The 230,686-nt window shown below is 31.7% G+C and carries 199 protein-coding genes, 3 tRNA genes and 1 riboswitch (1 of these 203 running past the window's edge); of the genes, 120 read left to right on the forward strand and 82 right to left on the reverse strand.

Features of this window, described 5'->3' with window-relative positions; genetic code table 11:
• Positions 1-73 precede the first annotated feature (73 nt).
• Genes WA340_RS13740 through WA340_RS13755 form a run of 4 tightly spaced genes read right to left on the reverse strand, consistent with a single transcriptional unit; the run spans position 74 to position 8,637 of the window.
• Positions 74-2,977: an alpha-amylase family glycosyl hydrolase gene (locus WA340_RS13740; protein WP_336129495.1), complete on the reverse strand. Its 2,904-nt coding sequence runs from the start codon at positions 2,975-2,977 to the stop codon at positions 74-76.
• A 58-nt stretch (positions 2,978-3,035) separates the two neighbouring features.
• Positions 3,036-3,857, reverse strand: a complete 822-nt coding sequence (locus tag WA340_RS13745) for a SusE domain-containing protein (RefSeq protein ID WP_336129496.1) — start codon at positions 3,855-3,857, stop codon at positions 3,036-3,038.
• A gap of 15 nt (positions 3,858-3,872) precedes the next feature.
• On the reverse strand, positions 3,873-5,417 hold the full coding sequence (locus tag WA340_RS13750) for a RagB/SusD family nutrient uptake outer membrane protein (protein WP_336129497.1): 1,545 nt from the start codon (positions 5,415-5,417) through the stop codon (positions 3,873-3,875).
• A gap of 10 nt (positions 5,418-5,427) precedes the next feature.
• Entirely contained in the window at positions 5,428-8,637 is a 3,210-nt protein-coding gene (locus WA340_RS13755; RefSeq protein ID WP_336129498.1) for a SusC/RagA family TonB-linked outer membrane protein, read from the reverse strand.
• A 286-nt stretch (positions 8,638-8,923) separates the two neighbouring features.
• On the opposite strand from WA340_RS13755, the gene WA340_RS13760 reads away from it, so the two are divergent.
• From WA340_RS13760 to WA340_RS13790, 7 genes are all read left to right on the forward strand, one after another.
• The gene (locus tag WA340_RS13760; protein ID WP_336129499.1) at positions 8,924-9,964 is read left to right on the forward strand and encodes a LacI family DNA-binding transcriptional regulator; all 1,041 of its coding nucleotides are present in this window, start codon (positions 8,924-8,926) and stop codon (positions 9,962-9,964) included.
• 131 nt (positions 9,965-10,095) lie between these two features.
• Complete coding sequence (locus tag WA340_RS13765; protein ID WP_336129500.1) at positions 10,096-11,469, forward strand: MFS transporter; 1,374 nt, start codon at positions 10,096-10,098, stop codon at positions 11,467-11,469.
• 1 nt (position 11,470) lies between these two features.
• On the forward strand, positions 11,471-12,127 hold the full coding sequence (gene pgmB, locus WA340_RS13770; RefSeq protein WP_336129501.1) for a beta-phosphoglucomutase: 657 nt from the start codon (positions 11,471-11,473) through the stop codon (positions 12,125-12,127).
• Between the two features lie 14 nt (positions 12,128-12,141).
• Positions 12,142-14,427, forward strand: coding sequence for a glycoside hydrolase family 65 protein (locus WA340_RS13775; RefSeq protein WP_336129502.1), 2,286 nt, complete (start codon positions 12,142-12,144; stop codon positions 14,425-14,427).
• Between the two features lie 26 nt (positions 14,428-14,453).
• Positions 14,454-16,568, forward strand: coding sequence for a glycoside hydrolase family 97 protein (locus WA340_RS13780; RefSeq protein ID WP_336129503.1), 2,115 nt, complete (start codon positions 14,454-14,456; stop codon positions 16,566-16,568).
• Between the two features lies 1 nt (position 16,569).
• Positions 16,570-18,504, forward strand: a complete 1,935-nt coding sequence (locus WA340_RS13785) for a glycoside hydrolase family 13 protein (protein WP_336129504.1) — start codon at positions 16,570-16,572, stop codon at positions 18,502-18,504.
• 13 nt (positions 18,505-18,517) lie between these two features.
• Positions 18,518-19,942: an alpha-amylase family glycosyl hydrolase gene (locus WA340_RS13790; protein ID WP_336129505.1), complete on the forward strand. Its 1,425-nt coding sequence runs from the start codon at positions 18,518-18,520 to the stop codon at positions 19,940-19,942.
• Between the two features lie 50 nt (positions 19,943-19,992).
• On the opposite strand, the gene WA340_RS13795 is transcribed toward WA340_RS13790, so the two are convergent.
• From WA340_RS13795 to WA340_RS13820, 6 genes are all read right to left on the reverse strand, one after another.
• Positions 19,993-20,253: a heavy-metal-associated domain-containing protein gene (locus WA340_RS13795; protein ID WP_027880963.1), complete on the reverse strand. Its 261-nt coding sequence runs from the start codon at positions 20,251-20,253 to the stop codon at positions 19,993-19,995.
• A 111-nt stretch (positions 20,254-20,364) separates the two neighbouring features.
• A complete protein-coding gene (locus tag WA340_RS13800; RefSeq protein WP_336129506.1) occupies positions 20,365-21,726 on the reverse strand; it encodes a glycosyltransferase family 87 protein in 1,362 nt (453 codons plus the stop codon).
• Positions 21,727-22,077: 351 nt separating this feature from the next.
• Positions 22,078-23,511, reverse strand: a complete 1,434-nt coding sequence (locus WA340_RS13805) for a cellulose synthase family protein (protein ID WP_221184965.1) — start codon at positions 23,509-23,511, stop codon at positions 22,078-22,080.
• A gap of 56 nt (positions 23,512-23,567) precedes the next feature.
• Positions 23,568-24,257, reverse strand: coding sequence for a glycosyltransferase family 2 protein (locus WA340_RS13810; protein ID WP_336129507.1), 690 nt, complete (start codon positions 24,255-24,257; stop codon positions 23,568-23,570).
• Positions 24,258-24,299: 42 nt separating this feature from the next.
• The gene (locus WA340_RS13815; protein ID WP_336129508.1) at positions 24,300-25,883 is read right to left on the reverse strand and encodes a 4Fe-4S binding protein; all 1,584 of its coding nucleotides are present in this window, start codon (positions 25,881-25,883) and stop codon (positions 24,300-24,302) included.
• 1 nt (position 25,884) lies between these two features.
• On the reverse strand, positions 25,885-27,189 hold the full coding sequence (locus WA340_RS13820; RefSeq protein WP_336129509.1) for an NAD(P)/FAD-dependent oxidoreductase: 1,305 nt from the start codon (positions 27,187-27,189) through the stop codon (positions 25,885-25,887).
• 94 nt (positions 27,190-27,283) lie between these two features.
• Here WA340_RS13820 and WA340_RS13825 point away from each other — a divergent pair, with 94 nt between their 5' ends.
• Together WA340_RS13825 and WA340_RS13830 are read left to right on the forward strand one after the other, a co-directional pair.
• A complete protein-coding gene (locus WA340_RS13825) occupies positions 27,284-28,288 on the forward strand; it encodes a glycoside hydrolase family 113 (RefSeq protein WP_336129510.1) in 1,005 nt (334 codons plus the stop codon).
• A 3-nt stretch (positions 28,289-28,291) separates the two neighbouring features.
• The gene (locus tag WA340_RS13830) at positions 28,292-29,050 is read left to right on the forward strand and encodes a metallophosphoesterase family protein (protein WP_336129511.1); all 759 of its coding nucleotides are present in this window, start codon (positions 28,292-28,294) and stop codon (positions 29,048-29,050) included.
• Here WA340_RS13830 and WA340_RS13835 read toward each other — a convergent pair whose 3' ends face one another.
• From WA340_RS13835 to WA340_RS13875, 9 genes are all read right to left on the reverse strand, one after another.
• Positions 29,051-29,749 carry a TIGR04283 family arsenosugar biosynthesis glycosyltransferase gene (locus tag WA340_RS13835; protein WP_336129512.1) on the reverse strand — a complete coding sequence of 233 codons (699 nt, stop codon included), beginning with the start codon at positions 29,747-29,749 and terminating at the stop codon, positions 29,051-29,053.
• Complete coding sequence (locus WA340_RS13840; protein WP_336129513.1) at positions 29,742-30,440, reverse strand: DUF547 domain-containing protein; 699 nt, start codon at positions 30,438-30,440, stop codon at positions 29,742-29,744. Before WA340_RS13840 ends, WA340_RS13835 begins: the two co-directional genes overlap by 8 nt.
• A 61-nt stretch (positions 30,441-30,501) precedes the next feature.
• Complete coding sequence (gene arsM / locus WA340_RS13845; protein ID WP_336129514.1) at positions 30,502-31,470, reverse strand: arsenosugar biosynthesis arsenite methyltransferase ArsM; 969 nt, start codon at positions 31,468-31,470, stop codon at positions 30,502-30,504.
• Positions 31,471-31,819: 349 nt separating this feature from the next.
• Positions 31,820-32,632 (reverse strand): purine-nucleoside phosphorylase, encoded by an 813-nt coding sequence (locus WA340_RS13850; RefSeq protein WP_336129515.1) that lies wholly within the window; start codon positions 32,630-32,632, stop codon positions 31,820-31,822.
• Complete coding sequence (locus WA340_RS13855; RefSeq protein ID WP_336129516.1) at positions 32,629-33,237, reverse strand: TIGR04282 family arsenosugar biosynthesis glycosyltransferase; 609 nt, start codon at positions 33,235-33,237, stop codon at positions 32,629-32,631. The genes WA340_RS13850 and WA340_RS13855 overlap by 4 nt, the downstream gene beginning before the upstream one ends.
• The gene (locus tag WA340_RS13860; protein WP_336129517.1) at positions 33,238-33,729 is read right to left on the reverse strand and encodes a rhodanese-like domain-containing protein; all 492 of its coding nucleotides are present in this window, start codon (positions 33,727-33,729) and stop codon (positions 33,238-33,240) included.
• Position 33,730: 1 nt separating this feature from the next.
• Positions 33,731-34,795 carry an arsenosugar biosynthesis radical SAM (seleno)protein ArsS gene (arsS, locus tag WA340_RS13865; protein WP_336129518.1) on the reverse strand — a complete coding sequence of 355 codons (1,065 nt, stop codon included), beginning with the start codon at positions 34,793-34,795 and terminating at the stop codon, positions 33,731-33,733.
• Between the two features lie 3 nt (positions 34,796-34,798).
• Positions 34,799-35,134: an arsenosugar biosynthesis-associated peroxidase-like protein gene (locus WA340_RS13870; protein WP_106679939.1), complete on the reverse strand. Its 336-nt coding sequence runs from the start codon at positions 35,132-35,134 to the stop codon at positions 34,799-34,801.
• A gap of 135 nt (positions 35,135-35,269) precedes the next feature.
• Positions 35,270-35,345: transfer RNA gene (locus WA340_RS13875), tRNA-Phe, on the reverse strand.
• Positions 35,346-35,530: 185 nt separating this feature from the next.
• Here WA340_RS13875 and WA340_RS13880 point away from each other — a divergent pair.
• From WA340_RS13880 to WA340_RS13910, 7 genes are all read left to right on the forward strand, one after another.
• A complete protein-coding gene (locus WA340_RS13880; protein WP_336129519.1) occupies positions 35,531-36,262 on the forward strand; it encodes a type III pantothenate kinase in 732 nt (243 codons plus the stop codon).
• Positions 36,259-37,575: a hypothetical protein gene (locus WA340_RS13885; RefSeq protein WP_336129520.1), complete on the forward strand. Its 1,317-nt coding sequence runs from the start codon at positions 36,259-36,261 to the stop codon at positions 37,573-37,575. The genes WA340_RS13880 and WA340_RS13885 overlap by 4 nt, the downstream gene beginning before the upstream one ends.
• 22 nt (positions 37,576-37,597) lie before the next feature.
• The gene (locus WA340_RS13890) at positions 37,598-38,923 is read left to right on the forward strand and encodes a hypothetical protein (RefSeq protein WP_336129521.1); all 1,326 of its coding nucleotides are present in this window, start codon (positions 37,598-37,600) and stop codon (positions 38,921-38,923) included.
• Positions 38,923-39,477 carry an LPS export ABC transporter periplasmic protein LptC gene (gene lptC, locus WA340_RS13895; RefSeq protein WP_336129522.1) on the forward strand — a complete coding sequence of 185 codons (555 nt, stop codon included), beginning with the start codon at positions 38,923-38,925 and terminating at the stop codon, positions 39,475-39,477. The genes WA340_RS13890 and lptC overlap by 1 nt, the downstream gene beginning before the upstream one ends.
• A gap of 55 nt (positions 39,478-39,532) precedes the next feature.
• Positions 39,533-39,718 carry a hypothetical protein gene (locus tag WA340_RS13900; protein WP_027880983.1) on the forward strand — a complete coding sequence of 62 codons (186 nt, stop codon included), beginning with the start codon at positions 39,533-39,535 and terminating at the stop codon, positions 39,716-39,718.
• Positions 39,718-41,007, forward strand: a complete 1,290-nt coding sequence (locus WA340_RS13905; protein WP_336129523.1) for a hemolysin family protein — start codon at positions 39,718-39,720, stop codon at positions 41,005-41,007. The genes WA340_RS13900 and WA340_RS13905 overlap by 1 nt, the downstream gene beginning before the upstream one ends.
• A gap of 132 nt (positions 41,008-41,139) precedes the next feature.
• Entirely contained in the window at positions 41,140-43,266 is a 2,127-nt protein-coding gene (locus tag WA340_RS13910; protein ID WP_106679951.1) for a peptidylprolyl isomerase, read from the forward strand.
• 82 nt (positions 43,267-43,348) lie between these two features.
• On the opposite strand, the gene WA340_RS13915 is transcribed toward WA340_RS13910, so the two are convergent.
• Both WA340_RS13915 and WA340_RS13920 read right to left on the reverse strand, forming a co-directional pair.
• Entirely contained in the window at positions 43,349-44,617 is a 1,269-nt protein-coding gene (locus tag WA340_RS13915; RefSeq protein ID WP_336129524.1) for a GYDIA family GHMP kinase, read from the reverse strand.
• Positions 44,618-44,655: 38 nt separating this feature from the next.
• Entirely contained in the window at positions 44,656-45,954 is a 1,299-nt protein-coding gene (locus WA340_RS13920; protein ID WP_336067359.1) for a hydroxymethylglutaryl-CoA reductase, degradative, read from the reverse strand.
• A 179-nt stretch (positions 45,955-46,133) separates the two neighbouring features.
• On the opposite strand from WA340_RS13920, the gene WA340_RS13925 reads away from it, so the two are divergent.
• From WA340_RS13925 to WA340_RS13935, 3 genes are all read left to right on the forward strand, one after another.
• Positions 46,134-48,320, forward strand: a complete 2,187-nt coding sequence (locus WA340_RS13925) for a S9 family peptidase (RefSeq protein ID WP_336129525.1) — start codon at positions 46,134-46,136, stop codon at positions 48,318-48,320.
• 25 nt (positions 48,321-48,345) lie between these two features.
• Complete coding sequence (locus tag WA340_RS13930; protein ID WP_336129526.1) at positions 48,346-49,941, forward strand: peptide MFS transporter; 1,596 nt, start codon at positions 48,346-48,348, stop codon at positions 49,939-49,941.
• A gap of 100 nt (positions 49,942-50,041) precedes the next feature.
• Complete coding sequence (locus tag WA340_RS13935; RefSeq protein ID WP_336129527.1) at positions 50,042-50,584, forward strand: thioredoxin family protein; 543 nt, start codon at positions 50,042-50,044, stop codon at positions 50,582-50,584.
• Positions 50,585-50,590: 6 nt separating this feature from the next.
• Here WA340_RS13935 and WA340_RS13940 read toward each other — a convergent pair whose 3' ends face one another.
• The 4 genes from WA340_RS13940 to surE all read right to left on the reverse strand — a co-directional run bounded on the left by WA340_RS13940 (position 50,591) and on the right by surE (position 55,186).
• Complete coding sequence (locus tag WA340_RS13940) at positions 50,591-52,618, reverse strand: ComEC/Rec2 family competence protein (protein ID WP_336129528.1); 2,028 nt, start codon at positions 52,616-52,618, stop codon at positions 50,591-50,593.
• Between the two features lie 70 nt (positions 52,619-52,688).
• Entirely contained in the window at positions 52,689-53,267 is a 579-nt protein-coding gene (locus tag WA340_RS13945) for a C40 family peptidase (protein WP_336129529.1), read from the reverse strand.
• A gap of 7 nt (positions 53,268-53,274) precedes the next feature.
• Positions 53,275-54,390 (reverse strand): lipid-A-disaccharide synthase, encoded by a 1,116-nt coding sequence (gene lpxB, locus WA340_RS13950; RefSeq protein WP_336129530.1) that lies wholly within the window; start codon positions 54,388-54,390, stop codon positions 53,275-53,277.
• Positions 54,391-54,409: 19 nt separating this feature from the next.
• Positions 54,410-55,186: a 5'/3'-nucleotidase SurE gene (gene surE / locus WA340_RS13955; protein ID WP_336129531.1), complete on the reverse strand. Its 777-nt coding sequence runs from the start codon at positions 55,184-55,186 to the stop codon at positions 54,410-54,412.
• Between the two features lie 150 nt (positions 55,187-55,336).
• Between surE and WA340_RS13960 the strand changes: the two genes are divergently transcribed.
• The 3 genes from WA340_RS13960 to WA340_RS13970 all read left to right on the forward strand — a co-directional run bounded on the left by WA340_RS13960 (position 55,337) and on the right by WA340_RS13970 (position 61,272).
• Positions 55,337-57,472 carry a carboxy terminal-processing peptidase gene (locus tag WA340_RS13960; protein WP_336129532.1) on the forward strand — a complete coding sequence of 712 codons (2,136 nt, stop codon included), beginning with the start codon at positions 55,337-55,339 and terminating at the stop codon, positions 57,470-57,472.
• A 6-nt stretch (positions 57,473-57,478) separates the two neighbouring features.
• Positions 57,479-58,573, forward strand: coding sequence for an ABC transporter permease (locus WA340_RS13965; protein WP_336129533.1), 1,095 nt, complete (start codon positions 57,479-57,481; stop codon positions 58,571-58,573).
• 320 nt (positions 58,574-58,893) lie between these two features.
• Positions 58,894-61,272: a GAF domain-containing protein gene (locus WA340_RS13970; protein ID WP_336129534.1), complete on the forward strand. Its 2,379-nt coding sequence runs from the start codon at positions 58,894-58,896 to the stop codon at positions 61,270-61,272.
• Here WA340_RS13970 and WA340_RS13975 read toward each other — a convergent pair.
• Entirely contained in the window at positions 61,256-62,521 is a 1,266-nt protein-coding gene (locus WA340_RS13975; RefSeq protein WP_223077482.1) for a Pycsar system effector family protein, read from the reverse strand. The two genes, WA340_RS13970 and WA340_RS13975, sit on opposite strands and share 17 nt — an antisense overlap.
• A 56-nt stretch (positions 62,522-62,577) precedes the next feature.
• On the opposite strand from WA340_RS13975, the gene WA340_RS13980 reads away from it, so the two are divergent.
• Both WA340_RS13980 and WA340_RS13985 read left to right on the forward strand, forming a co-directional pair.
• Positions 62,578-66,288 (forward strand): metallophosphoesterase, encoded by a 3,711-nt coding sequence (locus WA340_RS13980; protein ID WP_336129535.1) that lies wholly within the window; start codon positions 62,578-62,580, stop codon positions 66,286-66,288.
• 9 nt (positions 66,289-66,297) lie between these two features.
• The gene (locus WA340_RS13985; protein ID WP_336129536.1) at positions 66,298-67,572 is read left to right on the forward strand and encodes a DUF2254 domain-containing protein; all 1,275 of its coding nucleotides are present in this window, start codon (positions 66,298-66,300) and stop codon (positions 67,570-67,572) included.
• Here the strand turns inward: WA340_RS13985 and WA340_RS13990 are convergent.
• Positions 67,561-68,367: a hypothetical protein gene (locus WA340_RS13990; RefSeq protein WP_304145155.1), complete on the reverse strand. Its 807-nt coding sequence runs from the start codon at positions 68,365-68,367 to the stop codon at positions 67,561-67,563. The genes WA340_RS13985 and WA340_RS13990 overlap by 12 nt on opposite strands.
• A gap of 85 nt (positions 68,368-68,452) precedes the next feature.
• Between WA340_RS13990 and WA340_RS13995 the strand changes: the two genes are divergently transcribed.
• Genes WA340_RS13995 through WA340_RS14005 form a run of 3 tightly spaced genes read left to right on the forward strand, consistent with a single transcriptional unit; the run spans position 68,453 to position 70,882 of the window.
• Complete coding sequence (locus tag WA340_RS13995; protein ID WP_336129537.1) at positions 68,453-69,139, forward strand: glycerophosphodiester phosphodiesterase; 687 nt, start codon at positions 68,453-68,455, stop codon at positions 69,137-69,139.
• A complete protein-coding gene (locus WA340_RS14000) occupies positions 69,136-70,344 on the forward strand; it encodes an NAD(P)/FAD-dependent oxidoreductase (protein WP_336129538.1) in 1,209 nt (402 codons plus the stop codon). Before WA340_RS13995 ends, WA340_RS14000 begins: the two co-directional genes overlap by 4 nt.
• Before the next feature lies 1 nt (position 70,345).
• Positions 70,346-70,882, forward strand: coding sequence for a DUF1697 domain-containing protein (locus WA340_RS14005; protein ID WP_336129539.1), 537 nt, complete (start codon positions 70,346-70,348; stop codon positions 70,880-70,882).
• On the opposite strand, the gene WA340_RS14010 is transcribed toward WA340_RS14005, so the two are convergent.
• Positions 70,879-71,439, reverse strand: a complete 561-nt coding sequence (locus WA340_RS14010) for a TetR/AcrR family transcriptional regulator (RefSeq protein WP_336129540.1) — start codon at positions 71,437-71,439, stop codon at positions 70,879-70,881. The two genes, WA340_RS14005 and WA340_RS14010, sit on opposite strands and share 4 nt — an antisense overlap.
• Before the next feature lie 197 nt (positions 71,440-71,636).
• Between WA340_RS14010 and WA340_RS14015 the strand changes: the two genes are divergently transcribed.
• Genes WA340_RS14015 through WA340_RS14030 form a run of 4 tightly spaced genes read left to right on the forward strand, consistent with a single transcriptional unit; the run spans position 71,637 to position 75,493 of the window.
• Positions 71,637-72,716, forward strand: a complete 1,080-nt coding sequence (locus WA340_RS14015) for a diphosphomevalonate/mevalonate 3,5-bisphosphate decarboxylase family protein (RefSeq protein ID WP_336129541.1) — start codon at positions 71,637-71,639, stop codon at positions 72,714-72,716.
• Between the two features lie 28 nt (positions 72,717-72,744).
• Positions 72,745-73,674: a mevalonate kinase family protein gene (locus WA340_RS14020; protein ID WP_336129542.1), complete on the forward strand. Its 930-nt coding sequence runs from the start codon at positions 72,745-72,747 to the stop codon at positions 73,672-73,674.
• Positions 73,675-73,710: 36 nt separating this feature from the next.
• A complete protein-coding gene (locus WA340_RS14025; RefSeq protein ID WP_304145136.1) occupies positions 73,711-74,616 on the forward strand; it encodes a geranylgeranylglycerol-phosphate geranylgeranyltransferase in 906 nt (301 codons plus the stop codon).
• Positions 74,617-74,650: 34 nt separating this feature from the next.
• Positions 74,651-75,493: a pseudouridine synthase gene (locus WA340_RS14030; protein WP_304145133.1), complete on the forward strand. Its 843-nt coding sequence runs from the start codon at positions 74,651-74,653 to the stop codon at positions 75,491-75,493.
• A 31-nt stretch (positions 75,494-75,524) separates the two neighbouring features.
• Here WA340_RS14030 and WA340_RS14035 read toward each other — a convergent pair whose 3' ends face one another.
• On the reverse strand, positions 75,525-76,397 hold the full coding sequence (locus tag WA340_RS14035; protein ID WP_304145130.1) for a sterol desaturase family protein: 873 nt from the start codon (positions 76,395-76,397) through the stop codon (positions 75,525-75,527).
• A gap of 396 nt (positions 76,398-76,793) precedes the next feature.
• Between WA340_RS14035 and WA340_RS14040 the strand changes: the two genes are divergently transcribed.
• The 6 genes from WA340_RS14040 (at position 76,794) to WA340_RS14065 (ending at position 81,718) form a co-directional block, all read left to right on the forward strand.
• The gene (locus tag WA340_RS14040; protein ID WP_304145127.1) at positions 76,794-78,191 is read left to right on the forward strand and encodes an arginine decarboxylase; all 1,398 of its coding nucleotides are present in this window, start codon (positions 76,794-76,796) and stop codon (positions 78,189-78,191) included.
• Positions 78,181-79,116 (forward strand): agmatinase, encoded by a 936-nt coding sequence (gene speB, locus WA340_RS14045; RefSeq protein WP_336129543.1) that lies wholly within the window; start codon positions 78,181-78,183, stop codon positions 79,114-79,116. The genes WA340_RS14040 and speB overlap by 11 nt, the downstream gene beginning before the upstream one ends.
• The gene (locus WA340_RS14050; protein WP_304145122.1) at positions 79,106-80,080 is read left to right on the forward strand and encodes a deoxyhypusine synthase family protein; all 975 of its coding nucleotides are present in this window, start codon (positions 79,106-79,108) and stop codon (positions 80,078-80,080) included. Before speB ends, WA340_RS14050 begins: the two co-directional genes overlap by 11 nt.
• Before the next feature lie 57 nt (positions 80,081-80,137).
• Positions 80,138-80,461 carry a hypothetical protein gene (locus WA340_RS14055; RefSeq protein ID WP_027881013.1) on the forward strand — a complete coding sequence of 108 codons (324 nt, stop codon included), beginning with the start codon at positions 80,138-80,140 and terminating at the stop codon, positions 80,459-80,461.
• 2 nt (positions 80,462-80,463) lie between these two features.
• Positions 80,464-81,240: an RMD1 family protein gene (locus WA340_RS14060; protein ID WP_304145120.1), complete on the forward strand. Its 777-nt coding sequence runs from the start codon at positions 80,464-80,466 to the stop codon at positions 81,238-81,240.
• Positions 81,241-81,379: 139 nt separating this feature from the next.
• A complete protein-coding gene (locus WA340_RS14065) occupies positions 81,380-81,718 on the forward strand; it encodes a hypothetical protein (RefSeq protein WP_304145118.1) in 339 nt (112 codons plus the stop codon).
• A 53-nt stretch (positions 81,719-81,771) separates the two neighbouring features.
• Here WA340_RS14065 and yihA read toward each other — a convergent pair whose 3' ends face one another.
• Entirely contained in the window at positions 81,772-82,380 is a 609-nt protein-coding gene (gene yihA / locus WA340_RS14070; protein WP_027881016.1) for a ribosome biogenesis GTP-binding protein YihA/YsxC, read from the reverse strand.
• 33 nt (positions 82,381-82,413) lie between these two features.
• Entirely contained in the window at positions 82,414-83,178 is a 765-nt protein-coding gene (locus WA340_RS14075; RefSeq protein WP_336129544.1) for an alpha/beta fold hydrolase, read from the reverse strand.
• 271 nt (positions 83,179-83,449) lie between these two features.
• On the opposite strand from WA340_RS14075, the gene mraZ reads away from it, so the two are divergent.
• The 17 genes from mraZ to WA340_RS14160 all read left to right on the forward strand — a co-directional run bounded on the left by mraZ (position 83,450) and on the right by WA340_RS14160 (position 101,021).
• Positions 83,450-83,917: a division/cell wall cluster transcriptional repressor MraZ gene (gene mraZ, locus WA340_RS14080; protein WP_027881018.1), complete on the forward strand. Its 468-nt coding sequence runs from the start codon at positions 83,450-83,452 to the stop codon at positions 83,915-83,917.
• The gene (gene rsmH, locus WA340_RS14085) at positions 83,904-84,800 is read left to right on the forward strand and encodes a 16S rRNA (cytosine(1402)-N(4))-methyltransferase RsmH (RefSeq protein WP_336129545.1); all 897 of its coding nucleotides are present in this window, start codon (positions 83,904-83,906) and stop codon (positions 84,798-84,800) included. Before mraZ ends, rsmH begins: the two co-directional genes overlap by 14 nt.
• Before the next feature lie 2 nt (positions 84,801-84,802).
• A complete protein-coding gene (locus WA340_RS14090; protein ID WP_336129546.1) occupies positions 84,803-85,120 on the forward strand; it encodes an FtsL-like putative cell division protein in 318 nt (105 codons plus the stop codon).
• Between the two features lie 64 nt (positions 85,121-85,184).
• Positions 85,185-87,128 (forward strand): penicillin-binding protein, encoded by a 1,944-nt coding sequence (locus tag WA340_RS14095; protein ID WP_336129638.1) that lies wholly within the window; start codon positions 85,185-85,187, stop codon positions 87,126-87,128.
• On the forward strand, positions 87,128-88,591 hold the full coding sequence (locus WA340_RS14100) for a UDP-N-acetylmuramoyl-L-alanyl-D-glutamate--2,6-diaminopimelate ligase (protein WP_336129547.1): 1,464 nt from the start codon (positions 87,128-87,130) through the stop codon (positions 88,589-88,591). The genes WA340_RS14095 and WA340_RS14100 overlap by 1 nt, the downstream gene beginning before the upstream one ends.
• 43 nt (positions 88,592-88,634) lie before the next feature.
• Positions 88,635-89,867 carry a phospho-N-acetylmuramoyl-pentapeptide-transferase gene (gene mraY / locus WA340_RS14105; RefSeq protein WP_106680016.1) on the forward strand — a complete coding sequence of 411 codons (1,233 nt, stop codon included), beginning with the start codon at positions 88,635-88,637 and terminating at the stop codon, positions 89,865-89,867.
• A gap of 4 nt (positions 89,868-89,871) precedes the next feature.
• Positions 89,872-91,203, forward strand: coding sequence for a UDP-N-acetylmuramoyl-L-alanine--D-glutamate ligase (gene murD, locus WA340_RS14110; protein ID WP_336129548.1), 1,332 nt, complete (start codon positions 89,872-89,874; stop codon positions 91,201-91,203).
• Between the two features lie 15 nt (positions 91,204-91,218).
• Positions 91,219-92,421 (forward strand): FtsW/RodA/SpoVE family cell cycle protein, encoded by a 1,203-nt coding sequence (locus WA340_RS14115; protein WP_027881025.1) that lies wholly within the window; start codon positions 91,219-91,221, stop codon positions 92,419-92,421.
• A gap of 5 nt (positions 92,422-92,426) precedes the next feature.
• Positions 92,427-93,533, forward strand: coding sequence for an undecaprenyldiphospho-muramoylpentapeptide beta-N-acetylglucosaminyltransferase (gene murG / locus WA340_RS14120; RefSeq protein ID WP_336129549.1), 1,107 nt, complete (start codon positions 92,427-92,429; stop codon positions 93,531-93,533).
• Positions 93,533-94,888, forward strand: coding sequence for a UDP-N-acetylmuramate--L-alanine ligase (gene murC, locus WA340_RS14125; protein ID WP_336129550.1), 1,356 nt, complete (start codon positions 93,533-93,535; stop codon positions 94,886-94,888). Before murG ends, murC begins: the two co-directional genes overlap by 1 nt.
• 16 nt (positions 94,889-94,904) lie before the next feature.
• Positions 94,905-95,597: a cell division protein FtsQ/DivIB gene (locus WA340_RS14130; protein WP_336129551.1), complete on the forward strand. Its 693-nt coding sequence runs from the start codon at positions 94,905-94,907 to the stop codon at positions 95,595-95,597.
• Between the two features lie 3 nt (positions 95,598-95,600).
• On the forward strand, positions 95,601-96,926 hold the full coding sequence (gene ftsA, locus WA340_RS14135; protein WP_027881029.1) for a cell division protein FtsA: 1,326 nt from the start codon (positions 95,601-95,603) through the stop codon (positions 96,924-96,926).
• A gap of 70 nt (positions 96,927-96,996) precedes the next feature.
• The gene (ftsZ, locus tag WA340_RS14140; RefSeq protein WP_336129552.1) at positions 96,997-98,967 is read left to right on the forward strand and encodes a cell division protein FtsZ; all 1,971 of its coding nucleotides are present in this window, start codon (positions 96,997-96,999) and stop codon (positions 98,965-98,967) included.
• 125 nt (positions 98,968-99,092) lie between these two features.
• Positions 99,093-99,542: a GatB/YqeY domain-containing protein gene (locus tag WA340_RS14145; RefSeq protein ID WP_336129553.1), complete on the forward strand. Its 450-nt coding sequence runs from the start codon at positions 99,093-99,095 to the stop codon at positions 99,540-99,542.
• Between the two features lie 8 nt (positions 99,543-99,550).
• Positions 99,551-99,624: transfer RNA gene (locus WA340_RS14150), tRNA-Arg, on the forward strand.
• Positions 99,625-99,656: 32 nt separating this feature from the next.
• Positions 99,657-100,529, forward strand: coding sequence for a zinc-dependent peptidase (locus WA340_RS14155; RefSeq protein WP_336129554.1), 873 nt, complete (start codon positions 99,657-99,659; stop codon positions 100,527-100,529).
• A gap of 72 nt (positions 100,530-100,601) precedes the next feature.
• Positions 100,602-101,021, forward strand: a complete 420-nt coding sequence (locus WA340_RS14160) for a CBS domain-containing protein (protein ID WP_223077453.1) — start codon at positions 100,602-100,604, stop codon at positions 101,019-101,021.
• A gap of 58 nt (positions 101,022-101,079) precedes the next feature.
• Here the strand turns inward: WA340_RS14160 and rpe are convergent, their stop codons facing one another.
• From rpe to rpsO, 8 genes are all read right to left on the reverse strand, one after another.
• Entirely contained in the window at positions 101,080-101,742 is a 663-nt protein-coding gene (rpe, locus tag WA340_RS14165; protein WP_336129555.1) for a ribulose-phosphate 3-epimerase, read from the reverse strand.
• A 138-nt stretch (positions 101,743-101,880) separates the two neighbouring features.
• Positions 101,881-102,744 carry a sigma-70 family RNA polymerase sigma factor gene (locus WA340_RS14170; RefSeq protein ID WP_013869172.1) on the reverse strand — a complete coding sequence of 288 codons (864 nt, stop codon included), beginning with the start codon at positions 102,742-102,744 and terminating at the stop codon, positions 101,881-101,883.
• 100 nt (positions 102,745-102,844) lie between these two features.
• Positions 102,845-104,047 (reverse strand): glutamate-5-semialdehyde dehydrogenase, encoded by a 1,203-nt coding sequence (locus tag WA340_RS14175; RefSeq protein WP_336129556.1) that lies wholly within the window; start codon positions 104,045-104,047, stop codon positions 102,845-102,847.
• Positions 104,048-104,059: 12 nt separating this feature from the next.
• Positions 104,060-104,836 carry a glutamate 5-kinase gene (gene proB / locus WA340_RS14180; protein WP_223077450.1) on the reverse strand — a complete coding sequence of 259 codons (777 nt, stop codon included), beginning with the start codon at positions 104,834-104,836 and terminating at the stop codon, positions 104,060-104,062.
• A 1-nt stretch (position 104,837) separates the two neighbouring features.
• Positions 104,838-105,671: a pyrroline-5-carboxylate reductase gene (proC, locus tag WA340_RS14185; protein WP_262497782.1), complete on the reverse strand. Its 834-nt coding sequence runs from the start codon at positions 105,669-105,671 to the stop codon at positions 104,838-104,840.
• A 234-nt stretch (positions 105,672-105,905) separates the two neighbouring features.
• Entirely contained in the window at positions 105,906-107,315 is a 1,410-nt protein-coding gene (locus tag WA340_RS14190) for a glycosyltransferase (RefSeq protein ID WP_336129557.1), read from the reverse strand.
• Positions 107,316-107,427: 112 nt separating this feature from the next.
• Complete coding sequence (locus WA340_RS14195; RefSeq protein WP_336129558.1) at positions 107,428-109,653, reverse strand: polyribonucleotide nucleotidyltransferase; 2,226 nt, start codon at positions 109,651-109,653, stop codon at positions 107,428-107,430.
• Positions 109,654-109,810: 157 nt separating this feature from the next.
• Positions 109,811-110,080 (reverse strand): 30S ribosomal protein S15, encoded by a 270-nt coding sequence (gene rpsO / locus WA340_RS14200; protein WP_027881040.1) that lies wholly within the window; start codon positions 110,078-110,080, stop codon positions 109,811-109,813.
• 203 nt (positions 110,081-110,283) lie between these two features.
• Between rpsO and WA340_RS14205 the strand changes: the two genes are divergently transcribed.
• On the forward strand, positions 110,284-111,381 hold the full coding sequence (locus WA340_RS14205) for a sensor histidine kinase (RefSeq protein WP_336129559.1): 1,098 nt from the start codon (positions 110,284-110,286) through the stop codon (positions 111,379-111,381).
• Between the two features lie 56 nt (positions 111,382-111,437).
• Here WA340_RS14205 and accD read toward each other — a convergent pair whose 3' ends face one another.
• The 3 genes from accD to tamL form a co-directional block, all read right to left on the reverse strand.
• Positions 111,438-112,295 carry an acetyl-CoA carboxylase, carboxyltransferase subunit beta gene (gene accD / locus WA340_RS14210; RefSeq protein ID WP_336129560.1) on the reverse strand — a complete coding sequence of 286 codons (858 nt, stop codon included), beginning with the start codon at positions 112,293-112,295 and terminating at the stop codon, positions 111,438-111,440.
• Between the two features lie 229 nt (positions 112,296-112,524).
• On the reverse strand, positions 112,525-113,592 hold the full coding sequence (gene fbaA, locus WA340_RS14215; protein WP_336129561.1) for a class II fructose-bisphosphate aldolase: 1,068 nt from the start codon (positions 113,590-113,592) through the stop codon (positions 112,525-112,527).
• 111 nt (positions 113,593-113,703) lie between these two features.
• Positions 113,704-116,235 (reverse strand): translocation and assembly module lipoprotein TamL, encoded by a 2,532-nt coding sequence (gene tamL, locus WA340_RS14220; RefSeq protein WP_336129562.1) that lies wholly within the window; start codon positions 116,233-116,235, stop codon positions 113,704-113,706.
• A gap of 151 nt (positions 116,236-116,386) precedes the next feature.
• On the opposite strand from tamL, the gene WA340_RS14225 reads away from it, so the two are divergent.
• The gene (locus WA340_RS14225) at positions 116,387-117,103 is read left to right on the forward strand and encodes a TrmH family RNA methyltransferase (RefSeq protein WP_336129563.1); all 717 of its coding nucleotides are present in this window, start codon (positions 116,387-116,389) and stop codon (positions 117,101-117,103) included.
• 4 nt (positions 117,104-117,107) lie between these two features.
• Here WA340_RS14225 and porT read toward each other — a convergent pair whose 3' ends face one another.
• Complete coding sequence (porT, locus tag WA340_RS14230) at positions 117,108-117,827, reverse strand: type IX secretion/gliding motility protein PorT/SprT (RefSeq protein ID WP_336129564.1); 720 nt, start codon at positions 117,825-117,827, stop codon at positions 117,108-117,110.
• Positions 117,828-117,832: 5 nt separating this feature from the next.
• Positions 117,833-118,561, reverse strand: a complete 729-nt coding sequence (ubiE, locus tag WA340_RS14235) for a bifunctional demethylmenaquinone methyltransferase/2-methoxy-6-polyprenyl-1,4-benzoquinol methylase UbiE (RefSeq protein ID WP_336129565.1) — start codon at positions 118,559-118,561, stop codon at positions 117,833-117,835.
• Positions 118,562-118,679: 118 nt separating this feature from the next.
• Here ubiE and trkA point away from each other — a divergent pair, with 118 nt between their 5' ends.
• Positions 118,680-120,029: a Trk system potassium transporter TrkA gene (gene trkA / locus WA340_RS14240; RefSeq protein ID WP_304141195.1), complete on the forward strand. Its 1,350-nt coding sequence runs from the start codon at positions 118,680-118,682 to the stop codon at positions 120,027-120,029.
• Between the two features lie 4 nt (positions 120,030-120,033).
• Positions 120,034-121,539, forward strand: a complete 1,506-nt coding sequence (locus WA340_RS14245; RefSeq protein ID WP_106680045.1) for a TrkH family potassium uptake protein — start codon at positions 120,034-120,036, stop codon at positions 121,537-121,539.
• Here the strand turns inward: WA340_RS14245 and WA340_RS14250 are convergent, their stop codons facing one another.
• From WA340_RS14250 to WA340_RS14260, 3 genes are all read right to left on the reverse strand, one after another.
• On the reverse strand, positions 121,540-124,251 hold the full coding sequence (locus WA340_RS14250; protein WP_336129566.1) for a T9SS type B sorting domain-containing protein: 2,712 nt from the start codon (positions 124,249-124,251) through the stop codon (positions 121,540-121,542).
• Positions 124,252-124,733: 482 nt separating this feature from the next.
• Positions 124,734-125,924, reverse strand: coding sequence for a pyridoxal phosphate-dependent aminotransferase (locus tag WA340_RS14255; RefSeq protein ID WP_336129567.1), 1,191 nt, complete (start codon positions 125,922-125,924; stop codon positions 124,734-124,736).
• A 1-nt stretch (position 125,925) separates the two neighbouring features.
• Positions 125,926-127,029, reverse strand: coding sequence for a fatty acid desaturase family protein (locus tag WA340_RS14260; protein WP_027881053.1), 1,104 nt, complete (start codon positions 127,027-127,029; stop codon positions 125,926-125,928).
• Positions 127,030-127,159: 130 nt separating this feature from the next.
• Here WA340_RS14260 and rsmG point away from each other — a divergent pair, with 130 nt between their 5' ends.
• Positions 127,160-127,786 (forward strand): 16S rRNA (guanine(527)-N(7))-methyltransferase RsmG, encoded by a 627-nt coding sequence (gene rsmG, locus WA340_RS14265; protein WP_027881054.1) that lies wholly within the window; start codon positions 127,160-127,162, stop codon positions 127,784-127,786.
• 55 nt (positions 127,787-127,841) lie between these two features.
• Here the strand turns inward: rsmG and metK are convergent, their stop codons facing one another.
• Complete coding sequence (metK, locus tag WA340_RS14270; protein ID WP_336129568.1) at positions 127,842-129,095, reverse strand: methionine adenosyltransferase; 1,254 nt, start codon at positions 129,093-129,095, stop codon at positions 127,842-127,844.
• Positions 129,096-129,408: 313 nt separating this feature from the next.
• On the opposite strand from metK, the gene WA340_RS14275 reads away from it, so the two are divergent.
• Positions 129,409-131,988, forward strand: a complete 2,580-nt coding sequence (locus WA340_RS14275) for a phosphoenolpyruvate carboxylase (RefSeq protein WP_336129569.1) — start codon at positions 129,409-129,411, stop codon at positions 131,986-131,988.
• A 170-nt stretch (positions 131,989-132,158) separates the two neighbouring features.
• Here the strand turns inward: WA340_RS14275 and WA340_RS14280 are convergent, their stop codons facing one another.
• Positions 132,159-133,394, reverse strand: coding sequence for an ammonium transporter (locus tag WA340_RS14280; RefSeq protein ID WP_336129570.1), 1,236 nt, complete (start codon positions 133,392-133,394; stop codon positions 132,159-132,161).
• Between the two features lie 11 nt (positions 133,395-133,405).
• Positions 133,406-133,744 carry a P-II family nitrogen regulator gene (locus WA340_RS14285; RefSeq protein WP_223077435.1) on the reverse strand — a complete coding sequence of 113 codons (339 nt, stop codon included), beginning with the start codon at positions 133,742-133,744 and terminating at the stop codon, positions 133,406-133,408.
• A gap of 441 nt (positions 133,745-134,185) precedes the next feature.
• Between WA340_RS14285 and gltB the strand changes: the two genes are divergently transcribed.
• The 7 genes from gltB (at position 134,186) to ilvA (ending at position 147,494) form a co-directional block, all read left to right on the forward strand.
• Positions 134,186-138,691: a glutamate synthase large subunit gene (gene gltB, locus WA340_RS14290; RefSeq protein ID WP_336129571.1), complete on the forward strand. Its 4,506-nt coding sequence runs from the start codon at positions 134,186-134,188 to the stop codon at positions 138,689-138,691.
• Between the two features lie 4 nt (positions 138,692-138,695).
• Positions 138,696-140,162, forward strand: coding sequence for a glutamate synthase subunit beta (locus tag WA340_RS14295; protein ID WP_336129572.1), 1,467 nt, complete (start codon positions 138,696-138,698; stop codon positions 140,160-140,162).
• Between the two features lie 371 nt (positions 140,163-140,533).
• Positions 140,534-142,213 carry a dihydroxy-acid dehydratase gene (ilvD, locus tag WA340_RS14300; protein WP_336129573.1) on the forward strand — a complete coding sequence of 560 codons (1,680 nt, stop codon included), beginning with the start codon at positions 140,534-140,536 and terminating at the stop codon, positions 142,211-142,213.
• Positions 142,214-142,352: 139 nt separating this feature from the next.
• Positions 142,353-144,086, forward strand: a complete 1,734-nt coding sequence (ilvB, locus tag WA340_RS14305; protein WP_336129639.1) for a biosynthetic-type acetolactate synthase large subunit — start codon at positions 142,353-142,355, stop codon at positions 144,084-144,086.
• A 2-nt stretch (positions 144,087-144,088) separates the two neighbouring features.
• Entirely contained in the window at positions 144,089-144,616 is a 528-nt protein-coding gene (gene ilvN / locus WA340_RS14310; RefSeq protein ID WP_336129574.1) for an acetolactate synthase small subunit, read from the forward strand.
• Between the two features lie 105 nt (positions 144,617-144,721).
• Positions 144,722-146,221: a ketol-acid reductoisomerase gene (gene ilvC, locus WA340_RS14315; protein WP_336129575.1), complete on the forward strand. Its 1,500-nt coding sequence runs from the start codon at positions 144,722-144,724 to the stop codon at positions 146,219-146,221.
• 10 nt (positions 146,222-146,231) lie between these two features.
• Positions 146,232-147,494, forward strand: coding sequence for a threonine ammonia-lyase IlvA (gene ilvA, locus WA340_RS14320; RefSeq protein WP_336129576.1), 1,263 nt, complete (start codon positions 146,232-146,234; stop codon positions 147,492-147,494).
• A gap of 53 nt (positions 147,495-147,547) precedes the next feature.
• On the opposite strand, the gene leuB is transcribed toward ilvA, so the two are convergent.
• From leuB to WA340_RS14340, 4 genes are all read right to left on the reverse strand, one after another.
• Positions 147,548-148,666, reverse strand: a complete 1,119-nt coding sequence (gene leuB / locus WA340_RS14325; RefSeq protein WP_336129577.1) for a 3-isopropylmalate dehydrogenase — start codon at positions 148,664-148,666, stop codon at positions 147,548-147,550.
• A gap of 181 nt (positions 148,667-148,847) precedes the next feature.
• Positions 148,848-149,435: a 3-isopropylmalate dehydratase small subunit gene (gene leuD, locus WA340_RS14330; RefSeq protein WP_336129578.1), complete on the reverse strand. Its 588-nt coding sequence runs from the start codon at positions 149,433-149,435 to the stop codon at positions 148,848-148,850.
• A gap of 3 nt (positions 149,436-149,438) precedes the next feature.
• The gene (gene leuC / locus WA340_RS14335) at positions 149,439-150,839 is read right to left on the reverse strand and encodes a 3-isopropylmalate dehydratase large subunit (RefSeq protein WP_336129579.1); all 1,401 of its coding nucleotides are present in this window, start codon (positions 150,837-150,839) and stop codon (positions 149,439-149,441) included.
• Positions 150,840-150,871: 32 nt separating this feature from the next.
• The gene (locus WA340_RS14340) at positions 150,872-152,047 is read right to left on the reverse strand and encodes a 2-isopropylmalate synthase (protein ID WP_336129580.1); all 1,176 of its coding nucleotides are present in this window, start codon (positions 152,045-152,047) and stop codon (positions 150,872-150,874) included.
• A 148-nt stretch (positions 152,048-152,195) separates the two neighbouring features.
• Between WA340_RS14340 and WA340_RS14345 the strand changes: the two genes are divergently transcribed.
• The 7 genes from WA340_RS14345 (at position 152,196) to WA340_RS14375 (ending at position 160,171) form a co-directional block, all read left to right on the forward strand.
• The gene (locus tag WA340_RS14345; protein WP_336129581.1) at positions 152,196-153,740 is read left to right on the forward strand and encodes a hypothetical protein; all 1,545 of its coding nucleotides are present in this window, start codon (positions 152,196-152,198) and stop codon (positions 153,738-153,740) included.
• A gap of 98 nt (positions 153,741-153,838) precedes the next feature.
• Positions 153,839-153,963, forward strand: a riboswitch (SAM riboswitch).
• 122 nt (positions 153,964-154,085) lie between these two features.
• Positions 154,086-155,378: an O-acetylhomoserine aminocarboxypropyltransferase/cysteine synthase family protein gene (locus WA340_RS14350; RefSeq protein ID WP_336129582.1), complete on the forward strand. Its 1,293-nt coding sequence runs from the start codon at positions 154,086-154,088 to the stop codon at positions 155,376-155,378.
• A 93-nt stretch (positions 155,379-155,471) separates the two neighbouring features.
• Positions 155,472-156,485, forward strand: a complete 1,014-nt coding sequence (locus tag WA340_RS14355) for an alpha/beta fold hydrolase (protein ID WP_336129583.1) — start codon at positions 155,472-155,474, stop codon at positions 156,483-156,485.
• A gap of 38 nt (positions 156,486-156,523) precedes the next feature.
• Positions 156,524-157,249: a serine O-acetyltransferase EpsC gene (epsC, locus tag WA340_RS14360; protein WP_336129584.1), complete on the forward strand. Its 726-nt coding sequence runs from the start codon at positions 156,524-156,526 to the stop codon at positions 157,247-157,249.
• Entirely contained in the window at positions 157,242-158,129 is an 888-nt protein-coding gene (cysM, locus tag WA340_RS14365) for a cysteine synthase CysM (RefSeq protein ID WP_223077421.1), read from the forward strand. The genes epsC and cysM overlap by 8 nt, the downstream gene beginning before the upstream one ends.
• A gap of 50 nt (positions 158,130-158,179) precedes the next feature.
• Positions 158,180-159,274: an acyloxyacyl hydrolase gene (locus tag WA340_RS14370; protein ID WP_336129585.1), complete on the forward strand. Its 1,095-nt coding sequence runs from the start codon at positions 158,180-158,182 to the stop codon at positions 159,272-159,274.
• Between the two features lie 153 nt (positions 159,275-159,427).
• Positions 159,428-160,171 (forward strand): head GIN domain-containing protein, encoded by a 744-nt coding sequence (locus WA340_RS14375; protein WP_336129586.1) that lies wholly within the window; start codon positions 159,428-159,430, stop codon positions 160,169-160,171.
• Between the two features lie 135 nt (positions 160,172-160,306).
• Here WA340_RS14375 and gldA read toward each other — a convergent pair whose 3' ends face one another.
• Entirely contained in the window at positions 160,307-161,200 is an 894-nt protein-coding gene (gene gldA, locus WA340_RS14380) for a gliding motility-associated ABC transporter ATP-binding subunit GldA (RefSeq protein WP_336129587.1), read from the reverse strand.
• A 281-nt stretch (positions 161,201-161,481) separates the two neighbouring features.
• Here gldA and WA340_RS14385 point away from each other — a divergent pair, with 281 nt between their 5' ends.
• From WA340_RS14385 to WA340_RS14400, 4 genes are read left to right on the forward strand one after another with little or no spacing between them, the layout of a single operon-like run.
• Positions 161,482-162,309 (forward strand): prephenate dehydratase, encoded by an 828-nt coding sequence (locus tag WA340_RS14385; RefSeq protein WP_336129588.1) that lies wholly within the window; start codon positions 161,482-161,484, stop codon positions 162,307-162,309.
• The gene (locus WA340_RS14390; protein WP_336129640.1) at positions 162,306-163,448 is read left to right on the forward strand and encodes a pyridoxal phosphate-dependent aminotransferase; all 1,143 of its coding nucleotides are present in this window, start codon (positions 162,306-162,308) and stop codon (positions 163,446-163,448) included. The genes WA340_RS14385 and WA340_RS14390 overlap by 4 nt, the downstream gene beginning before the upstream one ends.
• Entirely contained in the window at positions 163,448-164,302 is an 855-nt protein-coding gene (locus tag WA340_RS14395; RefSeq protein ID WP_336129589.1) for a prephenate dehydrogenase, read from the forward strand. The genes WA340_RS14390 and WA340_RS14395 overlap by 1 nt, the downstream gene beginning before the upstream one ends.
• A 28-nt stretch (positions 164,303-164,330) precedes the next feature.
• Positions 164,331-165,413, forward strand: a complete 1,083-nt coding sequence (locus tag WA340_RS14400) for a bifunctional 3-deoxy-7-phosphoheptulonate synthase/chorismate mutase type II (RefSeq protein ID WP_336129590.1) — start codon at positions 164,331-164,333, stop codon at positions 165,411-165,413.
• Positions 165,414-165,470: 57 nt separating this feature from the next.
• On the opposite strand, the gene WA340_RS14405 is transcribed toward WA340_RS14400, so the two are convergent.
• Positions 165,471-165,941, reverse strand: a complete 471-nt coding sequence (locus tag WA340_RS14405; protein ID WP_106680106.1) for a hypothetical protein — start codon at positions 165,939-165,941, stop codon at positions 165,471-165,473.
• A 164-nt stretch (positions 165,942-166,105) separates the two neighbouring features.
• Here WA340_RS14405 and WA340_RS14410 point away from each other — a divergent pair, with 164 nt between their 5' ends.
• The 10 genes from WA340_RS14410 to rlmN all read left to right on the forward strand — a co-directional run bounded on the left by WA340_RS14410 (position 166,106) and on the right by rlmN (position 176,419).
• The gene (locus WA340_RS14410) at positions 166,106-166,735 is read left to right on the forward strand and encodes a carboxypeptidase-like regulatory domain-containing protein (protein WP_336129591.1); all 630 of its coding nucleotides are present in this window, start codon (positions 166,106-166,108) and stop codon (positions 166,733-166,735) included.
• Between the two features lie 46 nt (positions 166,736-166,781).
• Positions 166,782-167,732, forward strand: coding sequence for a ribosome small subunit-dependent GTPase A (gene rsgA / locus WA340_RS14415; protein WP_336129592.1), 951 nt, complete (start codon positions 166,782-166,784; stop codon positions 167,730-167,732).
• 1 nt (position 167,733) lies between these two features.
• Positions 167,734-168,186, forward strand: a complete 453-nt coding sequence (dtd, locus tag WA340_RS14420; protein ID WP_336129593.1) for a D-aminoacyl-tRNA deacylase — start codon at positions 167,734-167,736, stop codon at positions 168,184-168,186.
• Between the two features lie 2 nt (positions 168,187-168,188).
• Positions 168,189-168,383, forward strand: a complete 195-nt coding sequence (locus WA340_RS14425) for a hypothetical protein (RefSeq protein ID WP_336129594.1) — start codon at positions 168,189-168,191, stop codon at positions 168,381-168,383.
• A gap of 84 nt (positions 168,384-168,467) precedes the next feature.
• On the forward strand, positions 168,468-170,339 hold the full coding sequence (locus tag WA340_RS14430; RefSeq protein ID WP_336129595.1) for a DUF3857 domain-containing protein: 1,872 nt from the start codon (positions 168,468-168,470) through the stop codon (positions 170,337-170,339).
• Positions 170,340-170,345: 6 nt separating this feature from the next.
• Positions 170,346-172,316 carry a DUF3857 domain-containing protein gene (locus tag WA340_RS14435; protein ID WP_336129596.1) on the forward strand — a complete coding sequence of 657 codons (1,971 nt, stop codon included), beginning with the start codon at positions 170,346-170,348 and terminating at the stop codon, positions 172,314-172,316.
• Positions 172,317-172,424: 108 nt separating this feature from the next.
• Positions 172,425-172,751, forward strand: coding sequence for a nucleotide pyrophosphohydrolase (locus WA340_RS14440; protein WP_027881088.1), 327 nt, complete (start codon positions 172,425-172,427; stop codon positions 172,749-172,751).
• 11 nt (positions 172,752-172,762) lie between these two features.
• On the forward strand, positions 172,763-173,986 hold the full coding sequence (gene aroA, locus WA340_RS14445) for a 3-phosphoshikimate 1-carboxyvinyltransferase (protein ID WP_336129597.1): 1,224 nt from the start codon (positions 172,763-172,765) through the stop codon (positions 173,984-173,986).
• A gap of 103 nt (positions 173,987-174,089) precedes the next feature.
• Positions 174,090-175,139, forward strand: coding sequence for a tRNA preQ1(34) S-adenosylmethionine ribosyltransferase-isomerase QueA (gene queA, locus WA340_RS14450; protein WP_336129598.1), 1,050 nt, complete (start codon positions 174,090-174,092; stop codon positions 175,137-175,139).
• Between the two features lie 236 nt (positions 175,140-175,375).
• The gene (gene rlmN / locus WA340_RS14455) at positions 175,376-176,419 is read left to right on the forward strand and encodes a 23S rRNA (adenine(2503)-C(2))-methyltransferase RlmN (RefSeq protein ID WP_336129599.1); all 1,044 of its coding nucleotides are present in this window, start codon (positions 175,376-175,378) and stop codon (positions 176,417-176,419) included.
• Between the two features lie 53 nt (positions 176,420-176,472).
• Here rlmN and WA340_RS14460 read toward each other — a convergent pair whose 3' ends face one another.
• Positions 176,473-177,417, reverse strand: a complete 945-nt coding sequence (locus WA340_RS14460) for a T9SS type A sorting domain-containing protein (RefSeq protein ID WP_336129600.1) — start codon at positions 177,415-177,417, stop codon at positions 176,473-176,475.
• Positions 177,418-177,612: 195 nt separating this feature from the next.
• On the opposite strand from WA340_RS14460, the gene WA340_RS14465 reads away from it, so the two are divergent.
• The 5 genes from WA340_RS14465 to dnaG all read left to right on the forward strand — a co-directional run bounded on the left by WA340_RS14465 (position 177,613) and on the right by dnaG (position 183,128).
• Positions 177,613-178,590: a polyprenyl synthetase family protein gene (locus WA340_RS14465; RefSeq protein WP_223077408.1), complete on the forward strand. Its 978-nt coding sequence runs from the start codon at positions 177,613-177,615 to the stop codon at positions 178,588-178,590.
• Positions 178,591-178,666: 76 nt separating this feature from the next.
• Positions 178,667-179,227 (forward strand): RNA polymerase sigma factor, encoded by a 561-nt coding sequence (locus tag WA340_RS14470; protein ID WP_336129601.1) that lies wholly within the window; start codon positions 178,667-178,669, stop codon positions 179,225-179,227.
• Positions 179,214-179,936, forward strand: coding sequence for a hypothetical protein (locus WA340_RS14475; protein WP_336129602.1), 723 nt, complete (start codon positions 179,214-179,216; stop codon positions 179,934-179,936). Before WA340_RS14470 ends, WA340_RS14475 begins: the two co-directional genes overlap by 14 nt.
• A 32-nt stretch (positions 179,937-179,968) precedes the next feature.
• Positions 179,969-181,036 (forward strand): hypothetical protein, encoded by a 1,068-nt coding sequence (locus WA340_RS14480; RefSeq protein ID WP_336129603.1) that lies wholly within the window; start codon positions 179,969-179,971, stop codon positions 181,034-181,036.
• A gap of 133 nt (positions 181,037-181,169) precedes the next feature.
• Positions 181,170-183,128: a DNA primase gene (gene dnaG, locus WA340_RS14485; RefSeq protein WP_336129604.1), complete on the forward strand. Its 1,959-nt coding sequence runs from the start codon at positions 181,170-181,172 to the stop codon at positions 183,126-183,128.
• Here the strand turns inward: dnaG and WA340_RS14490 are convergent.
• Entirely contained in the window at positions 183,123-183,746 is a 624-nt protein-coding gene (locus WA340_RS14490; protein WP_223077403.1) for a response regulator, read from the reverse strand. The two genes, dnaG and WA340_RS14490, sit on opposite strands and share 6 nt — an antisense overlap.
• 108 nt (positions 183,747-183,854) lie before the next feature.
• Positions 183,855-184,643 carry an NAD(+) synthase gene (gene nadE, locus WA340_RS14495; RefSeq protein ID WP_336129605.1) on the reverse strand — a complete coding sequence of 263 codons (789 nt, stop codon included), beginning with the start codon at positions 184,641-184,643 and terminating at the stop codon, positions 183,855-183,857.
• An 86-nt stretch (positions 184,644-184,729) separates the two neighbouring features.
• On the opposite strand from nadE, the gene gldB reads away from it, so the two are divergent.
• Complete coding sequence (gldB, locus tag WA340_RS14500; RefSeq protein WP_336129606.1) at positions 184,730-185,689, forward strand: gliding motility lipoprotein GldB; 960 nt, start codon at positions 184,730-184,732, stop codon at positions 185,687-185,689.
• A gap of 2 nt (positions 185,690-185,691) precedes the next feature.
• Positions 185,692-186,024 carry a gliding motility protein GldC gene (gene gldC, locus WA340_RS14505; RefSeq protein ID WP_027881101.1) on the forward strand — a complete coding sequence of 111 codons (333 nt, stop codon included), beginning with the start codon at positions 185,692-185,694 and terminating at the stop codon, positions 186,022-186,024.
• A gap of 70 nt (positions 186,025-186,094) precedes the next feature.
• Here gldC and pruA read toward each other — a convergent pair whose 3' ends face one another.
• From pruA to WA340_RS14520, 3 genes are all read right to left on the reverse strand, one after another.
• A complete protein-coding gene (gene pruA / locus WA340_RS14510) occupies positions 186,095-187,723 on the reverse strand; it encodes an L-glutamate gamma-semialdehyde dehydrogenase (protein ID WP_336129607.1) in 1,629 nt (542 codons plus the stop codon).
• 133 nt (positions 187,724-187,856) lie between these two features.
• A complete protein-coding gene (apaG, locus tag WA340_RS14515; RefSeq protein ID WP_027881103.1) occupies positions 187,857-188,243 on the reverse strand; it encodes a Co2+/Mg2+ efflux protein ApaG in 387 nt (128 codons plus the stop codon).
• An 89-nt stretch (positions 188,244-188,332) separates the two neighbouring features.
• Positions 188,333-189,583, reverse strand: coding sequence for a type IX secretion system plug protein (locus WA340_RS14520; protein WP_336129608.1), 1,251 nt, complete (start codon positions 189,581-189,583; stop codon positions 188,333-188,335).
• Between the two features lie 157 nt (positions 189,584-189,740).
• Between WA340_RS14520 and WA340_RS14525 the strand changes: the two genes are divergently transcribed.
• The 7 genes from WA340_RS14525 (at position 189,741) to WA340_RS14555 (ending at position 196,734) form a co-directional block, all read left to right on the forward strand.
• Positions 189,741-191,096 carry a Na(+)-translocating NADH-quinone reductase subunit A gene (locus WA340_RS14525; RefSeq protein ID WP_336129609.1) on the forward strand — a complete coding sequence of 452 codons (1,356 nt, stop codon included), beginning with the start codon at positions 189,741-189,743 and terminating at the stop codon, positions 191,094-191,096.
• Positions 191,096-192,307 carry an NADH:ubiquinone reductase (Na(+)-transporting) subunit B gene (locus tag WA340_RS14530; RefSeq protein ID WP_336129610.1) on the forward strand — a complete coding sequence of 404 codons (1,212 nt, stop codon included), beginning with the start codon at positions 191,096-191,098 and terminating at the stop codon, positions 192,305-192,307. The genes WA340_RS14525 and WA340_RS14530 overlap by 1 nt, the downstream gene beginning before the upstream one ends.
• Positions 192,308-192,309: 2 nt before the next feature.
• The gene (locus tag WA340_RS14535) at positions 192,310-193,065 is read left to right on the forward strand and encodes a Na(+)-translocating NADH-quinone reductase subunit C (protein ID WP_336129611.1); all 756 of its coding nucleotides are present in this window, start codon (positions 192,310-192,312) and stop codon (positions 193,063-193,065) included.
• Between the two features lie 2 nt (positions 193,066-193,067).
• Positions 193,068-193,712 carry an NADH:ubiquinone reductase (Na(+)-transporting) subunit D gene (locus WA340_RS14540; protein ID WP_027881108.1) on the forward strand — a complete coding sequence of 215 codons (645 nt, stop codon included), beginning with the start codon at positions 193,068-193,070 and terminating at the stop codon, positions 193,710-193,712.
• Between the two features lie 52 nt (positions 193,713-193,764).
• Positions 193,765-194,499, forward strand: a complete 735-nt coding sequence (gene nqrE, locus WA340_RS14545; protein ID WP_027881109.1) for an NADH:ubiquinone reductase (Na(+)-transporting) subunit E — start codon at positions 193,765-193,767, stop codon at positions 194,497-194,499.
• Between the two features lies 1 nt (position 194,500).
• On the forward strand, positions 194,501-195,811 hold the full coding sequence (gene nqrF / locus WA340_RS14550) for an NADH:ubiquinone reductase (Na(+)-transporting) subunit F (protein ID WP_027881110.1): 1,311 nt from the start codon (positions 194,501-194,503) through the stop codon (positions 195,809-195,811).
• Positions 195,812-195,873: 62 nt separating this feature from the next.
• A complete protein-coding gene (locus WA340_RS14555; RefSeq protein WP_336129612.1) occupies positions 195,874-196,734 on the forward strand; it encodes a DUF4846 domain-containing protein in 861 nt (286 codons plus the stop codon).
• On the opposite strand, the gene WA340_RS14560 is transcribed toward WA340_RS14555, so the two are convergent.
• Positions 196,695-197,168, reverse strand: coding sequence for a Na(+)-translocating NADH-quinone reductase subunit F (locus WA340_RS14560; RefSeq protein ID WP_304141006.1), 474 nt, complete (start codon positions 197,166-197,168; stop codon positions 196,695-196,697). The two genes, WA340_RS14555 and WA340_RS14560, sit on opposite strands and share 40 nt — an antisense overlap.
• Positions 197,169-197,245: 77 nt before the next feature.
• Here WA340_RS14560 and WA340_RS14565 point away from each other — a divergent pair, with 77 nt between their 5' ends.
• On the forward strand, positions 197,246-197,623 hold the full coding sequence (locus WA340_RS14565) for a Na(+)-translocating NADH-quinone reductase subunit F (RefSeq protein WP_336129613.1): 378 nt from the start codon (positions 197,246-197,248) through the stop codon (positions 197,621-197,623).
• Between the two features lie 5 nt (positions 197,624-197,628).
• The gene (locus WA340_RS14570) at positions 197,629-198,612 is read left to right on the forward strand and encodes an FAD:protein FMN transferase (RefSeq protein ID WP_336129614.1); all 984 of its coding nucleotides are present in this window, start codon (positions 197,629-197,631) and stop codon (positions 198,610-198,612) included.
• 2 nt (positions 198,613-198,614) lie between these two features.
• Here WA340_RS14570 and WA340_RS14575 read toward each other — a convergent pair whose 3' ends face one another.
• From WA340_RS14575 to map, 4 genes are read right to left on the reverse strand one after another with little or no spacing between them, the layout of a single operon-like run.
• Positions 198,615-198,989, reverse strand: a complete 375-nt coding sequence (locus WA340_RS14575) for a DUF423 domain-containing protein (RefSeq protein ID WP_336129615.1) — start codon at positions 198,987-198,989, stop codon at positions 198,615-198,617.
• An 8-nt stretch (positions 198,990-198,997) separates the two neighbouring features.
• The gene (locus WA340_RS14580) at positions 198,998-199,765 is read right to left on the reverse strand and encodes a class I SAM-dependent methyltransferase (RefSeq protein ID WP_336129616.1); all 768 of its coding nucleotides are present in this window, start codon (positions 199,763-199,765) and stop codon (positions 198,998-199,000) included.
• A gap of 25 nt (positions 199,766-199,790) precedes the next feature.
• On the reverse strand, positions 199,791-200,165 hold the full coding sequence (locus WA340_RS14585; RefSeq protein WP_336129617.1) for a GxxExxY protein: 375 nt from the start codon (positions 200,163-200,165) through the stop codon (positions 199,791-199,793).
• Positions 200,166-200,213: 48 nt separating this feature from the next.
• A complete protein-coding gene (gene map, locus WA340_RS14590; RefSeq protein ID WP_336129641.1) occupies positions 200,214-201,032 on the reverse strand; it encodes a type I methionyl aminopeptidase in 819 nt (272 codons plus the stop codon).
• 122 nt (positions 201,033-201,154) lie between these two features.
• On the opposite strand from map, the gene WA340_RS14595 reads away from it, so the two are divergent.
• Positions 201,155-202,426: an acetyl-CoA hydrolase/transferase family protein gene (locus WA340_RS14595; protein WP_336129618.1), complete on the forward strand. Its 1,272-nt coding sequence runs from the start codon at positions 201,155-201,157 to the stop codon at positions 202,424-202,426.
• Here the strand turns inward: WA340_RS14595 and WA340_RS14600 are convergent.
• The 4 genes from WA340_RS14600 to WA340_RS14615 form a co-directional block, all read right to left on the reverse strand.
• A complete protein-coding gene (locus tag WA340_RS14600; RefSeq protein WP_336129619.1) occupies positions 202,423-202,821 on the reverse strand; it encodes a BT0820 family HAD-type phosphatase in 399 nt (132 codons plus the stop codon). The two genes, WA340_RS14595 and WA340_RS14600, sit on opposite strands and share 4 nt — an antisense overlap.
• Positions 202,822-202,950: 129 nt before the next feature.
• Complete coding sequence (gpmI, locus tag WA340_RS14605) at positions 202,951-204,468, reverse strand: 2,3-bisphosphoglycerate-independent phosphoglycerate mutase (protein WP_336129620.1); 1,518 nt, start codon at positions 204,466-204,468, stop codon at positions 202,951-202,953.
• An 80-nt stretch (positions 204,469-204,548) separates the two neighbouring features.
• Positions 204,549-205,310 carry a M48 family metalloprotease gene (locus WA340_RS14610; RefSeq protein ID WP_336129621.1) on the reverse strand — a complete coding sequence of 254 codons (762 nt, stop codon included), beginning with the start codon at positions 205,308-205,310 and terminating at the stop codon, positions 204,549-204,551.
• 98 nt (positions 205,311-205,408) lie between these two features.
• On the reverse strand, positions 205,409-206,347 hold the full coding sequence (locus tag WA340_RS14615; RefSeq protein WP_336129622.1) for a GNAT family N-acetyltransferase: 939 nt from the start codon (positions 206,345-206,347) through the stop codon (positions 205,409-205,411).
• Between the two features lie 51 nt (positions 206,348-206,398).
• Between WA340_RS14615 and WA340_RS14620 the strand changes: the two genes are divergently transcribed.
• Positions 206,399-206,824: a GNAT family N-acetyltransferase gene (locus tag WA340_RS14620; RefSeq protein WP_106680216.1), complete on the forward strand. Its 426-nt coding sequence runs from the start codon at positions 206,399-206,401 to the stop codon at positions 206,822-206,824.
• A 48-nt stretch (positions 206,825-206,872) separates the two neighbouring features.
• Positions 206,873-206,945 (forward strand) — tRNA-Gly (locus tag WA340_RS14625).
• Between the two features lie 302 nt (positions 206,946-207,247).
• Here the strand turns inward: WA340_RS14625 and pepE are convergent.
• On the reverse strand, positions 207,248-207,955 hold the full coding sequence (pepE, locus tag WA340_RS14630; protein WP_336129623.1) for a dipeptidase PepE: 708 nt from the start codon (positions 207,953-207,955) through the stop codon (positions 207,248-207,250).
• A gap of 113 nt (positions 207,956-208,068) precedes the next feature.
• Between pepE and WA340_RS14635 the strand changes: the two genes are divergently transcribed.
• From WA340_RS14635 to WA340_RS14655, 5 genes are all read left to right on the forward strand, one after another.
• Positions 208,069-208,884 (forward strand): carboxypeptidase-like regulatory domain-containing protein, encoded by an 816-nt coding sequence (locus WA340_RS14635; RefSeq protein ID WP_336129624.1) that lies wholly within the window; start codon positions 208,069-208,071, stop codon positions 208,882-208,884.
• On the forward strand, positions 208,859-209,668 hold the full coding sequence (locus WA340_RS14640) for a hypothetical protein (RefSeq protein ID WP_336129625.1): 810 nt from the start codon (positions 208,859-208,861) through the stop codon (positions 209,666-209,668). The genes WA340_RS14635 and WA340_RS14640 overlap by 26 nt, the downstream gene beginning before the upstream one ends.
• Before the next feature lie 57 nt (positions 209,669-209,725).
• Positions 209,726-210,226 (forward strand): DUF6702 family protein, encoded by a 501-nt coding sequence (locus tag WA340_RS14645; protein ID WP_336129626.1) that lies wholly within the window; start codon positions 209,726-209,728, stop codon positions 210,224-210,226.
• Between the two features lie 62 nt (positions 210,227-210,288).
• Entirely contained in the window at positions 210,289-212,598 is a 2,310-nt protein-coding gene (locus tag WA340_RS14650) for a M1 family metallopeptidase (RefSeq protein WP_027881127.1), read from the forward strand.
• A 135-nt stretch (positions 212,599-212,733) separates the two neighbouring features.
• Positions 212,734-213,063 carry a thermonuclease family protein gene (locus WA340_RS14655; protein ID WP_336129627.1) on the forward strand — a complete coding sequence of 110 codons (330 nt, stop codon included), beginning with the start codon at positions 212,734-212,736 and terminating at the stop codon, positions 213,061-213,063.
• 42 nt (positions 213,064-213,105) lie between these two features.
• Here the strand turns inward: WA340_RS14655 and WA340_RS14660 are convergent, their stop codons facing one another.
• Genes WA340_RS14660 through WA340_RS14670 form a run of 3 tightly spaced genes read right to left on the reverse strand, consistent with a single transcriptional unit; the run spans position 213,106 to position 215,841 of the window.
• Entirely contained in the window at positions 213,106-213,651 is a 546-nt protein-coding gene (locus WA340_RS14660) for a DUF4136 domain-containing protein (RefSeq protein WP_223077378.1), read from the reverse strand.
• A gap of 13 nt (positions 213,652-213,664) precedes the next feature.
• Positions 213,665-215,659 (reverse strand): urocanate hydratase, encoded by a 1,995-nt coding sequence (locus WA340_RS14665; protein ID WP_223078020.1) that lies wholly within the window; start codon positions 215,657-215,659, stop codon positions 213,665-213,667.
• A gap of 14 nt (positions 215,660-215,673) precedes the next feature.
• Positions 215,674-215,841 (reverse strand): DUF5522 domain-containing protein, encoded by a 168-nt coding sequence (locus WA340_RS14670; protein ID WP_162138988.1) that lies wholly within the window; start codon positions 215,839-215,841, stop codon positions 215,674-215,676.
• A 49-nt stretch (positions 215,842-215,890) separates the two neighbouring features.
• On the opposite strand from WA340_RS14670, the gene WA340_RS14675 reads away from it, so the two are divergent.
• On the forward strand, positions 215,891-216,214 hold the full coding sequence (locus WA340_RS14675; RefSeq protein ID WP_336129628.1) for a hypothetical protein: 324 nt from the start codon (positions 215,891-215,893) through the stop codon (positions 216,212-216,214).
• Here WA340_RS14675 and WA340_RS14680 read toward each other — a convergent pair whose 3' ends face one another.
• The gene (locus tag WA340_RS14680) at positions 216,215-217,765 is read right to left on the reverse strand and encodes a hypothetical protein (protein WP_336129629.1); all 1,551 of its coding nucleotides are present in this window, start codon (positions 217,763-217,765) and stop codon (positions 216,215-216,217) included.
• 281 nt (positions 217,766-218,046) lie between these two features.
• Between WA340_RS14680 and WA340_RS14685 the strand changes: the two genes are divergently transcribed.
• From WA340_RS14685 to hemL, 3 genes are read left to right on the forward strand one after another with little or no spacing between them, the layout of a single operon-like run.
• A complete protein-coding gene (locus WA340_RS14685; RefSeq protein ID WP_336129630.1) occupies positions 218,047-218,958 on the forward strand; it encodes a 1-aminocyclopropane-1-carboxylate deaminase/D-cysteine desulfhydrase in 912 nt (303 codons plus the stop codon).
• A gap of 4 nt (positions 218,959-218,962) precedes the next feature.
• Complete coding sequence (locus WA340_RS14690) at positions 218,963-219,775, forward strand: glucosaminidase domain-containing protein (protein ID WP_336129631.1); 813 nt, start codon at positions 218,963-218,965, stop codon at positions 219,773-219,775.
• 3 nt (positions 219,776-219,778) lie between these two features.
• The gene (gene hemL, locus WA340_RS14695) at positions 219,779-221,056 is read left to right on the forward strand and encodes a glutamate-1-semialdehyde 2,1-aminomutase (RefSeq protein WP_336129632.1); all 1,278 of its coding nucleotides are present in this window, start codon (positions 219,779-219,781) and stop codon (positions 221,054-221,056) included.
• Between the two features lie 81 nt (positions 221,057-221,137).
• Here hemL and WA340_RS14700 read toward each other — a convergent pair whose 3' ends face one another.
• From WA340_RS14700 to lysS, 3 genes are all read right to left on the reverse strand, one after another.
• Positions 221,138-221,494, reverse strand: coding sequence for a hypothetical protein (locus WA340_RS14700; protein ID WP_027881136.1), 357 nt, complete (start codon positions 221,492-221,494; stop codon positions 221,138-221,140).
• Positions 221,495-221,629: 135 nt separating this feature from the next.
• Entirely contained in the window at positions 221,630-222,103 is a 474-nt protein-coding gene (locus WA340_RS14705) for a hypothetical protein (RefSeq protein ID WP_223077371.1), read from the reverse strand.
• 160 nt (positions 222,104-222,263) lie between these two features.
• Positions 222,264-223,958 (reverse strand): lysine--tRNA ligase, encoded by a 1,695-nt coding sequence (gene lysS, locus WA340_RS14710; RefSeq protein ID WP_336129633.1) that lies wholly within the window; start codon positions 223,956-223,958, stop codon positions 222,264-222,266.
• Positions 223,959-224,134: 176 nt separating this feature from the next.
• Between lysS and WA340_RS14715 the strand changes: the two genes are divergently transcribed.
• Genes WA340_RS14715 through lipB form a run of 3 tightly spaced genes read left to right on the forward strand, consistent with a single transcriptional unit; the run spans position 224,135 to position 225,811 of the window.
• The gene (locus WA340_RS14715) at positions 224,135-224,293 is read left to right on the forward strand and encodes a YqaE/Pmp3 family membrane protein (protein ID WP_081653219.1); all 159 of its coding nucleotides are present in this window, start codon (positions 224,135-224,137) and stop codon (positions 224,291-224,293) included.
• 41 nt (positions 224,294-224,334) lie between these two features.
• Complete coding sequence (locus tag WA340_RS14720) at positions 224,335-225,096, forward strand: hypothetical protein (RefSeq protein WP_036227664.1); 762 nt, start codon at positions 224,335-224,337, stop codon at positions 225,094-225,096.
• Between the two features lie 4 nt (positions 225,097-225,100).
• On the forward strand, positions 225,101-225,811 hold the full coding sequence (gene lipB, locus WA340_RS14725) for a lipoyl(octanoyl) transferase LipB (RefSeq protein WP_027881141.1): 711 nt from the start codon (positions 225,101-225,103) through the stop codon (positions 225,809-225,811).
• A gap of 38 nt (positions 225,812-225,849) precedes the next feature.
• On the opposite strand, the gene WA340_RS14730 is transcribed toward lipB, so the two are convergent.
• Genes WA340_RS14730 through WA340_RS14740 form a run of 3 tightly spaced genes read right to left on the reverse strand, consistent with a single transcriptional unit; the run spans position 225,850 to position 229,952 of the window.
• Complete coding sequence (locus WA340_RS14730) at positions 225,850-226,899, reverse strand: nucleoid-associated protein (RefSeq protein ID WP_027881142.1); 1,050 nt, start codon at positions 226,897-226,899, stop codon at positions 225,850-225,852.
• A gap of 8 nt (positions 226,900-226,907) precedes the next feature.
• Complete coding sequence (locus WA340_RS14735) at positions 226,908-229,319, reverse strand: DUF3352 domain-containing protein (protein ID WP_336129634.1); 2,412 nt, start codon at positions 229,317-229,319, stop codon at positions 226,908-226,910.
• Positions 229,320-229,352: 33 nt separating this feature from the next.
• Entirely contained in the window at positions 229,353-229,952 is a 600-nt protein-coding gene (locus WA340_RS14740; RefSeq protein ID WP_336129635.1) for a ribonuclease HII, read from the reverse strand.
• A 140-nt stretch (positions 229,953-230,092) separates the two neighbouring features.
• Between WA340_RS14740 and WA340_RS14745 the strand changes: the two genes are divergently transcribed.
• On the forward strand, positions 230,093-230,686 hold the beginning of the coding sequence (locus tag WA340_RS14745) for a putative porin (protein ID WP_336129636.1). The gene runs 1,365 nt beyond the window's last position; only the first 594 of its 1,959 coding nucleotides appear in the window; it begins with the start codon at positions 230,093-230,095; its stop codon lies beyond the right edge, outside the window.

Consider the following 230,686-nt stretch of genomic DNA (forward strand, 5'->3'; position numbering starts at 1 on the left):
TGTTTTAAATTATTAAAAAAAGGCTTTAACCTAATTAGATTAAAGCCTTTTTAAAAGCAAATTTCTATTCTGACTAATTAATAATTAATTTTTGAGTTGAAGATTGACCGTTTTCGTTTTTAAGTTGAATAAGGTACAACCCTTCTGAAATACCTTCAACGTTAAAAGCATGTCCTTTTTCAAAATCACCATTAAACGATTTTATTTCTTTTCCAGAAACATCAATAATCGATACATTGTTTAATTTAATATTTACCGAAAATGTCGTTTTAGTTGGGTTTGGATATAGTTTAATAGAATCTTCTACATCAAAACTTGTAGTGCTTAAACTTTGAGGAGCAGCATTACCAAAAATTCTAAATTCACCAGCAGGAATATTAATTGTTGCAGCTGTGTTTGATACGTTTATTGATGTTGAATTTGTTTCGTCCATTAAATCATACCAAGTTCCTGTGTATGGAAAATCAGGAACAATGTTTTGAGCTGTTAAATCAAAGTTTGCTAAAATCACTACATTTTTTAACTCTGTTGCAGGAATAGCATCATTCCAAATAAAAATGCGAGGTGTTAAATCTCCAGAGTCAATAGAGTAGTCACCTTCAAAAACATCTTCGTTAATTTTTAAATCGTTTAACCTTGCCCAATCACTAAACACTTGACTTCTATTTGGATCACTTGTCCAGTTATTAGCCCATTGTGGTTGTGGTTTTGTAGCCAACTTACAGTCACCATCATTATTTCCATCATAATCACTATTTACTACACCATTATCACAAGTCCAAATAGAAATGTCCATTCCTAATTCAGCAAAATGCCATAACATTTTAGGACCAGGAATCATGATAGATGTTGCACCAATGGTTGACATTCTTGTTAAAGCGGTATTTAAATCTGTTATATCATAACTACCATTGCTAGCGCCAAAGGTTGCCATCTCGTACATTACACGGTCTTTATCATGACTTTCTGGGTAACCTAAAGCTCTTTTCATTGTAAACCCATGTTCGTTACTTCCCATACCGCTAATGTTTGCAGCATTACCATTACCAAGGTTTTTGTAATCGTTCCACATTTCTTTCCACATCATTACACCTTTAGGAATAGTTTCTCCAATACGGTAGTTAGCCCATTGTTGTTCTTCAGGATCAGACCCTAAGTGTTCAAATATAGCATAGTGATATGGGTCTAAAGTCCAAGAGTAGTCTACGTATTCTCTTAATACATCTACACGATCTTGTTGATAACCATTTGTACAATTCTCGTCTCCAGATGTACAGTTTTGAGTGAATCCTTTTGTTAAATCCCAACGAAAACCATCTATATGAAACTCTTCAATCCAATGTTTAATGACACGTTTTGTATAGTCTTTTGTTATTTGGTTTGAATGGTTAAAATCATTTCCAACATTATAAGTATGTGTAGGTGTTACATTAAAATATGGGTTTTGACTATTTGGTTCTCCCCAACCATCTCCATCAGGATCATTCATCCACATACGTACCATTGGGTTACGTCCAAAAGCATGGTTTAGTGCTAAATCTAAAATTACAGCAATACCGTTTTGGTGGCAAACATCTATTAATTCTTTTAATTTATCTTCTGTACCATAAAATTTATCTAATGCCATATGAAAGGATGTATTGTATCCCCAGCTTTCGTTACCTTCAAATTCCATTACAGGCATTAACTCGATAGCATTAATGTTTAAGCTTTTAAAATAGTCTATTTTATCTATGACATCTTGATAATTTCTGTCTGCATCAAAGTCTCTAACTAAAAGTTTATAAACAATTAAGTCTTCTTTTTTAGGCTTAGTAAAGTTTATGACTTGCCAGTTGTAAGGTGTTTGTGCTGTTTGTAAAACAGTAACCTCGCGTTCTTGACCTGCAGGATATGCTGGCAAGTTTGGGTATGATGCAGCAGGAATCCATGGATCATCAAAAGGTGACAATACTAAAGTTGAATAAGGGTCTGCAGTTTTTACTAAAGCAGGAGAGTTTGCAGGCGGATCTAAGTCAAATACCCAGTATTGGTAAGTTTCTATTTGATTAGGAGTCAAACCTGTTAATTCCAACCAATATTTACCTGTACTAGGATCTCTTTTCATTGCATAAGAGTTGTCAGGGTTATAGTTGTTAAAGCTTCCTGCAACTTGAATGTATTCTTTGTTTGGGGCACTTAATACTAAAGTAGCTTTAGTAGGATCAGTATCATAATTGATACCGTCTTCTAATCCTGCTGGAATGCTCTGCTCAGTAGTATTTGATATAACTAATACTTCAAAGCTAACTTCTCCAGTATCTGTAGTATTAGTAGGAGAACCTACAAATTTTACAGTACCACTTTCTGTTATGTTTGGAATTGTAGTGCTACAAGTAGGAAATCCACAAGTACCTGTTGCTACAGAGACATTATTGTAGAATACCTCAAAACTTCCTTGTACAGTAACAGAGCCTTGATAAGCAATAGTGGCGCTTATTGTTAAATCATCTCCAGATTCTAAAACAATAGGAGTGCTTGATGGATTATTAAGATTTATTTTTACACTACCAATAGGAAATATATAATCATTACATCCATTATCTTTTAATTCTGCAGTACCATCAGCATTTCTAAAAACTACACCCATTTGAGTAGCGGCATCTGCTTGAGCTTGAGATAAGCTATAGTATGTTTGAGGTGTTATTGTTATACTAAAAGTTCCATCTCCATTATTAGTCATTTCTCCAACACCATCATCTTGTCCCCAATTCCCAATTACATTAAATCCAAAAGCATTAGAATTGTCTCCAATACCTGAATGCATATAAACCTTAGAAGGATTGTTAAGACCATTACAATTAGTGTCTGTAAAATTATTTGTATCTACAGTAATAGTTACAGGTTGATCAACTTCTATAGTAGACACGTCAAGAGAGACTTGAGCATTGATACATCCAACTATTAAAAAGATAATATAAGATAATTTTTTTATCATACTTTAGTTATTAAAATGAAACAAGGCTATCAGAAAATAGCCTTGTTTCTTTACGTTTTTAATTTATTGTAATTGTTTTGTTTACAGTATCTACAGTCAAAGTATATGTGCCAGGCGAACCAGTAAAAGAGAAATTACTATCTCCGTCATTTGCGTTTTGAAAGTTTGCATCTATGCTATATCCTTCATTTTCATAATATGGATAATTAAAACTTGGTGAATCCCACTCTAAAGAGGCATCGGTGAAGAACCTAAATGCATCATTTGCAAATGTAACATCCCCAGAATAAACTCCATTTCCAGTACACGGTAAAGAAACAGGCGAAGCCCATCCCCATCCCGCATCAGGGACACCAGCACCTACAAGCCATAATTGGTCGTATTCACAATTAACACCAGTTTGTGGTTCTAGTAAGTTAACGGTTATAGCTTGTATAGGTGTAAATTTTTCTGTAGTTGATATTGGGTCTCCAACAAAAGCTCTTACTCGAAAGTTTAAATCACCCATTCCTGGAACAGGAATTTCATAAGCTTCAGCTAATAACTTTAATTCTCCAATAGAGACTTCAATTTGATTATTTGCATTAGACAAAGTAGGAACTATGGTTGCATCTGAAAAATCGCCTAATACAGAAGACTGTAACTCATAAGATACGTTAGTAGGAACATCAAAATTTGCAGGGTTAAAAGAAAATATTACACCAATATTGTCATTAGTACTACTTTCGGCAGGTAAAGAGTACTCTGATAAAAATGTATTGGTGAATTCAAATTCTCCTTGTGGAGCTGCAACAAATTCTAAACTATCATCTTCTTCACAAGAAGTAAAGCTTAAGAATAATGTCAAAAATAAAGCTGATATTTTTATAAAATTTTTCATTGTTTCAATTTTTAATTAGTAACCAGGGTTTTGTTGTAAATTAGGATTAGCGTCTAAAGCAGATTGTGGTATAGGGAATAATCTATAAGAATCGGGTATAGATGTACCGTTTAAGGTGTTACCTTTCCAAGGCCATAAGTAGCTTCCACCTGTAAACATACCAAATCTAATAAGGTCAGTTCTTCTATGTCCTTCTAAGTTTAATTCTCTAGCTCTTTCGTCTATAATAAAATCTAATGTTAAATCTGACATATTTATTAAATCTGCATTAGCTCTATCTCTAACTAAATTAACATATGTTAAAGCATCATTCATGTTTGTGTTAGAAGCACCTCTTAAAGCACATTCTGCATACATTAAATATACATCTGCAAGTCTATAAAGCGGGAAATCTGTTCCTGAGAATGAAGTTCCTGTTGTAGGTGTTTCGTTAAAATCGTTGTTTCTAAACTTAATTGAAGGATAACCATCTGTCCATTCTCTGTAATCTGTCATAGTGTAATTGTGACCATCCGTCCAGAATAAACTTGCTCTAACATCATTAGATGTATTTAAATCTCCAAATAGACCATACCAAGCTTCTGTTGCTCTGTGACCTTGCCAACCTTCGGCAGCGCCAAATTCTAAGATAGGAATAGTATCAGGACTTAAATTACCATTTACGATGTATGTAGTGTTACCAAAGCTTTGACTATTTACTGCGTCTGCAATTAGAGGGTAAATAATTTCTGTAGATACATGATTGTCTCCAGAGAAATTTTGAACAAAATTTTCTTCTAATTGATAACCACCTTCATTTATTATTTTATTGATATAAGTTGCTGCTTCTGTATACATTGCTGTTCCTGTGTATACTTCGGCATTAATATATAATTTAGCTAATAACATATCTACTACGTATGTGTTTGCTCTACCGTAACCATTGTCGTTTCCAATAGTTGGTTCTATATCTAATAATTCTGACTCAACAAAGTTAAATAACTCTTCTCTTGAAGCTTCTGGTAAGAAATCTGATGATCCAGAGTTTTCTTCAGTAACTAAAACTCCTTTTCCAAATGTATCTATTAAATAGTAGTAAGCTAAAGCTCTTAAAAATCGTACTTCGCTTTGAATAGATTCAGGTATTTCAACACCAGCATTAGGTAAAACTGTTAACAAGTTGTTACATTGGGGAATCGTATAGTATGCACGATTATATAAATATCTAAAAAACTTGTTGTTACTTGTCCATTGAGATGTTGTTGTTAATTGGTCTAAACCATCATCTCCCCAACGATTTTTCATGCCATCGGCAGTAAAATCTTGTAAGTTGATAATACCTCTTAAAAAAGGAGACTCACCTGGATCATCAGAAACATCAGAACTTCCAGGACCATTTGGTCCTGATAATGCAAAAGAAGCATAAAGTCTAGATAATAAACCTTCTATTGCATTTGGGTCTTGATCTAAAAGCTGTTGTAGAGTAAGCTCTACTTTTGGTTCTGTGTCTAGATCGTTGACACATGACGTAATCGTTACAAATAACGCCAATCCAAAAAATGTTAATATTAATTTTTTCATAGTCATAATTTTAAAAATCTAAGTTTACACCAAATGTATAAGCTGTTGGTCTTGGGTAAAACGCACCATCTATTCCTCCAAATTGTTCAGGATCTTGTCCATCGTAATTAGTTATAATAAAAGGATTGTTTACCGATGCGTAAAGCCTCATGTTTGTATTTTTTATAAAATTGTTAGGTAAACTATAGCCAACAACAATATTTTCACATCTCATAAACGCTGCGTCTTGTAGGAAATAATCAGAGAACTGTATGTTTCCGTTAGCATCCTGAAAAGCAGGGTTAGCAGCACCATTATAAAAATTAAGTACATTTGAGATACTTGTATTATTGTTAGGAGCAGCACTTTCTGTAAATCCAAAACGTAAAGCATTTAAGTCATAAACTTTTCCATCTAACTGACCTCTAAACGTTGTACCAAAATCCCAATTTTTGTAGTTAAAGTTTAATCCAAATCCAAAATTCCAGTTTGGTCTAAGAGGTGTATAGTATTTGTCTTCTTCAGTTATTTGATTGTCTCCATTTAAATCTACAAAAGCATTTGGTATTGGGTTACCATCGGTATCATATACTTGTTTGAATACACCAGCTTGGTAAGGTTCTTTACCTTCTAAGTTGAATAATAAATTAGATCCTGTATTTAATAACTGACCGCCAATGTTAAGTCTATTAACACCTCCTAAATCAGTAACCTCTGTTTTTGCATAAGATAAATTACCATTAATACTTAAGCCTATATCTTCTTTTTGGATAGCATTTAAGTTTAAACTAAGTTCAAAACCTTCACTATCTGTACTTCCAACATTTTTAATAAAGCTATCTGTTAAAGATTGACCTGGTGGTAAACTTACTCTTGATAATAAATCTGTAGTTTCTCTTTTAAATACATCAAAACTACCTGTTATCAATCTGTTATTAAAGAAAGCAAAATCAATACCAGCATTTAATGTTGTTGTTTTTTCCCAAGTTAACCCAGTTTGAAATGCATTAGCAGAATATAAATTATATCCAGGTAAGTATTGACTGTTTTGACTTCCTACAGAAAACAATGGACTTGTTGGGTAGAATCCAGAAACGCCAGTAATATTTTGTTGTCCTGTTTTACCCCATCCTAATCTTAATTTAAGATCATTAACAAAATTTACATTTTTTAGAAAGTTTTCTTCTTTTACTTTCCAAGCTAGCGCAGCAGAAGGGAATAATCCCCAAACTTTATCTCCCCAAATGTCATCAAATACAAATAGAGAAGATGCGTCTGCTCTTAATGATAATGTTAAAAGGTATTTGTCCTTGATATTAATATTTGATCTTGCAAAAAATGATTGTAAGTTTTGAGTGTTATAATATCTATTGTTTGGATTGTTTGGGTTTAATACTAAATATCTTTCTCCAATAGCTACACCATATTGATCAACTTCTTCTTGAGTAGATGCGTAGTTATAAGTGTCATTATTACCATCGTTTTTAAAATTTTGGTAAGCGTATCCAAGCTGGACATCGTAATTATTAATAAACGAATTTTGTAGGTTTTTTGCATATTTTAAATAAGCATCAAAAGTTGTATTAGTTATATGTTGTCTTTCAGCATAATTTAATCCAGGATTAAATACTCCTTGACCATTTTCATCTAACTTATAAGTAGCTAAAGCGCCTTCGCCAAAAGTCTCTCTAATTTTAGATCTAGAAGCATCTAAACCAACATTAACAACAGCTTTTAACTCAGGTAAAAAAGGCATAGTGTAATCAAATTCTATGTTTCCTAAAAATCTAAATGCTTTTTCAGGTCTTTCACGTTGCTCAAGTAGCGCTAGAGGATTGTATTGTCCATCAATTAGATTAGGGTTTGTAGCATTTAAATTAGTATAAAACCCGTTAAATATACCTGAAGTATTATAAATTGGTTTTGTTGGGTCAAATACTAATGCGCCACCTAAAGCTCCACCAGCATCTGTTGCATTTTTCTCTGCCCAAGTTAGTTTTGCATTGGTATCAATTTTTAAATTATCGTCTAAAAGTTGAGGTGATAATTTAAATGAAGCACTAAATCTTTCATAATTCTCTGCCCAAGTTAGTTTTGCATTGGTATCAATTTTTAAATTATCGTCTAAAAGTTGAGGTGATAATTTAAATGAAGCACTAAATCTTTCATAATCGTCTGTTCTTACAACACCTTGTGCGTTGTTGTAACCTATTGAAGCTCTAAAAGGTGTGTTTTCTCCTAGATTAGCTCTAGCAGAAAAATTAGTGTTAGATGTAAATGCTGTTCTAATAATTGCATCTCTCCAGTTAGTGTCATAAATAGCTCTATCTCCATCAGGAGTATTTAAGATATAACTAACAGGTTCGTTTGTTGTAACAGAACCAACTGGTACACCAAGACTGCCTACTAAATCTGGATGATACTCTTGTATAAATCTTACATAACTATCACTATCCATCATATCTATACCTTCTCCAGCGCTACTAGCAGTTACTGTTGTAGAGAAGTTAAATTGTGGTGCTCCAGAAGTTCCTCTTTTTGTAGTAATAATAATTACACCGTTAGAGGCACGAGAACCGTAAATTGCTGTAGCAGATGCATCTTTTAATATAGTGAAGCTTTCTACATCATTAGGATTTACTAATGATAAAGGGTTGCTTACACCTGCTGGATTTTGTGTACCTACAGGTATTCCGTCAATTACTATTAATGGACTACTATCTGCATTTAAAGAGGCGCCACCTCTAATTCTAATATTAGGAGCAGAATCTGGTGATCCACCACTATCTGTAATTCTTACACCTGCTGCTTTACCTTGCAGTAATTGATCCGTAGATTGAATGGCTCCTTTGTTAAAATCGTCAGATGAAACTACATCTACAGACCCAGTTAAATCTTCTTTTTTAACACTACCATACCCAATAATTACAACTTCGTCTAACTGGGCAGAGTCTTCTGCTAAAGCCACGTTAATTTTGTCTTGACCATTATATGTTACTTCTTGAGTAATAAATCCTACGTAAGAAAAAACTAAAACTTCTCCTTGATTAACTTGTAGGCTATAATTACCATCAAAATCTGTAACAGTACCTTTGGTTGTGTTTTTAACTAAAACATTAACTGTTGGTAATGGCAATGAGGTTGCTTGCTCTGTAACTGTACCAGTTACTGTGTTCTGAGCCATTATTAGAGATGGTATCAGAATAAACGCAAACAACAACCCTTTAAAAATTGTTTTCATACAATTGCTATTAAATTATTTTATTAGTCTATTTTTAAATATATTTTTACTTCTCGTTATAAAGCTATGTAAAATTTATGTTAAATTGACGTAACTCCTTTGTTAACAGGTTACTCAAACGTTTTCGTGTTGAAAACTTTTGGTTATTTAACAAAAGAGACCGTAAAATTTTGCAAAAATCACATTTAGAACGTGCTTTTAATAGCAGGTTTTTAGTTTAAAGGAAATAATTTATTAAATTCTCAATACAAAAGCAACACAAACATATTGATTAACAGTATCTAAGATGAAAAAAAAAGTAACATTAAAGCAAATAGCAAAAGAATTAGATGTATCTATATCTACAGTCTCTAAAGCATTAAAAAACAGTATTGAGATAAGTGAGGATACAAGACAAAAAGTGCAAGCTTTTGCTAAACTCTACAATTATAGACCTAATAATATTGCTTTGAGTTTAAAAAACAGAAAAACAAAAACTATAGGTGTAATTATACCAGAAATTGTTCATCACTTTTTCTCCAAAGTAATAAGCGGTATAGAAAAAGAAGCATTAAATAGAGGTTATAATGTTATTGTCGGTTTGTCTAACGAGTCTTTTTCTAACGAAGTAATAAATATGGAGATGCTGGCTAATGGTAGTATAGATGGATTTATACTTTCTGTGTCAAAAGAAACTATGTTGCTTCAAGATTATCATCATTTAACCGAAACTATTAATCAAGGTATGCCAGTAGTAATGTTTGATCGTGTGATAAACGAAATTAATTGTGATAAAGTAATTGTAGATGATTTTGAAGGCGCAGTAAAAGCTACTAATAAACTTATTGAAAATGGTTGTAAAAAGATTGGTTTAATTACAACAAAGGATTATATAAATGTTGGAAAATTAAGAACCCAAGGGTATTTAAAAGCGTTAGAAGATCATCAGATTTTTCCAGAACCAGACTTTATCTTAAAAGTAGATGACGAAAAACTTTCAGAAGAAAATCTTGAAAGTTTGGAGAAAGAAATAGAAAGCTTTTTTAAAGCAAACAAAAATCTAGATGGAATAGTTGCAGTTAACGAAATCTATGCAATTACTGCGATGAAAGTTGCTAGAAAGTTAAAAATAAAAATACCTGAAAGTCTTCAAGTAATTGGTTTTACAGATGGTGTATTGTCCAAGCACGCTGTGCCAAGTCTAACAACGGTTAGTCAGCACGCAAGCCAAATGGGAGAAAAAGCAGCAGAACTTTTAATTAATAATCTAGAGAGAGAAGACGAAGAAGAGGTATACGAAACCTTTACAATTCAAACCGATTTAATAGAACGAGAATCTACAAAATAAGATTTTTAACATATAATCTTAAAATGTTTTTTATCTTTACGGCAATCAAAACTTATATTTTTACTTCTCACCTTTAAGTTTTGATAGGTTTTTTCAGCTTATCAAATAGTATAAATTTAATAATACTATAAATGAAAAAACAGAAGTTAGGATTTTGGGAAATCTGGAACATGAGTTTTGGTTTTCTTGGGATTCAATTTGGATTTGCCTTGCAAGGAGGCTTTATGTCTAGAATTTTTCAAACATTAGGCGCAGCTAAAGATGAAATCCCTTTACTATGGATTGCAGCACCGTTAACTGGACTTTTAGTTCAGCCAATTATTGGATATTTAAGTGATAGGACTTGGCACCCAAAACTAGGAAGGCGTAGACCTTACTTTTTAATCGGAGCTATTTTAAGCTCTTTAGCCTTATTTTTTGTGCCTTACTCGCCTGCACTTTGGATAGCAGCTGGTTTTTTATGGATTTTAGATGCATCAATTAATGTGTCTATGGAGCCATTTAGAGCTTTAGTTGCAGATAAGTTACCAGATTCACAAAGATCTTATGGTTTTGTAGTACAAACATTAATAATTGGTATTGGTACTTGGATAGCTAGTAACCTACCATGGATGGTATCTCAATTTGGTGTTAGCGATTCTGCAGACTCTGGTGTCATTACAGACACTGTAAAAGTAGCTTTTGCAATAGGAGCTTTTGTGTTTTTAATTAGTGTATTATATACAATTTTTACAACTACAGAATATCCACCAGAAGATATGGAAGAATTTGAGCGCGAAAAAGCTCAAAAAAACAACTTCATAAAAGACATAACAAACAATATAGGTAGTATGCCAACAACCATGAAAAAACTTGGTGTTATCCAATTCTTTTCTTGGTTTGCGTTTTTTACAATGTGGAGTTTAGCTAATCCTGCACTTACAGAGCATGTCTTTCATACTCCCGCACCTATAGAAACTGCTTTTGATATGGCAGACAGCGCACAAAAGCTAGCTTTTGATACTGCAAACACAGCATTTCAAAAATCTTCAAATTTAGTAGGTTCTGCAATGGGTATTTATGGCTTGTCATCTATGGCGTTTGCTTTACTACTAACTTTTTATACTTCCAAAAGAAGAATTAATAGAAAATTTGTACACATGGGTTCTTTAATATTAGGAGGTATAGGTTTTTTAATGATGAATATAGCAACTCCTGAAACCCTAAAATATTGCTTTATTCTTATAGGTTTTGCATGGGGAAGTATTCTTTCAATGCCATATGCTATGTTATCTAGTAGTGTAGACCCTAAGAAAATGGGAGTAATCATGGGGATATTTAACATGTTTATTGTAATTCCTCAAATTATTGCCGCACTTGGTGGTATTAATTTTATCTCTGGATTATTAGGTGAAGAAGCAATAAATGCTATGACAGTTGCAGGTATAAGTTTAGTTATAGCTGGACTTTGCAATCTGTTAATTACAAACAAAAATGCAATTACATATCAAATAGAAGAGAATTAAAATGAATAAAAAAGGCTTCATATTCGATTTAGATGGTGTTATCGTAGACACAGCAAAATATCACTTTTTAGCTTGGCAAAAACTAGCAAAAAGTATCGGTATTGATTTTTCGCACGAACAAAACGAACAACTTAAAGGTGTAAGCAGAGTTAAATCTCTTGAAAAAATCTTAGCATGGGGAAATAAAACCATTTCAGAAGACAAATTTAATGCCTTAATGGCTTCAAAAAATGATGATTATTTAAGCTTTATAGCAAAAATGAATCATGAAGAAATTCTTCCCGATGTACCCAAAGTTTTAAATTACTTGAAAGAACAAAATCAACCTATTTCTCTAGGATCGGCAAGTAAAAATGCACGTCAAATTCTTGAAAAGGTAGATTTACTAAATCAGTTTGATGCAATCGTAGATGGTAATGACGTAAGCAAAGCAAAACCAGATCCAGAAGTATTTTTAATTGCAGCAAAATCATTAAACGTAAACCCAGAAGATTGTATTGTTTTTGAAGATTCGGTTGCAGGTGTTCAAGCTGCAAATACAGCAAATATGATTTCTATAGGTATAGGGGAAGAAAACGTATTACATGAAGCAGATTATGTCTTTTCAAATTTTACAGAAATAGACACTGCATTTATAGATAAATTAATAAAAAGATAAATTATTCATTAACAATGAATCAAGATTATATACAACCAAACAATTGGTCAATTATAGAAGAAGGATTTGACGTAGATCGCGTAAAATCTTCAGAAAGTTTATTTAGCATCGGTAATGGCGCAATGGGTCAACGTGCTAATTTTGAAGAGCAATACTCAGGACCAACCTTTCAAGGTAGTTATATTGCTGGCGTGTATTATCCAGATAAAACTCGTGTTGGTTGGTGGAAAAACGGATATCCAGAATACTTCGCTAAAGTACTTAACGCACCTAGTTGGATTGGTATTAATGTGACAATTAATGGAGAAGCTTTAGACCTTTATAAAGCAAAAAGCATAGACAACTTTCGTAGAGAATTAAATATGAAAGAAGGCTGGCTATCTAGAAGTTTTGAGGAAACACTTCAAAATGATTTAAAGGTAGAAGTCAACATCGTTCGTTTTTTAAGTTTAGATTTAGATGAAGTCGGTGCGATAAAATTCAACATAAAACCATTAAACGGAAGCACAGCTATTCAGTTTCAACCTTATATAGATAGCGGTATTACTAACGAAGATTCTAATTGGGATGATAAGTTTTGGAATACCACAAATGTTGAAGCTATAAACGACCAAGCATTTATAGAAGCGCATACCATGAAAACTAATTTTCATACCTGCACCTTTATGCAGTCTCACGCGTTTATAAATGATGAAAAGCAAGATATTGCGCCAGAAGCAACTTCAACAGAACAAACAATTGCATTTTCATATAATGTAGAAGTTGATCAAAATCAAACTGCAAGTTTAGTAAAGTTTGGTGGTTATACCGTAGATAGAAATTATGAGAAGGATCAATTAATAGAGGCAGCAAAAACAGTATTGTCAAAAGCTAACACAAAAGGTTTTGATTCACTTTTAGAAGACCAAAAACAAGCTTGGGCAGAGATTTGGAAGATGTCAGATATTACTATATATGGTGATGTAAAAGCACAACAAGGTATTAGATTTAATATCTTTCAACTTAATCAAACCTATTTAGGGAAAGACTCTAGATTAAACATTGGTCCAAAAGGGTTTACTGGCGAAAAATATGGCGGTAGTACCTATTGGGATACAGAAGCGTATTGTATTCCTTTTTACATGGCAACCAAAGACCAAAAAGTAGCTCGTAACTTATTGCAATACCGTTATAATCACTTAGATAAAGCTATAGAAAACGCGCAAAAATTAGGGTTTAATAATGGAGCAGCACTTTACCCAATGGTAACCATGAATGGTGAAGAATGCCATAACGAATGGGAAATTACCTTTGAAGAAATACATCGTAATGGTGCAATTGCTTTTGCCATATTTAATTATTACCGTTATACAGGCGATTATAGCTACATTCCAGAAATGGGATTAGAAGTACTTATTGGTATAGCTAGATTCTGGCAACAACGTGCAACATTTTCTTCAGACAAAAATAAATACGTTATTTTAGGAGTTACTGGTCCAAACGAATACGAAAACAATGTAAACAATAACTGGTACACTAATTATATAGCAAAATGGTGTATAGATTATGCTTTGCAAAATATTGAAAAAGTAAAAGAAGAATTTACCTCAGATTACAACAGGATTATGGATAAAGTTTCTTTATCTCCTAAAGAAATGGAAACTTGGCAAGATGTTGCAAACAACATGTATTTTCCTTATTCAGAGAAACATAATGTTTACCTGCAACAAGATGGCTTTTTAGATAAAGAGTTAATCACGGTTGAAGATTTAGAAAAATCACAAAGACCAATTAATCAAAAATGGAGTTGGGATCGTATTTTACGTTCTCCTTATATCAAACAAGCAGATACATTACAAGGGTTTTACTTCTTCGAAGATCATTTTACAGATGAAGAATTAAAACGTCATTTCGATTTTTATGAGCCATTTACAGTACACGAAAGCTCACTATCGCCATGTGTACACAGTATTCAGGCAGCAAAATTAAATCAAATGGAGCAAGCTTATGCATTTTACTTACGTACATCACGTTTAGATCTTGACGATTATAATAAAGAAGTAGAAGAAGGATTACATATTACCAGTATGGCTGGTACATGGATGAGTATAGTTGAAGGTTTTGGAGGTATGCGAGTTAAAGACAATAAACTTCATTTTGAACCAAAAATCCCAAAAGAATGGGATGCATATTCATTTAAAGTAAACTTTAGAGATACAATTGTTAAGGTTACTATTTCTCAAAATGAGTCTAATTTTGAATTAATCTCAGGACAACCTTTAGATATAATAGTAAACAATCAAGCTAAAACTGTACAATAAACATCATTATTAATACATCAAAACAAATGAAATTACTAAAACCATTAATAATATTACTTTGTCTTTCTGTAAGCGTTGTAACTGCGCAACAGTTAACATCACCTAATGGCGAGTTGACCATGCAATTTTCACTTCAAGAAGACGGAACACCAACTTACAAATTACAATACAAAAATCAAGAAGTTATAAAAGAAAGTCGTTTAGGGTTTCATCTTAAAAACGATAAAAAATCATTGTTAGATGATTTTAAAGTTACAGATACTAGTACATCTACTTTTAAAGATACATGGCAACCGGTTTGGGGAGAAGTTAAAGAGATAACTAATCATTACAATCAGTTAAAAGTAACTTTAACACAAAATGAAACAGACCGAATTATGATTATTAATTTTAGGTTGTTTGATGATGGTTTGGGATTTAGATACGAGTTTCCTACGCAAAAAAACTTAGTGTACTTTACCATAAAAGAAGAACGTACACAATTTGCAATGACAGGAGATCATACTGCATTTTGGATTCCTGGTGATTATGACACGCAAGAGTACGATTATACAAAATCAAAACTTTCAGAAATTAGAGGCTTATTTGATAAAGCAGTAACAGGTAATGCCTCTCAAGAACAGTTTTCTAAAACAGGTGTGCAAACAGCTTTAATGATGAAAACAGATAAAGGTCTATACATCAATTTACATGAAGCAGCTTTAATTAATTACTCTTGTTTATCATTAGATCTAGATGATAAAAACTTTATTTTTAATTCACACTTAACACCAGATGCTAGAGGCGATAAAGGTTATTTACAGTCACCAACAAAAACACCTTGGCGTACAATAATAGTAAGTGATGATGCTAGAGATATTTTAGCCTCAAAACTAACCTTAAACTTAAACGAACCTTGCGCAATAGAAGACACATCTTGGATTAAACCAGTAAAATATATTGGTGTTTGGTGGGAAATGATTACAGGTAAAAGCTCTTGGTCATACACCAACGATTTGCCATCAGTAAAATTAGGAGAGACCGATTTTACAAAAGTGAAACCAAACGGAACTCACGCAGCAAACAATAAAAACGTAAAGCGTTATATAGACTTTGCAGCAAAACATGGTTTTGATGGTGTTTTAGTTGAAGGTTGGAATGAAGGTTGGGAAGATTGGTTTGGTCAATCTAAAGACTATGTATTTGATTTTGTAACACCTTACCCAGATTTTGATGTAGAAGAAATTCATGCTTACGCAAAATCTAAAGGCGTAAAAATGATCATGCATCATGAAACGTCTTCGTCTGTAAGAAATTACGAGCGCCATATGGATGAAGCATACCAGTTTATGAAAGACCATGGTTACGACGCAGTAAAAAGTGGATACGTAGGAGATATTTTACCACGAGGAGAACGTCATTACAGCCAATGGATAGTAAATCACTACCAATATGCTTTAGAAAAAGCAGCAGAATATCAAATTATGGTTAATGCGCATGAAGCAGTTAGACCAACAGGTATTAGTCGTACTTACCCTAATTTAATAGGTAATGAGTCTGCTCGTGGTACAGAATATCAAGCATTTGGTGGTTCTAATGCTAATCATGTTACAATTCTTCCGTTTACACGTTTAATTGGAGGACCAATGGATTACACACCAGGAATTTTTGAAATGGATATTAGCAAACTTAATCCAAACAACAATTCGCATGTAAATAGTACCATTGCAAACCAATTAGCTTTATATGTAACCATGTATAGCCCATTACAAATGGCTGCAGATTTACCAGAACACTACCAGCAGTTTATGGATGCGTTTCAATTTATAAAAGATGTTGCAATAGATTGGGACGAGAGTATTTATATAGAAGCAGAACCAGGAGATTATTTAACTGTAGCACGTAAAGAAAAAGGGTCTAATAATTGGTTTGTGGGTAATGTAAATGGTAATAATCCAAGAGAATCTACAATTAAATTAGACTTTTTAGATAAGGACAAAACATATACTGCAACGATTTATGCAGATGCAAAAGATGCGCATTATAAAACAAATCCTCAGGCTTATAAAATTTCAACTAAAAAGGTAACTAACAAATCAAAAATTTCTCAGCTATCTGTTCCTGGTGGTGGATATGCAATTAGTATTATAGAAAATAAATAAGATGAAATTAACTAAAAACATAGTGCTGTTTTTTGCAATGCTAACATTATTTTTTTCATGTAAAAATGAAGAAGACGAAGCATTAAATACTAAAACAGAAACAGTAACAGAAGTTAAAAATGAAGTAAACCGTGTAGAACCGCCACATTGGTGGGTTGGTTTTAAAGAGGCATCACTTCAGTTATTGGTTCATCATCCAAATATTTCAAAAGCAACACCAAGTATATCTTATGCTGGTGTTGCTATTAAAAAAGTTAATAAAGCAGATAGCCCAAATTATCTATTTATTGATTTAGAAATTTCAGAAATAGCAAAATCAGGACAGTTTAATATTCATTTTAAATTTGAAGATGGTACTAAATTAGTACAAACCTATCAACTAAAAGACAGAGACAAAGCAGTAGACCAATTTGTTGGTTTTGACAGTAGCGATGCTATTTATTTAATCACGCCAGACCGTTTTTCTAACGGAAACCCAAACAACGATAGTGTTGAAGGTTTGCAGGAACAAGGTGTAGATAGAAATCATGATTACAAACGTCATGGTGGTGATATAACTGGGATTACTAATCATTTAGATTACATTAGCGATATGGGCTTTACACAAGTTTGGTCTTGTCCACTGCTAACAAACAATATGGAAAATGGATCATATCATGGATATGCAATTACCGATTATTATCAAGTAGATCCTCGTTTTGGGACTATGGAAGAGTACATTAATCTATCTCAAAAAGCAAGAGAAAAAGGTATGGGATTAATCATGGATCAGGTAGCAAACCATTGCGGAGTGTTACATTGGTGGATGAAAGATTTACCATTTAAAGATTGGGTTAATCAACAATCTAAATTTGAAAAAAGAGAACCTTTAAATAATTCTAATCACAGACGTACCGTTAACCAAGATTTATACGCATCAAACCAAGATAAAAAAGAAATGACCGAAGGTTGGTTTGTCCCAACAATGCCAGATTTAAACCAGCGTAATCCTTTTATGGCTAAATACATTACGCAAAATAGCATTTGGTGGATAGAAACTTTAAAACTTAGCGGAATTAGACAAGATACCTATCCATATCCTGACAAAGATTTTATGTCTAGTTGGGCAAAACAAATAATGACAGAGTATCCTAACTTTAGTATTGTTGGAGAAGAGTGGAGTTATAATCCATTACTTATTGGGTATTGGCAGGCAGGACATAAAAATAAAGATGGCTACAATGGGCATTTAAAATCGACAATGGATTTTGCAATGAACCAAAATATTGTAGACGCTTTAAATCAAGACGAAGCTTGGGATCGTGGTTTGATTAAAATCTACGAAGGATTAGCTAACGATTTTAGTTATACATCACCAAAAGACATCATGATTTTTTTAGATAATCACGATAAAAGTAGAGTTTTTACTCAGTTTGATGGTGATATAACAAAAACTAAAACAGCATTAAGTTACATGTTAACCTTACCAAGAATACCTCAAATCTATTACGGAACAGAAATTTTAATGGACGATTTTGAAAAACCTGGTGATCATGGATTAATTCGTACAGATTTTCCTGGCGGTTGGCAAGATGATGCTGTAAATGCGTTTACAGGTAAAGGGTTAACAGAAGAGCAATTAGATATGCAACGCTATATAAAAACATTACTTAATTATAGAAAAGAAAGTAATGCCATACATAATGGTAAAACCATACATTTTGCACCATTTAATGGGACTTACTTTTTATTTAGAATTGCAGAAGATGAAACCGTAGTTCATATTATTAATAAAAACGAAAATCCAATAACAATAGACTTAAACCGTTATAACGAAGTTGGTTTAAAAGGAAAGACGTTAACCAATATAATTACTGGTGAAACTATGATTTGGGAAGATGCGATTCAATTAGATAAAAAAGGTAGTTTGATACTAACAACCAAAACAAAAAATTAAAATAAATATAAACATGAAAAAACTAATCTTACTATTAACAATAGCGGTGCTTTTTGCTTGTAAAGAAGAACAAAAACAAGCAGAGCCTGAAGCTAAACAAGAAGATACATTTCAGCCAATTACAGATGCAGATATTGAAAGCGGCGTAATCTATGAGGCTAACATCCGTCAATACTCGCCAGAAGGTACTTTTAATGCCTTTACAAAGGATATTCCTGTATTAAAGGACTTAGGTGTAAAAGTAATTTGGATGATGCCAATTAACCCAATTTCTGAAGTTAAAAGAAAAGCAACTGACGGACAATTTACCAGTGATATTGAAGACGAAAAAGAACGTGCAAAATATCTAGGTAGTTACTATTCAGTATCAGATTACAAAGCAATAAATCCTGAATTTGGTAATCTAGAAGACTTTAAAAACTTGGTAGATACTGCGCATGACAACGGAATTTATGTAATCGTAGATTGGGTGCCAAATCATACAGGTTGGGATCATCCATGGATTACTGCTCATCCAGATTGGTACACTCAAAACGATAAAGGAGAAATTATAGATCCAATCAATCCTGAAACTGGAGAATCTTGGGGATGGACTGATGTTGCCGATTTAAATTATGATAATACGGAGATGCGTAAAGAAATGATTAACGATCTAAAATATTGGTTAACCGAAGCTAATATTGATGGCTATCGTATGGATGTTGCGCACAAAGTGCCACAAGATTTCTTTGAAGAAGTGACTAAAGAGTTAAAGCAAATAAAACCTGTTTTTATGCTTGCAGAAGCAGAACAACCAGCATTGTTAGAAAAGGCATTTGACATGCAGTATGCTTGGGAAGGACATCATTTATTAAATGAACTAGCTAAAGGAGAAAAAAATGCTGACGATTTTCAAGCTTATATTAAAAAGCAAGATACAGTGTTGCAAGACGATGATATCAACATGAACTTTGTAACAAATCACGACGAAAACTCTTGGGCAGGTACTTTAAGAGAACGAATGCCAAATAGTAAAGAGCTATTTACAGCTTTAACTTATACCATGCCTGGTATGCCTTTAATTTATTCTGGGCAAGAGTATGATTTAGATCACAGATTATTGTTTTTTGAAAAAGATAGCATCCCTAAAACTAAAGGTGATTACTTTACTTTGTTACAACGTTTAGGCGAATTAAAAAATACAAATTCAGCCTTAAACGGAGGTAAAGACGCAGCTGCTTACAATGCAATAGACGCAGGACCAAGTGTGATTGCATTTAGCAGAACAAAAAATGATGATGAGGTTATTTTTGTTGCAAACATTTCAGATGAAAGTATTAAAACTAGCATACCTCAAAAAGGAAGTTATTTAGATTACATTGCTAATCAAACAATCCAATTAAAAGGCGATGCAATTGAGTTAGCTCCAAACACATACAAAATTTATGTAAAGCAATAGTTTTACACTATTTATTTGAATTTTAAAAAGCGCCTTTTTAGGCGCTTTTTTTATAAAGGAAAGATAGATTTAGGAATGGCATGAAAACCTGTTTTATTAATCTCGTTTTCTATTGTAATAACCTCTACTAATTTAGAAGTTTGTACAGTAAATTGCTTAGGATAGGTATCTGCATCTATAATCACTTTTTCTACACCATCAACTCTTAAAGCAGCGTTTTTAATTAACTCTAAATCTTCAAGTTGTTTTGCATTGGTTTCAAATACTTTCCCATGGTTACCAGGGATAACGTTTTCTGATATTAAACTCATGATAATTGTTTTAGATTGGCTAGTTAGCTAACCATTTATTAAGTATCATAAAGTTACAAAATGTTAAAATACACTATTCCTAATTATTTTAACATTTGCGTTAAAATGCTGTTATATTTTAATGTTTTTGATAGTTTTTAGGTTGAAAATTTCACCAATAATAAATAGAAATACGATAGAATATTCAATACCAATTAACCACAAGTTTTCGGTATTATCTTTATTTGCATATGCTAGGTAACTTAACACGATAACTAAGCTCCAAACTATTACATATTTGTAGTTAGAAAACACCGAAAGAAGTACCAATGTAGCTAAATACCATGGATGAACGGTAGTGCTTAATAAAAAGTAAACTGTCAAGCCTAAAAGCATGTTAACTATTAATTGTTGCATATTATTTACTTTTCTAAACAAAGCTAAAGACCAAACAATTATAAAAATTAAAAGTGCTAAGCATTTACCAATAATAGCAATTTGATTATATCCAGATATACTGTATCCAATAGCTCTTGCAATGTAATAGATACTAGCATTAAATTCAAAATTATTAAACCAAAGCGCTGTTGTTTTAGAATAATTTGTAATAAAATCTGAACTTATAAAGGGTAAAAATAATAATAGTACAGTAATACCAATAACAGCATAAAAACCAATTAAGGATTTTAAGTTGTGGTGTTTTAAAAACCATTTTATAAAAAATGGTAATAATAAAACAGGTATTAATTTAGTTGAAATTGCAAATGCAAAACATATAGCAGACCAAAACCATTTGCCTTTATGAAGAAGGTAAAGACTAAATATGATAAAAAATATCATTATGCTTTCAAAATGCAAATTACCAGTTAATTCAATAATAATTAAAGGGTTTAACGCATATAGAAAAATAGAATTTTCTGGAAGTTGGAAAGCTTTTAATAATTTTCTTCCATAAAATATCACTCCAATATCAGCAAGGATAATACATACGCGCATTCCAATTATAGAACTTAGTATACTGCTTCCCGGAAACCAATTACCAAGTACAAAAAACAACTGATTAATAGGCGGATAATTACTGTTGTTACCTTGACTAAGCCAGCCCATACCATCGTAAAGTTGTTGTTGGTTGGGCATTTGTTGTGCTAAGTTTTGATTAACAATTTCGTTAGCAGAATATAGGTAAGGGTTGATACCTAATTGATTAAGGTATCCGTCCCAAATAAAGCGATAAAAATCTTGTGATAGATTAGGAGTTGATAATAAAAACACAAGTCGACATAAAATGGCTGCTACAAGTAAAAACTTAAAGTTACCACTAGTTATTTGTATTAATTTATAACTTACTATAAATAAAGCTACATAAAGCGTTATAAGCTTAATATAGTCTGTCCGTGCTAAATTATAGGCAAAACTAAAATAGAATAATAAACAAGCAAACGTAAGAAGTATTGAAATCTTATTTAGTTTGAAAAATGTTGTGTTGATTTGCATTAATCAAATATAGCTAATAAAGAAACCTGTTGAGCATTTTGATTTCAAAATCATAATAAAGCGTTAGTTCGAGTGATTTTGAGGTACGAAAAATTGTATCGAGAACTTGTTTAAATTAAAAAAATTCTATTCTCGATACTGATTTTACTCATTTTGAATCGTAAAATCCACTCGAATTGACAAATTTTAAATAGCTAATAAAGACATAAATTAAGCCTTATTCTAGGTTTAGAACTTGTTCTTGGCAAGTACGTGCGTTAGCGATAGTAATGGTTAGCTTTTGGCGAGGCTTGCATCGAGCCAAAACTAGTAATGGATAGCGCGACCACTTGTGGTAACGCCCAAAAAAAACTAAGCTTTTGAAGTTAAAGACTTAAAGAATACAAATCCAAAACCAATTGTAAGCATTAAATGGAAAGGGAATAATCCAAAATCACCACCTTGATCACCAACTATGAATGCACTGTACATTCCGAAAGCGAAATAAAGCATTAAAAGACCTTCAAAAACAACGTTAATACTAATGTTTTTGCGTAAGTATTTATTGCCTTTCCAGCTATCTTTAAGTGAACTAATGTTGAATTTTGGCGTACGTACAAACTCGCTTCGTTTACCAATATGTCCTTCTAAAACTGCAATTGAATTATGTAAAGAAAAGCCCATTGCGATAGAGAAAAACGTAAAGAACATACCAATATATTTGATAAAATCTTTAAACGTGTTGCCATGACTACGTTTGTACATAATCCAATAACAAACAAAGAAGATAATAGTACTCATTACAAAAAAGCTCATAATGTAAAAGTATGGTCTTAAATGCGCATATTCGTTTTTAATGTAAAGCATTGGTATACTTAAAATACCAACAATTAATACATTTAAAAACATGGTACTATTTAACAAATGTAAAATACCGTGTAATTTGGTTTTAGCAGAAATATTCTTGCTAGTTAAAACGCGCCAAAGCATTTTTCTGAAGTTTTCTGCGCCACCTTTATTCCATCTAAATTGTTGTGATCTTGCTGCACTGATAACAACAGGTAATTCGGCTGGTGTTTCGACATCTTCTAGATATTTAAATTCCCAGTTTTTAAGCTGTGCACGGTAACTTAAATCTAAGTCTTCGGTAAGTGTATCGCCTTCCCAATTTCCTGCATCAATAATACAATCTTTACGCCATACACCAGCAGTACCGTTAAAGTTGATAAAATGACCTTTGCTATTACGTCCAACTTGCTCTAATGTAAAATGTGCATCTAAAGCAAATGCTTGTATTTTTGTTAATGTTGAATAATCGCGGTTGATATGTGCCCAACGTGTTTGTACAACACCAATTTTATCATTTTTAAAATATGGGATTGTTTTTTGTAACCAGTCGTGTTCTGGTAAGAAATCGGCATCAAAAATGGCGATAAATTCTCCTTTTGCAATTTCTAATCCTTCTTTTAATGCACCAGCTTTAAACCCTTGTCTGTTGGTTCTGGTAATATGTTTGATGTCTAATCCTGTTGCTGCAAGCTTTTCTACGTGTGCTTTGGTTGTAATTACGGTTTCGTCTGTAGAATCGTCTAAAACTTGAATTTCTAATTTATCCTTTGGATAATCTATTAAAGCAATGTTGTCTAATAATCTGTCCATAACATACAACTCGTTAAAGACAGGAAGTTGTATGGTTACATAAGGTACTTCTTCTGGATTATTTAAATTGAATTTTGGACACTTATCCTTTTTACGTTGAGCTGCTAAATAATTAAACATTAAGTTTAATTGCGCTAACGCGTACATGAATATTAAAATTAGCGAAATGCTGTAAATGACTATTAATGTGGTTTCTAAAATCACTATTTAAAACTATATTTGAAAATCCAGGACAAAATTTTTATGCCTGCAAATATACTACCTTTTATGGTTCCTGAAACTTTTGAGACACCAATTCTATTTCTGTAGTTTACAGGTACTTCTGTATAACTAAGTTTTTGCTTTAATGCTTTTAACTGCATTTCTACTGTCCAACCGTACGTTTTGTCAACCATATTAAGGGCTAACAGCTTATCGTACTTAATAGCTCTAAAGGGACCAAGGTCTGTAAATTTAGCCTTAAAAAAAAGTGACATTAATTTGGTTGCTAGCCAATTTCCGAAGATTTGTTGAGGTGTCATAGCACCATCTTCTCTTAATTCTTTAACACGACTACCAATAACTAAGTCAATATTATCTTCAATAATAGGAGCAATTATTTTAGTAAGCTCTTCTGGATAATCACTATAATCACCATCTAAAAATACAATAATATCAGGTTTAGACTGTTGCTTAGAGATGTAATCCATACCTTTTAAACACGCATAACCATAACCTTTTCTGTTTTCTGTTAATACGGTTGCACCTGCATGTTTTGCATTAACTTCTGTAAGATCTGTAGAATTGTTGCTAACTACAATAACTTCTTCTACTAAAGAAGGAATGTCTTGTATAACATTTGCAATTGAGTCTTGCTCGTTAAAAGCAGGAATAATGACTTTTATTTTGGGCATTTAGGCATTTAATCTTAGCGCAAAAATACAATTGTTTTTGGATTATTTGTTATTTATTAAATCCATTAAATCTACATCGTTTCCAAGAAGGATTTCGTTAGGGTTTATACGTCCTTTCATGCTGTCGTTTTCTAATTTTAAAACGCCTCTTGGACAAACTGCACTACAAATACCGCAGCCAACACAACTAGAACGTACAATGTTTTCACCTTTTTGTGCATAAGCACGTACATCTATTCCCATTTCGCAATAGGTAGAACAATTTCCGCAAGAAATACATTGACCACCGTTGGTAGTAATTCTGAATTTTGAAAATAAACGTTGCTGAAATCCTAAAATTGCCGCCATAGGACAACCAAATCTACACCAAACACGACTGCCAAAAATAGGGTAGAAGCCAGTACCAATAACACCAGAAAATATAGAACCGATTAAAAATCCGTAGCTTTTTCTTAAACTTTCAGATTTAAATAAAAATAACGAATTGTCTTTACTAAAATAGTGCAAAGCAAATAACGACATGATAATTACAAAGTAACCAATAGCACCATATTTGGCATCTTTAGCTAATTCTTTACGTTTAAAGATAAATGTTCCAACAAAAATTAAAGTTAAAAACGATGCAACAAAAATTAAAAACGACGATTTTGTAAGCCAATACTTGCTGGTATCATTACCCAAATAACTATGTATTACAGCTGTAGTCATAAGTACAACAAACACTAAAACCGAGTGAATTACCCAACGCTCTACCTTCCAAGCAAATTGAGATTTGTCACTTAATTGCCTAAAGCTATCACCAGCTGTTTCGGCTAATCCACCACAACCACAAACCCAAGAACAGTACCAACGTTTACCGTACTTATAAGTTAAAATAGGTGTAATAACAAATATTGAAACGATACCAAAAATTAGCATCGCTAATCCAATGTTTCCTGCGCTTATAAATGCTTTTACGCGATAACTTTCAAAATTATAATAATTAAGAGGCCAAATGTTTTTTAAATCGTAGTAAGGTAAATCGCTATTCATTACGTACATAAATTCTGGAATTAAAAACGCAAAAGCCAATTGAAAAAACATGACCGAAATAGTGCGGATTTGCTCATAGCGATTATGTCTATATTTTAAAATGAATTTATAACCAAACACCAAAATCGCAACTGTATATAGCGTACCGTAAACAAACCATTGACTGGCATCTCTACCACTTAAAAGTTGACTTAAAGGATCAAAAAGCGCAACTAAACCTGTGTTTTCTTCACCTTTTTGAGCTAAACCTAAATATTGCGGATAAAAATAAAGTACAATATAAAATAAGGTTAAAACAACACCAATTAGCCAACCGACTAATCCTCTTGAAGATAAAGATTTAAACCAAACACCATCATTTTTTATGCCTTTAGATTTGTCTAAATACAAGCTGTTAGAAAACCCAATAGCGCCAATAAACATTAGGCTCAAAGCGATAGTTAGAGTAATTGCTTTGTTAGGAAATTGAACGTTAAATAAAGCCAACACCAAAATAAAAAGGCCTAACATACCAACTGCTGATGCTATTTTTTGAGTTTTTGTTAATCCGTAAGAATTAGCCAAAGACATACTGTAATTTAATTTTAAGCTCATGTTAGTTAGTTTGTAAGGTGTTATTGTACGTTTCTTTTATCTCGTTTTCAAATCGTTTGTAAAATTCTGGATCAAAATTGGCTTGCTCTAGATGATTGATGACAAAGTCTAAATCTCGCTTTTCGGTAAGCCATTTGTCAAAAACTTCGTGACGTAGTCTAATGCCAAAGGTATTGATCCCTAAAAATTGATTGGTGTCTCTGTGATAAGCTATTGTTATACATTTGGTATCGTCTTCATGTTTCCAATGAAAATGAGCTTCGTAATCAGGTTTTCCTTTTTTACCGTTTACCCAACCATAGGTTTGATATTCGATATCTAAAAATTTTGCGCTGTTAAACCAATGTCCTGGTTTGTATTCCGTTTTATTGCCGCAAATGGTTTGCGCTAAAGTTTCTCCCATCATGCGTCCTGTGTACCAAACCGCTTCAATTGGTCTACGATTTCCAATCGCTTCGCGCTGTTCGGCGCAATCACCAATAGCATAAATGTCTTTAATGTTAGTTTCTAAAAAACGATTGACTAAAACACCTTTATTGGTTTCGATATTGTTTTCTTTTAAAAATGAAATGTTAGGCGAAACTCCAGCAGTTAAGCCAACAAAATCACAAGGAATGTCTTCGCCAGTGTCTTCAATGATGATGGATTTTACTTTTCCGTTGTCATCAGAAATGATTTCTTTTAAATTAGTTGAAAGTCTTAAATCGATATGATGATTTTTAATGTGTCTGTTTATCATTTGGCTTTCGCCTTCTGGTAAAACGCTATTCCAAAAACTGCTTTCGCGCACTAAAAATGTTACCGGAATATTTCTAGAGTTCAACATTTCTGCCAATTCAATACCAATTAATCCGCCACCAACAATGACGGCGCGTTTACAAACTTTATTATTTGGCGCATAGATTTCAAGATGTTCTAAATCTTGTTTGCTGTATAAACCTTGCACGCCTTTTAGATTTTCGCCTGGCCAACCAAATTTATTAGGTTTACTACCTGTTGCGATCACTAATTTATCATAACTCATTTGGTCGCCTTCTGCAAAATGAAGCGTTTTATTGTCAGTATCAATACTGTTAACGTAGCCTTTTTTTAATTCGATATTATTTTTCTTCCAAAACCAATTTTCGTAAGGTTGTGTGTGCTCAAACTTCATGTGTCCCATGTAGACATACATTAACGCCGTACGCGAAAAAAAGTAATCACTTTCAGCAGAAATGATTGTGATTTTTTTATCAGATAATTTTCTAATATGTCGTGCTAAGGTAACTCCCGAAATTCCGTTACCAATAATAACCACGTGCTCCATTTTTTGGTTTTAGTTAGGCTTTAAGTCGAAGGTTTTGTTAAAACCTTAATTCTTTTTTCCAAGTTTGTTTAAATTTATTGATAAATTCAGACTTATGCGGTTAATTTTTCATATTTCTATATTGCTTTTGTGTTGTGCTTGTAGCTTGACTTCACCTAAGATTGAAAAAATTAATGGTGTAAGTTTTGTAGCGTCTCGAGATAGTGTTTCTGAAAAAAATATAAAACCTGTCGTAGATTTAAACGCCAATTATGCGGCAATAATGCCTTTTGGTTTCATCAAAAATTTACAGCATCCAGAAATAATTTATAATACCGATAGACAATGGTTTGGCGAAACTGATGAAGGTGTAAAACAGTACGTTCAAACACTGAAAAAACAGCAAATAAAAGTGATGATTAAACCTCAAATTTGGGTTTGGCGTGGCGAGTTTACTGGTTTAATTAAGATGAATTCCGAAGAAGAATGGCAAGAACTAGAGAAGACGTATGAAAACTTTATTTTAGATTTTGCTAAAGTAGCCGAAGACATTAACGCCGAAATACTTTGCATTGGTACAGAACTTGAAAATTTTGTAGCACATCGACCAAAGTTTTGGACGCAATTAATTAAAAAAATTAGAACCATTTACAAAGGTAAACTTACATATGCAGCCAATTGGAACGAGTTTACAAAAACACCGTTTTGGGCAGATTTAGACTATGTTGGTATAGATGCTTATTTTCCTGTAAGTGATTTAAAAACACCAACTGTAGCAGATTGTTTACAAGGTTGGAATGCGCATTTGCCAGATATTAAAAATGTGCAGCAAACCACAAAAAAGCCTATTTTGTTTACCGAATTTGGTTACCGTAGTTTTGATTTTTCTGGAAAAAAACCATGGTTAATCGGTAATTACGACGCTAATCCAAACCTAGAAGCGCAAGTAAATACCACAAAAGCTTTATTTGAAACTTTTTGGAAAGAAGACTGGTTTGCAGGTGGATTTGTTTGGAAGTGGTTTCATAATTACGAGCAATCTGGCGGCACAAAAGACAATATGTTTACACCACAAAATAAACCTGCGGAAGAAATTATTAGACAGTATTATAAAAAATAATCTATGCGAACATTAGTAATTGGAGATATACATGGCGGATTAAAAGCGCTAATTCAACTGTTAGAACGAGCAAATGTAATAGAAGAAGATTGTCTTATTTTTTTAGGAGATTATGTTGATGGTTGGAGCGAATCTGCACAAGTGATTCAATATTTAATAGAATTATCAAAAACAAATACATGCGTTTTTATAAAAGGAAATCATGACGCTTGGTGCGAAGATTGGCTTAGAGAACACTTGATTAATCAATCTTGGTATCAACATGGCGGAAAAGAAACGATTGAAAGTTATAGTGTTTTTTCAGATGAAGAAAAGCAGCAGCATTTACAGTTTTTTGAAGCTATGAAAATGTATCATTTAGATGAAAATAATAGGTTGTTTATTCATGCAGGATTTACATCTGTTCATGGTGTTGAAAAAGAATACCAAATTGAAAATTTTTATTACGATCGTACACTTTGGGAAATGGCAATAACCATGGATAAGCGTATTGAAAAACACTCAGAATTATACCCAAACCGATTAAAACATTACACCGAAATTTTTATTGGTCATACACCAACCATCAGGTTTTCTCAAGATCAACCAATGCACGCCATTAACGTATGGAATATAGATACAGGTGCTGCATTTACGGGTAAATTATCGGCAATAGATTTGGATACAAAACAGGTATTTCAAAGTGATGAAGTTTATAAAATGTATCCTAACGAATCTGGAAGAAATACTAATCCATATCGTTTAATTAAAAGAAAAAAATAATTACCCAATATTTTCTTTATAATATTCATGTAATTCACTAGCAGAAGCGCCAAGCCATTTTTTTAAATATATCATCCAAAAGTGATATTGAAGTTTAAACACGCCATGTTTTTTATATAACCTTGAAGAAGTAATAATCGGCTTATTAATCACTGTAAATTGTTTTAGTTTATATAGCTGACTAATAAAAATATTGTCTTCGTAAATAATATAAGACTCATCAAAACCACCAATTTTATCAAATAATGCTTTTGTAACAAATAAACTTTGGTCGCCACCACGACAAGCTTTAAAATTGAATTGAGTAAACCAACCAGCCAAAAGTAACCACCAATGATTACTATCAAATTTTAATCTAAAACAACCTGCGTAGTTAGCTTTTTGTATTTCATTTAAAATGAAATAATCAAAGTGTTTTGGAGGAAAAGAATCGGCATGTAAAAAATATAAAATAGTTCCTGTTGCAGCTTTAGCACCAGCATTCATTTGTTTGGAACGTCCTTTAGATGAATTAATGATTTTAATGTTAGTTTGTGTGAAAGTTTTAACTATTTCAACTGAATTATCAGTACTTCCACCATCAACAACAATGATTTCTAATCGGTTTTTTTGTTTAGCGTTTTCAATAAGGTGTTGAAGCAATTTGCCAATGTGTTCTGCTTCATTTAACATAGGAATTATGATAGAAATTCTATTCATTTAAATTCCAATTATAATCTTTGTAGTTAATTTTTGCGTCTTTAGAAATTGTAGGTGAAGTGTATAGATTTATAAAATCAATAACAGTTCCGTTAGTTTCAAAATCTTTGCTAAACCACTTGAAAATTTTAGAGAGTTTTAATTGATTTTTAGTGATTTCATTTTTAGTGTTATCCGCCAGAAATGCTTTAGTAGCTTTAGTTAATTGAGCATCTAAAGTATTTGCTTTAAAAGCTTTGTTTTGAAGTTTTGGACAAGAAATTGATGCGCAAACAATAGTAAAATGAATTCGAGGCTCGTTCATTTTTCTTAGAATATCGTGTTCAATTTCATCTAAATTATAACTGAGATTTGCAGTTTTCCATAATCGCTGTTTCCAAGGATTTTTTATGTCTTTGATAGATTTTATTGGGTAATAACGCACAATTAAATCTACAGTCAACGCATTGTATAGATTAATCCAGTAGGCTAATTTTTCATTTTTAGTAGCGCTATCTGAAGGTGTGTTTTTAGATAAATATGATATGTAGTTTTTAAGTTTTACAGAATCTTTTTTGAAAGACTTGTAATTTACTTCTCCAGATTCTGAAACATGTTTAGTTAATAATTCTGACCATAATTTATGATCTAAATCTTGAGAAAAACCAAAAAACGTCCAACCAAAACAGAATAGATAAATAAAGTGTTTCATAATAATTTTAAGTTTTAATTAGACGTTTTTTGAATTTTAGATTTCTGCTTTCGCAGAAATTTTAGCAGCATCCGCCACCATCGTAATGGAAGGTAGATTCGCTAATAAAAATATCATCTCTGCCAAGACTAGCTAAAGCGACAGCAGTTTTGTCGCAAATTGCCAATGGTTGGTTTTTTAATAAAACGTGACCAGCTTTATCATCAAAATAATCGTCTTCACCATAATAAATAGCAGCTTTACCAGTAAAAATACATGGTCCATCTGCAGGCATTGGATCTTTTATAGCGGCAACTTCTATAGATTCTATATAGATTAGCTCGTCTGTTGGGTAATGTTTTGGGTCTAAAATACGGTATGGTTTTCTGGCTCTAATTTCGATAGTTCCAAAACCAGCATCGGTTAAAGCTTTGACATACTCAGCAATTGGTAAACTACCACTTAAGCAAAGTGCACGTAATCTTTCGTCGTTGCGTAACGTATCATTCATTGGTTGCTCGCAAGTTGGATCACTCATCACTAAACGACCATGAGGTTTTAAAACACGGTACATTTCGTCAATTGCTTTTTTCAATTCTTCAGCTTTAAAAATATTGAATAAGCAGTTTTGCGCTGCAACATCAATGCTATTATCTTCAACAGGTAAGTGTAAAGCATCTCCTTTTTTAAGATCTACAAATTCACTTTTAAACCAAGGGTTTTGAGCTTCGGCTTCTTTAAAATTTTTACGTGAAGCGTCTAACATTTCATCTACAACATCTACACCGATAACGCCATTTTTTTGACGAGAAAAATAGGCGAATTGCAGTAACTCCATTCCGCCACCAACACCAACATAAAGTATTTTTGGGCTGTTAGTTAAATCTCGAGGATGAACGGTTGATCCGCAACCATAATTCATCTCTTGCATAATTTTTGGGATTTTTAATCCTGGTAATTCCCAAATAGGATTTGTAGTACAACATAAGCCAACATCTGGTGTTAGTGCTGCTTCTTTGTAAACGTCTTTTGTGGTGTTTAAGTAACTCATAATTTATTTTCCTGCGTAGGCAGGAATCTTTTTAATTGTTAATATCTTTTAAACGTTCATTTTGTCTTGATACAAAACGAACCAAAAAATCATATTGAAATGAGGAATTTTTTATTCCTTTTAGAGGAATAAAAACCTAAAATTAAATCTAAATTTTCTCCAAGGTTTCAAAAATTATTAACGATTTAATTTTAATATTCTGCATTTCAAAACTCAATGTTGAACATTGAATAGGGACTAGACTTTTTATCAAAAAAAAGTTATCCCAATATTTTAAGTTTTCTATCTTTTATCTTCAGTATTCAGTGTCAGTTTTGAATGCAAACTTTCTGCTAAATACTACCAGCTATTAAAGTGTTTCTATTAAATCTTTAAATAAAGTAATCATATCAGGTTCGGCTTTGTTAGCCATAGCTATAATTTCTTGTATATCTACTGGTTTTAAATTTTCTGGGTCACACTCGTCTGTTAATACAGACACTGCTGCAACTTTTAAATTTAAGTGATTTGCGACTATAACTTCTGGTACGGTGCTCATTCCTACAGCATCTGCCCCAATATTTTTTAGCATTCTGTATTCTGCTCTAGTTTCTAATTGTGGACCAACAACACTTGCATACACACCTTCATGTAAAGAAATATTATGTTTTTTCGCTATAGTTTTTATTGCGCTGTTAATGTCTAAATTGTAAGGAGCACTCATGTCTACAAAGCGTTCTCCTAAAGCTTCTACACCTTGAAAAGCTAATGGCGAACTACCTTGTAAATTAATATGATCGTCTATTAACATAAGTTCGCCTTTTTTAAAATCTAAATTTATAGCTCCAGCAGCGTTAGAAACTAATAAAGTTTTTATACCTAATTTTTCCATCACTCTAACAGGATAAGTTACATCTTGTAAGGTGTACCCTTCGTAAATATGAAAACGACCTTGCATGACAATTACTTTTTTGCCTGCTAGTTTACCAAAAATTAATTTGCCTTTATGAAACTCGACTGTAGCAGTAGGGAAGTGCGGAATATGATTATAACTAACTTCTGCAATGGTTTCTAGATGACTTGGTAATTGTCCTAAACCAGTACCTAAAATAATCCCTATTTCTGGTTGGTCAAATCCTTTATCTTTTAAATAATCTACAGTTTTATTAATGTATTTTATCATGGTTTAATTAATGCTTTTAAATCGTTATATTTTTCTATGTCGCTATAAACGTCAATATCGTTTAAGGTCTCTAACAAAAATACATTTTCTTGCTCTAAATTGTCTAAAGTTTCTTTTAAAACGCTACTTGTTCCCCAATTTTTATTTTGAAATAATTTAGGGTGAAACTCCTTCATTCCTAATAAATAATAACCGCCATCTTCAGCAGGTCCAAGCACGACATCATTGTTTTCTAATGCTTCAAACGCTTGATTGATATGTTCTAGTTTTAAGTCGTAAAGATCGCTGCCAACTATGATTATTTTTTTATAATCATTTTCAAAACCGTGTTTAAAGGCATTTGCCATTCTTTGACCTAAATCATTACCGTGTTGTTGATGTTTTTGGTAAATGTTGTTATCCCAAACATCATTTTCTCTAATTTTTACAGAATAATAGACAGCTTTATCGCAGTTTAATGGTCTTAATACACTTTCGGTATGTTCTAATAATTTTTTATATATCGCTAAAGCGGAAGGATTGCCAATAGTTTTAGCTAATCTAGTTTTTACCTTTCCTAATTCTGGATTACGTGTGAATGTTATGATGAGATTTTTCTGATTCATTTAAAAAACTTTTTCACCTTTAATTAACCATTTAGACCAATTTTTGTCGTAAACATGTACTTTTTCAGTTGCTTTTTCATTTAAATCAAAAACTGAAAAATTGTTATTTTTCCATTCAAAAATACCACCATACAAATTGAAAACATTGGTGTAGCCTTCATCTTTTAATTGCTGTGCAATTTTTGCAGATCGTACACCAATAGAGCAATACACAACAATCATTTCGTTTTTATCAGAAATAAGTTGAGTTGTTTTTTCTATGTCGAAATTTTCAAAATCTACAAATACAGCATTTTTTAGATGACTTACTTTATATTCTTCAAAACTTCTAGCGTCCAAAATTTTAGCTTTGGTTTTTGGCATAGCTAACTCTTGTACACTAATGTAAGGTATATCAGAACGATTGTGTTTTTTCAATACATCATTTAAAGTTTTTTGTCCAAAACTTTGAACTCCTATTAAGGTAAATATGTATAAAAAAACTACCTTCATTTTAAGCTACAGTACCTTGACAACTACTTCCTGCACCAGCAGTACAACCATAACAATGTTGAGAAATTATGATATCTCTGTTTTGTAAAACTTCTTCATTATAGTTGCTAATATGTTTGGTTTTACTAGCGACTTTTAAATCTAGCATTTGATTAAAATCGCAGTCGTATAAATAACCATCCCAACTTACAGATAGTGTATTTGTGCACATTACATTTGCTACTGCTGAAGGATTAAATGCATCTACCAAAGCGTACATGTAATCTTCATAATTTTCACTAGCAATTAGGAAATCTAAAAAGCGGCTAATAGGTAAATTAGTGATAGCAAATAAATTATGAAATTGAATGCCAAAATCTTCAAGCAAAGCCTTTTTAAAATCTTTTTCCATTGCAGCTTGATTAGCCGGTAAGAAAGCGCCAGATGGATTATAAACTAAATCTAATTTTAGATTGCTGTCTGGCATACCATATCCAACTGCATTTAAATCTTTTAGAGCTTGTATGGATTGATCAAAAACACCTTCGCCACGTTGTTTATCTGTTTTTCCTCTTGTCCAGTGTGGCATTGACGATACTACATGTACGTTATGTTTTTTAAAGAACTCTGGTAAATCGTGATATTTTTTATTAGCTCGAATAATAGTTAAGTTAGAGCGAACAATAAAATCTTTAATTCCTACTTTAGCTGCCTCTTCTACAAACCATTTAAAATTAGGATTCATTTCTGGTGCGCCACCAGTAAGGTCTAATGTATGTGCACCTGTAGATTTTATAACATCTAAGCATTGTTGCATAGTTTCTTTCGTCATAATCTCTTTACGGTCTGGTCCTGCGTCTACATGACAATGCTCGCAAACTTGATTACACATATATCCTACATTAATTTGTAAGATTTCTAAAGGTTTTGGTTTAAGGGGGAATTGATTGCTTTCTGCAATTTTATCTTTAAAAGTGGGTAATTCGCCATTAGCAAAGATACCATTAGACAAAATTTCTAGTTGTTTATTGGTTTTTGCTAATTCACTATCGCGTTTATGTAAAGATTGGGTTTTTAATTTAGACATAAATTAACCTTCTAATTTATTCACTTTATTCATCATTTGCACACCATGCACTAAAGAGGCGCCACCACGTATTGCACCAGCAACATGTAAGGCTTCCATCATTTCTTCTTTAGTGATTCCGCGTTGTAAGCCGTCTCCAGTGTATGCGTCAATACAATATGGGCATTGAATGGTGTGAGCAACAGCTAATGCGATTAAAGATTTTTCTCTTTCAGATAATGCGCCTTCTTGAAAAACGGTATTGTAATAATCGAAAAATTTTGAACCAAGCTCTTCGTTCCAGTCAGAGATTTTTCCAAATTTTCTTAAATCGGCAGGATCATAGTAAGTTTTTGACATAATTGGTGTTTGTATTTAGTTACGTAAAAAGTGAAATTACAGTTTTATGTCGAAAAAAATATTGGCTTATTACATTTTTTTTAAAAAGAAGATTGTAAAAACCAAAAAACCCGAACAATTTGTTCGGGTTTTTAGTGGTGGTGCCTCCAGGAATCGAACCAGGGACACAAGGATTTTCAGTCCTTTGCTCTACCAACTGAGCTAAGGCACCAGTTGCATTATTGCGGATGCAAATATATATTCATTTTTAAAACTGACAAAACAAAAAATGGAAAAAATAAAATTTGTTTTAAAACTTTCATTGTTTGAATGTGTATTTGTCTCTAATTCAATATTATAAATAAATTAAGAAAATTTATGATTCGGTTTTGTAAATTTGGCACTTTTGGTAATTGTATGAACTTAATTATTGACGTAGGAAATACTAGTATAAAGCTTGCTATTTTTGAAGAAGAAAAACTTTTGATAAAAAAGGTTGTTTTTGAAGAAGGATTGATTGAAGCAGTAAATAATCTGAATAAAGATTATAAAAATATAAAACATGTAATAGTATCTTCTGTAGGAAATTTGGGAGAAGACATAAAAGCGTATTTAACTAAAAATCATCAGGTTTTATATCTTTCACATCAAACCAAAATTCCTTTTAAAAATTTATATGCAACACCAAATACATTAGGTATTGATAGAATAGCTTTAATAGCAGGTGCTGTAAATCAATTTCCTGATAAAAACGTATTAGTTATAGATGCTGGTACATGTATAACGTACGATTTTATTAATTCTAAAAATGAATATTTAGGTGGTGCTATTTCGCCAGGATTAAGAATGCGTTACAAGGCTTTACATAATCAAACAGCCAAATTACCGTTATTAGATACTGAAGCGATTGAAAGTATTATAGGTAATACAACCAAAACATCAATTAATAGCGGTGTTGTTAATGGATTAACTGTAGAAATTGATGGAATAATAGCTCAATACAAAGAAAAATTTAGTGATTTAACAATAATTTTAACAGGCGGAGATGCTAATTTTTTGTCTAAACAATTAAAAAGTAGCATATTTGCCAACTCAAATTTCTTGCTGGAAGGCTTGAATTTTATTTTACTCAACAACATAAGCGAATGATAAAAAAACTTTTTATAGTTTTTATTGCATTAATAGCAATTCAAAGTAAAGCACAACAAGGAGGCGGATCTCCATATTCTTTTTATGGAATAGGAAGTTTGAAGTTTAAAGGATCTGTAGAGAATAGAAGTATGGGAGGAATGGCTGTCTATAAAGACAGTATACATATTAACTTTACAAATCCAGCAACTTTTGGAGATAATAACATTGCTAGTTTTAAAAATGAAAGTAGACCTGTAAAGTATACAGTTGGAGGAAGCCACTCTGCATCAACATTAAAATCAAATTCTAGTAGTGATAAATCTAATACAACTTCTTTTGATTATTTAGCACTTTCTGTACCTATAAATAAGTTTGGTTTTGGGTTTGGACTTTTACCTTACAGTTCTGTAGGTTATAAATTAAACAACTTTTTAGATAATGGTAATCCAGAAGCTAGATATGAAGGAAGCGGAGGAGTTAACAAAGTATTTTTATCTACAGGATATCAATTAACAAAATCCTTAAGTATTGGTGCTAATGCAGATTATAACTTTGGTAATATAGAAAACTCAACGCTTGTTTACGGATATAACACAGAAGGAGATTTATTATCATATCATTCTAAAGAAACAAACTCTTCTAGCTTAAGCGGTTTAAGTTTTAATTTTGGATTGCATTTTAGAGAGATGATTTCAGATAAACTAGAAATACAATCTTCTTTTACTTATGCGCCAGAGTCTAATTTAACATCAAAAAACGAAAGACTATTTTCTACAGTAACAATAAATTTTGATGATGGTACCGAAACTTTTATAAATCAATTTGATGCAGACTTAGAAGCAAATAATTTAGATGAAACAACATTAACGTTACCATCTAAGTATAGTATTGGCGTTGGTTTAGGACAACCACGTAAATGGTTTGCAGGTATAGAATATACAGCACAACAAACTAGTAAGTTTAACAATCCACTTTACGCAAATACAGGTACGACTTTTGAAGACGCATCAAAACTATCTATCGGTGGATTCTACATACCAGAGTATAATGCGTTTTCAAGTTACTGGAAGAAAATAGTTTACAGAGCAGGATTGCGATTTGAAAATACTGGTTTAAATATCAATAATCAAACTATAAACGAGTTTGGCATGTCTTTTGGAGTAGGATTACCAGTAGGAACACCAAGAACACCATTTTCTAATGCAAATATAGGGTTAGAGTTTGGAAGACGAGGGACAACAGATGCTAACTTAATAAAAGAAAACTTTGTGAACATCAATATAAGTTTATCGTTAAACGATTGGTGGTTCCAAAAAAGAAAATACAACTAAAACAAGATAAAAATTAATAATTATGAAAACTAAGATTACATTACTAATCGCGCTATTTTTTAGTTTAAGCTTTGGTTTTTCTCAAAACGAACAAGAATGTGCAACAAAATTATCTTTAATGGCAGAAGCTGCTAAAGCGGGTAATTATGAAGCTGCATATCCTCCATTTAAATGGCTAAGAGAAAACTGTGAAAAATATAATCTTGCTATTTATCAATATGGAGAGAAAATTTTAGAAAGTTTTGTGGAGACTAAAGAAGATAAAAAAACATATATCTTAGAATTAACAGATATGTGGAATGATAGAGCAGAATACTTCCCTAGCAAAACTAAAGCTGGTAAAGTTATGGTTGATGCTTGTTTGCTTAAGTATGATAACAAAGAGATTTTAGGATTAACTACTCAACAGTTATATGATTGTTTTGATAATGCATACAAGACAGATAAAGAAAACTTTACAAGTACCAAAGGATTATATCTTTACTTTAAATTAGCTGTAGAGTTATATGATGCAGAGAAAATGACTGCTCAACAGTTGTTTGATAAGTATGATGATGTTGCTGAAAAAATTGAATACGAAATAGAAGACAATACTAGAAGTCTTAACAAGTATATTGAAAAAGAAGAAGCTGGTACAACTTTAACAAGTAGAGATGAAAAGTATAAAAAGTATCACGGACAAATGATAGATGCTTTTGGTAAAGTAACAGCAGGTATAGATTCAGATTTAGGAACAAGAGCAAATTGTGATAACTTAATTCCTTTGTATACTAAAAACTTTGAAGCTAATAAAGATAATGCTGAGTGGTTACAAAGAGCATTAAATAAAATGTATCAAAAAGATTGTCAAGAAGATCCTTTATTTATTAAGATATTAGATACTAAACACAATTTGCAACCAACAGCAGATTCAGCTTATTATTTATATGTTAAAACAGGAGAACAAAAGTATTTAGATCAAGCAATTTCTCTTCAAACAGATCCTTTAAAAAAGTCAAACTTAGTGTATAGAATTGCATTAAACTTTAAGAAGAAGGGAAGCTATGGTCAAGCAAGACAATATTTTTACGAAACAGTTAAGTTAAATCCATCTAACAAAAATCCATACATGCACGTAGCAGAAATGTATGCAAAAAGTGCCAACAGTTGTGGTACAGATAGCTTTAACAAAAGAGCAGTATTCTGGTTAGCAGCGCAAGAAGCTAATAAAGCAGGAAACTCAAGTGCAGCAGCAAGATACAATGGTTTAGCACCAACAAAGTCAGAAATCTTTAATAAAGATATGGCAGGTAAATCAATTAGTATTGGATGTTGGATTGGTAGAACTGTAACAGTACCAAAACTATAATGCAAAATCAAAACTTACATATCATAAAAAACTCAGTCATAGCATTTGCTATGACTTTGTTTTTTGCATGTAAAGGCAATTTAAAGGACATTAAAAAAATGGATATGTCTGCTAACGAGCCTGTAGGAATTTCAGATAGTATTAATGTAAAATATACAGATTCTGGTCGTTTAGCAGCTAATTTAATAAGTCCAAAAATGTACGATTATAGTAATCGTGACTTTTCCTATAGCGAATTTCCTGATGGAATTTTACTTTATTTATACGATAAGCAAAATCAAAGAACAACGATTATTTCAGATTATGCTATCGTTTATAATGAAACCGATTTAATAGATTTAAGAGGAAATGTTGTTGCTGCAACTCCAGAAAAAGATACATTGTATGCAGAGCAATTGTATTATGACCAAACCAAGCAATGGTTATTTACAAACTTACCAGTTACCTTTAGATCTAAAGACTACGTAACTAATGGTGAAGGTTTTGACTCTGATAGAGATTTTAATAAAGCCGAAGTCTTAGGAGTTACCGGTCAATTTGCAGTTACAGAATAATTGTAGCACCTTTTACTTTTTTAGTATCTTTACAGCCTAAATTATAATTCATTACATGAAATTATTTAAATTATTTCAATACGCATATATCGTATTTGCAGTATTGTTTGTTTATGATGCGTTTGCAGAATACAATAGTACAGGACAAGTAAAATACCTTTCATTGTTTTTAGCAGCTTTAGCTGTATTTATGTTCTTTTTTAGAAAGAAATTCAACAATAAATTTGATAACAACAAATAATGGCAACTTCAATAATAATTATTGTATGTTCATTATTATTATCGGCTTTTTTTTCGGGTATGGAGATTGCTTATGTGTCTTCAAACAAAATTCATATAGAAATTGAAAAAAAGCAAGAAGGGTTTTTAGCGCAAATACTAACAAAAATTACTGCTAAACCTTCCAAATTTATAGCAACTATGCTTATTGGTAATAATATAGCATTAGTTATTTATGGGTTGTTTATGGGCGATTTGTTGGTGCAATGGTTTCAAAGCTTTTTACCTTCAGAAAGCGGATTTGTAACCTATTTGTTAACCGATTTAAACTTGTTAACTCAAACCATAATTTCAACATTAATTATATTATTTACTGCAGAGTTTCTTCCAAAAGTATTCTTTCAGATTTATGCCAATTCATTATTAAAAATACTAGCATTTCCTGCGTATTTGTTCTATGTGCTTTTTACTTTTATTTCAGATTTTGTCATTTGGATTAGTGATGTTGTACTAAAAAAATTCTTCAAAACAGAAGGCGATCAAGTGCAACTAGCTTTTACAAAAGTAGAATTAGGTAACTATATTAGTGAGCAAATGGAAAGCGTAGAAGAACATGAAGAAATTGATACCGAAATTCAAATTTTTCAAAATGCTTTAGAGTTTTCCGAAGTAAAAGCGCGTGAAGTTATGGTGCCTCGTACCGAAATTACAGCGCTAGAACTTCGTGATTCTGTAGACGATTTAAGCAAATTATTTACAGAAACAGGCTATTCTAAAATCTTAATTTATAAAGAAACAATAGACGAAATTTTAGGTTACGTGCATTCTTTCGATTTGTTTAAAAAGCCAAAAAATATAGGTTCAATGATTATGCCTGTCGAGTTGGTGCCAGAAACCATGCTTATTAAAGACATCTTAAATGTACTTATCAAAAAACGAAAAAGTATAGCAGTTGTAGTGGACGAATATGGTGGTACATCGGGTATTATGACTGTAGAAGATATTGTAGAAGAATTATTTGGAGAGATAGAAGATGAGCATGATAGCGTAGATTTAATTGAAGAACAAAAAGACGAAGATAATTTTGTGTTTTCTGCAAGATTAGAAGTAGACTACATTAATGAAACCTATAAAATAGACTTGCCAGAAGGTGAAAATTATGAAACTTTAGGCGGTTTAATTGTAGACTTTACAGAAGAAATTCCGCAACAAGACGAAATCGTAATTATTGACAATTTCGAATTCAAAATATTAGAAGTATCCAATACAAAAATAGATTTAGTAGCCTTAAAAATTAAAGAAGAAGATTAGCTTCAACTACATGAAAATCTTGATAATAGCTGCTTAATTTATTATTTAATTATTTATTATAAAAAGTACTTTTATTATTGAATAGAAAATGGTATTTTCGCCCACTATATTTCATAAAATTTATCATAGAAAATGGCAATTTTAAATAAAATAAGACAGAAAACAGTTGTATTAATTTTGGTTATCGCGTTAGCCTTATTCGCATTTATTTTATCAAGTTTATTTGATAATAAAGATGCATTATTTGGTAAATCTCAAGACGTTGTTGCAACCATTAACGGTAAAGACATAAGCAGAGTAGAGTTTATGAGCCTTGTAGAGCAACAGCAACAACAAATGGGTGCAAACGCAACTTCAACTCAGGTAATGAACCGTGTATTTGATGCTAAAGTTAGAGAAGCTGTTATGGAAGGTCAGTTTGAAAAATTAGGACTATCTATAGAAACTGATCAAATGAGAGATATTTTAAAAAATGCATTATCTACAAGCCCAGAATTTTTAAATGAAGCAGGTATATTTGATGAGTCTAAATTAAAAGTTTACATAGATAACTTAAAATCTACATCAGCTCAAGCATACCAAAACTGGGTAAATTATGAGCAGCAATTAGCAGTAGGAGCATTACAAACAGATTACTTTAACATGGTTAAAGCTGGTGCAACTGCAACTTTAGCAGAAGGAGAGTTAGATCATAAATTAGCTAATGATAAAGTAGATATTAAATATGTGCAAGTACCTTACAGTTCTATAGCAGATAGTACTGTTAAAGTATCAAAATCAGAAATTAAAGATTACATTTCTAAGCATAAAAAATCTTACGAGACAGAAGCTAGTAGAAGTTTTCAATATGTATTCTTTAAAGAAGAAGCATCTGCTGAAGACGAAAAGAATATCCAAAATAGTTTAAAAGAATTATTAAACGATAGAGAAGTTTACGATGAAAATGCAGAAGACAAAAAACGTACAGAAATAGGTTTTATAAACACAAAAGATGTAGAAGATTTTGTTAATGCAAATTCTGACGATATAAAATATAACGACAGATTTTTAAAGAAGTCTGCTTTACCAGAAACTATTGCAGATACAATTTTTAACCAAGAGATTGGTTTTATCTACGGACCATACAAAGAAGGTAACTACTATAAATTATCAAAACTAGTAGATAGAACTACTTTACCAGACTCAGCAAAAACAAGACACATTTTAATACCATTTATAGGAGCTTCAAGAGCGCCGGCAGATGCTAAACCAAAAGCAGAAGCAGAAGCTTTAGCAGATAGCTTATTGACAGTTTTAAAATCTGATAAATCTAAATTCTCTGAGTTTGTTACAGAATATTCTACAGACCAAGGAAGTGTAAACAACGAAGGTCGTTACGATTGGTTTGCTTACGACAGAATGGTGCCAGAATTTAGAGACTTTGCTTTTGAAGGTAAAACAGGAGATTTAGGTGTAGTAGAAACTGCATTTGGATTACATATCATTGAAGTTGAAGGTCAAAAAGGATCTTCAGATATGGTGAAAGTAGCAACTATAGCTAGAAAAATTGAACCATCAGAAGATACTAACGACAAAATATTTAGAGATGCTTCTACTTTTGAAGTAAACTTAGAAAATGCAGACTTTGCAACATTAGCTAAAGAGTCTAGTTATGATGTAAGACCAATGACAGCTAAAGAATTAGACGAAAGTATACCTGGTATAGGTAACCAAAGACAAATTGTACGTTGGGCTTTTGAAGAAGGTACAGATGTAGGAGACTACAAACGTTTTACAGTTTCTGGAGGTATAGTTATTGCGCAATTAACTTCAAAATCTGAAGCAGGGTTAATGAGCGTAGAAGATGCGTCTGTAACAGCTTTACCAGAGATTAGAAAAGAAAAGAAAGCTAAACTAATCATGGATAGAGTAAGCGCAACTACTTTAGAAGAGTTTGCAAAAGCAGAAAATCAAAATGTAAGAAGCTCTGTAGCTATCAACATGAAAAACCCTACAATTTCTGGTGCTGGTAACGAGCCAATGGTTGTTGGTACAGCATTTGGATTAAATGAAGGAGAAACTTCTGGTTTAGTAAAAGGAAATACAGGTGTATTTATGGTACAAACAACTAAAAAGACACCAGCAACAGAGTTAGAAAACTATCAGCCTTTTGCAAATCAAGTAAGTACACAAAAATTAAATTCTGTACAAAACAGATTATACAATGCTTTAAAAGAAGCTGCTGAAATTGAAGATAACCGTGCTAACACAGTACAGTAATTTTTAAATAAAATACTATAAAAAAGCCTCTTGAAAATCAAGAGGCTTTTTTTATTGTGTTTGTTTCAGCTTTAAATGAAAACTATAAAACCATATCAGTATAACTTAAAATAGTATCAAACCCTTTGCTTTTAAAATACTCAGTTGGATTGATTTTTGAAGCCACTAAAACAAAATCTCCGCCCCAAGCACCAAGACTTTTTATACTTCCTCCAAAATTTTCAAAAAGTAATTGCTTTATTGGTGTTTGATTGGTTACAGAAGCAATAATCTGTTCATGTTGGTCTATTAACGATTGAAACTTCTCTAAAGTCTCACAAATTATAATTTGTTCTGTAATTGCATTTATTGCAGCAATGGTTGCTTCTAAATTGTTTCTATTAGCTTTGTAATGTGCAATACCATCTCTACTATTTTGTTTTTTATTTAAGTGAACAAAATATAGATTATTTTTAAAATTAGGATTAAAATTTAAAGTTTCAATAACTCTTTTTTTATCATTTAATTGATAAGTTAAAGCTAGGTCTTCTTGTGCACACGCAATGTCGTAACCACTACCGCCAAACGTTAATTCTAGTAATTTATAAGCATCAACATTAGCCCAGTTAGCGATATTATTAATTAAGGTTGAAGATGTGCCTAACCCCCAATTTTTAGGAAATTCTAATATAGTTGAAATTTTAAAACCTTCATATTTTAAAAAATCAGGATTTAACTGTTTTACAGCTGTTATAATTTGTAATAATCGATCTGAGATTTCAGGATTAGTTGAGCTTTCAATTGAAACATATTCATCTTTAAATGAAAATTTTGCACTAAACCAAACGTTTTGATTATGGTCTAAGCTGTTCCAGGTCAGTTTGTTTATTGTTTCTTTTTCAACATGAAGTGATTGTCCAAATACAGTAGGAACAGCTAATGCTTTTGCACCATCAAGCACCACATATTCTGCGGTTAGTAATAATTTTCCGTGACTGTAATAGGTTTGCATATTCTTTTCTTTATCTATTATTAAGCTGTGTTGATTGGTGGCTGAGCGTAGTCGAAGCCACTTTTTGAAATGACTTTCATTTTTACATTCAGCTAATTCAGGTAGCTTTTCAAAATCTCTATTTATTAAGGCTATTTTTTTATTTCTACTCCAACCCTGAATTTGCTTTTCACGATTAAAAGCATCATCAATTCTGTCAAATTCTTCTAAAAATACTAGTTTAACTGGTAATCTTTTTTTAGTGTGATTAGCACCTTGTCCATTGTTGTGTTCGTTTAATCTTTGTTCAATATTAATCGTACTTCCTGTGTAAAAGGAACCATCTGAGCATTCTAATATGTAAACAAATCCATTTGGCATTATCTATTGTGACTTCGACTACGCTCAGTCACCGATTTTTATCCTCTTAATTTTTCAATCTGTTCTACAACAGCGCTATGCGAAACAGTGTTGTGTTTAAAATGATTGATTATAGTTTCTTTTTCTTGTGGTGTTGCTTCAAATTGATTTAAAATATTCATCAAATGCATTTTCATATGCCCTTCTTGAATACCTGTTGTTGTTAAACTTCTTAAAGCAGCAAAGTTTTGTGCTAAACCAGCAACAGCTACAATTTGCATTAATTGCTTTGCGGTAGGGTGATCTAATAAGTTTAAAGCTAGTTTTACTAAAGGATGTAAACTTGTTAATCCGCCAACTGTACCTAAAGCTAACGGAATTTCCATCCAAAAAGTAAACACGCCATTTTCAACTTTTGCATGTGTTAAACTAGAGTATTGTCCATTTTTTGATGCGTAGGCATGTACGCCAGCTTCTACAGCTCTAAAATCGTTACCGGTAGCCAAAACAACAGCATCAATACCATTCATAATACCTTTGTTGTGCGTTACTGCTCGGTAAGGTTCTATTTCGGCAATGTTTACGGCTTGTACAAATTTTTCGGCAAAGGTGTTTGGGTCAATATCTTTTTCGGCTAAATCTTCAACGTTGCAACTTACTTCAGCTCTAACTAAACATTCAGGTACGTAATTAGATAAAATACTCATCACAATCTCTACAGGTGCTGCAAGTTGTGTTTCAGCTTCAGCTTTAAATGTTTGTGCAAACTGCTCTAAACACGAATTGATAAAATTTGCACCCATTGCATCTAGCGTTTCAAAAGTCGCATGCAATTGGTAGTAATTATATAATCCTTCTGTTTTATCTTTAAGTTGAATGTCCAAAATACCGCCACCACGTTTTTCCATATTTTTGGTTATTGGCTTGGCATCTGTGATTAATTTCGACTTAATTTTGTCAAAAAAAGAGGTTAAAGCTTCCTTTTTACCATTGTACATAAAATGAACTTGCCCAATTTTTGTTGTGCTAATCACTTTAGTTTTAAATCCGCCACGCGTTTGCCAAAATTTTGCCGCTTTACTAGCAGCAGCAACGACTGAGCTTTCTTCAATCGCCATAGGAATAGTGTAGGTTTTGTCGTTAATCACAAAATTAGGAGCAACGCCAAAAGGCAAGTAAAAGTTAGTTACGGTGTTTTCTATAAACTCGTCGTGTAGCTGTTGTAGTTTTTCATCTGAGTTCCAATACTGCTTTAAAACTTGTTTAATCGAGTCATTTTCAGAAAAATGATGTGCTACTAACCAATCAATTTTTTCGGTTTTTGATAGTTTAGAAAATCCAGAAACTAATGCTGCCATGTAATTAAATTTAGAAATGCAAAGATACTACACTGAAGTTAACATTTTAAGTTTGGTGTAAAATTTGATTTAAATGATATTTGTAATGATGTTTTAAGTTGAATTTACTGTTAATATTTACGGTTTTTTGGCTAATTTTTAGTAAACTTGACATCCTTTTATTAAATATTTAATTTTAGATGAAAATATTCAAAATTCTTTCCCTTTTTTTAGTTTTAGCAACATCTGCTATAACCGCTCAAAACAAGCAAATTACATTAGAAGAGATTTGGAACGGTACCTTTAGAACAGAAGGTTTACAAGCGTTACACTCTATGAAAAACGGTCAACAATATTCCGTTTTAAATTTTGATAGAGCCAATCGTGCAACAACTATAGATATTTACGATTATAAAACGTTAGAAAAGACCAAAACTTTAGTAAGTTCTGCAGATATAGATGCTATACCTTACTTTACAGATTATACGTTTAGTGAAGATGAAAGCAAAGTGCTTTTAGCTACAGAAGAAGAGTCTATTTTTAGACGATCTACCTTAGGTAAATATTTTGTTTTTGATACCAAAACAGGAAAAACAACTTTAGTAACCGAAGACAAAATACAAGAACCAACTTTTTCTCCAGATGGGACAAAAATAGCTTTTGGTTTAAACAATAATTTGTATGTAAAAGATTTAGGCTCGGGTAAAATTACTCAGTTTACTACAGATGGTGAAAAAAATAAAATCATCAACGGAATTACCGATTGGGTTTATGAAGAAGAATTTAGTTTTGTTCGCGCTTTCGATTGGAATGCAGATAGCAACAAAATTGCATTTATCAGATTTGATGAAACTGATGTCCCAGAATTTTCAATGGATGTTTATGGTGAAGATTTATATCCAACACAATCGGTGTTTAAATACCCTAAAGCAGGAGAGAAAAATGCTGAAGTTTCACTTTATATTTATAATTTAAAAACAAATAAAGCTGAAGAAGTTAAAGTTGATAAAGCTTACAGTGACTTTTATATACCACGTATTCAATGGACCAACAATCCAGATGTGTTAAGTGCGCAATTTATGAATCGTCATCAAAACGAATTAGACCTTTGGTTTATTAACGCAAAGAAAAATGAAGCTGAAATTGTTTTAGCTGAAACGGATAGAGCATACATAGATGTGACTTTCGATTTAACATTTTTAGAAGATGATAGCTTTATTTGGACTAGCGAAAAAGATGGATATAATCACATTTATCACTATGATAAAAACGGAAAGTTAATTAACCAGGTTACCAAAGGAAATTGGGAAGTAACTAGCTATTATGGTTACGATGATAAAACCGATAGGATTTTTTACCAATCTGTAGAAAACGGAAGTATTAACAGAGATGTTTATGCTATAAAATTAAACGGAACTAAAAAACAAAGATTAACAGATAAAACAGGAACAAACAATGCAGATTTTAGTGCAAATTTCACCTATTTTATCAATACATTTTCAAATGCATCAACACCATATTTATATACTTTAAATGATGCAAAATCTGGTAAGGTTTTAAAAGTTATTAAAGATAATAGCGATTTAAAAAATCAATTAGCAGATTATCAATTATCAGAAAAAGAATTTTCTACAATAAATGTAAATGGTAACGACCTTAACATGTGGATGATTAAACCTGCAAATTTTAATGCCTCAAAACAATATCCATTATTCATGTTTCAATATTCAGGACCAGGATCTCAACAAGTAGCTAATCGTTGGAACAGTGCTAATGATTATTGGTATCAACTATTAGCTCAGCAAGGTTATATTGTTGCATGTGTTGATGGAAGAGGAACAGGATTAAAAGGAGCAGATTTTAAAAAAGTAACTCAAAAGGAATTAGGAAAATACGAGGTTGAAGACCAAATAGACGCTGCAAAATTATTAGGTCAAAGAAATTATATTGATACGTCAAGAATAGGAATTTGGGGCTGGTCTTATGGTGGTTTTATGTCAAGTAACGCCTTATTTAAAGGTAATGATGTCTTTAAAATGGCAATAGCAGTAGCACCAGTAACTAGCTGGCGTTATTACGACTCTATTTATACAGAACGTTACATGACAACACCACAAGAAAACCCAAGTGGTTATGACGAAAACTCACCAATTAACCATGTAGAAAAATTAAAAGGCGACTTTTTATTAATTCACGGATCAGGAGACGATAATGTACATGTACAAAATACAATGCGTATGGTAGAAGCGTTAGTACAAGCTAATAAACAGTTTGAATTAATGATTTACCCTGATAAAAATCATGGTATTTATGGCGGTAATACAAGATTACAGTTATATACTAAAATGACAAACTTTATAAATCGTACATTAGGCGATAAACTTTAAATAAAAACTAACTAAATTATACATTATGGAATTTAAATTTGGAGGTTCAGAAACCAATCAAAAGACTGTTTTAGGTCATCCTTCAGGGCTATTTGTCTTGTTTTTTACTGAAATGTGGGAACGTTTTTCTTATTACGGAATGCGTGCGCTTTTAGTACTTTTCCTAATTTCAGCAATCTCTGGTGGAGGTTGGGGCTGGGAAAGAGCTGATGCCACATTACTTTATGGATGGTATACTGGTTTAGTTTATATCACTCCAATAATAGGAGGTTATATTGCAGATAAGTTTACAGGTTACAGAAATGCAATCGTTATTGGAGCCTTATTAATGACGTTAGGTCATGCTTCTATGGCGCTAGAAGGTTTTACTAGTACATTTTTCTACTTAGGTTTATTTTTATTAATAATAGGAAACGGTATGTTTAAACCTAATATTTCTTCTATTGTTGGACAATTATATAAGTCTCAAGGAAAAGAGAAAGATGCTGGTTATACTATATTCTACATGGGTATAAATGCTGGTGCTTTCTTAGGGATATTGCTTTGCGGTTACATAGGAGAATCTCCAGATTGGGGATGGCATTATGGTTTTGGATTAGCAGGGATATTTATGTTTTTTGGAATGCTTCAGTTTTATTATGCACAAAAAATATTTGGGCGTATTGGTTTATCACCAAAAGGAACTCAAGAGTTTGACGATGCAGTAGAAGACTCTATTGAAGAAATTGGTGAAGATATTGAAGATGTAGTTGATGAAGCAAAAAAATCAAAAGTTACTAAAGATAGGTTAGTAGTAATTGGTGTTTTTGCATTTTTTACAATTTTCTTCTGGTGGGCTTTTGAGCAAGCAGGTAGTTCTATGACCATTTTTGCAAGTGACTATACAGATAGAACTCTTGAAGGTACTGGCGCAATGACTTTTAAAATTGTAAACACTATTTTAACTGTTGTTCCAATGTTAATCATTACCTATGTTCTAACGATGCTATTTAAGCAAACTTTTGGAAAGTATTCATTATCTAATATTTTATTAGCGACAAGTTTCGTGATTATTTGGGTTATTGTTATTTATATGCTTAATAAGCAGTTTAATGATCCAGCACCAGAAGTTCCAGCCTCTTGGTACGGAATTTTAAATTCATTCTTTATTATTGCGTTTGCTCCATTATTTTCTAAAATATGGGAGAGTAAATACAACCCATCTGGTCCAGTAAAATTTGCAATTGGATTAATTTTATTAGGATTAGGTTTCGGTATTTTAGCATATGGTTCTATGGGCATTCCTTTAGGAGCCAAAACAGCATCAGTAAGTATGATATTCTTAATTTTGGCATACTTATTACATACTTTAGGAGAATTATGTGTATCTCCTGTAGGTTTGTCTTATGTAAGTAAATTAGCTCCGTTAAAGTTAGTAGGTATGATGTTTGGTATTTGGTTTGTAGCTAATTTTATAGCTAACTTAACTGCTGGTTGGACAGCAAGTTACCTTGATCCAATAGTTGAAGAATATGGGATGTCTAATTTCTTTTTAATCTTTACAGCAATCCCTATTACAGCAGGTGTCGTAATGTTTATATTAAATAAAACATTAATAAAGAAAATGCACGGTGTAAAATAATTATAAGTAATTAATATAAAAAAAGCGTCTCAATTTAGAGGCGCTTTTATTTTTTGTAAATTTGGAATACATTTTGCGACTACAATAAAAAACAATATATATGAAAACATTTTTTATAGCCTTTACAATGCTTTTTGCATTAAATATTACCGCACAAGAAATTAATTGGATGTCTTTAGAAGAGGCTTTAGAGGCACAAAAAACTGCTCCTAAAAAAATATTTATTGACGCCTACACTGTTTGGTGTGGACCATGCAAAATGCTAGATCGCAACACATTTAAAAATGAAGACGTTGTAAAGTATATTAACAAATATTACTACGCAGTCAAATTTAATGCTCAAGGAGATGAAGAGGTAACTTATAAAGGAAAAACATATTCTAATCCTGGTTATGATCCTGCAAAAGCAAAAACAAGAAACGCTAATCATCAGTTATCTCGTGTTTTTGGTATAAGAGCATTTCCTACCTTAGTGTTTTTAGATGAACAATCTAATGTGTTAGCTCCAATTGTAGGATATAAAGATGCTCAAGGCTTAGAATTATACTTGAAAATGTTTGCGCAGAACGATCATAAGGAAATGAAAACTCAAGAAGATTTTAACGCATATTATGAGAATTTTAAATTTCAGTTCAAAAAATAAAAGTATTTAATCAATTATAAAAGCTCCCGTTTTTCCTGTTTGGTAAAACGGGATTTTTTGTTTTAAACAAGTAGTTTTCCAACGTAAAATATAAGATTTGTAGTTACTTCCATCTGCAATAATAGCTTTAGGCTGTATGCTGTCTATTAAACGCACTAAATTCACTTTTGGCGATTGGATAAGTAAAACATAATCAACTTTTAATTTTTTTACTTGATGTACACCTAAACTATCAACAACTAAAAGTGTTTTGTTTTTTATATTGAAAATAGGCTGTAAAGGTTTTGGCGTTTCAATTGTTAGGTTATTTTTTACTGCAAAAGTTCTTGGGATTGTATTTGTTTCAACAGCTTCAAGATTAGAGTATAATTGAAGCTTTTTATCAATTTTTTCACCAATGATTGTGTATTTACTTTTGTGAAACACATACAAACTTTCACCTTTATTTTGACTTGTGTTGAAGATGAAATTTGCTTGAAAGCCAATAATTAATGCTAACGAGTAGAATACCCATTTCGCTTTTCGGTTTAAATAAAATTGATAGACCGTAAAAATCAGTATATAACTTAAAATCACCTGAAATATATTGAAAGAAATGTCTTGAAATAAAAAGCTTTCTTGTCGTGCAATCCATTCAAAAAAAGTATTCATCATTCTTATAACAAAAGCAAAAATATCGGCTAAAAATTCAGGTAACAAATCAATCAAAGCTAATGTTATAACTAGCAATCCTAAACCTAAAATAATTCCTAAAATTGGAATAATCACCAAGTTTGATAACCAAAATAGACTTGGAAATTGATGAAAATAATACAAGCTAATTGGTATAATTCCAAATTGCGCAGACACGGTAACTGTAAATGTTTTCCAAAGTAAACTAAGTAATTTGTTTTTTGGTTTTAGTAAGGGTTCTATGATGGGCTGGATACTAACTATAGCAAAAACAGCAGCATAACTTAATTGAAAACCAACATCAAAAATAAAGCTAGGTTTAATCAATAAAAGGACAAAAATTGAAGTTGCTAGCGTATTGTAAATATTTGATGTTCGTTTTAAATTTAAACCAATCGCAACAATGCTAAACATAGTTGTAGCACGTACAATTGAAGCAGAACCACCAGCAATTATAGCATAACTCCACAGTAGAAATAAAATAAAAATTGTTTTTAAAAAATAGCCGTGCTTAATGCGTTCTAAAGGTTTTAAAACAAAACTTAAAATGAGTAAAATAATTCCAACATGTAAACCCGAAACTGCCAAAATATGTATTGCACCTGCATTAGTGTAACTATCGTAAAGATCTTTGTCAATACCTTGACGTTGCCCTAAAATCAAAGCATTAATTATAGATAATTCATCTTTAGTAAAATTATAGTTTGTTAGCTTTTCATTGATAAGTTGTCTAAAGTTGGCGGCATGACCACGTAGTGTATTTGTTTCATTATTTAAAAGGAAAAGCTCTGAATTTTTACTGTATAATTGATAAAAAACTTGTTGGTTTTTTAGATAGTTTTTGTAGCTAAACTGATCAGGATTTAAAGGAGGTTTTATATCATATATTTCGCTCTTAGTCACATAAATATGATCAACTTTTAATGTGTTTGTAGTAGAATCTTTTTCAATATTTAGTAATGCTTTACCGTTGGTATTTTGATGATCTACTTTTAAAATTTCAATGTAATAACGGTCGCTAAACGCATTTGGTTTTAAAAATTCTCTAACTTGAAAAGTGATTAATTGATGTTTTTGATTTTCTTCTTTAAAATGAAAAAAATGAGATTTTTCTAAAAGACTTTTGTTGATTGTAGAGACAAAAATGCCTAAAATAATACAAGTTAAAATTGCTGAAAAACCAAACCAAACTGTATTGTTGTATTTATCTTTAAAAATGAAATAAACTCCAGTTGTAATTATAAAACTAGCGATGAGAATTACTAATGCATAATTAATTTCTATCAGAAAGAATTCTGATAAAAGGATTCCAAAAATCAACCCGATGGTTAGTCTTACTATGCTGAATTTGAGAAGCTTCACTTCTCTAATATAATAAATAATTGATTATTCGTTCTGTGTTATAAGAAATATTTTAAGTTTTTAAAATATCTTATAACACACGACGCGCTTGTACAAACGCAAAATACCAGTATTTTTCAGATAGTAAAGATCTAATAACGCCACGACTTGTGCTAGCATGAATAAATTCTACACGACCTAAACGCGCAGAAGTAACTAAGCCAACGTGATTAACTTGCCTGCTATTTCTTTTAGTGGCAAAAAATAGTAAATCGCCTTCTTTTACTTCCTTTAAATCTACCCAATCTCCGTAAGTAGATAGCTGACTTGTGGTACGAGGTAAGCTAATATCTTCTTCAGAAAAAGCAGTATACATCAAGCCAGAACAATCCATTCCTTTTTTTGTAGTACCTCCATATTTGTATTTAACACCTTCGTAAGCACTAGCATTTTTAATGATTTTTTCAATTAATGCATTGTCAATTTCTTCTACAATAACTTTAGTTGAAGTTGTTGTCTTTTTAGTAGTTCCTCTAGTAGAAGGTTTACGTGTTTCTGGTGTTTTAGTGGTTTTTTCTTCCTCTTTTTTTGTGACAATAACATGTCTGTTTTTAGAGCCACCACAAGAAAAAATGGTAAGTAACAATAAAATTAAAGCGAATCTTTTCATTAAAAGGCTAATCATTTAGAGACTCAAATATAAGAGTTGCTGTTTTTAAACTGGCACCTTTTCCTCCTAATTTTTTTTCTAAATCGTAATAATCAATAAAAAACTTAGTACGCTCGTATTCATCTAAAATTAGATCTAATTCTTTTTTTAGACGTTTTTTATTAAAATCATTTTGAATAAGTTCAGTAACAGCTTCTTTTTCTAAAATAAGATTGACTAAGCTTATAAAATCAAGGTTTACAACACGTTTCCCTATTTGGTAAGAAATCCAACTACCTTTATAACAAACCACTTGAGGTACTTTAAAAAGTGCTGTTTCTAAAGTTGCAGTACCCGAAGTTACTAACGCAGCTGTAGATAAGCTTAGTAAATCATACGTTTTGTTATTTATAAAGTTAACGTTGTCTTGCTTTATAAACTGCTTGTAGAAGTCGTAATCTTGTCCTGGTGCGCCAGCAATTACAAACTGATAATCTTCATAATCATTAACAAGACTTAGCATAACCGAAAGCATTTTTGTGATTTCTTGTTTACGACTACCAGGTAATAATGCAATAATTGGTTTATCACTTAAATTGTGTGTTTTTCTAAATTCTGAATCATCAATTTGTGTTCGGTTAGAAATAGCATCAATTAAAGGATGACCTACAAAATGAACAGGAAAATTATGTTTCTTTTCATAAAAATCTTTTTCAAAAGGAAGGATCACATACATTTGATCTACATCACGTTTAATGTCTTTAATTCTGCCTTCTTTCCAAGCCCAAATTTGAGGTGAGATGTAATAGTGTGTTTTAAAACCTTTTGCTTTTGCCCATTTGGCTATACGTAAGTTAAAACCAGGATAATCAATAAAAATGATAACGTCTGGTTTGTAATTTTCTATATCTTTTTTACAAAACGACAAGTTCTTAGCAATGGTGCGTAAGTTCAGCACTACTTCTACAAATCCCATAAAAGCTAATTCTTTGTAGTGCTTAACTAAAGTGCCTCCAACTGTTTCCATCAAATCTCCACCCCAAAATCTAAAGTCTGCATTTGCATCTACTTTTTGTAAAGATTTCATAAGGTTAGAGCCATGTAAATCTCCAGAAGCTTCACCCGAAATAATATAGTATTTCATTTATTAAATATATTAAAACTTAATCGTTTAATTGCCAAGTATTAAGTTGCTGCATGTAGTGGTGCGCAGTCAAATCAAATTGTACAGGGACTACAGATACATATCCTTCTTTTAAAGCCCATTCATCTGTGTCACTTCCATTATCGTAATTTACAAATTTTCCTGTAAGCCAATAATAATCTTTTCCTTGCGGTGTTTTTCGTTTGTCAAATCTCTCTTTCCAATTGGCTCTAGCTTGTCTACATACTTTAATGCCTTTTATGTCTTTTTCTTCTAAATCAGGAATGTTAACATTCAAAATAACACCTTCAGCAATACCATGTTTTAAAGCGTTTTTTGTGATGCGTTTTACGTATTTTTTTGAGGCTTCAAAATTGGCTTCCCAGTTATAATTTAAATTAGAAAATCCTATTGCAGGTATGCCTTCTATACCTGCTTCAATCGCTGCACTCATCGTGCCAGAATAAATAACATTAATAGAACTGTTTGAACCATGATTAATCCCAGAAACACATAAGTCTGGCTTACGGTCTAATACTTCATTTACAGCAATTTTTACACAATCTGCAGGTGTGCCAGAACAACTATATTTTTGTGTTTTTTCACCTTTTTTAGAGACCTTATCTAAGTGTAATGTGTTGTTAATAGTAATAGCATGTCCCATACCACTTTGTGGGCTATCTGGTGCAACTACAACCACATCGCCTAAAGTTTCCATAACTTCAATTAAAGCTAAAATACCTGGAGCTGTAATTCCATCATCATTAGTCACTAAAATTAAAGGTTTTTTACTCATAATTAGATTTTTTTTCCCTATTGCTAAAATACATAAAAACTTCTGTAACCGCCTAATTTATTCAGTTTAACAAAAAATTAGTGCAAATAGATTTTATTGGCATAGTTTTTTCTTTACTTTAGTAGAAATTTCCCAATAAACAAGAAGAAAATGAGAAGGAATTATAATATTTTGCTACTAGTTTTAGTGCTTGCATTTGGATCTTGTAGCTTTACCACTAAGGTAGACGATAACCCAGATAAAGATAAATTATTAATTCAAATAATAACTTTGGCTTTAGATCAACTTCATTTTGAGCCAAAGACTGTAGATGATGCATTTTCAAAAGAAATATTTGAAGATTATTTAGAGCAAGTAGATCCTTTAAAACGTTACTTTTTAAAGTCGGATATTGATGATTTTAAAAAATACGAAACTGAAATTGATGACCAACTAAAAGCTTATGATATTTCATTCTTTAACGCAGTACACGAACGATTAATTAAGCGTCAAGAAGAAGCAAAAGCTTATTATAAAGAGATTTTAGAAAAACCTTTTGATTTTTCTAAGGATGAAGAATATAACGCAGATTATGAGAATTTAGAATACTCTAAAAACAAAAAACAGCTTAAAGAAAGATGGAGACAACAATTAAAGTTTAATACACTATCAAATTATGAAACTTTAATTGAGCAACAAGAAAATGACGAAGCTAAAGAAGATAATACAGAAGCACCAAAGTCTTTAACCGAACTTGAAAAAGAGGCTAGAAACGAAACCTTAAAAGCATTGGATAATTACTTTACAGACTATATTGAAGATATGGAACGTAAAGACTGGTTTGCTATGTACGTAAATACTATTGTAGAAGAGTATGATCCGCATACATCTTACATGGCGCCAGTAGATAAAGATCGTTTTGATCAACAGATGTCTGGTAAATTAGAAGGAATAGGAGCAAGACTACAAAAGAAAATGGATTACATTAAGATTGTCGAGTTAATCTCTGGTGGACCAGCTTGGAGAGATGGGCAAATTGAAGTAGGAGATGTGATTTTAAAAGTACGTCAAGGTGATGAAAAAGAAGCAGTAAGCATTGTAGGAATGCGTATTGATGATGCCATAAAACTTATAAAAGGACCAAAAGGAACAGATGTTGTTTTAACCATGAAAAAGGTTGATGGTACTATTGAAGATATAAAAGTAACAAGAGATTTAGTAGAGCTTGAAGAAACTTATGCAAAGTCTTCAATTGTTAAAAAAGATGATAGAATTTACGGAGTAATAAACTTGCCAAAATTCTATGTAGATTTTAATGATTATAAAGAACGAAATGCTGCTTCAGATATAAAATTAGAAATTGAACGTCTAAAAGAAGAAGGTATTGAAGGATTAGTCCTAGATTTAAGAAATAATGGTGGCGGATCCTTAAAAACAGTTGTCGATATGGCTGGTTTATTTATTGAAGATGGACCAATCGTTCAAGTAAGAGAAACTGGATCTGAAAAAGAAGTCTTAAAAGATACCGATAGAAGTATAACTTGGGACGGACCATTAGTAATTATGGTAAATGAGTTATCTGCATCTGCATCTGAGATTTTAGCTGCAGCAATGCAAGATTATAAAAGAGCCATCATAATTGGTAGTAAGCAAACCTACGGAAAAGGAACTGTACAAAACGTACTTGATCTAAACAGAATGGTGCGTAATAGTTCTCACGGAGATTTAGGTGCTTTAAAATTAACGCGTCAAAAGTTTTACCGTATTAATGGAGGATCAACACAATTAGAAGGTGTTAAAAGTGATATTGCTGTACCGGATAGATATAGTTTTATTGACATAGGCGAACGTGACCAAGAAAATCCTTTACCTTGGGATAAGATCACACCAGTAAACTACGATGTTTGGGATAGTTATTTTGATTATGATGCAACTATTTCAAAAAGTAAACAACGTATGGCAAATAACGAGCAACTTAAACTTATCGAGCAAAGCGCAAAATGGGCTAAAAAGCAAATGGACGATAATACTTACTCGTTAAACTATGATAAATACAAAGCTAAATTAGAGTTAAACGAAGAACAAGCTAAACAGTTTGATGCTATTTCAGATTACAAAACAGACTTATCTTTTAGCTCTTTGCCATACGAGCAAAAAATGTTTGAACAAGATACAGTGTTAAAGCAAAAGCGAGAAAGATGGCACGAAAATTTAAGTAAAGACGTTTATGTAGAAGAAGCTTTAAACGTATTAGACGACTTAAATAGCACTTACCGTATTAACAAAGTAGCTACAATAAAAGATTAATAATCAATGAGTCAAAACTCAAGCTCATTATCTCAATTAGCGCTTCAAAAGTTTAAAAAAAACTTTTGGGGCGTTTTTAGTTTGATATACATTGGCTTAGTTGGTATAATCTCGGTTTTTGCTTATGTTTTTGCTCCAGATAGTTCGCAAAACGCCAATCAAATGCATGTCTCTATTCACTCTAAATCACCTGGTTTTTCAGTAGATATGCTAACCATTCCTTCAGAAGTTGAAAATGATCAAAATTGGTTTGATATTATTTTCTTCGGAAAGAAAAACACAAGCACAGAAATTCCTATTTCAAAATATAAATTAGAAGGTAATCAGCTAACTTATACCGAGTATGTTTCTGATGGATTGCAAGGTCAAACAAAAACCATAAAGGCTAATTTTATTTCAGATAATTTAGTAAAACAATTCATAAAAAATAGAACATTTCTTTTAGGAACAGATAAATACGGAAGAGACTTGTTAAGCAGGCTTTTGGTAGGTGCACGTATTTCGTTTTTTATAGGTTTTGTAGCTGTGTTTATTTCGTTAGTAATTGGTGTTTTTATGGGAAGCATTGCCGGTTATTATGGTGGTAAAATAGATGCAGCAATTATGTGGATTATTAACGTGACATGGTCAATTCCTACACTATTATTAGTAATTGCTATAACCTTAGCTTTAGGCAAAGGGTTTTGGCAAGTATTTATAGCAGTAGGCTTAACCATGTGGGTAGAAGTAGCAAGAGTGGTAAGAGGTCAAATTATTAGTGCTAAAGAAATGCAATATGTTACCGCAGCAAAAGCGTTAGGGTTTAATGACTTTAGGATTATAACCAAGCATATTTTACCCAATATTTTAGCGCCAGTAATAGTAATTTGTGCAGCTAATTTTGCAGCAGCAATTTTAATAGAATCAGGTCTTAGTTTTTTAGGTATTGGTGCCCAGCCGCCAATGGCAAGTTGGGGAGCAATGATAAAAGATCATTACAATTATATTATTTTAGGTAAACCTTACTTGGCAATTTTACCAGGACTTTGCATCATGTTTTTGGTAATGGCTTTTATGCTTGTTGGTAATGCTTTACGAGATGCTTTAGATGTTAAAGTCTAATTAATTTCTTCATTAATTGTCTATTATACTAATTAAACATCTATAGTTTTTATAATAACTGAAGTGTAATAGTTGTAAGTTATTTTATTTTTTAACGACAATCAATTATTAATTAATTTAATATAAGTTAATTAAGTAGTCTTTTGTAAGATTGTACTATTTAGGTAACTCATAGGTGTTATTATATATTGTCAACTAAATTAGTTATATTAAGAAGTATAGCTAATACAATAACTATTGTATATACCTTTGTAGTTTAAAAATATAAGAAGTTATAATAAAGACCTCAATATTTTTTAATTTTGCACAAATAAAATAATATGCTAAAAACTATAGACACAAGTATTACTTTTCCTTTTTCTGTGAAAATTGGTTTTAATAAATTATTAAGCCAGTACGATGCTTTGTCTAAAAGTGAAAATGAAATTATAGCCAAAAAAGCAAAAGCTATTTTAAAAGTAGCAGAGCTTAATCCTATTTTAAGGGAAGGTTTTACAGATTATGAAGAACTTTTTCAATATAAAGATGAAATAAACATTGTGCTTCAAGATGTGTTTAGTGAAGTGTTAACGCTAAACGAAATTAAGTTTGCAACAATTCCGTTACAAAATACAGTTTTGTCTTCTACGCAACGTTTTAAAAACATTGTTAGCGATGCAGGAGAAGAGTTTAGTCTGGCAATAAAAAATATGCCAGATGATGACTTATATATTTTTGGTTGTACAATAATTATAAGTATGTATTATGGTTATAGTTTAAATTTTAAACGACCAATTTATTACGATATACCTGATGGTAATGGAATTTTAAGAACATATAAAGTGCTATATAACGCAGATTTTATAGAGATTTTACCAACAGAAAATGCACCAAAGTTTACAAAAGCAGACTATGAAGAATTATTGGATAATTTTGATGATATAGACCTTTGGAAAGAAAAATTTCCGCCAAAAAGTTATCAATTTAATGGTTTTGTAATCTCTAGTATGTTTGATGTTACAGACGATCAATCTATTTCAAATATAAAATCAACTTTAATTCAAATAAACAATAGAGAGAAGCAAGGATTTATAGAGAATTTTGAAAATGTTTTTCAAAGACTATTTAATAGTAACAATATAAAAGTTGGTTTTTCAATATTTACACAAGAAGACAGTTCGCTTACGCAAGCCTATCAAAGTAATATAAAAAGTTTTTTATTAAACCATCAAGAAACAATACACTGTAAAGATGCACTTTGTATGTTTTCTTATGATAAGTTAATAAAAGATAAAAATTATTACACAATCTCTGATGTAGAAAAGCTGTATCAATTATCAAAAGGTAAAGAGCCACAACTTAAAGCTTTGCACGATCAAGGTATAGAAAGTGCTATTTTTGCTCCAATAGCAGAAGATGGACAGCTGTTAGCTATTTTAGAATTAGTGTCTAATCAAAAAGGAGAGTTAAACAGTATTAATGCAAATAAGTTAATAGATGTAATGCCTTTTATACTTACAGTTGTTAAACGCGCAAAAGAAGAGGAAGAAAACGAAATAGAAGCTATCATACAAAGAGAATGCACATCTATACATCCAAGTGTAAGATGGAAGTTTGAAGAAGCAGCAAGGTTATTTAAAAAAGAGCAAGAAGAAGGTAAACGTAACCCAAACTTTAAGCGTATTAGCTTTAAAAAAGTCTATCCGTTGTTTGGTCAAATTGATGTAAAAGGATCTTCAAAAGAAAGAAATGAAGCAACACTAAAAGACCTTCAATTACAACTCAAACTCGTAAAAAATATAATTGAAAAAGCATCAACACTAGAAGATTTAATAATTTACCAGCAAATTAAGTTTAAGATTGATCAATTTGAAGATCATTTAAAACAACAGTTTAAAGTAGATACAGAGCAAAAATTAACGCAGTTTTTTAATAAAGAAATAGAGCCTATATTTAGATTTCAACTAAATAAACACCAGCAATTAAAGGAAGATATAGAAGATTACTTTAATAAGATAGACAATACTTTAAAAGTTATTTATTTTTATCGCAAAAATTTTGATGATACCATTAGCTTGATTAACAAAAACATGGCGTCTATTATAGATAGAAAGCAAATTGAAGCTCAAAGCATGTATCCTCACTTTTTTGAACGTTTTAAAACTGATGGTGTAGAACATAACATGTACATTGGCGAGTCAATTACAAAGGAAAATTCTTTTAACGAAATTTATCTTTATAACCTAAGGTTATGGCAAATGCAGGTCATGTGCGAGATGGAAAATACATACTACAACCATCAACATCAATATCCAAAAGCTTTAGACGTAGCATCAATGATATTGGTGTTTAATCAACCGTTATCTATTCGTTTTAGAACAGATGAAAAGCATTTTGATGTAGACGGAACATATAATGCAAGATATGAGGTAGTAAAAAAGCGAGTAGATAAAGCTTATATAAAAGGTACTGACGAGAGAATTACCCAAAAAGGGAAGTTAACTATTGTATACTCTCAAAAAGAAGATGAAAAAGAATATTTACAATACGTTAAGTTTTTACAAGCCAAAAAACGTTTAGCAAATAATTTAGAAATATTAGAGTTAGATGATTTGCAAGGTGTTACTGGTTTAAAAGCAATACGAGTAGATATTCTTTATAACGATAAAGCAGAAGATGTTTACTTTACTTATAAAGACATGCTTAAAGATAAAAAGTAGATTTTTTATCTTTAAGCATATCTGTTTTAATAATAGAAGTTGTGTCTAAAACGTCTTCTATGTTAGTTCCAGGATTGTTCTTTACAGCAATTCCAAAAGCAATTAAAGACGTAATAATACCGATCATAAATACAGTATAAGTTATACGTAATAACCTATATTTTCTTTCTAACACTTTACCTAAAAAATATAAGTCTTTAGTAAGGGATTTATAAACGTAGTTTTTATCTTTTAAAAGCTCTTCTATAGCCCATTCGTATTCTTTTAAATCCATTTTATGGAAGTTACCAAAAAAGGTTAAGTTTACTTCTTTATTAGCGACATCTTCTTTGGTAAATTCTCCGCTAGTGACGTTAGGACGAGTAGCTATTATTGACATTACCATAGAAATCACGCTAAATACAGTAAAAATTACTGTAGGCCAAGTCAGGTAAGGATTAGTATCTAATTTAGAAATTAAATTAGCTAATACTACCGATATGATAATGGCATTTACAGACAGCAAAATATTAGCTTTTGTATCTGCAATGTCACTTAATTTAATATGGTTTCTTAAAGCAACTCTATAAAATGTTTGTATACCTCGTTCTGGGCTTTCGTTTTTATATTGTGCTTTATATTTTGCCTTAATTTTTTCCTTTTTAATTTTTCTTTTGTGCTTCTTTTTAGTTTTAATAAGCTTAGCAAGATTTTTCTCTTTTCTTGGTTGCCAATTCTTTAAAGCATAATCTGTATAAAATCGATGCTTTTTTGATAGCATTTTTATGTTTTCATCAAGCCATTCGCTAGGAGTAAATGTAGCGATACCATTAATTTCAAGCTCTTTTCTTAAAAATTCACTTGCTTCATTAAAATATTTTTTTCCAAAATGAGACGCATCTGCATCACGTAAGATTTTATCAAGCTCAGTTTTAGGTTCGTTAGCTACTTTTGTAGCCATTATGCAGTCTTTTACGCTATCAATTACCTTTTGATCAGCACCTTCTTTTTTTAGGAAATCTTCTGCAATTTTGGCGCTTTCATCTTCATGGTCATCCCTAGTTTTGGTGTAACCAGTGTCATGTAATAATGCTGCTAGCATCAAAATTTCAGCATCATTAACATTAATTTCAGAATTTTCAATTATTTCTTTTGTACATTTAAAAACACGCTTTGTATGTGTATGATTATGATAAACTATCGTATCCGGTAGTTCATTTTTAAAAAGTTCAAATACAAAGGATTCTGTTTTTTCAACAAGCTTAGTCATTTATAATTTTTTTAAACTAACCTAAAATAACCAAAAATTAACCGTAAATACTATTTATGTCAAAAAATAACATAATTCTAACGTTTTTTATTACATTTTTAATTGCTAGTTGTGCTTCTTACAAAGCACAATATAAAGAAGAAGATAATAAAATTCAACAACTTCCAGACAAATCAATAGATAAGACTTTTTATCTTATAGGAGATGCAGGTAAGTCGCCAATTAATGGCTATTCTAAAGGATTAAAAGCTTTTAAAAGTTTTATTAAAAATAAAAATACTAAAAATACTTATGCAATATTTTTAGGAGATAATATATATCCTGCAGGTTTACCTGATGAGGATGATGAAGGCTATTCTGAAGCTAAAAACAACCTACAAGCACAAGTTAATAGTTTAGATGGTTTTGAAGGAGATGTGGTTTTTATACCTGGTAATCATGATTGGTATGCAGATGGAGTAAAAGGTGTAAAACGACAAGAAAAATTTATAGAAGACGCTTTAGGTAAAAATACGTTTCAGCCAGAAAATGGTTGTCCGTTAGAAGATTATGATGTTGGCGAAAACACAAAGCTTATCATTATAGATACACAATGGTATTTAGAGAATTGGAATGATAATCCTACGATAAATGACAAGTGTGAAATAAAAACAAGAAAACGCTTCTTTTTAGAATTAGAAGGCGAATTTAAAAAAGCTCAAAATAAGCGTGTCATAGTTGCAATGCACCATCCAATGTATACCAACGGTACTCATGGTGGATTTTACGAAAAATCAAAGCACTTATACCCAACGCAAAGCAAAATTCCTGTTCCTATTTTAGCGTCGTTTTTAGTACAAGTAAGAACGCAAGGTGGTGTATCTATTCAAGATCGTTATAACGAAAGGTATAATGAGTTAATGAGTCGTGTAGAAACTTTAGCTTTAGAGTATGATAATATTGTCTTTGCATCAGGACATGAACATACCTTGCAATACATAGAAAATAATGGTATTAAACAAATTGTTTCTGGTTCTGGAGCAAAAGAATCTGGTGCAGCATTAAGTAGAAATGGTTTGTTTGCATACGGTAAGCAAGGTTTTGCAACATTAACGGTTTATAAAGACGGAGAAGCTTGGGTTAGCTATTACGGCGAAGAAAATGAAAATCCTAAACTATTATTTACACATCAAGTTTTTGAACAACGCGAACAAGAATTTGATGTTTCGACTTTACCAGATAATTTCCCTCAAACTATAAAAGCATCAGTTTACACTAAAGAAGAAACTGATAAATCAGGTGTTTATGAAGCCTTTTTTGGAGAACGTTATCGTGATTTATATAGTACAAAAATAGATGTGCCAGTTGCAACATTAGATACACTTTATGGCGGTTTAGAAATAGTAAGAGAAGGTGGCGGACATCAAACAAGATCCATAAGATTAAAAACCAAAGATGGAAGAGAGTTAAATATGCGTGCATTGCGTAAAAGTGCAACGCAATATTTGCAAACAGTTTTATTTAAAGATAATTATCTAGAAGATGACTTTGATAAAACAACTGTAGAAAATTTAATTTTAGATTTCTACACAGCAGCTCATCCATATGCATTTTTAGCAGTACCAGACTTGGCAGATGCAGCAGATGTATATCATACAAATCCAAAATTATATTATATACCAAAACATAAATATCTTGGAGATTATAATAAAAATTATGGAGGCGAATTATATATGATTGAAGAACGTCCAGAAGAAAATTACTCAAACGAACGTAATTTTGGATATGCAGATGATATAGAAAGTACACATGATATTATAGAGAAAATAAGAGATGACGAAAAATATAAAATTGACGAAAACTCTTATGTAAGAGCAAGGTTGTTTGATATGTTAATTGGTGATTGGGATAGACATCAAGACCAATGGAGATGGGCGCAATTTGATCAACCTAATGGAGACAAGCTATTTAAACCAATACCAAGAGATAGAGATCAAGTGTTTTCTAATTTTGACGGAGCAATACTAGATGTAACGCGTTTTCTATCTGGCGCATCTAAGCAACTACAAGTTTACGACGATAAGTTAAAAGATGTAAAATGGATGAATAGTGCTGGCGTTAAATTAGATAAGGTTTTAATACAACAATCAGATAAAGACGTTTGGTTAAAACAAGCTAAATTTATTCAAGAAAATGTAACAGATCAAGTTATAGAAAAAGCCTTTTCAAAATTACCAGAAGCCTCTAAAAAAGAATCTTTAGCTGAAATTAAAAAGTTTTTAAAAGGTAGAAGAGATAACCTTAAAGATATAGCAGAACGTTACTATAAATATTTAAATGAATTGGTCATCTTAACAGGAACCGATAAAGACGATTTTATAGAAATTAACCGTATTGCAGATAATAAAACAAAAGTCACCATTTGGAGAAATAAAGACGGAGAAAAAGCAGACGTTATCGTAGATAGAGTTTTTGATAAATCGATAACAAAAGAGTTATGGATTTATGCACTTGATGATGATGATATCATTGAAGTAAAAGGAAAAGCCAATAATCTAATTTTTACACGTATTATTGGTGGACAAAATAACGATAAGTACATTATAAAAAATGGTAGACGCGTTCATGTCTACGATCACAAAACTAAGCCAAATGAAATTGTTGAAAATAAAGGTGCAAAAATAAGCTTAACAGATATCTACAATAATAACCTTTTCGACTTTCAACGTAATATTGTAAAGTCAAATATATTAGCGCCAAGTATAGGTTATAATCCGGATGATGGTATTTTATTGGGGCTTCAAGACACGTACACAGTTAAAGGTTTTAGCAGAAATCCTTATACGCAAAGACATAAATTTAAAGCAGGATATTACTTTGCAACAAGTGGTTTTAGTTTAGATTATAGAGGAGATTTTGCAAACTTTACTAGCGAGTGGAATTTGCACATTACAGGTAAAGTAACTAGTGAGAATTTTACTAACAACTTTTTTGGTTATGGAAATGAAACAGTAAACCTTGATGATGATTTAGGTTTAGATTACAACCGTGTAAAAACAAGTACGTACGCCACAAGTTTTGGATTATCAAAACGAGGTAATTTTGGTAGTGATTATGGTGTTAGTATACTTGCAGAAGCTATAGAAGTAGAAGAAACACCAGATAGATACATTAAGGTTTTACAACCACAAAACGCTTCAGAAGAATTTTATGGAAGAAGATATTTTGCTGGTGCGCAAGGTGATTTTAAATATGAAAGTTTTGATAGTAAAATTACCCCAACAAGAGGTATGACGTTTAATATCTCTGCAGGAGCAAAAACCGAAATAGATAACAGTAAATATACCTACGGTTTTATAGATAGTAATTTAGGTTTCTATAATGCCTTAACAACAAATAGAAAACTAGTGCTTAAAACAGATGTAAGAACACAAATACGTTTTGGGGACGATTTAGTGTTTTATCAAGCAGCTAATCTTGGTGGGCAAACAGGATTAAGAGGATTTAGATTACAACGTTTTACAGGACAACATAGTCTAGCCGGAAGCGCAGATGTACATTATAGATTAGGCTCTTTTAAAACTAAAACGTTACCATTGCAAATTGGACTTTTTGCAGGAGGAGACGTTGGTCGTGTATGGCTTAAAAATGATGATTCCAAAAAATGGCATAACGATTACGGTGGAGGATTTACTGTTGCTGCTGCCGAAACTGTAGCTGGTACTTTTAACTTTTTTAATAGTGTTGAAGGTTGGCGATTTTCTTTCGGATTTGGTTTAAGCTTTTAATCACATTCAATGAAAAACTATTTAGCAAGTTTATTAAAGTATGTCTATAAATTAGAAAGTAAAATTGCGTTTTACCCAACTTTTTATAGTGTAATAGGTCTTGCTTTTTCATTTTTAACTTATCGTGCCGAAAGTTTAGGGTTTTCTCAGTATTTGTATGAAAATCTTCCGCAGTTAATCATTAACAGTACGGATACTGCACTAAATATTTTAACCACTTTTATTGCTGGGTTAATTTCAATTATGGTGTTTAGTTTTTCAATGGTGATGGTGTTGCTTAATCAAGCTTCAAGTAACTTTTCGCCAAGAGTTTTACCTGGCTTAATTTCTAATAAAAGGCATCAAAAAATATTAGGTATTTATAATGCTACTTTGCTGTATTGTATTTTTACTTTGGTACAAATAGAACCTAACCAAGAAAAATTTCAGCTTCCAGGATTTTCGGTGTTATTAGCAATTGGATTTATGACTGTTTGTTTAGGTGCTTTTATTTATTTTATTCATTCTATTTCACAAGAAATTCAAGTGAATAACATTGTTTTAAATATCTATAAAAAAGCCAAAAACAGATTAGAAAAGCTTATAGATTCAGAAAAAAATAACAATCAAAATTTTCCTGATACTGAAGATTGGAATTGCTACAAAACAAAAACTTCAGGTTACATGCAAGATGTTGTGTTAGGTGTTTTTCTTGATTTTGCAAAAGCGCATAATTGTAAATTTGAAGTATTACCTATTAAAGGTAATTTTGTTTTCAAAGATGAGATTCTTTTTAAATGCAATAAAAGGCTAAATGAAGAAGAATTAACAAAAGTATATTCTTTGTTTAACTTTTCTAGTAGCCAGCGTATTGAAGAAAATTACGTTTTAGCTTTTAAACAAATGACAGAAATAGCTGTAAAATCTATGTCGCCTGGAATTAACGATCCAGGAACAGCGCTAATATGTATAGATTACTTAACACAATTATTTAATATTAGACTTTGTAAAAAGGATCAAATTATTTTATCACAAGAAGATGTGAGTTGTATAAAGATTAATTCGGTAAGTTTTAAGTCGCTTTTATACTCTGTTATAACACCTATAAGAACTTACTCTAAACACGATATAGTTATTGTTTTAAAATTATTTTCTATGTTAGAATACGTATATCTTAACTCAAAAAACGAGGTGTATTCTAAAGCTATAAAAGAAGAAGCTAATTCTTTGTATAAAGATGCGAAGCAAGTTATTAAAAACGAAACTGATTTATCAAAATTAGAAACGGCTTTCTTAAAGTTTTAATACATAAATATTATTATCCTCTTTACCAGAATCTTCATCTGTTATAATTACTGTATTGTTATCTTTAAAGCAAATACCTTCTTTTTGAGAGTCGTGTTTAAAATCTACAGCTTCAACCTTTCCTTCAAAAAAGTTGTCGTCTTCAAAGTCTGTTAATTTCCATAATTTATCATGGTTAAGTAATACAACAGTTTTTCCGTCATCACTAATATCTGCAGACGTTATTTTATTGTGTTTTCCTTCTAAATTATATTCTGTTACAAGTTTTGCTACATGTGTGCCTAGCGTATTCGGAACTTTTAAAACTTTAAAGTTTTTGGTTTCTTTAGTAAAAATGTAAAAGTTGTTATTTAACAAAAAGAAAGACTCAAAATCTTCAGATTTTACATTTTTTGGTAGGGTAAAATGAACAGTATCTGCAGTAACTTTATCTTTAACCGAATTTATATCTTCAATTTTATAGATAAAAAAATGCTCTCTTTTTCTACTATTATTTCCAAAATCACCAATGTATAAATTGCCGTCAGCATCACTGGTTAGATCTTCCCAGTCTTCATTTTTAACGTTGCTTACATCTATATCTCTAACAATATTTCCTTTGTAGTCCATACCATACACATTTTTTTTGTTACCAGCATCTTCAATAGTCCAAACAATATTTGTGTGGTTAACTATTTCTGCAGCAGATGCTTCTTTTAAATCGCTATCAATGGACCCAACAACAGTAAGTTTTCCGCTTTGACAAGACATAAAAAGTAATATTAAAAAGACAGCAGGTTTTAACTTAAAAATCATAAATTGTAAATTGTTAAATGAGAATAGAATATAAGTATTGTTGTATTTATATTAAAAAATAGACTCATAAAAAAATTATAAATTAATGAAAAGTACCTTAAAAGTGGGACACAGAGGCGCAAAAGGATATATATCAGAAAACACACTACCTTCAATTAAAAAAGCATTAGAATTGGGCGTAGATGGAATAGAAATAGATGTGCATCTATGTGCGTCTGGAGAGTTAGTGGTGTTTCATGATTTTACTTTAGATAGAATGACTAATGGTACAGGAGAGTTAGGTAAACAAACGCTTAACCAATTACAATTATTAAAAATTGATGGTCAATATAAAATACCAACATTAATTGAGGTTTTAGATTTGATAAACGGAAGTTGCTTACTTAATATAGAATTAAAAGGAGAAAAAACAGCGCAACCAACTGTTAACCTGTTGCATAAATATTTTGCAAAAGGTAATTGGTCTTATAATACTATTTTAATCAGTAGTTTTCAAAGAAAAGAACTAGAAGCTATTTACGCAATAGATAATAAAATGCCTTTAGGAGTATTAACCAAAGCAAGTGTAAATGCCTCTATACGTTTTGCAAAAACAGTAAAAGCAGTTGCAATTCATCCTAATTTTGCACTTTTAAGTAAAAATAACGTAAAAGAGGCTCAAAACGAAGGTTTTAAAGTAAATGCATGGACTGTTAATGATTACGAGTCTATTGAGCGTATAAAGTCTTACGGTGTTGATGCTATAATAAGTGATTACCCAGATAGAATATGAAGTTTTTTGATGTAATAATAGTTGGTGGTGGCGCAGCAGGTTTTTTTGCGGCTATTAACATAGCAGAACAATATCCAGACGTAACTGTAGCTATTTTAGAAAAAAGTAAAGAAGTGCTGTCTAAAGTAAAAGTCTCTGGTGGTGGACGTTGTAATGTAACGCATGCAGAGTTTATTCCTCAAGAATTAGTAAAAAACTACCCAAGAGGAGAAAAAGAATTACTAGGACCATTCCATTCTTTTATGACAGGAGACACTATGGAATGGTTTGAAAAAAAAGGCGTGCCACTTAAAATAGAAGACGATGGGCGCATTTTTCCAGAATCTAACAGTTCTCAAACTATCATAGATTGTTTTTTATACGAAGCAAATAAACTTGGTGTTGAGGTTATTAAACAACAAGTTGTAACAAATTTTAATAAAGATGAATATTGGCAAGTCAATACCAAAACAGACTTATATTCTTGTGAAAAATTAATAATAGCAACAGGTAGTAGTACTAAAATTTGGGAACAATTAGAGCAGCTTGGTCATAGTATTGTGCAACCAGTACCATCATTATTTACATTCAATATTAATGATTCTAGAATCAAAGAAATTCCTGGAGTTGTTGCTCAAAATGTAACTGTAAAAGTTTTAGAGACTAACCTTGAAAGTCATGGACCTTTGTTGATTACACATTGGGGAATGAGTGCTCCTGCTATACTAAAACTATCAGCTTTTGGTGCTGTAGAATTGGCCGAAAAAAATTATAATTTTCAAATAGAAATCAATTTTATAAATCAAGATTTTGAATTTGTAATATCGCAATTAAAACAAGTTAAGATTGATTTTGCAAAGAAAGTAGTTGCTAATTATTCTATGTTTGATTTGCCAAAACGCTTATGGAATCAATTAGTTTTAGCTGCACAAATAAGTGCTGAAGCAAGATGGGCAGATATAAATAAATATCAATTAGAGCAATTGTCAACTCAGTTAACAAAAGCAATATTTAATGTAAAAGGTAAAAGTACTTTTAAAGAAGAGTTTGTGACAGCTGGCGGAATAGACCTAAAAGAAGTAAACTTTAAAAACTACCAAAGTAAGCTTTTTGAAAACTTATATTTTGCGGGTGAAGTTATAAACGTAGATGCTATTACCGGTGGATTTAATTTTCAAAATGCTTGGACTGGTGCATATATTTTATCTAAAAACCTTTTAAGTTAAGATGAAAACTTATTTAGCTTTTTTAAGAGGAATTAATGTTGGTGGTCATCATAAAATATTAATGAAAGACCTTAGAGAATTATTAAATAGTATTGGTTTTAAAGATGTAAAAACATACATTCAAAGTGGTAATATTATTTTTAAAAGTGATATTGAAAGTAATTCACTTTTAGAAGAAAAAATTCTAAATGTTATAAAAGATAAATACAACTATAGTATTGATGTTGTTGTAAAACAACCTCAAGATGTTCAAGCTATTTTAGATAATTCACCTTTTGACCAATCAACAACCGAAAAAGCTTATTTTATTTTATTAAAAAACTCTCCATCAAGTCAAAATATTGAGCAAATAAAGGCAATACATTATCCCGATGAAGAGTTTTTTGTAACTAGCATAGTTGTTTATCTTTATTGTAAGAAAGGTTATGGCAGAACAAAATGTAACAACGTGTTTTTCGAAAAAAACTTAAACGTAATTACAACTGCCAGAAATTATAAAACCTTAAATAAAGTGTTAGAAATTAGTAAGGATGACTAGTGTTTTCTAACACAATCCCAAGCCATTTCTGTAACTTGCTTAATTTCTTTTTCTGATAATTCTATTGCACCCATTTCTTTAAGCTTTACAGCAGATGTAATACAACCAGAAGCTGTTTGCATTAATAATCTTAACTCTACATCGTTTCTAAGATGGTCTTCATCAATTCCTTTTTGAAAAAAATCTCTTAAACCAGCAGTGTATTCTCTAACAGCTTCAACTAAGTCTTTAGGCATTAAAGGTGGTACAGCTACAAACTCCATAAACTTAAAAGCTAATGGATTACCAATGTAATAGTTAAATAAGTTTTGGCAAATTGCTTCAAATTGAGTTTTAAAATCAGTATCAGGTAAATTAGCCATCAAAACAACACCATAATCTTGGTTAATCACTTTGTAAATTTCCTCTAAGATTTCTTGTTTGTTGTCAAAATAGTGGTAAATAGTACCAACTGCAACATTAGCCTCTTTTGCTACTTGTGACATAGGTGTAGCATAAACACCTTGTTTTACCACCAATTCTAGCATGGTAAAAATTATTCGTTGTCTTTTATCCATTTGGATACAAAAAATTTGATAAGGTGAAAGAAGTTTTTGGTTAATTTTGGGAGTACTTCCACCTTAAGTTAGTTAATTAAACATTTAAATTTACACAAAGTGAATAAATAAATCAATTTAATTGAAGACCTATTCGCAGTAAAACTACTAAATTTATAGAATAATAAAAACTATCTTTGTCTAAAAATAATTTATAAATGTTAGTAGATCAGTTTTGTTTTTCTCTAGATGTCAGTAAATTAAAGGAAGGAAGCGTGGTTTGGCAATCGCCAAGTAACATTGCTTTAGTTAAATATTGGGGCAAAAAAGAACATCAAATTCCAGAAAATACATCCATAAGTTTCACTTTAAATGAGTGTAAAACAATTACAACTTTAACATTTACTAAGAAAAAATTAACAGAAAATTTCTCTTTTCAAGTCTTTTTAGATGAAAAACCTAAACCAGATTTTCAACCGAAGATTTCTACGTTTTTCAAGCGTATAGAAGCATATTTACCTTTTTTAAAACACTATCATTTTGTCATAAAAACTAAAAACACATTTCCTCATAGTTCGGGTATTGCATCTTCTGCTTCTGGGATGAGTGCTTTAGCCTTGTGTTTGATGAGTGTCGAAAAATTACATAACCCAGAAATGACGCAAGAGTACTTCAATAAAAAAGCATCTTTTCTAGCTAGATTAGGCTCAGGAAGTGCTTGTAGAAGTATAGAAGGATCGCTTGTGGTTTGGGGAAATCATTCAGAAATTGAAGGAAGTAGTGAGCTTTATGGTATAAAATATCCGTATCAAGTACATGATAATTTCAATAACTTTAATGATACTATTTTGCTTGTAGATAAAGGCGAAAAACAAGTAAGTAGTACTGTTGGACATAATTTAATGCACGGTCATCCGTTTGCAAAAAATAGATTTGCTCAAGCTGAAGAAAATATTTCTAAACTAAAATCAATTTTAGCGTCAGGAGATTTAAATGCATTTGTAGAACTTGTAGAAAGCGAAGCACTTACATTGCATGCTATGATGATGACAAGTTTGCCATACTTTATATTAATGAAACCAAATACACTTGAAATAATTAATAAAATATGGCAATTTAGAAATGAAACAGGTTTGCCAATTTGTTTTACTTTAGATGCTGGTGCTAACGTTCACGTTTTATATCCTGAAAAAGACGAAGAAAAAATATTAAAATTCATTAACACAGAGTTAGTTGCGTATTGCCAAAACGGTCATTATATTTGCGATAAAATTGGTTTTGGCGCTAAAAAGCAGTAAATTTATATAACCATTGCATTAATAGCTTATGAAAGGTCCCTTATTTTATTCTAAAATTTTACTCTTTGGTGAGTACGGAATCATCAAAGATTCTAAAGGATTATCTATACCTTATAACTTCTATAATGGCGCATTAAAAAAGGATAAAAACTTATCTGATCAAGCAAAAGCATCAAATGCTAGTCTTAAGCGTTTTGCAGAATATTTATCTAATATTAACAAGGATTTAGTAACTTTTGATATTGAAGCTCTAAACCAAGATATAGATCAAGGTATGTTCTTCGATTCTTCAATTCCACAAGGTTATGGTGTAGGAAGTAGTGGTGCTTTGGTAGCTGCTATTTATGATAAATATGCAGATGAAAAAATTACGGTTTTAGAAAATTTAACTAGAGATAAGCTATTAAAGTTGAAAGCTATTTTTTCTGAAATGGAATCTTTTTTCCACGGAAAATCTTCAGGATTAGATCCGTTAAACAGTTATTTAAGCTTGCCAATTCTTATAAATTCTAAGGAAAATATCGAAGCAACAGGCATACCAACTCAAAGTACAGATGGTAAAGGTGCTGTGTTTTTATTAGATTCTGGTGTTGTGGGCGAAACTGCACCTATGGTTTCTATTTTTATGGAAAACATGAAACAAGAAGGCTTTAGAAATATGCTTAAAGACCAATTTATAAAACATACTGATGCTTGTGTTGAAGACTTCTTAAAAGGAGATATTAAATCTTTATTTAAAAACACTAAGCAATTATCTAAAGTGGTTTTTAATCATTTTAAACCTATGATTCCGGCACAATTCCATGAGCTTTGGAAAAAAGGTCTTGAGACAAATGATTATTACTTAAAACTTTGCGGTTCTGGTGGTGGCGGATATATTTTAGGGTTTACTCCAGACTTTAAAAAAGCAGAAGAAGCTTTAAAAGACTATAAATTAGAAGTAGTTTATAATTTCTAAAAATTCCTGCGTAAGCAGAATTTCATTTTTATTCATATGCTGTCCAGAAAACAAAAACATCTGCTAATTAAGTTTTTTAGTATGTTTTCTGTGGTAAGAGGCTACAATATTCTGGTGGTGATTGTAGCGCAATATTTAGCTTCGGTTTTCATTTTTGCACATGATAAATCTGTAAAATCTGTTCTTTTAGATTTAAATTTATTAATGTTGGTTTTAGCATCTGCAGCGGTTATTGCTGGTGGCTATATTATCAATAATTTTTACGACTCAGAAAAAGACTTAATCAACCGACCAAACAAGTCTATGTTAGATAGATTGGTAAGTCAAAACACAAAATTGTCTTTTTATTTTGTTTTAAATTTCTCAGCTGTTATAATGGCTAGTTATGTATCTTTTAAGCCAGTATTATTTTTTTCTGTGTATATTTTTGGTATTTGGTTTTATTCTCACAAACTGAAAAAAATGCCAATAGTAGGTAATCTAGTTTCGGCAATTTTAACCATAACACCTTTCTTTGTCATCTTTGTGTATTACAAAAATTTTGACAACGTTATTTTTGTACATGCTTCGTTTCTGTTCTTAATACTTTCAATTAGAGAACTTACTAAAGATTTAGAAAATATTAAAGGCGATTTAACCCTTAACTATAGAACAATTCCGATAGTTTATGGTGAATCCACTTCAAAAAAAATGATTAGTGTTTTGGTGGCATTAACATTAATTCCTTCCTATTTTTTAATAACTCAATTTAATATAGGTAAGATGAATTTCTATTTCTACATCTGCGAAATCTTATTAATCATTTATTTATTTCTGCTATGGAAATCTAAAACTAAAACACATTATTTATGGCTTCACAATATCTTGAAATTCATTTTATTGGCAGGTGTTTTAAGCATTATATTAATAGACTATAATGTGGTAGTAGAGCGTATTTTGTAAAAAATTCGTTGTAGCTTTGCAAAAAAAATAAATTATGAGTAGACATCAAGGTGCAAATGATAAGAGGAAAAACTCCGGTAGAGGAAGAGGTAACTCTAAAAGCAAAACTTATGCAAGAGGTAACGCGCCAGTAAAAACCAAAAAGGTTTCTAAACAGGCGTCTTCAGATTCTGACTTAATCAGATTAAATAAATACATTGCAAATGCAGGTATTTGCTCACGTCGTGAGGCAGACCAACATATTGCAATGGGATTAGTTACAGTAAATGGTAGCGTGGTAACCGAAATGGGTTACAAAGTACAGTTGGATGATGAAGTACGTTACGATGGCGCAAGAATAAGTCCAGAAAAAAAGGCATATGTTTTATTAAATAAACCAAAAGGTTTTGCAACAACAACTAGTACAGATAAAGGTCGTACTGTTATGGATTTGGTTGCTAATGCAACAAGCTCTAGGATTAAGCCAATTGGTCGTTTAGGACGAAACTCAACAGGGTTATTATTGTTTACAAACGATGAAAAGATTGTAAAAAAGTTTACAAATTCTAAAAATGGCGTATCAAGATTATTTCATGTAGAATTAGATAAAAACCTTAAGCTTGAAGATTTAAAGAAAATTCAAGAAGGATTTAAAGTAGATGATAAATTAATCACAGTGGAAGAGGTTAGTTATATTGATGGTTCTCCTAAAAAAGAAATAGGTATTAAAATTAAAAATACAGGTAATACAATTTTAAGGACCATTTTTGATCATTTAAAATACGATATTGTAAAAATAGACTGTGTTGCAATTGCACATCTAACCAAAAAAGATATTCCTCGCGGTAATTGGAAGATCTTAACAGAACAAGAAGTAAATACTTTAAAAATGCTATAACAAAAAAGCCAACTTTTACAGTTGGCTTTTTTTATTTTTCTTTCTTAAATCCGTAGGTGTTTTGACCAATAAAATCTTTAGGAAATTGGTCGTCACCTTCAAAACCAATTTTAATGGTACCACTATCTTCTGGTACAAAATTAGTTTTAAATATATAATCCCATAAGCTTAAACTAATTCCGTAGTTAATACCATGTCTACCTTCTGGTATAGTGTAAGCATGATGATAAAGGTGCATTACAGGGTTATTAAAAATATATTTTAAAGGACCATAGGTTAGCTTTATGTTAGAATGGTTTAGGTGACCAATAGTAATTGCAATAAAATGAACGATATAAGCTTGTTCAGGTTCAAAACCACCAAGAATCATTACACCAAAAACTTTTAAGGGTTTATATAAAACGTTTTCCATCCAATGGTAGCGTAAATGTGCAGCAAAACCCATCTCCTTAACGCTGTGATGTACTTTATGAAAATTCCAAAGCACTTCATATCTATGTAGTAGCACATGAGTAAACCATTGTACAAAATCTAAGATCAAAAAGAAAACAAGTAGTTGTAACCAAGGCGACCAATTAGAAATATTTATCAAAGCTAGACTTTGAGTAGTGATATTAAATTCTCCAAAAAACAAACTAACAACTTTGTAAAACCCACTTATAACTATAGAAAAAACAAAAAAGTTAAAGAACATATAGAAAACATCTAGCCAAAAGTCTTTTCTAATAATAGCTTGGTTTTTTCTCCACGGAAAAACAATCTCTAATCCCCAAACAATTAAAGATATAAGGATTAGTCCCCAAAAATAATTTGTATACCAAGGGATTTCAAAAATTATAGATTTATAAGTCCAATTAACCGTTCCTAAAAAAGAGTTAATAAAAGCGTCTAAATATTTTTCCATCTTTCAATTATGAAACTTAAATTTTAGTCGTGCAAAATACTAAATCTTACAGGCGTTTTTTGTGATTTTTGTTACAAATGAAAAAAAACAAAAAAAAGTTTTGCGTGTCAAAAAAAAAATTACATTTGTCACGCATTTAGCTGAACATTTTGAAAACTGTTTCTATGTTCGGGCTTTTGAAAATTAGGAAGTCATATTCAAAAGCAGCTTACAGATTAAGTGACCGAATTTTAAAGCTAACTTCCGCATTTACTTCAATTTATGCTAGTCAGCATCAGCTTGGCTTTGTGCCAACTTATGACTTAAAAATCCAAATTTGATAAAATTCTTATTATTTTTTTAACAGTAAATTCATACTGTTTTGGTAACTTTTTAGAAAATTTATAAAAAATAATAATGAAAACTAAATACATAGATTTAATAAGTCAAACTTTTGATTTTCCTCAAGAAGAGTTTGATTTAAAAAATAAAACATTACAATTTCATGACGTAGATTTAATGAAGTTGATTGAGGAATATGGTGCGCCATTAAAATTTACTTATCTACCTCAAATTTCTAATAATATCCAACGCGCAAAGCAATGGTTTGCTAATGCTATAGATAAGCATAATTATAAAGGTAAATACAACTATTGTTATTGTACAAAAAGCTCTCACTTTAAACATGTTTTAAATGAAGCTTTAAAAAACGATATTCATATAGAAACATCTTCTGCATTTGATATAGATATTGTCGAAAATCTTAAAAAAGAAGGAAAAATTACTAATGATACCTTTGTTATTAGTAATGGTTTTAAACGTGAGCAGTACATAACTAACATTGCTAGATTAATTAATAATGGTCATCATAATTGTATCCCTATAATTGATAACTACGAAGAGATTAATCTGCTATCAGAAGAAATTAATGATAACTTTAAAGTAGGTATTAGAATTGCATCAGAAGAAGAACCAAAATTTGAGTTTTATACCTCTCGTTTAGGTATAGGTTACAAAAATATTGTACCATTTTATAAAAACCAGATTAAAGACAACCCAAAAGTAGAGCTTAAAATGCTTCACTTTTTTATAAATACAGGTATAAGGGATAATGCATATTACTGGAACGAGTTAATCAAATGTTTACGTGTTTATGTTAGCTTAAAAAAGATATGTCCAACATTAGATAGTTTAAATATTGGCGGTGGATTTCCTATAAAAAATTCGTTAGCTTTTGAGTTTGATTACGAGTATATGATAGATGAAATTTTAAATCAAATACAAACCATTTGTGATTTAGAAGGTGTAGATGTGCCAAATATTTTTACAGAATTTGGAAGTTTTACCGTAGGTGAAAGCGGAGGAGCAATCTATCAAGTGTTATATCAAAAACAACAAAATGATCGCGAAAAATGGAATATGATAAATTCGTCTTTTATAACAACATTACCAGACACGTGGGCAATTAATAAAAGATTTATTATGTTGCCTATTAACCGTTGGCAAGATAGTTACGAGCGTGTATTATTAGGCGGATTAACATGTGATAGTGACGATTATTACAATAGCGAGCAGCATATGAATGCAATATATCTACCAAAATATAACGTTGACAAACCATTATATATAGGCTTTTTTAATACAGGCGCTTACCAAGAAACCATAGGAGGTTTTGGAGGATTACAACACTGTTTAATACCAAGCCCAAAACACATCTTAATAAGTAAAGATGACGATGGAAACATCAAAACACAATTATTTTCAGAACAACAAAAAAGTGAAGACTTACTTAAAATTTTAGGTTATGCAAACTAAAACGTATGCAGGAATTCCAGAAGAATTCGCAAAATTAGAAAAAGCAAAAGTAGTGTTAATACCTGTGCCATATGACGGTACAAGTACTTGGCAAAAAGGAGCAGATAAAGGTCCGCAAGCCTTTTTAGATGCTTCTGAAAACATGGAATTATATGATATAGAAACTGATACAGAAGTGTATCAGCAAGGTGTGTTTTTGGCAGACGCTGTAACAGAAAACAGTAGCCCAGAAGCAATGGTAGATGCTGTACATCAAGCAACAAAAAGATATATTAAAAAGAATAAGTTTGTAACTATTTTTGGTGGTGAGCACTCGATATCTATTGGGACAATCCGTGCGTTTAACGAGATGTATCCAAACTTAACAGTATTACAATTAGACGCGCATGCAGATTTACGTAAAGAGTACGAAGGATCTAAATGTAATCATGCTTGTGCAGTTTACGAAGCAAGCCAAACAACAAATCTAATTCAAGTAGGGATTAGATCTATGGATGCTATCGAAAAAACTGTAATGGATGAAGATAAAACGTACTTTGCTCATGAAATGGTAGAAGATAGCACATGGATGGATAGTGCAATTGACCAAATGACAGATAACGTATTTATAACAATAGATTTAGATGTGTTTGACCCTTCAATTATGCCAAGTACAGGTACGCCAGAACCAGGTGGATTATTATGGTACGAAACCCTAGATTTTTTAAGACAAATATTTGAAGAAAAAAATGTAGTAGGATTTGATATCGTAGAGCTTTGTCCAAATAAAGATGAAAAATCTTCAGACTTTTTAGCAGCTAAATTATATTATAAAATGTTGAGCTATAAGTTTTTGGATGAAAATATAGACGACGAATACGATAATAATTACGACAACAAACAAAAAAATAACAGCACAAAATATAACGAAGACTATGAGTACTAAAGGACCAATTTCTCAATTTATTCAACATCATTATTTACACTTTAATTCTGCAGCTCTTGTAGATGCAGCAAAAGGATACGAAGCGCAATTAAACAACGGTGCAAAAATGTTAGTATCTCTTGCTGGTGCAATGAGTACTGCCGAATTAGGTAAAAGCTTTGCAGAGATGATCCGTCAGGACAAGGTTCAAATAATAAGCTGTACAGGTGCAAACCTTGAAGAAGATATTATGAATCTTGTAGCACATTCTCATTACAAACGTGTACCTAATTATCGTGATTTAACACCGCAAGACGAGTGGGATTTATTAGAAAAAGGATTAAACCGAGTAACAGATACTTGTATACCAGAAGAAGAGGCATTTAGAAGACTGCAACAGCATATTTATAAAATATGGAAAGATGCAGAAGCAAATGGAGAGCGTTATTTTCCGCATGAATATATGTACAAAATGTTACTTTCAGGTGTGTTAGAGGAGTATTACGAAATAGATTTAAAAGACTCTTGGATGTATGCAGCAGCAGAAAAGAATTTACCAATAGTTGTTCCTGGTTGGGAAGATAGTACTATGGGTAATATTTTTGCAAGCTACGTATTAAAAGGAGAGCTTAAAGCAAGTACAATGAAATCTGGTATAGAGTACATGACCTTTTTAGCAGATTGGTATACAGAAAAATCTCAAAACGGAATTGGCTTCTTCCAAATAGGTGGTGGTATTGCAGGAGATTTTCCTATTTGTGTTGTACCAATGCTATATCAAGATATGGAGCGCACAGATACGCCATTTTGGAGTTATTTCTGTCAAATAAGCGATTCTACAACTAGTTATGGTTCTTATTCTGGAGCAGTACCAAACGAAAAAATTACTTGGGGAAAACTAGATATTAATACACCAAAGTTTATTGTAGAAAGTGACGCTACAATAGTAGCGCCGTTAATCTTTGCATACCTTTTGGATTGGTAAAAATTTCCTATAACTTTAAAATATAAAAATACATACCCGAAAAAGTAAAATTATCCCATGAAAAAGCCTGACAACCTAAAACGTGTTATCGTAGACTTTAAAAAATTAACACCAGAAATCTTAAAGCTTTTAGTAGATAAGTATCCTGATGGATATGACGAGGATCATATTATCGAATTTAGAAATGCTAAAAATGAATTAGTAGAAGCTGTAGAAGTAACAACAGAAGACACTAAATATTTAGTAAAAGTAAGTACCAAGTTAGTACAAACTATGGAAAATTATGACGAAGATGATTACGAAGACTTTGATAGTGATGATCCAGAAGCAGTACAAGATCCAGATATAGAGCCTAGCGAAGAGCAGGACGAAGATTTTTAACAATGTATAAAGTTGTAGCTTATCAAATAGCTAGTAGTATAAACATTAAAGCTTGTAAACAGCAATTGTCTTGGCAATTGCTGTTTCAAGATAGTGACGAGCTATTTTACGAAATTGATCAACATGCATTTGTGTATGTTTTTCAATATGGTATGGTTAGTTTTTTTAATATGTCTGATAGTCAAATAACAGAAGTGTTAAATACTTTAAAACCACATACCAATAATTATTTCTTCCAAAAACTGTCGGAAGCAACAGAGGTTTTAATTAAGCCAAAAACATTAAAAGTCCAGTTTAATCACATAGAATTACCAACTCTTGATCAAGAAATGATAAGATTGGTAATGTTATACGCATCGCAAAGTGTAGCATTAGACAGATATTCTGAAATTACAGAAGAACTACTTGAGCAAACACATCAACATACATTATATCTAGAGAAAAAAGGAAAACTAGACATTTCAGGACATAAGCTAAAACGCTTCATAGGAAAGACGTTAAATATTAAAAACAAGATTTCTGAAAACTTATATATTTTTGATTCGCCAGAAATAACGTGGGAAAACGAGCAGTTAAATAAATTAAATACAGATTTAAAACAGTCTTTTGACCTGCATGCTCGTTATCGATTAATTCATGAAAGAATCGAAATTATAAAAGAAAATCTAGAGCTTTTTAAAGATATAATGGACCATAGAGAAAGTAGTACTTTAGAGTGGATCATAATCATATTAATCGTAATAGAAGTATTTGATCTTTTTATAGCCAAATTTTGGTAACCTTATAAGATTTTACAAAGCGTACTCAGTTCATCCTACCACACGTAATTACAAGGTATTGTAATACTAAAAGCAATCGGACTTGAGGTGGCAAATTTCCGAGCAAAATAAATCAAACTTAACTTTAATTATTTTTAAAATGAAGACAAAACTTATCGTTTCAGTTTTTGCATTAGTTACTTATTTGTCAACAGCTTTTATAACGCCTTCAACCCAAAAAGTAATAAGCGGTACCTATGAAGGGACAGAAGAATTTAATTATGTGTTTACTGTAGAAGTAAAAGGCGAAAAGCAAACAATGAAATTTCAATATGCTTCAGAAGAAGTATTAGAAAATTATGATTTAGATACAGACGAATATATAGGTGAAGACTTTAAAATTACCTATCAAACATCAATAGAAGTTGTAGAAGACGAAGAAGGTAATGAAGAAGAAATAGAGGTGTTAACTATTACGGACCTGATGTTAAATCAGTAATTGTACAATCTATTTAAAAAAAAAGACCGCTATTATACGCGGTCTTTTTTATTTTACTGTTCAACTTCTATAGTGTTATTTAAATGGTCAATATAGCCAAGTAACTCGTCTTTACCTATATTTTTACTTGAAGATGTTACGAAGTAATTTGGCATGTCTTGCCAGGTTTCAAGAAGTATGTTTTTATAATCTTCTATATGTCTTTCAATAGCTTTTGGTTTAAGTTTGTCTGCTTTGGTAAACACAATAGAAAATGGTATGCCGTTTAAGCCTAAGTATTCCATAAACTCTAAATCTATTGGTTGAGGTTTGTGTCTAATGTCTACTAAAACAAAAGCGGTAATTAGTTGTCTTCGCTTTTCAAAATATTCAGTTATAAACTTCTGAAATACTTTTTTTGTGCTTTTAGAAACGCGTGCATAACCGTAACCAGGTAAATCAACCAAAAACCAATTATCATTAATTAAAAAATGATTAATTAGTTGTGTTTTTCCTGGTCTTCCAGAGGTTTTAGCTAAACTCTTTCTGTTGGTTAGCATATTAATTAAAGAAGACTTACCAACATTACTGCGACCAATAAAAGCGTATTCTGGTAGCTTATCTTTTGGGCATTTAGCAACGTCAGAGTTGCTCATTACAAATGTAGCAGATTTAATATGCATTAGATTTATCTTTATTTCTGCAAAAAGGATAAATTAAAACTCACGCTTTTTTAACCAAGCGTATAGAATTTCATTAAAAGTTTCTGGATGTTCCATCATTGCAGCATGACCACATTTGTCAATCCAAAATAGCTCTGAATCTGGTAAAAGACTGTTAAATTCGTCTGCAACTTCAGGTGGAGTTACAGTGTCATTTTTTCCCCAAATAATGCAAGTTGGTGTTTGCATTTTTGGTAAATCTTTTGCCATATTATGTCTTATAGCGCTTTTAGCAATAGCTAAAGTTTTAATTAGTTTATTTCTGTCATTTACTGTTTCGTAAACTTCATCAACGATTTCTTTAGTTGCAACTTCAGGGTCATAAAACACATCTTGCGCTTTTTTCTTAATAACCTCATAGTCACTACGTTTTGTGTAGCCACTACCCATAGCGCTTTCATAAAGTCCTGAGCTACCAGTTATAACTAGAGCTTTAACTTTGTCAGGATATAATTTTGTATGATATAAACCAATATGTCCACCAAGTGAGTTTCCTAATAAAATAACATCTTCTAGTCCTTTAAAATCTATAAATTCATGTAGATAGTTTGCAAAAGCCTTTACGTTTGTTTTAAGTAAAGACATTGTGTAAACAGGTAATTTTGGAATTATTATTTTATAACCTTTTGTACTAAAATAGGAGGTTACGGCGTCAAAGTTACTAAGTCCGCCCATAAGTCCATGAAGAATAATAATTGGTTGTCCTGTGCCAACTTCTATGTAATTAAACTTTCCTTCTTTTTTAAGTTTGTGCGTCATTAACAGTTAGTCATTTGCTTAGCAACAAATATAGGTATTTCATTTAAAACAAATCCTAATATAACTTTTTACTTCCAAAAATTAAGACACTTAAGATTTGTTTTTCTTTCCCACTTTTTGATAAGTTGTTTGTCTTACTATTTTCAATTATTTACACGCTTTTTAAATGTTAAAAAACCATAACTTATTAACAATGTGGTAAAATGTGGTAAAATGTGGTAAAATTTTCAATATATTTGATTTTTAAATATTAACCCAGTTTCAAACTGTTTTGAACTCATTTATAGGAACATACGAATGTAAAGTAGACGCCAAAGGAAGGCTAATGCTACCTGCTGCTCTAAAAAAGCAGATGGATGGTGTGTTGCAAAATGGGTTTGTGATTAAAAGAGCGGTGTTTCAAGAGTGTTTGGAATTGTATCCAATGACCGAATGGGATGCATTAATGCAGAAAATAAATAAGCTAAATCGATTCAAAAAAAAGAACAACGATTTTATTAGAAGGTTTACTGCTGGAGTAAAAATGGTAGATGTTGATGCAAACGGAAGGTTGTTAATACCAAAAGATTTAGTGGTTTTTGCTTCTATCTCTAAGGATATTGTAATGTCCTCTGCGGTTAATATTATTGAGATTTGGGATAAAACGAAGTATGAAAAAGCTATTGATGACGCAACTGTAGATTTTGCAGATTTAGCTGAAGAAGTAATGGGACAAGATGACGAAGATGGAATATCATAATCCAGTTTTATTAAAAGAAACCGTAGATGGTTTAGCGATTAAAGAAGATGGTATTTATGTAGATGTCACTTTTGGTGGTGGCGGACACAGTAAAGAGATCTTAAGTCGTTTGGGTGAAAAAGGAAGGCTTTACGCTTTTGATCAAGATAAAGACGCTCTTAAAAATAAAATAGACGATAGTCGCTTTACGCTAATCAATGAAAATTTTAGATACATAAAGCGATTTTTAAGGTTTTATGGTGTAAAAGAAGTAGACGGAATCTTAGGTGATTTTGGTGTGTCTTCTCATCAATTTGATGTGGCAGAACGTGGTTTTTCAACACGTTTTGAGGCAGATTTAGATATGAGGATGAATCAAAGTAATCAACTATCAGCCTATCATGTTGTTAATGAATATAGTCAGGAAGACTTACGTGATGTGTTGTTACAGTATGGCGAGTTAAGAGCTGCGCCAGCTATGGCAAGAGTGATCGTAGAAGCTAGAATGAATGGTGAAATAAAAACATCAGAGCAGTTAAAATTTGCTTTAAAAAAGTTTTTATCGCCAAAGCATGAAAATAAAATTTTAGCTCAAATCTATCAAGCGATTAGAATAGAGGTGAATCAAGAAATTGAAGCTTTAAAAGAGTTTTTAATGCAAACACCAGAGGTTTTAAAACCTGGCGGAAGATTAAGTCTAATTTCTTATCACTCTTTAGAAGATAGATTGGTAAAGCGTTTTATGCGAAACGGATTGTTTGAAGGTGAGCCAGAACGTGATGTGTTTGGAAGATTTGAAGTGCCTTTTAAAAAAGTAGGGAAATTAATAGTGCCAACAGCACAAGAGATAAAAGAAAACAATAGAGCTAGAAGTGCCAAACTTAGAATAGCAGAAAAACTATAAAAGTGAAAAAAAGCATCTATAGCATATTAAGAGGAACGTTTTTAGTTAGCGAAGACTCGTTTAAAAACTGGCGCATCATCTTGTTTATTTCTGTGTTGGCAATAATAATGATAGCAAGTTCGCATAGTGCAGATAAAAAAGTGTATGAAATAGCAAGACTTAATAACGAAGTAAAAGAATTGCGATCGGCACTTTACGACGGAAGAACAAGATTAATGCAGTTAAAAATGGAATCTTCAGTTGTAAAAAAAATGAAAGAAAAAGGTTTGGCGCCTTCTGTAATACCGCCAACCAAAATAATTGTAAAACCACAAAATTAAGTTCTCAATCGTGGCAGTTAACGAAAAGAACATATTAAACAGATTGTATTTTGTAGCGGGATGTATGTTCATCTTCGCTATTGCTGTTGTGGTTAAATTGTTAAGCATTCAATTTATTCAAGGCGATAAGTATAAGGCTTTAGTAGAAGAAAGCAATATAAAAGAAGTGTCTATTCCTGCTAACCGTGGTAATGTATACTCTGCAGACGGAAGTCTTTTAGCAACTTCAATTCCAAAATACGATATCAGGTTTGATGCCATTACGCCAACCGATAAGCGATTTAAAGAGTACTTAACACCTTTAAGTGAAGCGCTTTCAAAATATTCAGGTAAGTCTGTTTCTTATTATAAAAAAGAATTGCAAAAAGCACGAGCTAACAAGAATAGGTATTATTTGTTAGCAAGAAATATTGGGTATTCAGAATATCTAAAATTTAGAAGCTTTCCATTGCTAGAATTAGGTCCGTACAAAGGTGGTTTAATTGTAGAGCAGTATGTAAAACGCGAACATCCTTTAGGTGAAGTTGCGCAACGTACTATTGGTTACGAGCGTGTTGATGACGAAGGAAATATAACAAGAGCAGGAATAGATGGTGCTTTTGGAAGTGATTATTTAAGAGGAACAGACGGAAAGCGTATCAAGCAAAAAATAGGGAAAGGACAATGGAAGCCAATTACGGTTGATAATGAAGTTGAACCAAAAGATGGTTACGATGTCTACACAACTATAGATGTAAATATTCAAGATATTGCACATCACGCACTATTAGAGCAATTAGAAAAATACGAAGCAGAGCACGGAACTGTAGTAGTAATGGAAGTAAAAACAGGTGAAATTAGAGCTATTTCAAACCTTGGAAGAACATCTAAAAACACCTATTACGAAAAAAGAAATTACGCGGTTTACGAAGCGCATGAACCTGGTTCTACATTTAAATTAATGGCATTAATGGCTGCTTTAGAAGATAAAAAAGTAGATACATCAGATGTGATAGATACTGGTAATGGATATAAAGTGTTTTATGGTCGTGGAATAAAAGATTCTCATGGTTATGGTAAGATTTCTGCAGCAAGAGCTTTTGAAGTGTCATCAAACATAGGTTTAGCTACTATAGTAGATAAAGCATACGCGAAAAATCCAGAGCGTTTTTTAAATATTTTAAGTCAATGGAATTTAGATAAAAAGCTAAACATTTCAATTAAAGGTGAAGGAGAACCAATGATACCAAAACCTGGACATAAAAATTGGAGTAGAAATGCATTGCCATCATTAGCTTATGGGTATGGTTTAAAAATAACACCGTTGCAAACATTAACATTTTACAATGCTGTTGCTAATAATGGTGTAATGGTTAAACCAAGATTTATTAGAGAGGTAAGAAATCTTGATGAAAAAATAGAAGTGTTCGAAAAAGAAATAATTAATGAGAAGATTTGCTCTGATCAGACACTTAAAAAAGCAAAAACCATGCTAGAAAATGTTGTAAAGCGTGGTACAGGTACATCATTGTATTCAGATTATTTCTCTATGGGCGGAAAGACAGGTACGGCTCGTACAGAGTATTGGCATAAGGACTGGTCCAAAAACCCACGATATATTTCGTCTTTTGCAGGGTATTTTCCAGCGGATAATCCTAAGTATTCTTGCATTGTTGTTATTCATAAACCTAGTGTAAAAAAAGGGTTTTATGGTGCAGATGTATCTGGTCCGGTATTTAAAAAAGTGGCTCAAAAGATATTTACAGACACGCCAATTATTGATAAAGTTGAGAGCTTAGAAGCTAAAACGGCTAATGTAGAAAAGGAATACAAAACCTATTACAAAATAGCGAATACCTATAAAACAATCATGCCAGACGTAACGGGTTTACCAGTTATGGATGCAGTAGCATTGTTAGAAAATATGGGTTTAAAAGTAAAAATTGAAGGCGTTGGTGTAGTAGAAAACCAATCTATTAGCAAAGGAACAAAAGTCAAAAAAGATCAAACAGTAGTTTTAAAAGCATAGTGATTACATTAAAAGACATATTATACAAAGTTACTTTAGATGCAGTTGTAGGTAGTACAAATGTTATGGTGCGTAACATTCATTTTAATTCGCGTAGCGTAGCGATTAATGATGTGTTTGTAGCAATAAAAGGAACTGTTGTAGATGGGCATCAATACATAGATGCGGCGATTAATCAAGGTGCCATTGCAGTTGTGTGTGAGGTTATTCCTGCAATCACAAAAAAAGGTGTCACTTACATAAAGGTAGACGACTCAAGTCGTGCGTTAGCAATAATGGCGTCCAATTTTTATGGGAATTCTTCAGAAAATTTAAAACTAGTTGGTGTAACCGGTACCAACGGTAAAACTACTATTGCGTCGCTTTTATATCAGTTATTCAAAAAAGCAGGATTTAAGGTTGGTCTGTTGTCTACCGTAAAAATTATGGTAGATAATAAAGAGTTTCCTGCAACGCATACAACGCCAGATTCGTTAACAATCAACGCCTATTTAAAGCAAATGAATGATGAAGGTGTAGAGTTTTGTTTTATGGAAGTCAGCTCACACGGAATCGACCAAAACAGAACACTAGGATTAAAATTTGAAGGCGGAATTTTCACCAATCTGTCACACGATCATTTAGATTATCACAATTCTTTTGCAGAATACAGAGATGTTAAAAAACGCTTTTTTGATGAGTTGCCAAGCACAGCTTTTGCACTAACAAACATCGATGATAAAAACGGAAGCATCATGCTTCAAAATACAAAAGCAAAACAGTATAGCTATGCCTTAAAAAGCTATGCAGATTATAAAGCTCAAATTTTAGAAAATCAATTTAACGGATTGTTATTAAAACTGAATGATAACGAAGTTTGGGTAAGATTAATTGGCACATTTAACGCTTATAATATTTTGGCAATTTTCGCTTGCGCGGAATTATTAGGTCTTGAAAAAGATGAATTATTAAGATTTATTAGCGAGTTAGAAAGTGTAAGCGGAAGATTTCAATTCTTAATTTCTGATGAAAAAATTACCGCAATTGTAGATTACGCGCATACACCAGATGCATTGCAAAATGTGTTAGAAACCATAAATGATATTCGTACCAAAAACGAAGAATTAATTACAGTTGTAGGTTGTGGTGGAGATAGGGATAAAACCAAGCGTCCCAAAATGGGACATATCGCTTCGGCTTTAAGTACAAAGGTGATTTTTACTAGTGATAATCCACGAACAGAAGTGCCAGAAACCATTATTGATGACATTGAAAAAGGCGTAGAAGCTCAAAATTTTAAAAAAACAATGTCTATTGTAGATAGAAGACAAGCCATTAAAACAGCATGTCAATTAGCAAATCCTAATGATATCATTTTAATCGCTGGAAAAGGGCATGAAACTTATCAAGAGGTAAATGGCGTAAGAACAGATTTTGATGATTTCAAAATTGTAAAAGAATTTTTAAAACAGTTAAAAAAATAGTGTTTGCTTAACAATGTTTAAGCAGCAAAAAAATAAATAAAGAATGTTATACTATTTATTCGAATTTTTAGAAGAACAATACCAAATGCCAGGTGCAAGTGTGTTTCAATTTATCACATTTAGAGCCGCTTTAGCTATCATTTTGTCGTTGTTGTTTTCTACTATTTTCGGAAAAAAAATAATCTTAATGCTTCAAAAAAAGCAGGTTGGAGAGTCTGTTAGGGATTTAGGTTTGCAGGGACAAATGCAAAAAGCTGGTACACCAACTATGGGAGGAATCATTATCATTTTAGCCACTTTAATTCCTGTGTTATTATTAGCAAGATTGGATAATATTTATGTAATCATGTTAATAGTTACAACACTATGGATGGGCGCAGTTGGTTTTACAGATGATTATATAAAAGTCTTTAAAAAAGATAAGGCAGGCTTAAGCGGAAAGTTTAAAGTAATGGGGCAAGTTGGCTTAGGTTTATTTGTTGGAGCTGTAATGTACTTTCATCCAGGAGTTACAATTAAACAAGAAAAAATTAACCCGCAATTTGAAACCGAAAAAATCACTCAAAATTCACCGCGAGAATTCAATCCAGAGGAACAATCGCTTTTAACAACCATTCCGTTTGTAAAAGACAATGAGTTTGATTACTCAAAATTAATTACATGGCTTGGCGATGATTATGCAAAGTACGCGTGGTTAATTTTTATACCAATCGTAATTTTTATCATAACAGCAGTGTCTAACGGTGCAAATCTAACAGATGGTATAGATGGTTTGGCAGCAGGAAGTAGTGCAATAATAGTTTTTGCGCTAGCCATTTTTGCGTTTATCTCTGGTAATATTGTTTTTTCAGATTACTTAAATGTCATGTACATACCAAGGTTAGGCGAGTTAGTAATTTTTACATCTGCTTTTGTTGGAGCATTAATAGGTTTTTTATGGTACAACACATATCCGGCTCAAGTGTTTATGGGCGATACAGGCAGTTTAACAATTGGAGGTGTCATTGCGGTAATAGCAATAGCTGTTCGTAAAGAATTATTGATTCCTGTGTTATGCGGAATTTTCTTCGCAGAATCTTTATCCGTAATCCTGCAAGTAAGCTGGTTTAAGTATACCAAAAAGAAATTTGGTGAAGGTCGACGCATATTTTTAATGTCGCCTTTACATCATCATTATCAGAAAAAAAACTATCACGAAAGTAAAATAGTAACACGATTTTGGATTGTTGGAATTTTTCTAGCAATCATTTCGATAGTTACACTGAAGTTGAGATAGAAAAATGAAACGATTAGTTGTATTAGGAGCAGGAGAAAGCGGTGTAGGAACAGCGCTTTTAGGAAAAGAAAAAGGCTATGAAGTTTTTGTTTCCGATAAGGGAAAAATAAAAGAAAAATATAAAGAAGTTCTTATACATAATGAGATTGAATGGGAAGACCAACAGCATACTGAAGCTAAAATTTTAAATGCAGATGTAGTTATGAAAAGTCCAGGAATACCAGATAAAGTGCCAATGGTAGAGGCGCTTTTAGAGAAAGGTATTTCCGTAATTTCTGAAATAGAATTTGCTAGCCAGTTTACAAATGCAACAATAGTTGCAATAACTGGTAGTAATGGTAAGACAACAACATCTATGTTAACGCATCATGTGTTAAAACAAGAACTTAATGTTGGGTTAGCTGGTAATATTGGCGATAGTTTTGCTAAGCAGGTTTTAGAGCATAATTATAAAAATTATGTGCTAGAGATAAGTAGTTTTCAGTTGGATGGTTGTTTCAATTTTAAACCAAAAATTGCAGTAATCACCAATATTGTTCCGGATCATTTAGATCGTTACGATTATAAATTTGAAAATTATATCGCATCAAAATTCAGAATAGCTCAAAATCAAACTAAAGACGATTATTTGATTTATGATGCCGACGATGAAGTGATTTCAGAATATCTAAAAAAGTATCCAATTCAATCTACATTATTACCATTTTCACTAACAAAAAAAAATGAAAATGGAGCGTATTTGGACAACGAAAATATAATAATAACAATAAATAACAACAAGATAATTATGCCAGCAAAAAACATTGCCTTAGACGGTAAGCATAACACTAAAAATGCTATGGCGGCTTCAACCGTTTCGCATTTATTAAAAATTAGAAAACAAACTATTCGTGAAAGTTTAGAAAACTTTCAAGGTGTAGAGCATCGATTAGAACAAGTGCTTAAAATTAATAAAGTGCAATACATTAACGACTCTAAAGCAACAAATGTTAATGCTACATATTTTGCTTTAGAAAGTATGGATGCGCCTACAGTTTGGATTGTTGGTGGTGTTGATAAAGGAAATGATTACACTGAGTTGTTTCCGTTTGTAAATGAAAAAGTAAAAGCAATTATTTGTTTAGGTGTCGATAATCAAAAGTTAATACAAAGCTTTGGTAATATGGTTGATGTTATTGTTGAAACTCAGTTTATGAGTGAAGCTGTAAAAATAGCCTACAAAATTGCTGAATCTGGAGATAACGTGTTACTGTCACCAGCTTGTGCAAGTTTTGATTTGTTTGAAAACTATGAAGAAAGAGGTAGGCAATTTAAAGAAGCAGTAAGAAACTTGTAAAACAATTAAATATAAATGCAAAAAGCAATACTAAATAATATTAAAGGAGATAAGCTAATTTGGGCTATTGTAGCACTATTGGCTATATTTTCTTTTTTACCTGTGTATAGCGCTGCTAGTAATTTGGCATATGTTGGTGGTAGTGGTAATACATTTGCATTTTTAGTTAAGCATTTTATGCACTTGTTTTTAGGTTTTGCAATAATGTATGGTGTGCATAAATTGCCGTACCGTTACTTTAGAGGTTTATCCATGGTAATGATGCCTTTAGTGTTTGTACTACTAATAGTAACCATTTTACAAGGTACGACCATAGAAGGCGCAAATGCAAGTAGATGGATACGTATTCCGTTTATAAATATGTCTTTTCAGACATCAACATTAGCTTCGGTTGTGTTGATGGTTTACATAGCAAGATATTTATCAAAAATAAAAGATAAAACAATCACCTTTAAAGAATCTATTTTACCATTATGGATTCCGTTGTTTATCGTTTTAGCATTGATATTACCATCAAACTTTTCTACAACAGCAATCATCTTTGTAATGTCAATGATGTTATTGTTTTTAGGCGGTTATCCATTACGTTATTTGTTAGCTATGGGCGCAGCAGGTTTGGTAGGATTAACATTTTTTATTTTAATAGCAAAAGCCTTTCCAGAAGCAATGCCAAACCGTGTTGATACCTGGATGAGTAGAATTGAAAATTTTGCAAACGGAGAAGATACAGAAGAAGATTATCAAATTGAAAAAGCTAAAATAGCAATTGCTTCTGGAGGTGTTGTTGGTTTAGGTTCTGGTAAGAGCATTCAGAAGAATTTTTTACCGCAATCTTCATCAGATTTCATCTTCGCAATAATTATAGAAGAATACGGTTTGATTGGAGGATTGTTTTTAATGGTGATGTATCTCTGGTTACTTTTTAGAATTGTTATTGTATCACAAAAAGCAGATACCATATTTGGAAAATTAGTTGTGCTTGGTGTTGGATTACCAATTATATTTCAAGCAATGATCAATATGGCAGTAGCGGTAGAGCTTTTTCCGGTAACGGGACAAACACTACCATTAATTAGTAGCGGAGGAACAAGTATTTGGATGACTTGTATGGCAATAGGAATTATATTAAGTGTTAGCGCAAAACGCGAAGAAATAAAAGAAAAACAATCACAAGATGAAGGTGATAATCCTTTAGAAATTCTTTCAGAAACGATTTAAGGACAGTGAGTAAAAAAGATAAAACATATAAAATCATTCTAAGTGGCGGCGGTACTGGTGGGCACATATATCCAGCAGTAGCAATTGCTAATGAGCTTAAACAGCGTTATCCAGATGCTCAGTTTTTGTTTGTAGGTGCAAAAGACCGTATGGAAATGGAAAAAGTACCTCAAGCAGGATACGATATAAAAGGACTTTGGATTTCAGGTATACAAAGAAAATTAACACTTAAAAATCTTTCATTTCCTTTTAAATTGATTAGTAGTTTATGGAATGCTAAAAAAATTGTAAAGCAATTTAAACCAGATGTCGTTATAGGGACAGGTGGTTTTGCTAGTGGACCATTATTACAAGTTGCTGCTTCAAAAGGAATACCTTGTTTAATACAAGAGCAAAACTCTTTTCCTGGTATAACCAATAAATTATTATCTAAAAAGGTAGATAAAATTTGTGTGGCTTACGATAATTTAGAGCGTTTTTTTCCTGCCGATAAAATTATTAAAACAGGTAATCCTGTAAGACAAGATTTATTAGATATTCCTTGCAAAAGAGAAGAAGCTATTAAGTATTTTGATTTAGTTGAAGGTAAAAAGACGCTTCTGGTTTTAGGAGGAAGTTTAGGAGCTAAAGCAATAAACGAACTTATAGAACGCGAGCTAGATTATCTGCAAACTTTAAACCTACAAATCATTTGGCAATGCGGTAAGCTGTATTACCAAACATACAAACTGTACGGTCATACAAAGCATGTGCAAGTACATCAGTTTATAAATAATATGGACTATGCTTATGCAGCTGCAGATTTTATTATATCACGTGCAGGAGCAGGTTCTGTAAGTGAGTTATGTATCGTTGGTAAACCTGTTGTTTTTGTGCCTTCACCATACGTGGCAGAAGACCATCAAACTAAAAATGCAGATGCAATAGTTAGTAAAAATGCAGCGATGATGATTGCTCAAGAAGATTTAAAAGTAGACTTTAAAAACAAGTTTGGACAGTTAGTAGCTAACCCAGAAAAGCAAGAACAGTTTAGCAAAAACATTAAAAAATTAGCGTTAACAAACGCAACAAAAGATATAGTAGACGAAGTAGAAAAACTTCTAAATAAATAATGAATTTAAAAAATATACATAACATCTATTTTGTTGGCATCGGTGGTATCGGTATGTCTGCAATAGCTCGTTTTTTTAAATCACAAAATAAAAATGTTGCAGGTTATGATAAGACACAAACTGAAATTACTAATAGTTTAGAAGTTCTTAATATTTCTGTTCATTTTGAAGACGAAATAGGGTGTATAGAAAATTCATTTTTAAATAAAGACGAAACTTTAGTTGTTTATACACCTGCAATACCAAAAGATCATAAGCAGTTAAATTATTTTAAATCTAATAGTTTTAAAGTTTTAAAACGCTCAGAAATTTTAGGGATTATTACAGAAAATACTTTTTGTTTAGCAGTTGCAGGTACGCACGGTAAAACAACAACAACAAGTATTTTAGGTCACTTGTTAAAATCTTGTGATGTTAAATTAACAGCGTTTTTAGGAGGAATAAGTGAAAATTATAACTCTAACTTAATTTTAAACGGAGATAAGGTGTCAGTTGTTGAAGCAGATGAATTTGATCGTTCGTTTTTAACTTTAAGTCCAGATATGGCTGCTGTTACTTCAATGGATGCAGATCATTTAGATATTTATGGTGATGCATCACAATTGCAAGAAACATTTAAGGATTTTACTAAAAAAATAAAACCAAACGGAAAGCTGTTTGTAAAAAATGGTTTACCAATTCAGGGAATAACTTATGGTATTGAAGATAATTCAGATTATTCCATTCAAAATATAAAAATAGAAAACGGGACGTATGTATTTGATGTGCAAACACCAAATACAACAATTAAAAATATAGAGTTTAACCTACCTGGTAGACATAATTTGTCAAACGCTTTAGTTGCTCTGGCGATGTCTGTAGAATATGGTCTCCCTGCCAAACAGCTCGCCAAAGCATTAGCATCTTACAAAGGTGTAAAGCGTAGATTTAGTTATCATATTAAAACCGATAAATTAGTGTATATAGATGATTATGCACATCACCCTGAAGAGATAAATGCTGTACACCAAGCGGTAAGAGAGATGTATCCAGAAAAGAAAGTTTTGGCAGTATTTCAGCCACATTTGTTTTCTAGAACACAAGATTTTGCAACACAATTTGCTAAAAGCTTATCACAGTTTGATCAAATTATATTGTTAGATATATATCCAGCAAGAGAGTTGCCAATAGAAGGTGTAACCTCAAGTTGGCTGTTAAGTTTGATAGAGAATAGTAATAAAAAATTAGTTAATAAAGAAGATCTAATATCACAAATAAAGCAAAGTAACGCCGATGTAATTTTAACTATTGGCGCAGGAGATATAGGAGCTCAAGTTTTAAAAATAAAAGAAGCACTTTTGGGAAATGAAAATTAATTGGAATTACATAAAAATGATAGTTCTGCTAATTTTAGTAGTGTTTTTGTATGCGTTTTCTTCAGCAAGAAATTCAAAACGTTTAGTATCTCAACCTAATATTCAATTTATAGGCAATAAAAACCTGTTTATCACCCAAGAAGCTGTTAGTAAATTGTTAATACAAAATCAACAAGGTGTTACAAATGTGCCTAAAGAAACTTTAGATTTGAATGGTTTAGAGTCGACGCTAAATAAAAACCCAATTATCGAGTTTGCAGAAGTTTACGTAAATGTAGAAGGTAAGTTAACAGCAAAGGTTAAACAAAAAACACCTATAGCTAGAGTTTTAGGTAATAATAGTTATTATATAGATAGTAATGGTGGTGTTATGCCGCTTTCAAAAAATTATACAGAACGTGTTCCTTTTGTAACAGGTTTTGTAGATAAAGATAATCTTAATACGGTTTATACAGTTGCAGATTACGTATTAAAGGATGAATTTTTAAAACAAAACGTGATAGAAATTCATCAAAATAAAAATAACAGCATAGACTTAAAATTAAGACAAACCAAATTTGTAGTGCATTTGGGGCAGATAAAACAATTAGAAAAAAAGATAAGTAATCTAAAAGCCTTTTACATAAAAGCTACAAAAGATAAAGTTTTAGATAAATACAGTAAAGTAAACTTGCAATTTGGCAACCAAGTTGTTTGTACAAAAGCATAAGTTATGGAGCAAAACATTGCAGTAGGGTTAGATATAGGAACTACTAAAATAGTAGCCATGATTGGTCGTAAAAACGAATATGGCAAAGTAGAAATTTTGGGTATAGGTAAATCCAAAAGCTTGGGTGTGCATCGTGGTGTTGTCAATAATATTACGCAAACCATACAATCTATACAAATAGCAATACAAGAAGCAGAAGCTGCAGCAGCTACAAAAATAGAAGGAGTAACTGTAGGTATAGCGGGACAGCATATTAGAAGTTTACAACATAGCGATTATATAACACGTCCAAATAGTGAGACTGTTATAGATGAAGATGATATAGAACGATTGATAAACCAAGTACATAAGTTGGTAATGCTTCCAGGAGAAGAAATAATCCATGTATTACCTCAAGAATATAAAGTTGACGGTCAAGCCGAAATCAAAGAACCAATAGGTATGTATGGAGGTAGATTAGAAGCTAACTTTCATGTAGTAGTAGGTCAAGTATCTTCTATAAGAAACATTGGTCGTTGTGTACAAAGTGCAGATTTAAATTTAGAAGGCATCACTTTAGAACCGTTAGCAAGTGCTAATGCAGTGTTAAGTCAAGAAGAAAAAGAAGCAGGAGTAGCTTTAATTGATATAGGAGGAGGAACAACAGATTTAGCAATATTTAGAGATGGTATAATCCGTCACACAGCAGTTATACCTTTTGGAGGAAACGTAATTACAGAAGATATAAAAGAAGGTTGCTCTATCATAGAAAAGCAAGCCGAACTGCTAAAAATAAAATTTGGTAGTGCTTGGCCAGGAGAGAATAAGGATAATGAAATTGTTTCAATACCAGGATTAAGAGGACGTGAGCCAAAAGAAATCACCCTTAAAAATCTATCAAAAATTATCCATGCACGTGTCGTAGAAATTATTGAGCAAGTATATGTCGAAATAAAAAACTACGGTCACGAAGAACAAAAAAAGAAACTAATTGCAGGTATCGTTTTAACAGGTGGAGGCAGCCAATTAAAACATTTAAAGCAGTTAGTAGAATATATTACAGGTATGGATACCAGAATTGGTTATCCAAATGAGCATTTAGCTGGCGATAGCGACGACGTAATAACAAGCCCACTATTTGCAACAGCAGTAGGTTTAGTAATGGATGGTTTAAAACGTCAAGACCGTAAAAAAGCAGAAGCTATTATTGAAGAAGAAATTCAAGCGGTAAAAGAAGAAAACGAAGAGAAGCCTGAAGAAGAACAAATAGAAGTGCCAAAAAAACAACGCAAGTCGTTTTTAGATAAGTTAACAGAAAAAGTAAAAGACTTTTTAGATAACGCAGAATAAGTAAAATGAATATACAGCGAAAGTACAGATTCGCTATTAAATAAGAATTGATCCAGTAAAAATAGAATTTATGAGCAACAACGAATTCGAAAGTATAGCATTTGATTTACCAAAAAATCAATCTAACGTCATTAAAGTAATTGGTGTTGGTGGCGGTGGTAGTAATGCCATTAACCACATGTTTCAGCAAGGAATAAAAGGTGTAGACTTTGTAATTTGTAATACAGATGCACAAGCACTACAAAGTAGCGGTGTACCAAACAAAATTCAGTTAGGTGTTAATTTAACAGAAGGATTAGGTGCAGGAGCAAATCCAAATGTTGGAGAGCAAGCAGCTGTAGAAAGTTTTGAAGACATCCAAATGATGTTAGATACCAATACAAAAATGGTATTTATCACAGCCGGAATGGGCGGAGGAACAGGTACAGGAGCAGCACCAATCATAGCAAAAATGGCTAAAGACTTAGACATTTTAACAGTTGGGATTGTAACAATGCCATTTCAGTTTGAAGGAAAAATGCGTAATGAGCAAGCTCAAATAGGTATAGAAAAATTACGTGCAGAGGTAGACTCGTTAGTAGTTATAAACAACAATAAATTACGTGAAGTTTACGGTAATTTAGGTTTTAAAGCAGGTTTTTCTAAAGCAGACGAGGTTTTAGCAACTGCAGCACGTGGTATAGCAGAAGTTATAACACATCACTATACTCAAAACATTGACTTGCGTGATGCAAAAACTGTATTAAGTAATAGTGGTACCGCAATTATGGGATCTGCAGCAGCTTCTGGTCAAAACCGTGCACACGAAGCCATTTCAAAAGCATTAGATTCGCCATTACTTAACGATAATAAAATCACAGGAGCCAAAAACGTATTGTTGCTTATCGTTTCTGGAGCTCAAGAAATTACTATTGATGAGATTGGAGAAATTAACGACCACATTCAAAATGAAGCAGGTCATGGCGCTAACATTATTATGGGTGTTGGTGAAGACGAAAGCTTAGAAGAGTCTATCGCAGTTACGGTAATTGCAACAGGATTTGATGTAGAACAGCAAAATGAAATTTCTAATACTGAAGCTAAAAAAGTCATTCATGCATTAGAAGACGATCAAAGTATGGAGCAAGATTTAAGCAGAGAACAACCAAATCCTGCTATTATCTTACCAAATATCGAGTTAGAAGAGAAGAAAGAAACACCAGTAGTTAAGCATACTTTAGAAATAGAAGAAGAGGAAGAGGAAACCAAACAGTCATTATCTTCTTTTGAAATGGATCAAGTAAAAAAACAAACTATAGAAGAGCGTGACTTAATACCTACAAGTGAGTTTATAAAAAACTTAGATGTAACTTATTACGAAGTAGATGTTAATCTAGACGAAAATCAAGAATTTAAGATTACCTCTACAGCAAAAAAAGAAACGCCAAAACCAATAGAAGAAGAGCAAAACAAACAGCAAACTATGCTTAGTTTTGATATGCCTATTTCTGAAAAGGAACCTACATCTGCTCCAGTTACCGAAGAAGACGAAGGTCCAATAGTTATGGATCTATCAGACAATGTAACCAATTTAGAAGTAAATGATTTTGTTGAAGTTATTCCTGTTACTGAAAATACAGAGACAGGAGAAAAACGTTACGCTTTAGATGATTACGAAATAAAAGAACCTGCTATAAATCCAAAACCGGAAGTAAAGCAAGAAGAAATTGTTTTAGAAAAGAAAACTGTTGAGACTGATGCAGAATCAAAAGAAATTCAACCAGATGTAGAAGTAGATCCAATGAATACGCCAATTTCAGAACTACTAAAAAGTAGAGCAGAAGAGCGTAGAAAAAAAATGAAGAACTTTAATTATAAATTTAATAACTCTAAAATTGATGATATTGAGAAAGTACCAGCTTACAAACGTCAAGGATTAGAGTTAGAAGATAGACAACATTCTTCAGATACAAATATTTCTAGAACAACATTAGGTGTAGATGATAATGATGATATTCAATTAAGAAATAACAATTCATTCTTACACGATAATGTAGATTAAGATTTTTAATTAATTCATTAATTATAACTATAGCCCGAAAAGTTCCCTCAAGCTTTTCGGGTTTTGTTTTTTAATATTAATTATCACTTTTTAGTATCTTCGTACTCTTAAAAAAATAAATTAAAATGAGCTTATCAGCAAAAGTAATGACAGCCTTAAAAGAGGCTATGAAAAGTAAAGATCAAACCGCTTTAACCGCTTTAAGAGCAGTAAAATCTGCTATTCTTTTGGCACAAACAGAAACAGGATCAAAAGAAGAGTTAACAGAAGAGCAAGAACTTAAATTATTACAAAAACAAGTTAAGCAACGTAAAGATAGCGCAGCTGTTTATATCGATCAAGGTAGAGAAGATTTGGCTGAGCCAGAGTTAGCAGAAGCTAAAGTTATCGAGCAGTTTTTACCAGAAGCAATGAGTGAAGATGAGGTAGCAAAAATTGTAGAAGATATTATTGCAAAAACTGGTGCAGATGGTATGAAAGATATGGGTAAAGTTATGGGTATAGCAAGTAAAGAACTAGCAGGTAGAGCAGATGGTAAAACCATTTCTAATATTGTTAAAGCTAAATTAGCATAACTAAAAAAGGCTGCGTAGCTCAATTGGATAGAGCACTGGATTTCGGCTCCAGCGGTTGTAGGTTCGACTCCTGTCGCAGTCACGAATTCATCAAAAAAGAAACCTGTTTAGTTAATGTTGTTGCAATTATTACTTCAAACAAAACAACAAGAAGAGTTAGAAAGACAACTAATTTATGAATATATCATACCAATTGGTGTTGTTTTAATTGCAATTTTTGTGATTTATAAAGTAGTTAGAGCGTTTCAGTTTTTTTATGCTTCTCGTTATAAAAAACCACTGTTTAATCATGTATATTTTAAACTTAAAAAGCTAACACCATTACAACTTTATATTTTAAAAAACGAATATACTTTCTATAGAAAACTCTCACCAAAACATCAAGTTTATTTTGAGCATCGTGTAGCTACATTTTTAAAAGAAACTACTTTTATAGGAAAGCAAGAGCTGCAAGTTACAGAACAAATGAAGGTGATTATAGCTGCAACATCTTCACTGCTTAATTTTGGGTTTAGAAACTACAGGATTAAACTTCTTGATAAGGTTTTATTGTATCCTACAGCTTTTTATTCTAAACTTAATGAAAACATGCATAAAGGTGAGTTTAACCCATCTTATAAAGCAATTGTATTGTCTTGGAAAGATGTTTTACACGGTTACTCTATAGACAATGATAATTTTAATGTGGCAATACATGAATTTGTACATGCAATGCATTTGGATTGTTTAAATCAAAAAGGACTTAAAGCAGCTATTTTTATTAATGGGTTTTCTGATATTGCACATTTTATAGAGACAAATGAAGATTATAAAAATCGTCTAATAGAATCTGAATATTTTAGAGATTATGCTTATACAAATCAATTTGAGTTTTTATCAGTCATTATAGAAACTTTTATTGAAACTCCAGGTGAGTTTAAAAGACAATTTCCTGAGTTGTATAGACTTGTAAAGCGTATGCTTAATTTCAATTTTGCTAATTATTAGTTTACTGACTTTTATCATAATTTTTAAGGGTTTTAAATTTTAAATTTATTGTAGAATTTAAAGCCTTAAATGATGAAAAAAAGAACACCAATTTCAGAAATAATGACAAAAAATGTCATCTCGTTAAAAACTAATGATGACTTAGAAAAAGCAGAAAGCTTATTTAAAAAAAACAATATTAGACATATTCCAGTAGTATCAGGAAAAGAGATTGTTGGTATGTTAAGCTATACCGATTTATTACGTATTAGTTTTGCAGACGCAATAGATGATTATGCAGAAGACGTAGATACTGTAGTATATAATATGTTTACAATAGAACAGGTAATGGCTAAGAAATTGATTACAGTTTCTAGTGATACAACCATAAAAGAGGTTGCAGAAATTTTAGCAGAAAAAGAATTTCATGCCTTACCAGTAGTAGATAACGAAATTTTAGTTGGCATAGTAACCACAACTGATTTGATTAAATATCTAATTAATCAGTACTAAAATTTGTTTAAGGGTTAAAAATGATAAAGGCTACCTATTGGTAGCCTTTATCTATTATTTAAGAATTAGCTAAAGCTTTTAAATCTTTAATTGTTTCTATTTGGTTGTCACTTTTAAAGACATAACTACCAGCTACCAATGCATCTGCACCAGCATCTACTAATTGCTTTGCGTTTTTATTAGTTACACCACCGTCAATTTCAATCATAACGTTAGCGTTTTTATCTGCTATTAGTTGCTTTAACTGTTTTACTTTATTGTATGTGTTTTCTATAAAGCTTTGTCCTCCAAAACCAGGATTAACACTCATGATTAATACTAAATCAATATCGTTAATAATATCTTCTAAAACATTTATGTTGGTATGAGGATTTAGTGCTACACCAGCTTTCATGCCTTCTGCTTTAATAGCTTGAACTGTTCTGTGTAAATGTGTACAAGCTTCATAATGTACCGTTAATATATCACTTCCTAATTCTGCAAATGTTTTAATATATCTATCAGGATCTACAATCATTAAGTGTACATCAATAGTTTTTTTAGCGTGTTTAGAAATTGTTTTTAATACCGGCATTCCGTAAGAAATGTTTGGAACAAAAACACCATCCATTATATCTATATGAAACCAATCGGCTTCACTAGAATTAACCATTTCTATATCACGTTGTAAGTTGCCAAAATCTGCTGCTAGCAATGATGGCGCAATTAGTTTTGAAGACATTTTTTTATTTTATTGTGTTGTTGTTTTGGCAAAAATAGGTATAAAAAATGAACCCGAAGTAATCAGCTTCGGGTTCTTTCATCAATCAAAAAACGAACAGTTATGATTAACTGTTTGTTAGGGTAAAAAACGTACTTATTATCCTAAGTAAGTTTTTAATATTTTACTTCTAGACGTATGTTTTAATCTACGTATAGCTTTTTCTTTAATTTGTCTTACACGTTCTCTGGTAAGGTCAAAAGTTTCTCCAATTTCTTCTAATGTCATTGGATGTTGATTGCCTAAACCAAAGTAAAGTCTTATTACATCTGCTTCACGAGGTGTTAACGTTTCTAAAGCGCGTTCGATTTCTGTACGTAAAGATTCGTGTAATAATTCTCTATCTGGGTTTGGCGATTCGCCAGAGTTTAATACATCATATAAGTTAGAATCTTCACCTTCTACTAAAGGTGCATCCATACTTACGTGACGACCAGAGTTTTTCATAGACTCTTTAACATCGTTAATAGTCATGTCTAACTCTTTTGCAATTTCTTCTGCACTTGGTGGACGCTCGTGTGCTTGCTCTAAAAATGCAAAGGTTTTATTAATTTTGTTAATAGAACCAATTTTGTTTAAAGGTAAACGTACAATTCTAGATTGCTCTGCTAACGCTTGTAAAATAGATTGTCTAATCCACCATACAGCATAAGATATGAATTTAAAACCACGAGTTTCGTCAAAACGTTGAGCAGCTTTGATAAGACCTAAGTTACCTTCGTTAATTAAATCTGGTAATGTTAAACCTTGGTTTTGATATTGTTTAGCAACCGATACAACAAAACGTAAGTTAGCTTTAGTTAATTTTTCTAATGCTACTTGGTCTCCTGCTTTAATACGCTGTGCTAACTCTACCTCTTCATCTGCAGTAATAAGGTCTACCTTACCAATTTCTTGAAGATACTTGTCTAAAGAAGCAGTTTCTCTGTTAGTAACCTGCTTCGTAATTTTAAGTTGTCTCATCTAAAAATAGAGTGATTTATTTAATGTGAATAATTTGCTATCAATAGTTATACGTAAGACAATTACTTTTTGTTACAAAAAAGTTTAATTTTTTTAAAAATTAACTTGTTCTTATGTGTCCGTCACCAAAGACGTAGTATTTATTTGTAACTAATTGCTTTAATCCTAATGGACCACGATGGTGTAACTTATCTGTACTAATAGCAAGCTCTGCACCAACACCCATTTGTCCGCCATCTGTAAATCGGGTAGATGCATTATGGTATACAGCTGCACTATCTACTTGCTGCATAAATTTTTTAGCTAATTCTTTATCTTCTGTTATTATTGCTGCCGAGTGACCTCCAGAATATTTATTTATCATGTCGATAGCGTTATCTTCATTATTAACTTCGGCTAGCATAATTTTCATAGCTAAAAACTCTTCGTACCAAACGTTGTTATCTTTCACTTGGGTTTCATTTGGAAGAATTTCACTTACATTTTCATCTACTAAAATATCGACACCAAGCTTGTGTAACATGGTTTCTAACTCTTGAATCTTCTTTTCGTATTCAGGAATATTCTTATCGATTAATACTTTATCAAGTGCGTTACATCCTGAAATTTTATCGGTTTTGGCATTAACAATTACTTTTACGGCTTTTAACCAATCTGCATCTTCTGCAACGTATAAAAAGTTGTTACCTCTTCCGCTAATTAATACGGCGCAAGTAGCATTGTCTTTAACAAATTTAATTAAGCGTTCTCCACCACGCGGTACGATTAAATCTATTTTTTCTGGTGGGTTTTTTAAGAAATCTTGAGTTTCTTCTCTTTTTAAATGTAATAATTTAATCCAATCTTTTGATAATCCATTCTCTTCTAAAGCTTGATGCCAGCATTTTTCTAAAATAATATTACTGTTCACAGCTTCTTTACCACCTTTTAATAAGATTTTATTATTGGCTTTAAAGGCTAAAACAGCAGCTTCTATAGTTACATCTGGTCTAGACTCATAAATGATAAGAATAGTGCCAAATGGCGCTGTTTTGTTGGTGACTTTAAGTCCGCTATCTAAAGTTAAATCAGAAATAGTCTGTCCAACAGGATCTTCTTGATCTCTAACTTCTTGTATTGCTTTTATCATACCGTCAACCTTTGCATTATCAACAACTAAACGGTCGTATAATGCTTGGTCTTCTTTATCAAAAGTGTCTAAATCTTTTTTATTTTCTGCTATAATTTGATTTCGTTCTTTATCAATAATAGTTATCATTGAATCTAGAACTTTATTTTTTATGTTTTTATCTAATAATTTCATTTTCAATTTTTTTTAGTGAATAAATTTTGTTCCTATTTCTTTATCGTCTACAATGTCTACAATTACATTTTCTCTTTTACCATTGGCGATGTAAGTCGGAATGTCTTTTTTAGCGGTTCCCTTGGCTATTTTTAATTTTGAAGCCATACCACCACGTCCTTCGCCTTCTTTTTTACCAGAAGCTTTTACATATTTTTCTACATTTTGATCAACGGTGACCTCAGTAATTTTTTCTGAATCTTCATCATCTGGATGACCGGTATATAATCCGTCTGTATCAGATAAAATTATTAACCTGTCTGCATCTATTAATTCTGCAACTAAACTTGCTAACTCATCATTATCAGAGAACATAGACATACTTAAAGAAACGGCGTCATCCTCATTAGCAATAGGAGTTACACCTTCTGCCAATAAACCTTGATAACAGTTTATCATGTTCTCACGGTGTTTACCAGCATCAAAATCTCTTTTGGTTGCTAAAACTTGGGCGCATCGCATCCCATAATCATGAAAAATACTATAGTAATGACGCATTAAACGAGGTTGTCCTACAGAAGAATATATTTGACGTCTTATAGCTTTATCAGTTGCTTTGATTTCGCCTAAGACTTCTTTTCCTGCAATTGCAGAACCAGATGACACTAATACAACGTCTATATCTCTTTCATTTAAAACAGAAATTTGTCGTACTAATTCTCTTAAAACCGGTCCTAAAATTCGGTTATCTTTATTTGTAAGAACGTTGGTTCCTACTTTTACTACAATTTTTTTAATATCGTCGTCCATTTTATTTGTCTTTACCTAATTCTACAGCTCTATCAAATGCAGCATATGCAGCATCTTGTATTAACTGTTTTACATTGTTATCTTCCATACTATCTATTGCAGCTTGAGTTGTACCTCCTTTAGAAGCAACTCTATTTATCCAAGATTTTGGAGATAAATCTGACTGATTAAAAAGTTCTATTGCACCTTCAAAAGTATTGCTTACTAAAATTTTAGAATCGTAATCTGAGAAGCCCATTTTTAATGCAGCTTCTAACATAGATTGCATAAAATAGAATACATATGCTGGTCCACTACCAGAAATTCCTGTAGAGGCATCGATAAATTTTTCTGTATTAACATGAATAGAAGTACCTGTAGTGTCTAGTAGATTTCTAACCATGATTAACTCTACTTTGCTAACAGCGTCAGATTCTGTGTAAGACGTTACACCTTTACCAACTTTTGCTGGAAGGTTAGGCATTGCTCTTACAACTTTAATAGCGCCTAATTGTTCTTTAATTGTATCTATTGTTACACCAGCCATTAATGACACAATAATTTGCTGATTGTTAATTTTTGGCTTCATTTCTTTAAATAAATCCTCGCTATGATATGGCTTTACAGCTACAAAAACGATATCTGCTTTTGGTAAACAATCGTCTAAATTATCATAAACATCAAAATGAGGTTCTTTACTTAAAGTTTCGATTTTTTTTGGATCAGTATCAAATATTTTAAGATTATGCTTACCTAAAAGTGGTGAGCTAGCCATACCTTCAGAGTATGTTAATCCCATATTTCCTGCTCCAATAACTAATACTTTCATGTTTTTTAAAGTGTTGGTTTTAAATATTATACACTTATTATTGCACAAGGACTGTACGGAACACCCGAAAAAAAGAATTAATTTAAAAAATTGTTATATATGAAACTTATCTTAGTAAAGTTTGAAGGTTTCTCAATTATTGAGTAAAATCCTTAGTGTATTTTGAAAAATTAATAAAATTAAAAACTGACATAGTGTCGCAAAAATGAGGTTTTGTCAGTTTAAATTATAGTCTGTGCCAATTAATTGCTTTAATATTAACTAGCGTGTTAACCAACCAGGTTTTCTAGCTGTTGCTATTGCATAAGGAGTTATCCAGAACAATGCAAATGTGTACACAATGCTATATGTAAATGCCCAAAACCCTTGTAGTGATTTATATCTAGTAAAAAAGAACAGTAATGAGAATGATGAAATTATTAAAATACTAAATAGAGTAGTACCTAAAAATAATAAAGGATGAACCATTACAAAAAATAGCATGAATAAGACAAATGGATAACTTAGAAGTAAATTAGAAAATTGACTAATAAATAATAGTCTTGCTCCTAGTTTATTGTTTTTTCTGAAATTAGTAAATACGTATTTAGACATTTCTAGATTTTCTCTTACATTACTTCTAGACCATCTTATAAACATTTTATATAGTCCAGGATATTCTTCTGGAACATTAGTGTAAGCAATAGCATTACGTTGAAATAGAACATTTTTTCCTTGTTTTAATATCATATTTGTTAAAGCTCTATCTTCACCAATATCAGATGGTTTTCCCATAAATTTTTGATTAATCCAATTATCTAAACACGCTAATACAGCATCTCTTTTGTATGCTGCTAGCGCACCAGGTGTACATAATACGGTGTTTAAGTTACTTTCTGCAGATCTTACAAACTCAAAACTCATTACAAAACTAACATCTAGCATTTTAGGTATAATTCGTTTTTTATTGTTAAGTACTCTTATATTTCCTGCTACAGCAGCACAATTTTCATCTTTAGAAAATGGACTAACAAGGTTGCGCAATGTATCTTTAGTTACAATAGAGTCGCTATCAATTGTCACAAAAACTTCTCCTTTGCCTAAATTAAAACCACGATATAGCGCATGCCTTTTTCCTTGGTTTTTTGGTTGCTTGAAAATTTCTAATTCATCTTTAAGCTCTTCTTTAGCTTTCTTAATCCATGACCAAGTATTGTCTAAGCTACCATCGTCTATAGCTATTAATTGTAGTTTGTTTTTTGGATAATCACTTTTTGAAATGCTTATTAATGTATCATATACTTGTTTACCTTCGTTATATGCAGGAATGATTACTGTGCATGTTGGTAAACTTTGATCTTTAACAGATGCTATAGGTTTATATTTAAAATAGTTATAAGTGGTATATATGAAAAAAAACGCTTTGTATATAAATAATGAAGTAGCTATTATGAGAAAGCATAGACCCAATAAAGATTCTTTTCTATTATTATTGAATGTCTCTAAGTCTGCATAAAAAATAGAAAGTAAGTACAATCCAAAAGCAATAAATATAAACGAACTTAATAATATCGCTCTATTTTGAGTGTTTTCAGTTTTGGTTTTTGAAGTAGATAAAAGTTTTTTAATTGATTTGAAAAATTTGTTTTGGTTAAGTGTTGAGTTGCGCATAAATAAATGATTGTTTATCATATTTACGCCTTAATCTAAAGTGCAGACTTTGTTAAATTAATTTTTAAGAAAACTTTATAAAAAAACCTCGTAAAGAATTACGAGGTTTAATTTTTTAGTTTTTAAAAAAGAATTAGTCTTTTTTGTCATTTCTAGGTTTTCTGTCGTCACGTTTGTTGTTGCGTTCACGATTTCCACCTTTATTATTATCACGTTTAGGTCTGTCTTGCCAACCTTCTGGTTTTGGTAAAATAGCTTTACGAGATACTTTTTCTTTTCTTGTTCTTGGATCAACACCAAAGTATTTTACATCAAAAACGTCTCCCATGTTTACAACATCAGATACATTTTCTGTACGTTCCCAAGCTAATTCACTTACGTGTAATAAAACTTCGTTTCCTGGTGCTTCTGTATACTCTACAACAGCTCCAAAATCTAACATTTTAATTACTTTTACTTCGTAAATGCTGCCAACTTCTGGTTTAAATAACATCGCATCAATACGAGCTAATACAGCATCGATTCCTTCAGAACCAACTCCTAAGATTTCAACAATACCTTCTTCAGTAACAGGATCTTCATTTATAACAATAGTAGTTTCTGTTTCTTTTTGTAGTTCTTGAATGTTCTTTCCGCCAGGACCAATAAGTGCTCCAATAAATTCATTAGGAATACGTCTTGTTACCATTTTTGGTGCGTGACCTTTAACATCTGCATTAGGTTCAGAAATAGTATCTGTTAATTTGCCTAAGATGTGTAAACGACCATCGCGAGCTTGTTTTAGTGCATTTACTAAAATCTCATATGATAATCCTTTAACCTTTATATCCATTTGGCAAGCAGTAATACCATCTGCGGTACCAGTTACTTTAAAGTCCATGTCTCCTAAGTGATCTTCATCACCTAAAATATCAGATAATACAGCGTATTTTCCAGAATCTGCGTCAGAAATTAATCCCATTGCAATACCAGAAACAGGTTTCTTTAATTTTACACCAGCATCCATAAGTGCCATAGTACCCGCACAAACTGTTGCCATAGAAGAAGAGCCGTTAGATTCTAATACTTCTGATACTACACGTACTGTATATGGACAATCTTCTGGTACCATACCTTTTAAAGCACGTTGCGCTAAGTTACCATGTCCAACTTCACGTCTAGAAGTACCTCTAATTGGTCTTGCTTCACCTGTTGAAAATGGAGGGAAGTTATAGTGTAAATAGAAACGCTCTTCACCTTCAAAAGATGGCATGTCTATTTGATTAGCTTCTCTACTTGTTCCTAAAGTAACGGTTGCTAATGCTTGCGTTTCTCCACGAGTAAAGATAGAAGAACCATGTGTTGATGGTAAGTAATCTACCTCACACCAAATTGGTCTAATCTCTGTTGTTTTACGACCATCTAAACGTAATCCTTCGTTTAAAGTTAAGTCACGTACAGCAGCTTTTTCTGCTTTGCTGTAGTATTTAGAGATTAAATCACCGAAATCTTCAACTTCTTCTTCAGAGAATGAAGCGATTATTTCTTCTTTAATTTCGGCAAATGCAGCACCACGTTCGTGCTTAGAAGATCCTGCTTTTGCTACAGCGTATACTTTATCGTATGCCATATCGTGGATCTTTTTAGCTAAATCTTCGTCTGCTCTTTCTGGTTCGTATTCTCTGGTTTCTTTTTTACCAAAAGCTTCAGCTAATTTTGTTTGAGCTTCACACTGTATTTTAATAGCTTCGTGAGCAGCTTTGATAGCTTCTGTCATTTCTTCTTCAGAAATCTCATCCATTTCACCTTCTACCATCATTACAGAATCAGCAGATGCACCAATCATCATGTCGATATCAGATTCTGCTAATTGTGCTAATGTTGGGTTGATGATGAATTCTCCATTAATACGTCCAACTCTTACTTCTGAGATTGGAGTTTCAAAAGGAATATCTGATAATTGTATAGCAGCAGATGCAGCTAAACCAGCCATAGCGTCTGGCATAACTTCTGGGTCATGAGACATTAATTGAATCATTACCTGAGTTTCGCTGTGGTAATCTTTTGGGAATAATGGACGTAAAACACGGTCTACAAGACGCATAGTTAATACTTCTCCGTCGCTTGGTCTTGCTTCTCTCTTAAAGAAACCACCAGGGTAACGACCAGCAGCAGCAAATTTTTCTCTATAATCTACTGTTAACGGTAAGAAGTCTACGTCTGCAGCTTTATAGTTGGAAACAACTGTACATAATAACATACATTTTCCTGATTGCACAACAACAGAACCATGAGCCTGTTTTGCAAGTTTTCCGGTTTCGATAGATATTTCTCTACCGTCCCCAAGGTCAATGACCTCTTTGTAAGTTTTTGGAATCATAAATTTTTTAATTCTAATTAAACAATGGTCGTTGTGTTGTTGTGTAGTTGTTGTGTGACCAATGAAAAACTATAATTAGCTTCTTCAATTCCGATAGTTATACTCGTTCGAAAGCGAGTTATATAATGAAAAAAAGAGGCGCGAAGCCTCTTTTTAATTATTTTCTTAATCCTAATTCTTTCACTATTGCACGATATCTCATGATATCTTTTTTAGTTAAATAGTCTAAAAGCGCACGACGCTTACCTACCATTTTTACAAGAGAACGCTCTGAGTTAAAATCTTTACGATTCTTTTTTAAGTGTTCTGTTAAGTGGTTAATTCTGTAAGTGAATAATGCAATTTGTCCTTCTGCAGAACCAGTGTCGTTTGCTCCTTTACCGTGTTTTGCGAAGATTTCTTCTTTTTTTTCTTTTGATAAATACATGCTAATATTATTGTAAATGATTGTTATGTACACGAAAGGTTATCTTTCGAGCGGCAAATATAAGTATTTTTATTAAAACTATATATTTAAATGTATAAAACATCTAATTAGATATTTTTTTAATTTTTTTTGAGTTTATATCGAGTTTTTTTGATACTTAACTCTTAATGATGTAATTTTATAGCGCTATAAATCAATGTATTATGAACTTCGAAATCGAAAAGATCAAAAACGATCTTTTTGAAAATATCTTTAACCAAGCTAAAGAAGGGATTGCTATTGTTAGTTTAAAGGGAGAATGGGTAAAAGTTAATGCTAGTGTGCTAAATACTTTAGGTTATACTAAAGAAGAGCTTTATAGTATGACTTTTAAAGAGATTACCCATAAAGATGATTTTGATATAGATTTATCTAAGATGAAATCTTTGCTATCAGGGACTATACCTAGCTATTCTATGAAAAAAAGATATTTTCATAAAGATGGTCGTGTAATTTGGGCTAGGCTAAGTGTGTCTTTAGTTAAAGACAATTTAGATAAACCTCAATATTTTATTTCTCAAATATCAGATATAAGTCAAATGATAAAAAATGAGAATAAATTAAAATCAATGCTAGATATCGTAAAGATTCAAAATGAGCGTTTATCTGATTTTACAGAGATTATTACCCACAATTTAAAAACTCATGTATTTAATTTATCTACGCTTGTAGATTTTATTGAAGAGGATATTCCTGAAATAAAGCCAAGAGAAGATTTTAAAATGCTTAAAGATTCTGTTACTAATTTAAATGATACGGTACTGCATTTGACTGAAATTTCTAAAATAAAAACAATTAAAGAAAATAAGTTAGATAATCTTAATTTATGCGAATACGTTAGTAAAACTATTTACAATGTAAGTGCTTTAGCAAAAAATATTGATTGTAAAATAGTAAACAAAGTTGAAGCTAATTGTGAAATAAAAGCTATACCAGCCTATTTAGATAGTATTATTCTTAATTTTTTGACAAATGCTATTAAGTATAGATCTAATGAAAGACCATTAGAAGTGACTATTGAAAATGAAATAAAAGGACAATTTAATATTTTGAAAATTAAAGATAATGGCTTAGGTATAGACTTGGATAAGTTTGGAGATAGCTTATTTAAGTTATATAAAACGTTTCATTATAACAAGGATGCAACTGGTGTTGGTTTATTTATAACAAAGAATCACGTAGAGTCTATGGGAGGAAAAATTGAAGTTGAAAGCCAAGTAGATAAAGGAACTACTTTTAAAATTTTCTTTAGAAAAGGATGAAATTAAATATATGATTTATAAAAAAAAAGACCTTTGTAAAAAGGTCTTTTTTTATTTTAAGCTCTTAACGGCTGATTAGTTATTAAGTCTATGTACTTATTAATTTTGTTTTTTAAATCTTTACGATGTGTAATAAAATCTAAGAAACCATGCTCTAATAAAAACTCTGAGGTTTGGAAGCCTTCTGGTAACTCTTGTCCTGTAGTATCACGTACAACACGTGGTCCAGCAAATCCTATTAAAGCACCTGGTTCTGCAATGTTTATATCTCCTAACATCGCAAAAGAAGCAGTAGTACCTCCAGTTGTTGGATCTGTACATAAAGAGATGTAAGGTAAACCTGCATCTGCAAGTTGTCCTAATTTAGCAGATGTTTTAGCTAACTGCATTAATGATAAAGCAGCTTCCATCATACGTGCACCACCAGATTTGGATATAATCATAAATGGAAGTTTTTTCTTTAATGCATAATCTGCAGCACGAGCAATTTTTTCTCCAACAACACTACCCATAGATCCACCTATAAAAGCAAAATCCATACAAGCAATTACTAAATCTTTTCCTTTAGATTTACCGACAGCGCAACGTACAGCGTCTTTTAAATTTGTTTTCTTTTCAGCAGCTTTTAAACGATCTGGATACTTTTTTGTGTCTTCAAATTTTAAAGGGTCTTTAGATGTTAGGTTAGCATCTAGCTCTTTAAACTTGTTATCATCAAATAAAATTTCAAAATATTCTTTACTTCCTATTCTTACGTGGTATCCATCCTCTGGACTTACATAGAAATTTTTCTCTAATTCTTTAGAGTCTACTATTTTACCAGTTGGAGACTTATACCATAAGCCTTTAGGAGTGTCTTTTTTTTGTTCTGTAGAGGTTTGTATACCTTTTTCTTTTCTTTTAAACCAAGCCATATTGATTTACGATTTTTATTTACGGTTTTAAAATTATGCTTGAAAAACCGGTTTTGCTATTAGTTAGTTTTTAAATAATCAAGCGTACAAAATTACAGTATTTATTATTTAATCTCAAAAAATTGAAATGTTTAACTGTTAATTTTAGACTTGTAAACATATAAAAAATCCTGCTTAACTAAATGGTTATAGTATATAAGCAGGATTTATTTGTTTTAAAATTTAACGTTTAAAGTGTATTTACGTTATTTAAATCTTCAAATGCTTGTTTAAGACGACTTACAAATGTTTGTTCCCCTTTACGTAGCCAAACACGTGGGTCATAGTGTTTTTTGTTAGGAGAATCTGGTCCATCAGGACTACCAATCTGAGATTTTAAATAATCTGCTTTTTCTCCCATATAATCCCTAACACCAGACATAAATGCATATTGCATATCTGTGTCTATATTCATTTTTATAACACCGTAACCTATAGCTTCTCTAATTTCTTCTAAAGTAGAACCTGATCCACCATGAAATACGAAGTCAATATGGTTGTGTGGTACATTATATTTTTCTGAAATATATTCTTGAGAATTTTTAAGAATTTTTGGAGTTAACTTTACATTTCCTGGTTTATAAACTCCATGTACATTTCCAAATGCAGCAGCAATAGTAAATTGATCACTTACTTTGCTTAACTCTTCATAAGCGTAAGCTACTTCTTCTGGTTGTGTGTATAGTTTAGACTCGTCTACATCACTATTGTCTACACCATCTTCTTCACCGCCTGTAATACCTAGTTCTATTTCTAAAGTCATTCCCATCTTGCTCATTCGCTCAAGATAAGTTTTACAGATTTCAATGTTTTCTTCTAAAGGCTCTTCACTTAAATCAATCATATGAGAGCTGTAAAGCGGTTTACCTGTTTCTTTATAGTGTTGCTCACTAGCGTCTAACAATCCGTCAATCCAAGGTAATAATTTTTTTGCGCAGTGATCTGTATGTAAAATTACAGGAACACCGTAAGCGTCTGCCATTTGGTGTACATGTTTTGCACCTGCAATACTACCAGCTATAGCAGCTTTTTGATCTTCGTTACTTAAACCTTTACCAGCGTTAAATTGAGCACCACCATTTGAGAATTGTATAATAACAGGAGCGTTTAATTCTGCTGCAGTTTCTAAAACACCGTTAATTGTATTAGATCCAATTACGTTAACAGCAGGTAATGCAAAGCCTTTTTCTTTAGCTAGTTTAAAAATTTCTTGAACTTCTTTTCCGGTTGCAACTCCAGGTTTAATGTTATGAGCCATTTTAATTTAATTTGTTGAATTAGTAATGTTTGTAAAAGTAAGGAAATTAGATGTTATTTTTAAGTTTTTAGGTACAAAACCACGCAAACGTTATCGCAAAATTAAGCCTGTTTAGAAAGGATAATTTATACCAATATTATATACCGCGTTAGAGAAGTTATAATCTTTAAACCATCTATTACCTTCTGAATAAGCAGGATTATAGGTTTTAAATCCGATGTCGCCACGTAGTACAAAAAAGCCAAAATCGTACCTTAATCCAAAACCAGAACCAACAGCTATGTCTTTTAAAGAGTCAAATCCAGAAAACGTTGCACGGTCGTCTTCAATATCATCAAAAACGTTCCAAATGTTTCCTGCATCTACAAATAAAGCGCCGTTTAAATCACCAAATAGGTTAAAACGTTGTTCTGCGCTAAGAGCAATTTTAAAGTTAGCTTCATTAAACTCGTTTGTAGTATTTAAACTTCCTGGTCCTAAGTTATATGCTGTCCAAGCTCTGTTGTCATTAGCGCCACCTGCAAAGAAACTTTTTGAGAAGGGTATGTTAGTTGAGTTACCATAAGGAATTGCAATACCCACAAAACTTCTAATTGCAAATACGTTTTTATAACCTAAGCGCCAGTGTTTAATGTAATCAAATTCGGTTTTTACATATTGAGAAAAAGCAACGTTAAAAAGCTCGTATCTGTCACTATCGTTTTTTTCTATACCAATTAAAGAAGATACGGTTGATAAGAAGTTACCTGCTAATTCTAATTTAAGTCTTAGTATTGAAAAATCTTCGTCTAATAAATTGTCTCTACGGTCTTTGACGTAGTTAAAATTTGTAGAGAAAATTAAGTTGTCCTCGGTTAGTCTTACTTTTCTTTCGGCAATTGCATTAGCGGCTCTTATATCGTCTTCAGTTAAAACACCGTTGTAAGTTCCGTTTCTAATTTCATTTAAAAAATTATCGGCTTGTGCAGGTATGCCTAAAGTTTGGCTTGGCGTAATAAAACCACTGGTTTGAGCAATTTCATTTAAAGCATCGTAAGAGTTTTGATACACATTAAAATAATTGGCTGTGTTAAGGTTTTTTACAAATTGAATGTTGAAAAAATCTAATCTGTTTGTCACCTTTCTGCTAGGATACCATTGGTAGTTAAAGATGCCTGTAAAGGTTTGTCTATCTAAACCAATATTGGTTTGGCTAGATGCCGAAAGAGAAATTTTTGTACTAGGAAACATGGATTTAGGAATGATCTTTTCGGTATTAATAGGAAAGAAAATCCTTGGGAAACTAAGCTTTAAATTAGCTCCAAGCTCATTAATATCAAAAAATTGATCATTACCATTATTTGCATCTTTTGAAGCACCAATAGAAGCAAATCCAGAAAGCTCTAACGTTTCTGCACCTCTAAACACATTTCTAATTAATAAACTTGGATTAAAAGAAAATCCTACAGTTTGTATGTTACTTTGAAATGTTTCTGCGCTAATGTCTAATTCAAACTTTTTTAATGGTGTTAGATAAATATTGGCGGTTAGCGTAGTGTCTAGATTTTCTACATATTCAATATTTGGGTATTTAAACGTACGTAGATTACTTATTAATCTTGATGTTAATGGTCTTGCTTGGTCTTTAAAAATGGTGTTTGGCGAAATAAAAACAGCATTTGTAATAGCTTTAGGTTTGTATCTTAATTTACCAACGCTATATATATTGTAACCGTCATAATTTACAGAGTCTGTTAAAGTTGCATTTCTGTTTTTAAAAGAGCTATTGGTATAGATATTTACATCTTTTATGCTATAAATTTTAAAGGGTTCTCGTCTAGATTCGTCTTCTTCTCTTATTAAGCGGTTATCTATAACTGTTTCTAAAGTCATAGTGCTGTTGCCTCTTAAAGTATCAGATACATAGCGTACGTAATCTTGAGAAAAATGATAAACACCATTGTTGCGCATTAGATTGGTAATACGATCTTCTTCGCTATAAAGATAATTGTCTTTAAATTGTTTACCTGCTTTTATAAAGCTTTCATTTTTATGTTCTTCATAAATTTTTTTTACTGATGGGGATGCGATTGTTGCATATACTGTATCTAAAATAAAGGGACTTCCTGTTTCTATTTTATAGTCAATCGTTCCTCTTTTATTGTCTTTTCTATTTATTTTATAATCGGTTTTTACATTAAACCAACCGTTAGATTTATAATAGTTTTCGAGATTTTTTGTGGATTTTTTAGTTAACTCTTCATTGATTACTACTGGAGCTTCACCTGTATTTTTAATCCATTTATTAAAATTAGATTTGCTTTCTATAAGTTTATCTAATTGTTTTCTAGAAAGAAGTTTTGACTTGCGTTCCATTTTTTCTGGATTGTTGTAATACTTTTCCATTAAAATAGAATCTATATTAGGTCTAGCTATATTATAAATAAATAGACGTAGAGGTGTTTTTATTAAAGGTATTCGAGTGTTTGGTTTTTGTACAATGGTGTTAGAAATAGTGTCGTTTGCTATTTTTTCTCCATTTATAATTAAATTGTTTTCTGTTAAAAGATGCTGGTTTTCGCCGACACGTTTAACCGAATTACAGCTGTTAAGCAACGTAACAATTAATAAAAAAACGATTATTTTTGGTTGAAATGTTTTCAATGATGTTTTAAAAAGCTAAGCAATTTTAATCAAAAGTTGTGCCTCTTATTTAAGGCTAGTTCAAAAATACATTAAATATTGAATAAAGCTTAGGTGTAAATCTCTAAACTCCTTTTTTTTCTGTTACTTTATAAAAAAAATTAAGATAAAAGTGATTTCTAAAAATCAGATTAAAAATATAACGCGTTTACAGCAAAAAAAATATAGACAGCAAGAAGGTTTATTTATTGCTGAAGGTGTAAAAGTGATTAATGAGTTTTTAAATTCGGCATTTAAATTAGTCGATTTTTTTACCACCAAAACTTTTAATGTTGAAAACGAAACACTAATAACCGAAGCAGAACTAAAAAAAATTAGTGCTTTAAAAACACCAAACACTGCTTTGGCGGTTTTTAAAATCCCTAAACTATCCTTAATAGAAAGTAAAGGGTTGATAGTAGCTTTAGATGCTTTAAGAGATCCAGGAAATTTAGGAACTATAATTAGACTTTGCGATTGGTTTGGTGTAAAACAATTATTATGTAGTAAAGAAACTGTAGATTGTTTTAATCCAAAAGTCGTGCAAGCAACCATGGGAAGTTTAACACGTGTTAATGTGTTTTACATAGATTTAAATCATTATTTAGAAGAAACTAAACAGACTGTTTTTGGAGCTTTTATGGATGGTGAAAATGTTTACGCATCTAATTTACCAACCGAAGGTATTTTAGTATTAGGTAATGAAGCCAATGGTATTAGTCAATCTATTGAAAAACACGTAAATCAGCGCATTAGCATACCAAGATTTGGAGATTTGCAAGCAACAGAAAGCTTAAATGTAGCTACAGCAGGAGCTATTTTGTTAAGTGAGTTTAGAAGAAGTAATTAAATTTTTATTGAACTGTGAAATTTATAAAAATTCCGCGAGTTTGCATTTTGTTTATGTTACTTGTCCAAGGACTATTTGGGTCTTTATCTCTGATAAGTTCGTCATTTAAAGCAAAGACACCACGTATTGACGGTGTAAACTTAAAACGATCTAGGTAAAAATCTATACCAAACCCTAGCTCATAAAACTGTGCGTTTTTTTTCATTCTAAATTCTCCAGCAGAATTATCGTCAGGATTTTTTTCGTTGCTAGATAAGTTAATAGCTGTAGATATACCAGTTAGGATAAAAGGTTTTATATTATTAATCCTTTTAGTTGAAATTTTTAAAAGTAAAGGGAAATATACATAAGTAGATTTTACTTCTCGTAGTAAATCAGAATCAGACACTTCATCTTCAAAATTATCAAAGTAATTAATAGAGTAGTTTAGGTTACGTTGAGATATTACTAAACCAGGCTCTAAACGCAAGTCAAAATGATCATTAATTCGTAAATTACCAATTAAACCTACATTAAAACCAACACTTCGTTCAGTTTGTATGTCGCCTAAATTGTTGTTATAATCAAATTTAAAGTCTAAATTATTAAAACCTAAATAATAGCCCCAACTTAAAGTAGATTTATCTACACTTTGTAGGTTTTGTACTTTTTCTTTTGAAAATAATTGGGCATTAGACGTTGTTATGCTTGATACAACAAAAAGTAAAGAAAAAATATATTTCATGTAAATTATTGTTTTGATGCTGTATAGATTGTTGCTACACCAAATGTTTGTGGTTTATCTTCCACATTAATAAACCCAATATTACGTAAAATATTGTTTAAAGCTTCACCATAAGGAAAAACAGAAGCACTTTCGCTTAAATATTTGTAAGCCGTTTTGTCTTTAGAAAATAGTCTGCCAATGCTTGGTAGGATAAATTTAGAATAAACTTTATACCCTTGTTTAAAAGGAAATTTAGTAGGTACAGAAGTTTCTAAAATTACAAAAGTACCACCAGGTTTTAATACGCGTAAGATGTCCTTTAAACCATTTTCTAAAGTTTCAAAATTTCTTACCCCAAAAGCAACAGTTATAGCATCAAAAGTGTTGTCTTCAAATGGCATGTTTTCAGAATCGCCAATAATCATTTTAACACGATTGTCTAACTGTTTAGCTTTGACTTTTTCTTTACCTACTTCTAACATTCCTGGACTAATGTCTAATCCAACAATTTCTTCTGCAGAAGTTTCGGCTAAATTTATAGCTAAATCACCTGTGCCTGTAGCGATATCTAAAATGGTTTTAGGTTGTTGTTTTTTAACTATTTCAACAACTTTTTTTCGCCATTTAATATCAATTCCAAAAGAAATAACACGGTTTAAACCATCATAATCTTTAGAGATTGTATCAAACATTTTTGTGACTTGTTCTTTCTTGCCTAAGTCACTATTTTTATAAGGATTTACTTTTGTCAAAACTAAATTTTTGGCAAAGATAACGCTTTACATATTCTCTTAAAACTTCAAAAGGATAATTATTTAAGGCTTAAATATTTAAAATATTTATCTTTGTACCCCATATTTTATACAATCTATGAAAATAATTATTGCAGGAGCAGGTGAAGTTGGATTTCATTTAGCAAAACTACTGTCTTACGAGTCTCAAGAAATTACTTTAATTGATACCGATAGAGAAAGCTTAACTTACGCAGATAACCATCTTGATATTAAGGTTATTAAAGGTGATGCAACATCTATTGCCATTTTAAAAGAATCTAGGGTAGAAGCATCAGATTTATTTATAGGTGTAACCGCTTCAGAAACTACAAATATTACAGCTTGTGTCCTTGCTAAACAATTAGGAACAAAAAGAACAATTGCAAGAATTTCTAATACCGAGTTTATTAAGCATAAAGATGAAGTTGGTTTTACAAGATTTGGTATTGACGAGCTAATTTCTCCAGAAAGTTTAGCAGCATCAGAGATAGAATTACTTTTAAATCAATCGGCTTTTAAAGATAGTTACGAGTTTGAAGATGGTGCATTAACTATGGTGAGTTTAACGTTATCTAGAACAGCTAATTTTGTTGGTAAAACTGTAAAAGAGGCTGGTCAATTGTTTTCAGAAATTCATTTTGTACCTATAGCAATACAACGTTTTGGAACACAATACACAATTATTCCTCGTGGCGATACCGAGTTTAGAGAAGGAGATAGCGTAGTATTTATTACTAGTGAAGGTGGAGATCAAGAATTGTGTAAAATGACAGGTAAAACTAATGCATCAATTAAAGATGTAATGATTCTTGGCGGTAGTAAAATAGGATTTAAAACCAGTAGAGATTTATCTGCAAATGGGTTTAATGTTAAGCTTATAGAAAACAATAAAGATAGTGCTTTTGACCTAGCAGATGAGCTACCAAAAGTATTAGTGATAAATGGAGACGGACGTAATGTAGAGTTGCTTGAAGAAGAAAATATTAACGATATGGATGCATTTATATCTGTAACTGGTAATTCTGAAACCAATATTATGTCTTGTTTAGTAGCTAAGTCTAAAGGTGTAAGAAAGACAATTGCTTTAGTAGAAAATATGGATTATTTTGAATTGTCTCAATCCATAGGAATAGATACACTTATTAACAAAAAACTTCTAGCAGCTAACAACATATTTAGATATATACGTAAAGGAGAAGTAATAGCAATGACAAAACTAAACAACATGAATGCAGAGTTGTTAGAGTTTAAAGTCAAGCCAACATCAAAAATTTGTAATAAATTAATTAAAAATGTTGAGTTTCCTAGATCTGCAATTGTTGGTGGTGTTATTAGAAATGGAGAAGGGTTAATAGTCTTAGGAGGATTTAAAGTAAAAGAAGGAGATTACATTGTTGTTTGTTGTCTGCCAAGATCTATTAAAGAAGTAGAAAAATTATTCTTGTAATTACATGGGAAAGCGACTTCATCTTAACTATAAAATTATATTTTATTTTTTTGGGCTATTATTAGTTTTTAATGGTGGTTTTATGTTATTATCCTCTTTGGTAAGTTTGATTTATCAAGATGGAGTAACGTTACAAATTTTTCTTTCAGGAATTGTAACCTTAATTTTTGGTCTCTTTGGGATGTTACATCATCGTAACCATAATAAAGAGATGAATAAACGTGAAGGTTATATTGTAGTAGCTTTTGGTTGGGTTGTAATGTCTCTTTCTGGAGCAATACCCTATGTTGCAACTGGAGCAATACCTAACTTTACTAGCGCTTTTTTTGAAACTATGTCTGGTTTTACTACAACAGGAGCGTCTATTTTAAATGATATAGAAGTCGTACCAAAAGGTGTTTTGTTTTGGAGAAGCCTAACGCATTGGATAGGTGGTATGGGAATTATCGTTTTAGCAGTTGCAATTCTTCCTTTATTAGGAATTGGGGGAATGCAGTTGTTTGCTGCCGAAGCACCAGGACCAAGCGCAGACAAATTACATCCTCGTATTACAGACACAGCTAAAAGATTATGGCTAATTTATTTTGGATATACAGCAGCTGAAACGATTTTACTTAAGGTTGCAGGAATGAGCTTTTTTGATGCTATTAATCATTCAATGAGTACGCTTTCTACAGGAGGTTTTTCAACTAAAAATGCAAGTGTTGCCTATTGGAATGATAATCCTTTAATTCAATACATTATAATATTATTTATGTTCTTAGCAGGTACTAACTTTGTTTTAAGTTATTATGCATTTAAAGGAAAAGTGCAAAAGATAATTAAAGATGAAGAGTTTAAGCTGTATTTTAAATTTATAGCAGTTTTTACATTAGTTGCTTCTCTTTTAATTTATTTTAAAGCTGATATTTCAATGTCAAGTATATCTCATCCTCAAGTATTAGGAGAAGGAGAAAGTGCTTTTAGACATGCTTTATTTCAGGTGTTAACAGTTGTGACTACTACAGGTTTTATTAGTGCAGATTATTCTTTATGGACACCATTTTTAACAGTTATGTTTTTTGGTTTAATGTTCTTGGGTGGATCTGCAGGTAGTACTTCTGGAGGTGTTAAAGTAGTTCGCCATTTAGTAATGATAAAAAACGGTTTCTTAGAATTTAAAAGAACACTTCATCCTAATGCGATTTTGCCTGTTAGATATAACCGTAAATCGGTCTCTGGTATTATTGTATTTAACATCCTTGGATTTTTTATTCTTTACATGATTTCTTTCATTACAGGTGCATTAGGTTTTTCTATGATGGGATTTGATTTTGAGTCTTCTATAGGTATTGCAGCTTCTAGTTTAGGAAATGTTGGTCCTGCTTTAGGTGTTTTTGGACCAGTAAATAATTATGCAGCATTGCCACCAATTGGACTTTGGTGGTCTAGCTTTTTGATGTTAATTGGTCGTTTAGAATTATTTACTGTGCTAATTTTATTTACACCGTTTTTTTGGAGAAATAGATAGTTATCTTTTCAAGGTAAAATGCCCAGATTTTTCAATTATTTGGTCATTTTTGTCAATTAATGTTGCTTTATACCAATAGTCAGAATTAGGCAATAATGTTCCATTGTATTTGCCATCCCAACCATGTCTAATAGTCTTTAGGCTATAATTATATAATCTTTTACCATACCTGTCATAAATCGTAATTTCTACTTTTTTGTATAGATTATCGTTTATACCATAAACTATCCATTTATCGTTAATTCTATCATTATTAGGTGTGAAGAATTTTGGAAAAAATATATATGAAAACTGAGTATTAATAGGTCTTTCGCAATCATTAATATCTCTTACATAAATATCAATAACACCAGGTGTTACATTTTGAAAAACATAATTGTTTCCTTGTCCAACATAAGTTTGGTCGTCTAAAGAAAACTCATAAAGACTATTTCCATCAACAGATACATAAAGTGTTGTGCCATCTATAGATATATTTTTAAAAGTAACATTTTCAGGCTCTTGTACAGTAAAATCTTTAGAGTAAGAACAGGTTAATCCATTTTCTGTTTTGGTAACTGTAACATTATAATCGCCTGAGGATTGTATTTGAAATAGTCTTTGTGTAGATAATATGTTTCCGCTACTATCAGACCATGTCCATGTGTTATTAGAGCTGTTTCCATCTAATATTGGATTGTCTTGTAAATAGCATAATAGATAGGAGTCTTGTATATCTAGGTTGATTGAAGAATTAACTATTAAATCCATAGTAGCTATTCTACCACAACTACCGTTTTCGTCTCTAACTATAATCCAAATAGCTCCACTACTGGATGTGTATTCACTTTCTAACGGATTATTATTTGTTAATGCGTTATTATATGAATCGTAAAAACTAATTTGGTCTGTTTCTGAAACGTTTAATAAAGTGTTGATTTCATCCATTTTTTCATTAAAATCAAAATAGCCTAAATTATTATTAGTAACATCGTCAGAATCTTCACAAACTATATAAGGTGAAATTGTTACAAGTGGTTGAAATTGTGTTTCTATATTGAAACTTTGTATGTTCTCACAGTTTCTGTCTGTTGTAATCTTAACAAATATTTCTTGAGGATTAGTTGTGTTTTCAAAAGATTCAGGATTTTCAATTTCATTTGTGCCATTTTCAGCATCTTGTATAGATGTGTAAAAATTTAGTTGATAACCATCAGTTATTTCTTCGTTTAATTCATCAATATCAAAACCATAGTGCACTTCGTTTAAATTAAATATAGATGTTTCGTCAAAGTCATTATCACATTGTAACATCGAGTAGGAATCTTCAAGATTTATAACAGGATAAGCTATAACTTCTTTGTATAAATCAATAACTTTTGATCCAACTGTTATCACTGCTTTAACAATGTAAGTCCCTGCTTCTTGATATTGATGTGATGGGTTTAAACCAGTGCCTGTTGTGCCATCACCAAAATCCCATGTAGCACTTGTAATTGTTGCATAAGCATCTAAGGAAAAGTTAAGAGTGGTATAAAAACAGTCATTTTTTACAATAATTCTATTTCTAAAATATGATGTTACAAAGTTTGGTAATCCTTGCGTTGTTCTTGAGTCTTCAAATATTATTTGAGAAGGATTATATTCTATATTATCAAAATCTTCTGGGTTATTTATTACACTAAGATGCTTAAGAGAATAAGGTTGTCTATCTGCTAAATAATTAGTCATGTAAATTTTAGAGTTACTTGCTAATTGTAGGTTACCAAAACTTCTTCTGTTGGAAAATTCGATTAAAACTTTATCGTTAAATGGCTGGTTTACGTCAATGAAGTATTTGTGTAAAAAACCATTCCCATTAAAATTACCTGAAAAATATAATATTTTAGAGTCTGCAGAAAACTCAATACCTTCAACATTAACAGGAGTAAAAATATAACCTGCATTTATAGAGCTTAATTGGTTGATATCATCATTATCCATATTAAAACTATATAGTTTTACGAAAGTAGATGTTCTGATATCTCCCACAGCAATATACTCTCCATTTGGTGAAAATTTAATTGGTCCTAAAGTGTTTTCAAACGGTTGGTCTAAAACTATGTAATTGGATAGGTAAGCTAAAGAGTCAGTAAATGCTCCGTAAGCACCGACAGTAATAACAAAAAAAGCATTATAGTTGTCGTTATTTGGGTTTGTTTTGCCTATTCCGACAGCTTTAACAGAATTAGTCTCAGGTGAGTAAACAGCAGTGATTCGTTCAGTAGAAGACGTAGTAATTGTAACATTTTTATCAGTTACAACACCTAAAGGATTTTGGTTACTAAACACTACTTTAGAAAAAAATATCCCACCGCCACTTGTGCTAATTTTTGTAGTAAGAATAAAGTATATATTGTCATTATTTGGATCTGGAATAATTATACTGGATTGGTTGTTATCTATTTCAGCATTTAGTCCTTCACCATTATCCATTATCTCATGATTCTTATTCCAAACTGTTTGACCATTGGTATAAAACATTAAATTTCCATCTCTATCAGATATACTAGAGCATCCTGCAGGAGTAGACATGCTACTGTCATATTGAATATTTACTTGAGCAAAGTTAAAGTCTAAGCCAGAATATTCCCCAAAATACCAGTTATTAGTCTCGTTTTGAGCATAAAAGGATTGGCTGTAAATGAAAAGTAATGCAAATAGGAATATGTATTTACATAGTAAATATTTCATGAATTTTTTCTTTTTAATAGCAATGGAATACTAAGATAGAAAAAAGAAATTAATTTGATATTGAAAAAAAAGTTTTTGTTTTTATAATTGATTGATATGTAACTTTTTAGACGAAATAGCTACTTATATATAAAGGTTTTGTTTAACTATAAATGTCAACTATTATGTTTGATGGTTCATCTTCTTCTGTAATTAAAAACAATAGAAACTTATTAAAAAATAATAAGAGAGAGAAGTTTGTGTATAAAAGAAGTAAGCATAATAAAGTGGAAAAAGAAAAGTTTGATCACTTAATTTTAAACACACAATATTGTCAAAATATTAGAAAAAAAATGCGAAGAGAGCACAGAATTAGAAGGAAAAAACAAATTGTTTCTCTTTTGTTAATAATGTTTCTTTTAATTTTAATTCTCCATTATTATTCGTAAAAAAAAAGACCTTAAAAAATTAAGGTCTTTATAATTATATATTATAAAATATTTTTAGCTAACAGCTTCTTTAATTCTCTGTATTGCTTCTTTAATTTGTTCTTGACTTGCAGCATAGCTAATACGGATACAGTCAGGATTACCAAACGCATCACCTGTTACTGTTGCAACTAGTGCTTCTTCTAATAAGAATAAAGAAAAATCCGTAGCGTTGTTAATTGTTTTTCCTTTTAAAGTTTTTCCAAAAAAATAAGATACACTAGGGAAAACATAAAAAGCGCCTTCTGGTACATTGGTGTTAAAGCCTTCAATATCACTTAGTAAATCTAAAACTAAGTCGCGACGTACCTTAAACTTGTCTATCATAAATTTGACAGCGCTTGGGTCTGCATTTAATGCAGTAATAACAGCACGTTGTGCAATACAGTTAGCACCACTAGTAACTTGACCTTGCATTTTATTACATGCACGAGCTATCCAATCTGGAGCGCCAATGTAACCAATACGCCATCCAGTCATAGCAAATGCTTTAGATACACCATTTACAGTAATAGTTCTATCGTACATACCATCTATGCTAGCCATACTTGTGTGTGGCGCTGCAGTATAGTTAATATGCTCATAGATTTCATCTGAAACGATATAAATATTTGGGTGTTTTTTTAAAACTTCAGCTAAACCTTCTAATTCTTCTTTGCTATAAATAGATCCACTTGGGTTGCAAGGAGAGCTAAACCAAATCATTTTAGTTTTTGGTGTGATAGCAGCTTCTAATTGAGCTGGAGTCATTTTAAAATCTGTATCAATAGTTGTTGACACTTCTATTGGTACGCCTCCATTTAGCTTTACAATGTCAGAGTAGCTTACCCAATAAGGACAAGGTAAAATAACTTCGTCACCTTCATTTAACATTACCGCAGCTACATTGGCTAAGCATTGTTTAGCTCCTGTAGAAACAACTATTTGTGGTAATGTGTAAGTAAGATTATTATCGCGTTTAAACTTAGTAATTATAGCTTCTTTTAACTCTTGGTAACCGTCTACTGGTGTGTAAGAATTATAATTGTCATTAATAGCTTGTATGGCAGCGTCTTTAATAAAATCTGGAGTATTAAAGTCAGGTTCGCCTAAACTAAGTCCAATAATATCTTTGCCTTCACTTCTTAATTCTCTTGCTTTAGCCGCCATAGCCAAAGTAGCAGAAGTAGACATGTTTAAAATTCGGTTAGAAAGTGGTTGATTCATCTTATGCTTGTATAGTGTTTGGTCTTTGCCCCATTTCTTTTAAAAATTTAAAATGAGCAATAACAGCTTTACGTGTTGTTTTATATTCGTTGTAAGGTAAATTAAACTCTTTAGCGGTATTTTTTACTATTTCGGAAATTTTACCGTAGTGAACGTGACTAATATTTGGGAATATATGATGTTCAACCTGATGATTTAATCCTCCTGTAAACCAGTTAATAATTTTGCTTTTTGCACCAAAATTAACTGTAGTTTTTAACTGGTGAATTGCCCAAGTGTTTTTCATTGTACCATCTTTTTCTGGTAGAGGCATTTCTGCTTCATCCATAACGTGCGCTAATTGAAATACAACACTTAAAATCAAACCAGCTGTATAATGCATGATGAAGAAACCTAAAAGAACCTTCCACCAAGCAAGATCAAAAAATACTAAAGGAATAATAATCCAAATAGCGATATAAACTAATTTTGAAATTACTAATTTACTCCAATTCCAAACAGGATTAGGAAATTTTCCATAGGCTAATTTTCGTTTCATGTAGCGTTTCATTTGTTGCCAATCTGTAGTAATCGCCCAATTAATGGTTAATAAACCATATAGTAAGATAGAATAGTAGTGTTGAAATTTATGGTGTTTTCTCCATTCTGTATGTTCAGAAAAACGTAAAATACGACCTGCTTCTAAGTCTTCATCATGACCATGAATATTTGTGTAAGTATGATGTAAAACGTTGTGTTGTACTTGCCAGTTGTAAACATTACCTGCTAAAATGTAAATACTGCTTCCCATTAAACGGTTAACCCATTCTTTATTAGAAAAAGAACCATGGTTACCATCGTGCATCACATTCATACCAACTCCAGCCATACCAATTCCCATAACAATAGTTAAAAGTAATTGAGCCCAACCAGGAATGTTTAAGGTCATAATTAAAAAATATGGAGCTAAAAACATAGTAAACATAACTATGGTTTTAAGCCAAATACGCCAGTCTCCTGTACGTTTAATGTTGTTTTCTTTAAAATACTTGTTTACTCTTTTGTTAAGTGTTCTAAAAAAGTTTGCAGAATCTGTTCTTGAAAAAGAAAGTGTTTGCTTTGTCATTGCTATTAATTATTTATTTTATAACGTGTAAGAGCCAAATTTTATTGGCTGTAAAGATATGTAAATATGTAAAAGCAAGCGCAATGTTTTAGTGTTAAATGTCTATTTTTGCCTAAATTTTATACAACCCATGGAACTCATTTTAAAATATTTTCCTGATTTAACAGAGAAACAAATTGCTCAATTTGAAGCTTTAGAAGATTTATATAAAGATTGGAACTTAAAGATAAACGTCGTGTCAAGAAAAGATATTGACGAATTGTATTTGAGACACGTTTTACACTCATTAGCTATTGCAAAAGTTATAAATTTTAAAGACGGAAGTTCTTTGATGGATGTTGGTACTGGTGGCGGTTTTCCGGGTATACCGTTGGCTATTTTATTTCCTAATTGTCAATTTCATTTAGTAGATAGTATTAATAAAAAACTAAATGTTGTAAGAGAAGTAATGGCTGGTTTAGAGCTTGAAAATGTAAAAGTAACACATACTAGAGTTGAAGAGATTAATGAAACTTACGATTTTATTATTAGTCGTGCAGTTGCAGCAATGCCAACTTTTGTACATTGGGTAAAGGGTAAGATAGCTAAACCACAGAATAATGATTTAAAAAATGGAATTATTTATTTAAAAGGCGGTGATTTAACTGAAGAATTAAAAGATTATCAAACCACGACTATTTATAATATATCAGACTTTTTTGAAGAAGATTTTTTCGAAACCAAAAAAGTAGTTCATCTACCATTAAAATGGAAGTAAATAAAAAAAAGCCTTTTCATATCGAAAAGGCTTTTTTTATTTTGATTTATAAGAATTATAACCCAAATTCAGTTTTTACTTTTTCAACATAGTCAAGTTTTTCCCATGTAAATAATTCAACATCTAATGTTACATTTTCACCGTTAGGTTGTTCAAAAGTTTTAGTAACAACTTCGTTTTGTCTTCCCATATGTCCATAAGCTGCAGTTTCGCTATACATAGGGTTACGTAGTTTTAAACGTTCTTCGATAGCTGCTGGACGCATGTCAAATATTTTCGAGACTTTTTCTGCAATTTCCCCATCGGTCATATTAAAAGGACAAGTTCCGTAAGTATCAATAAAAATCCCCATTGGTTCTACAACACCAATAGCATAACTTACTTGTACTAAAACCTCGTCACAAACTCCAGCAGCAACAAGATTTTTAGCAATGTGTCTTGTTGCGTAAGCAGCACTACGGTCTACTTTACTTGGGTCTTTTCCTGAAAAAGCACCACCACCATGTGCGCCTTTTCCGCCATAAGTGTCTACTATAATTTTACGACCTGTTAATCCTGTGTCGCCATGTGGTCCACCAATTACAAATTTTCCTGTTGGATTGATGTGGTATTTAATGTCGTTATTAAATAACCCTTTTAATTCTTCAGGTAAAGATGCAACAACTCTTGGTATTAAAATTTCAATAATATCCTTTTTAATTTTTGCTAGCATGGTAGCTTCATCTGCAAAATCGTCATGTTGTGTAGAGACTACGATAGCATCAATACGTTGAGGTACGTTATCATCACTATACTCGATAGTTACCTGGCTTTTAGAATCTGGTCTTAAGTAAGTAAAATCTTTGTTTTCGCGTCTTAAAGTTGCTAATTCTTTTAAGATTTTATGAGATAAATCTAATGCAAGTGGCATGTAGTTTTCAGTCTCGCGTGTTGCATAACCAAACATCATACCTTGGTCACCAGCGCCTTGTTCTTCTTTAGTAGCACGGTCTACACCACGACTTATGTCGTCACTTTGCTCATGTATTGCACTAAAAACACCACAAGAGTTACCGTCAAACATGTATTCTCCTTTGGTGTAACCAATTTTATTTATAGTGTCTCTTGCAATTTTTTGAACGTCTAAATAAGTGTTAGACTTAACCTCTCCAGCTAAAACCACTTGACCAGTCGTAACCAACGTTTCGCAAGCTACTTTACTTTCTTTGTCAAATGCTAAAAAATTATCAATTAAAGCATCACTAATTTGATCTGCTACTTTATCTGGATGTCCTTCAGATACACTTTCTGATGTAAATAAATACGCCATTTTAAATTTAATTTATAGGTAAGATTTGACACGTGCGTCTCAAGGAAGTATTACTGCCTTTAGCATTTTTTATGGAGGTTGCAATCAGTCAAATCTTTCCTCTGTTTTTTCGAGCGACAAATGTACTAAAATAAAATAATTTAAAAACTGATAAGACGTTAAAATTATTATAACAATAACTTCAAATACAAGAAGAAAAAAATATTAATTACGAAAAGGTTTTCTCTAATTTAATCTTAAAAAACGGGTTATACTTTGCTAAGTTTAAGAAGCTTCATTAACTTTAAGCTTAATAAAAAAATAAAAGATAAATATGCCTTTACAGCCAAAATTAACTCGTTTTAATCAAAATGTTTTGTCAAAATACCAAATCTACAATAGTATTTTTATGACTCTGCCTTTTGATACAATTACAAAAACTGGTGTCTTATTACCGTTGTTTCATGAAACGTGTCAGAAAGGTTTTAAAGATGGGCAAAATCCAACCGAAATTGTAGAAACCTTCTTTGAAAAATACCAAGCAAGACGAAGTGAAGAAAGCCGAATAAATCTTATGTTTAGGTTTATTCAATATATAGAAAGACAAGTTGTTTTGTTTGATGCTATTGAAGATGCTGCATTTCCTGTAGTAAATAATATGGATGGTATTGGTACGTTAAGAAGTTTAAAAGAATCTACTAGAGCAAGTGGAAAATTAGACGAGCTACGTGAATATTTAGAAGAATTTAAAGTGCGAATAGTACTTACTGCGCATCCAACTCAATTTTATCCAGGTTCTGTTCTAGCGATTATTACAGATTTAACAGAAGCAATAAAAGATAATGATTTGTTAAGGATTAACGATTTATTAGCCCAATTAGGAAAAACACCTTTCTTTAAAGATAAAAAGCCAACACCATACGATGAGGCTGTAAGTTTAATTTGGTATTTAGAAAACGTGTTTTACTATTCTTTTGGTAAAATATTCGATTATATTCAAAGTAATATTTTTGAAGGCGAAGTAGTAAATAACGATATCATTAATGTTGGCTTTTGGCCAGGAGGAGATAGAGATGGTAATCCGTTTGTTACACCAGAAATTACTCTGAAAGTAGCAAATAAATTAAGAGAAGCAATAATAAAAAACTACTATCGAGATGTAAGACGATTAAAAAGAAAGTTAACCTTTGAAGGTGTAGAAGATAGAGTTTTAAAATTAGAGTCTCAACTATACAGTATTGTGCTTCAGCAAGAATCAGATTTAACACTTCAAAACTTTACTGAAGAATTAGAAGCTATAAAAAAAGTAATTATAGAAAAACATCAATCACTTTACGTAGATGAATTAAAAAGTCTACTTAATAAAGTGAAATTGTTTGGTTTTCATTTTTCAAATTTAGATATCCGTCAAGATAGTCGTGCACATGCTAAGGTGTTTAACACTATGGTTGATACTTTAATTGAAAGCGGTAGTGATATTTTTCCTAAAAATTATCACGATTTAAGTGAAAAAGAACAAGTGCAATTACTCTCTAAAGTAAAAGGAAAAGTAGACTTGTCATTGATAAAAGATGAAGACGCTTTAAAAGCACTTAAAACTATAGAGGTCATAAAAACTATTCAAGAGAATAATGGAGAGCGCGCAGCAAACCGTTACATAATTAGTAATAACCAAACCACATTAAATGTGATGCAGTTATTTGCAATGCTTAAACTGGTAGCGTTTCATGATAAACTAACTGTAGATATTGGTCCGTTGTTTGAAACCATTACAGATTTAGAAAACGCACATTTGGTAATGGAAGAGTTGTATACAAATCCAGAATATAGTGCACATTTAAAATCTAGAGGTAACAAACAAACCATCATGTTAGGTTTTAGTGATGGTACAAAAGATGGTGGTTACCTAATGGCTAATTGGGCAATATATAAAGCTAAAGAACGCTTAACTGAAGTGTCAAGAAAATACGATGTTACAGTAATTTTCTTTGATGGACGTGGCGGACCGCCAGCACGTGGTGGTGGTAAAACACACAACTTCTATGCGTCTTTAGGACCAACGATTGAGGATAAAGAAGTGCAATTAACCATTCAAGGACAGACAATAAGTTCTAATTTTGGGACTTTAGAATCTTCACAATATAACTTAGAACAATTAATAAGTTCTGGACTTTACAATAGTTTAAGTGATACAGATTTAAGAATGGTACCAGAAAATAGAGAAGTAATGGATAATTTAGCAAAACTAAGTTACGAAGCTTATTCTAACTTTAAACAACATGAAAAATTTATTTCTTATTTAGAGCACATGAGTACTTTAAAATATTATGCTAAAACAAATATCGGTAGTCGTCCGTCAAAAAGAGGAAAATCTGAAGGTTTAGTATTTGAAGATTTAAGAGCAATACCTTTTGTAGGGTCTTGGAGTCAGTTAAAGCAAAATGTACCTGGATTTTTTGGTGTAGGAACAGCACTTAAATATTATGAAGATGCAGGCGAATTTGATAAAGTGCAAGCTTTATTTAAATCGTCAAATTTCTTTAGAACATTAATAGAAAACAGTATGATGTCACTATCAAAATCGTTTTTTGATTTGACAAAATATATGAGCGAAGATCCTGAATATGGTGAGTTTTGGAATATTATCTATAAAGAGTTTGAAACCTCTAAGCGTCTAATTTTAAAGCTAACTAGTTATAAAGAATTAATGCAGGAAGAGCCAGCAGGAAAAGCTTCAATAAATGTTAGGGAATCTATAGTGTTACCTTTATTAACTATACAGCAATATGCCTTGAAGAAAATTCAAGAACTGCAAAAAGATGGCGTGACAGAAGGTAAAGAGTTAGAAGTGTATCAAAAAATGGTAACACGTTCATTGTTTGGTAATATTAACGCTAGTCGTAATTCGGCTTAAGATTAAAATGAATTTCATTTAACAAAAAGGCACTTTTTTAAAGTGTCTTTTTGTTATTTCTTTATCCATAAAAATGGAAAAACCTCAAAGCTTTTACAACCTTGAGGTTTAACACTAACTAACAAACTAAATAAAAATAGTTACTTAAAACCACTTTAAATTTTAATGTCTTAATGCTCGTTTAATCTAAAGTCAGGATATGCACTCATACCATGTTCATAATCGTCTAATCCATTAATTTCTTCAGCTTCAGAGACTCTAATGCCTGCTACTTTTTTAAGAGTAAATAATATTATAAATGAGGTTGCTAAGCAGAAAACAGCGTAAGCAGCAACTCCTATTAATTGATTTAAAAATTGATCAAAACCGGCTAGATTTCCAAAAATACCAACAGCTAATGTTCCCCAAATACCGCAAATTAAATGAACAGCAATTGCACCAACAGGATCATCAAGTCTAATTTTATCAACCAATGCTACAGCACCAACAATCAATCCGCCAGCAATAACACCAATTAATATGGCATCTGTTGGAGACATTTGATCAGCACCAGCAGTAATCCCAACTAAACCACCTAAAATTCCGTTTAAAAACATCGTTAAATCATAATTTTTATAAGCTAACGTTGAAATTAAAAAAGAGGAAACGCCTCCAGCTGCAGCAGCTAAAGATGTAGTCACTAAAGTAAGTGATGTTGCTGCTGGATCTGCAGATAAAACTGAGCCGCCATTAAACCCAAACCAGCCTAACCATAAGATTAAAACACCAGCGGTAGCTAATGGTAAATTATGACCAAGGATAACAAAAGATTTTCCGTCTTTAAATTTTCCAATACGTGCGCCAAGTAACCAAACAGCAACTAAAGCTGCCCAACCACCAACGGAGTGTACTAATGTTGAACCAGCAAAGTCATAAAAACCTAGTTGGTCTAACCAACCTTCTCCCCATTTCCAAGAGCCAGCAATTGGATAAACTAATCCTACATATATAATTGTAAATATCATAAATGGTCCAATTTTAATGCGTTCGGCAACTGCTCCAGAAACTATTGTTGCTGCTGTTGCAGCAAACATTCCTTGAAATAAAAAGTCAGTCCAATATGTGTAGCCTGCGTTGTAATTAAGGTCTAATGTGCCTTCAGTGGTTACAGGTGAATTTAACCCAAAACCAGAGAAACCAAAAAAGCCTGAAGCGCCTTCTTCAAATCCTGGATACATTAGATTAAATCCAACTAAACAATATAAAAGTAATCCTACGCAGATAATAAATATGTTTTTAAATAATATGTTAATGGTATTTTTTTGTCTTGTCAATCCTATTTCTAATAGAGAAAAGCCAAGATGCATAAAAAATACTAAGGCTGTACAGATCATCATCCATACATTATTTGTGGTTAATAATTCCATTTTGTTGTTAGTTAGTTTAAAGTGTTTCCTCCTTTTTCTCCTGTTCTTATGCGATAAACTTCTTCAATGTTTGAAACAAAGATCTTTCCGTCTCCAACTTCACCTGTTTTTCCTGCTTCAATTATAGCTTGTACTGTAACGTCTAAAAATTCATCATTAACTACAATTGATAAGTAGCGACGCTGTATGTCACTTGTGCTATATGATACACCTCTGTAAACGTGTCCTATCTTTTCGTTACCCAAACCAGTAACATCCCAATAGGAAAAAAAATTAACTCCAACTTCATGAAGTGCTTTTTTTACAGCAGAAAACTTAGACTTTCTAATTATTGCTTCTACTTTTTTCATTTATTTAGTTGTTTTTTGTTAGTTGTTGTTTTAAAGCTAATAAAAAAAGATGTTTAACCCTATAAAATTAAGGGGTAATGTTTTAATTTTTGCTAAATTGATATTTTTAACCCTTAAAAGTTAAGGGTGAAATATTTATATTTAAAAATGTTATCAAATCCTTAATCGGTGTTTTGAGTAAATCTCAGTAAATAGATATTTTCGTTGAATTTATTTTTGATTTTCGTCTTTTTCGAAAACCTTTTCGCAACAAATTGCCTTTTTTGCTGAAAATTATCATTAGTTATTTCTTATTTTTTAGCGGTTCATTTTGATAATATCTTATAAAAAATTAATGTCATTATTAAATATGGAAAAATGATTTCACTTCTTTCATATTAGGATGTATCACAGTATCTTAGGATAAATACAACTAACTAACTCTTTAAAAATTTTTGCATTATGTTAAAGCAACAAGGCCTTTATTTTCCAGAATTTGAGCATGACAATTGTGGAGCAGGATTTATTTGCAGTCTTAAAGGAAATAAATCAAATAACATCATACATAAAGCATTAGAAATACTTGAAAAATTAGAACATCGTGGTGCTGTAAGTAGTGACGGAAAAACAGGTGATGGCGCAGGTATTTTAATAGATATTCCGCATGATTTTTTTGTAAAAAACTGCAGTTTTATTTTGCCAAAACCTGGTGAGTATGCTGTAAGTAATATGTTCTTGCCTCAAAGGGAAAATCAACGTAATTTCTGTATTGATATTTTTACAAAATATATTGAAGAACAAGAGTTAGAAATTTTAGGTTGGAGAGATGTACCTGTAGATACTTCGGTTTTAGGTAAAATTGCTGCAGAAACAGAGCCTTTTGTAAAACAAGTCTTTGTAGGTAAATCCGATAAAAAACAATCAGATTTTGATTTCAATTTAAAACTTTTTACAGCAAGAAAACAAGCAGAACATGCTATTAGAAATTCAAAGTTATCTGAAAGTTCAAGGTTTTATTTGCCTAGTCTTTCAACCAAAACCATAATATACAAAGGACTATTAATTCCTGAAGATATAAAGCTGTATTACACAGATTTACAAGATCCAACACTAGTCACGCGTTTGGCGTTGGTGCATCAGCGTTTTTCAACTAACACATTTCCTACTTGGGATTTGGCACAACCTTTTAGATATATGTGTCATAATGGTGAAATTAATACACTTCGAGGAAATGTATCACGCATACTTTCTCGTCAAGAATTAATGGAAAGTGATTGGTTTGGAGAAGATATAAAAAGTATTTTCCCAATTGTGATACCAGGAAAATCAGATTCTGCTTCTATGGATATGGTTGTAGAATTATTACTAATGACAGGAAGAACTTTACCAGAAGTTATGATGATGTTAGTGCCAGAAGCTTGGGAGAAAAACTCAGAAATGTCTGAAGCTAAAAAAGCGTTTTACGAGTATAATTCTTGTATTATGGAACCTTGGGACGGACCAGCATCAATACCGTTTACAGATGGTAATTATATCGGTGCAGTTTTAGATAGAAATGGTTTACGACCTTCAAGATATTCTGTGACTAAAGACGGATATGTAATTATGTCTTCAGAAACTGGAGTGATAGAAATTGATCCTAAAAACATAGAAAAACACGGTCGTTTAGAACCAGGGAAAATGTTTTTGGTAGACATGAATCAAGGTCGAATAATTAATGATGAAGAAATTAAAGCAGATATTGTTACCAAACATCCTTATAAAAAATGGTTAGATAAAAACTTAGTGCACTTAGCAGATATACCTGCAAAAAAAGGACCAATAAAACACAAAGAAGACGCATTAGACAAAAGACAAGTTGTATTTGGGTATACGCAAGAAGATTTAAACACCATTATCAAACCTATGGCACAATTAGGAAAAGAGCCAATAGGATCTATGGGAAATGATACGCCAATTGCGGTGCTTTCTGAAAAACCACAACTGATTTACAACTATTTTAAACAGCTTTTTGCTCAAGTTACAAATCCGCCATTAGATGGTATTCGCGAAAAATTAATCACAGATATTAGCTTGACTTTAGGTAGCGACACTAACATTTTCAAGATTAACGAAGATCAATGCCGAAAGTTAAAAATTCAAAATCCTGTCATTTCAAAACACGATTTAGATAAGATAAAAAACTACAAAAACAATCCAGATTTTGTAGTTAGCACGATATCGATGTTATATGAAGTTGATAAAGGCTTAAACGGATTGGAAGCAGCGTTAGAAGATTTAGTAAAACAAGCTTCAAAAGCTATAGATAAAGGTGGGAATATTATCATCCTTTCCGATAGAGGCGTAAACAAAAAACTAGCACCAATTCCTGCATTAATGGCGTGTTCTTATGTAAATCACGAATTGTATAAAATAGGTAAACGTGCCAAGGTTAGCCTCATTATCGAGTCGGCAGAACCAAGAGAAGTCCATCATTTTGCACTACTTTTTGGTTACGGTGCAAGTGCAATAAACCCTTACATCGTAAACGAAATTGTTTACAATCAAGTTGAAAATAAAGAAATTGAAAATCTAGATTACCTACCGGCTATTAAAAACTACAATAAAGCTATAGGAATGGGTATTTTAAAAGTGATGAACAAAATCGGTATTTCAACACTTAATTCTTATCGTGGTTCTCAACTTTTTGAATGTGTAGGATTAAACACAAAAATTGTAAGCGATTATTTTCCCAATACCATAACAAGAATACAAGGTGTTGGCTTACGCGAAATTGAAAAAGAAATTTACAAGCGTCATAAAAAAGCCTACAAGACAGATGAAGTTGATGCTGATTTAAATTTGGAATTTGGCGGACAATACAAATGGAGACGTCATGGCGAAAAACATACGTTTAATCCATTAACTGTTGCAAAACTTCAAGAAGCTGTGAGAAGTAATAAGCACAAGACATATAAAGAATATTCCGATTTAATTAACGAGCAAAGCAAGCAGTTAATGACCATTCGTGGCTTATTTGAATTTACTAACTACGATCCAATTCCTTTAGAAGAAGTCGAACCGTGGACAGAAATTGTAAAACGTTTCAAAACAGGAGCAATGTCTTATGGATCTATTAGTAAAGAAGCGCATGAAAATTTAGCAATTGCGATGAATCGTATTGGAGGAAAATCCAATTCTGGTGAAGGAGGAGAAAATGAAGAGCGTTTTTATAAAGACTTAAATGGAGATTGGAAAAACTCAGCAATTAAACAAGTTGCATCAGGTCGTTTTGGTGTGACGTCAAATTATTTAACCAACGCATCAGAGATTCAAATAAAAATGGCGCAAGGTGCAAAACCTGGAGAAGGTGGACAATTACCTGGTCCAAAAGTAAATCCAGATATTGCAAAAACACGTAATTCCACACCTTATGTTGGTTTAATTTCTCCGCCGCCACATCACGATATTTATTCTATCGAAGATTTATCACAATTAATTTATGATTTAAAATCGGCTAATCGTGACGCACGAATTAATGTAAAATTAGTATCCGAAGTAGGTGTTGGTACCGTTGCTGCTGGTGTTGCAAAAGCAAAAGGCGATGTGATTTTAATTTCGGGTCACGATGGTGGTACTGGTGCATCTCCGTTAACATCACTAAAACACGCTGGTTTACCATGGGAATTAGGTTTAGCTGAAGCACAACAAACTTTAGTAATGAATGATTTGAGAAATCGTGTGGTTTTAGAATGCGACGGACAATTAAAAACAGGTCGTGATGTTGCTATTGCTTGTCTTTTAGGAGCTGAAGAATTCGGTTTTGCAACAGCGCCATTAGTGGCTTCTGGCTGTATTATGATGCGTGTTTGTCACTTAAATACATGTCCAGTTGGTATTGCAACACAAAATCCAGAACTACGTAAAAAATTCAAAGGAAAACCAGAACATGTAGTTAACTTCATGTATTTCGTTGCGCAAGAATTAAGAGAAATTATGGCGCAACTTGGTTTTAGAACCGTTAATGAAATGGTTGGTCAAGTTCAAAAATTAAACAGAAATAATACCATTAAACATTATAAGGCTTTAGGTCTGGATTTAACGCCAATTTTACATCAAGTAGATGCGCCAAAAGACGCCAAATTTTATAACACCGAAAAGCAAGATCATGCTTTGGATTCGGCTTTAGATTTTAAAATTATTAGTCAAGCTCATCCGGCGTTATTCAGAAAAGAAAAAACAGTACTAGAATCAAAAATCACTAATCGTAATCGTGCTTTCGGAGCGATTTTAAGTAATGAAATTTCAAAAATTTATGGAGCGCAAGGTTTACCAGATAACACGTTAAAAATCAATTTTACTGGTGCTGCAGGACAAAGTTTTGGTGCATTTGCAACCAAAGGTTTAACCTTGGTTATTAATGGTAACTCCAACGATTATTTAGGTAAAGGATTGTCTGGTGCAAAAATAGCAGTAAAAGTTCCTGACGAGTCTACATTAGTACCTGAAGAAAATATCATTATTGGTAATGTGGCGCTTTATGGTGCAACGTCTGGCGAAGCTTATATTAACGGAAAAGCTGGCGAGCGTTTTTGTGTGCGTAATTCTGGCGCAAGTGCTGTTGTCGAAGGTATTGGTGATCATGGTTGCGAATACATGACTGGTGGACGCGCTGTGATTTTAGGTGAAGTTGGTCGTAATTTTGGAGCAGGAATGAGCGGCGGAATTGCATACATCTACGATTCAAAAAATACGTTTGAACAACATTGTAATAAAGAAGGATTAAATCTTGATCCAGTTGAAACTGCTGAAGATATTTCAGAATTAAAAGACTTAATAGAGAATCATTACAACGCAACATTAAGTCCGTTAGCACAACGTATTCTCGAAAATTGGCAAACAGAATTGCCAAAATTCATTAAGGTATTACCGGAAGAATACAAACAAGCATTAATTAGAATAGCAGAAGAGCAAACTGTAAAAGCTTAAGATTATGGGAAAGACAACAGGATTTTTAGAATATAAAAGAGAAGACGAAGGTTATTTAAAAGTAGAAAATCGTCTAAAAAATTATAAAGAATTTACAGTGCCTTTAAAAGAGGAAAAACTCAAAAATCAAGGTGCAAGATGTATGGATTGCGGTATTCCGTTTTGTCATAGCGGTTGCCCATTAGGTAATTTAATTCCGGATTTTAACGATAAGGTTTATAAAGGACGATGGAAAGAAGCGGCACAAATTTTACATGCAACAAACAATTTTCCAGAATTCACAGGTCGTTTGTGTCCAGCACCTTGTGAAGAAGCTTGTGTTTTAGGTATTAACGAAGATCCAGTAACCATTGAAAATATTGAAAAAAATATTGCCGAAATCGCCTTTAAAGAAGGTTGGGTTGAAGCGCATCCGCCAAAGCATCGTACAGGTAAAAAAGTTGCTGTGGTAGGTTCTGGTCCGTCAGGTTTAGCAGCTGCACAACAATTAAATAGAGCAGGACATTTGGTAACGGTTTTTGAGCGTGACGCAAGAGTTGGTGGTTTATTGCGTTATGGTATTCCTGATTTTAAGTTAGAAAAGAAAATTATAGATAGACGTATAAAAATACTTGAAAACGAAGGGATTATCTTTCAAACCAATGCTCATGTTGGGCAAAATATAAGTGTCGAAACGTTAAAGGCAGATTTTGATGCGATTCTTTTATGTGGCGGCGCAACCGTTAGACGAAATATTCCTATAAAAGGAAATCATCTAAAAGGTGTACATCAAGCAATGGAATTTCTGAAGAAAAATAACCAACATGTTGATGGATTAATGGGTGAAGATGAAATTATTTCAGCAAAAAATAAAAAAGTAATTGTCATTGGTGGAGGCGATACAGGTAGCGATTGTATTGGTACAAGTAATCGTCATGGTGCAACATCGGTAACAAATTTTGAGATTTTAAGTAAACCAACTAAAGGTCGTCCAGCGCATCAACCTTGGCCTTATTGGCCTATGCGATTAAAAACAACAACGTCTCATAAAGAAGGCGTAGAACGTTTTTTTAGTATTTCAACTAAAGAATTTTTAGGCGATAAAAATGGAAATTTAATTGGTTTAAAAACGGTTGAAGTCGAATGGATTTTTAAAGAAGGCGAAAGACCAGAATTAAAAGAATTACCTGGAACAGAAAAAACTTGGGACTGCGATTTAGCGCTGTTAGCACTTGGTTTTACTGGTGCCGAAAAAACTTTAGCAGAACAATTTGGTCTAGAAATGGATTTTAGAACCAACATCAAGGCAACCGAAAAAGATTACGCAACCAACGTAAAAGGTATTTTTACTGCTGGAGATATGCGTCGCGGTCAGTCGTTAATTGTTTGGGCAATTTCCGAAGGTCGTCAAGCAGCACATCACGTAGATGCTTTTTTAATGGGAAAATCTAATTTACCACTAAAAGAAGAAGGTGATTTACCTAGAGTGTAATTTGGATTTTAATTAAATAATTTCAATATTTGATTATCAAGATGAACAAACAAATCGTAAATATCATTTCAATTATTAGCATTGTGATTATTAAATCACGGTGGTAAGGAATGGTGTCTATTAGTTAAGAATAAATTTAAAAGCCTTCCTTTTTCAGGAAGGCTTTTTTGTTGGGTTTATTTTAGTTCAAAGTAAAATAAAAAGATCAAATATTAACAATTGGGCATCATACTTGTTTTGTTTTAATCAGCTGAAAATCAATATATTAAATAATTAAATTGAATTATGACTTTAGTCTATAATTCAATAACTAAAAAGTCAAGCATAGTCAAATTAGTAATTTAGAAAATCATAAATAAGAAACGGACTAAATGAGTCAACTAAATAAATACAGTAAAACAGTAACACAAGATCCAACGCAGCCAGCAGCACAAGCAATGTTGCACGCTATAGGATTAACCAAAGAAGATTTTTATAAACCCATTATAGGTATTGCAAGTACAGGTTACGAAGGTAATCCATGTAATATGCACTTAAATGACTTAGCAAAACTCGCTAAGCAAGGCACAAAAAATAAAGATGTTGTAGGCTTAATTTTTAATACAATTGGTGTAAGTGACGGAATTTCCATGGGTACACCAGGTATGCGTTATTCTTTACCGTCACGAGATATTATTGCAGATTCTATGGAAACCGTAGTGCAAGCAATGAGTTACGACGGACTAATTACCGTTGTTGGTTGTGACAAAAATATGCCAGGCGCATTAATGGCAATGATTCGTTTAGATAGACCAAGTATTTTGGTGTATGGCGGAACCATTGATTCTGGTTGCCATAACGGGAAAAAACTAGATGTCGTTTCCGCTTTCGAAGCTTGGGGAAGCAAAGTCGCTGGTACTATGAATGAAAGCGAATATCAAAATATAGTTGAAAAAGCTTGTCCTGGCGCTGGTGCTTGCGGCGGTATGTACACAGCAAACACGATGGCGTCAGCAATTGAAGCTTTAGGGATGACCTTACCTTTCAACTCATCAAATCCAGCAACTGGCGAAGAGAAAAAACAAGAAGCCATAAAAGCTGGTGAAGCGATGCGATTATTAATCGAAAAAGATATTAAACCTAGCGATATTATTACACGCAAATCTTTAGAAAACGCTATTCGTTTGGTGACTGTTTTAGGTGGATCGACCAATGCAGTGCTTCACTTTTTAGCAATTGCTCGTGCGGCGAATATAGATTTCACTTTAAAAGATTTTCAAAATATTAGTGACAACACACCATTTTTAGCCGATTTAAAACCTAGCGGAAAATACCTAATGGAAGACGTACATCGCGTTGGTGGTATTCCTGCAGTTTTAAAATATCTATTGAAAAAAGGCTTAATTCATGGTGAATGTTTAACCGTAACGGGAAAAACATTAGCCGAAAATTTATTAGATGTTAATGATTTAACCGAAGGTCAAGATGTGATAAAACCAATCGAAGAGCCTATTAAAATATCAGGTCACTTGCGCATGCTTTACGGTAATTTAGCTGAAGATGGAAGTGTTGCAAAAATCACAGGAAAAGAAGGATTACGCTTTCGCGGAAAAGCAAAAGTGTTTGAAGGTGAATATGCAGCAAACGATGGTATTAGAGATGGTAAAGTAGAAAAAGGTGACGTGGTTGTTATTAGATATGAAGGACCAAAAGGCGGACCTGGAATGCCAGAAATGCTTAAACCAACTGCAGCTATTATGGGTGCAGGTTTGGGTAAAGACGTAGCGTTAATTACCGATGGACGTTTTTCTGGTGGAACACACGGTTTTGTAGTCGGTCACATCACACCAGAAGCTCAAGATGGTGGTACAATCTCATTAGTTAAAGATGGCGATTTTATCACAATAGATGCTGAAACCAATACCATTCAACTTGAAGTTTCAGCAGAAGAATTATCTCAAAGAAAACAATTTTGGAAAGCACCAGAATTAAAATTTAATCGTGGTGTCCTTTACAAATATGCTAAAACAGTGTCGTCTGCATCCAAAGGTTGCGTAACCGATGAGTTTTGACAAATTCCTGCGCAGGCAGGAATCTAAAAGTAATGAGCATAAAATAAATGTTTTAATAAAATTATAAAACTCAAGTGTTGCTTGAGAAAATATAAAAATTAAAAAAGGTAGGATGAGATTCCTGCCTGCGCAGGAATTTATGGAAACAAAAACGATAAAAAATAACGAGCAATCTACTTTAAAAACTATCCGCATTTCGGGTAGCGAAGCGGTTGTTCGTAGCTTAATAGCAGAAGGCGTAGATGTACTTTACGGTTATCCTGGAGGCGCCATTATGCCAGTTTATGACGAGTTGTTTAAATTTCAAAACGAAATTCATCACGTCTTAACACGTCATGAGCAAGGTGCAACGCATGCCGCACAGGGTTATGCGCGCATTTCTGGTAAAGTTGGTGTCGCTATGGCAACTTCAGGTCCTGGCGCAACTAACTTGATTACAGGAATTGCAGATGCGCAAATAGATAGTACGCCAATGGTGTGTATTACGGGGCAAGTTGGTTCACATTTATTAGGCAGTGACGCTTTTCAAGAAACCGATATTGTTGGTATTTCAACACCTGTGACTAAATGGAATCATCAAGTCACAAAAGCTTCAGAAATTCCTAAAGTGATTGCTAAAGCATTTTACATCGCAAAAAGTGGTCGTCCTGGTCCAGTTTTAATAGATATTACCAAGGATGCGCAGTTTGAAGAATTCGATTTTAAATATGAAAAATGTACAGGAATTAGAAGCTACAAACCAATTCCTGAAACCAATCCAAACACTTTACAAGCTGCTGCAGATTTAATAAATAATGCAAAAAAACCTTTAGTGGTTTGGGGACAAGGTGTGATTTTAGGTGAAGCTGAAGCTGAATTTAAAGCGATTATCGAAAAAGCTGGTTTACCATCGGCTTGGACTATTTTAGGTGCTTCGGCAATTCCTTCAACGCATCCATTAAATGTCGGCATGGTTGGTATGCACGGTAATTATGCACCAAATGTGTTGACTAACCAATGTGATGTTTTAATCGCAATCGGAATGCGTTTTGATGATCGTGTCACAGGAAATTTAGCAACATATGCTAAACAAGCAAAAGTGATTCATTTTGAAATTGATCCTGCTGAAGTTGATAAAAATGTAAAAACAGATGTTGCAGTTTTAGGAAATTCAAAAGATACATTGGCGGCAATTCTTCCGCTTTTAAAAGAAAATTCGCATACAGAATGGCATCAAAAATTTAAAGATTTATATCAAATTGAATTTGATAAAGTCATAAAAAACGATTTACATCCTACAAAAAATGGCTTAACCATGGGTGAAGTGCTTAAAGAAATTAATGCACAAACCAAAGGTGAAGCTGCAATAGTTAGCGATGTTGGTCAGCATCAAATGATTGCGTGTCGTTATGCCGATTTTAATCTCTCTAAAAGTAACATTACGTCTGGCGGATTAGGCACAATGGGATTTGCCTTACCAGCAGCAATTGGTGCAAAAATGGGCGCACCAGAACGTGATGTGGTGATGATTGCTGGTGATGGCGGTTATCAAATGACAATACAAGAATTAGGAACCATTTTTCAAACCAAAGTGCCAGTAAAAATTGTCGTACTTAACAACAATTTTTTAGGTATGGTAAGACAGTGGCAACAATTATTTTTTGATAGACGTTACGCATCTACTGAAATGGAAAACCCAGATTTTGTAGCGATTGCAAAAGGTTATCATATTAATGCCAAAAGCGTGTCTAAACGAGAAGATTTAGCTAATGCTGTAAAAGAAATGATGGAAACGGAAGGCCCATATTTTTTAGAAGTTATGGTTGAAAAAGAAGATAATGTATTCCCTATGATACCAACAGGCGCAAGTGTTTCAGATGTAAGATTAGAGTAATTATGAGTGAAAATAAATTATATACCGTTTCTATTTATACCGAAAATAATATCGGGTTATTAAACCGTATTTCGGCAATATTTCAACGTAGACACATCAATATTGAAAGTATAAATTCTTCAATTTCAGAAATTGAAAATGTGTCTAAATGGACCATTGTGGTGAAATTAACCGAAGACCAAATGAAAAAAATTATTGGTCAAATTGAAAAACAGGTTGAAGTGATTAAAGCCTATTATCACACCGAAGAAGAAACCATTTATCAAGAATCATGTCTATTCAAAATCAAATCAGATTTATTGTTTGAAGAGCGACAAATTAAAAATATTATTAAAGAAAGTAACGCTAGAATTGTCACTGTAAATAAAGAGTTTTTTGTGCTTGAAAAATCAGGAAGACGTAGCGAAATAGAATTATTACACAGAGAATTAAGTGCATTTGGAATTTTACAATTTACCCGTTCTGGACGAATTGCAGTCACCAATACACCAATGGAAATAACTAAAATGCTAGAGGTATTTAATTACTAAAAAAACAAATAAATTAAAATAGAAACTAAATGATTTAAGAAGAATTTTTAGGCTTTATTTAGTCAATTCTCTTTCATCTATGCTCTATTTTCTAAATCAAAAAAAATGGCAAATTATTTTAACACATTACCATTAAGAAAACAATTAGAACAATTAGGAAAATGCAGATTTATGGAAGCTTCAGAATTTGAAGATGGTGTAGCTGCATTAAAAGATAAAAAAGTAGTCATCGTAGGTTGTGGCGCACAAGGATTAAACCAAGGGTTAAACATGAGAGATTCTGGTTTAGATATTTCTTATGCTCTACGCCAACAAGCAATTGATGAAAAACGTGCGTCATACAAAAATGCAACCGATAACGGATTTAATGTTGGGGCTTACGAAGACTTGATCCCAACAGCAGATTTGGTGCTAAACTTAACACCAGACAAACAACATACAGATGTTGTTAACCAAGTGATGCCTTTAATGAAAAAAGGCGCAACATTGAGCTATTCGCATGGATTTAATATTGTTGAAGAAGGTACACAAATCCGCAAAGATATTACGGTAATTATGGTCGCGCCAAAATGTCCAGGCACCGAAGTGCGTGAAGAATACAAACGTGGTTTTGGTGTACCAACATTAATTGCTGTGCATCCAGAAAACGATCCAGAAAATAAAGGCTGGGCTCAAGCAAAAGCTTACGCAGTTGCAACTGGTGGTGATAGAGCAGGCGTTTTAGAATCATCTTTTGTGGCAGAGGTAAAATCTGATTTAATGGGTGAGCAAACCATATTATGTGGATTGTTGCAAACTGGAGCAATCTTGTCTTTTGATAAAATGGTTGCCGAAGGAATTGATGCTGGTTATGCAGCAAAATTAATTCAGTTTGGTTGGGAAACTATTACTGAAGCTTTAAAACATGGCGGCATTACAAATATGATGGATAGATTGTCAAACCCTTCAAAAATTAAAGCATTTGAATTGTCTGAAGAATTAAAAACCATCATGCGCCCGTTATTTGAAAAACATATGGATGATATCATTTCTGGTCATTTCTCTAAAACCATGATGGAAGATTGGGCAAATGATGATGTTAATTTATTAAAATGGCGAGCAGCAACTGGTGAAACTGCTTTTGAAAAAACCGAATTAACTTCAGATCACATTACAGAACAAGAGTATTTTGATCATGGTGTGTTATTAGTCGCATTTGTAAAATCTGGCGTAGAACTTGCTTTTGAAACTATGGTAAGCGCAGGAATAATCGAAGATTCTGCTTACTACGAATCGTTACACGAGTTGCCATTAATAGCAAACACCATTGCGCGCAAAAAGTTATTTGAAATGAATCGTGTCATTTCTGATACTGCTGAATATGGTTGTTATTTATTTGATCATGCTTGTAAACCGTTATTAGCAGATTTTATGAAAACGGTAGATACTTCAGTAATAGGAAAGTCATTTTCAACAAAAACAGGTGTCGATAATATCGAATTAATCAAAGTGAATGACGCCATTAGAAATCATCCAATAGAAACTGTGGGTAAACGTCTACGTGCCGCAATGACCGCAATGAAAGTGATAAAAACCGAAGCTAAAGAAGAAAGTGTTTTAGCTTAAAAACAAACTAATGCAAACGCAAACAACCTATTTTCCTAAATTAAAAGCAGTAGAAGCTGCAGCCGAAAAATTACGAGATGTTGCAGCGGTGACGCCGTTAACATCAAGCTTTAGATACTCTAAAGAATTTGACTGTAATATCATGTTTAAACGTGAAGATTTACAGCAAGTGCGATCTTATAAAATTAGAGGCGCTTATAATAAAATGTCTTCGTTATCGGCTTCAGAAGTAGAAAATGGTATTGTTTGCGCAAGTGCTGGTAACCATGCGCAAGGTGTTGCCTTATCTTGTAAGTTATTAAAAATTAAAGGCACTATTTATATGCCTGCTCCAACTCCAAAACAAAAAGTGGAGCAGGTAAAAATGTTTGGAGAAGAGTATATAGAAATTATTCTTGCAGGCGATACTTTTGACGATTCTTATCATCTAGCGATGAAAGAATGCGAGCGACTTTCAAAAGCATTTATTCATCCATTTAATGACGAAAAGGTGATTGAAGGACAAGCTACAGTTGGGTTAGAAATTATAGACCAAGCACAACATCCAATTCATTATGTGTTTGTGCCTGTTGGTGGTGGCGGATTATCAGCTGGATTATCTTCAGTGTTTAAAGAATTATCGCCGCAAACAAAAATTATTGGAGTCGAGCCTTTAGGCGCGCCATCAATGAAAACCTCAATTGAAAATCAAAAAAACACACAACTTAACCACATCGAAAAGTTTGTAGATGGCGCAGCGGTACAGCGTGTTGGTGATTTAAATTTTGAAATTTGTAAGTCTAATTTAGATCAAATGGTAACGGTTGCTGAAGGTAAGGTGTGTCAAACCATTTTAGATTTGTATAATAAAGATGCAATAGTAGTTGAACCTGCTGGAGCTTTGAGTATTTCAGCATTAGATGATTTTAAAGAAGAAATAAAAGGTAAAAATGTAATCTGTGTAGTAAGCGGAAGTAACAATGACATTACTAGAACTGCCGAAATTAAAGAACGAGCCTTATTGCACGCCAATTTAAAACACTATTTTATCGTGACCTTTCCACAACGTGCTGGTGCGTTACGCGAGTTTGTTGTTGATATTTTAGGAGAAAATGATGATATCACTCACTTTGAATATACCAAAAAAACAAACCGAGAAAATGGTGCAGCAGTAGTAGGCGTAGAGCTAAAATCGGCAGACGATTTAGAACCTTTAATTACCAAAATGAAACTTCATAATTTTTACGGTGATTACTTAAATGATAAACCAGATTTATTTCAGTTTTTAGTGTAAAAAAAAGCACCTTGAAAAAGGTGCTTCATAGACTCCAAATTAAATACTAAAACTTAAATAATTGTGGATTGTCCTAAGTGAATATTAGTAAAATTTAAATTACTATCCTTAGGGTTATGGATAAAATCCTCTATAAAATCTCCAACTTTAGACGTTGTGATATGATCAAAATTATCATTTAAATCTGGAGTTGTTACATGTAATTGTAACGATTTTTCTACACCAGCTTTAATAACATTTGCTTCTTTGTAAAGACCAAAATGTTCAAGTAACATTGCAGCACTTAAAATTGAGGCAATAGGATTTGCAATGCCTTTACCTGTTGCTTGAGGATAAGACCCATGAATTGGTTCAAACATAGCATGCTTGTCTCCAACAGAAGCGCTAGCTAACAAACCAATGCTTCCACCAATAACGCTAGCTTCGTCACTAATTACATCGCCAAACAAGTTTTCGGTTAAGATCACGTCAAATTGTTTTGGATTTAAAATCATTTGCATTGCAGCATTATCAACAAATAAAAAGTCTAATTCTACATCTGTGTATTCTTTTGCTAGTTCAGTAACCACTTTTCGCCATAAACGTGATGTTTCTAAGACATTCGCCTTGTCTACCAAAGTCACTTTTTTCTTTCGGCTTTGAGCAGCTTTAAATGCTAAATGTGCAATACGTTCAATTTCTTCCCGAGAATATTCGCATAAATCTGAAGCTACATTTCCATCTTCGCTTAATTGTTTTTTACCAAAATAAATACCGCCAGTCAACTCACGATAAATACTAATATCTGTACCTTTAATAATGTGTTCTTTTAAAGGCGATTTGTCTAGTAACGTCTCGTAAGCCTTAACAGGTCTAATGTTAGCGTAAAGACCAAGAGATTTTCTTAATTTTAGTAACCCTTGTTCTGGTCTAACTTTAGCACTAGGATTATTATCGTATTTAGGATCGCCAATAGCGCCAAATAAAATAGCGTCACTAAACTTGCAAAGCGCTAAGGTGTCGTCAGGTAAAGGATTACCGGTTTGGTCAATCGCAATAGCGCCAACAGGCGCTTCTTTAAATCTAAAGCTATGGTCAAATTCTTGTGCGATAGCTTTAAGTACTTTTATAGCTTGATGCGTAACTTCTGGTCCAATACCATCGCCTGATAAAACTGCAATATTTAATTTCATAGTATATGTTTTAAAGCATTTTTTTGTTTTTTGTTAGTTGATTTTTTGTTTTTGGGCGTTTCCCTATCGGGTCGCGCTTTCCGTTATATCTTTTTACTCTGTTTTCGATACAATGCTCCTAACGTCGCATCACTCAAACTGACGTAAAAAGGATACCACTGCAATCGCTAACGCAGGCTAACTAGCTACGTTGGTTTTCAAACTGAGTGATTAATTCTTTTTTGCTTAATAAATAATCAATATCATCATAACCATTAATTAGGCATGTTTTTTTATAAGGGTCAATCTCAAAATGTTCTTTAAACGAAGTGTTGGCAACGCTTATCGTTTGGTTTTCAAGATTTACAATTAATTCGGTTTTTGGATTCTCTTTAATTTCGTTTAAAAGTACCTTTAAAAAATCGTCACTAACTTGAACAGGTAATAACCCATTGTTAAGTGCATTTCCTTTAAAAATATCTGCAAAAAAACTAGAGACAACAACTTTAAAACCGTAATCTGTCAAAGCCCAAGCCGCGTGCTCTCTACTAGAGCCACAACCAAAATTATTACCAGCAACCAAGATGCTTCCGTTGTATTCTTTTTTGTTTAACGTAAAATCTGTATTAACAGATCCATCTTTATTAAGACGCCAATCTCTAAACGCGTTTTCGCCAAAACCGTTACGGTCTGTAGCTTTTAAAAAACGCGCAGGTATAATTTGATCGGTATCTATATTTTCTATCGCTAATGGAATAGCTGTAGATTGTAATGTTGTAAATTTTTCCATGACTTAAATCTCTTCAGCAACAAAATTGGTTGCCGTTACATCAATAATTTTTCCTTCAATAGCTGTTGCAGCTGCAACTAATGGACTAGCCAAAATAGTACGAGATCCTTGACCTTGTCTACCTTCAAAATTTCTATTTGAAGTCGATACACAATATTCGCCTTCCGGAATTTTATCGTCATTCATAGCTAAACAAGCACTACAACCAGGTTGACGCAGCTTAAAACCAGCAGTTTCAAAAATACTTTTTAAGCCTTCTTCAATAATTTGAGTTTCTACCTGTTTGCTTCCTGGGACTAACCAAGCTGTTACATTATCTGCTTTTTGTTTACCTTTAACATATTGCGCAGCAATCCTAAAATCTTCAATTCTTGAGTTGGTGCAGCTACCAATAAATACATAATTAATGGTTTTGTCTATCAGACTTTCGCCTTTTTTAAAATCCATATATTTTAAAGATTTTTCAAAAGACGCATCATTTAATTGTGGAATGTTATCGGTGATTTTTATTCCCATTCCTGGATTTGTACCGTAGGTAATCATGGTTTCGATATCTTCAGCATTAAAGGTGTATTCTTTATCAAAAATAGCACCTTCGTCCGTTGGTAAAGTTTTCCAATAGGCTACTTTGTCTTCAAAATCTTTTCCTTTTGGTGCAAACTCTCTGTCTTTTACATAATTAAAAGTGGTTTGATCTGGAGCAATCATTCCGCCACGTGCGCCCATTTCAATACTCATATTACAAACTGTCATTCTGCCTTCCATAGACATGTTTTCAAACACATCACCAGCATATTCGCAGAAGTAACCTGTCCCAGCATTGGTGCCTATTTGAGCGATGATGTATAAAATAACGTCTTTAGGTAATACGCCTTTTTTTAGTGTTCCGTTAACGGTAACTCTTAAGCTTTTTGGTTTGGTTAATAATAGGCATTGACTAGCAAATACTTGTGCAACTTGGCTTGTACCAATACCAAAAGCGATAGATCCAAATGCACCATGAGTTGAAGTGTGACTATCGCCACAAACTATGGTCATTCCTGGTTGAGTAATACCAAGTTCTGGTGCCATAACATGAACAATACCATTATATTTATGACCTAACTCGTAAAGTGTAATGCCGTTAGCTTTACAATTTTCAGAAAGTTGTTTTAATTGCTTCCTTGATAAATCGTCTTTGACTGGTAAATGTTGATCTACTGTTGGTGTATTGTGATCTGCTGTTGCAACAATTTGATTAGGTCTAAAAATAGGAATGTTACGCGCCTTTAACTCATTAAAAGCTTGCGGACTTGTAACTTCATGTATTAAATGTTTATCTATATATAAAATTTGAGGACCATTTTTTATTGCATCTACCACATGCGCGTCCCAAACTTTATCAAATAATGTTTTTTTACTCATAGTATTTAATTTCCGCGAAAGCGAAATATGTTTTATGCTGAAATAATTTCGTTGTAAACACGACTAGTTTCAATAATTTCATGAATGTCGTGGTCGTTAATTTCCTTTTTTCTATCTGCAAAACTTAAAAAGTTTGCATACACGTCGTCTAACTGAAGTTTTGTTAATTCGTAACCAACATTTTTAGCTCGGTAAGCTAAAGCAGCTATTCCGCTACGAGCAGTTAAAACAATTGCGCTTTCGGTTACTCCAACGTCTTTTGGGTCAATAATTTCGTAAGTTTCACGATTTTTAATCACGCCATCTTGATGTATTCCAGAGCTATGTGCAAACGCATTTGCGCCAACTATAGCTTTATTTGGTTGCGTGTAAATACCCATATTTTCACTTACCAATTGGCTGATGCCGTAAAGGTGTTTTGTGTTAATTGAGGTGTCTAAATTAAGATATGGATGTTGTTTTAAAACCATGACAACTTCTTCTAAAGCAGTGTTGCCAGCACGTTCTCCAATCCCATTTATAGTGCATTCTATTTGTCTTGCACCATTAATTACACCTTCTATAGAATTTGCTGTTGCCAAACCTAAATCGTTATGGCAATGACAAGAAAGAATAACATTTTCAATGCCTTTTACATTTTCTTTTAAGTATTTTATTTTTGCACCATATTCACTAGGTAAGCAATAGCCTGTTGTGTCTGGAATATTTAAGACTGTGGCGCCAGCTTTGATAGCAGCTTCGCAAACACGTGCTAAATATTCGTTTTCTGTACGACCAGCATCTTCGGCATAAAATTCGACATCTTCAACAAAGGATTTTGCATACTTAACCGCTTCAAAAGCACGATCGATAATAGCATCTCTGTTTGATTTAAATTTGAATTTTATATGAGAATCTGAAGTGCCAATTCCTGTGTGGATTCTAGGATATTTTGCTTTTTTTAAAGCTTCGGCAGCAACTTTAATATCATTTTCTACAGCTCTTGTCAAGCCACAAACAGTAGAGTTTTTTACAATTTCAGAAATCGCTTCTACCGATTGGAAGTCGCCAGGACTAGATACAGGAAATCCAGCTTCTATTACATTAACACCAAGTAAGTCTAGTTGCTTTGCAATGACTACTTTTTGTTCTGTATTTAATTTACAACCTGGGACTTGTTCTCCGTCCCTAAGTGTAGTATCAAATATTTGAATTGTGTTTTTAGACATTTTAAGAGAGAATAATTTTTCTATTGACTCACTAATTTATACTTTGGTATGTCTAATACATAATGGCTAATTGATATCTTACGATGTTCAGTTTTTAAAAACAAACATAAGAGCTTGTAAATAAACAAGTTAAATAACATGTTGATTGATGACTAAAGACCAAAAAGATAATTTATTTATACTAGTTAAATCTTTAACTAAGTCAGAAAAACGTCAATTTAAATTGTATGTAGGTAGGTTAGGAGTAAATAGTGACTCTAAATTTTTAAACCTTTTCAATGTCTTAGATAAGTTGAAAATGTATGATGAATTTGCAATTTTAAAGTCTACTGAAATTAAAAAACAGCAATTAGCCAATGTAAAAGCACATTTGTATAAGCAAATTTTAATAAGTCTTAAGTTAAGCCCATCTCATCAAAACATACGTTCTCAAATTAGAGAACAGTTAGATTTTGCTTCAATTTTATATCATAAAGGACTATATAAACAGAGTCTAAAAATATTAGATAAAGCCAAAGAGCTAGCTGTACAAAATGAAGAAAAAAACTTAGCTTATGAAATTGTAGAATTTGAAAAAGTTATAGAATCTCAATACATAACCAGAAGTATCAGTAGTAGGGCAGATGAGTTAACTGTTCAAGCAAAAGAGTTAAGTACTCAAAACATGATAGCAAGTAAGTTGTCAAATCTATCACTTCAGCTTTATAGTATTATTCTTAAAACTGGCTATGTAAAAAGTGAAGCAGAAGGTAATGATGTTAGTAATTATTTTAAATCAAGACTACCAAAGTATAAAATACAAAACTTAGGATTTAGAGAAAAGTTATGGTTGTATAATGCATATTTGTGGTATAGTTTTTTACTACAAGACTTTAAAAATTGTTATAAATATGCCTTAAAGTGGGTTAATCTTTTTTATGAAAACCCATCAATGATAAGCCTAAACCCTGTTTTCTTCTTAAAAGGAAATAACTACTTGTTAGAATCTCTGTTTTTTATAAAAAACAAAAATAAATTTGACGAAGCTTTAAATAAATTTCAAGCAGTTATAGAAGATAAAAATTTCCCTAAAGATGAAAATGTAGAAGCGCTTTCGTTTTTGTACTTCAATTTAAATAAAATCAATTCTTTTTTTATTGATGGAAGCTTTAAAGAAGGTGTAGAATTAATACCGAAAATAGATAAAGACTTAGAGCGTTTTAAGGATAGGATTGACGAGCATCATACCATGATTTTTTACTACAAATTTGCTAGCTTACATTTTGGGTCTGGTAATAATAAAGCATGCATTTTTTATCTAGATAAAATAATTTCAAACAAATCTTTAACTATGAGAGAAGATTTGTTATGTTTTTCTAGAGTTTTAAATTTAGTTGCGCATTATGAAGCTGGTTTAGATTATCATTTAGAAACTTTATTGCGTACAACGTATAAATTTTTAATACAAATGAATGAGTTGCACGATGTACAAAAAGAGATGATAAAATTCATCAGAAATTTGCAAGATATTTATCCACAAGACATTAAAAAAGCATTTAAATCTTTACTTGAAAAGTTGAAAGTTTATGAAAATCACCCTTTTGAACGTCGCGCATTTTTATATTTAGATATTATTTCTTGGCTAGAAAGTAAAGTAAAAAACAAGCCTGTAGATCAGGTGATTAGAGAGAAGTTTTTGCAGGAAAACCAATAGGGTTTTTAATCTTTTTTAAAAAATTTAGTAAAAATTATTTGGATTTTAAGTTTTTGTATTTGAATATTTGTGCTCACAAAGTTCAATAACTTACTGAAATGTTATCAAGAAAGGCAGAGGGAATAGACCCAATGAAGCCTTAGCAACCCTTAGACTTACTAAGAAGGTGCTAAATTCTACTTGAAAGTGCGAATCATTTCTCGCATTCTCGGATAGATAACCAACACGTAATTACTCATCTGTAATTACTATTTTTTCTTATAACATTTTTCTATTAAGTACGCTTCTAACGAGGCTTATTTGGCTTTTGGTTTAATTCATTTATTAACTCAAAAACTTAGAAAAATGAGTACACAAAAATTTGCAACCCAAGCGTTGCACGCAGGTCATGACGTTAGTCAACATGGAGGAACAAGAGCAGTTCCTATTTATCAAACCACTTCTTATGTATTTGATAATGCAGATGAAGCAGCAGGAAGATTTAATCTTTCGGTTCCAGGATTTATTTATACTAGATTAAATAATCCAACAACCGATATTTTAGAGCAAAGATTAGCTGCTTTAGAAGGAGGTATTGCAGCAGTAGCAACAGCTTCGGGTACATCTGCAATAGCAACAACACTATTAACTTTGTTAAGAGCAGGAGACCATATTGTAGCGTCTAGTAGTTTGTATGGCGGAACGTATAATTTGTTAAGTGTTACACTGCCAAGACACGGAATTACTACCACATTTGTAGACGCTTCAGATCCAGAAAATTTTAGCAAAGCAACACAAGAAAATACAAGAGCTATTTTTGTTGAATCTTTAGGAAATCCAAAATTGGATGTTTTAGATTTAGAAAGTATTTCAAAAGCAGCAAAAGCACACAAAGTGCCATTAATTGTAGATAATACTGTTGCTACACCTTATTTGCTAAACCCAATTGAATACGGCGCAAATATCGTTATTCACTCGTTAACAAAATATATTTCTGGAAACGGAACTTCTTTAGGCGGAGTAATAATTGATGCAGGAACATTTGATTGGACAAATGGAAAATTTCCTGAATTTACAGAACCTTCAGCAGGTTATCATGGTTTAGTTTACAGCGAAGCTATTGGTGCAGCTGCATTTATTGCAAAAATAAGAATTGAAGGGTTACGTGATTATGGAGGTGCTTTAAGTCCGTTTAATGCCTTTCAAATCATACAAGGTTTAGAAACTTTAGAATTACGTATTGAAAAGCACAGCAAAACCGCACTGCAATTAGCTAAATGGCTGCAAGAGCAACCAGAGGTTAATTGGGTAAACTATCCAGGTTTAGAAACTAGCAAGTATAAATCTTTGGCTAAAAAGTATCTGCCAAAAGGACAAAGTGGGATAGTAACCTTTGGTGTAGATGGTGGTTATGAATCGGCTAAAAAAATAGCAGATACAACAAAACTATTTTCATTATTAGCAAATATTGGAGATACAAAATCACTTATAATTCATCCTGCAAGTACAACACATCAACAATTAACAGACGATGCGCAAGAAGCTACAGGTGTAACCAAAGATTTGATTAGACTATCTGTTGGATTAGAAAATATTGAAGATCTAAAAGCCGATTTAAAAGATGCTTTTAGTGTTATTAAAAAGCCAGTATTGGTATAAAAAGCATGTTTTAATTTTAGTTATTAATAAGAAATAGCTTCGCATTTTATATGAAAAGGTGAAGTGCGAAGTCTATTTTTAAAATTTACAATTATGAGAAAATTACAGCTTATATCAATATATGACTTTGCGTTAAGCAACGGTCAAACAAAATCAATAGACTTAACATATCAAATATTTGGGCAAGCTTTACACACAGCACCAATAGTTCTTATTAATCATGCGTTAACCGGAAACTCAAATGTAACAGGAATAAATGGTTGGTGGAACGATGTTGTTGGCGACCAAAACATAATTGATACCCAAAAATATACCGTGTTATGTTTTAATATTCCAGGTAATGGCTTTGATAATAAAGAAGAAAATCTAATAAATAACTATAAAGATTTTACAGTAAATGATATTGCAAAAATCTTTGAAATTGGGCTTTATACACTAAATATTGACAGCATACATACTGTAATTGGTGCCTCTTTAGGTGGCGGTATTACTTGGCATTTGGCAGTAAATAATCCAAATCTATTTGATAATATAGTTGTTGTAGCTAGTCATTGGAAAGCAGACGATTGGTTGATAGGTAATGTTTTTATTCAAGATAATATTTTAAATAATTCTAATCGACCGATAGAAGATGCACGTATGCATGCTATGACATTTTATCGCACAGCAACATCTTTCAATCATAAGTTTAATAATCAAAAAGAAGCTAATTATTATGCAATAGAAAATTGGTTGCAACATCATGGTAATACATTAAAAAATAGGTTTCAATTGTCTTCCTATAAATTGATGAATCATTTGCTAAAAACCATTGAAGTTGCCAAAACAAAAGAAGCGTTTATTAGCAAAGCTTCAAAAATATCAGGACAAATTCATCTAATAACGATAAATACAGATGGTTTGTTTTTATCAGATCATAACTGGGATACCTATATTCAACTAAAACCTAAAAAAGAAAATATATCTATTTCAGAAATTAAATCAATACATGGTCATGATGCGTTTTTAATAGAGTTTGAGCAGCTTTCAAAAATTTTAAAACCTATTTTTCAATACTCAAACTTAAATAAAGAAGCCTTAACAAAATATAAACAAGCCGCTAGTTAATTAAGCTTTATCTTTGTAGCTGTTAGATAAACACTTTAATGGCTTTAACAATAAACGTAAGATTAAAAGATAAAGTAGAAGTTTTTACCAAAAGACTTTACTACTTTATTTTTGACGAACAAGCTGAGGATTCTCAATTTTTAGAAGAAAAATTTTTAGAAATAACTACAGCTTTAGGAGTAAATGATACAACTCAAATTTGGAATGATTTCAACTCAAGTCTGCCTTCAATTAGAGAAAAATTGCATTTAGATGCAAAAGCTTTTCAAGATAATGACCCTGCAAATAAATGCGTAGAAGAAATCTATTTAGCATATCCAGGTTTTTATGCAATTTCAATACACCGTTTAAGTCATCAGTTATTAAAACTTGGTGTTAGGATTTTACCAAGAATGATGAGTGAATATGTGCATGGTATAACAGGTATAGATATTCATCCAGGAGCAACTATTGGCGATTCTTTTTTCTTAGATCACGGTACAGGAATTGTAATAGGAGAAACCACAATCATTAAGGATGAAGTAAAAATCTATCAAGGTGTTACACTTGGCGGATTACATGTATTAAAAAGTCTTGCAGATACAAAAAGACATCCAACTATAGAAAAAAATGTGGTTATTTATGCCAATGCTACAGTGTTAGGCGATATTGTTATTGGCTCTAATACCATTATAGGTGCTAATGTATGTGTAACAGAAAATGTTCCTAAAAATTCAACATTAACCTATAAAAAAGAATATAAAATCAGAACAAAAAGTGAGTAATAAAAGTATCATAAACCTTATAGGAAACACACCTTTAGTAAAGTCTATAAGTATCAACCCAAACAAAAACGTGACCTTATATTTTAAATTAGAAGGACACAATCCTGGCGCAAGTGTTAAGGATAGAGCGGCTTATAACATGATAAACGAAGCTTTAAAAAGAGGAGATATAAAAAAAGGAGATACTTTAGTAGAAGCAACAAGCGGTAATACAGGAATAGCATTAGCTTTTATAGCAAACTTATTAGGCTTAAAAATGAAATTAATCATGCCTGAAAATTCTACTGAAGAACGTGTGAAAACGATGAAAGCTTATGGTGCAGAAGTTATCCTAACATCTGCAGAAGACGGTATTGAAGGCTCAAGAGATGTGGCTTTTAAACTTCGTGATGAAAAAGGATATACACTATTAAATCAGTTTGAAAATAATGATAACTGGAAAGCACATTACAAAACTACAGGTCCAGAAATCTGGAGAGATACTAACGGAAAAGTAACACATTTTGTATCTGCAATGGGAACAACAGGAACCATTATGGGTACATCTACTTTTTTAAAAGAAAAAAATAATAACATCACCATAGTTGGTGCGCAACCTACCGATGGATCAAAAATCCCAGGAATTAGAAAATGGTCACCAGCTTACGTGCCAACAATATTTGATAAAAACAAAGTAGATCAAGTTTTTGAAGTTAGTACAGAAGAAGCTAAAGCAATGACACAACGGTTAGCAAAAGAAGAAGGCGTTTTTGCAGGAATGAGTAGTGGTGGCGCTGTTGCAACTGCATTAAAATTGATTAAAAATTTAGACCAAGGAACAGTTGTTGTGATTATATGTGATAGAGGAGACAGATACTTATCTTCAGATTTATTTGATTAATAAAATTAGTATTTTAAAAAACCATTACTTTTGTTTCATTAATTATTAAGATGAAACTAAAACTAGCCCTAATTTGTTGTTGTATTACAACATTAATTTTTGCTCAGGAAGACAAGCGACCATTCTCTTTAGACGCTAATTATTTTTACGGAAATATAGCAGAACATAATACTGATATTTCGCATTTAATTAAAGGTCATCCAACTGGTGTTATATTAAGTTATAACCAAAAAACCTTTGGTGATCAAGCTTGGCAAAGCAGGTATAATTATCCAGATTATGGCGCGTCTTTTATCTACCAAAACCTTCAGAATAAAACCTTAGGAAACAATTTTGGGTTATACGCGCATTATAACTTCTACTTCTTAAAAAGACATTTGATGTTTAGGGTTGGTCAAGGTTTAGCCTATAATACTAATCCTTACGATAAAGTAGAAAATTATCGTAATAATGCGTTTGGGACACATTTATTAAGCTCGACATATTTGATGCTTAACTACAAAAAAGAAAACTTGATTAAAGGATTAGGGTTACAAACAGGATTATCGTTAATCCATTATTCTAACGCTAATGTAAAAGCGCCAAACAGTTCAATAAACAGTATTACATTTAATTTAGGTGTTAATTATGTATTGGATGCAGATCAATTACCAGAATATATCCCAAATACAGAAGACAAAGCCTTTACTGAAAAAATTAAATACAACTTCGCTTTTAGAACAGGTGTAAACGAAAGCGATATTATCAATTCTGGTCAATACGCCTTTTACATTGTGTCTGCTTATGCAGATAAAAGATTAAATCGTAAAAGCGCCATCCAATTAGGAACAGATGTGTTTTTTTCAAATTTTTTAAAGAAACATATCGAGTATAAATCAGTAGCTTTTCCTGAAGATAATGTTAACGGAGACGAAGATTACAAACGTGTTGGTGCATTTGTTGGGCATGAGTTGTTTATAAGTAAAACCTCATTAGTAACGCAGTTAGGCTATTACGTGTATTATCCTTTCGATTTTGAAGGTCGTGTCTACAGTCGTGTTGGTTTAAAACGTTATTTTGGAGATAAAATTTTCGGTGCCTTAACCCTAAAATCTCATGGAGCAAAAGCAGAAGCTGTAGAATTTGGCGTTGGAATTAGATTATAAAATTTGGGCGTTACCACAAGGGTCGCGCTTTCGGTAGTCGCTTTTTTGTGTTGCATATGTGCAACAACACAAAAAGAGCTCCGACAAAACCTCAATCGCTAACGCAGGTAAAACCAATGGTTAGCGTTTGACGATAAAGTAAAGAGTAAAAAAATGAAAAAAATATTATACATAATTACCCTATTTTTTGTTTTTGGATGCAATCAAGAAGATGCACCAGACTGTTTTCAAAGTGCAGGAGATATCATTCAGCAAACTTTTGAAGTTGGTACATTTTCCAAAATCACGGTATATAAAAATGTCGAGTTATTTATAACTCAAGGCGCAACACCAAGTGTTTTAGTAGAAACTGGTGAAAATTTAATTAATGATGTTGAGGTTTATGTACAAAACGACCGATTGATTTTAAAAGACAACAATGCATGCAATTTAACCAGAGATTACGGTATTACTAAAGTACATGTTACTGTTCCTAACCTAACCGAAATTAGAAATAGTAGTACTCTAGATGTGCATAGTGTTGGCGTTTTAAATTTTGAGGAATTAAAATTACTGTCTGAAGATTATGGTGGAGATTTTTATAACGTAGGTAATTTTAATTTAGAAGTAAATTGTACAACGTTAAGAGTTGTAATTAACAATTTAACAACAAGTACAATTTCTGGTACTACAGAACATTTAAATATAAGTCATGCATCAGGAGATGGACGTTTTCAAGGACGATATCTTGTGGCGCAAAACGTGACTATTTATCATCGTGGTAGTAACGATATTATTGTAAATCCGCAACAAGAGCTTAAAGCAAACCTAGTCAGCACAGGAAATGTAATTGCAGTCAATACTCCACCAATTATTGATGTGACCGAGCAATTTGATGGTCGTGTTATTTTTGAGTAACATTCCTGCGAAAGCCGGAATCTAAAATTGTATAGATGTTGTTTTGGACACAATTAAAAACACATTAAGTATTTGTGTAAATTAGTGTAATTAGTGTCAATAAGAATTTACAAAAAGACTTTAAGTTAATTCAGTTTAACTCGTCAATTCCCTAAATAAACTCTCTAAACTAGCGTTTTTCTGGTTTAACTGAAGAATCTTCAACTCATTATCATGTGCAAAATCAAATACATGAGCACGCATATCTGTTGTCGTATCAAACACAATTTCATAAATAAAATCATGCACATTTTTCACGCTTTTAGCATGCGGAAGTTTAAGTAAAAACGCATCTTCTACGCGATAATCAAACTCGACAATAACAGTTTGTTCTTGTCCTTCGCGTAATTCACTTAATTTTTTATCGGCAACAATTTCACCTTTATTAATAATAATAACACGATCACACATAGCTTCTACTTCCTGCATAATGTGCGTAGATAAAAAGACGGTTTTGTCTTTGCCTAAGCCTTTAATTAATTGTCTGATGTCTACTAATTGATTTGGATCTAAACCAGTTGTAGGTTCGTCTAAAATTAAGACTTCGGGATTATGCAATAACGCATTAGCTAAACCAACACGTTGTCTGTAACCTTTAGAGAGTTGCCCAATTGTTTTATGCGCTTCTGGTGTTAATCCAGTAAGTTCAATAACCTCTTCAACTCTAGATTTGTCAACGTTATATACGTTTGCATTAAATCTTAAATACTCGCGCACATATTGGTCTAAATATAACGGATTGTGTTCTGGTAAGTAGCCAACACTTTTTTGTACTTGCTTTTGTTGATTTGATACAGCATGCCCATTTACTTCAGCGTTACCAGAAGTAGGAGAAAGGTAAGTGGTTAAAATTTTCATCATTGTCGATTTTCCGGCACCATTAGGACCTAAAAATCCAACAATTTCTGGACGATTAACGCTAAAAGATACATTGTTTAATGCCTTTTGAGATCCAAATTGTTTAGTGATGTTTTTAACTTTTATTGACATGCTAATATGTTTCTTCAAAAATAAACATTCTATAATTTAAAAGCTTAATTGTATCAAAATCTTTAAAACTTGTTATAAAACACATAATTTCAGGCTTTAGTATTTTGATTTTTCAATTAATTGTCTACTTTAGCAATAACAAAACAACAATGAACACAATTTTAAATACATATTATAACTGGTTTTACTTCTTTTTTAACAAAAAGAACGAGACGTTATATGTGTAATTTAAACAACATAAATTCAATACAAAGTCTCGATTTAATCGGGACTTTTTTTTTATGACAAAAACAATAGCAATACAAGGTATAAAAGGCTCTTTTCATCATATAGTGTCGTTAAATTATTACGGTAGCACACAACATGTAAAAGAGTGTTTAACGTTTGACGAAACTGTTGCGTCCTTATTTAATAATACCGCAGAGACAGCAATTATGGCATTAGAAAACTCTATTGCTGGTTCTATTTTGCCAAATTATGCGTTAATAGATAATAATAATTTACACATTGTTGGCGAGCATTATTTGGATGTGCAACATCAATTAATGGCATTACCAAACCAAACAATTGCAGATATAAAAGAAGTACACAGTCATCCTATGGCACTACTACAGTGTAAATCGTTTTTTAAAGATTATCCGCATATTAAACTAGTAGAAGATAAAGATACTGCAGATGTGGCAAGAAAAATTGAAGCTCAGCAAATAAAAGGTGTTGCAGCAATAGCAAGTACTTTGGCAGCAAAGATTTTTAATTTAGACATTTTAGCCGAAAGTATTCAAACCATAAAACACAATCAAACCCGATTTGCTATTGTAAAAACGCAACCTATTAACAATCATAAAAATGAAATTAATAAAGCGTCATTAAAATTTGAATTAGACCATAAAAGAGGAAGTTTGGCAACAATTTTAAATGTGATGAGCGATTGTAAATTAAATCTTACCAAAATACAATCCTTACCAAAAATTGAAACACCTTGGAAATACTCATTTTTTGTCGATGTCACTTTTGAAGCTTATGAAGATTTTGAAAAAGCAGCATCAATTATGGCAATAATGGCAACACATTTTAAAATTTTAGGGACTTACAAAAACGCAAAACTATAATGAAAGTTGCAGATCGATTACATAGCGTTAAAGAATACTACTTTTCTCGTAAGTTAAAAGAAGTCAATCAATTAATTAAAGACGGAAAACCAATTATTAATTTAGGGATTGGTAGTCCAGATTTAGAGCCACCAAAACAAGTGGTTGATGTTTTGGTAGATAGTTTAGTACATCCTGTGGCGCACAAATACCAGAGTTATCAAGGGTTACCAGAATTAAGAACAGCAATTGCAGATTTTTATAATACCGAATTTAATGTTGCAGTAAATCCAGATACCGAAGTTTTACCACTTATGGGAAGCAAGGAAGGTATTATGCATATTTCTTTAGCGTTTTTAAATGAAGGCGATGCTGTTTTAATCCCAAATCCAGGTTACCCAACTTACAGCTCGGTGACACAATTGGTACAAGCAACACCAATGCATTATAATTTAGATGAAACCAATAATTGGCTACCAAATTTTGAGGCTATCGAGCAGCAAGATTTAAGTAAAGTTAAATTAATGTGGACCAGTTATCCTCATATGCCAACAGGTGCAAAAGCGACAAAAGCCGATTTAGAAACGTTAGTCGCATTTGCTAAAAAGCACGATATTTTATTGGTTAATGACAATCCGTATAGCTTCATTTTAAACGATAATCCGATTAGCATTTTAGAAGTTGAAGGCGCAAAAGATGTGGCTTTAGAGCTAAATTCGTTAAGTAAAACATTTAATATGGCAGGTTGGCGAGTTGGAATGGTTTTAGGAAAAGCAGAGCATATCAATGCGATTTTAAATGTGAAAAGTAATATGGATTCTGGTATGTTTTACGGAATTCAAAAAGGTGCGATAGAAGCTTTAAAATGTTCATCTGCTTGGTACAAAAGTTTAAATGAAATTTATAAAAGCAGACGAGAACTTGTTTGGAAATTAGCCGATAAATTAGATTGTACTTACGATAAAAATGCCACAGGATTATTTGTTTGGGCAAAGTTGCCAGAAGGAAAAACATCTGAAGCATTTATAGATCAAATTTTATACAACAACAGTGTGTTTATTACACCAGGAACCGTTTTTGGTTCGCAAGGCGAAGGTTATATTCGTTTTTCGCTTTGCGCGAAAGAAGCACAAATTAAAGACGCAATTAGTAGATTATAATGAAACATATATACATCATAGGAACAGGTTTAATTGGCGGTAGCTTGGCATTAGATTTTAAAAATGCGTTGCCAGACTGTATCATTTATGGTATTGATAAAAACGAAGCGCATTTAATAGAAGCGCAAGAATTAGGCGTTATTGACCAAAAAGCAACTTATGAAGATTTACCAAATGCAGATTTGGTAGTGCTTGCAATTCCAGTAGATGTTGCGGTAAATGAGTTGCCAAAAGTACTGGATAAAGTGTCTGATTTTTCGGTAGTGATAGATGTTGGTTCTACAAAACAGGCTATTTGTAAAGCGGTAGATAATCACCCAAAACGTCGTAACTTTTTAGCAACACATCCAATTGCTGGTACCGAGTTTTCGGGTCCAAAAGCAGCCATTCAAAATTTATTTAAAAACAAAACAAATATTATTTGCGAAGTCGAAAAAACCGCATCAAAACTACAAGAACAAGTGTTGGATTTATTTGTGAAAATAGGCATGCGCATGCGTTACATGAATCCAGAATCTCATGATAAACACATAGCGTATGTATCGCATTTATCACACATTAGTTCGTTTATGTTAGGAAAAACTGTAATAGAAAAAGAAAAAAACGAACGCGATATTTTTGATATGGCAGGATCTGGTTTTGAAAGTACAGTTAGACTTGCAAAAAGTAGCCCAGAGATGTGGACGCCAATTTTTGAACAAAACAAACAAAATGTCGTAGAGACTTTAGAAGAGTATATTCAAAACCTTTCAATGTTTAAACAAATGATTGTTGAAGACGATTTTCAATCGGTTTACAATGCAATGAAAGACACCAATTATATAAAACAAATTTTAAACGGAATACATAAATAAACCTGGTAGGTTAAATTCAGAAAAAGAAATGGAAAACAAGAAAGAATTAAGAACATGGTTGGACGATTTACAGTTAGATCATCCTTTAGTAATTGCAGGACCATGTAGCGCAGAAACCGAAGAACAAGTTTTAAAAATCGCTCACGATTTAAAAGATACAGACGTAAGCTATTACAGAGCAGGAATCTGGAAACCACGTACAAGACCAGGTAATTTTGAAGGTGTTGGTGCATTAGGCTTAAAATGGTTACAAAAAGTTAAGAAAGAAACAGGATTAAAAACAGCTACCGAAGTTGCCAATCGTGCGCATGTAGAATTAGCTTTAGAACATGATATTGATTTATTATGGATTGGTGCTAGATCTACAGTTAGTCCATTTATCGTGCAAGAAATTGCAGATGCTTTAAAAGGAACAGATAAAGTAGTGTTAGTTAAAAATCCTGTAAATCCAGATTTACCTTTGTGGTTAGGCGCAATAGAGCGTTTAGCAAGTGCAGATATTAAAAAGTTAGGCGTAATACATAGAGGATTTTCTACGTATGAAAAAACAAAATACAGAAACAATCCAGAATGGCAATTAGCTATCGAGCTGCAAACTAAGTTTCCGGATTTACCGTTAATTAACGATCCGTCACATATTACTGGTAAACGTGATATGATTTTTGATGTATCACAAACCGCATTAGATTTAAACTTTGATGGATTAATGATTGAAACTCATTTTGATCCAGATAACGCGTGGAGTGATGCTGCACAACAAGTTACACCAAGTAGTTTAGTGCAAATTATGAAAGACTTACGCATTAGAAAAGAAACCGATCCTGAAGCAGAGTTTAATAGAGACTTAACCAATTTAAGAGCTAAAATTGATGTTGTAGATAATCAAATTATCGAGCTTTTAGGAAAGCGTATGCAAGTAGCAGATGGTATTGGACAGCTTAAAAAAGAAAAAAACGTTGCCGTATTACAAAGCAAACGATGGAATGAGATTTTAGGGAAAATGGTGTTAGAAGGCGAGCAAAAAGGATTAAGTGAAGAGTTTATCTTAAAACTTTTTAAAGCAATACATCAAGAGTCCATAAATCATCAAGAAAAAATCATTAAGTCTTAAAAGCAAAAAAGCCTTTTTCAATAATAGAAAAAGGCTTTTTTGTTATGTTGTTTTAGATTATTTTACTCTTTTAAAAGTATATCTAGTAATAAAAATACCTTTACCGTCACCTTTTCCTCCTTCACTTTCTACACCTGTGTTTACAAATGCTAATTCCCAACCTTCGCTAATCATAGCATTAATTTTAGAAGACATTACAGCGTCATTTGCAGCAATATTTTGAAATCTAATTCCTCCTAAATTATAAAAGTTTAAAAGTTTAGTTTCTTCGTAATTTTTAACTCTTATTTCGTTTCTTTTAGATTTGTTTTTTTCGTCTTTATCTTTGTCGTCACTTCTTAAAGTGGTAAATTCTTGATAGTCTTTATCTTCTGTAGCCATTATCATTCTAGAACGACCAATACCGTTAGGAACAATAGATTCTACAGCAGTAACAACCTTGTATTCAACTTGAGCTGGTTTGTTAATAAAAGAAATTGATGTGAAAGCAATTGCAATGATTGCAAGAAGAAATAATGATTTTTTCATTTAAAAAAATTTAAGTTAATAATTGGCAATATACATTAAATTACAAATTAATTGATAATTAATTCGGTTTTTTCCCTCATTCATTTTAATGATTCCCTCAATTAAGATTTTATAAATTTTAGGTTAATGCTAAGTTTGGTTGTCTAATAAATAATCTAAGAATTATGAAACTAAAATTACTCTTAAGTCTATTGCTTTTATCTTCAACAATAACAAAAGCACAAACAATAAAAGGAACTATTACAGATGGTGAAAACAAACTTGAAGATGCTAATATTATTGTTAAAAGCACAAAAAGGGGAACAACATCTGATGCTAATGGTGAATTTAAAATTGAAGCAATAAAAAATGATACACTTTCAATTTCGTATTTAGGTTACAGTACTAAAAATATTGTAATCACTGATAAGAATAATATTGAAGTAATATTAAAAGTTGATAATACTTTGGATGAAGTTGTTTTAATTGGTTATCAATCTACAACTTATAAATGTTGTTACAGTTGCTTTGTAAAAGTTACTAAAATTACAGAAAACAATAAATCTATAGTCAAGTCTAAGCTTTTTCCAAATCCTTCATCAACAGGTGTTTTTAGTTTACAACTGTTAAAGAATTATAATCAAGTTGAAGTGCAAATAACAAACTTATCGGGACAAATTTTACAACTACATCAATTTAATAATGTATCACAACCTTTAAGTTTAGATTTATCTCAGTTTAACTCTGGTGTTTATTTAATAACTATTGTAGCAGATGGTGAAAAATTACCATCTAAAAAAGCGATTAAGCCTTAGCGTATTTCAATTTAAAAATTGTTATTTTGTAACTTATTTAGCTTAAATGACAGGACGAGTTTATAAATCTACAGGAAGCTGGTACACTGTAAAGACCGAATTAGGTCAGACTTACGAGTGTAGAATAAAAGGTAAATTCCGTTTAAAAGGAATAAAAAGTACCAATCCAATTGCTGTTGGAGATTTTGTAGATTTTGAACTAGATGATAAAAATAACGAAGAAACCGGCGTTATTAATAAAATCCATGAACGCGAGAATTATATTGTAAGAAAATCGGTTAATCTGTCTAAGCAAACACACATAATAGCTTCTAATATAGATCAAGTTTTTTTGTTGGTAACTATAGATAATCCACCAACATTTACCAGTTTTATAGACCGTTTTTTGGTTACTGCAGAAGCTTATGATATTAAGGCTGTACTTTTGTTTAATAAGGTAGATACTTATGATCAAGATACACTAAATGAGGTAAGATATTTGGCACATGTGTATAGACAAATAGGATACGAGTGCATTGGCATTTCAGCAAAAACAGGAAAAAATATAGATAAGGTAAAAAGTATGATGTCTGGTAAAGTAAGTATGTTTACAGGTCATTCTGGTGTAGGAAAATCTACTTTGGTAAATGCTATAGAGCCATCTTTAGATTTAAAAACTAAAGAAATATCCATGCAGCATATGCAAGGACAACATACTACTACTTTTGCCGAAATGTTTGATTTAAGTTTTGATGCAAAAATTATAGATACTCCAGGGATTAAAGGTTTTGGAGTTGTTGATATGGAAAGAGAAGAAGTAGGTGATTATTTTCCTGAGTTTTTTGCCTTAAAACAAGATTGTAAATTTAATAATTGTTTACACCTAGAAGAACCAAAATGTGCTGTAAAAAATGCTTTAGAAAATGATGAAATTGCAGCATCAAGATATAGAAGTTATGTTCAGATTTTAGAAGGAGAAGAAGAGCATTACCGAACTGATAATTGGGATAAAGAGTAAGATGAAAGTTGTATTACAACGTGTTAATCAAGCAAGTGTCACTATAGATAACCAAACACTAGCTAAAATAGAACAAGGTCTATTAGTATTAGTAGGAATTGTAGAAGAAGATACACAAGAAGATATTAATTGGTTAGTCAATAAAATAATGAATTGCCGTATTTTTTCTGATGAAAACGGTGTAATGAACAAGTCTGTAAAAGATATTGATGGCGATGTAATAGTTGTAAGTCAATTTACGTTACACGCCAGTACAAAAAAAGGCAATAGACCAAGCTATATAAAAGCAGCAAAACCAGATGTTGCAATTCCGCTTTACAAAAGTTTTATAAAAATTTGCGAAGCAGACTTACAAAAGCCTATTCAAACAGGTCAATTTGGTGCCGATATGAAAGTTGCTTTAGTAAATGATGGACCAGTAACCATCATTATAGATACAAAAAATAAAGAATAACCATGAAAAGAAAAATCTTAGAATTTATTATAGCTTTTTTATTTAACGGTATTATATTTTCGTTAATTCATTTAGTTATAGATAATGATTATGCTTTAAATGAATTAGTTAAAATGGGCGTGTTTTTTGGTGTAGCAATGGGATTATTTCATATTTTAATTTTACCATACATAGTTAAAAGGAAAAACAGAAATTGATATAAGTTTTTTTGTTGAATTAATATTCATATATTAGTCGCAAATTAATCAATAATGCCCTTTTACAAAACCCTAAAGAGTGTCTTGCTCTTTCTTCTTTTTTCAACAACTTTTTTTGCACAAAGTAACTTACAGTTTAGTTTATTTAATACTGCTTTAACTGATAATGCTAATGCAATTATTAGAGAAAATTCAGTAGAAATTACTATAGAATCGGTTGATGTTATTACTTATAAAAAACGTCGAATAGTAACGGTTTTAAACGAAGCAGGAAATAGACACGTAAATGCAGTAGCTTATTATGATGATGGTAAAGATGTCAAGAAGATAAAAGCTATTATATATGATCAATTAGGAAGAGAAATTAAAACTGTAAAAAAACGAGACTTTTCAGATGTTAGTGTTGCAGATGGTTTTTCTATTTTTAATGATAATCGTGCATTGCATTTAGATTATACACCAAGCAGTTATCCTTATACAGTAGACTTTACTGTCGAGACAATTAATACAAATACTGCTTTTATTCCGTCATGGTATCCTTTAGAGGCTTATAACGTAAGTACAGAGCTTTCTACCTACAAAATAATTAATAATACACCTATAGAGGTAGTTGTAAAGGAATCTAATTTAAAAGAATATAAAGCTGAAAAGATTTCAGATTTTGATTATAAGATTGAAAACGCTCCAGCAGTTACAAGAGAAGCTTTTAGTCCGTCATTATCAAAAATAGTTCCTTCAGTCAAAGCAACTTTAAAAAACTTTAGCATGTTAGGCGTAGAAGGTGTTAATAATAATTGGCAAGACTTTGGAAAGTGGATGGGTGATAAACTATTATCTGGCACACAAGAGTTACCTGAAGGAGTTAAAACAGAAATTACAGAGCTAACCAAAGACGCTTCTTCACCAATTGAAAAAGCCAAAATAGTCTATAACTACATGCAAAATAAAACAAGGTATATAAGCATACAAGTTGGCATTGGTGGCTGGAAACCAATGTTAGCAGAAGATGTAGATAGACTTGGGTATGGAGACTGTAAAGGACTTTCTAACTACACAAAAGCATTACTAGATTACGTAGGTGTAACCTCTTATTATACTGTAGTTTATGGCGACTCAGATATACGAGATATCGATTCGGATTTTTCTTCATTACAAGGTAATCATGCTATTTTAAGTATACCTAATAATGACGATTATATTACTTTAGAATGTACAAGTCAAACAGCACCATTTGGTTATATAGCTAATTTTACAGACGATAGAGATGTGTTGATAATAACACCAGAAGGCGGTAAAATAATACATACAAAAAGTTATACTCCTAAAGAAAATAAACAAACAACTTTAGCAAGTGTAAGTATTGATCAAACAGGAAGTATTAAAGCTAATGTTAGCATAAAATCTCAAGGAACACAATATAAAAGATATCAACGTTTAGATACACAAACAGAAAAAGAAAATATACTTTACTATAAAAATTATTTTGATAATATAAAGAATCTTAAAATAGAAAATGTAAATCTAATCAATAATAAAGATCAGATTGTATTTGAAGAAAATTTAAAATTATCTGCAAAAAATTACACAACAAAAGCAGGAAACAGATTGTTATTTTGTCCTAATATTTTTAATATAATGGCATACGTACCACCAAGATACAAAACCAGAAACTTACCTTTTGAAATAGATAGAGGTTTTTATGATGTAGATGAGTATGAAATATTACTGCCAGAAAATATAGCAGTAGAAGCTCTGTTAGAACCAATAGAGATAAAAAATAAATTTGGGTTATATAAATCTTCTATCCAATCAAAAGATGACAAAACTTTAATATACACAAGAGAATTACTTATCAATAAAGGCGCATATACTAAAGAAGACTACAAAAACTACAGACAATTTAGACTAGATATAGCAAAACATGATAAATCAAAAATGGTCTTAAAAATAAATTAATAACCAATGGGAAGAATAATTATTATTTTACTGTTAATATCAACAGTAACAACAAAAGCACAAAATTTTAAATTCGGAAAAGTTAGTAAAGAAGAGGTTGAAGAAAAACAACATCCTTTAGAGCCAGAAGCAAATGCAGCAGTACTATATAAAAGTGAAGAGATTGCTTTTGATTTTAGTACAATAGAAGGCTTCGAGCAAACAAGAAAAGTACACGAAAGGATTAAAATTTACAATAAAGAAGGTTACGATTATGCAACTAAAAAGTTGAAACTATACAATGAAGATGCCTCAACAAGAGAGAGAGTTATAGGAATTAAAGGTTATACTTATGTTTTAAAAAATGGAAAAGTAGAAAAAATAAAACTTAGAAAAGAAAATATTTTTGAAAACGAAAACAATGAATTTTGGGCAACCAAATCTTTTACAATGCCAAGTATAGAAGAAGGTTGTGTAATAGAATTTGAGTATATTCTTAAAACTCCATTTATGAGTATAGATGATGTTATTGTACAATATGATATTCCAATAAATAAAATAGAAAGTAGAATAGCAATACCAGAGTATTTTAACTACAATAAATATCCAAATCTTAAAGCAAAAATTCAACCAGAACTAACAGAAACAAAAAAAGTAAGAAGAGAGCAATTTGATGCAAAATCTCAAGGATTAGAGTTTGATGAAAACATCATCAATATCAATATGGATAATGTAGCTTCGTTAAAAGATGAACCGTATGTTGATAATTTAGATAATTATAGAGGTAAATTAGCATTAGAGTATGCTTTTTATAGAGCTCCAAACGGAAAAGTTACATCATATTCTACCACTTGGGACAAAATCACAAAAAACATAAATAAAAGCGAAAGCTTTGGAGAGCAAATAGAAAAATCAAGTTACTACGAAGAAGATTTAGCAAAAGTACTTAAAGAAACTAATAGTGATGACGAAAAGATTCTTGCAATATTTGACTTAGTAAAATCTAAGGTAAAATGGAATGACTTTATAGGATATAAAACCAATGACGGTGTAAAAAAAGCTTACAAAGAAGGAGTAGGTAATGTTGCAGAGATAAACCTTATTTTAGTATCAATGCTTAAAAAAGCAGGAATAAAAGCAAATCCTGTATTAATAAGTACAAGAGATAATGGTGTACCTCTTTTTCCAACAAGAAGTGGATTTAACTATGTAGTCTGTGCAGTAGAAAAAGAACAAGGTTTAATCTATTTAGACGCTACACAAAAAAACGCTAACATAAATATTCTTCCTACAAGAGCTATTAATTGGTTAGGTAGAATTGTAAGAGAAGACAATACTTCAGATTGGGTACAATTGTCTCCAAAAAAAACATCTAAAGAAATAATTTCATTAAACTTAGATTTAAATGAAGATTTAACCGAAACAGGTAAACTTAGAAAAAGACTAACCGATTATTATGCTTTTAATTATAGGGATGATAATAGAGGTAAAGCAAAAGAATCTATAATTCAAGACATAGAAAATGATAATTCAGGGTTAATAATTAATGAGATTAATCATAAAGATTTAGATAATACATACAAGCCAATAACCTATGATTATGATTTTACTTATGAAGGCGCAGCAGAAGAAATTGCAGGTATGATCTATTTGTCTCCTTTAGCATTTTTAATCTCAGAAGAAAATCCTTTTGTGCAAGAACAAAGAAATTATCCTATAGATTTTGTAGCACCGTTATCAAGTAAATATATCGTAAATATTAACCTACCAGAAGGCTATGTGGTAGATGCTTTACCAGAAAGTGCATCAGTTAAGTTTAATGCTAATGCAGCAAGCTTTACTTACATAGCAAAACAGGTAGGTAATAAAATTCAGATTATGGTAGATACAGAGATAAATCAAACTTTAATTACTCCAGATCAATATTTAGATTTTAAAAAATTCTATCAGTTTTTAAAAGACAAAGAGTCAGAAAAAATTGTTCTTAAAAAAGCTTAAACAAAAATTTATTCAAACATTCTAATCATATTTTAAAAGTATTATAGCTTTTGAAAATACAATAATTATCTTTGAAGTGTTTAATCAACATTTCAAAGGTAATTAGTAATGAATATCAAAAACGCACAGCAAGAAGTAGATAATTGGATTAAAAACCATGGAGTAAGATATTTTAACGAGCTTACTAATATGGCGCAACTTACAGAAGAAGTAGGTGAAGTTGCACGTATTATTGCAAGACGTTATGGAGAGCAAAGCGAAAAAGAAAGCGATAAAAATAAAGATTTAGGTGAAGAGTTAGCAGACGTTATGTTTGTAGTTTTATGTTTAGCAAACCAAACAGGAGTAGACCTACAAGATGCTTTTGATAAAAAGTTAGACTTAAAAACAAAACGCGATCACGACAGACACCATAACAATCAAAAATTAAAGTAAATCATAGATAGATGAATTTACAACTCCATAAATCTACCATAACAAGCAATAAAAAGATAGCTATAACAGGCTCTAAAAGTGAGTCAAACAGACTGTTGCTTTTACAAGCGTTATATCCAAGTATTGATATTGCAAACCTGTCAAATTCAGACGATAGTCAATTAATGCAAAAGGCATTAAAATCATCAGATAGAATTATAGATATACATCATGCTGGTACAGCAATGCGTTTTTTAACAGCATTCTATTCTACTCAAAAAAATAGAGAAGTAGAATTAACTGGATCTAAACGTATGAAAGAGCGACCAATAGCCATATTAGTTGATGCTTTAAGACAAATTGGTGCAGATATTTCATATAAAGAAAACGAAGGTTTTCCACCATTGATAATAAAAGGAAAACAACTAACAGGTCATGAAGTTACTTTAAAAGCCAATGTTAGTAGTCAATATATTTCGGCATTATTGTTAATTGCTCCTAAATTAGAAAATGGATTAGAATTAACTTTAGAAGGTACAATAACATCCATTCCATATATTAAAATGACGCTTAATTTATTATCACAAATAGGCGTAGAATCTTCTTTTAAAGATAATGTAATTACAGTAAAGCCATTACTAAATATAAAAGAAAATAAAAATTTGGTAGTAGAGTCCGATTGGTCTTCTGCATCCTATTTTTATAGTATTATAGCACTTTCAGATATAGGTGCTAATGTTACTATTTCATCTTATAAAAAGGAAAGTTTGCAAGGCGATTCTGTTTTAGCACAGATTTATAAAACATTTGGAGTTTCGACTGAGTTTAATAATAACTCCGTAACAATTTCTAAAACTTCCGAAGCAAAATCAATTAAAGAGTTAAACTTGCAAGAAGCACCAGATATAGCTCAAACTATTGCAGTAACAGCATTTGGCTTAGGCTTGTCTTGTCATTTAACAGGTTTGCACACTTTAAAAATAAAGGAAACAGATAGATTAGTTGCTTTAAAAACCGAAATAGAAAAACTTGGAGGTAATGTGTCTATAACTAATGATAGCTTAAATCTAGAAGCTTCAAATTCAATTATAAAAAATATCGAAATAGATACCTATAATGACCACAGAATGGCTATGGCATTTGCACCATTAGCGTTAAAAACAGATATTATAATTAAAGATTACAAAGTCGTTTCTAAGTCATATCCAACATATTGGGAAGATTTAAAAACTTTAGGTTTTAATTTAGCTCTGTAAACCCTTGTTATTGCTAGGTTGTAAATAATAATTGCTCATTTACTTGACAACGCCTAGTTTCAGATTGTATATTTGCAACTTGTAAATAAAATAAAGCAACTAGATGAAATTATCACATTTTAACTTTGACTTACCAGAAGAACTTTTAGCAGAATATCCAGCAGAAAATAGAGACGAGTCTCGTTTAATGGTATTGCACAGAGATACTCAAAAAATCGAACACAGAATGTTTAAAGACTTAATCGATTATTTTGATGAAAAAGACGTGATGATTCTTAATAATACCAAAGTATTTCCTGCACGTTTATTTGGTAACAAAGAAAAAACAGGAGCACGTATAGAAGTATTTTTATTAAGAGAATTAAATGAAGAACAACGTCTTTGGGATGTATTAGTAGATCCAGCACGTAAGATTCGTATTGGTAATAAACTGTATTTTGGAGATGATGAGTCTTTAGTTGCAGAGGTAATAGATAACACAACATCTCGTGGTCGTACACTACGTTTTCTTTACGATGGATCTTACCAAGAGTTTCGTAGAAAATTAAATGAGTTAGGAGAAACACCATTACCAAAATATATTAAAAGAAAAGTAGAGCCAGAAGATGAAGAGCGTTACCAAACCATTTTTGCAAAAGAAGAAGGCGCAGTAGCAGCACCAACAGCAGGATTACACTTTTCAAAACATTTATTAAAACGTTTAGAAATTAAAGGTGTAGACTTTGCAGAAGTAACATTACACGTTGGTTTAGGTACATTTAACCCAGTAGAGGTAGAAGATCTTTCTAAACATAAAATGGATAGCGAAGAGCTAAAAATAGGACCAGAAGCAGTAAAAATAATCAATAACGCAAAAGCAGAAAAACGTCGTGTATGCGCAGTTGGTACAACAGCAATGCGTGCTATAGAAAGCTCGGTGTCTTCAAGTGGTACGTTAAACGAGATAGAAGGTTGGACAAATAAATTTATTTTCCCACCATACGATTTTAGTATTGCTAATTCAATGATTACAAACTTCCATACACCAAAATCAACATTATTAATGATGATTTCTGCATTTGCAGGACACGATTTTGTTAAGCATGCTTACGAAGAAGCTGTTAAAGAAAAATACAAGTTTTACAGTTATGGTGATGCCATGTTAATCTTGTAAAAGAAAAATAAATATAAATTAACCTCTTTTTATGTCAATAAGAAGAGGTTTTTTTATGGCATTACCCAAAAGGGTCGCGTTTTCGGCAGTCGCTTTTTTGTGTTGCATATACGCAACAACACAAAAAGAGCTTCAACAAAGCCTTAACCGCTAATGCGCCAGCCAAAGACTATTACATTAAATAAATCAATCACTTACACAAAGGATAAATCATAATTTGTAGCTTTGCAAAATCTATGGAAATAAAGAAAAAAGACATACGTGCATTAACCAAAGACCAATTAAGAGATTTTTTTGTGTCTCAAGGCGACAAAGCCTTTAGAGGTAATCAAGTATATGAATGGTTATGGAGTAAAAGCGTTCATACTTTTGAAGATATGACCAATATCTCAAAAGAAACACGTCAAATGCTAGAAGATAACTTTGTAATTAACCATATACAAGTAGATACTTTACAGCGTAGTAGTGATGGTACAGTAAAAAATGCTGTAAAACTACATGATGGTTTGGTGGTCGAGTCGGTTTTAATACCAACCAGTACACGCACAACAGCATGTGTTTCTAGTCAAGTAGGTTGTAGTTTAGATTGTAAGTTTTGTGCAACAGCACGATTAAAACGTATGCGAAATCTTAATCCAGACGAAATTTATGACCAAGTCGTAGCGATAGATAGAGAAAGTAGGTTGTACCATGATAGACCTTTAAGTAATATTGTTTTTATGGGAATGGGAGAGCCATTAATGAACTATAACAATGTATTAAAGGCAATAGATAAAATTACATCGCCAGAAGGTTTAGGGATGTCTCCAAAACGTATTGTGGTGTCAACTTCAGGAGTACCAAAAATGATTAAAAAAATGGCAGACGATGAGGTTAAATTTAAATTAGCAGTGTCATTACACTCTGCAATAGATGAGGTAAGAACATCAATAATGCCATTTAACGCAACATTTCCTTTATCAGATTTAAGAGAGGCTTTAGAGTATTGGTATGATAAAACAAAAAATAGAATAACCTACGAATATGTCGTCTGGAAAGGGATAAACGATAAACGTAAAGATGTAGATGCATTAGTTAAATTTTGCAAATTTGCACCTAGTAAAGTTAACTTAATCGAATATAATCCAATTGATGATGGCGAGTTTCAGCAAGCAAACACAGAAGCTATAGATATGTATCAAAATGTATTAGAAGCTAATAATATAACGGTAACAGTTAGGCGAAGTAGAGGTAAAGATATAGATGCTGCTTGTGGTCAATTAGCCAATAAGAGTAAATAAAAAAAGCGATTTCAATTATTTTGAAATCGCTTTTTAAATATAATTAAGTGTAATTATTCTTTTATAAATTTAAAAGTTTCTTTCCTTTCTTCAGCGGTAATAGTCATAAAATAAATACCGTTATTAAACTCTTTTACATTTATGGAGTTGTCTATTATTTGGTCATTATTTAGTGATAATACTTTTTGTCCTAATTGATTAAAAACTTCAACAGAATTTATAGTTACTTCTGTTTTAATTTTTATGAAGTCTGATGTCGGATTAGGATAAATGCTAAATGGTTTAATGTTAAAGTCATCAGTTGATAAGTTAGGATCTGCTTCGGTTGTAAAAGTGTAATCAACACTAGTTACTGTTCCTAAACAATTAGTAGAAGTAATATTCCATGTATAGGTCGTATCATAAGCCCAAGAACCATAAGTTATGTTAACAGGACTTGTAACGCCAGTAACAGTTCCCACAGTTAATAGATTTAAGTCGTACGTAGTAGCAGCGCCATTATCTGTCCATGCAAAACCGTTTATAACTGGATTTGCTGGATCTGTCATATCAATTGGTACATCGATAGCACCATTAGCAGGATAAGTAATATTTGCAGCATCAGGCATCATTGTAGCAGTACAGGTACAAGAAGGACTTGTGCATTGTATTGTAGTTAAAGTTGCGTCAGAAGCTTGAGTTTGACAAGCGGCATTTAAATGCCAATGAATTATGGCATCTGTAGTAGTAGCGGTAAACGATACAGAAGAAGCGCCATGTGCTAATACTGTACCTCCTACAACAGGATTTTGCCAGTCGATTTCTGCAACAGTAATATATATGCTAGTAGTATTTGTTCCTGTAACGGTATAGGTGTTACCTATAATTAAGCCTTCAATAGCAGAATATTCTGCGTTTGGCCAATTATCTGCAGCAATTTGTTCTGCTGTACCATCATTGACCATGACCAAGTTTCCATAATTTCCACCTCCAAACAGTAGTACATTGGCTATATGCACTAATTGAAAAAATAATGGATAATAAAAGTAAAGTAAAATTTCTCATAAGCTAATTAGTTGTTGATTAATTGATTATCCTAAAGTTAAACAAAAAAAATCTATTAAAGACCTCGACTACAAAAAATTAAAAAATATTAATAATATTGTGTATTACTTTATTCGTATTTTTGAAATTCATAAAATAAGCACTGTTTTTTGAAAATAACCGAACAAATAAAACAACCTATAGCGTTTGAAATGGATCTTTTCGAACAAAAATTTAGGTTGTCAATGTCTTCTAAAGTCGCATTACTTAACCGTATTACCTATTACATTGTAAATAGAAAAGGAAAACAAATGCGACCAATGTTTGTGTTTTTAGTTGCAAAAATGGTAGCAAACGGAGAGGTTAGCGAACGTACCTATCGTGGTGCATCTGTTATAGAACTAATTCATACAGCAACTTTAGTACATGATGATGTTGTTGATGATAGTAACAAACGTCGTGGTTTTTTCTCGATCAATGCACTTTGGAAAAACAAAATAGCAGTTTTAATAGGAGACTTTTTATTATCAAAAGGGTTGTTGCTTTCCATCGATAATAACGATTTTGATTTGCTTAAAATCATTTCGGTTGCCGTTAGAGAAATGAGTGAAGGCGAATTACTTCAAATCGAAAAAGCCAGAAAATTAGATATTACCGAAGAAGTCTATTACGAAATCATCCGACAGAAAACCGCAACTTTAATCGCTGCTTGTTGTAGTTTAGGCGCTGCTTCTGTAAAACCTAATTCTGTAGAAGTAGAAACTATGCGTAAATTTGGAGAGTTAATAGGAATGGCTTTTCAAATAAAAGACGATTTGTTTGACTATGGTTCTAAAAGTATTGGTAAACCAATAGGTATAGATATTAAAGAGCAAAAAATGACCTTACCGCTTATTTATGTGCTTAATAATTGCTCTAAAAAAGATAAAAACTGGTTAATCAATTCAGTAAAAAATCATAACAAGGATAAAAAAAGAGTTAATCAGGTTATAGAATTTGTAAAAGAAAATGGCGGACTAGATTACGCAGTTTCTAAAATGAAATCTTTTCAAAAAGAAGCCCTAAACATCCTTGAAACTTTCCCAGAATCAGATTATAAAGCATCGTTAAAACTGATGGTAAATTACGTTATTGAAAGAAAAAAATAATTTTTTTCAACTTCAGGCAACCTTTTTCACAGTTTTTGCGTCTTTATAAATACAACGTCCAACTAAACACGTTTTTGTGAAAGTAGTAACACTTTTTAATAACGAAGCAAAGCTGATAAAAAAAGCAATTCAGCATAACAGAAAAGCGCAACATACGCTATACGAGATGCATGCGCCAAAAATGTTAAGCGTTTGTCGTTATTATATAAAAGACCTTCAAAAAGCAGAAGAAGTCATGCTTAACGGTTTTTTAAAAGTGTTTACCAATCTTAAACAATTTAAAAGCGAAGGAAGTTTTGAAGGATGGATAAGACGCATTATGATAAGAGAAAGTATCTCTTTCTTACGTCAAGAAAAGCAACTATTTTTTACAGAAGACACGCATCCTTATACAGAGATAGAAGATAGTACATCACAACAATATGATGTGGCATATTTGCAAAAAATGATAGATAATTTACCTGATGGCTATAAAATGGTTTTTGTTATGTATGCAATAGAAGGTTATAAACACTCAGAAATTGCAAAAGAATTAAACATAACAGAAGGCACATCAAAATCACAATTGTTTAAAGCACGACAATTATTGCAAACCCAAATTAATAACCAAAATACCAAAGAGTATGGCTCCAAATAAATTTGAAAAGAAAGCTAAAGACGTTTTAGAACGCCGTACCATAGCGCCAAGTAAAGACGCTTGGACGCAGTTAAATAATAAACTAGAACAGTCTGATAAAAAAAGAAAGTTATCTGTTTGGTGGATAGGTGTTGCAGCAACTTTAGTAGGTGTAATGTTAGTAATTACTTTGTTTAATAAAGAAGAAGTAATGCCAGAAAATACCATTGTCAATCAAGAAAAAGACCAAAAAAGCAAAGAACAGCCTACAGTTATAAAAAATAAAATTGAAGATAAAGTTGAAGAAAATTTTGAAAACACACCTTTAGTTAATACTAATGATGAAGTCGAAACCTCTAAATTAAAAACAGAAACACCTAAAACATTAGTAGCTAATAAACAGAAAAAACCAGAGCAATTTTTAGCAGCAGTTAACCCTAAAAATAAAGAAGAAAATAACAATCAATTAAATAATCAAATATCAGAAAATACAGTTGCAGAAGTATCTAAAAAACAAATAAATTTAGACGAAGCTTATCAGCTTTTAGAAAATGCAATGAATCAATTTTCTGCAGATGATTATAAAAACGTAACAGAAAAAATAAACGCTAACGATCTACTGGAAGAAGTAGAGATGACTTCAGAGAAGTCATTAAAGCACAGACTGTTTTATGTCGTAAAATCAGGCTATGAAACCGTAAAAAGCACAGTAGTAAGTAGCGATAATTAATATTTCATCTAACAAAATTAACACTAACAATTATGCAAAACATTACTAAACACTTAACGCTATTAATTTTAATATTTGTAGTTAGTCAACTGCAAGCACAAGACACATTAACAGTTGCAAAACAAGACGTTTCTAAAATGATCGAAGATTATAAAGAACGTATTAAAAAAGCCGAACTTGAAACTTTAAAAGAAGAAGTAGATAAAATTAATGACCGTTTAGATAGAGAAGATATTACTTTTGAAGAAGCAGAAAAGCTTAAAAAAGAAGCTGCAGAAAAACATGCTAAAAACATAGAAAACCGCTATATTATTTTAGAAAATAAGTTCGAATTAATGGAGCGTAATAATGATCTGCCAGATCCAGATAAAAAGTCAACAGTGTTTTCTATCAATATAGGAGATGGACAAAAAGAAATAGTAGAAGTTAAAGCTAAAAAATCACCTCCAAAATATGATATAAGAACTGGTAATCAATTGCTTTTTGCAATGGGTTTTAATAACGCAATTATAGATGGAGTTGCTTTAGATGATTCTCCATACAAATTAGGAGGATCAGGATTTGTAGAGCTTGGTTGGTTATGGAATACTCGTGTTTTTAAAGAATCAAACTTTTTAAGATTTAAATACGGGTTATCTTTTCAGTGGAATAAATTTGATATAAAAGACAATTTGTATTTTGGAAAAGGAGCAGAAGAAACAACTCTGCAGGTTTTTCCTAACGACCTAAAAAAAGCAAAGTTTAGAACTACAAATCTTGTAATACCTGTGTTTTTTGAGTTTGGACCATCAACTAAAAAAGAATATAAAGATCGTATTAGATATTTTACAGATGATCATTTTAAAGTAGGTATAGGTGGTTATGGTGGTGTTAATTTAGGGACGCAACAAAAGCTAGTTTACGAAGATGAGTTTGGTGATCGTGTAAAACAGAAAATAAAAACAAGCTACAATACTAATACTTTTGTTTATGGTTTAGCGGCTTATATAGGTTACGGAGATTTAAGTTTATATGCTAAATATGACCTGTCTACAATTTTTAAAGACGCAACAGTAGATCAAAACAATATTTCATTAGGTATTAGAGTAGATTTGGATTAAGTCTAATAAGTTAGTATTAAAGCCTCTTAAAATTTTAAGAGGCTTTTTTTGTTTAGATTATTTTGTTATTAAAAGAAGAAGTAAAATATTATTACTTTTACAATCTAAATAAGCATTAAAAAACACACATCTTTTGATATCAAAAACTACCATAGATCAAGTATATGAAACCGCTAGACTAGAAGAGGTTATTGGTGACTTCGTTCAGCTTAAAAAAGCGGGTAGTAACTTTAAAGGATTAAGTCCATTTTCAGACGAGCGTACACCAAGTTTTATGGTATCTCCAGTAAAGCAAATCTGGAAGGATTTTAGTACAGGTAAAGGAGGAAATGTAGTAGCTTTTTTAATGGAGCATGAGCATTTTACTTATCCTGAAGCAATAAAGTATTTAGCAAAAAAATACAATATTGAAATTGAAGAAACAGAGCAAACTAATGCTCAAAAAGAAGCGCAAGATAAAAGAGAAAGTCTTTATTTGGTAAGTGAATATGCAAACACATATTTTCAAAATATATTACATAATACAGATAAAGGTAAAGCAATTGGATTAAGCTATTTTAAAGAACGTGGTTTTACACCAGAAACTATAAAAAAGTTTGATTTAGGTTATTCTTTAGACGATTGGAGTGCTTTTACAGATGAGGCTATAAAACAAGGATATCAATTAAAGTTTTTAGAAGAAACAGGACTTACAATAGTTAAAGAAAACAAACAATTTGACCGATTTAAAGGTCGTGTAATGTTTCCTATACAAAGCATGAGTGGTCGTGTTTTAGGTTTTGGAGGTCGTATTTTAACAAACGATAAAAAAGCAGCCAAATATCTAAATAGTCCAGAAAGTGAAATTTACCATAAGAGTAAAGTGCTTTATGGTATTTATCATGCTAAGCAAAGCATAGCAAAAGAAGATAATTGTTATTTAGTAGAAGGTTATACAGACGTTATTCAGTTTTATCAAACAGGAATAAAAAACGTAGTTTCAAGTTCTGGTACAGCTTTAACAAGTGATCAAATTAGATTAATTAATAGGCTAACCAAAAATATTACGGTGCTTTTTGACGGCGATGCTGCAGGTATGCGTGCGTCATTACGTGGTATAGATTTGATTTTAGAGCAAGGTATGAATGTAAAGGTTTGTACCTTTCCAGAAGGCGAAGACCCAGATAGTTTTGCTAAGTCAAATACTTTAGAAGAGTTAACAACTTATTTAGAAGAAAACGCTAAAGATTTCATTCAGTTTAAAGCATCGGTGTTATACCAATCTGCAAAAGGAGATCCAATAAAAAAAGCTGAAACGATTAGAGATATTGTTACAAGTATATCAAAAATACCAGACAGAATAAAAACCGAGGTTTATATTCAAGAATGCGCTCGTATTATGGATATAAGTGAAGATGTACTTTTTACAACTTTAGCACAACTTCAAAATAAAGATGTAAACGAGGCTTCAAAACAAAATGTCGCAGCAAAAAAAGCATTTGACGTAATAAAACCAGAACAATCTGTAAAAAAGGTTGATGTTCAATATGAATTAGAAAGAAAAATTATAGAGATCTTATTGCTTTATGGTGATAGAACAGAAGAGTTTGAAGATTCTATATTGAAAGAAAATGAAAAAGGTGATTTAGTAGAGGAAACAGTAATACAAGAAGCTAAAGTATTTGAGAAGATTTACTTAGATCTTCAAGAAGACGAAATGGAGTTTTTAAATCCTAAATTTAAAGCTATTTATTATGAAGTCATAAATGGTTTAAATCAAGATCCTAATTTTAAAATAGAAAACCTTATTAATACTATAGATCCTGTACTTTCACAAGAGATCACTTCTATTATGATGGAAGATGAAAAATATAGTCTAGCAGATTGGCAAAGAAACAATATCTTTCCTAAGGACAAAACTATAAGTTTGTCACAATTAGTTAGTCAAACTATTTTGCACTTAAGGTCATTTTTAATAACTAAAAAGATAAACAGTTTATTGCAGCAAACAGATAGTGATTTAACAGTGCAAAATAGATCTATTATTGAAGATGTAATGGATTATAAAAAACTAGATAACATTTTATCTAGACGCTTAGGTAAACCTCTATAGATTTAAATTATTAGCTTGATTAACCAAGTCTATTAAATTAGAGACGTTTAACTTTTTCATTAATCTTGCTTTATATGTACTTACCGTTTTTTCATTAATATCTAATTCTTCAGCAACTTCTTTGTTCCGTCTACCATTAGAAAGAAGTTTTAAAACTTCTACTTCTCTTGTAGATAGTTTTTTAAAATAACCTCCTTTGCTTTTAGTTTTATTTAATGCAATTTTTTTAGATAGAGAAGGACTTAAATAAACGCCTCCTAAATGCACTTTCATTATTGCATCTTTTAAAGTTAATAAGTCTTCTTTTTTAGATATAAATCCATCTGCGCCAGCTTTAATAGTGCTTATAGCATAAACATCTTCTTGCTGTCCAGAATAAATAATTTTTTTTACGTTAGGGTATTCTTTTTTTAAGCGTCTTAAAACGCTTATCCCATTAAGTTTAGGTAAGTCAATGTCACACATTATAATGTCTACGTAGTATTCATTTAAAACGTCAAAGATAGCTTCTCCGTCTGCTACAGTTGCAACAATTTTTACATCTCTAGAATCTGAAAAGACCAATTCTATCCCTTTAGTAATAATAGGGTATTGGTCTGCAACCAATAATTTGACCATATTGTACGATTTTTTTATCTATCAAAAGTAAGATAGACTGGTTATAGAATAATTAATAGCATTCTAAAGTTATGTAAAAAACAGAAAAAAACAAAGTAAATTAAGGTGTTATAACAAAAAGTTAGGGATTTCACACACAGGTATAGGATTCATTTTGTGTAAGTTTCTGGTATTGTAAGATTTATATATTTTAAAAACTTCTTTTTCTCTTCCCGTAAAATCAGAAATCTGTTTTCCTTTGGCATCCATAGTCATAGCCCATTCTAACTCAGGATAGCTAGCGCCTATTTGGTCTTCGTCGCTTCTTGCGTCACCAAATAATCCATCGCTTGGTGCTGCCTTAATTATTGATTTTGGGACGTGTAAAAATTCGCCAATTTTATAAACCTGACTCTTCATTAAATCGGCAATCGGACTTAAATCTACGCCGCCATCTCCGTATTTTGTGTAAAAACCAACACCAAAATCTTCAACTTTATTACCTGTACCAGCAACAAGTAATCCGTATAAACCAGCATGATAATATAAAGTAGTCATGCGTAATCTTGCTCTTGTGTTGGCAAGCGCCATGTCTACCGTATCTTGTTTGCCTTCTAAAGAAACTTCAGTTTTAAATTCTTCAAAAACAGGGGTTAAATCTACTCTAACATCATCAACATTATCATAACGTTCTTTAAGTTGTTTAATATGTTCTTGTGCTCTGCTTACGTGGCTAGCAGCTTGGTGTATTGGCATTTCTATGCATAAAACTTTTAAACCAGTTTCTGCACACAAAGTAGATGTTACTGCGCTGTCAATTCCGCCAGAAATACCAACAACAAAACCATTTACTTTTGCGTTATTAGCGTAGTCTTTTAACCAATTTACAATATGTTTAACAATTTTTTCTGTTTGCATAATAAAAGAATTTAAGTTAAAGTGTAGTACCTTTGTTTAACAAAAGTAAAGCTTTAAGTAATAAAAATTAAGAGAAGTTTAAGTCTATGAGAGTTTACATTTTTTGTGTTTTTGTTTTTTTTAGTCTGTTTTCTTGTGAAGACGATAATAAAATAGAAGAAGAAATATCTAAAATTAATGTGAATTTAGATGTAGAACGTTTTGATTTAGCATTTTCTAACACTTCTAAAGAAGATTTTCCAAAACTAAAAGAAGCATACCCGTTTATGTTTTCTAATAAATATGAAGATGAGTTTTGGTTAAACAGAATGACAGATACTTTAGATGTTTTAATTGCTGAAAAAACAAGAGAAGTCTTTCCTGATTTTAAAGATGAGACTGTCGAAATAAAAAAAATGTATCAACATCTAAAATATTATTTCCCAGATACTAAAGTCCCAAGAATAATAACCTTTAATGATAGAGTGGTATATCAAAATAGGGTTTTTGTAACAGATACTGTTACGTTAATAGAATTGGATACGTATTTAGGAAAAGATCATGAGTTTTATCAAGGTATGCAAAAGTATATAGCTAGTAATATGGAGTCAGAATATATAGTTTCAGACCTATCTGAAGCTTATGCTAAAAAAATGATTTTAGATGGCAAACGTAAAAACTTGTTAGAAGAAATGATTTACCACGGAAAGATACTGTATTTCAAAGACATGATTATTCCGTTTAAAACTGATGCAGAAAAAATAAAATACACACCAGAGCAAATAGAATGGGTAAAATCTAATGAAGAGTACATCTGGCGTTACTTTGTAGATAAAGAGTTACTTTTTAGTACAGATGCAAAATTACCTGGTAGGTTTATTAATCCAGCTCCTTTTTCTAAATTTTATTTAGAGCAAATTGATAACGAATCGCCTGGTCGTGTAGGAAGATACATAGGTTGGCAAATTGTAAAATCTTATGCAGAAAAGAACGACATAGATTTTGTACAGTTGTTAAATACACCAGCACAAACAATTTTTAATAAAGCAAAATATAAACCAAATTAATAATGGCAAATATTAAATCAGAAATAAAATTAAACGTAGAATTAGATGAAAATCGTGTTCCAGAAAAATTAAACTGGACAGCACAAGATGGCGGAATAACAAATGCAGAAGCTAAAGCAATGATGCTTTCTGTTTGGGATAGTAAAGCGCAAGAATCTTTAAGGATAGATTTATGGACAAAAGATATGCCTGTAGATGAAATGAAAGTATTTTTTCATCAAACATTAGTAGCTATGAGCAACACATTTCATAGAGCAACACAAGACGAAAAAATGTCTGCAACAATGAAAGATTTTTGTGATTACTTTGCAGAAAAACTTGAATTGAAAAAATAACCGCATCATAATTTAAAATAAAAAAACCGAAGCTATTTGCTTCGGTTTTTTTTATTGAATACTTTATAGATTATTCACCTAAAAACGGATATCTGTAATCTGTTGGTGTTACAAATGTTTCTTTAATCATTCTTGGTGATACCCAACGTAATAAATTTAAAGCACTTCCTGCTTTATCGTTAGTTCCAGATGATCTTGCACCACCAAAAGGTTGTTGTCCTACAACAGCACCAGTTGGTTTATCGTTAATGTAGAAGTTACCAGCACAATTTTGTAATGCTTTTGTTGCTTCTACAATAGCATATCTGTCTTGTGCTAAAATAGCTCCTGTTAAAGCATACTCGCTAGTGCCATCTACTAATTCTAAGGTTTCAGAGAATTGATCATCTTTAAACACGTAAATAGTAATTACAGGACCAAAAAGTTCTTCTTGCATTGTTGTATATTTTGGATCTGTTGTTAAAAGTACAGTTGGTTCAATAAAATAACCTTTACTTTTATCGTAATTTCCACCAGCTATAACTTCAACATTATCATCAGCTTTAGCTTGGTCAATATACTTTGCTAATTTATCAAAAGAACCTTCGTGTATTACAGCAGTAAAGAAGTTACTCATATCTTCTGGAGAACCCATTTTAAATGACTTTACATCTTCAACTACGTAATCTTTAACTTGGTCCCAAATACTTTCAGAGATGTATGCTCTAGAAGCTGCGCTACATTTTTGACCTTGAAACTCAAATGCGCCTCTAACAATTGCAGTAGCGACTTGTTTTGGGTTTGCAGTTTTATGTGCAACAATAAAATCTTTCCCTCCAGTTTCACCTACAATTTTAGGGTATGTTTTGTAGTTGTGAATGTTGTTACCTATTTTTTTCCATAATTCTTTAAAGATGAAAGTAGATCCTGTAAAGTGTAATCCTGAAAAATCTGGACTGTCTAAAACAGTATCTGTTATCATCACTGGATCACCAAAAACAACGTTAATTACACCGTCTGGTACACCAGCTTCTTTAAATACATCCATTACAACTTTAGCAGAGTAGATTTGTGAGTCACTTGGTTTCCAAACCACAACATTACCCATCATAGCCATACAAGAAGGTAAGTTTCCTGCAATTGCAGTAAAGTTAAATGGAGTTACTGCGTATGTGAATCCTTCTAACGGACGATATTCTAAACGGTTCCAAGCATCACTTGTGCTTTCTGGTTGGTCGTGATAAATATCTGTCATGTATTGCACGTTAAAACGTAAAAAATCAATTAACTCGCAAGCAGAATCAATTTCAGCTTGGTGTATTGTTTTTGATTGTGCAATCATGGTTGCTGCATTAATTTTTGCACGGTATGGACCAGCAATTAATTCTGCAGCTTTTAAAAATATAGCAGCACGTTGTTCCCAAGGTGTGTTAGCCCATGTTTTTCTAGCTTCTAATGCAGTTGCAATAGCTTCGTCAACATGTTTTTTTTCAGCTAAATGGTAGGTTCCAACAACATGTTTATGGTCGTGAGGCGGAGACATTGTTCTTGTGTTTCCTGTAGTAACATCTTTACCATTAATATACATTGGTACATCAATAGTCGTGTTAATCATTTCTTTGTATGCTTTTAAAACTGCTTCGCGTTCTGGCGAGCCTGGAGCATAGCTTTTTACTGGTTCATTAACAGCAATAGGTACGTTAAAAAATCCTTTTCCCATAGTTTAATGTTGTGTTTTTAATTCAAAATTTTGTCACACAAAGGTACAATTTTTTTATGGGTAAAAGTATGTTTTTAGGAATAGTTAATGGGTAATGTAAATGCTTGTTTGGAAGCGTATTATTTAAAAATAATTAGTTAATAGCAAATGGAGCACTAAGGTGAAACTTAGGAATAGCTACCTCGAAGTTTTTGGTGGTTGCAAAATTAACCATGTTGTAAAATCCTGACATAGCTCCAAATGGAGATGTTAATAAGCAACCAGAAGAATAGGTGTGAGATTCACCAGGTTTAATTACAGGTTTTTGACCAATTACGCCTTCGCCTTCAACTTCTTCAATGTTGTTTAAAGCATCGTAAATTGTCCATTTTCTTGAATTAAGTTGGACAGCATCTTTACCTTGGTTTTCAATAGTTACTTGATAACCAAAAGCAAAATGAAGTTTGTAGTTTTTGTAAAACGTACCTTCAAAATTTGTTTCTACCGAAATTTTTATGCCTTTAGTAATTTGCTGTACCATAATATATTAACTGGTTTTCTGCTATTGCAAAAATAGCAAATTATCAGTTAAGTTGATTGTTTTTAATGTTTATTAGAATAATTTTAAGATTAATTGGTGATTCCAACCGAGTTTTTTTCGCCTAAACCAATTACTTTATCATATCTAGCACCAAGTTCTCTATAATAAACTATAACTTTATAATTATTTTCTGTTTGCCAAAAACTTCCGCCTATTTTATCATGATCTATGGAGTTGTCTTTATTTAAAATAACATATTTGTAGTTATAAAAACCTTGTTTTAATATAAATGAAGTGGTATAAATATCTTCTTCTTCAAAAAACTCCATTCTTGTAGCATCTTCAAGTTCGTAATTATTGAAATTTCCGTAAACAAAAATATCTTGACCATCTTCTAATTTTGGGTATTGAAGACTAAAATGAACTTCGGCATAATCTGCTTCTACATCAGGATTATCAACGTCTAATGCAGTAATAACGAAATTACCGTTAATGTCAGGATTGTATGTGTATTTTTGATTTGCTCTTGATACGTTTGTAAATAAATAAGAGTGGTATAAGTCTTGTAAATCAATAAATTGAACGCCATTACTTGCGGCTCTTATTTCTTTGTTTTCAAAAAAGAAAAATTCGTTACCTCCATAAAAGCTAGACTTTTCATTATACCTGTATGTAAGTTCGTTTGCCAAAATGTATTGAGGTTTTAAATCGGTTATGGCAGTTTTTAAATTATTGTTTTGAATAACTACTGTTTTTACAGTTTCTTTTGGGTTTACAAACTGAATTTGACTAGAGTTAATGGTAATATCTACAGATTGTTTTTTGTCAATTTCTTTAACGTTTCTGGATCGTCTTATTGCAACACCAACATCAGCTAACTGTTCGTAAACCATAAATTTTCTAGAGAAAATTATATCGTCATAATCATCATAAATGGTAATCATATAGTTGCCTGTAACCTTAATGGCTTGCGTGTATTGATTAGGTATAGTTAATTTATAATGCGAGTAAGTTTGTAGTGTGTTAAATGAGTTTTGGTAGTTTCTTATGCGTTGTTCATCAAAGCCATCTAAGTATTCAGATTCTACTAATTGCGATGGTGTCCAGTCAAAATTATAATGTTTAATCTCGTAATAATAATCGTCTTCATTTCCATTAAGAGCATCAAATTCAAGTTGTAAGGATTCGCCTAATTTTATGATTGGAAGTTGGCTTTCTGCAGTCCCGCCATTAAAATAAATGGTTTTAATATAGTCAGGAGGAATAATTTCTTCAACTTGTGAAAAGCCAAATAAAGGAAAGATTAATAGCAATATAAGTTGTTTAATTTTTTGTTGCATTTAACGAAGATTTTATATAACAAATATAAACAAAATCTGTGCCTTAAAGTTTTTCTTGATTATTTATGATATAATTATGTATTTATTCTTAAATTTGCACGGATTTTTGATTCCTCAAAACTCAATCAGTATAACTATTAACTAATAGATTTATAACATGTCAAACGACATTAAGATTAAAAAAGGTCTAGATATAAAGTTAGAAGGAGAAGCAGAAAAGGCTACTGAAAATGCCATAGTAAGCAACTTTTACGCTATTAGACCAGAAGATTTCCATCAAGTTACTCCAAAATTAGTTGCTAGAGAAGGAGATAAAGTAAAAGCAGGAAGTACTGTTTTTTATGATAAATCCGACGAAAGTGTAAAATTTGTTTCTCCTGTTTCTGGAGAAATCGTTGAGATAGAACGTGGAGCTAAAAGAAGAATTTTAACAATCAAAATTAAAGCAGACAAAGAGCAAGCTTACGAAGATTTTGGAAAGTTAGACGTACAGTCTGCAAATGCAGAAGCAGTAAAGTCTAGGTTATTAGAATCAGGTTGTTGGGCTTTTATCAAACAACGTCCTTACGATGTTGTTGCAAAGCCAAATGGTATACCAAAGTCTATCTTTATCTCAGCTTATGCAAGTGCACCATTAGCAGCAGATTTAGATTATACACTGCAAGGTAAAGAAGCTGAGCTTCAAGCTGCAGTAACTGCTTTAAGTAAGTTAACAGAAGGAGCAGTGCATGTTTCTGTTGGTAAAAATGGTAACTCACCATTAGCTAACTTAAATAATGTAACAGTACACAAAGTGTCTGGTCCGCATCCATCTGGTAATGTAGGAACACAAATCAACAAAATAGATCCGATTAATAAAGGTGAAGTTGTTTGGACAGTAAATGCACAAGATTTAGTAATCATAGGAGAATTACTTTTAACAGGAAAGTTTAATGCAGAACGTGTTATCGCGCTAGCAGGAGCATCTGTTAAAAAGCCAAGATATTTCCGTACTAAAATAGGAAGTGAAGTGTCTACTATGATTTATGATAATGGTGTTGATAAAGATGGTAATGACCGTATTATTTCAGGAAATGTCTTAACAGGAAAGCAAGTTAAACCAGACGGATATTTAGATTACTACAGTAACATAATTACGGTAATTCCTGAAGGAGACGATTACGAATTTTTTGGTTGGAATAAGCCTGTATTTAATAAAATATCTACATCAAGAGCTTTAACTTTTTCTTGGTTATCGCCAAACAAAAAATATAACTTAGATACTAATACTAACGGAGAGCATAGAGCTTTTGTAGTAACAGGAAGTTATGAAGAAGTGTTTCCTTTAGATATTTATCCATTACAAATCTTAAAATCTTGTATGTATAAAGATTTAGATGAAATGGAAGCTTTAGGGATGTATGAGGTTGCACCAGAGGATTTTGCTTTAACAGAATTTATTTGTGTGTCAAAACAACCACATCAAAAAATAATTAGAGAAGGATTAGACTTAATGCTTAAAGAAATTGGATAATGGGTTTAAAAAGTAACTTACACAATTTAAAAGAAAAGTATAAAGGCACCAAAATGGCGCCAGCTTTTAATGCTATACATACTTTTTTATATCTGCCAAATGAAACGACTCATGGAGGAACTCATGTAAAGGCAGCAGACGATTTAAAGCGTACAATGAATACTGTAATCATGGCATTAATACCATGTTTAATCTTCGGTATTTTTAACGCAGGTTACCAACATTATGCAGCTATTGATGCAGCTGCAGGTATTACAAGAGAAGTATCCTTATTCGGAAACTTTTTAACTTGGGATAACTTTGTAGTTGGTGCTTGGACAGTGTTGCCTTTAGTTATAGTGTCTTACGGAGTTGGTCTTTTAATCGAATTTATTTTCGCAGTAATTAAAGGTCACGAAGTAGAAGAAGGATACTTAGTAACAGGTATGTTAGTACCATTAATTGTACCAGTAGACATTCCGTTATGGATGTTAGCAGTTGCAGTTGTTTTTGGTGTTATCATAGGTAAAGAAGTTTTTGGTGGTACAGGAATGAATATCTTAAACCCAGCATTAACTATTCGTGCATTCTTATTCTTTGCTTATCCAACTTGGATGTCAGGAGATAAAGTATGGGTACATGAAGCTGTAGAGAGAGCAGGTACACCAGATGCTATTTCAGGAGAAACTATTTTAGGTAATCTAGCACAAGGTAAAGCTGCAGGTTATGAGGTAATGGATATGTTTTTCGGATTTATTCCAGGATCTGTAGGAGAGACTTCAGCGTTATTAATTCTATTAGGAGGTTTATTCTTAATCTTTACTAAGATAGGAAGTTGGAGAATAATGTTATCATCAGTACTTGGTGCATTAGCAATGGGATTAATCTTTAATGGTGTTGTTAGCTCTGGTTGGATTACAGAATCTAGCAAGTTTTATGGACTAATGAGTACCGAGTTTTGGCACCACTTATTAATAGGAGGTTTTGCTTTTGGTACTGTATTTATGGCAACAGATCCAGTAACAGCATCTCAAACAAATAAAGGAAAATGGATTTACGGATTTTTAGTAGGTTTCTTATCTATTATGATTCGTGTATTTAACCCAGCATACCCAGAAGGAGTAATGTTAGCTATTCTTTTAATGAATGTTTTTGCTCCAACTATTGATCATTACGTTGTACAAGGAAATGTAAAACGTAGAATGAAACGTTTAAAAGTTAAAACCGCATAGTGATGTCAAGCAGAACAGAAAGTAATTTATATACGGTATTATTTGCTATAGGAATGGTAGTTGTTGTTGGTGCTTTATTAGCATTTACTGCAGCATCTTTAAAGCCAACTATAACAGAAAACGAAAGAATGGAAAAGCAACAAAACATTCTTTACGCTATGGGAGTAAATGACAATGGTGAAACAGATGTTACATTTATTTCTACAGATAAAGTAAGTGAAGCTTTTTCAAAATACATCACTAAGCAAGTTGTGATAGACGGTAATGATGTAAAAGAAAACAACGAAGCTTACTTAATCGATGTTAAAAAAGAACAAGCAAAAGCAAAAAATGGAGGAACAAGACGCTTACCTTTATTTATTGGAGAAAAAGATGGTAAAACATTTTATGTAGCACCAATATATGGTAAAGGACTTTGGGATGCTATTTGGGGCTATGTTGCTATGGATAAAGACATGGTTGTTCAAGGTGTATATTTTGATCACAAAGGAGAAACACCTGGTTTAGGAGCAAACATTAAGCAACGTTATTTTATGGATGACTTTTATGGCGAGCACTTATTAACAGATAATGGTACGTTCAAAGGTATAACAGTTGCCAAAGGAAATAACGATCCTAAAAACGAAGACAAAACAGATTATGAGGTTGATGCTCTAGCAGGAGCTACCATTACTGGTAATGGAGTAAGTGCTATGATTAAAAATGACTTAAAGTTATACATGCCTTATTTTGAAACATTAAAAAATCAAGCGAATTAATTATGGGACTACTTTCAAAAAAAGACGCTAAATTAATTACAGATCCATTAGCAGATAATAACCCAATTACTATTCAGGTATTAGGTATTTGTTCTGCATTAGCAATTACTGCAGAGCTTAAAGCTTCTATAGTAATGGCAATTTCTGTATTATTTGTATTAGGAGTTGGTAACGTTGTTATCTCTTTAATGAGAAATATCATACCTTCAAAAATTAGAATTATAGTACAACTTATTGTTGTAGCTGCTCTTGTAATTATTGTAGATCAAGTACTAAAAGCTTTTGCTTACGAGTTAAGTAAAACACTTTCTGTATTCGTTGGTTTAATTATTACAAACTGTATCATTATGGGACGTTTTGAAGCATTTGCTTTAGGTAATGGACCGTGGAAATCTTTCCTTGATGGAATAGGTAACGCATTAGGATACGGTGTTATATTAATAATAGTAGGTTTTTTTAGAGAACTATTAGGTTCTGGTACTTTATTAGGATTTAAAGTTTTAGGAGATCCAATCGAAAAATCAGGATTGTATGCAATAGGATATGAAAATAACGGATTTATGTTATTATCGCCAATGGCATTAATTGTTGTAGGAATTATTATTTGGGTACAACGTAGCAGAAACAAAGATTTAATAGAAGACTAAACATTGACTCGTTTTTTGAAGTATACTTCAAAAAGACATCAAAAAATAACATATGGAACATATAGAATTATTTTTCAAATCAATCTTTATAGATAACATGGTATTTGCAACATTCCTTGGGATGTGTTCTTACCTTGCAGTATCTAAAAAAGTATCAACAGCTGTAGGTTTAGGTGCTGCAGTAATCTTTGTATTAGCAGTTACTGTGCCTATAAACTGGCTTTTAGATCAATATGTATTACAACCAGGTGCATTATCTTGGTTAGGAGAAGAATATGCTAGTTATGATTTAAGTTTCTTATCATTTATCATGTTTATTGCAACTATTGCAACCATGGTACAATTAGTAGAAATTGTTGTAGAAAAGTTTTCACCTTCATTGTATAATTCACTAGGTATATTTTTACCGCTAATTGCAGTAAACTGTGCAATTTTAGGAGGATCTTTATTTATGCAGTCAAGAGAAATCGAAACTATAGGTTTAGCATTTAATTATGGTATAGCTTCTGGTATAGGTTGGTTCTTAGCAATTTTAGCTATCGCAGCAATCCGCGAAAAGATTCGTTATTCTAACGTACCAGCTCCTTTAAGAGGACTAGGAATTACATTTATTATTACTGGTCTTATGGCAATTGGATTTATGAGTTTTGGAGGAATGTTAACTGGAGGAGATGATGAAGGTTCTAAAAAAACAGAACAAGCAGCTCAAATTGAAAAGCAAGATAAAACCGAAACTAAGGTTATAGAGAATAACTCAACTATAGCTAACAATACAACAGTAGAGTAATATGATTTTAGCAGCAAGTACATTAGGAACAGTTTTAACAACTGTTATCGCATTCTTAGTAATAACATTGGTATTAGTATCATTATTATTATATGTTAAGCAAAAATTATCACCATCAGGTCCTGTAACTATAAAAATAAATGGTGAAAAAGAAATTGAAGTATCATCAGGTGGTACATTATTATCAACATTAGGTAACCAAAAAATATTCTTGCCATCTGCATGTGGTGGTGGTGGAACTTGTATCCAATGTGAATGTCACGTTTTAGATGGTGGTGGAGAAGCTTTACCAACAGAAACACCTCACTTTACAAGAAAAGAATTACAACACGGTGCACGTTTAGCTTGTCAAGTAAAAGTTAAACAAGACATGGAAATTACGATACCAGAAGAAGTATTTGGTATCAAAAAATGGGAAGCAACAGTTGTACGTAATTACAATGTAGCCTCTTTTATTAAAGAGTTTGTAGTTGAAATCCCTGAGGATATGAATTACAAGGCTGGTGGATATATTCAAATTGAAATTCCTAAATGTGAAGTGAAATATTCAGATATGGATATTACCGCACATCCAGAAGAACACGATTCACCAGATAAGTTTCAGGCAGAATGGGATAAATTCAATTTATGGCCATTAGTAATGAAAAATGATGAAACTGTAGAACGTGCTTACTCTATGGCTTCTTACCCAGCAGAAGGTAGAGAGATTATGTTAAATGTTCGTATTGCAACGCCACCATGGGATAGAAATAAAAATGGATGGATGGACGTAAACCCAGGTGTAGCATCATCATACATATTTAACTTAAAGAAAGGTGATAAGTGTGTAATCTCTGGACCTTATGGTGAATTCTTTATTAACGAATCTGATGCAGAAATGCTTTACGTTGGTGGAGGAGCAGGTATGGCACCAATGCGTTCTCACTTATATCATTTATTCAAAACATTAAAAACAGGACGTAAAGTAACATATTGGTATGGTGGTCGTTCTAAGCGTGAATTATTCTATATTGAACATTTCCGTGAGTTAGAAAGAGATTTCCCTAACTTTAAATTTTACTTAGCTCTTTCAGAACCTTTAGAAGAAGATAACTGGAAAGTTAAGAAAGATATACATGATGAAGAAGGAGATGGTTTTGTAGGGTTTATTCACAATTGTGTAATAGATAATTACTTAAATCATCATGATACACCAGAGGATATAGAGTTATATTTCTGTGGTCCTCCTTTAATGAATAAAGCAGTACAAAAAATGGGTGAAGATTTTGGTATTCCAGATGAAAACATCCGATTTGATGACTTTGGAGGATAGAAACTTTCCAAAAATATTAAAAAGCTCAATACGAAAGTATTGAGCTTTTTCGTTTTTATTAAATGAAAAAAATTACTCTAATACTAATCATCATTATTGCTCTTGTATTTTTAGGTTTTAATAATAGAAAAACTTCATTTGTAAAAGGACTTGTAAAACCAACATCTTCATTGATTAATGAAGATGGCTTAACAATAAAATCACGTGTCAAAGTTCCTGATGGTTTTACACGTGTATCTTACCCAAAAGGATCATTTCAAGAGTATTTACGTAATTATAAACTTAAAACCTTTGGTAGTAAAATTATAAACTATGATGGCTCAGAATACTTTTGGCAATCTGGACATATTGGTATTTTAGAAATACCTGTAACTACAAATGGTTTGCAGCAATGTGCAGATGCATTAATACGTGTTAGAAGTGAATATTTATGGGATAACAACAGAAAAGACGAAATAGGTTTTAATTTTACTAGTGGACATTATTGTTCTTGGAAATACTACTCAGAAGGATACCGTCCAAAAATTAATGGTAGTAAAGTAAGTTTTCATAAAACAGCAAAAGCAGACTATAGCAAAGCCAATTTTTATAAATATTTAGATTTAATTTATATGTATTCTGGTACGTTGTCGTTGTATAACGAGTTAGAAAAAATCACTTCAATTAAAGATTTGAAAATAGGAGATATGCTTATTCGTGGCGGTACGCCAGGTCATGTAGCTATTATTTGTGATGAAATTATAAATGAAAAAGGAGAAAAACGCTTTCTGCTTTTTCAAGGTAATACGCCAGCACAAAGTGTGCATTTAATAAGAAATTTAGAAGATAGTAAAATGTCACCGTGGTATGATTTAAAGATGAATGCGATAATACCTGTTTCTAATTATACCTTTTCAAATTCAAAATTTGTACGTTTTAAATAACTATTTTTTGTAATCGAATCTTTAAATATATTAGAATAATCCATAATGTTTTCAATGTTATCAAAAACGCAAAGCACCTTAATTGCTTCATTTAAACCATTAAATAAAGTGTCTTTATGCGTTGAGTTTTTTGGTTTTTTATGCTTGTGATGTAATGGCAATTGGTAACCGCAACCTTTTAAAAATGCAGCTTCAATTTTTAGTAATTCTAAAGGTGAATACCCATTAAATGTTCTACCCAAATTTTGATGTACTAATCCAAGGTAATTCAACTTTAAAGAACCATGATCATCAGATAAATGTTTCCAAGCGTCTTTTTGGTCTAAAATATTTCCAACAGCACATTGTTTGCAGCATTCAGGATTTAATGTGTTTTCATTAAAAGCTATATATAGTTTATTTATAGCGTTTTCAAATCTTTTAGTCGTTTTCATTTTTAATTTCTTAACGATTTTCTTCTTTTAAAATAAGAAAATTTCAGCAAATAAATGTTAAAGCGTATTTTTGTGCTATGAGTAAACCGTTAACAAAACAAGAACTACATAATTTAGCGATGAATCATGTTGGAAAAGATTTAGAACAACGTGGTTTTGAATTTATAGCAATAAACAGTAAGCTAAAAAAACATCCGCAATTTGTGTGTATGGATAAAAATAAACAGTACTATTTTGTTATTGTAAAAGCTGTGATTTTACCCGAAAATGCTAATAATTATGACATTGTTTGGATGGAATCTTTTAAAAAACATGCACAAGATCATAATGCCAAAATATTATATGCAGGTGTTGGTTTGGGTAATCCTAATGGCGAAGATTTACCAATTTACTTAAACGAAGAATACTTGATAGAATACAACGGTTTTCAGGTTATAGAAACTCATTTAAATTAAAATTTATGTTACATCGTTTTGCTTCAATTTTATTATTGTTAGTTGTTTTTATATCGTGTAAAAACGAACCTGAATTAGTAAAAATTCAAGGTCCTGTTTTTGGTACCTCGTATCAAATTCAATATTACGATTTAGACAATAAAAGTTATCAAAAACAATTTGATAGCATTTTTGAAGTATTAAACCAATCCATGTCAAACTACATTCCGTCTTCAAATATTTCAAAAATTAATAGAAACGAAATTGTAAATACAGATCCTCATTTTGACACTGTTTTTAAGGCAGCTAAGAAAATTTATAGAGAAACAGAAGGAGTTTTTGATCCAACCATTGGTAAGTTAGTAAACGCATGGAATTTTGGATCAGAGAATAATAAATCTGCTGTAGATAGTATTAAAGTGGATAGTTTAATGAAATCTGTAGGTTTTAATCGTGTTGGTGTTGTAAACGGAGTTATAATGAAACGCACTAATACGTTTATAGATTTTAATGCTATAGCTAAAGGTTATGGTGTAGATGTTATAGCAGATTTTTTAGAAAGTAAAGGCATAACTAATTATTTGGTAGATATAGGAGGAGAGTTAAGAGCTAAGGGAATAAATTTAAATAAACAAAAAGAATGGGCAATTGGCATAGAAAATCCAAATTTTGATGGCTCTCAAAGTTATTCTAAGATTATTGGTATTACAGATAAAGCTATGGCTACTTCAGGAACTTATAGAAAGTTTAAAGTAGACGAAAACGGAAATAAATACGCACACATAATAAACACAAAAACAGGTTATCCAACACGAACCAGAATCTTAAGCGCTTCTGTAATTACAGATAAATGTATGATGGCAGATGCTTATGCTACAGCATTTCAAGCCATGGGAATAAAAAAAGTAGATTACTTTTTAGCAAAACACCCAGAATTACAAGTGTATTTAATTTTTGAAAATGAAAAAGGTAAGTTAGAAACGAAGTCTTTTAATGGTTTCCCTGAATAAAATTAAAAGTTAATAGCTTTAAGTATTAATAACAACCAACCAGCTACGAAAAGTAGACCACCAATAGGCGTAATAGGTCCAAGAAACTTTATTTTCTTTCCTTTAGCATCACTTAAAACCAAACCGTAAATACTAAAAGAAAAAAGTGCAATACCTAAAGTGAAACACCAATACATTGCAGAAGTTGAAAACTGAAAATTAAAACCAAGAAGTAACAAAACAATAGCATGATACATTTGGTATTTTACACCAGTTTCAAAACTTTTAAGTTGATCATCTGATAAGATTTTCTTTAAAGCATGAGCTCCAAAAGCACCAAATATTATGGCTAACATGCCAAAAGATGCACCTGTAATGATAAAAACTTGTTGTGTCATAATAGTTTCTATTTGTAACAAACAGGAATAATTTCCCCTTTTGCTAAACGATATTTGTCTGTTTTTTCTGAAGAAAGTTTACTTGTATAATCTACTTCTTCAACTTTAAAACCTATGCTTCTAAGTTTATCAAAATAATCACGACCGTAAATGCGTACATGATCGTATTGACCAAAAATTTCAGCACGTTCTTTTTTGTCTGTAATGGTGTTATCCTCAAAAGTAGTTTCACGATTTAAGTCTTGCGGTATTTGCAAAATCGCCATTCCGTTTGGTTTTAAAACACGATACAACTCTTGCATCGCTTTAATATCATCAGAAATATGTTCTAAAACGTGATTACATAAAATAACGTCGTAAGTATTATCTTTAAAAGGCAAATCGCAAATATCTGCTTTTACATCTGCTAAAGGTGATAATAAATCGGTTGTCGTGTAATCTAAATTTTTAAGTTGCCTAAAGCGTTTGTAAAATGCTTGTTCTGGAGCAAAATGAAGTACTTTTTTATTAGAAGTAAAAAAATCGGTTTCATTTTTTAAATAGAGCCATAAAAGTCTATGTCTTTCTAAGCTTAATGTAGAAGGCGACAGTACATTAGGTCTTTGTTTGCCGTATCCATAAGGTAAAAAAGACTTAAAACCCTTGCCATCTATTGGGTCTGTATATTTTTTGCCTCTTAAAACAAAAGCTAAAACAGGTCTAACAATATAGCTTAACCTAATTAGCAATGGTCTTGGAATAAAATTAAGTATGTATTTAAAGAGTTTTTTTGACACTAATTTCACGAATTAACACAAATTATTACAAGACAATTCGTTTATATTTTAAACTTTCATCACCAAAATTAATTAATAAACCTAATTTTAATTTTGAGACAGCAAGATAGTTTAATGTTTGTTTTACATGAGCAGAACTTAAAGCTTCAATAGCTTTTAGTTCTAAAATTATTTTATCATCAATGATAAAATCTGCTTTATATTTATGAGGTAAAGTGTTTCCTTTATAGCTTATTGCAAATTTAGTTTCTCTAGAATAAGCTATATTGTTATCAATTAATTCGATTTCTAAAGCATCAGCATATACAACTTCATTAAAACCTTTTCCAAGTTGGTTATGTACTTCCATACAAAGACCAATTATCTTATAAGCTTCATCTTTATAAATTAAATTTTTCAATAGAAAGTGAATTATTAGTGAGAATTAGTGTAATTCGTGTCTTTAGGTCTATAAAACTAAAGCTTGCTGTCTAAATTCATCTTCCTCGTTACTTTCAATACCTAAAGTGTCATAAATGTATTTAAAAGTAGATAATAGCTCTGGTTTACCATCTACAATAGCAACATCATGCTCGAAATGTGCGCTAGGTTTACCATCTAAAGTTGTAATTGTCCAGCCATCACGGTGTTGTTTAATTCGTTTTGTTCCCATGTTTATCATAGGCTCAATAGCTACAACCATACCTTCAATAAACTTTTTTCCTCTTCCTCGTTTTCCGTAATTTGGCATTTCTGGATCTTCGTGCATAGTTCGGCCTAATCCATGACCAACTAATTCTCTTACCACGCCAAAACCATGATCTTCGCAATATTTTTGAATAGCGTAACCTACATCTCCAACGCGGTTTCCTAATTTAAACTCTTTGATACCAACATACAAAGATTCTTTAGTAACTTGAAGTAGTTTTTCTGTTTCAGGATCAATTTCACCTACAGCAAATGTGTAAGCATGATCACCGTAAAAACCATCTAAAATAGCACCACAATCTATAGATATTATATCTCCTTCTTCAAGTGGCTTGTCGTTAGGAATACCATGTACCACTTGTGAGTTAGGACTCATACAAAGTGTGTTAGGAAAATCGTATAGCCCTAAAAATCCAGGTATAGCTCCAAGATCTCTTATGTGTTCTTCTGCAATTTTATCTAGTTGAAGTGTTGTTACACCAGGTTTTACAGCTTTAGCAACTTCGCCTAAAGTTTTAGACACTACTAAAGCGGCTTGGCGCATTAATTCAATTTCTTCTTTTGTTTTTACTATAATCATAATCTCTAAAATATCTGCAAATATACTTAAAATAAAAGTCAATTTTCTTTTAGAAACATGACTTTTAGCAGGATTTATCTATACTAAGCATTGTAATTTTGTAAAATAAAAACAAAGTTAATATGTATTCACCAGTAACCGCAGAAGAAGCAGTAAAAGTTATAAAGTCTAATGATAGAGTATATGTGCAAGCTGCAGCAGCTGCACCGCAATCTTTAGTAAAAGCAATGTCTGCCAGACACGAAGAACTAAAAAATGTTGAAATATGCCACTTACATACCGAAGGTGAAGCACCTTATTCAAATCCGGAGCTTAAAGATAGTTTTCATGTTAACTCATTTTTTATAGGTAAAAATGTACGTCATACTTTAAAAGCAGGAAATGGCTCTTACACACCAGTTTTTTTAAGTGAATTACCGCTTCTGTTTAAAAGAAATATAATTGATTTAGATGTAGCTTTAATCCATGTATCGGTACCAGATAGACATGGATATTGTTCTTTAGGCGTTTCTGTTGAAGCAACATTAGCAGCAATAGATAATGCAAAAATTGTAATAGCTCAAATTAATAAATATATGCCACGTACACATGGTGCTGGTATTATTCATATTTCTGAAATTGATCAATTTGTAGAACATCACGAACCATTACCAAGTCACGATGCATTACCACCTAATGAAGTTGAAGCAAAAATAGGCGAATATGTAGCCAATTTAATTGAAGATAGAAGTACGTTGCAAATGGGAATTGGAAGCATTCCAAATGCAGTTTTAGCTCGATTAACTAATCACAAAGACTTAGGTTTACATACCGAAATGTTTTCTGATGGTGTTATAGATTTAATCTTAAAGGATGTAATTAATGGTAACTATAAAGAAATTAATCGTGGTCGTGCTTTGGCTACTTTTTTAATTGGTTCGCAAAAGTTATATGATTATGTAGACGATAACCCATTTATAGAAATGCGTGCATCAAATTACACAAACGATGTTTCGATTATTAAACAAAATCCAAAAATGGTAGCCATTAATTCTGCTATTGAAGTAGATGTGACGGGACAAGTTTGTGCAGATTCTATTGGTGCGCATATGTATTCTGGAGTTGGTGGACAAATGGACTTTATTAGAGGCGCATCTTTAAGTGAAGGCGGTAAAGCAATTATAGCATTACCATCTGTAACTAGAAATGGTATTAGTCGAATTGTACCATCTTTAAAACCAGGTGCTGGTGTAGTAACTACTAGGTCGCACGTACATTATGTTGTAACAGAATTTGGTGTGGCTAGCCTTTATGGGAAAACTATTAAAAAGCGTATAAAAGCTTTGGTTAATATAGCTCATCCAGATCACAGAGAAGAAATAGATAAAGCGTATTTTGAAATGATTGGTTGTTAAAATTTAAACCAGCCTTTTTTCTTAGGTTTTGATTGTTGCGGTGTTTGGTTGGTAAGCATTTGATAAATTTCTCCCCAACCTAAAATACCACCAATATTACGATCGTCTATAAATAAATCGGCATTAATTTTTCGGCTTACATCACCTTTAAACGTTTCTTCAGGAAAACTTTTATTTACAGCGTAAAAGTCTATACCGTTGTCTTTACAGAAATTAACAGCTTCCTCTAGACGTTTACCATGTCTATAGGTCCAAAGTATAAGTCGATGACCATCATTTTGAAGACATTTTAAGGTTTCAAAAGCAAACAAACGAGGTTTGCCTATACCTGGATATGCATCTTCTACAATAGTGCCATCAAAATCTACAGCTATTATTTTTCCTTGTATATTCATTTATATAGAAATAAGATTGTAAAAGTACAATAAATTTAATTTTTTGAATTTAAAATTCAATTGATTTAAAATGAAAAATCCGCTTCAATACGAAGCGGATTTTTTAATTACAATTATATTTATTTAGTATTAAACTAAAGGTTTTTGCGTCATCGCTTCAGGTTGCTTTACACCCATTAACTTTAAGATAGTTGGTGCCATATCTCCTAAAATACCGTTTTCTATATGTTTTAATTCGTTATCAATTAAAATAACAGGGACAGGATTTGTAGTATGTGCTGTGTTTGGGCTACCATCAGGATTTATCATAGTTTCGCAATTACCATGATCGGCAATTAAAAGTGTTGTATAACCGTGATCTAATGCAGTTGTTACCACTTTTTCAACACATTTATCTACTGCTTCGCAAGCTTTAATTGCAGCGTCCATAACACCAGTGTGACCAACCATATCACCGTTTGCAAAATTTAAACAAACAAAATCTGTTGTTTCATTTTCTAATTCTGGTACTAAAGCATCTGTAAGCTCGTAAGCACTCATTTCTGGTTTTAAATCGTAGGTTGCTACTTTTGGTGAATTTTTTAAAATACGTTTTTCACCATCAAAAGGTGTTTCGCGTCCTCCAGAAAAGAAAAATGTAACGTGTGGATATTTTTCAGTTTCAGCAATTCTGATTTGTGTTTTATTATGTTTTTCTAAAACTTCACCTAAAGTATCTGTTAAATTTTCTTTGTTGAAAACTACGTTTATGCCTGTAAACGTTTCGTCATAATTTGTTAAAGTCACGTAGTATAAATTCAACTTATGCATGTTTTGCTCATGAAAATCACGTTGTGATAATGCTTCTGTTAATTCGCGACCACGATCTGTTCTAAAGTTGAAAAATATAACTACATCATCTTCTTTAATAGTAGCTATTGGGTTACCATTAGTATCTGTTTTGATGATTGGTTTGATAAATTCGTCTGTGATATCATTATCGTAATTTGTCTGAATTTTATTAGATAAATCCTGTGTTTTTTCACCTAAACCATTAACAATAGCATCATACGCTAGTTTAATACGTTCCCAACGTTTGTCTCTGTCCATTGCATAATAACGACCAGTTATACTTGCAATTTTTGTGTTTGTATTTGAAGTGAAATTTTCTAAATCTTCAATAAATCCTTTACCAGATTTTGGGTCTACATCACGACCATCTGTAAACGCATGAACAAAACTGTTTGTTACTCCAGCATTTTGAGCAGCTGTAATTAATCCCTTAATATGGTTAATGTGCGAGTGTACGCCACCACTACTTACTAATCCTAAAAAATGAACATTTTTACCTTCCGCTTTAGCGTAATTAAAAGCATCTATTAATACTTGTTCTTTGGCAAGTGTGTTATTTTCTACAGCAAGATTAATTTTTGCTAAGTCTTGATAAACAATGCGTCCTGCACCAAGATTCATGTGGCCAACTTCACTGTTCCCCATTTGTCCTTCTGGAAGACCAACATGCAGTCCATCTGTACGCAGTTGTGCGTTAGGAAATTTAGTGTATAAACTGTCTATAAAAGGTGTGTTAGCATTATCTATTGCCGATACTTTTGGGTCTGGAGATTTTCCCCAACCATCTAGTATCATTAAGATGACTTTTTTATTCATTACTGTAAGTTTTATTATAACAAATATAAAAACAAAAGTCCTGCATTTGCAGGACTTTGTTGGTTTTCTACTAAATCGTTTTAGTTTATTGTGTATTTTTTAATAGAGGCTTTAATTTTTTCAATTCTATTTTCTGGATCGGGATGAGTACTCTGGAATTCTGGTACGCGATTTGGACCAGCTGCTTGTTTTAAAATTTGCATAACGCCAATCATTTCTTCTGGATCATACCCAGAACGCATCATAAAACGTACACCTAAGTCGTCACTTTCTAACTCATCACCACGACCATTTTTTAATAGTTTAGACATGCCATATTGACTAACTACATCTCCCATATTACCGCCAACAGAACCTGCAGTTGATAAACCTTGCCAAAGCTCAGAATTTGCAATACGCTCTGCACTATGACGACCAATAACGTGACCAATTTCGTGCCCTAAAACACCAGCTAGTTGGTCTTCGTTTTCTAATTTAGAAAATAGGGCATAGGTGATAAAAATTTGTCCGCCAGGTAAGGCAAAAGCGTTAATAGTATTTTTATCTGCTAGTAAATGAAATTCATATTTATAAGGCGTGTCTTTTGCAACACTATTTTGTACTAATTTATTGCCAACTCTGTCTACAAATACTTGATACTCTTGGTTTGGATATAATCCACCATGTTGTGCCGCCATTTGATCTCGACTTTGCAAACCCATTTGAATTTCTTGGTCTGGCGTCATAGAGATTGCTTGTTTCTTTCCTGTGTACTCATTTGTTTCCATTGAGTTGTAATATTTAAACAAAGCAAATGCAGCAAGAAGAACACCAATTAGAAGTCTACCTTTAAAATTTCTCATGATAATTGATTTAGATAAAGCAAATTACGAAAGTTCAACGTTAAATGTTGAGTTTATTTTTTTTGGTTGAATGAATTTAGACAAAATACAAATAAAATCTATAATCGTTTATACATTACATAATGAGGACCAACTTTAGGGACTTCAAATTGGTTCCCAATAATTGTAAAACCTAATCGCTTGTAAAATCCAACAGCAATTAATCTAGCATCAAACCAAAGTAGTTTAGTTCCTTTTTGTTTTACCATTGTTTCGGCTGTTTCTACTAGTAATCTGCCAAATCCATAGCCTTGAAACTGTTCTAAAACTCCCATTCCGCGTAAGCGATATTGGTTTTGTTCTTCAAATTTTTCATTGTTAAGTTTCATTAAACTAACTACACTAGACAACTTGTTTTTATAATATAAACCTAAGTGAAATGTGTCTTTATGATCATCAAAAGTTAGCTTGCAATCTTCAATAGGTCTGCCAGTTCTTAAAACAGGATGACGTACTGGATAGGTTTGTAAAGCTGTGATTTGTTTTATTTCTATATTAGGATTTTCTGTTTTATATAAGTTTGCAGGCATGCCAGTATAATTAAAGGTTTTTATTAATTGCATATTGCATTTTTCTAGAACTTTATGTGAGGCATAATTTTCTATATGTGCATGTGCATATATGGTTTGTAAATGTAATTTGGTAAATCCATAAGTTATTGCAGCTTGACAGCTTTCGGTAGCGTAACCGTTATTCCAAAATTGTTTAAAGAAGCGATAACCAACTTCAACTTTGTTTTCTTTAGGATGAAATTTTAATCCGCACCAACCTAAAAACAGATCTGTTTTTTTATCGCAAACTGCCCATCTTCCCATATTATGTTTTTCGTATTCTTTGTAGTTTAATAGGAATTGCTCTGCTTCATTTAAAGAAGAAAACGGTTTGTCTCCAGTATATTTTAGTACGTCTTGGTCAGAATTCATCTCGTAAAAATGAATAGCATCATCTACAGAAAATTCTCTTAAATATAACCGTTGTGTACTTGCTTTGATTTGCATTATTTGTATAATAGTATTTCAAAATTAACTAATTTTGTAATAAAAATTGAGATGTCTTTTAAGTTTAAAATAATAGATAAAACTGAAATTTTCAGCATTATTCCGTTAATGCAAAAATTAACTAATAATGCTAATTCTGATGCAGTATTAAAAGAGCGTTTTGCCGAAATGATTACTCAAAATTATGAGTGTGCAGGTGTTTATGATGGTGATACTTTAATTGGTATGTCAGGAATGTGGTTTCAAACAAGACATTACGTTGGTAGAAGTATGGAAGTAGATCATGTTTATATTGAAGAAAAATATAGAGGAAATGGTCTTGGTAAACTTTTTTTTAAGTGGTTATACGATTATGCCAAAAGTAAAGGTTGTACTACTTGTGAATTAAATACTTACGTTCAAAACTACCCGTCACACAAATTTTATTATAACGAGGGTTTTGAAATTTTAGGCTATCATTTTTTAAAGAAATTATAATTTTTTGCAAATAATTAAAATCTTTGTTTATATTTGCCACCGCAAAAAGCGGGAGTAGCTCAGTTGGTAGAGCGTCAGCCTTCCAAGCTGAATGTCGCCGGTTCGAACCCGGTCTCCCGCTCAAAAAGCTTCATCAAAAACGATGAAGCTTTTTTATTTCAAGAAATATTTAAACGCTCTAAGATTAGGGTGAGAAGTTTATACTGAGCGTAGTCGAAGTAAAACCGGTCTCCCGCTAAAAAAAAATCTCATCAATTTGATGAGACTTTTTTTATTTTAATCCTTATAATTTATTGTGATGCTTTTATCATATCGAGCATATTGAGAAATCTCATCTTAATAATATGAATATGAGATTCCTCCTCGTACCTCGTTCGGAATGACATACTTTGATGAAAAATAATTTTTTTAAATTTTTGTGCTTTACTTCAATTCATTTAAGAATGTATCAGGATCAACTTCGTAAGGTTCTTGATTGTGCTCAAAAATGCGTGCTTGTAAATTTCCTTTTAATTGTAAATTGTTGTCTTTAACTTCTATCCAACTTCCCTCGCGTAAACCAATTACTGGTTGTGTGTTAAATTGATGAAATTCTTTTATTCTGGTTTCTCTAGTTTCACCCATGTGTTTGCTACTTGGGTTTGGATCTAAATAGTGTGGATTAATATTAAATGGCACAAAACCTAATGTTTTAAAACTTGGCGGATAAACAATAGGCATATCATTAGTTGTATTCATGGTAAGACCACAAATGTTGCTTCCAGCACTGGTTCCTAAATACGGAGTTCCTTTTTTTATGGCGTCTTGTAAGCTTTCAATTAAATTAAATTTGTAAAGAGCATTGACTAAAACAAAGGTGTTTCCGCCACCAACAAAAATACCTTTTGCGTTGTCTATTGCTTCTTTTGGGTTTTTAAAAGTATGTAAGCCAATTAATTTTTTTTCAATTTTATTAAAAGCATTGCTAGCTTTTTCTGTATACTGTTTATGTGTGATTCCGCTAGGTCTAGCGTAGGGAATAAAGATAACTTCTTCTGTGTCTTTAAAATGAATTTTTAATGTGTCTAAAAGATAGTCTAAATATTGACCGCCATGTACGGTAGAAGTGCTTGCAATAATTATTTTCTTCATTGTAATAATAGTTTTTGTAAATTTATGTAAAGCTAGCTTTTAACAAAAGTTTAGTGCCTAATTAGAATTAAATTAAGAGTAAAAATGCTTAATTTACAGTAAAATCAACCGTTATGAAATATTTTCTATCCTTATCTTTATTCTTCTTCACTATTTTTTCTTTAGCTCAAGATTCAACAAGAGTTACTGTAAAAGGTAAAATTATTGTAAATACACCAGATGTAGAAGGTGTTACCGTTTTTAATATATCTTCTAATAAAGGAACAATTACAGATGAAAAAGGTGAGTTTACCTTGCAAGTTATGCTTAATGATAAGGTAGAGGTGTCTGCGCTTCAGTTTAAAGACTTTAGTTTAACTGTAACAGAATCTATTATTAAAAATAAACAAATGACTGTTTTTTTAGTAGAACGAGTTAATAAGTTAGACGAAGTTGTGATATTACCATACGATTTAACTGGTGTTTTAAAAGAAGATATTGAAAGTGTAGAGGTGTTTAATCCAGATATGGATGCTATTTATTTTGGAGTAGATGATATTTCTGTTTACGAGTTTTCTGATGATCAATATAGTAAGGTAGAAAATTATGCAGCGATGAATCAAAATGATCGTATACGTTATCAAGCTAACGGTGTTGCAATTGTTGAAGGTTTGGTAAATTTAATTTTTAAACCAAAAAAGAAATCTAAAAATACTAATACAGAAACAGAGAAAATACCAACCCAGACTTTAGCAGATAAATACCAACATGATTATTACACTAAAAATTTTAACATACCAGAAGAACAAGTAGAAGCTTTTATAGCATTTGTGCAAAATAATGATTTTGATGTATCTCTTCTAGAAAAAGGTAATGAGATGCAACTAATAGAGGATTTAAACAAAAGGAGCAAAAAATTTTTAAGTGAGAATCCAGTTGAAAAAGAGTAGTCAGCTTTTTATTTTATTAGCTTTTATTGTACAATTTTCAATATCTCAAACGGTTACAATAAAAGGGCAAATAGTTGCAGATGATGATTTAGAAAATATTCATGTTCTAAATAAAACTTCTTTAACAAATGCTACAACAGATAGTTTAGGAGTTTTTAAAATCAAGGCAAAGCAAAATGATACTATTGTTTTTTCAGGTGTCCAATATCAAGTCTTAGTTAAAGTTGTATCAGAAGAAAATATTAAGACAAAAACTTTAAACGCAAAATTAGAATTATTTACTAATGATCTGGATGAAGTTTTTTTAACCAAACAACTTTCTGGAGATTTAAATAAAGATGTTTCTTCCTCAACAGCAAAAGCAGATATTAACTTTTATGATGTAGGTATACCTGGTTACAAAGGAAAACCATTAACCCAAAACGAAAACCGACTTAATGAAGCAGGCGGAAACGAAAAAATGTTTGCAATAGGCTTAGGTGCTGCTGTTAACTTTAATAAGTTTTTAAACACTATTACAGGTCGCACAAAAATGTTAAAAGAACGTGTAAGATTAGAAAGTAATGACGCGTTATTAGCTAGATTAAAAAATGATTTAATCGAAGATTTTTTTACCCAAAATCCCTTACCAGAAGACAAAAAAGACGAGTTTTTTTACTATTGTCAAGAAGATCCAAACTTTAGACCAAGATGTACAAAAAGTAACTTAGAAGCATTACAATTTTTTACAGATAAGTATAATGAGTTTATTAAAAATGTAAGTCAAATACAAAATGATAATTAATTAGAATGGTTTTTGGTTACTAACCATTAGATTTGTGACTCTAAATAATACACTTAAATGAAATCAATTAAACTAATATCTGTAATAGCAATTTTCTTTTTATGCTCTTTTAATACACTACACAAATATTATGTAAGTATTACACAAATAGAGTTTGTTGAAGAGCAACAATCAGTACAAATAATTTCTAGAATATTTATTGATGATTTTGAAAGTGTATTAAGAAAAAGATACGACGAAAATATAACTTTAGATAGAGGTGATGACGAAACACAAATAGACGATTATATAAAAAAATACCTTTTAACAAAGATTGAAATATCAATAAATAACCAAGAGGTAATACCAAATTTTATAGGCAAAAAATATGATGATGGTATTATGCATTGTTACCTAGAGATAGAAAACATAAAATCAATTTATACTTTTCAAATTAAAAATAAAGTTTTGTTTGATATGTTTGAAGATCAAAAAAACGTTATAAGAACCAACATTAATAACAAAAATAAAACCGTGGTATTAACTGCACAGAACGATAAAGGTTTGTTAAACTTTTAGTAAAGCCTTTATAGCAACGTTAAATTTTGTTAAATTCACATCCTTTATAACTAATTCTAAAAATGAAAAAACTAAAGTATTTATTCCTTTCAGCTTTATTTGTTTCAGCAAGTGTATTTGCGCAAGACCAAGCTGAAGACAAAAAAGAAAGACAACCAGGTCATACTAACAACAACAAGTTTAAGCAATTATACGACGAGTTTTCTACACCAAACATGTTTAGAACAGCGTCTGGTGCACCAGGTCCTGCTTATTACCAACAACAAGCAGACTATAAAATGGACATCGAGTTAGACGATGTTAACGCTAGAATTTACGGTGAAGAAACAATTACGTACACTAACAACTCACCAGACAACCTAGAGTATTTATGGGTGCAATTAGACCAAAATATGAGAGCTAAAGACTCTAAAACACCTTTAATCCAAGGAAGCGGTATAGCACCAGCACAACAAACATCATCTTTTGCTAATAGCTATATGACAGAAGGTTTTGATGGAGGCTTTAACATAGAATATGTAAAAGATGAAAAAGGTAATGCTTTACCACACATGATTAATCGTACAATGATGAGAGTAGAGATGCCTTCAGTATTAAAATCTGGAGACCAATTTACTTTTAAAATTAAGTGGTGGTATAATATTAATAATCACGTAGAAGGAAGAGGTCGTTCTGGTTACGAATACTTTGAAGAAGACGATAATAGAGCATACGTTATAGCTCAATTTTATCCTCGTATGGCAGTTTATAATGATGTAGAAGGATGGCAAAACTCTCAATTTTGGGGACGTGATGAGTTTGCACTACCATTTGGTAATTTTGAGGTTAACATTACAGTGCCAGAAGATCATATGTTAGATGGTACAGGTAAATTAACTAACCGTAAAGATGTTTTTTCTAAAGAAATGATGAAACGTTATGAGAAAGCAAAAAAATCTTATGAAGAGCCTGTTTTAATCGTAACAGAAGAAGAAGCAAGAGCAGCAGAAAAAACAAAAGCAACAAAGAAAAAAACATGGAAGCTATATGCTGAAAATGTTCGTGATTTTGCATTTACAACATCAAGACGCTATATCTGGGATATGATGGCTGTTAAAATAGGAGATAAAGATGTAATGGCAGTATCATTATATCCTAAAGAAGGAAATCCTTTGTGGGAAGAATGGTCTACAAAAGCAGTAGCAAGTACTTTAAAAACGTATTCACGTATGACTTTTGATTACCCATATCATAAAGCAATTTCAGTTCATGCTAAAAATCAAGGAATGGAATACCCAATGATTTGCTGGAACTATGGAAGACCAGATGCAGATGGTAATTATAGCGATCGTGTAAAATACGGAATGATAAGTGTAATTATTCATGAGGTTGGACACAACTTCTTCCCAATGATTGTTAATAGTGACGAGCGTCAATGGACATGGATGGATGAAGGTTTAAATACATTTTCTCAATACGTAGCAGAACAAGATTTTGCAGAGTGGTATCCGTCTTCTTTATCTCCAGGTATGGACAAGTATCCTTCACGACGTGGTCCTGCAGAAAAAATTGTTAATTACATGGGTGGTGATCAAGATTACATAGCACCAATTATGACAAAAGGTTTAAATACATATCAGTTTGGTAATAATGCTTACGGAAAACCAGCTACAGCGTTAAATATTTTACGTGAAACAATTATGGGACGCGAATTATTTGATTACTCTTTTAGAACATATGCACAAAGATGGATGTTTAAACACCCAACTCCAGAGGATTTCTTTAGAACAATGGAAGATGCTTCTGCTGTAGATTTAGATTGGTTTTGGAGAGGATGGTTTTATACAACAGATTATGTAGATATAGCAATTAAAGATGTTAAAAAGTTTTATGTATCTAATGAACCAACACAGCAAATCAAAGACATGGTTAAAGCGCGTGGTATGAGTTTAAGCGATTTACCACCATTAGTTTACATGGTAGAAGAAGGAAGTGAAGATTACAAAGAAGACATGAAAGCAAAAAGCTTAATGGAAGGTTCTCAATCACTAAAAGAATACATTATGGATAACTTTACTCCTGCAGAACAAAAGCAATTAAAAGAGCCGAAGTATTTTTATAATGTGACTTTTGAAAAACCAGGAGGATTGGTAATGCCAATAATTGTAGAGTATACTTATGCAGACGGAACATCAAAAACAGAAACTTACCCAGCGCAAATCTGGAGACTTAACGATAAAGAAGTAAGTAAAGCTGTAGCTTCTGAAAAAGAAATTGTAAAAATTACAGTAGATCCAAAACTAGAAACTGCAGACGTTGACACATCAAACAACACTTGGCCAAAAGAAGAGCAAACAAGCGAGTTTGATAACTTCAAACAAAATAAAGATTAATCATAAAGGCTTTATTAAGTTATAAATCTAACCCTTAAAACTTAAGTTTTAAGGGTTTTTTAATGCATATAATAGTCAGCTTGACCGCATTTAATTTAGTTTTTATATATTTAAAAAGCTATTAAACAATTAGATATGTACAATTATAAAGCCAAAATTATAGACGTTTATGATGGAGATACTGTAACTGCAATGGTAGATTTAGGTTTTTTACATTTTCAAGAAATGAAATTACGTCTTTACGGTATTGATACTCCAGAGATTAGAGGAGAAGAAAGAGAGCAAGGTATTGTTGTTAGAGATATACTAAGAGAAATGATATTAGGGAAAGAAGTAACAATACGTTCTTACAAAGATAAACAAGGTAAATATGGTCGTTATTTAGCAAATATTATTTTAGAAGATGGATTAGAAGTTAATCAATGGTTAGTAGATAATGGTCACGCTAAAGAATATTACCCTTAAAATACAAAAAGGCGACTATTTAATTAGTCGCCTTTTTTATTCTTATTGCATGCTACCAGGAGGATATTTCTCCATGATTTTTGCAACAAATTCTTTTATTCTTTGTTCTTTCTTTTCCATATTAGAACTTAAGTAACCTGTACCTTGTCCTTGCCAGACTAATTCTTTTTTCTTAGCGTCTATAAGGTCTACAAATAAAACACCTTGTGTTCTGGTAGAAACATTAGGTTGCATATTCCAGCCCCATCCCCATCCAGGTGCGCCCCATCCCCAAGCACCAAAGCCCCAAGAGTTATTATAAACATCAACACGTTGATTAGATTTGGTAAAAATGCTAACTAGCATATCAGGATTTTCTGATTTTGTGTATCCTTTTGCTAATAACTCTGCTTCTATTGCACGTAAGATACGTTTTTTATCAAGGTCGCTTATTTCAGCTTTATCTATACCAGATTTGAAGAAAGCAAACGTTTTGTATTGGTTAAAATCTACATCTCTATCATAATCTGCAGCAACTCTAACCGAGCTACAAGATGTAATAACCATAGCAATTAGAGCAATTGGTAAAAGTTTAATGATTGTTTTCATAGCGTTATATGTTTTAAATTGAATTCAATAAATCATCATCCACAATATTTGGTAATGTTACTTTTAAGTTAGGCTCGGTTTGCATGGCGCGTTTAATGGCAAAAATAGCCTCGTCATTTCTTGCCCAACTACGTCTTGCAATTCCGTTATTAACATCCCAAAATAACATTTGTTTTAATCGGGTTGATGCTTCTTTAGTACCATCAAGAACCATACCAAATCCGCCATTTATAACTTCGCCCCAACCAACGCCACCACCGTTGTGAATACTAACCCAAGTAGCGCCTCTAAAGCTATCGCCAATTACATTGTGTATAGCCATATCTGCTGTAAAACGAGAACCATCATAAATGTTTGAAGTTTCGCGATAAGGACTATCTGTACCTGATACATCATGATGGTCTCTACCTAATATAACAGGTCCAATTTCATTATTTTTTATAGCTTGATTAAAGGCTTCGGCTATTTTCATACGTCCTTCAGCATCTGCATATAAGATTCGAGCTTGAGAACCAACAACTAGTTTGTTTTCTTGAGCACCTTTTATCCACTGAATATTATCAGCCATTTGTTGCTGGATTTCTTCTGGAGAATGCTGCATAATTTCTTCTAAAACTTGACAAGCAATTTCATCTGTTTTAGCTAAATCTTCAGGTTTTCCAGAAGCGCAAACCCATCTAAATGGACCAAAACCATAATCAAAACACATTGGTCCCATAATATCTTGCACGTAACTTGGATATTTAAACTCTCTACCTAAAGTGACGTTTGTAGCCATTACATCTGCTCCAGCACGAGATGCTTCTAATAAAAAGGCATTACCGTAATCAAAAAAGTACGTGCCTTTTGCGGTATGTTTATTTATTGCTTTAGCCTGTCTACGTAAAGATTCTTGTACTTTTTCTTTAAATAAATCTGGTTGATTAGCCATCATTGTGTTGGCATCTTCAAAAGATAATCCAGCAGGATAATAACCACCAGCCCAAGGATTATGTAATGAGGTTTGATCACTACCTAAATCTATATGTATGTTTTCTTTATCAAAAGTTTCCCAAACGTCAACCACATTTCCTAAATAGGCTATAGAAATTGTTTCTTTTTCTGCTTTTGCTTTTTTAACACGAGTAACTAATTCATTTACATCTGTAATTTTTTCGTCTATCCAACCTTGGTCTAATCGTACTTGTGTGATTTTTGGGTTGACTTCTGCGCAAACCGTAATACAACCAGCAATATTACCTGCTTTTGGTTGTGCGCCAGACATTCCGCCTAATCCAGAAGTTACAAATAGATTTCCTTTAGGTTGTTTTTTAATTTTTCTAAATCCGTTAAGTACTGTAATAGTTGTGCCGTGAACAATACCTTGCGGACCAATGTACATATAACTACCAGCAGTCATTTGACCATATTGTGTTACGCCTAGTGCATTAAATTTTTCCCAGTCATCAGGTTTTGAATAGTTAGGAATCATCATTCCGTTAGTGACTACAACACGAGGTGCTTCTTTGTGACTAGGGAATAAGCCCATTGGATGACCAGAGTACATAACCAAGGTTTGTTCATCGGTCATTTCGGCTAAATATTTCATGGTTAATCTATACTGTGCCCAATTTGAAAAAACTGCACCATTTCCGCCATAAGTTATTAGCTCGTGCGGATGTTGTGCAACAGCATAATCTAAATTGTTTTGAATCATTAACATGATTGCAGCTGCTTGTCTAGATTTTGCAGGGTATTCTTCTATTGGTCTTGCATACATTTTGTAATCAGGACGTAAGCGATACATATAGATTCTTCCGTAGGTGTCTAATTCGTTTTTAAACTCTGGAAGTAACGTTGCATGATGTTTTTTATCAAAATAACGAAGCGCATTTTTTAATGCTAATTTTTTTTCTTCGACATTTAAAATGTCTTTTCTTTTTGGTGCATGATTTAAAGAATGATCAAACGGTTTTGGTTGAGGTAATTCATTTGGAATTCCTTCTAAAATTTGTTCTTTAAATGATATACTTGTTGCTTGCATTACTTTTTTTTTAATGTATTGGTTGATTTATCATACCCATAAGGACAATGTCTGCAACCGCTTTGGCAGCAATAACCACGTTTAAGGTGATATTGCGCTGTAAAACAACGGTAACCTTCTGGTGTTAGATAATAATCACCTTCTTCTACAGGAATGATTTTCTTCATATTTACAAAGATAATGTAATTTTACTACTACTTTTATATCAAAAACCTTATGCTTTTAGTTTTTAAATATTTGGTACCAAAAGGTTATACGGCTATAACTATTTATCCATTTATAATGTTAAAGCATAAAAGACAAAAAGATGACATGATTTTAATTAATCATGAAAAAATACATTTAAGACAGCAATTAGAATTGTTAGTGATTGGTTTTTATTTGTGGTATTTTATTGAGTTTTTATTACGATTAATAAAGTTTAAGAATTGGTATAGAGCTTATTTAAATATTTCTTTTGAAAGAGAAGCTTATAAAAATGAAAACGACCTAAATTATTTAAAATCTAGGTCGCTTTGGAGTTTTTTAAAATTTATTTAATTATTCTCTTTTTACTTTTTTTTCTTTAAAAATTTTAGATTCAATTTTTTTAATTTCAATTCTATCAAGAGGTTTTGGTGCTACAGGTAATCTCACATTAGCGTTTTTAGATAAAACATTTCCTTCATTATCAACTCTGTCAACTCTTGTGGCTACAATTTGATAGCTAAATCCTACGTTACTTGAGCCGCCTTGAAGTTCTTTAACAGTGAAACTTTCAGCTGATTTATTAGTGACATAAACACCATTGCAATCGCCTTCCAACTGAATAAATACTTTAAGAGGATGATCTTCATTAACAACAATGTTTTTAGAAAGTATAGGATCAATATTTATTGTTGCTGTTCCATTATTTAATTTTCCTGTACCATAATCTTGAAATAAAATTTCTGGTGCTTCAGGAGCAAACATTATGTGTTTTTTATTATCTTCAACACCATCTATTATTGTAGATACGACACCATTACCTAAAATTTTGTAGTTTGTGGTTCCCCATCTAGCACCAACATAGGCAAAATCTCCAGTGTTACCATTTCCATTTGTGTCAGGAGCAGTATTTGGATTATTAGCACTTGTGTCCTGTCCACCTGAAAAATATCCACCAAAATAAACTTGCGAAGTTAAATAATCATCACTTCTTCCAGCTAATATGGCTAATGGAGAGTTTGTATCATTGGTAGATAAATCATTGTCCATGTCATAACTAAAATAACCACCATATCTTTGGGCTCCAACAGTACCTGTAGACATGCCATAAACACCAACAGATCCTGTTCCTGCAATACCTTGAGAGTGTCCTGTAAGTGTTGAATAAAAAGAACCATCTGCTAATCCTACTACTCCTGTACCAGTAGTACCATTAGATTGACCTACTGTACCTACGCCAGAAATAGAGCTAGAATTGTAACCATATGCTCCCCATCCATTTTGATTATCATTGCTTGCATAAATACCTGTTCCGTTAGCTCCTTGTGATCTTGCGTAAATACCAGTGCCACCATCAACAGCAGAATAACCAACTAGAGCATCAATTGTATTTGTAGTAGAATAAGAAATAAACTGAGCCCATGTTATATCTGCAACGTTAACACCTATTCTTTGAGAGGCACCTATTCTCATTGCTTCAATACCATTTGTGTGAAATCTTAAGTCTTGAGCATCAGTAGTTCCTAAAAAGTTTGTACCTGCTGTTGTTCCACTATTACCTGTTAATGACCAATCTAATCCTCCAGGTGAACCAGCAAAAGCAACCCATCTTGTTCCGTTCCAATAATAAAGACCAGGTGCGACATTGTTTGGCGATGTGCCCGATGTTGCTGTATTATAGACTACGGTTCCTGTTGGAATTGATCCTCCTTGAGGATTAATAGCTGTTTCTGTTGTAATATTTACAAGAGCAACATTTGGAAATACTATACCTTGAGTAGTGGAAGCAACATCTAAAGCTCCTCTAGGAGAAGTTGTGCCTACACCAACTTGTGAATAGCCGTAGTTAAAAAATAATATGAATAATATAAATAAGTTGGTATTAATAATGTAATTCTTTTTCATTTTTTTGGGATTTTAAAATTTGCTAACTACTAAAGTTAACCCTTTCTTAACGTGTAGATTTTAAACGGTAATTTTTTTCGATGAAATGCAAGTTATTTTAAATTGTTCAACACTTAAATTGCCTGATTTTATTCTTATTTGATGTAGATTTAAGTATTGTAAGAAAATACTTATTTATGTTGTAAATGAATAAATATTCATATTTAAGTGTTTGTTTTACATTTATTTATCATTGTTTTTAATTGATTTTTTTAATTTATAATTTTGCAAAAAAAATAAGTGTGTTTAATTCCAAAATTGAAACGACAAACCAAAGTCTTAAAATTGATTTTAATAAAAATATTGAGCTTTCAGTCAAAAGAGAGGATTTAATACATCCTTTTGTCTCAGGAAACAAGTTTAGAAAACTGAAATACAATATTATTTTGGCTCAAAAACAGCAAAAAAATACCTTACTTACTTTTGGAGGTGCATTTTCTAATCATATTTCTGCTGTAGCTGCAGCAGGAAAAGAGGTTGGATTAGAAACTATTGGTGTTATAAGAGGAGAAGAACTTTATGATAAAATTAATACTAATCCGACTTTAAGTTTTGCAAAATCTTGTGGGATGATTTTTAAATTTAAGAGTAGAGAAGCTTATAGAGATAAGACTAGCCCTAATTTCATTTCAAAATTAAAAGAAGAATTTGGAGATTTTTATTTAGTACCAGAAGGCGGAACTAATGATTTAGCTGTCAAAGGTTGCGAAGAAATTTTAACAGAGGAAGATTCTAAATTTGATTATATCTGTTGTGCAGTAGGAACTGGTGGTACAATTTCAGGGTTAATAAATGCATCAAAATCTAACCAAAAAGTTTTAGGGTTTTCATCATTAAAAGGTGACTTTTTAAATAAAGATATTAGTAAATTTGCCAGAAGTACAAACTGGGAATTGATCACAGATTACCATTTTGGAGGCTACGGAAAAATAAATGACAATTTAATTGCGTTTATCAATAAGTTTAAAGCAGAAACTGAAATTCCGTTAGATCCAATTTATACAGGAAAAATGATGTTTGGTATCTTTGATTTAATCAAAAAAGGGTATTTTAAACCAAACTCAAAAATCTTAGCAATTCATACCGGAGGATTACAAGGAATAGATGGAATGAATGCTAAACTAAAAAAACAAAATAAACCGTTAATTATATAGGTTAATGAAGAAAATATTTACGCTTTTACTGCTTTCAATATTAATAGTAAGTTGTGGTAGTTCTAGAAAAGTAACAACTAGAAAAACTAAAGCAAAACCAAGAGTTGTTATAAAAACAACACCAAAAACAACTCCTAAAGAAGACACAAAAGAGATTGTTGTTGAGGTAACGCCAAAAACTACACCTAAGGTTTTTGCAAATAAAACTGAAGAATACATAGCTGTTTACAGCGATATAGCTCAAGAAGAAATGCGTAATTACGGCATACCAGCAAGTATCACTTTAGCGCAAGGTATTTTAGAATCTGCTTCTGGGCAAGGAAGACTTTCAGTTGAAGCTAATAATCATTTTGGTATTAAATGTCATGGTTGGACAGGAGCTAAAATATATCATGATGATGATGCATCTCAAGAGTGTTTCAGAAAATATAAAAACTCAAAATACTCTTTCAGAGATCATTCTTTATTCTTAAAAGAAAGAAAACGTTATTCAAAACTTTTTACACTAGAAAAAGACGATTATAAAAATTGGGCAATAGAGCTTAGAAAAGCCGGTTATGCTACAGATAGAAAGTACCCTGATAAATTAATAAGCTTGATAGAACGTTATCAATTACATAGATTTGATGCTGAAGTTTTAGGAAAGCAAACCGTTAACAATGATAAACATGTTGTCGTAAAAGGCGATACACTTTATGCCATTTCAAAAAAATATAATATAACAGTAGACCAGTTAAAATCGTTAAATGGTTTACAAAGTAACGATTTACACGTTGGTCAAGTTTTATTTGTAAAACCAATTCCAAAAGATTTTTAATACATGATTTATAAAAGAAGTAGTGCCTTATTTGCTGAAGCAGAAAAAGTAATTCCTGGAGGCGTTAATAGTCCTGTTAGAGCATTTAAAGCTGTAGGCGGAACACCAATTTTTGTTAAAGAAGCCAAAGGAGCATATCTATACGACGAAGATGGAAACCAATTAATAGATTACATAGCATCTTGGGGACCAATGATTTTAGGTCACGCACATGAGCCTGTAGTTAGCGCAATAATAGATAAAGCTAAAAAAGGAACATCTTTTGGGACACCTACAGAAATTGAAACTAAAATAGCAGAATTAGCTGTGTCAATGGTGCCTAATATTGATAAAATTAGATTTGTAAACTCTGGTACAGAAGCATGTATGAGTGCTGTTAGACTAGCTAGAGGCTATACCAAAAGAGAAAAAATAATCAAATTTGCTGGTTGTTACCATGGACATTCAGATTCCTTTTTAATACAAGCAGGAAGTGGTGCAGTTACTTTTGGTACACCAAATAGTCCAGGAGTTACTCAAGGAACAGCAAAAGATACTTTGTTAGCAAAATATAACGATCTAGATAATGTAAAATCTTTAATAGAGGCTAATAAAGATGAAATAGCCTGTATAATTCTAGAACCAGTTGCAGGAAATATGGGTTGTATACCTCCAAAACCAGGTTTTTTAGAAGAACTTAGAGCTTTGTGTGACGATAATAATATTTTGTTAGTATTTGATGAAGTTATGACAGGCTTTAGATTAGCAAAAGGTGGTGCGCAAGAATTACTTGGTATTAAGGCAGATATTGTTTGCTTCGGAAAAGTAATTGGTGGTGGATTGCCAGTTGGTGCATTTGCAGCAAGAAACGAAATAATGAATCATCTTGCGCCTTTAGGACCAGTGTATCAAGCAGGAACCTTAAGCGGAAATCCTTTAGCTATGGCTGCAGGTTTAGCCATGCTTACAGAACTAAATAGTGGAAATGTTTTTGAGAGTTTATCTAAAAAAACAGAATACTTGCATAAAGGTTTAGTAGAAGTTTTAGACAAACACAATGTAACTTATACTATAAATAGAGTAGGTTCTATGATTTCGGTACATTTTTGTGAAGATGAAGTTGTAGATTTTGAAACATCTGCAAAAGGAAATAATGAAACATTTAAAACGTTTTTTCACGGTATGTTAAACCAAGGTATTTATATAGCACCAAGCGCATTTGAAAGTTGGTTTTTAAACGATGCTTTAACTTACGAAGATTTAGATAAGACTATAGCTGCTTGTAATACTATATTTAGTTAGATAAATAAGTATGTTTTGAAATAAAAAAATCCGATTGAAAATTTCAATCGGATTTTTTTTTTATAATAAATATGATAATTATTACTCGTCTTTGATTTGGTCTGTTAATTCTAAATATTTCCCAAATTGTTCTTCATTTAAAACGCTCTCTAAAGAAGTAAGTAAACGTTTGTTGATTTTTGTTTCTAGATCAGTATATCCGCTAGAACCAATTTTTTGAGTTTTGTTTAATGTATTTGTTTTGTCATAATATTCTTGAAAAGCAGTGTACATAGCTTCTTGTGTTTCTTGGTCTGCTTTTAAGTGTCTACCATATTCTACAGCTTTTTGATAAGCTTTTTGGTTAACTTCTGTGCTAAACTTTTGTTGTGCATTAACTGATTGAGTAGTTAATAAAAGTCCAAAAACAAATAAACAAAGAGTAAATAATTTTTTCATTGTAGTAATAGTTAATTAATTGTATCTCAAAGTAACGCTTTTTGATTAATAATTACAAATAAAAAAGCATTGATTAGACAAATCAATGCTTTTTATCTTTTAAAGTGATTAAAATACTAAGTAATTAAGATTGTGTTAATCTTTTGATAGCTCTTTATGCATTTTTTTCTCTTCCATACGTTTCCCTCTTTTCATTCTGTTTTTCATTCTAGCTTTTTCCTCTAACATGGTTTCCCATTTTTTGTATTGTTCTTCATTTAAGATCCTTTTCATTTGTTTTTTATTTTCAATTTGAGCATCTAATTTTTTGTTCTCAAAAGCTAGGCGTTCTTCTTTTGTTGGTTTTTTACCTTTTTCTTTAGCTTCTTTACGTTTTTCCATAACAGCTTTACGTTGTTTAGCTTGCTCTAAATTAAGCGCCATTACCTTTTTTTGCTGTGCTTCGGTAAGATCTAAATGTAAAGTCATTTTTTTAGTTTGAAGCTCAGCTATTTCTTGAGGTTCTAACTGCATCATTTTTTCTTTACGTTCTTTTTTTACTTCTTTTTTGTCTTGTGCATTAGCTTGAAATGTGATTAATGCTAAAGCTAGTATTGCTAATTTTTTCATCTGTTTTGTTTTTTAAGTTATTTACTACTTTGACCTTTAAAAAGTTAAATGGTTTAATAGTATTTTATTTTTGTGAATTAATTAACAAAAAAAGGAACTACATTTCTGTAATTCCTTTTTTTTTTATCATTATAGATTCCTGCCTGCGCAGGAATGACAGTTAAGCCATTTCTACAAATAAACCATCATCTGTTTTGTTAACTTTTGCAACACCTAATTTGGTTAAGCCTTTTATGGTTTTGTCCCATTTTTTATTACTTAATCCAGATTGAGATTTAAGTTCGTTAAGGTCTATTGGATTATTTGTTTTCAAGATTGTAAACACTGCTTTTTCTTCATCAGACATTGGTATTGCTTTTTTCTCAGGTTTCATTTGAGGGAAAAACAATACTTCTTGTATAGATTGGTTATTGGTTAAAAACATAATTAGTCTATCCATACCAATTCCCATACCAGATGTAGGCGGCATACCATATTCTAAAGCACGTAAAAAGTCGTAGTCTATAAACTCGGTAGCTTCGTCGTCTCCTTTTTCGGCTAATTTTAATTGGTGTTCAAAACGTTCTTTTTGATCAATAGGATCGTTAAGCTCTGAATATGCATTTGCTATTTCTTTACCACAAACCATAAGTTCAAAACGTTCTGTTAACTCAGGATTATCACGGTGTTCTTTACACAAAGGACTCATTTCTTTTGGATAATCTGTGATAAATGTTGGTTGGATGTAATTGCCTTCACATTTTTCTCCAAAAATTTCGTCAATTAACTTTCCTTTACCCATGGTTTCATCAACTTCAATACCCATATCTTTTGCAGCCTGTCTTATTTCTGCTTCTGTTTTACCAGTAATATCAAAACCAGTAAAATGTTTTATAGAATCTGCCATAGTCACTCTTGCGTATGGCGCTTTAAAATCTATTTCGTGTTCTCCAAAGGTGGCTTTTGTAGTTCCGTTGACAGCTGTTGCACAATGTTCTAATAATTGCTCGCAAAATTCCATCATCCAGTTATAGTCTTTGTAAGCCACGTAAATTTCCATAGCGGTAAATTCTGGATTGTGTGTGCGATCCATACCTTCGTTACGGAAGTTTTTAGAAAACTCATAAACACCTTCAAAACCACCAACGATTAATCGTTTTAAGTATAACTCGTTAGCAATTCTCATATATAAAGGAATGTCTAAGCTGTTATGATGCGTTATAAATGGTCTTGCAGCAGCGCCACCAGGTATTGGTTGTAAGATTGGTGTTTCAACTTCAAAATAACCAGAGTTATTAAAAAATTGACGCATGGCGTTAAATAACTTAGTACGTTTTACAAATACGTCTTTAACTTTTGGGTTAACCACTAAATCTGCATAACGTTGGCGGTAACGTAATTCTGGATCGTCAAATTTATCGTGAATATTACCTTCAGCATCTACTTTTGGTAATGGTAAAGGTTTTAATGCTTTACTTAATAAGGTAAAGTCTTTTACTAAAACTGTTTTTTCGCCAACTTTAGTTGTAAATAATTCGCCTTCAATACCAATAAAATCACCTATGTCAAGTAATTTTTTGTAAACAGTATTGTATTTTGTTTTGTCTTCACCAGTACAAATTTCGTCTCTATTAAAATAAACCTGAATACGACCTTCGCTATCTTGTAGTTCGGCAAAACTAGCATTTCCTTGAATACGACGACTCATTAAACGACCAGCAATAACTACCTTTTTACCTTCTTCAAATTCAGATTTTATTTGTTTAGAGTTTTCGGTTACAGGAAATAAATCCGCAGGATAAGGGTTAATACCAAGTTCTCTTAATTTACCTAGTTTTTCTCTTCTTACAAGTTCTTGCTCAGATAATTGTGACATGTTTATTTTGAATATAATTTTAGCTGGCAAAGATAAGATATTAACAGAGGAATTAAAACTATTTTTTTACGTAATGCAGCCTCTAGAATTGAATTAAAATAAGGATTATTTTTTGTAACAAATGACTTTTGTAAACGTCTTATATGTAATCATCAATCATTAAAAATCAAATTATTATGTCTTTTTGGCGCGTATTGTTATGCATTTTCTTTCCACCTTTATCCGTTTTAGATAAAGGATGCGGATCAATTCTAATCGTATTTATATTATGGTGTTTGGGTTGGATACCTGGTACTATAGCGGCTTTGATAATTGTAAACAATCCTAACAGATAAATCGTATCTTTGTACTTTAACCAACTTAATCAATAATTATAATGAACAAATTTTTTACTCTAGTTTTTGGTCTTATGACTCTGTTTTTAACCAGTTGTAACTTTTCTGAAGATGTTTACATCAACGAAGACGGATCAGGTAAAATTTCTTTCTCTTTTGATGGCTCTCAATTAATGCAAATGGCAGGAGATAAAATTAAAGAAGATGGCGAAAAAGCTATAGATTCTACCTTTAGTTTTAAAGAATTGTTTGACGAAAAAAGAGATAGTATATCTAAATTACCAGCTGAAGAACAAGCGAAATTTAAAAAGCTAGAAAACTTTAGTATGCATATGGTTATGAATCCTGAAACAGAACAAATGACATTTGAGTTGTTTACAGAATTTAATAATGCTTCTGAAATGCAAAATATGTTTGAAGCTATGAATACTTTTAGTGAGTTAGAAGGTAATAAAAAGGGTAAGAAGCAACCAATTAATGATCCGTCAAATCCTTTTAGTCAATTAGATAATACAGCTACAAAACTAGACTATAATTTTGACGGAAAAACATTTACAAGAACTGTAAAAATTCTGGATCCAGAAGCTCATCAAAAAGGAGCAGACAGTATTAAAGATATGATGGCTATGTTTGGGTCTTCTACGTATAAATTAAATTATCATTTTCCTAGACCAGTAAAATCTGTAAATAATGATAACGCTATGTTTAGTGCAGATAGAAAAACTATAATGGTAGAATTTCCTTTTGCAACTTATGTAACAGATCCAGAAGCTTTAAATTTGGAAGTAATTTTAGAAGATTAATACATTGAATAAACAAATAATAATAGAAGATTTAGGATTTAAAGACTATAAAGATACTTGGGATTACCAAGAAACTTTATTTAAAGAAATCCTTGATATAAAAATTAAAAATAGAAGAGAAGATGCAGGTTTAGAAACTCCAAACTATTTTCTTTTTGTAGAGCATCCGCATGTATATACTTTAGGTAAAAGTGGCGATATGTCTAATTTACTTTTAGATGAAAAACAGTTAGAAGAAAAAGGTGCTACATTTTATAAAATAAATAGAGGCGGAGATATAACTTATCATGGACCAGGACAAATTGTTGGTTATCCTATATTGGATTTAGACAATTTTTTTACAGACATCCATAAGTATTTACGTTTTCTTGAAGAGGTTATTATTTTAACTTTAAAAGAATACGGTTTAGATGCTACCCGTAGTGAAGGCGAAACAGGAGTTTGGTTAGATGTTGGTACACCGTTTGCACGTAAGATTTGTGCTATGGGCGTACGTGCTAGTAGATGGGTAACTATGCATGGTTTTGCACTTAACGTGAATGCAAACTTAGGCTACTTTGATAATATTATTCCTTGCGGCATAAGAGGAAAAGCAGTAACTTCTTTAAATGTAGAGTTAGGTGTAAAGGAAGTAGATGAAGCTGAAGTAAAAGAAAAACTGCTTAATCATTTTAAAACTCTTTTTGAAGCTGAATTTGTAACAGCGACAGTATAAAAAAAAGCGATTTGAAATTTCAAATCGCTTTTTTGTTTTTAATCTTCTGCATTAAAATATACTTTATAGTAATGCATTTTTTTGTCCTCGTCGTAACCGCGTTCTAGATGTTCGCTAGCAGCATCTGGTGCGTCAATATCAAGTTTTATTTGAATATGCGTATCTAATTTTATATCGGTTTTTATTTTCTTTTTTTCTTTGGTTAATACTTTTTCAGAAACATCAAATTGATTTCTGATAATTATGTTTTGTTCGGCTTCAAAATCTTTTTTATAGCTTTCAAATAAGTCTATGTGTTTGTCTTCTTCAAAGATTTCTTCTTTAAAACGCTCTACATTTATAATTTCATTTTCTTTAAAAAAGTCTATGGTTTTGGCTAAAAAGTCATTTCTTTCTTTAGATCCGTAACTAGTTTTTATAACTTCTGTAGAAAACTCTTTACATAATTCTAAATAGTTTTGGGTATGACTATTATAATCGTCTGCGTATTTAATGTTTAAAAACTTGTCTGTCCAGTAAGCTGCATCGTAGTTATTGTTGTCTACGGTAAGTACTACTTTACCTTCGGCATCACCTGTGTTTAAAATTAAACAACCTTTGTCTAGTTTTTTGGCATTGATTCCTTTTTGAACAATAACATCGTAGCTATTATTTTCTAAATAGGTTTGAAAGAAATTGCTCTTATTTTCAATTTTAAAAATACCAACTGCATCAATGACCATTTCATTATATTCTATACCATCAAAATAAGCTACAATAACATCTCCTGTTTTAATTTGTGCACTTGTAGATTGCTCATATAAATGTTTTACTATGTTTTTTGAAGTTTCTACTAATGCATTATCATCACTAAAAATTTCTTTAGAGTAGGCGTTAATTTCATTTAACTCGATATTGGCGTGATGATTAAATCTGTGACTTTGTACTAAGCTAGTAAAAGGTCTTAGTAAAAAAGGTAACATTAGCTCGTAGCTTTCTTCGTCAAACTGTAATTCGTTTTCAGAAAATGCATTTTTTGTATCGTTATGTTTATTGCCAACTTTATGTATTATACATTTAAGTATGCTGGCTTTGTTTCTGTTTATCATTAGTGCTATTAGTTAATTTTGTAAACTAAAATATTGTTGCTTTCTCCTTTAGTAACAAATTCTAATTTATTGTCTGTGTCAATATTGTTTAGGTCAATGCTTGATGTGCCATAAACCGGGAAGTTTTCAATCATTTCAGCATTACTATCATAAAGAAGAATTTTTTGATTTTGAACATCTGTTACCGAAACGTATATCTTATTATTGATATAAAATAACTTTGGCGCCGTGTAATTTGCTAAATCTAAATTAAGCGTTTTGTCTTTAATATTAAGTATGTTTTCTGATTGAGACACCAATGTTTTTGTAGTTGTAACTAGTTGATGTTTTTCTTTTAGATTGGTATTAGCAACGTTTACATTCCCGTTTTGGTCAATTGTAGCTAATTTTCCGTTGTTTGTTGTTGTTATAAATCCGTTATTAAATTCAAAAACTGGTTGATTAGAGTAATTTAACTGTTGTTTTACATTGACTCTTGTTTTACCGCGTCTTGATAAGATATGTAAATGATTATCTGTTTTTACAACAATATAGTCTTTAGAGCCAATTCTTATATGTTTTGGAGGTGTATTAATTAAGTCTTTGGCAGATTCAAATTCAAAACCTTTTACCGTTTTTCCTTTTGCATCGTATAATAATACGTTTTTACCTTGAGTGACAAACAATCTGTATTTATGTCTTTTATCATAATCAAAAACAGCTAACGGTTGTGTGATTTCATCATTAAATTTAAGAGGAAAAGGATCTACGTCTTTACCATTTCTGTCTAATACATACACACGATGCGGAGTTGCAAAAGCTAATTGTAACCTGCTGTTTTTGTACATGTCTATTTGGTTGACTTCACCTAAAATTGGACCGTCTAGTTGTTTGGTCCATAAGATTTTTCCGTTATTAGAAATTAAATACAACTTGTTAGTAATGTCTTGTACTATAATTTCTTTTTGATTGTTTGTATGATTAGTAACAAATTGCGGCGTGTTAAGTACGTCATTTTCAATTTTTATATTGAAAACTTCAGAAATAATATTGTCTCTATAGCTTTGTTTTGCTTTTTTGAAAATAGCATTGAAATGTGCAAAATCGCGATCGTATATAAATTGTATAGCAGAAGTTTTATAACCCTTTAGGTTTAAATCTTCTTCTGAATCTAAGTTGTGTTTAACTGTTGCTTCTAAACTTTCTGGAGTTAAAATTTGTAAGATTGAAGCATCATTGCTAATTTTTGATTTTACTGTTTTGTAATAATCGCGGTGGCTAAATGTGGTTTGGTTTTGATAATTAGCAATAACATTTTCTAGAGCTTCGGTAGTTTTAGCAAACACTACATATTGATCTAACACACAATAATGATTAGCTTCAACTTTATTTATAAATGGTGCTAATGTATTATTGAAAATTTCAGGATTACTAAAATTAAACACATCTACATTTCGGTAAGTTTCTACAAGGTGTTGTTCGCTTATTAAGGCTTCTTCTGTAGCAATAATATCTTCGGTGTTTATGATAAATAAGTTGCCTGATTCAAAATAAACTTCTCCAAATTCAATACTGTTTTTTAAAAGTGAATTTGCTAAAGTGTCATTTTTCTTAGTAAAAGCATTTAGGTTTTTTTTAAACGTAGTGTAGTTGTTATAGGTCAAACTTAAAAAACCATTACTGTTAGATGGTGCAATTTGTGCAAGTTGGTTGGTTTGTGGTATTGTGTTTTTAAAAACATTAATTAAACTGTTACTACTATCTGTTGCTTTTGTAATACCATTTAATATAATTTGGTCTTGAGATACATCTGCATCAAAAGTTAACGAATTAGTGAAATTTGAAAAAGTAATCTTTTCGTTTTTAAAAAGACTTTTTACAGGTGAATTGTTTGTTGCAATTACAGAAAATGAAGCATTTTTATCCTGGACATTAATTAAATTTTTAATGTGTTCAGGTTTTTGCTTGCTGTTTATGATTTGCTCTAATTCGGTTTTGGTATTACTTCCTATTAATATACTATCCTTTTTAGTAACATATATTTTTAAACTGTCTATTAAAATTTCTTCAGCAGAAAACCCTTTTAATTGTAAAGATTTTCTTTTTGTACTATCTAAAGTAAAAATAGAATCTGATAATCTTGTTGTAAAACTAAAAACAGTTTCTTTTTTAGAATCTATACCTATATATATAGGATGTTTTGTTTTTAGGTTTTTTATAAAGGCAAACTGCGCTACTGTATTTTGATAGCTTTTAGTTTTGTTTAATGAAGAAAGAAGATCGTTATTATTAAGGTTATTTGTAAAACCTTGTAGGTTGTTAATGGTTAAAACAATATCTGCATTTTCTGAAATAAAATCTACAACCTTAACTTTTTTTGTGTCCGAATTACAAGAAAAAAATAATAGTGCTATAAAAAGGTAATACCAATAATGTTTCATATGAATAATGAGGGTTTATGCAAAGATAGAAAGTTACAGTTCTAATTTCAATTGTTCTGGTAATAGTCTAAAAGATTTCCTGTGATATTTTGTGATACCATATTTCTTAATAGCTTCTCTATGTTCTTTTGTAGGGTAACCTTTGTTTTTTTTCCAATTATACATGGGGAATTCTTCATGGATTTCATTCATATACTCATCTCTATACGTTTTTGCTAAAACCGAAGCAGCAGCAATGCTTAAAAATTTACCATCTCCTTTTATTATAGTTTCATGCGGTATTTCTTTAAAAGGTTTAAACTTGTTGCCATCAACTATGATGAATTTGGGTGTGTTTTTTAAAGTTTTAATAGAATTGTGCATTGCTAAAATTGATGCATTTAAAATGTTTATCTCGTCAATTACATCAGGATAGATATGAGAAAAGCCAAAACATAAAGCTTCATTTTCTATAACAGGTCTTAAAATGTCGCGTTTTTTTTCGCTTATCTGTTTAGAGTCGTTAAGAATAGAGTTTTTAAAATCAGGTTTTAATATAACAGCAGCAGCAGTAACAGGACCAGCAAGACAACCACGACCAGCTTCGTCTGTGCCACATTCAAGGTTAAAGCCAGAAAAATTTAGTTTAAGCATTAAATAAAATGAATAATAAAACGTTTAAAAAATTACAGATTTATGCCTTTCTTTACTAAAAATCAAATACCATAAAGATATTTGCTATTTTTGGCACTTAGATAATTTAAAAATTAAAAGACTAAAATAGTCAGCAATTAATGAAAAAAATAATTTTCAGTATAATTTTAATAATGTTTACAGTATTTGGTTTTGCTCAAAGAAAACTTGGAGGAAAGTCAGATGTGTCAAAAGAAGATCAAGAGTTAATGGATTCTATTGGTCAAGGAGGAGAGAAAAAATGGAAAAAAGTCAAATTTGAAGACACAGAAATAACACAATATCTAATAATTACTCCAGAAAGAGACTCTACTTATTTAGATACAACCTTATCCATAAAAAAAGAGTACAAATATAATTATTTAAGACGCGACGATTTTGGTTTAATGCCTTTTGCCAATGTTGGACAAACATATAATAGCTTAACGCATAATTTTAGTGATAATAATTTATTGCCCAAATTTGGCGCTAATGCAAAACATTTTAATTATTTAGACGCAGAAGATGTAAATTATTACCACGTCCCGACGCCTTTAACAGAGATTTACTACAAAACAGCTTTTACACAAGGTCAGCAATTAGATGCTTTTTTTACGGTAAACACATCAAAACAGCTTAACTTATCTATTGCATATAAAGGAATGCGATCTTTAGGGTTTTATCAAAATTCTTTATCAAGTACAGGAAACTTAAGG

It is taken from the genome of Mesoflavibacter sp. CH_XMU1422-2 (assembly GCF_037029245.1).
Lineage (GTDB): Bacteria > Bacteroidota > Bacteroidia > Flavobacteriales > Flavobacteriaceae > Mesoflavibacter > Mesoflavibacter zeaxanthinifaciens.

Bases quoted from the DNA above. Each gene is read 5' to 3' on its own strand.
- WA340_RS13740 (WP_336129495.1), bottom strand. From the start codon at position 2,977: ATGATAAAAAAATTATCTTATATTATCTTTTTAATAGTTGGATGTATC.
- WA340_RS13745 (WP_336129496.1), bottom strand. From the start codon at position 3,857: ATGAAAAATTTTATAAAAATATCAGCTTTATTTTTGACATTATTCTTA.
- WA340_RS13750 (WP_336129497.1), bottom strand. From the start codon at position 5,417: ATGAAAAAATTAATATTAACATTTTTTGGATTGGCGTTATTTGTAACG.
- WA340_RS13755 (WP_336129498.1), bottom strand. From the start codon at position 8,637: ATGAAAACAATTTTTAAAGGGTTGTTGTTTGCGTTTATTCTGATACCA.
- WA340_RS13760 (WP_336129499.1), top strand. From the start codon at position 8,924: ATGAAAAAAAAAGTAACATTAAAGCAAATAGCAAAAGAATTAGATGTA.
- WA340_RS13765 (WP_336129500.1), top strand. From the start codon at position 10,096: ATGAAAAAACAGAAGTTAGGATTTTGGGAAATCTGGAACATGAGTTTT.
- pgmB (WP_336129501.1), top strand. From the start codon at position 11,471: ATGAATAAAAAAGGCTTCATATTCGATTTAGATGGTGTTATCGTAGAC.
- WA340_RS13775 (WP_336129502.1), top strand. From the start codon at position 12,142: ATGAATCAAGATTATATACAACCAAACAATTGGTCAATTATAGAAGAA.
- WA340_RS13780 (WP_336129503.1), top strand. From the start codon at position 14,454: ATGAAATTACTAAAACCATTAATAATATTACTTTGTCTTTCTGTAAGC.
- WA340_RS13785 (WP_336129504.1), top strand. From the start codon at position 16,570: ATGAAATTAACTAAAAACATAGTGCTGTTTTTTGCAATGCTAACATTA.
- WA340_RS13790 (WP_336129505.1), top strand. From the start codon at position 18,518: ATGAAAAAACTAATCTTACTATTAACAATAGCGGTGCTTTTTGCTTGT.
- WA340_RS13795 (WP_027880963.1), bottom strand. From the start codon at position 20,253: ATGAGTTTAATATCAGAAAACGTTATCCCTGGTAACCATGGGAAAGTA.
- WA340_RS13800 (WP_336129506.1), bottom strand. From the start codon at position 21,726: ATGCAAATCAACACAACATTTTTCAAACTAAATAAGATTTCAATACTT.
- WA340_RS13805 (WP_221184965.1), bottom strand. From the start codon at position 23,511: ATGTACGCGTTAGCGCAATTAAACTTAATGTTTAATTATTTAGCAGCT.
- WA340_RS13810 (WP_336129507.1), bottom strand. From the start codon at position 24,257: ATGCCCAAAATAAAAGTCATTATTCCTGCTTTTAACGAGCAAGACTCA.
- WA340_RS13815 (WP_336129508.1), bottom strand. From the start codon at position 25,883: ATGAGCTTAAAATTAAATTACAGTATGTCTTTGGCTAATTCTTACGGA.
- WA340_RS13820 (WP_336129509.1), bottom strand. From the start codon at position 27,189: ATGGAGCACGTGGTTATTATTGGTAACGGAATTTCGGGAGTTACCTTA.
- WA340_RS13825 (WP_336129510.1), top strand. From the start codon at position 27,284: ATGCGGTTAATTTTTCATATTTCTATATTGCTTTTGTGTTGTGCTTGT.
- WA340_RS13830 (WP_336129511.1), top strand. From the start codon at position 28,292: ATGCGAACATTAGTAATTGGAGATATACATGGCGGATTAAAAGCGCTA.
- WA340_RS13835 (WP_336129512.1), bottom strand. From the start codon at position 29,749: ATGAATAGAATTTCTATCATAATTCCTATGTTAAATGAAGCAGAACAC.
- WA340_RS13840 (WP_336129513.1), bottom strand. From the start codon at position 30,440: ATGAAACACTTTATTTATCTATTCTGTTTTGGTTGGACGTTTTTTGGT.
- arsM (WP_336129514.1), bottom strand. From the start codon at position 31,470: ATGAGTTACTTAAACACCACAAAAGACGTTTACAAAGAAGCAGCACTA.
- WA340_RS13850 (WP_336129515.1), bottom strand. From the start codon at position 32,632: ATGATAAAATACATTAATAAAACTGTAGATTATTTAAAAGATAAAGGA.
- WA340_RS13855 (WP_336129516.1), bottom strand. From the start codon at position 33,237: ATGAATCAGAAAAATCTCATCATAACATTCACACGTAATCCAGAATTA.
- WA340_RS13860 (WP_336129517.1), bottom strand. From the start codon at position 33,729: ATGAAGGTAGTTTTTTTATACATATTTACCTTAATAGGAGTTCAAAGT.
- arsS (WP_336129518.1), bottom strand. From the start codon at position 34,795: ATGTCTAAATTAAAAACCCAATCTTTACATAAACGCGATAGTGAATTA.
- WA340_RS13870 (WP_106679939.1), bottom strand. From the start codon at position 35,134: ATGTCAAAAACTTACTATGATCCTGCCGATTTAAGAAAATTTGGAAAA.
- WA340_RS13880 (WP_336129519.1), top strand. From the start codon at position 35,531: ATGAACTTAATTATTGACGTAGGAAATACTAGTATAAAGCTTGCTATT.
- WA340_RS13885 (WP_336129520.1), top strand. From the start codon at position 36,259: ATGATAAAAAAACTTTTTATAGTTTTTATTGCATTAATAGCAATTCAA.
- WA340_RS13890 (WP_336129521.1), top strand. From the start codon at position 37,598: ATGAAAACTAAGATTACATTACTAATCGCGCTATTTTTTAGTTTAAGC.
- lptC (WP_336129522.1), top strand. From the start codon at position 38,923: ATGCAAAATCAAAACTTACATATCATAAAAAACTCAGTCATAGCATTT.
- WA340_RS13900 (WP_027880983.1), top strand. From the start codon at position 39,533: ATGAAATTATTTAAATTATTTCAATACGCATATATCGTATTTGCAGTA.
- WA340_RS13905 (WP_336129523.1), top strand. From the start codon at position 39,718: ATGGCAACTTCAATAATAATTATTGTATGTTCATTATTATTATCGGCT.
- WA340_RS13910 (WP_106679951.1), top strand. From the start codon at position 41,140: ATGGCAATTTTAAATAAAATAAGACAGAAAACAGTTGTATTAATTTTG.
- WA340_RS13915 (WP_336129524.1), bottom strand. From the start codon at position 44,617: ATGCCAAATGGATTTGTTTACATATTAGAATGCTCAGATGGTTCCTTT.
- WA340_RS13920 (WP_336067359.1), bottom strand. From the start codon at position 45,954: ATGGCAGCATTAGTTTCTGGATTTTCTAAACTATCAAAAACCGAAAAA.
- WA340_RS13925 (WP_336129525.1), top strand. From the start codon at position 46,134: ATGAAAATATTCAAAATTCTTTCCCTTTTTTTAGTTTTAGCAACATCT.
- WA340_RS13930 (WP_336129526.1), top strand. From the start codon at position 48,346: ATGGAATTTAAATTTGGAGGTTCAGAAACCAATCAAAAGACTGTTTTA.
- WA340_RS13935 (WP_336129527.1), top strand. From the start codon at position 50,042: ATGAAAACATTTTTTATAGCCTTTACAATGCTTTTTGCATTAAATATT.
- WA340_RS13945 (WP_336129529.1), bottom strand. From the start codon at position 53,267: ATGAAAAGATTCGCTTTAATTTTATTGTTACTTACCATTTTTTCTTGT.
- lpxB (WP_336129530.1), bottom strand. From the start codon at position 54,390: ATGAAATACTATATTATTTCGGGTGAAGCTTCTGGAGATTTACATGGC.
- surE (WP_336129531.1), bottom strand. From the start codon at position 55,186: ATGAGTAAAAAACCTTTAATTTTAGTGACTAATGATGATGGAATTACA.
- WA340_RS13960 (WP_336129532.1), top strand. From the start codon at position 55,337: ATGAGAAGGAATTATAATATTTTGCTACTAGTTTTAGTGCTTGCATTT.
- WA340_RS13965 (WP_336129533.1), top strand. From the start codon at position 57,479: ATGAGTCAAAACTCAAGCTCATTATCTCAATTAGCGCTTCAAAAGTTT.
- WA340_RS13970 (WP_336129534.1), top strand. From the start codon at position 58,894: ATGCTAAAAACTATAGACACAAGTATTACTTTTCCTTTTTCTGTGAAA.
- WA340_RS13975 (WP_223077482.1), bottom strand. From the start codon at position 62,521: ATGACTAAGCTTGTTGAAAAAACAGAATCCTTTGTATTTGAACTTTTT.
- WA340_RS13980 (WP_336129535.1), top strand. From the start codon at position 62,578: ATGTCAAAAAATAACATAATTCTAACGTTTTTTATTACATTTTTAATT.
- WA340_RS13985 (WP_336129536.1), top strand. From the start codon at position 66,298: ATGAAAAACTATTTAGCAAGTTTATTAAAGTATGTCTATAAATTAGAA.
- WA340_RS13990 (WP_304145155.1), bottom strand. From the start codon at position 68,367: ATGATTTTTAAGTTAAAACCTGCTGTCTTTTTAATATTACTTTTTATG.
- WA340_RS13995 (WP_336129537.1), top strand. From the start codon at position 68,453: ATGAAAAGTACCTTAAAAGTGGGACACAGAGGCGCAAAAGGATATATA.
- WA340_RS14000 (WP_336129538.1), top strand. From the start codon at position 69,136: ATGAAGTTTTTTGATGTAATAATAGTTGGTGGTGGCGCAGCAGGTTTT.
- WA340_RS14005 (WP_336129539.1), top strand. From the start codon at position 70,346: ATGAAAACTTATTTAGCTTTTTTAAGAGGAATTAATGTTGGTGGTCAT.
- WA340_RS14010 (WP_336129540.1), bottom strand. From the start codon at position 71,439: ATGGATAAAAGACAACGAATAATTTTTACCATGCTAGAATTGGTGGTA.
- WA340_RS14015 (WP_336129541.1), top strand. From the start codon at position 71,637: ATGTTAGTAGATCAGTTTTGTTTTTCTCTAGATGTCAGTAAATTAAAG.
- WA340_RS14020 (WP_336129542.1), top strand. From the start codon at position 72,745: ATGAAAGGTCCCTTATTTTATTCTAAAATTTTACTCTTTGGTGAGTAC.
- WA340_RS14025 (WP_304145136.1), top strand. From the start codon at position 73,711: ATGCTGTCCAGAAAACAAAAACATCTGCTAATTAAGTTTTTTAGTATG.
- WA340_RS14030 (WP_304145133.1), top strand. From the start codon at position 74,651: ATGAGTAGACATCAAGGTGCAAATGATAAGAGGAAAAACTCCGGTAGA.
- WA340_RS14035 (WP_304145130.1), bottom strand. From the start codon at position 76,397: ATGGAAAAATATTTAGACGCTTTTATTAACTCTTTTTTAGGAACGGTT.
- WA340_RS14040 (WP_304145127.1), top strand. From the start codon at position 76,794: ATGAAAACTAAATACATAGATTTAATAAGTCAAACTTTTGATTTTCCT.
- speB (WP_336129543.1), top strand. From the start codon at position 78,181: ATGCAAACTAAAACGTATGCAGGAATTCCAGAAGAATTCGCAAAATTA.
- WA340_RS14050 (WP_304145122.1), top strand. From the start codon at position 79,106: ATGAGTACTAAAGGACCAATTTCTCAATTTATTCAACATCATTATTTA.
- WA340_RS14055 (WP_027881013.1), top strand. From the start codon at position 80,138: ATGAAAAAGCCTGACAACCTAAAACGTGTTATCGTAGACTTTAAAAAA.
- WA340_RS14060 (WP_304145120.1), top strand. From the start codon at position 80,464: ATGTATAAAGTTGTAGCTTATCAAATAGCTAGTAGTATAAACATTAAA.
- WA340_RS14065 (WP_304145118.1), top strand. From the start codon at position 81,380: ATGAAGACAAAACTTATCGTTTCAGTTTTTGCATTAGTTACTTATTTG.
- yihA (WP_027881016.1), bottom strand. From the start codon at position 82,380: ATGCATATTAAATCTGCTACATTTGTAATGAGCAACTCTGACGTTGCT.
- WA340_RS14075 (WP_336129544.1), bottom strand. From the start codon at position 83,178: ATGACGCACAAACTTAAAAAAGAAGGAAAGTTTAATTACATAGAAGTT.
- rsmH (WP_336129545.1), top strand. From the start codon at position 83,904: ATGGAATATCATAATCCAGTTTTATTAAAAGAAACCGTAGATGGTTTA.
- WA340_RS14095 (WP_336129638.1), top strand. From the start codon at position 85,185: ATGTTCATCTTCGCTATTGCTGTTGTGGTTAAATTGTTAAGCATTCAA.
- mraY (WP_106680016.1), top strand. From the start codon at position 88,635: ATGTTATACTATTTATTCGAATTTTTAGAAGAACAATACCAAATGCCA.
- murD (WP_336129548.1), top strand. From the start codon at position 89,872: ATGAAACGATTAGTTGTATTAGGAGCAGGAGAAAGCGGTGTAGGAACA.
- WA340_RS14115 (WP_027881025.1), top strand. From the start codon at position 91,219: ATGCAAAAAGCAATACTAAATAATATTAAAGGAGATAAGCTAATTTGG.
- murC (WP_336129550.1), top strand. From the start codon at position 93,533: ATGAATTTAAAAAATATACATAACATCTATTTTGTTGGCATCGGTGGT.
- WA340_RS14130 (WP_336129551.1), top strand. From the start codon at position 94,905: ATGATAGTTCTGCTAATTTTAGTAGTGTTTTTGTATGCGTTTTCTTCA.
- ftsA (WP_027881029.1), top strand. From the start codon at position 95,601: ATGGAGCAAAACATTGCAGTAGGGTTAGATATAGGAACTACTAAAATA.
- ftsZ (WP_336129552.1), top strand. From the start codon at position 96,997: ATGAGCAACAACGAATTCGAAAGTATAGCATTTGATTTACCAAAAAAT.
- WA340_RS14145 (WP_336129553.1), top strand. From the start codon at position 99,093: ATGAGCTTATCAGCAAAAGTAATGACAGCCTTAAAAGAGGCTATGAAA.
- WA340_RS14155 (WP_336129554.1), top strand. From the start codon at position 99,657: ATGTTGTTGCAATTATTACTTCAAACAAAACAACAAGAAGAGTTAGAA.
- WA340_RS14160 (WP_223077453.1), top strand. From the start codon at position 100,602: ATGAAAAAAAGAACACCAATTTCAGAAATAATGACAAAAAATGTCATC.
- rpe (WP_336129555.1), bottom strand. From the start codon at position 101,742: ATGTCTTCAAAACTAATTGCGCCATCATTGCTAGCAGCAGATTTTGGC.
- WA340_RS14170 (WP_013869172.1), bottom strand. From the start codon at position 102,744: ATGAGACAACTTAAAATTACGAAGCAGGTTACTAACAGAGAAACTGCT.
- WA340_RS14175 (WP_336129556.1), bottom strand. From the start codon at position 104,047: ATGAAATTATTAGATAAAAACATAAAAAATAAAGTTCTAGATTCAATG.
- proB (WP_223077450.1), bottom strand. From the start codon at position 104,836: ATGGACGACGATATTAAAAAAATTGTAGTAAAAGTAGGAACCAACGTT.
- WA340_RS14190 (WP_336129557.1), bottom strand. From the start codon at position 107,315: ATGATAAACAATCATTTATTTATGCGCAACTCAACACTTAACCAAAAC.
- WA340_RS14195 (WP_336129558.1), bottom strand. From the start codon at position 109,653: ATGATTCCAAAAACTTACAAAGAGGTCATTGACCTTGGGGACGGTAGA.
- rpsO (WP_027881040.1), bottom strand. From the start codon at position 110,080: ATGTATTTATCAAAAGAAAAAAAAGAAGAAATCTTCGCAAAACACGGT.
- WA340_RS14205 (WP_336129559.1), top strand. From the start codon at position 110,284: ATGAACTTCGAAATCGAAAAGATCAAAAACGATCTTTTTGAAAATATC.
- accD (WP_336129560.1), bottom strand. From the start codon at position 112,295: ATGGCTTGGTTTAAAAGAAAAGAAAAAGGTATACAAACCTCTACAGAA.
- fbaA (WP_336129561.1), bottom strand. From the start codon at position 113,592: ATGGCTCATAACATTAAACCTGGAGTTGCAACCGGAAAAGAAGTTCAA.
- porT (WP_336129564.1), bottom strand. From the start codon at position 117,827: ATGAAATATATTTTTTCTTTACTTTTTGTTGTATCAAGCATAACAACG.
- trkA (WP_304141195.1), top strand. From the start codon at position 118,680: ATGAAAATAATTATTGCAGGAGCAGGTGAAGTTGGATTTCATTTAGCA.
- WA340_RS14245 (WP_106680045.1), top strand. From the start codon at position 120,034: ATGGGAAAGCGACTTCATCTTAACTATAAAATTATATTTTATTTTTTT.
- WA340_RS14250 (WP_336129566.1), bottom strand. From the start codon at position 124,251: ATGAAATATTTACTATGTAAATACATATTCCTATTTGCATTACTTTTC.
- WA340_RS14255 (WP_336129567.1), bottom strand. From the start codon at position 125,924: ATGAATCAACCACTTTCTAACCGAATTTTAAACATGTCTACTTCTGCT.
- WA340_RS14260 (WP_027881053.1), bottom strand. From the start codon at position 127,029: ATGACAAAGCAAACACTTTCTTTTTCAAGAACAGATTCTGCAAACTTT.
- rsmG (WP_027881054.1), top strand. From the start codon at position 127,160: ATGGAACTCATTTTAAAATATTTTCCTGATTTAACAGAGAAACAAATT.
- metK (WP_336129568.1), bottom strand. From the start codon at position 129,095: ATGGCGTATTTATTTACATCAGAAAGTGTATCTGAAGGACATCCAGAT.
- WA340_RS14275 (WP_336129569.1), top strand. From the start codon at position 129,409: ATGCCTTTACAGCCAAAATTAACTCGTTTTAATCAAAATGTTTTGTCA.
- WA340_RS14280 (WP_336129570.1), bottom strand. From the start codon at position 133,394: ATGGAATTATTAACCACAAATAATGTATGGATGATGATCTGTACAGCC.
- WA340_RS14285 (WP_223077435.1), bottom strand. From the start codon at position 133,744: ATGAAAAAAGTAGAAGCAATAATTAGAAAGTCTAAGTTTTCTGCTGTA.
- gltB (WP_336129571.1), top strand. From the start codon at position 134,186: ATGTTAAAGCAACAAGGCCTTTATTTTCCAGAATTTGAGCATGACAAT.
- WA340_RS14295 (WP_336129572.1), top strand. From the start codon at position 138,696: ATGGGAAAGACAACAGGATTTTTAGAATATAAAAGAGAAGACGAAGGT.
- ilvD (WP_336129573.1), top strand. From the start codon at position 140,534: ATGAGTCAACTAAATAAATACAGTAAAACAGTAACACAAGATCCAACG.
- ilvB (WP_336129639.1), top strand. From the start codon at position 142,353: ATGGAAACAAAAACGATAAAAAATAACGAGCAATCTACTTTAAAAACT.
- ilvN (WP_336129574.1), top strand. From the start codon at position 144,089: ATGAGTGAAAATAAATTATATACCGTTTCTATTTATACCGAAAATAAT.
- ilvC (WP_336129575.1), top strand. From the start codon at position 144,722: ATGGCAAATTATTTTAACACATTACCATTAAGAAAACAATTAGAACAA.
- ilvA (WP_336129576.1), top strand. From the start codon at position 146,232: ATGCAAACGCAAACAACCTATTTTCCTAAATTAAAAGCAGTAGAAGCT.
- leuB (WP_336129577.1), bottom strand. From the start codon at position 148,666: ATGAAATTAAATATTGCAGTTTTATCAGGCGATGGTATTGGACCAGAA.
- leuD (WP_336129578.1), bottom strand. From the start codon at position 149,435: ATGGAAAAATTTACAACATTACAATCTACAGCTATTCCATTAGCGATA.
- leuC (WP_336129579.1), bottom strand. From the start codon at position 150,839: ATGAGTAAAAAAACATTATTTGATAAAGTTTGGGACGCGCATGTGGTA.
- WA340_RS14340 (WP_336129580.1), bottom strand. From the start codon at position 152,047: ATGTCTAAAAACACAATTCAAATATTTGATACTACACTTAGGGACGGA.
- WA340_RS14345 (WP_336129581.1), top strand. From the start codon at position 152,196: ATGACTAAAGACCAAAAAGATAATTTATTTATACTAGTTAAATCTTTA.
- WA340_RS14350 (WP_336129582.1), top strand. From the start codon at position 154,086: ATGAGTACACAAAAATTTGCAACCCAAGCGTTGCACGCAGGTCATGAC.
- WA340_RS14355 (WP_336129583.1), top strand. From the start codon at position 155,472: ATGAGAAAATTACAGCTTATATCAATATATGACTTTGCGTTAAGCAAC.
- epsC (WP_336129584.1), top strand. From the start codon at position 156,524: ATGGCTTTAACAATAAACGTAAGATTAAAAGATAAAGTAGAAGTTTTT.
- WA340_RS14370 (WP_336129585.1), top strand. From the start codon at position 158,180: ATGAAACTAAAACTAGCCCTAATTTGTTGTTGTATTACAACATTAATT.
- WA340_RS14375 (WP_336129586.1), top strand. From the start codon at position 159,428: ATGAAAAAAATATTATACATAATTACCCTATTTTTTGTTTTTGGATGC.
- gldA (WP_336129587.1), bottom strand. From the start codon at position 161,200: ATGTCAATAAAAGTTAAAAACATCACTAAACAATTTGGATCTCAAAAG.
- WA340_RS14385 (WP_336129588.1), top strand. From the start codon at position 161,482: ATGACAAAAACAATAGCAATACAAGGTATAAAAGGCTCTTTTCATCAT.
- WA340_RS14395 (WP_336129589.1), top strand. From the start codon at position 163,448: ATGAAACATATATACATCATAGGAACAGGTTTAATTGGCGGTAGCTTG.
- WA340_RS14400 (WP_336129590.1), top strand. From the start codon at position 164,331: ATGGAAAACAAGAAAGAATTAAGAACATGGTTGGACGATTTACAGTTA.
- WA340_RS14405 (WP_106680106.1), bottom strand. From the start codon at position 165,941: ATGAAAAAATCATTATTTCTTCTTGCAATCATTGCAATTGCTTTCACA.
- WA340_RS14410 (WP_336129591.1), top strand. From the start codon at position 166,106: ATGAAACTAAAATTACTCTTAAGTCTATTGCTTTTATCTTCAACAATA.
- rsgA (WP_336129592.1), top strand. From the start codon at position 166,782: ATGACAGGACGAGTTTATAAATCTACAGGAAGCTGGTACACTGTAAAG.
- dtd (WP_336129593.1), top strand. From the start codon at position 167,734: ATGAAAGTTGTATTACAACGTGTTAATCAAGCAAGTGTCACTATAGAT.
- WA340_RS14425 (WP_336129594.1), top strand. From the start codon at position 168,189: ATGAAAAGAAAAATCTTAGAATTTATTATAGCTTTTTTATTTAACGGT.
- WA340_RS14435 (WP_336129596.1), top strand. From the start codon at position 170,346: ATGGGAAGAATAATTATTATTTTACTGTTAATATCAACAGTAACAACA.
- WA340_RS14440 (WP_027881088.1), top strand. From the start codon at position 172,425: ATGAATATCAAAAACGCACAGCAAGAAGTAGATAATTGGATTAAAAAC.
- aroA (WP_336129597.1), top strand. From the start codon at position 172,763: ATGAATTTACAACTCCATAAATCTACCATAACAAGCAATAAAAAGATA.
- queA (WP_336129598.1), top strand. From the start codon at position 174,090: ATGAAATTATCACATTTTAACTTTGACTTACCAGAAGAACTTTTAGCA.
- rlmN (WP_336129599.1), top strand. From the start codon at position 175,376: ATGGAAATAAAGAAAAAAGACATACGTGCATTAACCAAAGACCAATTA.
- WA340_RS14475 (WP_336129602.1), top strand. From the start codon at position 179,214: ATGGCTCCAAATAAATTTGAAAAGAAAGCTAAAGACGTTTTAGAACGC.
- WA340_RS14480 (WP_336129603.1), top strand. From the start codon at position 179,969: ATGCAAAACATTACTAAACACTTAACGCTATTAATTTTAATATTTGTA.
- WA340_RS14490 (WP_223077403.1), bottom strand. From the start codon at position 183,746: ATGGTCAAATTATTGGTTGCAGACCAATACCCTATTATTACTAAAGGG.
- nadE (WP_336129605.1), bottom strand. From the start codon at position 184,643: ATGCAAACAGAAAAAATTGTTAAACATATTGTAAATTGGTTAAAAGAC.
- gldB (WP_336129606.1), top strand. From the start codon at position 184,730: ATGAGAGTTTACATTTTTTGTGTTTTTGTTTTTTTTAGTCTGTTTTCT.
- gldC (WP_027881101.1), top strand. From the start codon at position 185,692: ATGGCAAATATTAAATCAGAAATAAAATTAAACGTAGAATTAGATGAA.
- pruA (WP_336129607.1), bottom strand. From the start codon at position 187,723: ATGGGAAAAGGATTTTTTAACGTACCTATTGCTGTTAATGAACCAGTA.
- apaG (WP_027881103.1), bottom strand. From the start codon at position 188,243: ATGGTACAGCAAATTACTAAAGGCATAAAAATTTCGGTAGAAACAAAT.
- WA340_RS14520 (WP_336129608.1), bottom strand. From the start codon at position 189,583: ATGCAACAAAAAATTAAACAACTTATATTGCTATTAATCTTTCCTTTA.
- WA340_RS14525 (WP_336129609.1), top strand. From the start codon at position 189,741: ATGTCAAACGACATTAAGATTAAAAAAGGTCTAGATATAAAGTTAGAA.
- WA340_RS14530 (WP_336129610.1), top strand. From the start codon at position 191,096: ATGGGTTTAAAAAGTAACTTACACAATTTAAAAGAAAAGTATAAAGGC.
- WA340_RS14535 (WP_336129611.1), top strand. From the start codon at position 192,310: ATGTCAAGCAGAACAGAAAGTAATTTATATACGGTATTATTTGCTATA.
- WA340_RS14540 (WP_027881108.1), top strand. From the start codon at position 193,068: ATGGGACTACTTTCAAAAAAAGACGCTAAATTAATTACAGATCCATTA.
- nqrE (WP_027881109.1), top strand. From the start codon at position 193,765: ATGGAACATATAGAATTATTTTTCAAATCAATCTTTATAGATAACATG.
- nqrF (WP_027881110.1), top strand. From the start codon at position 194,501: ATGATTTTAGCAGCAAGTACATTAGGAACAGTTTTAACAACTGTTATC.
- WA340_RS14555 (WP_336129612.1), top strand. From the start codon at position 195,874: ATGAAAAAAATTACTCTAATACTAATCATCATTATTGCTCTTGTATTT.
- WA340_RS14560 (WP_304141006.1), bottom strand. From the start codon at position 197,168: ATGAAAACGACTAAAAGATTTGAAAACGCTATAAATAAACTATATATA.
- WA340_RS14565 (WP_336129613.1), top strand. From the start codon at position 197,246: ATGAGTAAACCGTTAACAAAACAAGAACTACATAATTTAGCGATGAAT.
- WA340_RS14570 (WP_336129614.1), top strand. From the start codon at position 197,629: ATGTTACATCGTTTTGCTTCAATTTTATTATTGTTAGTTGTTTTTATA.
- WA340_RS14575 (WP_336129615.1), bottom strand. From the start codon at position 198,989: ATGACACAACAAGTTTTTATCATTACAGGTGCATCTTTTGGCATGTTA.
- map (WP_336129641.1), bottom strand. From the start codon at position 201,032: ATGATTATAGTAAAAACAAAAGAAGAAATTGAATTAATGCGCCAAGCC.
- WA340_RS14595 (WP_336129618.1), top strand. From the start codon at position 201,155: ATGTATTCACCAGTAACCGCAGAAGAAGCAGTAAAAGTTATAAAGTCT.
- WA340_RS14600 (WP_336129619.1), bottom strand. From the start codon at position 202,821: ATGAATATACAAGGAAAAATAATAGCTGTAGATTTTGATGGCACTATT.
- gpmI (WP_336129620.1), bottom strand. From the start codon at position 204,468: ATGAATAAAAAAGTCATCTTAATGATACTAGATGGTTGGGGAAAATCT.
- WA340_RS14610 (WP_336129621.1), bottom strand. From the start codon at position 205,310: ATGAGAAATTTTAAAGGTAGACTTCTAATTGGTGTTCTTCTTGCTGCA.
- WA340_RS14615 (WP_336129622.1), bottom strand. From the start codon at position 206,347: ATGCAAATCAAAGCAAGTACACAACGGTTATATTTAAGAGAATTTTCT.
- WA340_RS14620 (WP_106680216.1), top strand. From the start codon at position 206,399: ATGTCTTTTAAGTTTAAAATAATAGATAAAACTGAAATTTTCAGCATT.
- pepE (WP_336129623.1), bottom strand. From the start codon at position 207,955: ATGAAGAAAATAATTATTGCAAGCACTTCTACCGTACATGGCGGTCAA.
- WA340_RS14635 (WP_336129624.1), top strand. From the start codon at position 208,069: ATGAAATATTTTCTATCCTTATCTTTATTCTTCTTCACTATTTTTTCT.
- WA340_RS14645 (WP_336129626.1), top strand. From the start codon at position 209,726: ATGAAATCAATTAAACTAATATCTGTAATAGCAATTTTCTTTTTATGC.
- WA340_RS14650 (WP_027881127.1), top strand. From the start codon at position 210,289: ATGAAAAAACTAAAGTATTTATTCCTTTCAGCTTTATTTGTTTCAGCA.
- WA340_RS14655 (WP_336129627.1), top strand. From the start codon at position 212,734: ATGTACAATTATAAAGCCAAAATTATAGACGTTTATGATGGAGATACT.
- WA340_RS14660 (WP_223077378.1), bottom strand. From the start codon at position 213,651: ATGAAAACAATCATTAAACTTTTACCAATTGCTCTAATTGCTATGGTT.
- WA340_RS14670 (WP_162138988.1), bottom strand. From the start codon at position 215,841: ATGAAGAAAATCATTCCTGTAGAAGAAGGTGATTATTATCTAACACCA.
- WA340_RS14675 (WP_336129628.1), top strand. From the start codon at position 215,891: ATGCTTTTAGTTTTTAAATATTTGGTACCAAAAGGTTATACGGCTATA.
- WA340_RS14680 (WP_336129629.1), bottom strand. From the start codon at position 217,765: ATGAAAAAGAATTACATTATTAATACCAACTTATTTATATTATTCATA.
- WA340_RS14690 (WP_336129631.1), top strand. From the start codon at position 218,963: ATGAAGAAAATATTTACGCTTTTACTGCTTTCAATATTAATAGTAAGT.
- hemL (WP_336129632.1), top strand. From the start codon at position 219,779: ATGATTTATAAAAGAAGTAGTGCCTTATTTGCTGAAGCAGAAAAAGTA.
- WA340_RS14700 (WP_027881136.1), bottom strand. From the start codon at position 221,494: ATGAAAAAATTATTTACTCTTTGTTTATTTGTTTTTGGACTTTTATTA.
- WA340_RS14705 (WP_223077371.1), bottom strand. From the start codon at position 222,103: ATGAAAAAATTAGCAATACTAGCTTTAGCATTAATCACATTTCAAGCT.
- lysS (WP_336129633.1), bottom strand. From the start codon at position 223,958: ATGTCACAATTATCTGAGCAAGAACTTGTAAGAAGAGAAAAACTAGGT.
- WA340_RS14715 (WP_081653219.1), top strand. From the start codon at position 224,135: ATGTCTTTTTGGCGCGTATTGTTATGCATTTTCTTTCCACCTTTATCC.
- WA340_RS14720 (WP_036227664.1), top strand. From the start codon at position 224,335: ATGAACAAATTTTTTACTCTAGTTTTTGGTCTTATGACTCTGTTTTTA.
- WA340_RS14730 (WP_027881142.1), bottom strand. From the start codon at position 226,899: ATGATAAACAGAAACAAAGCCAGCATACTTAAATGTATAATACATAAA.
- WA340_RS14735 (WP_336129634.1), bottom strand. From the start codon at position 229,319: ATGAAACATTATTGGTATTACCTTTTTATAGCACTATTATTTTTTTCT.
- WA340_RS14740 (WP_336129635.1), bottom strand. From the start codon at position 229,952: ATGCTTAAACTAAATTTTTCTGGCTTTAACCTTGAATGTGGCACAGAC.